Raw genomic sequence first — 227,889 nt, forward strand, 5'->3', positions numbered from 1 at the left:
GCGCCAGCTTCACCGGCGACGCCCCGCCCCGTCCGCGCGCCGCGACCCCGTACACCAGACACGCGGCGGCCACCGCCCCGGCGAAGGCGTACCAGACGTACCCGCCGAAGCCGTTCGCCGCCCCGAGGCCGATGGCGAGGACGACCCCTGCCGCGGCCCCCTGGCTCAGCCCCAGGATGCCCGGGTCGGCGAGCGGATTGCGGGTGACGGCCTGCAGAGCCGCCCCCGCCAGCCCGAGCGCGGCCCCCGCGGTCAGCCCGATCTCGGTACGCGGCACCCGCAGCGACCGTACGACGAGAGCGTCCGGGGAGCCCCCGCCGTGCAGCAGGGCGTCGAGGACGGCGGACAGCGGCACCGCGCGGGTGCCGACCGCGAGGCTGAGCAGACCGACGACGGCCACCGCGAGGACGGCCGCCGGCCAGGCGAGGTGTCTCGGGCTCACGTGCCGAGGTGCTCGGCGAGCTGTCGGATCACCAGGCGCGCGGCGGTCGGCCCGGCGTTGAGGTACCAGGGGTCGTCGTCGACCTTCACCGCGTGCCCGGCCCGCACGGCCTTCATCGACTTCCACAGCGGCCCGGCGACGACTCCCCCAGAGGGGGCACCCCCAGCGGCGTCGGTGCCGTCCGCGTCGCCCTGGACGGAGTAGAAGATCCAGTCACCGTCGGCGGTGTCGATGCTCTCCGCGCCGATGTCCTCCGAAATGGCGTTGAACTGCTGCGACTTGGGCCGCTGGAGCCCCATGTCGACGGCGAGGGACCCGGTGAAGGAGGAGACGCCGAACATGCGGGTACGGTCGGGCGTGAACCGCACCATGGACACGGCGGGGTCGCCTTCGACGGCCTTCCCCTTCTTCTCGGCGTCCCCCACGATCTCGTCGAGCACGCTGTGGGCGGCCTCACCCTTGCCGACCGCGTCGCCGACGAGCAGCAGGTCGCGCTTCCAGTTGATGCCGTTGCCCGCGGTGATCACGGTCGGCGCGATCTTCGAGAGCTTGGGGTAGAGCTCGCCGAGCGAGTCGTTGGCCAGGATCAGGTCGGGCCGGGCGGCGGCGAGCGACTCCAGATTGGGCGCCTGCCGGGTGCCGGCGTCGGTCATCGTGGCGAGTCGTGCCTTGTCCTCGGGGAAGGCGTCCGCGAGGTAGTCCGGCACGAGCCCGGCGTTGTCGGCGCGGGTGGTGGCCGTCGGCACGATGCCCAGAGCCAGCAGGTCGTCGAGCTGCCCGGTACTGAGAACGGCGATCTTCTTCGGCTCGGACTTCAGCGTCGTCGTGCCCTTGAAGTGGCTGACGGTGCGGGGGAAGGCCCCGTCCGTGTCCTTGTCCGAGCCCATGCCGTCGGCGAGCGTGCTCGGCGCGGCCGACGGTCCCTCCGTGGCCCCCGCCGAGGCGCCCATCACCGGGTTGCGCCCGCCGGCCGCCTCCTTGGCGCCCGCGTCACCACCGCCCGAGGACGAGCAGCCGACGAGCAGCCCTCCGACGGCGGACGCGGCCAGGACGGCCCCCACAGCTGCTGCACGCACGACTACTCCGCTACTCCGGTTTGCTAAGGCAAGGCTTACCTTAACCGGTCCGGGAGTATGGTCGGCATGGAGGAGGTCCGCACGATGACAGTTCAGCTCAACCACACCATCGTCGCCGCGCACGACAAGCACGCCTCGGCCCGGTTCCTCGCCGACATCCTGGGCCTGGACGTGAGCCCCCAGTACGGTCCCTTCATCCCGGTCCAGATCCCGAACGGCGTGACCCTCGACTACGTGGACACGCCCGACCCGATCACCCCGCAGCACTACGCGTTCCTGGTCTCCGAACCCGACTTCGACACCATCCTCGACCGCGTCCAGCAGGCCGGCCTGACGCACTGGGCGGATCCGTTCCATCACCGGGCCGGCGAGATCAACCACAACGACGGCGGCCGAGGCACGTACTTCGACGACCCGAACGGCCACAACCTGGAGATACTCACGCGGCCTTACGGGAGCGGTGGTTGACCCGCCGGCACACGCACGGTCCGCACTGCGGCCGCTGTCATAATCCAGCCGTGAACGCGAGGGTGAAGGCGAACGAGATACCGGTGGGGCAAGTGGTGCTCCGCTGCACGCCGGACCGGCCCATGGAATGGGCCATGCGCCCAGCGGAATCGGCGGATCTCGAGGCGATCGTGGAGCTGCGGGCCGTCGTGATGCGCCCGGACCTGGAGCGGCTGGGCCGGTTCGACGAGCACCGGGTCCGGCAGCGGCTGCGGGACGCCTTCTCCCCGCGGCACACCTCTGTCGTCCTGGCAGATGGTGTCCTGGCGGGCTGCGTCGCCTTGCGGCCGGCGAAGGACGGGCACTGGCTGGAGCACTTCTATCTCGCCCCCGACGTCCAGGGCCGAGGACTCGGTTCGGCCGTCCTGCGAACCCTGCTGGACCGGACCGACGCCGACGGCCTGCTCGTCCGTCTGAACGTCTTGCAGGGCAGCGCAGCCCAACGACTGTACGAGCGCCACGGGTTCGCCGTGGAAGTCGAGGACCCGGTGGACATCTTCATGGTGCGACCGCCGGGCGCGGGCGCGCGAGGAAGGTGAACCGCCAAGAGGGCAAAGCGCGTTCACCGGACCGCCCTGCCGCCCCGCCGAGCCCTCCGGCTTCGGTGGTCCGCCCGACCCAGCCGCCTCGACGGCCGTCGAACGCCCCGAGGACGCGGTAGCGTGCCCGTCCGCATGCCCCCTAGTCCCTCGTCGAGCCGAAACCCGTACAGCGATACTCCCTACTCATGAAACGGGATGATCCCCACCGGGAAACCCCGGTCGGCCCTCAGGGCCTCGGCGTCATCGCGCCGCGCGCTCGACTCGGCGGCCGGGGCTGTCATCCCGTCGACGATCCCGGCACGGCGGAAACGACCCACGGCGATTTCCACGAGGGCGCCGTGGCTGCCGCCCGGTCCGTCACGGCTGAAGAACGGGGCGCAGCCGTGTGCACACCCGCGCAGGATCGCGTGCCCGTGATCATCAAGTGCGCCCCGCACGCTCGGCAGACCATGCTGCTCCGGCACCGTGACACACACGGCGTCCGCGATCGCACCCGCGACCTCATTCAGAAAACGCTCTGGAGAAAAACCCGATGAAGCTCGCCAAGCGTCTCGTCCTCACCACCACAGCTCTCGCCGCCGTGACCGCCGGCACGCTCTTGAGCGCGCCGGTGGGCCAGGCCGCAACCTCGCAGCCCGCCCACGCCGGCATCAAGGCTCCCGCCGCGCTCAAGGTCCCCGACGGCAATCGCCTCACCGGCGTCTTCTCCGCCGAAGGAGTCCAGACCTACACCTGCACCGACGGCGCCTGGAAGCTGCTGGAGCCCGCCGCCACCCTGTGGGCCAGAAACGACCGCTCGCACCGCCCTGTCGCCCTCCACTCCCGCGGCCCCGTCTGGGTGTCCACGGTGGACGGCAGCGCCGTCAACGCGGCCGCCATCGCCAACTCCCCCAAGACCGGCACCATCCCCGAGCTACTCCTGCAGTCCACCGCCACTCGTGGCACCGGGGTCTTCGCCGACGTCTCCTACATCCAGCGCCTCAACACCCACGGCGGCGTCGCCCCCGCCGCCGCCTGCACCGGCACCGACCAGATCAGCGTCCCGTACTCCGCCACCTACACCTTCTACAAGCCCACCAAGTGATGCCGTAGGCAGCAACGGCGGGGCCCTGCACGACCTCAAGGGGCCCCGCCCTGCTGTGGGCGGGCAGGGCGGGGCCCCCTTGGAGGTCATCTCATGTGGCTGGTCCGCACGCTGTCATGCGGAAACCGCCACCTCGCCGGCCATGACCTGAGGAGGGTTGGGGAGCAGTGACGCGAGGTTGTCCCGCACGAAGTCCGCAGCCCGCAAGATCGATTCTTCGACACCGGCCTGGTCCTGGAAGACGCTGGTCGAGACCATCACTCCGTTCCCGGCATCGATCCAGTAGTAGGCCACGAAGCCGGGGACCTGGCGCATGAGCGGCACGAACCCCTCGTTCACGAGACGTGCCGCCTCGGCCGGGTCGGTCACCCCTTCGTACCGCCGGACTGCTGCGTACATCACCAAGCTCCTCACGGCGTTCTGGGTTCGTTCTCTGCTGAGACCTCGTACCCCTACGTCGGCTGCCCGGCCCATGAGGCGTCCGGCAATCACCTGAAGGGCCGCCTCGGGTGATCCGAACGGCGTCCGCCGGCTCGGACACACGGCCCTGCGCCCACTACCCGCTTCTACCGGGTGCCGTTGTCGGCGAACCTCCACACGGCATGGCTGCCGGGGCCGACGGCGAGGGTCGAGTGACCGATCCGCTCCACATGCCGGTCCTTCACGGGCCGGTTGAGTGACATCTCGACCCGCTGCAACCCCGCTTGTTCGCGGGGGACGGAGTCGAGCCGAATCGTGGTGCCGCCACGCTCCGCGACGACGCCACCGCCCGTCACGGTCCGGACAGCGAATCCGCCGGCCCGCAGCAGCGGCACGGTGTCGGCGAGGTCGCCCTCGGTGACCGCGAGACGTACAAAGGTCACGTCACGCATCAGGTGGTTGCGGTAGTCGTCAGAGTGGTAGCGCTCCCGGCCGACGTCACCGGGATAACTCGGCGGCTCGGTGTTGCCGCGGGGATCGGCGAAGTACTCCGGCCGGTACTCCATCGCCCAGGCTCCGAACGCGTCGTACTCGGTGGTGGTGAGGATGGCGTCGAACCACGGCACGGGCACACCGTCACCGAAGTCCCGGGTCTGGAGGAACTCGACGGGGTCGGCGACCCCCTCGTCCTTCAGTCGCTCGGTCACCGTCGCCAGGTCTCCTGCCCGCTCGGTCGAGAGGCCGAGCCCGGCGGAGCCGAGGGTGCCGTCCTGGCCGGCCAGGTCACCGACTCCGAACAGTTCCAGGTAGGTCTCGCGGCCCGTCAGATAGCGGCCGGTCCAGGTCTGTCCGCCGGTACCGGTCGTGGTACGGACCTGGAAGCTGGCGAAGTCCCGCAGGTAGTCGGAGTGTTCGATGGCGTCGGCGGTCTCCCGGTCGAGGACTCCGTAGGAGTGGTTGTAGAACAACAACTGCCGATCGTACGAGGACCGGCTCCCCTCGGCCTGCGCCGTCCCCACACCACCCCCGATCGCTCCGGCCAGGGCCACAGCGAGCACGACAATCATGCGTAATGTTCGACGAATCACCATGTGGGCGATCGTAGGGCGGAGAGGAGGCGGCCGCTGTTGTTTCCGAACGAGGCCGACATGCTTGAAGCCGCACCTACGCAGCCTTAGGACGGCACAGCGGCGCCGGCGTCCGACTCATCGGTTCCCGGATCCGGTGACGGTTCGCGGAGCTGATCGCGCACATAGTTCCAGACCACCGCGATCAGCGCGGCGATCGGTACGGCGAGCAGGCTGCCCACGATGCCGGCCAGACTGCCGCCCAACGTCACCGCCAGCAGGACCACTGCCGCATGGAGGCCGAGCCCCCGACTTTGGATCATGGGCTGGAACACGTTGCCCTCGAGCTGCTGCACCACGACGATGATGGCCAGCACGATCAGCGCGTCCGTCAGGCCGTTGGAGACCAGCGCGATAAGAACCGCGACGAAACCGGCGAACAGCGCGCCAATGATCGGCACGAACGCGGAGACGAAGGTCAGCACCGCCAGCGGGAGCACCAGCGGTACCCCCAGAACCCACAGGCCCAGGCCGATCAGGACGGCGTCGAGCAGACCGACGGCCGCCTGGGAACGCACGAACGCTCCCAGGGTGTCCCAGCCACGCGAGGCCACGGCCGGGACGTCGGTGGCGAGCCGACCGGGCAGCTGGTGGGCGAGCCACGGCAGGAACCGCGGGCCGTCCTTGAGGAAGAAGAACATCAGGAAGAGGGCCAGGACGGCGGTGACCAAGCCGTTCACCACGGTGCTCACTCCGGTGACGACCGCGCCGACCATGCTGCCCAGACCGTCCTGCGCGCGGGAGACCGCGGTGTCGAAGGCCTTGTTGATCTGGGCGTCACCGATGTTCAACGGCGGCCCGGCGGCCCATTCGCGCAACTTCTGGATGCCGTCGACCACCCCGTCGGTCAGCTGGCCGGACTGGGATGCCACCGGTACCGCGATCAGAGCCACGGTGCCCACGGCGACCAGGAGGAACAGCACCGTCACGACCGATGCGGCCAGGGCGGGCTTCCACCCGCGACGACGCAGGAAACGGGTCGGTGGCCAGGTCAGTGTGGTCAGAAGCAGGCCGACCACGAGCGGCCAGACGACCGACCACATCCGGCCCAGGAGCCACAAACTCACCGCGAGCATCAGGAATATGAGCAGCAACTCCGCGGAGACACGCGCCGAGGTACGGAGCGCGCCGCGGGTTCTCGTCGAACTCAAAGGGGCAGTCACGGATGCACCCTATGGGTACTCAAGTCACACCCGCATCGCCGCTCACAGATGGATCGCACGGTCCTGGAGCCCATCTGGACTCGAGGTGGTGTGGAGGGGACGACTGGGTGCGATCGAGTGGGCTTACTCAGGCTGAGGTGAGTAGTTGGGCTCATGCCCGGCAGGCCCGTGCCCGGCGAGTATCGGTGCAGCGGCGCAAGGCGAGGAGCGCCGGCCCGATCCAGCTGAGAAGTTGCGGAGAACCTCATGTCCCGACGTATCGCTCTGTCCGTCCTGTTCGGTGCGGCCGGTGTCGTCGTCCTCGGTGGCGCCGGCGCCTTCGCTCTCGCCCACGCCGGGGAGCAGCCTCCGGCCCTGTCGGACAGCACTGCCCGCTACAGCGTTCCCAGCGGCGACCGCGACGGCTCGTTGACCTTCGTCACCGACGTCACGGCGTCGTCGGGTGTCAAGAACGTGAAGGTGCTGGCATGGCCGGAGAACTCGTCCTTCGCCAAGAAGGAGCTGACCGCCAAGGACATGGCGGGCGCGGAGCCGGCCGTCTGCGAGCCCTCGGGTGATGACATCGTGCGCTGCACCTACACCGCCAAGGTCACCCGTTCCGACGCCGAGTCGTCCCCGCACGGTGTCTGGCACGTCGCTGTCCTGGCCACCGGGAAGGACGGCACCACGACCCTGGACACCGAGGCGGCCGACTTCGCCGTCAGGTAACCCGGTGCTGATCCGTCGGCCTTGCCACTCCGATCGGCCAGGACACCCCGGTCCCGGCGAGCCTGTGCTGCCGTGCGACCCATCGGCCGCGGTCGGCTGCCGGGCGAATCAGTCCGTCATCCCCGGAGGTGCGCGAGAAGCTCGTCTCCCACGGGATAAGGGCGTTGCGGGGGCAGCAGTCGGGCGGCGGAGTCCAGGTCACCGTCGCTGACGAGAGCATGGATCTCGTGGGCGAGGGGGGTCACGTCGCGGATGGCGACCGTCCACTCGTCCGCGTAGCGCCGCACGGCCTCGCCGGAGAGGCCGAGTTGCAATGACCGGTGCGGCAGGGGCTGGAGGCGCAGGTCCCGCTCGGGGTCCCACTGCACACGAGCGGGCGCACGCTTCAACTGACGCTGCCAGGCGGCCTGGTCGGCGTGTACCCCGCGGACGTAGCTCGACAGACAGGCGTGGCGTAGCGCCCACTCGAAGCCGTCACGGCTGATCTCGACAGCGAGGACGGTCTCCTGCCCGGCCTTCGCACCCCAGCCGCAGCGGTACATCATCCACAGGAACGACGGTTTGATCCAGGTCATCCGTTCCCGCTTCCACACGGCGGGGAAGCGGCCCTCGCGGACGGCGGGCAGGCCGATTTCCGGGGCGTACGCCTGGTAGACGGTAATCGTGGACTCCGTGTAGGTCGCACGGATCCGGCGTTGCGGTTCTTCCATGGCGTACAGCGTGGGGTCGGCCGGTGTCGGCGGCCACCGAATTTCGGCTGGCGGCCGGCGGCCGGCGACCGGTGGCCGTGGGGCCGGTTGGAGGCGCACGGAATCGCCTGCCTCCCTCTCGCGTTGAGGACAATGGGCAGGGGATGCCGGTGGTGTGCGAGCCGAGTAGCCCGAGTGACTCAGCTGACAGATATTGGAGGGCCGCAATGGCTGCGCAGACGCAGAGGGCCGTGCTGGCGGGCGGATGCTTCTGGGGGATGGAGGACCTGATCCGCCGACTCCCGGGCGTGACGGCGACCCGGGTCGGATACACCGGGGGTGACGTGCCGAACGCGACGTACCGGAACCATGGCACGCACGCTGAGGCCATCGAGATCCTCTTCGACCCCACGAAGACCGACTTCCGCGCGATCCTGGAGTTCTTCTTCCAGATCCACGACCCGAGCACCAGGAACCGCCAGGGCAACGACATCGGCCTCAGCTACCGCTCGGCGATCTACTACGTGGATGACGAGCAGAAGCGGATCGCCGAGGACACGATCGCGGATGTGGACGCCTCCGGGCTGTGGCCGGGCAAGGTCGTCACCGAGGTGGAGCCGGTCGGCCCCTTCTGGGAGGCCGAGCCCGAGCATCAGGACTACCTGCTGCGTTACCCGGACGGCTACACCTGCCACTTCCCGCGCCCGGGATGGCGGCTGCCCGCCCGCGCGCAGGACTGACCGCGACACGGCCCGCCGGAAGGGTGGGCCGGCCGGTCGCCCGGTCGTAGACCACGCGGACGGCCTGGCGTGTGGCCGGTCACCGACCGATCCCTCGTGAACGAGGCAAGACCTGCCTGGTGGCGGCGTACGCAGCGGGCCCTCCCGCGCGCCGGGAAAGCCGGGGGAGGGAAGCCGCGGACGCGTCAGTTCGGCAGTGTCGCCGGGCTGCCGCCGTTCGCCTCGTAGCCCGCGACCGCCAGGGCCCGGTAGACCGCGAACTCCGCGGCCGGGTCGGCGGACAGGGTCCAGGGAAGGGCGCCGACGTGGCCGTCGATGTGGATGAGCTGGCTCATCGCCTCGGCCCAGCGCTCGGAGCGGACCAGGAAGAAGACCAGCAGGTGGCGGACGTGCGCCAGCATCGGGTCGTCGGGGCGGGATGAGTGCACGGCGTGCAGCGCTCCGTGGACCGCCTTCGTGACGACCTCGCTCCGGTAGAAGCCGCTGACCAGGTTCACCTCGGGCAGGTGCTCGAAGACCGCGAAGAGCGGCATGGCGGCCAGCAACGAGCCCCGGGGAGCGCGGGCGGCCGCCGCTTCGGCGAAGGCGTACGCCTGCTCGCGCGAGCCGTGCCACTTCTCGCACCAGTAGTGCAGGGCGGCGAGATGCGCCCCCATGTGGTTCGGCGCGCGGTCCAGGATCTTCAGCCACAGCTGCTCGAACTCGGCCTGGGGATAGGCCAGTCCGCGGGCCACGGACAGCTCGATGATGTACGGGATCGGGTCGCCGGGAGCCAGCAGTGCCGCGTCGCCGCACGCGGACCTGGCCTCCTCCATGATGATCCGGAACTCGTCCGTGCCGGGTGTCGACGTCCGCCACGCCTGCTGGACCAGGAACTCCGCGTGCACCGCCGCGCCGCCCGGGTCCTTGGGCGCCTGCGTCCGCCACACCCGCAGCCACTGCCCGCCCGGTGTCTCGCTGACCCCGCCGGGCCGCTGCCGCAGCTCCAGGGACGCGGCGCCGGCGAAGGCCTGCACACGCTGCCAGCGCAGCTCGCCCTCCGTCTCTGTGCCGGCCAGGAGCTGGGCGGCCGCAGGGTGGTCCTGGCTGCGCTGCACCACGTCCAGGACGTCCACCAGGTCTTGGTCGGGGCCGGGCATCCGGATGTCGAGCTCCTCCTGCTGCGCGAATCCGTAGTTCGCGGGGTCCGCGGCGTCCGGGTGGCCGGGGTGGACCTGCTCGATCATGCCGCGCCGGCGCCGCAGGTAGGGCAGCAGCACGAAGCCGAACAGGACCAGCGCCATCAGGACCCAAAGAATTTCCATGTCTCAAGGGTACGAAGCTGTTGGCGGCGTAGTGAGCGGGAGTGGGTTCGGGTGGGTGTGGGTGAGTGCCGTGGCCGGATGGTGTGGGTCCGGTCGTCCGCGGTGCGCTGGGGGTGTTCTCTGCTGCCAAGGGGTGTTCTGAGTTCGCCTCTCTGTGGGGAACGGGAGTTCTTGGGTCGAATGGGTGACCTTTGTGGGTGGTGGTCGTTGACTGCGGTGACGGGGTCTTCGCATCGCGGTCGGGGGTGAACGGGTGGGTGGGCTGCGGGAGTTGACGGCGCCGTTCGTGGTGCCCGGTCCGGCCGGTGTGGCGGTGCGGGACCGGCTGCGGGTGAGTGAGTCGGACGCTGCGGTACTGGGCGAGGTGGGGATGTTCCTGGGTTCGCTGGCGGCCGGGGATCTCGCAGTACGGTCCCGGCAGGGGCTCGTCTTTAAGAACGGCTCCAGAAGCCTCGGACAATTGGCCAACCCGGTCCGCGGCCTGTGGAAAACCTCCGCCGGCCCACCGCGGCCGACCGCGGCGACGGGCTTCGCGGTCTCGCCGTCCGTCATCGGCCCCGTCGGCGCACTACCCTCGGTGCCCATGAGCGACAGGCACCCCAGTCAGCATTTCGAGACCCTCGCGATCCACGCGGGCAACACCGCGGATCCCCTCACCGGCGCGGTCGTCCCGCCGATCTACCAGGTCTCGACGTACAAGCAGGACGGCGTCGGCGGTCTGCGCGGCGGCTATGAGTACAGCCGCAGCGCCAACCCGACGCGCACCGCACTCGAGGAGAACCTCGCCGCCCTGGAGGGCGGGCGCCGAGGCCTCGCGTTCGCATCCGGGCTGGCGGCCGAGGACTGCCTGCTGCGTACGCTGCTCAGCCCCGGCGACCACGTGGTCATCCCGAACGACGCGTACGGCGGCACGTTCCGTCTGTTCGCGAAGGTCGTCTCCCGGTGGGGCGTGGAGTGGTCGGTCGCCGACTCCGCCGATCCCGCCGCCGTACGGGCCGCCATCACCCCGAAGACCAAGGCCGTGTGGGTGGAGACCCCCTCCAACCCGCTGCTCGGCATCACCGACATCGCCGCCGTCGCCCAGGTCGCCCATGACGCGGGCGCCCGGCTCGTCGTCGACAACACCTTCGCGACGCCGTACCTGCAGCAGCCGCTGGCGCTCGGCGCGGACGTCGTCGTGCACTCCCTGACCAAGTACATGGGTGGCCACTCGGACGTCGTCGGCGGCGCCCTGATCGTCAGCGACCCGGACCTGGGGGAGGAGTTGGCGTATCACCAGAACGCGATGGGCGCGGTCGCCGGGCCCTTCGACTCCTGGCTGGTGCTGCGCGGCACGAAGACGCTGTCGGTACGGATGGACCGGCACAGCGAGAACGCCACGAAGGTCGCCGACATGCTGACCCGGCACGCGCGCGTGTCGAAGGTCCTCTACCCGGGCCTTCCGGACCATCCCGGCCACGAGGTCGCCGCCAAGCAGATGCGGGCGTTCGGCGGCATGGTCTCCTTCCAGGTCGAGGGCGGCGAGGAGGCGGCCGTCGAGGTCTGCAACCGCGCCAAGGTGTTCACGCTCGGTGAGTCCCTGGGCGGCGTCGAGTCGCTGATCGAGCACCCCGGACGTATGACGCACGCCTCCGTGGTCGGCTCCGCCCTGGAGGTGCCCGCTGATCTCGTACGTCTGTCCGTGGGCATCGAGAACGTCGAGGACCTTCTGGAGGACCTGCGTCAGGCGCTCGGCTAGAGCATCTGACGCCTGGCAACCAGACGTCAGGAGCCAGGCGTCGCGGTGCTCACCAGTCCGTGAGCGGTGGGGTCGTCTCGGAGGGCGGCTCCACCCAGGGCTGGACCGTGAGCGCCCACACGACGAAGGCCACGGTCACGGCGAGCAGGATCAGCCACAGCAGATGGCGGGCGGTCCTCCTTCGGCGCAGCATCCGGCCACCGCGCCGCATTACGTCCGCGTACAGCTCCGGTGGCACCGGTGCCGCCGGACCCTCCAGGATCTGCCGTACGGCGGTCTCCCGCATCGTCTGGTTCATGTCGGCCTCCAGCCGCCGTGTCGCGCCGTGCCGGGCAGGTGTGACCGCTTCGGAGCCTGGGGGACCTGGAGACACACCCTCTTCGGGAGGGCGCCGGCTTCGCTCCGAGGGCCCGGGGTCACGACGAGACCACCTTCGCGCCGATCACCGCGGCGGCCGGGCCCCGGGGCGGATGCAGGAGGGTCGTGCTCGCGCGGTCGCAGATCGCGCGGACGCGCTCCTGGGAGAGCCCGAGCAGCGCCGCCGCCTGTTCCTCGGCGACCCCCTCGTACAGACGCAGGACCAGGATCAGACGTTCCTGCGGGCTGAGCCGGGCCAGTGGGCCGGGACGGGGCGGGCGGGGTCGGCCCAGGGCGCCGTACTGGTGCCAGGCCCCGCGGGCGAACCGGGTGGCCAGGTACTGGCGCGCGCGGTCGTAGGGATCGTCGCCGCGCGACTGGTCCCAGCACGCGTACGTGTGGGCGAGGGCCGACGTCAACAGGCGCCGCGCGTGTGGGTTGTCGCGCGGATCCTCTGCCGTGAGGAGGGTGGCGGCGTGCAGCAGCCGCCCGGCCGCGCCCGCGACGAACGCCTCGAACTCCCGGGCCCGGCGGGTGTCCTGCGCCGCATGCCGTTCTCGCACCGTGCCTCCCGCCTGAGGGAGCTCCTGAAAAAGACCGGGCCTCGGTCGCGTACGGACATCCGTGGGCCGCGTGCGGACCATGCGACCGCGTACGACTGGGGTCCCGTTCTCATCTGAGGCCAGGCGCGGCCCGTCGGTCAAGAGCCGCGCAGTGCCGAGCACGACCGAAGCACGGGAACGAATCGGTGAACGGAGTCGACGCAGGAGCCGGGACTCGAGCCCGGGACGCGCCTCACGCGCGCGTGAGGGCCGTTCAGGAGGCCGACGGCGGCTCCGCCCCCGGCAGGCCCTGGGCCGACATCCGGGACGACAGCGCGCTGTTGAAGCGCGTCAGGAGCGTGCAGAACGCCTCGCGCTCCTCCGGCGCCCAGTCGTGTGTCAGCTCGGCCATCAACTGACGCCTCGACGAGCGCACTTCCTCAAGACGCGACTGTCCTCGGGGCGACAACTGGAGCACCACCGCCCGCCCGTCCTCGGGGTGCGAGGTCCGCTTGACGAGCCCGGTGTCGACGAGCGGTGCCACCTGCCGGGTGACCGTCGACGAGTCGATCCCCATGCTGGCGGCGAGCGCCTTGACGCCCATCGGGCCTTCCTTGTCGAGCCGGTTGAGCAGCAGGTACGCGGCACGGTCCATGGAGTTGCGCACCTGCCCCACCCCACCGAGCCGGGTCTGTTCGGCACGGCGGGCGAACACCGCCACCTCGTGCTGCAACGTGTCGAGGAGACCGGTGTCACCGAGGGTCGTCATGTCCATCGACATTTCAGGTGTTGTGGGCATGGCCGGAGGCTCACTTCATGAAAAGGGGTGCTGGGTTGGGGGACAGGGTACGCGGCCCGGAGGCGGGCCGTACCGACGCTGAGGAATCCGATCTCGGAGGTTGGTCACAGCGGCTCCCCGCGTGTGTGAACTGCGAGACTTGAGTCATGAACTACCGCGAGGCCCAGTCCGTGTCGCCGGTCACGCTCGATGACGTGCGCGGAGCCCAGAAGATGCTCTCGGGCGTGTCGCGGGTGACCGCCATGGAGGGCAGCCGGCACCTGACCCAGCTGGTGGGGGCGCCGGTCCACTTCAAGTGCGAGAACCTCCAGCGGACCGGCTCCTTCAAGCTGCGCGGCGCCTACGTCCGTATCGCCGGGCTGCTGCCGGAGGAGCGGGCGGCCGGTGTGGTCGCCGCCAGCGCGGGCAACCACGCCCAGGGCGTGGCCCTCGCGTCGTCGCTGCTCGGGGTGCATTCCACGGTGTTCATGCCGAAGGGTGCCCCGCTGCCGAAGATCAGTGCCACGAAGGAGTACGGCGCGGAGGTGCGCCTGCACGGCCAGGTGGTCGACGAGACGCTGGCCGCCGCGCAGGAGTACGCGCACGAGACGGGCGCGGTGTTCATCCACCCCTTCGACCATCCCGACATCATCGCCGGTCAGGGCACGGTCGGCCTGGAGATCCTGGAGCAGTGCCCGGACGTGCGCACGATCGTCCTCGGCATCGGCGGCGGTGGTCTCGCGGCCGGTGTCGCGATCGCGGTGAAGGCACTCAGGCCGGACGTGCGGATCGTGGGCGTGCAGGCGGCGGGCGCCGCCGCGTACCCGCCCTCGCTGGCGGCCGGGCGTCCGGTCTCGATCGAGAACCCCGCGACGATGGCCGACGGAATGAAGGTCGGACGGCCGGGCGACGTGCCGTTCGGCATCATCGGCGAGCTGGTCGACGAGGTCCGCACAGTGACGGAGGACGAGCTGTCCGCCGCGCTGCTGCTGTGCCTGGAACGGGCCAAGGTGGTGGTCGAGCCGGCTGGCGCGAGCCCGGTCGCGGCCCTGCTGAGCGACCCCGGTTCCTTCGAGGGACCGGTGGTGGCGCTGCTGTCCGGCGGCAACGTCGACCCGCTGCTGCTGCAGCGCATCCTGCGGCACGGCATGTCCGCGCAGGGCCGCTACCTGGCCGTACGCCTCAGGCTGACGGACCGGCCGGGCGCCCTCGCGACACTTCTGGGTGTGTTGTCAGTGGTGGACGCTAATGTCCTCGATGTGAGCCACGTACGGACCGACCCACGGCTCGGGCTCACGGAGGCGGAGGTCGAGCTGCACCTGGAGACGAAGGGGCCGGCGCACTGCGTGGAAGTCGGCCGGGCCCTCCGCGACGCGGGCTACACGGTCATCGGCTGAGGGCTCCGCGCGGAAGAACGCCCAGCTCAGGGCTCCTTTGTCACTCGATCGGGCAATCTTATTGAGAGACGCGATACATCGCGTTATGGTGTGTGTCGTGGTACCGCTGACTCGCCCGTTGGGCGGAACAAAAGGCATGAATTCAGGCTTTCCCAAGAATTCCCGAAGACGTGGAGACTCATATGCCAGGCGCCATCTATGCCGAGGGTCTGGTCAAGACCTTCGGTGACGTAAAGGCTCTGGACGGCGTCGACCTCGATGTCCCCGAGGGCACGGTCCTCGGCCTGCTCGGACCGAACGGCGCGGGCAAGACGACCGCGGTCCGCTGCCTGACGACCCTGCTGCGCCCCGACAGCGGAAAGGCCGTCGTCGCCGGCCTCGACGTGCTCAAGCAGCCCAACGAGGTACGGCGCTCGATCGGCCTGTCCGGCCAGTTCGCCGCGGTCGACGAATACCTGACCGGCCGCGAGAACCTGCAGATGGTCGGCCAGCTCTACCAGATGAAGGCCAAGGCCGCGAAGGTCCGGGCCGGTGAGCTGCTCGACCAGTTCCACCTCGCGGACGCCGCCGACCGGCCGGCGAAGACCTACTCCGGCGGTATGCGCCGCCGGCTCGACCTGGCCGCCGCCCTCGTCGTCTCGCCGCCCGTGATGTTCATGGACGAACCGACGACCGGTCTCGACCCGCGCAACCGCCAGCAGCTGTGGGAGGTCATCAAACAGCTGGTCTCCGGCGGTACGACGCTGCTGCTGACCACCCAGTACCTCGAAGAGGCCGACCACCTCGCGCACGACATCGCCGTGGTCGACCACGGCCATGTCATCGCGCGCGGCACCTCGGACCAGCTCAAGGCCCGCACCGGGGGCGAGCGCGTCGAGGTCGTGGTGCACGAGCGCGAACACATCGCGACCGCCCGGGAGGTGCTGGCCGGCTTCGGCAAGGGCGACACCACCGTCGAGGACCACATCCGCAGGATCACCGTGCCGGTCTCCGGCGGTGCGAAGCTCCTCGCCGAGGTCATCCGGGAACTCGACGTCCGCGGCATCGAGATAGACGACATCGGCCTGCGCCGCCCCACCCTGGACGACGTCTTCCTGTCCCTGACCGGCCATGTGGCCGAGGCCAGGCCCCAGGAGAACGGCGCGGCGGCGGACACCAAGCAGCAGAAGGAGGCCTCCGAGTGAGCGCCGTGACCGATGCCGCGCGGGTCGCGGCACCCTCGAACCCCCTCGGCCAGTCGGTGCGCGACTCCCTGGTCGTGGCCAAGCGCAACCTGATCCGGATGTCCCGGATCCCGGAGATGGTGATCTTCGGACTCATCCAGCCGATCATGTTCGTCGTGCTGTTCAGCTACGTGTTCGGCGGCTCCATGCAGGTCGGCGGCAGCACCAGTCCCGACGACTACAAGAACTTCCTGATGGCGGGCATCTTCGCGCAGACCGTCACCTTCGCCACCGCGGGCGCGGGCGCCGGAATCGCCGACGACATGCACAAGGGCCTCATCGACCGCTTCCGCTCGCTGCCCATGGCGCGTGGTGCGGTGCTGACGGGGCGTACCCTCGCGGACCTGGTGCAGACGGCGCTGACGCTCCTGGTCCTCGCCGTGGTCGCCCTCCTGGTCGGCTGGCGGGTGGGGTCGTTCGGCGACACCAACGCCGGCAAGGTGCTCGGCGCCTTCGGTCTGCTGCTCCTGCTCGGCTATGCCTTCACCTGGATCGGGGCCCTGATCGGCCTGTCCGTCCGGACGCCCGAGGCGGCCACGTCCGGCGGACTGATCTGGCTCTTCCCGGTGACGTTCATCTCGAGCGCGTTCGTCGACACGGGCAACATGACGCCCTGGCTGCGCCACATCGCCGAGTGGAACCCCTTCAGCGCCACGGTCCAGGCCTGCCGTGTCCTGTTCGCCAACCCGGGGCAGTCGCAGTCCGACGCCTGGCCCATGCAGCACCCGGTCTGGGCCTCGCTGATCTACTCGGTCCTGATCATTCTCGTGTTCAGGACCCTGGCCGTCCGCAAGTACCGGTCCGCGACCGCATGACGATGCCCCCGGCGTCGGCGAGACGCCGGGGGTGGGTCGCAGCCAAAGCGGTCGTGATCAGCCGCTGTACGGCTCGGCCTTGAGGATCTTCACCGAGGACTTCTTGCCGTTCGGCAGTTCGTAGTCCGCGTCCTCGCCGACCTTGTGGCCGATCACGCCGGAGCCCAGCGGGGACTGCGGCGAGTAGGTCTCGATGTCGGAGCTGGCGTACTCACGCGAGGCGAGCAGGAAGGTGAGTGTGTCGTCCTCGTCGCCGTCGAACGCGATCGTCACGACCATGCCGGGCGCCACCGCACCGTCCGCTGAGGCCGGCGCCTCGCCGACCTTGGCGTTCTCCAGGAGCTGGGTCAGCTGGCGCACACGGAGCTCCTGCTTGCCCTGCTCCTCCTTGGCCGCGTGGTACCCGCCGTTCTCGCGCAGGTCGCCCTCCTCGCGCGCGGCCGCGATCTTGGCGGCGATCTCCGTGCGCGCAGGACCAGACAGGTGCTCCAGCTCGGCCCTGAGCTGGTTGTACGCCTCCTGGGTCAGCCAGGTGACGTTCTCGCTGGTCTGGGTCACAGGTGCTCCTCGTAGGTACTGGGAATACAAAGCATCGCCCTACCCAGAAGAATGTTCCTTCATGGAAGGGCGAAACCACGAGCCTAACAATTCAAGGGCGCGAGGGGGAGGACATAAGCCATCAGAATCACGTCGGGGCAGGTCATCGCGCGTGTATTGCCGGGACGTCAGTCGGCGTAACAGCCCAGGAGCTCGGCGGTGGTGCCGGGAGACGTCGTGCGCAGGGTGACCACCTTGTCGATGCGGGTGGCGTCCCCGTCGAAGCGGAAGTCGGCCCGGCCCACCACGGCGCCGTCCTCCGCCTGGGAGCGCACGGTGCAGTAGCCGCTCGCGTCGGCGTCCTTGCGGACCTCCAGATGCACCTGGACCGAGTCCTTGCCGGGCTCGAAGGTGATCACCTCGCCGCTGATCTTGTTCTGGGCGACATAGTGGTACGCGAAGTAGCCGACGAGGGCGAGCAGCAGGGCCGCGAGAACCGCTCCGGCGATCTTGAGTTTGTGGTCGGCGCGCTCGTCCGAGGAGTGGCCGTAACGGCCCTCGGGCAGTCGCGTGCTCGCCGTACTCATGATCGTCCTCTCGGCAAGGCCGGGCCCCCGGAATTATTGGCCCCCGGATTCGGTCACTATAGAAGCCTCCCGCCCGCCGCCCGACTGCCACCCCTGAACGACGTTCCTGCGGGACGGCACCTACCGAACTGCACCCGATCACACCGGGCGCCGACTTACGAGGATTGAGTCTTGACTGACCAGTTGCGACTGATGGCCGTGCACGCCCACCCCGACGACGAGTCGAGCAAGGGCGCGGCCACCATGGCGAAGTACGTGTCCGAGGGGGTGGACGTGCTGGTCGTGACCTGCACGGGCGGGGAGCGCGGGTCCATCCTCAACCCGAAGCTGCAGGGTGACTCCTACGTCGAGGAGCACATCCACGAGGTGCGCAAGAAGGAGATGGACGAGGCGCGCGAGATCCTGGGCGTCAAGCAGGAGTGGCTCGGCTTCGTCGACTCCGGCCTGCCCGAGGGCGACCCGCTGCCGCCCCTGCCGGAGGGCTGTTTCGCCCTGGAGGACGTCGATGTGGCGGCCGGGGAGCTGGTGCGGAAGATCCGCTCGTTCCGCCCGCAGGTGATCACCACCTACGACGAGAACGGCGGCTACCCGCACCCCGACCACATCATGACCCACAAGATCTCGATGGTGGCGTTCGAGGGCGCGGCGGACACCGAGAAGTACCCGGAGGCGGAGTTCGGACCGGCGTACCAGTCGCAGAAGCTCTACTACAACCAGGGCTTCAACCGCCCCCGCACGGAGGCGCTGCACCAGGCGCTGCTCGACCGCGGCATGGAGTCGCCGTACGGGGAATGGCTGGAGCGCTGGAAGGAGATCCAGCGCTCCGATCGCACGCTCACCACGCATGTCCCGTGCGCCGAGTTCTTCGAGATCCGCGACAAGGCCCTCATCGCGCACGCCACGCAGATCGATCCCGACGGCGGTTGGTTCCGCGTCCCGATGGAGATCCAGAAGGAGGTCTGGCCGACCGAGGAGTACGAGCTGGCGAAGTCCCTCGTCGACAGTTCCCTCCCCGAGGACGACCTCTTTGCGGGCATCCGCGACAATGCTTGACATGAGCGCAAGCGCAAGCCTGGCAATGACGCATCTCGCCACCCTCGCCAAGGAGGTGGACGAGGACAAGGTGACCCCCGGCGTCCTCGGCTTCATCGTCTTCGCGGCGATGGCCCTGGCGGTGTGGGCCCTGATGAGGTCGATGAGCCGCCACATGAACAAGGTCGACTTCAAGGAGTCCTCGGACGCGAAGACACAGCCCGAGGGCACCCCGGCCGAACCGGGGGCCAAGCAGGGCTGACCCGCTCCGCGAACCGCCCGCCGCCGGCTTCCGTCGTCGCTGTGGTCGGCGAGGGGACGCAGCGGGGGGCGGTGCGGACGCGGAGGTGGGGGCGGATGCAGGGGCCGGCGGGTGCTCCCGGGTGCAAACCCCGGGGCAGGCACTGTCGGCCACGCACTTCCGGGCACGCCTCAAGGCCCCCCGCGGCCGCTACCGTGCTGCGGCCACCGCCACCCCCATGACCTCCCGCGCATGCCTTCCCGGCACCATTCCGAGCTGCCAGGCCTGCCAGCCCGCCTCCAGGTTGATGCCGCGCTCCAGGAGCAGCTGGTACGCCTGGACGTAGTCGTCGAGTTTCTCGTCGCGGGCCGGGTGTCCGGCCCGGGACAGCTGGATCAGTTCCTCCTGGGCGACCGCCGTGCCGATCTCCACGCCGCCCGGGGCGGCGTACGGGAGCAGGGTGCAGCGCAGGAAGCGGGCCCAGTCCTCGCCGCGGCGGTCGCCGTACGAGGTGAACAGGCTCAGGGCCTCGTCACACAGGGCCAGTGCCTGCTGGGTGCGTGCGTTGCCCGCGTCCACGACCACCAGCTCCAGACACGTCCACGCCTCGCCGTGCGCGACGCCGATCCGCTGGAAGTCGGCGCGGGCGTCCACCAGCAGCTGGCGGGCGAACCCCGAGTTGCGCAGCGAACCCGTCTGCGCGGCGCGCTGGTCGCGGGTCGCCCGGGCCGAGTGGTGGCGGGCGCAGGCCAGACCGTAGACGTCGCGCATACGGGAGAACATCGTGCGGGAGCGTTCCAGTTCGCGGACCGCCTGGTCGAGGTCGCCCGTCTCCTCCAGGGCCTGGCCCAGGTAGTAGACCGTCCAGGCCTCGCCGCGCGCGTCCTCGTTGTCGCGGTGCCGGGAGGCGGCCTGGCGCAGGGCGTCCAGCGCGGTCGAGGAGTCGCCGTCGACCAGCCGAGCCCGTGCCAGCTGGGTCAGGGCCCAGGCCTCGCCACGGGCGTCGCGGGTGCGGCCGTACAGATCGAGGGCGGTGCGCAGTTCCCGTTCCGCGCGCGGGACGTCGCCCATCCGCAGGCCCAGCTGGCCGAGCTGGAAGTGGGCCCAGGCCTCGCCGTGCACCGACTCGCCGGCCCGGTGCAGAACAAGGGACTCGGTGAGCAGGTCCAGGGCCTCCGCCAGTCGCGCCCGGTCCCGTTCCACCGCCGCCAGCGCGTGCATCGTCCAGGCGCGGTCGGTGGCCAGTTCGGGGGCGGCCTGGAGGTCCATGGCCTCACGCAGACGCGCCGCCGCCTCCGTCAGATTGCCCTGGTGGTGGAGCGTGATGCCGAGCGAGCACAGGGCACGGGCGGCGCCCGCGTCGTGGTTGGCCTCCATGTACAGGTCCACCACCGACGCCAGGGTCGTGCGCGCCTTGTCCAGCTCACCGAGCTGCCGCGCCGCGATACCCGTGCGCCACTGCACCGAGCGAACCAGCAGCCCCTGGTCCACCGCCTGCGCCAGCTCGCTGATCTCACCCAGTCGGTAGAGGTCGCCGCGCAGCAGGCAGTAGTCGCACAGGGCGCCCAGGAGATTGAGCACGGCCGCCTGGTTCACGCCCTCCGCGTGCCGCAGCGCCGCCGTGATGAAGCTCGACTCGTCGTCCAGCCAGCGCAGCGCGTCGTCCAGGGAGTGGAAGCCGTGCGGGCTGAACCGGTCCGAGCGGGTCGACATGTTGCCGTCGACCAGGCGCAGCACGGAGTCCGCGAGGTCGGCGTAGTTCACGATCAGCCGTTCCTGCGCCGCCGTACGTTCGGCGGGTTCCTCCTCGTCGAGGAGGCGGGCCTGAGCGAAGGTCCGTACGACGTCGTGCAGGCGGTAGCGGTTGCCGCGCACGTGGTCGATCAGGCCCGCCCGGGCCAGGGCCTCCAGATGTTTGGTCGCCTCCGTCTCGTCGGTGGCCAGCAGCGCGGCGGCCGCGGCGGCGCCGAGCGAGGCGCGGCCGGCCAGGGCGAGCCGGCGCAGCAGCCGGCGCGCCGTGTCGGACTGGTCGGTGTAGCGCAGCCACAGGACCCGCTCGGCGGGTTCGACCGGGCCGTACGCGCCCAGGTCGGCGGCGAGTTGGCGGGGTGAGCGCGGGCCCAGGGACGAGCCCGCGACGCGCAGCGCCAGCGGCAGACCGCCGCACAGTTCTCTGATCCGGTCGGTGGACTCTGCGTCGTAGGGTGCGCTGTTGTCCTCCGCGGTGGCGCTCAGCAGCTCCTCCGCGCCGGGCGCGTCCAGGGTCTCCACGGGCAGCCGGTGCACCCGGGCGGCGAGGTCGGCGGGCAGGTCGAGGGGCTCGCGGGCGGTGACCAGGACCAGGCTGTCGGAGCGCTCGGGCACGAGCGTGCGGACCTGCTCCGGATCACGGGCGTCGTCCAGGACGATGGTGACCGGCAGACCGCTCAGATGCTGGTGGTACAGCTCGCTCAGCCGCCTGACCTGCTGGTCGGCGGAGGAACGCTCCCGGAACAGCAGCTGCTCACGAGGTGCGCCGAGCCGGTTCAGCAGGTGCAGCAGCGCGTCCCGGGTGGACAGCGGCGGCTCCTCCGCGCTGCCGCCGCGCAGGTCCACCACGCAGGCGCCGCGGAAGTAGTCCTTCAGGTCGTGGGCGGCGCGCACCGCGAGAGTCGTACGGCCACTGCCGGGCGTCCCGTGCAGCACCACCACCGTCGGCAGTGTCTCGGTGCTCGCCCGGGACGCCTGCACCCACTGCCGGATCCGCCCCATCTCCTGGCGCCGGCCCGCGAACGCGCCGGCCGGCTCCGGGAGCTGACCGAACGACTGCTGCAACACGCTGCGCCCGCGGGCCGCCGCACTCTTGTCCGTGCCCTTCAGCCGCGGGCCCGCCTTCTTCGGCCCGGTGGACGCGCTCAACACCCGCTGCTGGTCCAGGAACGGGCGGATGCCGCGTACCTCCAACGCCGTCAGCCACTGCAACCGCAGCTGCTCGGGGCCGCCGGGCTGGCCCATCGCGCCCGCGCGGTGATGCGCCGCGGGCAGATGGGAGCCGGCCACCTTCACCACGCTCGTCGCCGCGCCCACCACGCCCACCGCGACCCCGACGCCCAGCGCCGTGCCCGTGCCGGTCCCGACAGCCAGGTCGGCGACGGTGGCCGAGACCGCCGCGACGCCCGCGACCAGCAACGGAGTTGTGCCGCCCTCGCGTGCGTAGCGCTGCCCGAACGTGAGCTGCCCGGCCTCCGACTCCTCCAGGGCGCGGGTGTAGGCCTCGTACTCCTCGGCGGCCGTCTGTGCCATGGCGTCCAGCGAGCCGCGCGCTCGTGACAGCAGGACGCCGCCCTCGGTACGTCCGCCGGAGCGTCGCACCTCCTCCTCCACGGCCCGCGCCAACAGCCGTTCGGCCTCAGCGCGATGACTGTCCCGCATGTCACGTCCCCCTCCGGCGTCAACGGCTTTCCGGTCGTTCCTTGGTCAAGTGTGCTGCGGACGGCGCATTGGTGCGAGGGGGCGGTCGATCTCCGACCGCCTTGCGGCACACGGGGATTGGTGCAAGGGGGTCTCCTGCCCATTGTCGTGATCACGGAAACGGAGGAGGACGAGGGCGCCCGCCGACGCACGCCGCGCGAAGACGCCATGCCCCCGTCCGGGACATGCCTGCCGCCTGAGGAGCGGGGTACTGCGGCAGGATGGACCCCATGCCGAACCGACTGGCCCATGAGACGTCCCCCTACCTCCTCCAGCACGCCGACAACCCCGTCGACTGGTGGCCCTGGTCGGACGGTGCCTTCGAGGAGGCCCGGAAACGGAACGTGCCCGTCCTGCTGAGCGTCGGCTACAGCAGCTGCCACTGGTGTCACGTCATGGCGCACGAGTCCTTCGAGGACCAGGAGACCGCCGACTACCTCAACGCGCACTTCGTCAGCGTCAAGGTCGACCGCGAGGAGCGTCCCGACGTCGACGCCGTCTACATGGAGGCCGTGCAGGCGGCCACCGGCCAGGGCGGCTGGCCCATGACCGTGTTCCTCACCCCGGACGCCGAGCCCTTCTACTTCGGCACCTACTTCCCGCCCGCCCCGCGCCAGGGCATGCCCGGCTTCCGGCAGGTCCTCCAGGGAGTCCAGCAGGCCTGGGCCGAACGGCGGGACGAGGTCGCCGAGGTGGCCGGGAAGATCGTGCGGGATCTGGCCGGACGGGAGATCTCCTACGGCGACAGCCAGGCACCCGGCGAGGAGGAGCTCGCGCAGGCACTGCTCGGACTGACCCGGGAGTACGACCCGCAGCGCGGCGGATTCGGCGGGGCGCCCAAGTTCCCGCCGTCCATGGTGGTCGAGTTCCTGCTGCGCCACCATGCGCGGACCGGGGCCGAGGGCGCGCTCCAGATGGCCCGCGACACCTGTGAGCGGATGGCCCGCGGCGGGATCTACGACCAACTCGGCGGCGGCTTCGCCCGCTACTCCGTCGACCGCGACTGGACCGTGCCGCACTTCGAGAAGATGCTGTACGACAACGCCCTGCTCTGCCGGGCCTACGCCCACCTGTGGCGGTCGACCCCCCGCGACGGAGTCGCTGATGAACACAGCGAGCTCGCCCGCCGGGTCGCCCTGGAGACCGCCGACTTCATGGTGCGGGAACTGCGCACCGCCGAGGGCGGGTTCGCGTCCGCGCTCGACGCCGACAGCGACGACGGGACCGGCAAGCACGTCGAGGGCGCCTACTACGTGTGGACGCCCGAGCAGCTCGACGAGGTGCTCGGGGCGGATGCCGAGCTCGCCGCGCACTACTTCGGCGTCACCTCGGAGGGCACCTTCGAGGAGGGTGCCTCCGTCCTCCAACTCCCGCAGCAGGACGTCGTGTTCGACGCCGAGCGCATCGACTCCGTGAAGCGCAGGATGTTGGAGTCCCGGTCCCAGAGGCCCGCTCCAGGCCGTGACGACAAGATCGTCGCCGCCTGGAACGGCCTCGCGATCGCCGCGCTCGCCGAGACGGGCGCCTACTTCGACCGACCCGACCTCATCGAGGCCGCGCTCGGCGCCGCCGACCTCCTGGTCCGACTGCACCTGGACGACCACGCCCGCCTCGCCCGCACCAGCAAGGACGGCCAGGTCGGGGCCAACGTGGGAGTGCTGGAGGACTACGCGGACGTGGCCGAGGGCTTCCTCGCGCTCGCGTCCGTGACCGGCGAGGGGGTCTGGCTGGAGTTCGCCGGCTTCCTCCTGGACCACGTCCTGGCCCGGTTCGCCGACGACTCCGGCAGCCTCTACGACACCGCCGCCGACGCCGAGAAGCTGATCCGCCGGCCGCAGGACCCCACCGACAACGCCACCCCGTCCGGCTGGACCGCCGCCGCGGGCGCCCTGCTGAGCTATGCCGCCCACACCGGGTCGGAGCCGCACCGCACCGCAGCCGAGAAGGCACTCGGCGTCGTCAAGGCCCTCGGCCCGCGCGTCCCCCGTTTCGTGGGCTGGGGGCTCGCCGTCGCCGAGGCCCTGCTGGACGGGCCGCGCGAGGTCGCGGTCGTGGGACCGGATCTGGACGACGACGGCACACGGGCCCTGCACCGCACGGCTCTTCTCGGTACCGCGCCGGGTGCGGTCGTCGCCCTCGGTAGCGAAGGCAGTGGCGAGTTCCCGTTGCTCGCCGACCGGCCGCTGCGCGACGGCGAACCGACTGCGTACGTCTGCCGAAATTTCACCTGTGACGCCCCGACCACCGATCCGGACCGGCTGAGCACGCAACTGAATGGCTGACAGCCGTCAATGGCAGTGCGTTGAGCGGAGAACATCCGGAACGGAGGGGTTCATTCAGGCTGCCCAAATGGGCCAGGTATGCAGATACCTCCCAGTAGTCGCCACCCCGTTCGGAAACACACTCTTTATCTGAACACCTCCCGTACTTCACAGTTCCCCCCTAATCTCTGCACAGTGACGCGCGGTCGTGACACATCGATGTGACACGCCGTCGCGGCAGGGGGTTTTTGGGATCTGGGGGGATCTTTTGCTCACGTCTGTCCTTATCGCTGCCGTTTCGCTTGCCTTGTTCTGGATGGCGGCCTTCACTCTGTGGTGGCAGATGCACGCGTGGCGTACGCCCGAAGTGCTCGCCTCCACCCGGTTCAACAGACCCGACGGGGGTGAACACCTGTCCTTCTCGCTGCTGCTTCCGGCGCGCCACGAGCAGGCCGTGCTGGACCACACCATCCAGCGGCTGCTGGAGTCGAGCCACACCGACTTCGAAATCATCGTGATCGTCGGGCACGACGACCCGGAGACCACGGCGGTCGCCTGTGACGCCGCGGAGCGCGACCCGCGCGTGCGGGTCGTCGTCGACACCCACGAGAAGAAGAACAAACCGAAGGCCATGAACACGGCGCTGCCGCACTGCCGCGGCGATGTCGTCGGGGTCTTCGACGCGGAGGACCAGGTCCATCCGGAGCTCCTCGCCCACGTCGACCACGCCTTCCGTTCCACCGGCGCGGACGTCGTCCAGGGCGGGGTGCAGCTCATCAACTTCCACTCCAGCTGGTACAGCCTGCGCAACTGCCTGGAGTACTTCTTCTGGTTCCGGTCCCGACTGCATCTGCACGCGCAGAAAGGGTTCATCCCGCTGGGCGGCAACACCGTCTTCGTCCGCACGGACGTCCTGCGGGAAGCCGCCGGCTGGGACCCCGAATGCCTCGCCGAGGACTGCGACCTGGGCGTCCGGCTGTCCAGCATCGGCAAGAAGGTCGTCGTCGCCTACGACTCCGACATGGTGACCAAGGAGGAGACGCCCGGTTCGCTGATGTCGCTGCTGAAGCAGCGCACCCGTTGGAACCAGGGCTTCCTCCAGGTGTACCGGAAGAAGGACTGGAAGCAACTGCCGGGCTTCGGGCAGCGGTTGCTCGCCCGCTACACCCTGATGACGCCGTTCATGCAGGCCTTCACCGGTGTGATCATCCCGCTGAACGTGGCGATCGCGCTCTTCCTCGACGTGCCCGTGGGCATCGCCTTCATCACCTTCCTGCCGCTCGTCACCGCAATGGTGACCTTCGTCTTCGAGGTCGTCGGGCTGCACGACTTCGGCAAGCAGTACGGCCTTCGCGTCCGGCTCGTCCACTACCTCAAGCTCGTCGTGGGCGGCCCCTTCTACCAGGTACTCCTCGCCGGCGCCGCCATCCGCGCCGTATGGCGTGAGCAACGCGGCCGTACCGACTGGGAGTTGACCTCACACGTAGGCGCGCACCTCACACCGTCCGAAGTGACCCGAGAGGACGTCCCCGCGTGACCTCCACCCTTCCCGCGGTGACCACTCCCACGGTCCCCGCGCAGCGCCGGCCTGCGCCCACATCCGGTTCGGACGGCCGAACGGCCCCGCCGAGCCGACTGCGCTCGTCCCGTCCCGACCTCCTCCTGTGCGGCCTGCTCCTCGTGGCCATCCTGGTCGTCCAGGGCTGGAACATCGCCGACTACCCGACGCTCAGCGACGACGAGGGCACCTACCTCGCCCAGGCCTGGGCGGTCCAGGAGGGCAAGGGCCTGGCCCACTACACCTACTGGTACGACCACCCGCCGCTCGGCTGGATCCAGATCGCCCTGCTGACCTGGATCCCCAAGCTGATCAGCCCCGAGTCCATGACCGTCGGCTCGATGCGGGTGACGATGCTGGTCATCAGCGGCATCAGCGCGATCCTGGTCTACGTCCTGGGTCGTCGCCTCTCCCTGCCCCGCTGGGCCGCCGGATTGGGCATGCTCCTGTTCGGGCTCTCGCCGCTGTCCGTCGTCCTCCAGCGGGAGATCTTCCTCGACAACCTCGCGGTGATGTGGACGCTGCTCGCGTTCACCCTCGCGGCCTCCCCGAGTCGCCACCTCTGGCACCACTTCGGGGCGGGCCTCGCGGCCGCCACGGCCGTCCTCACCAAGGAGACGATGCTCGTCGTCCTGCCCGCGCTCCTGGTGACGATGTGGCGGCACAGCCACCGCGACACCCGTAAGTTCGCGGTCACCGGCGCCGTCACGGCCTGCCTGTTGATCGGCATGTCGTACCCGCTGTTCGCCCTCCTGAAGGGCGAACTGCTGCCCGGCGGCGGGCATGTCTCCCTCTGGGACGGCGTCAAGTACCAGATGACCAGGCCAGGTTCGGGATTCATCCTCGACCAGGGCTCCGGATCCCACGGCGTCCTCGAGTCCTGGCTGTACTACGACCGTGTCCTGCCGCTCGGCGGTCTCGGGGGCGCCCTCCTGCTGCTGGCCACCTGGCGCTGGTCGGTCACCGCCCGCGCCCTGGCCGGACCGGCGCTGACGGTGGCGATCCTCGCCGCCCTGGCCCTGCGGCCCAACGGCTACCTGCCCGCGATGTACGTCATCCAGGCGCTGCCGTACCTCGCCCTGGTGCTCGCCGGAGGTACCGCTTCCGTGGTCCACGGGGTGGTGCGCAGATGGCGGAGCGAAGGGGAGAAACGGTTGCTCACCGGCGGGCGGTACGCCCTCGCGGCCGTCCTCGCCGTCGCCGCCGGCGCCTACGTCGTACCGCGCTGGTACGACGGCGACCGCACCGCCGTCACCCTCGACGCCAACGCCCCCTACAAGGCCGCCTCGAAGTGGCTGAGCAGCGAGGTGGACAAGCCTGAGGACGCCCGGGTGCTCGTCGACGACGCGCTCTGGCTGGACCTGGTGCACGCCGGGTACCGGCCCGGACTCGGCGTGATCTGGTTCTACAAGGCCGACCTCGACCCCGCGGTGACGAAGACGATGCCGCGCGGCTGGAAGGACATCGACTACGTGGTCGCCTCACCGACGGTCCGGCGGGACGCGGTCGACCTGCCCAACGTCAAGGCGGCCATCCAGCACTCGAAGCCGGTCGCCACCTTCGGCACCGGCGAGGACCGGATCGAGATCCGGCAGATCCAGACCACCGGCACCGCCGTGGGAGGCGTCCGATGAGCCAGGAATCCATAGTCCCCGGAGAACTCGACGATCCGGCCGTACAGGCGGCGGAGGTGGCCGAGCCCGGTGCCGTCACGATCGTCGTCCCGACCTTCAACGAGTCCGCGAACATCCGCGAACTGCTGCACCTGATCACCGAGTCGGTGCCCTCCCGGCTGCCCTGCGAGGTGGTCTTCGTGGACGACTCCACCGACGACACCCCCGAGGTCATCTACGAGGCGGCCAAGGACTGCCCCTTCCCGGTGACCGTCCTGCACCGGGATGAGCCGGTCGGTGGGCTCGGCGGCGCGGTCGTCGAGGGCATCCGGGCGGCCTCCTCCGACTGGATCGTCGTGATGGACGGCGACTGCCAGCACCCGCCGTCCCTGGTACCGGAGTTGGTGGCCACCGGCGAGCGGGCCAACGCCGGTCTGGTCGTGGCCTCCCGCTACATCAAGGGCGGCAGCCGGGCCGGACTCGCGGGCAGCTACCGGGTCGCCGTCTCGCGCGGCGCGACTTGGCTGACCAAGTCGCTCTTCCCGCGCAAGCTGCACGGCATCAGCGACCCGATGAGCGGCTTCTTCGCGATCCGCCGCAGCGCGGTCACCGCCGACGTGCTCCAGCCCCTCGGCTACAAGATCCTGCTGGAACTCGCCGTACGCAGCCGCCCGCGCCAGGTCACCGAGGTCCCGTTCGTCTTCCAGGACCGGTTCGCGGGCGAGTCCAAGTCCAGCGCCCAGGAGGGGATCCGGTTCCTGCGCCACCTGGCGGGCCTGCGCACCGCTTCGCCGGTGGCCCGCATGGTCGGCTTCGGCCTGATCGGTGCGACCGGCTTCGTGCCGAACCTGCTCGGGCTGTGGGCGCTGACCCTGGCCGGCATGCACTACGTCCCGGCCGAGATCGTTGCCAACCAGTTCGGCGTGGCCTGGAACTTCGTCCTCATCGAGCATCTGCTGTTCCGCGACCGGCGGCGGCACCGGCGCTGGTGGGACCGCGCCGGACGGTTCGCGCTGCTCGCCAACGCCGACCTGGTGCTGCGCATCCCGCTGATCGCGCTGTTCGTCCACCGGTTCGGGATGGGCGCGCTGTCCGCGACAGCGCTCGCCCTGGTGACGACCTTCGTCCTGCGCTTCGCGGGGACCGAGGCGTTGGTGTATCTGCCGCGCAGGGGCCGCGGGGGCCTCGATGGCGGCCGTACCGCAAGGAGAGCTCGTGAAAAGACGCCGTAGGAGATCCGCGCTCCTGGCTGTGGCAGGCCTCACCGGGGGCCTGCTGCTGGCCTCACCTCAACCCGCGTCCGCCGCCAACCTCGTCAAGAACCCCGGCTTCGAGACGGCCGGTACCGGCGACATGCCGTACTGCTGGGAGAAGTCCGGCTGGGGCGACAACGACTTCACCTTCTCGACCGTGAGCGACGCCCACAGCGGCTCCAAGGCGATGAAGGTGTCGCTCACCCGCCGCGTCGACGGCGACCGGAAGGCGCTGATCACGGAGTCCACCGCATGCGCGCCGGTCGTGACCGCCGGCAAGCAGTACGACCTCGGACTCTGGTACAAGTCGACCACCCCGGACACGTCGCTCACGCTCTTCCGGCACGACGCCACCGCGGGCTGGCAGTACTGGACGGACCTGAAGACGCTGGAGATGTCCTCCACGTGGGCCCAGGCCGCGGTGCGCACCCCGGCGGTGCCCGTCGGCACCGACCGCATCACCTGGGGTGTCTCCGTCTACGGCACGGGCTCGGCCACCACCGACGACTACACGATGGACCAGGTCGCCGACCCGGTACCCGACCCGGTGTGCACGGGCACCGCCGAGCAGTGCGCCAACGGCAAGTGGGACGTGCTGCCCACGCAGAACCCGGTCCGTTCCATGCACTCCGTCGTCCTCAACAACGGCAAGGTGCTGCTGATCGCGGGCTCCGGGAACAGCGAGGAGCAGTTCAACGCCGGCACCTTCACCTCCGCGGTGTACGACCCGGTGAAGGGCACGTACAAGGTCATCCCCACGCCGAAGGACATGTTCTGCTCCGGACACGTCCAGCTCCAGGACGGCCGGGTGCTGGTGATGAGCGGCAACAAGGCGTACCCGGTTGCGGGCGGACACGGCTACGAGGGCTACAAGGACTCGTACATCTTCGACCCGAAGACCGAGACGTACAGCAAGACCAACGACATGAACGACGGCCACTGGTACCCGTCGGCGACCGAGCTCGGCAACGGTGACGTCATCTCCTTCGGCGGCCTGCGCGAGGACTCGACCGGCTCGGTGACCGCCGAGTACTGGTCGGACGCCGAGCAGCAGTGGCAGCCGCTGTGGAAGGTCAACCAGACCTGGTCGTACTGGGGCCTGTACCCGTCGATGATCCTGATGCAGGACGGCCGCCTCTTCTACTCGGGCAGCCATGTCTTCGGCAACAACATCCCCGGCACGGGATCGGCGATCTACGACTACGGCGCCAACACGGTCACGCAGGTCCCGGGCCTGCAGAACAAGGACGAGCGCGACCAGTCGGCGAGCGTGCTGCTGCCCCCGGCGCAGGACCAGAGGGTCCTCACCCTCGGCGGCGGCAACATCGACTCCAACCCGGACGCCAACCGGCTGACCGACGTCATCGACCTCAAGTCCGCCAACCCGGGCTATGTCGCCGGCCCGCCGTTGCCGCAGGGAACCGTCGACCTCGGCAACGGCAAGATCCCCGAGACCGGCAACCAGGGCAAGATGTACGTCTCCGCCGTACTGCTGCCGGACGGCAAGGTGCTGGAGACCGGCGGTGCACTGCACAACCGGGCCGACCCGGTCTTCGAGTCGTCGATCTACGACCCGGCGTCGAACACCTTCGACCCGGTGGCCGCCGACCCGCAGGCACGGGGCTACCACTCGTCGTCGTTCCTGCTGCCCGACGGCCGGGTGATGTCGACCGGCGACAACCCGGGCAACGGCACCTGGAACCACAACGTGTCGATCTACACCCCGCCCTATCTGCTCAAGGGCACGCGCCCGTCGATCACTTCGGTGATCGACACCGAGTGGAACTACGGCGACACCCAGCGGATCACCGTCGACCGGCCCATCGCGAAGGCCGAGTTGATCCGCCCGGCCGCCGTCACCCACTCCTCGGACCCGAACCAGCGGTTCGTGGACCTGCCGCTGTCGGTGGACGGCAACAACATCGACCTGAACGTGACGAGCAACCCCAACCTGGCCCCGCCCGGCTGGTACATGCTCTTCGCGGTCGACGCCAACGGGGTGCCGTCGGTGGCCAAGTGGGTTCATCTGCAAGGTCCGGCGGCACTGAGCGCCACCGACGCGTCGGCGCACGTCCACTCCTTCGCCGACTCGCTGGAGGGCACGGTCACCAAGCCCGGAAAGAAGAAGACCTCGCAGAAGGTCAGCCCCACCGTCTCCGGCTGCGACCGACACTACGGCTCGATCAACGTCTGTGTGCCGACCGTGTTCCCGGCGGAGGTGAAGAAGACGACGGCCGCCCGCTGCACCTGGCTGAAGGCGAACGACTACGGCCGCCTGAAGGTCAACGGCAAGGACGACCCGCTCAAGCTCGACCGGAACAAGGACGGGACCGCCTGCGGGAAAGGTGACGTGAGGAAGAAGAGTTAGCGGTCGCCCGCGAACTCCTCCAGGGCGCGCTCCACGATGGCCTCCAGCTGTTCGTGGTGCGCGCCCTTCCAGTACGCCCGCCCGCACTCCCGGCATTGCGCGAAGACGTCGTACGACCGCCGCGTCCCGCCCTCCAACTGGTCCGCCACTTCCTCTTTGGTGGCCCCCTTCAGGAGACCGTTGCAAGCGATGCACCTGGTCCACGGCCGCAGCTCGGGGCGGAAGCGGTCCAGCACGTCCTGGAGTTGGTCCTCGGGGCGAGTGCTGTAGACGAACGCGCCCGCCCACAGTTCGCGACGGCGCAGCAGGCCCCGGTCCCGGCTGAGCATGACCCGGCGCTCGGCCGCCGAGCGGGCGGCGAGGGCCGGGTCGCCGATGTCCAGCGACTCGTACGCCGTGTCCACGCCGAGCAGGCGCAGGCGGCGGGCGAGGGTGCCGAGGTGGACGTCGAGGAGGAAGCGCAGGGGAGCGCCGGGGACCCGCTGAGGGCGTTGGACGGGCCGTACCCGCACTGACTCGCCCGCCGCCGGGATGTGGGACACGGGGGCCTCACGGCCGTCGACGAGGAGGGAGCCGACCTCGGTCAGCGGCACGCCGAGGGACTCCACGACATGGCCGAGGGTGGAGACGCCGTCGGTGGCGACCGGGGTGGCGCCGGACCGTCGTCCCTGGGGGACGAACAGGGTCAGTTCGGGGGCGAAGGCGACGTGGATCTCCGGTGCTGCGCTCACCGGGTCAGGATGTCACGGCCTCGGGCGCCAGCCTCAGGGGTTTTCCCGGGTGAGGCCGTGTTCCACGACGTCCAGGGCGCGGTCCACAAGCTCGCGCGGGTCGTCGCGGAAGCCGTTCTCGGCCCAGTACTGGGAGACCTCCGCGAGTCCGCCGATCAGGGACATCGTGTAGACCCGCACCTCCAGGCCGTCCTCCGCGCGGCCGGTGCGCGCCGCGACGGACGAGGCGAGCTGCCTGCCGGTGACCGACATGCTCTCCATCATCCGGGAACGCACCGCGGGCACCTCGGCCATCAGTCGCGACCGCAGCCGGGTGATCTCCGGTTCCTCGTCCGCTCCGAGGCCGACGGCCCTGCGCATGACGTACCGCAGGGAGTCGGGCCACGGCTCGTCGGCCGGCCGGGCCCGCAGTTCCTCCAGGAGCATCGGGCCGTACTCGTCCGTGAGGACGATGTCCTCCTTGACGGGGAAGTAGCGGAAGACCGTGGACGGCGACACCTCGGCGCGCTCGGCGATCTGCTCGATCGTCGTGGCGTCGTACCCCTGCTCCTCGATCAGCGCGTAGGTGGCGCCGCGGATCGCCCTCCGGGTCTTGATCTTCTTCCGCTCACGAAGTCCCAGTTGGGGGCGGTCGGTGGGGGGAGGGGTTCGTACGGGCGTCATGGCGCTCATTGTCGGGCATCGACCTGCGCGGCAGCCATGTCCGCGTCCCTCGCCGTCCTGCTCGCGACCAGTGCTGCGAGGGACGCAAGAAACGGCCACGGCTCGAAAGCCGTGGCCGTCGTCTCCCGTGGGAGTGGTTACTGGTACGCGACCAGCGAGATCCCGACGTAGTGCGCGATGAACGCCGCCAGCGTGAGGGAGTGGAACACCTCGTGGAAGCCGAACCAGCGCGGTGACGGGTTCGGGCGCTTGATGCCGTAGATCACTCCGCCCGCGCTGTAGAGCAGGCCGCCCACGATCACCAGCACGAGGACGGTGATGCCGCCGGTGCGCATGAAGTCGGGCAGGAAGAAGACGGCCGCCCAGCCCATCGCGATGTAGCAGGGCGTGTAGAGCCAGCGTGGGGCGCCGACCCAGAAGACGCGGAAGACGATGCCCGCCGCGGCCGCCCCCCAGATGCTCCACAGCAGCCACTGCCCCTTGGCGCCCGGCAGAAGCAGCATCGTCAGCGGGGTGTAGGTGCCGGCGATGATCAGGAAGATGTTGGCGTGGTCCAGCCGTCGCAGGATCCCGTCCATGCGCGGGCTCCAGTCGCCCCGGTGGTAGAGAGCGCTGACGCCGAACAGCAGGCAGGCGGTCAGGGCGAAGATTCCGCAGGCCAGGCGGGCTCTGGTGGTGTCGGCGAGGGCGGTGAGCACCAGGCCCGCGATGAGTACGGCCGGAAACATTCCGAGGTGCAACCAGCCGCGGAGTTTGGGCTTGACCGGATGCGGCAGGGCGAGCGCGACGGGACCACGGCCGACGGCGGCCGGGTCGTCCGTGGGCGCGTCGGGGGCGGACGCAGTCATACGGGGCATCGTATCTACGGAACCGTAAGTAACGGATCGGTGTGACCCGTCGGGCGTCAAAGAGTGGCCATCGTCTCACGTGCTCGTACAGGTGTCCTGCGGGCGTCCTTCCATGGAACGGCCACCTGAATCCCATGTGGACGCAAAGCGGCGGCTCTACACGTGGCGATCCTCACTCTGCTCACCTGGGCGCTCCTATGGACAGATGGGCGGTCTCGTCGGATGATCAAATGAGTGCGGTCGGCACCGGATGAGCGCCAGAGGGAATCGACGCTGCGAAGCATCCGGGTCGAGGCCCCCACGGGGCGGCAAGGACAAAATCCCTCATTTTAGGAGCGATCGTGGCGCGTGACATCGCGGCTCTCCCCGTCATCCCCACCACCCACAAGGAACTGATCTCGTGGGTGAACGAGATCGCAGAACTGACGCAGCCGGACAGCGTGGTCTGGTGTGACGGCTCAGAGGCCGAGTACGAGCGACTGTGCGAGGAGCTCGTGGCCAAGGGAACATTCAAACGGCTCGACCCGATCAAGCGCCCGAACTCCTACTACGCGGCTTCCGACCCGACCGATGTCGCCCGGGTCGAGGACCGCACCTTCATCTGTGCGGAGAAGGAGGAGGACGCCGGCCCCACCAACCACTGGAAGGCTCCCGCGGAGATGCGCGAGATCTTCCAGGGCGAGGGCGGCGAGGGTGGAGTCTTCCGCGGCTCGATGAAGGGCCGGACGATGTACGTCGTCCCGTTCTGCATGGGCCCCCTCGGCTCCGAACTCTCCGCGATCGGCGTCGAGATCACCGACTCCGCCTACGTCGCCGTGTCCATGCGCACCATGACCCGCATGGGACAGCCGGTCCTGGACGAGCTGGGTTCCGACGGCTTCTTCGTGAAGGCCGTCCACACCCTCGGCGCCCCGCTGGCGGAGGGCGAGCAGGACGTCCCGTGGCCGTGCAACAGCACCAAGTACATCTCGCACTTCCCGGAGTCCCGCGAGATCTGGTCCTACGGCTCCGGCTACGGCGGCAACGCCCTGCTGGGCAAGAAGTGCTACGCCCTGCGCATCGCCTCCGTCATGGCCCGCGACGAGGGCTGGCTGGCCGAGCACATGCTCATCCTCAAGCTGACGCCCCCGCAGGGCGAGTCCAAGTACGTCGCCGCCGCCTTCCCGAGCGCCTGCGGGAAGACCAACCTCGCCATGCTGGAGCCCACCATCTCCGGCTGGACGGTCGAGACGATCGGCGACGACATAGCCTGGATGCGCTTCGGCGAGGACGGCCGCCTGTACGCCATCAACCCCGAGGCCGGTTTCTTCGGCGTCGCGCCCGGCACCGGTGAGCACACCAACGCCAACGCGATGAAGACGCTGTGGGGCAACTCCGTCTTCACCAACGTCGCCCTCACCGACGACAACGACATCTGGTGGGAGGGCATGACGGAGGAGACTCCGGCCCACCTGACGGACTGGAAGGGCAACGACTGGACGCCGGATTCGGCGACCCCGGCCGCCCACCCCAACGCCCGCTTCACCACCCCCGCCGCCCAGTGCCCGATCATCGCGCCCGAGTGGGAGGACCCCAGGGGCGTGCCGATCTCGGCGATCCTCTTCGGCGGGCGCCGCGCCAGCGCCGTCCCGCTGGTGACGGAGTCCTTCGACTGGAACCACGGCGTCTTCCTGGGCGCCAACGTGGCCTCCGAGAAGACCGCCGCCGCCGAGGGCAAGGTCGGAGAGCTGCGCCGCGACCCCTTCGCCATGCTGCCGTTCTGCGGCTACAACATGGGCGACTACATGGGCCACTGGGTCGACGTGGCGAAGGACAAGGACCCGGCGAAGCTCCCGAAGATCTACTACGTCAACTGGTTCCGCAAGAACGACGAAGGCAAGTTCGTGTGGCCCGGATTCGGCGAGAACTCCCGTGTCCTGAAGTGGATCGTGGAGCGCCTGGAGGGCAAGGCCGAGGGCGTCGAGACCCCGATCGGCATCCTGCCGACCAAGGAGGCCCTCGACACCAACGGTCTCGAACTGGACGACAAGGACCTCGACTTCCTCCTCACGGTCGACAAGGAGGTCTGGCGGGAGGAGGCCGCCCTGGTCCCCGACCACCTCAACACCTTCGGCGACCACACGCCCAAGGAGCTGTGGAACGAGTACCACGCGCTGGTCAAGCGCCTGGACTGAAGTCCCCCCGAGACGCCGCGGCCGGCTCCGATCGCGCCCTGACCAGCAATATCGTCACGGCCGGCCGCGGTGAGAGCACCACAGACCGGCGAAGCCGCGCACTACGGCGTGCGGAGCCTTGGGCCTGCCGTCGTCCTACCCGTCCGCCCCGACGGGTAGGACGACGGCAGGCCTTTTCCTGTGCCCGGTCCCTTTTCACGGGGGACGAGACCGATTCGCCGAAGCCGAGCACCGCATTCCACAGAAGGCTTGTGAGTCATTTCCGAGAGGTCGGCCATTCGGTCAATGTCACCCTTTTGGCGGTGTGACGAATGGGCGCCAAAGTTATCGACGCCGCCCGGGTGATCCTCACCCACGGAACGGGTGGACAGATAATCATTCTTTCATGAAGTGGGAATACCTGCCTCGTCTGTATCCGTAGGGGATGAGGCGAGCAAGCGAAAAAGCGCACTAAGCGCGCTTGCTGTCTGGTCCCTCTTCCGTGAGGAAGGTTCTCTTGAACCGTAGAACGATTCGAAACTCGCGCCTGAGATCCGCAACGATGGTGTCGGTGGGCGCGGTCGCCGTGGCGCTCAGCGTCGTCCCGAGCACGGTGGCTGTCGCCGACGCGATGCAGGCGTCCGGCTCCGACCGTGCCATGACACACCTGCGTGCGAACAACCACCCCACCGGCGCCATCGCCGACGCGATCCGCAGGGCCGGAGCCGAGGGGCGCGCGACGGTGCGTGCAGGCGGCGACCGGGAGTATGGCCAGGGAGGCTATGGCGACGGAGACCACGACCGCGGTCCCCAGGGCAAGCCGGGCAAGCAGGGCCCCCAGGGCAAGCCGGGCAAGCAGGGCCCGCAGGGCCCGCAGGGTGCCACGGGTACTCAGGGCGCTACGGGTACTCAGGGCGCTACGGGTACTCAGGGCGCTACGGGTACTCAGGGCGCTACGGGTACTCAGGGCGCTACGGGTACTCAGGGCGCTACGGGTACTCAGGGTGCCACGGGTACTCAGGGTGCCACGGGTACTCAGGGTGCCACGGGTACTCAGGGTGCCACGGGTACTCAGGGCGCTACGGGTACTCAGGGCGCTACGGGTACTCAGGGCGCTACGGGTACTCAGGGTGCCACGGGTACTCAGGGTGCCACGGGTACTCAGGGCGCTACGGGTACTCAGGGCGCTACGGGTACTCAGGGTGCCACGGGTACTCAGGGCGCTACGGGTACTCAGGGCGCCACGGGTGCCCAGGGCACGCTCGGCAGTTCCTACGTCGTCACCGCCGGCGGTACCGGAGTCGCGACTGCCAGCTGCTTGGACAACGACGTCGCCACCGGCGGCGGAGCTCTGGGCGTCTTGGGCGCCCTCGCCGGGAGCTTCCCGGTCGGCGGTTCCAACGTCACGCCTCCCAACGGGTGGCAGGGCGTGGGCCTCCTCGGGGTCACCCCCGTCACCGCCTACGTGGTTTGTGCATTGGTGCCGTAACTCCGCTGTGAGTGGTGCCCCCGAGGCTTCGGCCTCGGGGGCACCGTTCGCGTGGTGACACGTCGAATCGACCCGCTGCGGGTCGCTGCACCTAGACGAGCAGCGGCCCGCCGCACCGCTCTGCGCCGTCCTTGATCGCGATGAGGTTGGCGATCACGTAGGAGATGTTGTTCTGGGAGTGCCACTCGGTCGGGAAGAAGGTGACCAGCCGTGAACTCTGGAACCTCGCTTCGATCTCGGGCACGAAAGTGCGGTACTGGTTGTCCGTGTAGTACCAGAACGAGTTCTCGTTGTAGAAGGCGACGTGCGTCGGGTCCTGGTAGGCACCTCGGCCGTCGGAGCTGGGCGTCATGCTGAGGAGCATGCCGCCGGGCGCCAGCAGCCGGTACAGCTCGTTGATCAGGGGCACCTTCGAGGGGACGTGCTCGAGGAAGTCCACCGCCCGGATCAGGCCGACGGAGCCGTCGGGAAGGTCCAGCCCGGGCAGGGTCGCGACGATGTCGACACCCTCTCCGGGGTGCTGGTCCACGCCGAGGTAGCCCGGAGGCTTCCGGTGGGCCGCGCCGAGGTCCAGCGCGACGAGTCCCTTCCGGTAGGCCCAGGCGAGGGCGTTGGCCTCGACGTACTTGTCGTAGAGGGCGACCGTCTCGCGCTGGATGTGTGCGTTGGTCTCCGGGTCGCGCTGGGTGTTGGCGGGGTGCATCCGCTGGAGGTACAGACAGCGGGGGATGTGGTGGAAGTCGCCGACGTGGTACAGACGGCACATCAGGTCCTGGTCGTCCAGGACCGTGCGGGTCGCGTCGTACCCCCCGGCCTTGTCGTAGGCGTTCTTGCGGAACGCCCGCACGTGGTTGGGCGCGTACCAGATGTAGGCGACGTTGTGCGGAGTCGGAGCCATGGACCTGACCTGGAGCAGTTTGCGTCCGTCGACGCGCACGTCCTCGTAGTGCCAGCCGTGCGTCTCGTTGAAACGGCTGTCGTCCCGCTTGCCGTCCTCGGTGATCTGCGCGGTGTTGCTGTAGACGAAAACGGCGTCGGGCTGCTCGTCGAAGGCCTTGCCGAGTTCCGCCAGACACGACTTCGCCAGCAGGTCGTCGTGGTCGAGTTCCACGAGGATCTCGCCGCGCGCCAGTTCACAGGCTCTGCGTTTCGCCGCTCCGACGCCGACGGCGTCGTCATCGATCTGCACCCGGACTCTCTCGTCGGGGCGCTCCGGCCGCCACCGGGCGCCGTTGTTGAGCACGACGATCCACTCCCAGTCCGGACAGGTCTGCGCCTGCAGGGTCGCCAGGCACTCATCGAGGAAACGGGGCCGGTGGCTGGGGGTGAAGACGGAGAACCTGGGTGTCGCGGTCGACGTCACTGATGCTCCCTGCTGTCTCGATTCGGGTGAGAGGCTCAGGGAATCCCGGAATGGTCCGGCATTTGGTGCAGATGTGCCCTGGCCGCCTGTGAAGTGGAAACCGCAGCCGCACCGGTGAGCGCACCAACAGTCGCCAAGGTCCCACTAGTCACATCTCGTGGACGAGTGTCATTTCCAGCGACGTTACGAGGCCATGCCGACGGTGCCGCCGCGTGGCGGGTACGTGGGAGCGCAGTCCACCCGAATGTACGCGGGGAGAACCTCCGGCAAACTCTGACAACCTCTGACAAACATGGCAGCCGGTCCGCGCGTCGCTTCGGATGCACGCGGACCGGCGCCGCAGGGGAGCCCCTCCGGGGCTCAGGCGGACGCCACCTCAAGTGGCTCCAGGGCCGCCGTGTGCGCGTCCATCCGCTCGGCGGCGAGGATCGCGGCCGCCGTGTCGGCGCGGGAGGCCGCCACCACCAGGGCCCGGCCCGCGAGCGCGTGTGCCCGCCGGTGCAGGGCGGTCGGGCGCGGGGCGTGGTCGACGGGCACCGACGCGCGGGCCGGCGTACGGCCGCCGCGGAGCCGGGCCACCTGACCGGCGAGCCGGTCGGCCGCGGTGTCCAGGTCGTCGGAGGGCGCCGCCGCGCGCAGTTCGTCCGTGACGGCGAGCAGCGCGGCGAGATGCCCCGCGAGCTGGATGTCCAGCTCTTCCTCACGGGAACGGTGCGGGAAGTCGGAGGCACTGCCGGCCATCGCGCTGTGGACCGACTTGGTGCGGATCGGTTCGTACATGGGATGGCCTCCTGAAGCTGTCAGGAAGCCATCCTAGCTTAGATTTCGTCTAAAGTTGAAAACTCTATAGAGATCGGCCGCTGTCGCCACGGGGCGCCGTCACGGCTGGCCGTAACCGTCCAGGAAGTTGCCGATCCGGGTGATCGCCGAGCGCAGGTCACCGACCGACGGCAGGGTCACCACCCGGAAGTGGTCCGGTTCGGGCCAGTTGAAGCCGCTGCCCTGGACGACCATGATCTTCTCCTGTCGGAGCAGGTCGAGGACCATCTGCCGGTCGTCCTTGATCTTGAAGACGTTGGGGTCGAGACGCGGGAAGAGGTACAGCGCCCCCTTCGGCTTCACGCAGCTCACCCCCGGGATCTGGGTCAGCAGCTCGTACGCCACGTCCCGCTGCTCCCGCAGTCGCCCGCCCGGCAGTACCAGGTCGTTGATGGTCTGGCGCCCGCTGAGCGCGGCGACCACGCCGTGCTGGCCCGGCATGTTCGCGCACAGGCGCATGTTCGCCAGGATCGTCAGGCCCTCGATGTAGGAGTCGGCGTGCGCGCGCGGCCCGGAGATCGACATCCAGCCGACCCGGTAGCCGGCCACCCGGTACGCCTTGGACATCCCGTTGAAGGTGAGGGTCAGCAGGTCGGGGGCGACCGAGGCGGTCGGCGTGTGCGTGGCCTCGTCGTAGAGGATCTTGTCGTAGATCTCGTCCGAGCAGACCAGCAGGTTGTGCCGGCGGGCGATGTCGGTCAGCCCGCGCAGCATCGCCTCGTCGTACACCGCGCCCGTCGGGTTGTTCGGGTTGATGATGACGATCGCCTTGGTGCGGTCGCTGACCTTCCGCTCGATGTCGGCGAGGTCCGGCATCCAGTCGGCCTGCTCGTCGCAGCGGTAGTGCACGGCCGTGCCGCCGGAGAGGGAGACGGCGGCGGTCCACAGCGGATAGTCGGGCGCCGGGACGAGGACCTCGTCCCCGTCGTCCAGCAGTCCCTGCATCGCCATCACGATCAGCTCGGAGACGCCGTTGCCGATGTAGACGTGCTCGACGTCGGTCTCGATGCCGAGGGTCTGGTTGTGCATGACGACCGCGCGGCGCGCCGCCAGCAGGCCTTTCGCGTCGCCGTAGCCGTGCGCCGACGAGACGTTGCGGAGGATGTCCTCCAGGATCTCGGGCGGGCAGTCGAAGCCGAACGCGGCCGGGTTGCCGGTGTTCAGCTTGAGGATGCGGTGCCCTGCCGCTTCCAGGCGCATCGCCTCCTCGAGAACCGGGCCCCGGATCTCGTAACAGACGTTGGCGAGCTTGGTCGACTGGATCACCTGCATGTCTGGGAGCTTACGGCCCGGTAACGCTCCGCGGGTCGTGTTTTCCGCCACGTGAGACGCGATGGTTTGTGCGGATACCGCCGACGGCTGTCCCATGGAAATCTCCCGTCCCTACACTGTGCGCCCATGTCCAGGCCACCTCAGTACGACAACGGGGCGTACGGCGCCGACGGCACGGCCGGCGCCCAAGGCACGGATGCGGACGGCGCTCCGCGGGATGCGCCGAACGTGTACCTCCCGCTGCCCGAGTCCACGCCCCCGTATGAGGCGTACGTCGACCCGGCCGCCGCGCACGGCTGGCAGAACGCGTACGACGAGACGGCGGAGCTGCCCCCGGTGGCCGATGCCGGGCCGGTGCCGGTCGGCGGGCCGGTGGTCGGCGCCGAGCTCGTGCCGGCCCACGGTGCCGGCCAGGGGCGGCGGTCGCGGCGGAAGCCGAGCCGGTGGCGGTCGCGCCGCCTGGTGGTCGCCGCCGGGGCGGTCGGCGCGGTGTCCCTGGCCGCGCTGATCGCCGGGCTCTCGATCACGGGATCCTCCTCGGACGGACAGCGGGGCAAGGAGGGCACGAAGTCGGCGCCGGACGCGTCCACCGGCTCGGCGGGGTCGTCGCCATCAGAGGGTTCGGCGTCTTCCGGTTCCCCGTACACCGCGGGGCCGGGCGGTGTGGCGTCGGGCGGCCCGGGCGCCTCGAAGAGCGCCTCGTCGGGCGAGGAGAAGTCCCGAGAGCCCTCGGCCACGCCGTCCACGGACCCGGCCACCGCCACCAGCCCCACGGCCACCTCCACGGGCGGCTCGGCGTCGGGCGGCTCGGCCCCCGGCAACTCCGACGGCAAGGGTCACGGGGCGAGAAGCACGAAAGGGCCCAAGTAGCGGCGAAGCAGGGGGCGCTTTTCGGCCTCGACGACCTCGTCGGACTCTGCCCCAGGCCGAAAACACTCCCTTGTCCTCGCGTACCCCTCCAATCACAATGCGCATGACAAAACTGCGGGTGACCGGAAGATCTCCGGTCACCCTCGTCATGCAGAGGGGACCCCCACATGAGAAAGCCTCTCGTCGCGGCGCTCTTCGCCCTGGTGATCGCCGGGGCCGGCGCCGCACCGGCGGTCGCGGCGCCCGCGCCGGCCAAGGACACCGCTGCTCCCGCGGTCCAGGCCGTCACCTTCGCCGGCACCGTCTCGCTCAGCAACTGTTCCGGTTCGGTCGTCCGCTTCCCGGGTTCGGAGGACGACGACCCGGCGATGGTGATGTCGAACGGTCACTGCCTGGAGACCGGGTTCCCGGCGGCCGGCGAGGTCATCGTCGACCAGGCCTCCACCCGTACCTTCGGCCTGCTCAACTCCGCCGGCTCGCGACTCGGCACCCTGCGCGCCAGCAAGATCGCGTACGCGACGATGACCGACACGGACGTCTCGCTGTACCAGCTCACCACCACGTACGCGCAGATCAAGAGCTCGTACGGCATCACCGCGCTCACCCTGAACAACACGCGCCCGACCGCCGGTACCGCCATCACGGTCGTCTCCGGCTACTGGAAGCGGACGTACGCCTGCAACGTCGACGGCTTCGCCTACCGCCTCAAGGAGGGGGAGTGGACCTGGAAGGACTCGGTCCGCTACACCTCCGCCTGCCAGACCATCGGCGGGACCTCGGGCTCGCCCGTCATCGACAACGCCACCGGCAAGGTCGTCGCCGTCAACAACACCGGCAACGAGGACGGCGCCCGCTGCACCGACAACAACCCCTGCGAGGTCGCGGAGAACGGCACGGTCACCGTCCGCAAGGGCATCAACTACGCCCAGGAGACCTACCAGATCCCGGCCTGCTTCGGCCTCGACAACAAGCTCGACCTGAGCAGGAGCGGCTGCACCCTGCCCAAGCCGTAGGGCCGACAACGGCGTTGACGCGCAGGCGCGTGGACCCGTAGACCCGTATATCCCTACTGCGTCCTCCGCACCGACCGCCCCGCCAGTACGTCCGTCCGACGGCCGTCCTCGATCACGAAACGGCCGTCGATCAGGACGTACGGGATGCCCGTCGGCAGCACCCGCGGGTTCTCGAAGCTCGACCCCGCCGCCACCGTGGCCGGGTCGAACAGCACCAGGTCCGCCCGGTAGCCCTCGCGGACCAGCCCGCGGTCCGGCAGCCGCAGCCGGGCCGCCGGGCGTGCGGTGAGACGGGCGACGCACTCCTCCAGGGACAGCACCCCCAACTCCCGTACGTACCGGCCGAGATACCGGGGGAAGGTGCCGTACGCGCGCGGGTGCGGCTTGGCGCCCTGGAGGATGCCGTCCGAGCCGCCGGTGTGGACGGGGTGCCGCATGATCGCCCGCACGTTGTCCTCGTGACCGACGTGCTGGAGGATCGTCGAGCCGAGCCGGTCGTCGAGGAGGAGCCGGCGGGCGGTCACCCAGGGGGCCTCGCCGCGCAGGTCGGCGGAGTCCTGGACGGTACGGCCGACGAAGTCCCCGAGCCCGGGGTCGGTCACGCCGGAGATCTCGATCGTGTCCCACTCGACGGGCACCCCGTGACAGCCGTCCGCGCCGACCACCTCCAGGTGGTGCCGGATGCGTTCCGCCGTCTCCCGGTCCGCCAGCCGCCTCAGGACCTCCTCCGGGCCGCCCTCGCTCGCCCAACTGGGCAGCAGGGCGGCCAGCGTGGTGGAGCCGGGCGTGTAGGGGTACGTGTCGAGGCTGATGTCGGCTCCGGCGGCGAGCGCGTCGTCCAGGAGGGACAGCAGCTCCGGCGCGCGGCCCTTGTTGACGCCGAAGTTCATGGTGGCGTGCGCGAGATGCAGCGCGCAGCCCGCCTCGCGGGTGAGGGCCACCATCTCCTCGTACGCCTCCAGCGCCCCGGCGCCGTAGGAGCGGTGGTGGGGGCAGTAGTAGCCGCCGTACGACGCCACCACCCGGCACAGCTCGGTCAGTTCGGCGTCCTTGGCGTACATGCCGGGGGTGTAGGTGAGGCCCGAGGACATGCCGACCGCGCCCTGCTCCAGGCCGTCGGCGACCAACTGCCGCATCCGGTCCAGCTCCTGCGGCGTCGCCTCGCGGTCCTCCCAGCCGACGGCGAGCGCGCGGACCGTGCCCTGGGGGACGAGATAGGCGGCGTTCACCGCGATGCCCCGCCCGTCGAAACCGAAGTCGAGCCGGTCGAGGTACTCGCCCACCGACCGCCAGTCGAAGTCGATGTCGTCCCCGTCGCCGTTCCAGCCGGTGATCGCACGGCGGACCTCGGCGAGCGTACGGTCGTCGACCGGCGCGTACGACAGCCCGTCCTGGCCGAGGACCTCGAGCGTGACGCCCTGCGCGGCCTTGGCGCTGTGGTCGGGGTCGCGCAGGAGCGCCAGGTCGCTGTGGGCGTGCATGTCGATGAAGCCGGGGGACAGGACGAGGCCCTCGGCGTCCAGTTCCCGGCGGGCCTTGGGGCGTTGGCAGCCCGCCGCCGCGGCCTCCTGGACGATCGACACGATCCGGCCGCGGTCGATCGCCACGTCGGCGCGGTACGAGGCGCCGCCCGAGCCGTCGACCACGTCCGCGTCCCGGATGACGAGCTCTGCCAGCTCTGTCACGTCCCGCCTCCCTAGAAGAACGTACGGATGTAGTCGACCACCGTGCCGTCCGCCTCCGCGACCGGGATCAGCTGCCACTTGTCGAAGGACGTGCACGGGTGGGACAGGCCCAGGCCGACCCAGTCCCCGACGGCGAGGTCCGCCTCGGGGGCCGTGCGCAGCCAGGCGTGCTGGTCGGACAGTGCGGTCACCTCGATTCCGGTGGCCGGGCGCTCGGCGCCGTCCCGGCGGACCACCTGGGCGAAGGGCAGGTCGAGGTCGTAGGCCGCGTCCCGCTTGCCCGCGTTCAGGAACGCCTGCTCGGCGGACGGCCGGGACACCACCTGCGTCCAGAGCCGGAACGCGGGCTCCAGGGCGCCCTCCTCCGGGACCCGGTTGAAGGGCGTGATCTTGCGGTAGTGGCCGTCGTCGTGCGAGACGTAGGCGCCCGAGCGCAGCAGCTTCAGCACGGGCGCGGACAGGTCGGGGATCTCGGCGAAGACGTCGGCCACCGCGTCGAACCAGGCGCTCCCGCCCGCGCTGACCACGATCTCCTCCGCGCCGGTGAACCGCCCCGCCTTGTCGAAGTCGACGGCGAGCGCCACCAGCCGGCGCAGCCACGCGTGCACCCGCTCCGGGGTGGCCCCCGGCACCTCGCCCTCGTAACCGGCGACGCCCACGAGCCGTAGCGTCGCCGTCCCCGCCACCGCGTCCGCGACCGCCGCGCACTCAGCCTCCGTACGGACGCCGGTGCGGGCGCCCTCGCCGGCGGCGAGCTCGACGACGACGTCCAGGGGGCGGCGGGCGCCGCGCAGGGCCGCGTCCATCAGCTCGACCCCGCGCACGGAGTCGACGTAGCAGACGAGCCGGAAGTCGTCGTCGGCGTCGAGCCGGCCGGAGATCCAGCGCAGGGCGGCCGGGTCGACCAGTTCGTTGGCGAGGAAGATCCGCCGGAACCCGAAGGCGTGGGCCACCCGGACCTGATGCGGAACCGCGAGCGTGACGCCCCACGCCCCGTGGTCGATCTGCCGCTGGAAGAGCTGCGGTGCCATGGAGGTCTTGCCGTGCGGGGCGAAGGCGAGGCCGTGCCGGGTCGCGTACGCCTCCATGAGCCGCAGGTTGTGCGCGAGGCGCTCGGCGGACAGGGCCAGCACGGGAGTGGCGAAACCGTCGGTGAAGAGGTTGCGGCGCTGGGCGGCCAGCTCTCCGACGGTCAGGCCGTCGGCGTCAGGAGGGAGGCCCTTGAAGCGGTGATCCACCCGTTCCGCCGCCAGGCCGGCGAGCGCTTCGATGGCCATGGAGCCTCCCTGATCAGCTCGATTGCATGATGTGCAACACTCATTGCGTATATCGCGTACCGCTGTCTAACATCTCGGGCGACACGGGGTCAACGGAGCCGCCGTCACCCGCAACCTGCCGAGGAGCTACGACGATCGTGACCACGAGCGGACCGTGCAACGCCCCCGACGTCGTGGACGTCGTCGCGCTCGGCGAGTCCATGGTCACCTTCCTTCCCTCCCGGCCGGGCCGCCTCGCCGATGTTCCCTCCTTCGACCGGGGGATCGGGGGCGCGGAGTCGAACGTGGCGTGCGCGCTGGCTGCCGCCGGCCACGCCGTGAAGTGGGTCAGCAGGGTCGGGGCCGACGGGTTCGGCGACCACCTCGTGGAGACGGTCGGGGGATACGGCGTCGACGTGTCCGCCGTACGTCGGGACCCGGCCCGTCCGACGGGCGTGTACTTCCGCACGGCGGGGGACCGGGCGACGGACGCGCACGAGGTGGCGTACTACCGGGCGGGCTCGGCGGCCTCGGTGATGGCCCCGGGCAACGTGGATCTGACGGCGGTGCGGGCGGGGCGGATACTCCACCTCTCCGGGATCACGGCCGCCCTGTCCGACGACTGCCTCGCCCTCCTGTGGGAGCTGACCGCGCCCCGGCCGAACCGGCCGCTCGTCTCCTTCGACGTCAACTTCCGCCCGGGACTGTGGCGCGACACCGACGGCCCCCGCGTCCTGCTCGACCTGGCCCGCCGGGCCGACATCGTCTTCGTCGGGGCCGACGAGGCACGGGACGCCTGGGGCGTGCGCGGAACACGAGCCCTCGCGGCCGCCCTGCCCGAACCGGACATCCTGGTCGTCAAGCAGGGGGGAGGCGGAGCGGTCGCCTTCGACCGGGGCGCCGGCGAGGACATCGGCGAGGACATCGACCAGGGCTTCGGCAAGGGCGTCGACAGGGGCTTCGACCAGGGGGCCGAGTACGGCGTCGACCGGGACCTCGACCGAGGCCTAGGCAAGGACACCGACGGCACCGCCACCCACGCCCCGGCCCCCCACGTGGACGTCGTCGCGGCCGTCGGCGCGGGCGATGCCTTCGCCGCGGGTTTCCTCTCCGGCACCCTGCGCGGTCTCCCCCTGCGAGACCGACTCCGGCACGGTCACCTCTGGGCCGCCGCCGCCCTCACCGCCCCCGGGGACCTCGCCCCGCCCCCCGCCCGTGACCACGCCGACCGACTGGTCGCCCTGGACGACGACGTGTGGGGGACACTTCGACTCGGCCCCGGCTGGACACAGGCCGCAAAGCGGGCCGAGGAGGAGGTACGTACGCCATGAGCCAGACCGTCGACCGCGCGCTGAGCATCCTGCCGCTGCTCGCCGAGGGCCCCGCCGACCTGGGCCAGGTCGCCGAGCGCCTCGGCGTGCACAAGTCCACCGCGCTGCGCCTCCTGCGCACCCTGCACGAACACGGCATGGTCTACCGCCAGTCCGACCAGCGCTACCGCCTCGGCGCCCGCCTGATCGCCCTCGCCCAGGAGGCGATGGAGAACCTCGACATCCGCGAGATCGCCCACCCCCACCTCGCGAGCCTCAACGAACAGTGCGGCCACACCGTCCACCTGGCCGTCTACGAGGAGGACGAGGTCCTCTACATCGACAAGGTGGAGAGCCGCTACCCGGTGCGCATGTACTCGCGGATCGGCAAACCGGTCGCCATCACCGTCGCGGCCGTGGCGAAACTGCTCCTCGCCGACCTTCCCGAAGCCGAGCGCCGCGTCATCGCGGAGAAGCTCGACTACCCCTTGTACACGTCCCGTTCGACACCCAACGCCACCGCTTTCGTACGCGAGTTGGAGAAGGTGCGCGAACAGGGCTGGGCCACCGACCTCGGCGGCCACGAGGAGTCCATCAACTGCGTCGCGGCGCCCATCCGCGGCGCCGACGGCCGCGTGGTCGCCGCGATGTCGGTCTCCGCGCCGAACGTCGTCGTCACCGCCGACGAACTCCTCACCCTGCTCCCGCTGGTGCGCCGTACGGCGGACGCCATCAGCGGCGAGTACTCCGGCAGGACCCCCGTCAAGGAAGCCACCTCATGACCGAGAAGATCGCGCTCACCCCCACGACCCACACCACCCCGCCCGCGAAGTTCTCGCACGGCGTGAAGAAGGGCAACATCCTCCAGGTCGCCGGCCAGGTCGGCTTCCTGCCCGCCGAGGAGGGCAAGCCGCCCACGCCGGCCGGTCCGACCCTGCGCGAGCAGACCCTCCAGACCCTCGCCAACGTCAAGGCGATCCTGGAGGAGGGCGGCGCGAGCTGGGACGACGCGATGATGATCCGCGTCTACCTCACGGACGTCGACCACTTCGCCGAGATGAACGGCATCTACAACGCCTACTTCGAGGAGCAGGGCCTCACCGCGCCCCCGGCCGCCCGTACGACGGTCTACGTCGGCCTCCCCGCCGGGCTCCTCATCGAGATCGACGCGCTCGCCGTCCTGGGCTGAGCCCGGCTGACGGCCCCTCGACTCCCGCAACTCCCGTAACTCCCGCAACTCCCGCACGACGTACACGACACGGCACGGCACCTCGCGGGGTGCCGTGCCGCGATCCCCCCTGCCCGAAAGCTCCATGTTCTTACGCAGAGGACCCCCCAATGTCCCTTCCGCTCGCGGCCGCCACGGCCCCCGAAGCCCCACCTCACACCGGCGGCCTGCTCCTTCTCATCGACGGCACGGCCGGCCTCCTGACCGTCGCCGCCATCGGCATAGCGCTCCTGCTGTTCCTCATCATCAAGACGAGACTCCAGCCGTTCGTCGCGCTGCTCGCGGTCTCCATAGCCGTCGGCCTGCTGGCCGGTCTGTCGGTCACCGAACTCTTCGGCACCGTCCAGCGATCGGACGCGGTGTCCACCATCGAGTCCGGCATGGGCGGCATCCTCGGTCATGTCGCCATCATCATCGGCCTGGGCGCCATGCTCGGCGCGATCCTCGAAGTCAGCGGCGGGGCCGAGGTGTTGGCGTCCCGGTTGCTGAACCTGTTCGGGGAGAAGCGCGCCCCGCTCGCGATGGGCATGACCGGCCTCATCTTCGGCATCCCGGTCTTCTTCGACGTCGGCATCTTCGTCCTCGCGCCGATCGTCTACGCGGCCGCCAAGCGCTCCGGCAAATCGATCCTGCTGTACTGCCTGCCCCTGCTGGCCGGCCTGTCGATGACCCACGCGTTCCTGCCCCCGCACCCCGGCCCGGTCGCGGCGGCGGGTCTCCTGCACGTCGACCTCGGCTGGGTCATCCTGATGGGCGTCATCTGCGGCATCCCGGCCGTGCTGGCCGCCTGGGCCTTCTCGGCGTGGATCGGCCGCCGCATCTTCGTCGCCGTACCGCAGGACATGGTGGAGGCCGCTGCGGAGGCCAAGCAGGCGGTGATCGACGAGCAGCGCGAGCAGGGCGTCGCCCCGCGCGAGCAGCCGGTGCCGCTGGGCACGGTCCTCGGCATCATCGGTACGCCGCTGATCCTGATCCTCGCGGCCACCTTCTCGTCCATCGCCCTGGACCCCTCGACGGGCCGCTCGGTGATCGAGTTCTTCGGCCATCCCTTCGTCGCCCTGACGATCGCCCTGCTCCTCGCCTACTACCTGCTGGGCATCCGCCGCGGCTGGTCCCGCAAGTCCCTGGAGACCGTGTCCACGGCCTCGTTGAAGCCGGTCGGCAACATCCTGCTGGTGGTCGGCGCGGGCGGGATCTTCGGCGCGATCCTCAAGGCCAGCGGTGTCGCCCAGGCCCTCTCCGACACCTTCAACGACGTCGGTCTGCCGGTGCTCGTGCTGGCGTACCTGATCTCGGTCGTCCTGCGGGTCGCGCAGGGCTCGGCGACGGTCGCGATCGTCACGACGGCGGGCATCGTGGCGCCTCTGCTGGCCGAGGGCCATCATTCCCAGGCTTTCGTCGCCCTCGTCATCATGGCCATCTCCGCCGGCTCCATCTTCGGGTCGCACGTCAACGACGGCGGCTTCTGGATGGTGGCGAAGTACTTCGGCATCAGCGAGCGGGACACGCTCAAGACATGGACCGTGCTGGAGTCGGTGCTGTCGGTGGCGGGGTTCGTGGTGGCAGCGGTGCTGAGCCTGTTCGTGTAGCCCGATGTGTCTGCTCGTGTGGCCCCATGTGGTCGTGTAGCCGCATGTAGGCGTCTGATAACAAACTGGGGGCTGGCTGTGCCCGACACAGGATCGTCGACCATACTGCCCGCTGTGGAGCAGCGCATAGGTTCGAGCAGCCAGCCCCTGGAAGGCGCCGGATTCGACCCGGCTTTCATCCCCGGGCTCACCTCACCCGTGTCCGGCGAACCGGCGGACGCCAAGTCGGAGGAGCCGGAGGAGGCGGTCTCGGACGAGGCCGGTTCCGAGTCCGACTCCGACTCCGAGTCCGAGGAGGTCGCGTCGGACGCCTCTGATCGCTCGGGTGCTCCGGAAGCCTCGGGCGCCGCCGGTGACTCCGTGGCGGAACCCGACGCCGACGAGGAACCCGACGGGCCCGTCTTCGAGGCGTCCGACCGCCGCGCGAAGATCTTCGCCGACCACAAGGGCGTCCGGCTCACCCTGGACGACCAGGAGTGCGAGTTCCGCTGGGACGAGATCGGCGCCGTCGAGACGGAGGTCCCCCGCTTCGGCAAGCGGCTCACGATCACCGTGCACACCCCCGACCGCCGTTGGTACCCGATCGAGATCGAGGCCACGTCCAGGACTCGTTTCACGGAGTGGGACGAGCAGTTGGACGCGGTTCTCGACGCGTACTTCGAGGACGGCGACGAGGAGAGCGCGGACGAGGACGAGGTCGCGGAGGTCGCGGAGGGCGCCGAGGTCGCCGAGGAACCCAAGGCCGGAGAGACCAAGCCAGGGAACGCCAAGGCGGCGAAGTCCAAGACCGTGAAGCCCGAGGCGGAGGCGTCCGACGAGAAGGACGCCGACTGACTGACTACCTGTACAGGTACCCGTACTCGGCGTCGGCGAGCGTCACCGGCGTGACAGCGCCGGCGTGACGGCACCGGGGTCGGTCCCGATCAGGACCGACCCCGACCTCGCCTGCGCCCAGGTGCACTACGTGTGCAGGGCGGGCCCGATGAGCGTCAGAGCGGGTTGAGGCGGGCCTTGAGCAGGCAGAACTCATTGCCCTCGGGGTCGGTCAGGACATGCCACTGCTCATCCCCTGTCTGGCCGATGTCGGCCGGGCGCGCACCGAGCTTCAGAAGCCGTTCGAGCTCGGCGTCCTGATCGCGGTCGGTGGCGTTGACGTCGATGTGCAGCCGGGACTTCCCCTTCTCCGGCTCATCCCTGCGACTGAGGATGATCGTCGGCTGCGGACCACCGAACCCTTCGCGCGGCCCGATCTCCAGCGTGCCGTCGTCCTCGCGGTCGAGCACGACGAAGTCCAGGACCTCGCACCAGAACCGCGCCAGCACCTCGGGGTCGCGGCAACCGAGCACGAGCTCACTGATACGACATGCCATAAGAAACCTGCTCTCAGCCTCGGAACCGCCGGGAGACCACACGCGGACTCCATGGACTCCCAGCAGTGAAAACAACCCCGCGACCGTACCCGAGGAGGCGAGCACGGGCCAACGATTTCCCGACGCCCCTGTCCGGCCAACTGGACGGCTGGGAAAGGCCGTTGGCCATGCATGAGGGAAGTTGACGTCGAGTTACGACCTGGCTAGGCGCAGTACTGCGCCTCCTTGCCGATGGACCGGTACACGCAGTCCGCGTTCTCCAGCAGCTGGAGCACCGCGTCCCGGTTGCGCGCGGTCTCCCGCTCGATGACCTCGTCGGGCGGGTAGAAGCCGCCGCCGGAGCTGGACGACGGGTACATCTCGAAGGTGTAGCTGAAGATCTTGTGCGTACCCCAGAGGTAGTCGTCGATCGACCCGTCCGTGATGTACAGGTCGCTCGACTGCTCGGGCGTGTAGCCGTTGCTCGCGGCCATCTTCCGGCCGATCGTGGCGAAGGCGTTCCGGTCGTCCGCAGTCATGCCCGTAGCCGTGTCCGCGGTGGTGTACCCGAAGGGCCACAGCACCAACTCGCTGTACGTGTGGAAGTCGACGCCCGCCGTGATCTGCTGCTTGCCGCCGACGACCCGGCTCCGCACGAAGTCGGCGACCACCTTGACCTCGGTCGCGGACTCGGCGGAACTGCCCCGGTAGGTCTCCGAGGACGTCGAGCCCGAGGAGCCGCCGCAGCAGCCCCAGCGGTAGTTCCAGTTGCGGTTGAGGTCCGTACCGACGTACGAGGAACCGCTGTTGGGCTGCCGGTTCTTGCGCCATGAGCGGTAGGAGCCGGTCGCGATGTCGTACTCGCCGCCGTCCGGGTTGAGGTCGGGCACGATCCAGATCTCACGGTTGTTCACCATGCTGGTGATCCGGGAGTCGGAGCCGTAGCCGGCGCCCAGCTCGCGGAGCAGGTACAGCGCCATCTCCACCGTCAGATGCTCACGGGCGTGCTGGTGGTGCGTGAACAGCACCTCGGGTTCGGCCTCGTCCGTCGCCACGTTGTCGCTGATCTTGATGGCGATGATGTCCCGGCCCTGGTACGACTTCCCGATCACGCGCTTGCTCATGATGTTCGGGTACGCCGCGAGCCGTGTGTTGATCTCCGCGTTCGTCTCGGCGTAGTTGTGGTAGCGCGAGTCGGCCGAGGGGAAGTCGAGGAGCCGTACGTCGTCCTCGCCGTTCGACCGGTCCGGCGCCGCGCCCATCGGCGTGACCTCGTAGCCGAGTTGCCTCAGCTTGGTGGCCTGGTCCGCGCGGCCGGAGACGAACACCGAGTGGTCGTCGGCGTCGTCCACCGTCACCCCGGCCCGCTGGAGCGCCGTGCGGGACGTGGAGTCCGAGCGCATGTGCACCTCGTACTGCCGGATGTCGTCGGCGGACGCGGCAGCCTTCTGTGCGCTGTCGGCGTTCGCGGAGAGCGGGGCCGCGAGGGCGAGCGCCGCGATGCAGGCGACGGCGGCGACGGCGGCGCGCCGTCTGCCGGAGCGCGCGCCCGAGCCTCGTACACGGAGTCGCATGAAGTCTCCTAGGTTCTCCGGTTCTCCGGGTTTCCGGGATCTCCGGAAGTGGGGGAGTGGAGCGGGGGGTGGTTCGGCGACGGTGGTGCGGGCCGGTCGGCGGGTGGGGCGTTGCCGGCGGGCCCAGTGCGCCCTGGTGCGACCTGGTGCGGGTGTGCCGCTCATCGTCTGCTTGTGGCATGAGCAGGTCAAGAGGAAATAAGGACGCGATGGCGCGAAGTGTGTGACGCGCAGGGGCCATTGGCGAGGGTCCGCGCAGGTTGCCGTGCGGATGGGTGACCCCGGCGCTCCCCCCTTCCTTCACCGCACGCCCCCTTGCCTCATCGTCCGCTTTACGCTTTCTTGATCGTCATGGCGGACACCACAGACAGCAAGGACAACGCGGCCACAGGGGCGGCGGCCACCTCGACACCCCGGAAGTCCAGTTGGAAGTACATCGGCCCCGGAATCGTGGTCGCGGCGACCGGCGTCGGCGCCGGTGACCTCGTCGCCACGCTCATCGCGGGCAGCAACTTCGGCTACACCCTCCTGTGGGCCGCCATCATCGGCTGCCTGGTCAAGATCTCCCTCGCGGAGGCGGCGGGCCGCTGGCACCTGTCCACCGGCAGCACCCTCTTCGACGGCTGGGCGAGCCTGGGCCGTTGGACCACCTGGTTCTTCGTCATCTACGTCGTGATCTGGGGCTTCGTCTACGGCGCGGCCGCGATGTCGTCGAGCGCGCTGCCCCTGCAGGCCCTGTTCCCCGACGTGATGGACCTCAAGTCGTGGGCCGTCCTGTGCGGTCTGGTCGGCCTGGTCTTCGTCTGGTTCAACAAGTACGAGGTCTTCGAGAAGGTCATGACCGTCCTGGTGGGCGTCATGTTCGTCGTCACGGTCTACCTGGCGATCAGGGTCACCCCGAACCTGGCCGACGCCTTCGCGGGCCTGCTCCCCGTCCTGCCCGACGAGAAGGACTCGATCCTCAACACCCTCGGCCTGATCGGCGGCGTCGGCGGCACGATCACGCTGGCCGCGTACGGCTACTGGGTCAACGCCAAGGGCTGGACCAACACCGGCTGGATGAAGGTCATGCGGCTGGACAACCGCGTCGCCTACGCCACGACGGGCATCTTCGTCGTGTCCATGCTCTTCGTGGGCGCGGAACTGCTCCACTCCGCGAACGTGGCGATCGCCAGTGGCGACAAGGGCCTGATCCAGCTGAGCGACATCCTGGAGGACAAGTACGGCACGGCGACGGCCAAGTTCTTCCTGATCGGCTTCTTCGCCACGTCCTTCACCTCCCTGATCGGCGTCTGGCACGGCGTGAGCCTGATGTTCGCGGACTTCGTGTCGCGGTACCGGACGGATGCGGGGGCGGCGCGAGCCGAGAAGGGGACGGCGGGTGCGGGTGCGGGTGCTGGCGCCGGTGCTGGTGCCGGCGCGGGCGAGGGTGCGGCGTTCGGTGAGGGTGCGACATCGAGTGCGGGTGCGGGTGCGGGCGCGGATGCGGATGCGGGTGCGGCGTCGGGCGAGGCGATCGCGTCGGGCGGCCGGGAGAAGTCCTGGCCCTTCCGCGCGTACCTGCTCTGGCTGACCTTCCCCCCGATCATCCTGCTCTTCCAGGGCCAGCCGTTCCGCCTGATCATCCTCTACGGCGTCCTGGGCGCCGCGTTCCTCCCCTTCCTGGCCGGCACGCTGATGTGGCTCCTGAACTCCTCCCGCACCCCCCGCGAATGGCGCAACGGTTGGCTCAGCAACTCCATGCTGGCGATCGCGGGCCTGCTGTTCCTGATCCTGTGCGTGAAGCAGATCTGGGACCAGCCGTGGGCGGACTTCTTCTGATCACGTCCGGCCCGGTGACGCTCAGAGTAGGTGGTCGGCCTTGCCCGCCTTGATCTCGAGGATGAGCGAGCGGAGCGCTTCACGGGTGTCGGTGAGGTAGGTGTCCTCGGCACCGGCTATTGCGATGTAGGCGTTGCCGGTGGGGTCGGTGCCGAGGCGGAAGCAGGCGGATCCCTCGGCGCAGAACGGTTCTTCCCATGCAATGTCGGGCATGGTTGTCTCCTCAGAGTCGGGTGGCGATGTCCTGGATGAAGGCGTACGACTCCGTGGGTGACAAGGCGTGGCGCTCCATCCAATCGAGCTGGGCTCGGTACTTGGACAACTGGGCTTCCTGGTCCAGGAATTCCGGGCCGTGGGCGCTGTCGATCTGCACGGTGTCGAGCTGCGGCACAGGCCCCTCCATATAGACGACGGTCTGTCCCGCGCCAGGGAACGAACCCGCATCGAAGGGGATGACGCGCAGCGTCACGTGCGGCCACTCCAGCGTGCCGAACAGATACTCCAGTTGCGCCCGGGCCACCTTGCGCCCGCCGAACTGCATCCGCAGAGCCGCCTCGTGGACTATCCCGACGTACTCGGTGGGGTCCTCGCGCTCCAGGATCCGCTGACGCTCCAGGCGATGGGCGAGCCGCAGAGCGACCTCGTGCTCGGGCAAGGGCGGCAATCCGGCCTTGAAAACAGCCCGGGCGTGATCGCTGGACTGCAGAAGGCCCGGCATGTGGATCAGGTGCACGCTGCGTAGCCGCACAGCGTGATGCTCCAACTCGGCAATGTCGAGCAGCCCGGCTGGAAGACTGCCCCGGTACTTCTCCCACCAGCCCCGCTCGCCCGGCTGGGCCATCTCGACCAGAGCATCGACGTAAGCGTCGTCGTCACAGTCGCAGTTGCAGGCGAGGGTGCGCAGCCGCTCGGCGCTGATGGCCCGGGTGCCTGACTCGATGTTGGAGATCTTGCCCCGATCCACGCCAAGGAGTCCGGCTGCGTACTCCCCGGTCATACCGGCGGCGGTGCGCATCCGTCGTACCTCCGCGCCGAGCCTCTTCTGACGCTCGGTCGGAGACGTCCTCGCGGCCATGCCGCTCCTTCCTCGAAGCCAGCGCCACTCTATGTGGTGCTTGTGTTCTCCCGAAGCGAGGGCAACATAACCCCCTTATGCTCTACAGTCAGTAATGCACAAGCTACACACAGCAGTTGGCAGTGCACCGCGCGAGCCTGCCCGCACCCTCTTTCCCTGGGAGGGGTGGGTTCGAGCCCCAGGGAGACGAGCCACCGACTGCTGCCGAACGACAGTCAACACCCCCACGCCCAACAGGAGTCACCCCATGCCCATCTCCCGCTGCCCCGTGGCCCCGCCCCACACGGCCGACCCCACCGCGCCCACCCCCGAAACCCTGTCTTACAGCCTTACGCTCCCCGCGGCCCTGGCCAGCCCCTCGCTCGCCCGAGCCGCCACCCGAGAGGTCCTGAAGACCCACAACCTGCACGACATGCTGGACCCGGCCCTACAGGCGGTAGGCGAACTCACCGCCACCGCAGCCCAGTTCACGGAAACCCCCACCTTCTACCTATCCCTCCGCTACCGCGCCGCCACCCTCCGCCTGATCGCCTACGACAGTCACCCCCGCCACACGCAACCCCACCTCGCCACAGCCTGCGACACCCGCCGCCGCGCCGCCCTCCGCGTCCTGGCCTGCGTCTGCCGTGCCTGCGACGGCACATGGGGCTTCGGTGAGGCCCCCGAACCGGGCGGCGGGACGCGCATGTGGGCGACACTGCCGAGGGCGGGAGCGACGGCGTACGGGAGGGACCGGCACACCGAGCTCAAGCGCTGAGCCCAACCCGTGCCCCGGCCCAGTGGGGAGGCTGCCCTCCAAAGGACGGGGGCTCCTCTGCCGACTACTGGAAGGGGACAGTGAGCCAAGGGCTGTCGGATTCGGACATGAGGATGCGATGGGCGTCGAGCACGTCCGTGTACCACTCCCCGAACTCCTCGTCGTCGAAGTGGAGACATCGCCCCAGGATGTAGCCGGAGGAGAAGTCCTGCCAGGACCGGTACGAGCGGATCGCGCCGAGCCCCGCTTCGATGACCGCGGCTTCGACTTCCTTCAAGCCGCAGTAGCGGGAGCCGAGACCCCAGCGGGCCATGCCCGAGGCCCGTCCCAGATCCCAGGCGTCCACGGAGGTGACGTACCGGTTCTCGGCGAGGATGCCGTCGGCGCGGAAACGGGCCTCATAACGGGTGATCCTGCCGATGAGATGCTGCACGCCTTTGATGTGAGCCTCGGTCTCCGCTTCCGGCCGGGGCTCGGTCCTCGTGACACCGTCCGGGGTGATGACGGTTGCGCCGGTGGCGCGATCACGCAGGACTTGGGCGGCCGTGTCACGCCAGTAGGCGGTGTCGACATAGCCGCCGAAGTCACGCGCGATGGTGCGACGGAGCCGCAGGGCGAACTCCCAGACCGGGTTGGCCCCGTCGAGTGCCAGCAGGGCACGCTGCTGTGCCTGCCACTCCTCGTGGCTGGTGACACCCCACCACTCCCGAAGGGCCTTGCGTTCTGCGGGGTAGCCGGAGCCGTGGTAAGCCATGGCGTTCCAGGCGAATCCGTCGCGGACGAAGAGGAGGGCCCCACAAGCCAGTCCACGGGCAACGGTCCCCTGGAGAGGACCACCCACACGGAGTGTCCGGACCTGTGGTGCGAAGGAGGGGAAACCCGCCCGCTCGGAGTGCTGAGCCCAGGCCGCCGAGTACGGCGGCGCGGAAGGGAGAAAGGCCTCGCACGGACTACCGGGATTGACCACGATCATCGGAGGATCGGTAGGTTTCCAGACCTGCGCGAACCACGCGAGGTCGTTCCAGTCGAACACGCGGTGCGGTTCCGGCGCGGGAAGCATCCCGTCGGTGTAGACCGCCCAGATCCGCCCTCCAGGGACCCGTGGGTCGTGTCCGAACACGGCGTAGGTCTCACTGGGCGTGGCATCCGCCTTGTCCCGCCGTATCTCGAAGTACACCCGACTCCGCGCGAGCGTGTCGAAGTACGCGCCCCAGTCGCCACGCGATTTGGCCTCGAACAGTGACTCCTCGATCTCTGTCGGCGGGAGCCAGGCGGGTGGCGCGGGAACAGCCTCGCCGGCTCACGGCGGACGGTCGTGACATCACACTGGAGTACGACCGGGTCGGCCGCGAAGTCGGTCGCCGGTTCGGTGAGTCCTTGAGCGTGTCCCGGTCGTTCGATGCCATGAACCGGCTGATCTCCCAAGCAGTGGACCACCCCCGCGGACGTATTCAGTCGAGGACGTACGAATATCGCGCGGACGGCAGCCTGACCAAGGTCCAGGACCAACTGGACGGCGTTCGGCAGTACGAACTGGACCTGGCGGGAAGGACGACGAGGGTCAGCGGAGAGGGATGGGAGGAGTCCTACTCCTACGACCCGCTCGGCAACCAGGTGGCGGCCGGTTGGCCAGCCGGTCCATTCGGAGACGACGGCTGCGGCGAACGCGCCTACCAGGGCGCCGACCTCGTGCGTGCCGGCCGGATTCGCTACGAGCACGACGCGGCCGGCCGTGTCGTACTCCGCCAGAAGACGCGGCTGTCCCGCAAGCCGGACACGTGGCGGTACAGCTGGGACGCGGAGGACCGGCTCACCCAGGTCGTCACCCCCGACGGCACGGTGTGGCGGTACCAATACGACGCCCTCGGCAGACGCACCGGCAAGCAGTGCATCGCGGAGAACGGCGTCGACGTACTGGAGCAGGTGGACTTCACCTGGGACGGTGTTTCGCTGTGCGAGCAGACGACCAGGTGGGGCGAGACGAGCGACTCGGTGACCCTGACGTGGCATCTCCACGGCCCGGAAGCGGTCGCCCAGAGCGAGCGCCGGACCACGGCCGCGGCCTCGCAGGAGGAGATCGACGCCCGCTTCTTCGCCATCGTTTCCGACCTCTCGGGATCTCCCTGTGAACTGATCGACGAGTCCGGAGAAATCGCCTGGCGCTCCCGCGCCACAAACTGGGGAAAACTGTCCTGGCCGGTCGGAAGCAACGCTTACACACCACTCCGTTTTCCGGGCCAGTATTTCGACTCTGAGACGGGCCTGAACTACAACTACCTCAGATATTACGACCCCGAAGTCGCCCAGTACATGAGCCAGGACCCTCTCGGCCTGGCGCCGGCGGCCAACCCTGTCGGGTATGTGGATCGGCCTTCGGTCTCCTGCGATCCCCTTGGGCTCGCGCCTCAGAAGTCGCCGATCCCTCCCAAGCCGTATGAGACGACGAATCTTTCCGACTTGGCAAAGCAGTTCAATCCCGAGGGAGGGAACATGAACTGCACTTACGTCGGCGAGGCTTTCGAGCGGTATATGCGTGGCGAGGGAATAAAGTCCGTGCCTGGGGATATGGGGGGAGCGCAGCAATTGGATCGGCTGGAGAGTGTGTTCGGCGCGAGGTTCAGAGATACAAGCTTCTGGGACATGGTCGACCATGTCCGAAATTCTGGGCACGGTGCGCGCGGTATAGTCGCAGGGGAGTCTCCCATCCCAAATCAGCCGGGACACGTATTCAACGTTGTGAACCATCAAGGTCGGGTTCTTTTCGTTGACGTCCAGACGGGGTTCGTCGACCCTATGATGTACAAGGGATTCAAATTGATGAGGGTGAACTGATGTATACGCCGGAGCAAGCGGAGTGGCTGGCTGCGAATTTTCTCCGCCAAATATCTGCTGGTTGGGACAATGAAGTCGCCCTGTTCGAAGAGGACAGCCATAAGGCGGCGAAGGGTGACTTCTTCTACTTTAGCTATCAGTCTGTCAAATACTTGTCCACCAGAGATGACAAGTACCTCGTCTACGGGCCTCCCTGCATCTCCGTGCACAACGTGACCGGTGAGTGCCGATTTGTCAGCATGCAGGACCTGAAGGCGGCTGGTGACCCGTACAACTGGTGGCACTGAACCTTTCCCGGTAAGGGGTCGCGACGGTGCGTCATCACCAGGAGTTGGACGTCACAGTCATCGCCGTCGCCTCGGTGGGAGTGCAGGTCGAAGTCGACGGCGGCGGGGTCGGATTCGTCGACCAGGTGAAACACTCCTCCTGGTGGGACGAGAACACAGCCCCGCCTCAGGTCGGCGACCGGCTGCATGTCGTGGTGCTGGACGCCGGCCGGGAGCCGCCTCGGTTCAGCGCGCTTCAGCAGGACATCGACGTGGCGCGGCGGTTGCGGAGCGATGACGCATGAGTTCGCTGTGAGTTGTGGGCGTGGCACCGAAGAATGAAGTGGCGCCACGCCCGTGATCTCAATGGGCGAGGGCTACGGCAACCCGTGCACGTGCGGCCCCACCACCCCCGACCAAGCATTCCCCGCCCGCGCATCCCAGTTCGTCGACCACGTCATCGCGCCGCGGAGGTCCGGATAGGTCCGCGACGGCTTGAACGACCCGCACGCCGTCCCCTTCGTCAGGCAGTCCAGCGCGTTGTTCACCACCGACGGCGACACGTACCCGCTTCCCGCTCCGCTCGGTGAGGCGGGGAGGCCCAGGCCGACCTGGGACGGGGACAGGCCGCCCTCCAACTGGATGCAGGCCAGGGCGGTCAGGAAGTCCACCGAGCCCTGGGAGTACACCTTGCCGTCGCAGCCCAGCATGGAACCGCTGTTGTAGTACTGCATGTTGACGACCGTGAGGATGTCCTTCACCTTCAGGGCGGTCTGGAAGTACGTGTTGGACGTCGACTGCATGTCGATCGTCTGGGGGGCCATGGTCAGGATCAGGGACGGGCCCGCCTTCGCCGACAACGCCCGGAGCGCCTGCGTCATGTACGTCGCGTTGAGGCCGTTCTCCAGGTCGATGTCGACGCCGTCGAAGCCGTAGGTCTGCATCAGGGTGTGGACCGAGTTCGCGAAGTTCGTCGCGGATGTCGGGTCGGTCACCGAGATGGTGCCGCGCTCGCCGCCGACCGAGATGATGACCTTCTTGCCCGCCGCCTGCTTCGCCTTCACGTCCGCCTTGAACTGGTCGACGGTGTAGCCGCCGAGGCCGGCCGAGTCAAGGGTGAAGGTCACGGCGCCCGGTGTGGTGGTGGCGTCCGCGAAGGCCACCGCGATGATGTCGTACTGGGACTGGACGTCCGAGAGTTTCTGGACCGTCGCGCCGTTGTTGAAGTTCTGCCAATAACCCGTCACGGCGTGCTTCGGCAGGGAGCCCCCGCCGCCGTCCGGAGCGGTCGTCGTCCGGCCCGTCACCGCCGCCGACTTCGCCGACTCGCCCGCCGCGTTCGTCGCCGTGACCTGGAAGGAGTACGAGGTCGAGGCCGCGAGGCCGGTCACTGTCGCCGAGGTCCCGGTCACCGCCGTCGCCTTGGTGCCGTCCCGGTAGACGGTGTAGCCGGTGGCGCCGGAGACGGGGGACCAGGCAAGGGAGATGGACGAGGAGGCCGCCCGGGTGACGGTGACACCGGTCGGCGTCGCCGGGATCGTCGGGGCCGGGTCGCCGCCACCGCCGCCGTCCGGGCCGTACAGCGACACGTCGTCCGCGTAGTACGCCGCCTGTCCGTACCAGCCGTGTGTGTACACCGTCACCGAGGTCGTCGAGGAGCCCGTGGAGAAGGTGGTCGACAGTTGCTTCCACGATGACGAGTCCGGGGTCCAGGTCGACACGTCCGTCGTGCCCGTCCCGGTCGCGCCCAGGTAGGCGTACCCGCCCCGCACCCAGGCGCTCAGTGTGTACGTCGAGTTGGGCTTGACCGCGACCGTCTGGGTGCACCTAGCGTTGTCCTGGCCGGCCGGCGTCGCCTTCAGCGCGGCCGAGCCGCCGTGCGTCGGGGAGGAGACGGTCGTACCGCTGCCCGCGGAGCAGGTCCAGTTGGTGAGGCCGGACTCGAAGCCGGCGTTCTTCGCGTTGTTGACGTCCGCGGCGGACGCCTGGCCCGCGACGGCGACCGTGAGTCCGAGTCCGAGGCCAAGGGCGAGGCTTGCGGTGAGGGCCGTGGCGAGGATCGCTGTGAGGGTCGTGGTGACAGATCCAGCGAGGAGCCGTAGCCGTAGCGGTAGCCGTATCCGTCTGCGTCCGTGCCGGCTTCCGGGCATGCCTGATTCGCGGCGCACTGGTGCCTCCGGTGGGGGAGAGGGGGCGTGGGACGACGGTGGCCACCGCTGTGCCTACAAGTTGGTCCAGACCAATTCGACTGTCAAGGGTCTTGGCGGTTTCGGGCCTGAGGGTGAGGTCAACTCGCTGGAGGAACACAGGAGCTCGTGGCAAGTGCGCCCCATCTGCATGGAAATAGGCCCCTTTTGAGTCCTCAAGGGGGCCAGGAAGTCACAGAAACGCTGTTCTCCGGCCACAGGTGCGTGGATAAAGTGCTCGGGTAGTCACGCAGTGAAGTCGACCGGGCGGGCCGGAGTGACGCCGGGCGGGCTCATGGGCATGGGATTCGGGGAGCTGCGCGTGCCAACTGCCATTGCCGTGACCAGCGCCGACATGGCGCTGCCGCCGCAGGACGATCGAACCATGCCTGCCGCCGTCCTGCCGGACCTGGACCGCCAGCCGCTCGACCGGTCGCTGGCCGCTGTGCAGACACTCGTCGAACAGCACGGGCATGTGATCGTCGTGTGCTCGCAGGCCGTGCCCCGGGAGGTGGAGCGGCGACTGCTCACCGTCCGCTCCCTCCTGGAAAGCGACCGGATCGCCCTGTTCCGGCCTGACCTGCCACCCCTCGGACTCGCCGTCCTGGCCCGCCAGTTGCGGCAGCTCGCCTCCTGCGACCTGAGCCCCGGCGTGCTCGCCTCGGCCGCCCGGCTGCTCACCCACTACCTCCACGCGGGAGCGCTGCTCGGCTCCGTCACCAAGCTCGACCGCGTCCCCGTGGGACTGAAGTCGCACGCCAAGTCCTGGATGCCGGGCAGCCAGTTCGGGGTGCTCGCCCATCCGCAGCCGCAGCTCGTGCGCATCGCGCCCGGCGCGACTCTCGCGGGCCCGGAGTTCTCCACGTCGATGCTCGTCGCCCGGGGGCAACTGCAGTCCGACTGGGTCAGCGCGACCCTGGCCAAGTCCTGGAGCGTCCAAGGGCTGCGCGAGGCCCCGCTGCCCGCCGAGTCCGCGCTGTGGTGGGGGACCGGCAAGCTCATCGAGTTCTGTACCTTCCTGCCGGACCTGTCGGTGCTCTACCAACTGGTCACCTCGGTACGGCAGAACACCTGTCACTGGTGCGGCATCGAGGTCATCGGCGATCGCTGTGTCTTCTGCTCCGCGACAGCGCCGGTGTCGCACGTAACCCCAGGAACACCGGGAACACCGGGAACACCCGGAACGTCAGGGTCACTTTCCGTATCGCCCGCGTACCGGAACCAATTGCCCGCCGGGTGAGCCGACCCGGACCCGCGCCGCCCGCCAGACCCGCTCCGTCAGACCGGCTCCGCCAGACCCACTCCGCCAGACCCAACCCCCCGACGAGGTCGTACGGTTCATGAACTCCCGTCAGCGCCGCGGCGTGATACTCCTGCTCCTGTCGGTCCTGTGCGCCCTCGGCGCCTTCGCCGGCGTGCTGTCCGTCATCAACGACGTGAAGTCCAAGGTCGGACCCGAGGTCGCCGCGTACCGGCTGAAGTCCGACGTGAAGCCCTACACCAGCCTCAGCGCGGCCCAGTTCGAGAAGACCGAGATGCCGAAGCGCTGGCTGCCGGACACCGCGGTCACCGACCTCTCCCGGATCCGCGGCAAGATCGCCGTCACCACGCTGCGGGAAGGCTCCCTGCTGCAGAGCGACATGATCGTCGACCAGCCCGCGCTGCGGCCCGGGCAGCAGGAGGTCGCCATCATGATCGACGCGGCGACCGGCGTCGCCGGAAAGATCACCGCGGGTTCCTCGGTCAACGTGTACGCCACCTTCGAGGGGCAGCGGGAGGTCGACCCCGACCTGTCCAAGATCATCGTGACCAACGCCCGGGTCATCGACGTCGGCGAGCTGACCGCCCTCAAGCCCGACGCGGACGACCGCACCCGGCAGGAGACCGACGCCGTCCCCATCACCTTCGCGCTCTCCACCCTGGACGCCCAGCGCATCACGTACGCCGAGTCGTTCGCCAAGGAGGTCCGGCTCGCGCTCGTGGCACCCGGTACCGACACCGCCGTCCCGGAGCAGGAGCGCAGCTACGAACTCGCCAAGGACAAGTGAGAGGCCGGCCATGCCCACGAGGATCCTCCCGGCGGTCGGCGACGCGGACGCGGCCCGGTCCATCACCACGTTGCTCAGCCAGCTCCCGGACGCCGAACCGCTCGCTCCGGTGGTCGACTCCACCCAGCTCATCGACGCCCTCGCCCGCCTCGCCACCGAGTCGATCGACGAACTGCCCGAGGTCGTGGTCGTCCACGAGCGCATCGGCCCGGTCCCGGCCCTGGAACTCATCCGCGAGGTCGCCCTCCGCTTCCCCGCCGTCGGCGTCATCCTCGTCACCTCCGACGCCAGCCCCGGCCTCTTCCAGGCCGCCATGGACTACGGCGCCCGCGGCCTGATCGCCCTGCCGCTGGGCTACGAGGAACTGGCCAGCCGGGTCCAGGCGGTCGCCCAGTGGTCGGTGGGCGTACGGCGTCATCTGGGCGTCGGGGGCGACGTGTTCACCGGTGTCGGCGGGACCGTCGTCACGGTCAGCGGGGCGAAGGGAGGCGTGGGGGCGACCCTCACCGCCATCCAACTCGCCCTCGCCGCCCAGGCGTCGGGACGCAGCACGGCCCTGCTCGACATGGACCTGCAGACCGGGGACATCGCGTCCTACCTGGACGTCCAGTTCCGCCGCTCGGTCGTCGACCTCGCCGCCATCACCGACATCTCCCCCCGCGTCCTCGCCGACGCCGTCTTCCCCCACGACACCGGCGTCGCCCTGCTGCTCGCCCCCGGCGAGGGCGAACGCGGCGAGGAGGTCACCGACCGGGCCGCCCGCCAGATCGTCAGCGCCCTGCGCTCCCGCTACGAGGTCGTCGTCGTCGACTGCGGCGCCCAGCTCGGCGGCGCAGGCGCCGCCGCCGTGGAGATGGCGGACACGGCCCTGCTGGTCACCACGCCCGACGTGGTCGCGGTCCGGGGCGCCAAACGCACCGTCCGGATGTGGGACCGGCTGCAGATCCGCAAGGCCGAGGAGACGACGATCGTCGTCAACCGCCACACGCGCGGTACGGAGATCCAGCCCCCGCTGATCCAGAAGATCACCGGCACGGCCGTCGCGGGCATCGCGATCCCCGCCAACTTCAAGGAACTCCAGAGCGCGGTGGACGCCGGCCGCGTCCACGAACTCGACAGCAAGAGCACGGTGAAGCAGGCCCTGTGGGCCCTCGCGGCCGAACTCGGCCTGGTCAAGAGCCCCGACAGCCCCGGTCATCGGGCCGGCAGGCTGCGCGGCGGCGGCGACCGGGCCGCGGTCGGGTTCCGGCGACGCCGCGAGCTGGGGAGCTAAGCATGCGCCGGCCGGGGTGGAAGGGCGCCGTGCTGCGGAAGGATGCCGTGGTGCGGAAGGGCGCCGTGCTGCGGAGGGACGACGGCCAGGTCACCGTCGAGTTCCTCGGCATGACCCCGCTGATCCTCATCACCCTGGTGCTGATGTGGCAGTTCGTGCTGCTGGGATACACGTTCACGCTCGCGGGGAATGCTGCGGACGAGGCGGTGAGGGCGGGGACGGCGGTTCCGGAGGGGGCGCGGCAGGGGGCGTGCCAAGAAGCGGGCCTGGACAAGCTGCCGGACGCGTGGAGCGGTGAGGTGGAGTGCGCCACCTCCGGCGGCTATGTCACGGCCGACGTCACCCTCCACGTCCCCGTCCTCTTCCCGGGGGCGATCGGCTTCCCCTTCGACGTGAAGGGCCACGCCGGGGCTGTGGAGGAGGTGAAGGACTGAGATGCCGTACGACGGGAAACGCCACGGCAGGCGCGGGGTTCGCCGCGACCGCGGTCAGGTCGCCCTGGAGTACCTCGGGTTCATCCCGATCCTGGTCCTCGTGGCGATGGCGGGCGTACAGATCGGGCTGATCGCCTACACCGCCCAGCAGGCCGGTACGGCGGCCCGGGCGGGTGCGCGCGCGGCCTCGATCGAGGAGAGCGCCCAGGAGGGGTGCGCGAACGCGATCAGCGACTGGCTGAGCGTCGCGTGCTCCGCCGCGGAGAGCGGTGACGCGGTCACGGTCACCGCCACCGTCCAGATCCCGTCGATCGTCCCCGGCTGGAACTTCGACCCCGCCCAGAAGACCGCCACCATGCCGCTCGACCACTGAGGAAGCACCCATGAGCCTGCGGTCACGCATCAACTCCCCGGAAGAGAACGGCAGCCGGGGTGAGGACGGCCACATGGTCGCGTCCTACCGGGCCAAACTGCTGGAGGAGATCGACCTCGCGGAGATGAGCGCGCTGGCGGCCGCCGAGCGCAGGGCACGGCTGGAGCGGGTGCTCGGTCACATCATCAGCCGGGAGGGCCCGGTCCTGTCGACGGTGGAGCGCTCGCAGCTGATCCGCCGGGTGGTCGACGAGGCACTCGGGCTCGGCATCCTCGAACCGCTGCTGGAGGACGCGTCGATCACCGAGATCATGGTGAACGGCCCGGACGCGATCTTCGTGGAGCGCGGCGGCAGGGTGGAGCAGCTGCCGCTCCGCTTCCCCTCCCACGACCAGCTGATGCAGACCATCGAGCGGATCGTGTCGACGGTCAACCGGCGGGTGGACGAGTCGAACCCGATGGTCGACGCCCGGCTGCCGTCCGGCGAGCGCGTGAACGTGATCATCCCGCCGCTGTCGCTGACCGGCGCCATCCTGACGATCCGCCGCTTCCCGCGCTCCTTCACACTCAGCGAGCTGGTCGGCTTCGGCTCGCTCGACGAGAACATGCTGTATCTGCTGGCGGGCCTGGTGCAGGCGCGGTTCAACATCATCGTGTCGGGTGCGACGGGCACCGGCAAGACGACCCTGCTCAACGCCCTCTCCGGACTGATCCCGGACGGCGACCGCATCATCACCATCGAGGACTCGGCCGAACTCCAGCTCCAGCAACGGCACGTGGTCAGGCTGGAGTCCCGTCCGCCGAACGTCGAGGGCAAGGGCCGGATCACCATCCGCGACCTGGTCCGCAACTCGTTGCGTATGCGTCCCGACCGGATCGTGGTCGGTGAGGTCCGCGGCGGCGAGTCGCTCGACATGCTCCAGGCCATGTCGACGGGCCACGACGGCTCACTGGCGACCGTGCACGCCAACAACGCGGAGGACGCGCTGATGCGGCTGAAGACCCTGGCGTCCATGTCCGAGGTGGAGATCCCCTTCGAGGCGCTGCACGACCAGATCAACAGCGCCGTCGACGTCATCATCCAGCTCACCCGGTTCGCGGACGGCGTCCGCCGTATCACCGAGATCGCGGTGCTCGACAGCCACGGCAGCGAGCCGTACCGGCTGGCCAGCGTCGCCCGCTTCGACGCCCGGCCGATGGCGGCCGACGGCCGGATCTACGGGGCCTACCAGCACTTCCCGCTCCCGCGCCGTACCGCCGACCGCCTCTACATGGCGAGCCAGCCCACGCCCCAGGCCTTCGGCGTGGCCCAGTCCGCAGATCAGCTAGCCATCCGAGAAGCCAGGTAGGACCGCCCCCCATGGACCCAGATCTCCAGACCCTCGTCCCGCTCACCATCGGCGTCACCCTGCTGACCTGCGTCCTCACCGTCATCGGGGTGCACACCTACGCCAAGGGCAGGGCACAGCGGGCCGCGCTCGTGGAGCGGCTGACGGCCGCCGGCCAGATATCCGCCACCGGCCGGCAGCGCCGCTTCCGCAACCTGGACCGCCGGCTGCGGCGGACCCGGACGGGCCGGAAGCTGGAACTGCGGCTGGCGGCGACCGGCATGGACATCACGCCCGGCGAGTTCTTCGCCGCGATGCTGGCCGCGGTGGCGGGCCTGTGGCTGGTCGGGCAGGCGACCCTGGCCCCCTTCTTCGGGCCGATCGCCGGACTGCTCGGCATCTGGGCGGCGATGCAGTTCCTCACCTGGCAACGGCAGAAACGCATCGAGAAGTTCATCAACCAACTCCCGGAGATGGCCCGCATCCTGGCCAACGCCACGCAGGCGGGCCTCGCGCTCCGCACCGCGATCGGCATGGCCGCGGAGGAGCTGGAGGCACCGGCCGGCGAGGAACTCGCCAAGGTCGACAACCAGTTGGCGATGGGCGCGACGATGGACGACGCGCTCGGCGAGATGGCCGAACGTCTCCCCTCCCGTGAACTGGTCGTCCTGGTCACGACGTTGGTCCTGTCCAACCGGGCGGGCGGCCAGGTGGTGAGCGCCCTGCGGAATCTGACGGAGACGCTCGAGGAACGCAAGGAGACCCGGCGCGAGGTCCGCACCCAGCTGTCCCAGGTGAACATGACGTCGTACGCGGTGCCGGTGCTCGGCGTCGGCTCGCTGTTCCTGATGAACGGGGTGAAGGACGGCGCCCTGGACCGGATGACCGGCTCACCGCTGGGCCAGGCGGCGGTCATCGTCGCGTTCGGGCTGTACACCGTGGGCTTCGTCCTCATCCGCCGCCTGTCGCGGATCGACGTCTGAACGGCTGGGAGGAACTGGACACATGGCACTCCTGCTGGCCCTGCTGATGGGCCTCGCCGTCTGGGGCGTCTTCACCGGCATCCGCATGTACCGGGCGGAGGTGAAACTCCCCAGCGACCTGGTGCTGGCCCTGGAGGTCGGCGCCACCCGCACCGGCGCGGTCGACTCGCTGATCGACCGCCTCGGCATGCGCTACGCCCCCGCCGTCCTACGGCTGATGGGTCCCAAGCAGGTCGCGAAGTACCGCCGCAAGATCGACCTGGCCGGCAACCCCGGCGGCCTCACCATCGACCGCTACGCGGCGCGCCGCGCGGTCTACGGCTTCCTCGGCGGCGTCGGCTTCCTGGTGTTCCTGCTCCGCGGTGACCTCCTGGTGGCCCTGTTGCTGCTGGCGTTCGGCGCGTTCTGGACGGAGGTCGGCATCTGGTCGGCGATCCGGATCCGCAAGGACGTGATCGAGCGGACCCTGCCGGACTTCCTGGACGTCCTGGCGGTCGTGGTGAGCGCCGGCCTCGGCTTCCGGCAGGCACTGGACCGCGTCGCCTCGAAGTACGAGGGCCCCTGGGCGGACGAACTGCGCATCACGCTCCGCCAGATGGACCTCGGCATGAGCCGCCGCGAGGCCTTCGCGGAGCTGCGTCGCAGGAACGACTCCGAGCAGGTCGCGATGTTCGTGACGGCTCTCCAGCAGGGGGAGGAGCTGGGGGCGCCGATCGTCGACACGCTCGTCTCCCTGGCGAAGGACATGCGCCGCACCGACGCCCAGAACGCCCGCCGCAAGGCCGCCCGGGCGGTCCCCAAGGCCACGATGATGATCACGACGTTCATGGTCCCGGCCACGATGATCCTGCTGGGGGCGGGGCTGCTGCTGGGTTCGGGGACGGACTTCGGCTCGATCACCGGTAAGTAGGGGGCGGGCGAGAGGTGAGGGTGAGCGCGCGGATGAGAGCGAGGGTGCGGGCGAGGACGGGGGCGGGAGCGGGGGCGGGGCACAGGCGCCGGGCGGCCGGGTGGGTGCACGGGCGTGGGCGCGGGCGTGGGCAGGGGCGTGGGCCTGAAGTGGAGACGGGGGTGGGGGCTGGGAGCGGCGGGCTCGGGGTGGAGCCTGGGGAGGGGCTTGCGGCGACAGCGCCGGGCGGGGGCGCGGTGGTGGCGGGGCTTGCCGTAACGGCGCCGGACGAGGGCACGGGGGAAGGGCTCGCCGGGACAGCGCCGGACAAGGGCACGCGGGAGGGGCTCCCCGGGACAGCGCCGGGCGGGCTTGCGGTGGCGGCGGGGGATGGGCTCGCCATGACAGCGCCGGACTGGAGCGTGGTGGCCGAGGGGGACTGGCTCGCTGTACCAGCTGCTGACGGCCGCATGACCGCCGACGGCGACAAGCCCTCGCGTCGGACTTCCGCCGTCGACGGCGATCAGCCCTCGCATCGGACTGCCGCCGCCGACGGTGTTCAACCGCCCCACGCGGCACCGGCAGTTGACGGTGATCAGTCTCCGCCGGGGCCCCCGACGGGCGAACCCGCGCCGCCCATCCCGCTCCAGGTGAACGCCCTCCAGGCCATGTGCCGCCAGGTCTTCGGCTTCCGCCTCGCGATGATCGCCCTGGCGGCCCCCGCCGCCCTCCTCAACGCCAGCCCCGGGCTGGGCGCCCGGCTGGTCGGCGCCGCCGTGGTCGTCACCTTCATGGGCTCGTACGTCCTCTTCCGGGACTGGGAACGCTTCGGCCCGCTGCTCCTGCGCCACCCCACCCTCCTGGCCGTGGACACCCTCTTCGGTTCCCTGCTCCTGATCTCGGCGGGCCCGGACACCACCCTCGCCTACGTCAGCGTCTGCACACCTCTCCTCGCCGGCATCGTCTACGGCTGGCGAGGCGCGGCCGTCTTCGCCTCCCTGCAGTCACTGATCCTGCTGCTCGTCCAGGCCACCCTGAAGGACGCCCGCGCCGAATTCACGGAAGCCCTGCTGCTGCCCGGCTTCTGCGTCATCACGGGAGCCGTCGGCTCCACCCTCCGCAACCTGATGCTCCGCTTCGGCACCGCCACCCAGGCCCTGACGGCCGTCCAGGCACGCCTGGCCGCGGCGGAGGCGGTGAGCGCCGAACGGGCCCGTCTCGCCCGGGAGATGCACGACTCCGTGGCCAAGACCCTCCACGGCGTGGCCCTGGCCGCGGACGGCCTGGCGAACTCGGCGGGCGCCCCCCGCATCGACCCGGACCTCATCAAGCGGCAGGCCGAACTCGTGGCCCGCTCGGCCCGCAGGGCGGCTGCCGAGTCCCGCGAACTCCTGGCCGACCTGCGCCGCGAATCGGACCTCGACCACACCACCGACGTCCTCGCGGAACTGGCCGCCCGCACCCACGACTTCGGCGCCCGAACCACGCTGCCGACCACCTTCCACCCGACCGGGGACCGGACGGAGCAGCCGCCCCCGGTGCCGCCCGCCGTGGCCCGCCAGCTCCTCACCATCGCCACGGAGGCCATGGAGAACGCCCACCGCCACGCCGCCGCGACCCGGCTCGACGTCCACGCGGGAATCCACGGCGACGTCCTCCGCATCAGCGTGTACGACGACGGCCGCGGCCTCCCTCCGGACACGACCCTCGAAGAGCTCCGCCGCTCGGGACACTTCGGCCTGGTGGGCATGGTCGAGCGGGCGGAGTCGGTGGGCGCCGGCATCCGTATTGGCAAGGGCATACACACCCAGGGCACGGAGGTCCTTCTGGAACTCCCCCTGGCAGCACCGCCCCCGGAGAATAGGGAAGCCCTGTGACGAGGACGACGAGACCGAGACGACGATATCGAGGACATCGATGAGTGCGACGACGACGCATTCGAGGACCCCATCGCCGCCCGCCCCCGACTTACGGGTGGTCGTGGCCGACGACAACCCCGTGGTCCGAGCCGGCCTGACCGCCCTGCTCACCGGCCGCGCGGACATCACGGTCGTCGCCGAGGCGGCCGACGGCCACGAGGCCTGCGAGGCGGCCCGGCGCCACCGTCCCGACATCGTCCTCCTGGACGTCCGCATGCCCGGGCTCGACGGCATCTCGGCGCTCCCGTACCTGGTGGGGATCGCCCCGGTGATGATGCTGACGTACAGCGGGGAACCGGAGATCGTGGAGGAAGCCCTGCGACGCGGAGCCGACGGCTACCTCGTCCACGGCGAGTTCACCGCCGACCAACTGGTGACCGCCGTACGGGACATCAAGGACGGCCGCCCCCACTTCACGCCCACGGCGGCGGGGGCGCTGCTGAGCCGACTCCGTGCGTCGGGTGCGACTGCATTCGAAGGCGAACCTTCCGCTTCTTCTCATCAGCAAAGAGTTGCGTTGTCCTCATCGGGCAACTATTCCCTCTCATGGATACCAACTCCGTCCAATTCTCCGGAAATCGCTTCACGAGTGCAACCGGATGTGGGACAGTCGTCTAGGTCGCGGTTCCAGCTCAGTTCGAGGGAGGCGGAGATCATGGACCTCATCGCGTCGGGGATGACCAACCAGCAGATCGCCGCCACGTGCTTCATCAGCGAGAAGACCGTCAAGAACCACATCAACCGCATCTTCGCCAAGCTCACCAGCACCAGTCGCGCCCAGGCCACCGCCAAGTGGCTCACCACGGCAGTGGGTTCACACCGTGCACACCGTTCACACCGAGGACTGGGGTGACCTGTGCTGACACCAGGGGGGAGTCGCGGGGTTCGTCATTGGGCCCGGAATTGGGCCCAGGGGCCCTCGGCAGGACGGGGTGTTCCGTCGTACGTTGGGGCGATCGCTCGCCGATCGGCCGCCATCGGAGGGGAACACCATGAGCAACTGGATCAACACCACCGCCGCGTACCTGCGCAACCGCGCCGCCCGCAACGACAAGGGGCAGACGGCGGTGGAGTATCTGGGGATCATCGCCGTGGTGGTGGCGATCGTTTTGGCTATTACGGGGACGGACATCGGGCAGACGATCTTCGACGCAATCACGACAAAGATCGCCGAGGTTACCGGCGGCTGAGGCGGCGCAAGCACGGCGATGCCGGGCAGGCCTTCCCCATCTACATCACGGTGGTGGCGGGTCTGCTCCTTCTGGCGTTCGCATACCTCGCGGTCGGCCAAGCTGCGGCGAATCGGAACGGCGCCCAGACAGCGGCAGACGCGGCAGCGCTCGCGGCCGCTCTGGACACCCGGGACGCGCTTGCCGACGAGTGGGTCGAGAACGTACTCGATCCGAACAAGTGGCAGGCCATCTTCGACGGTGGCGGTGTGCCATTCCTCGGGTGCGAGCGGGCGAACGCGTTGGCGGCGCAGAACGACGCCAGTGCGGACTGCGGTACTGCGCCGGGCCTGCACCCCGGTTACACGGTTGAGGTCGAAACGATCAAGCCCGTTGGCGATTCCATCATCCCCGGCACTGAGACCATGCACTCGACGGCGACTGCCACTGCCGTCATCGAGCCGCTGTGCACGTTCGAGCCCCCGGGAGAGGACGCTGACGAGAACGTGCTGCCGAAGCTTTCCTGCGATGACGACAGGGAATGGATTCTGAAGCCCGACGACCTCACTGTTCTTCCAAAACCGGAGGACCTCTTCGACGTCCATCTGGCCGACGTGACAAGCGAATGACGAGTGATGAAGGAAGCAGAGCGATGAGCATTCGGTTCACTGCGAAGGCCCGAAGGGGGATGGTCGCGCTGACCGCTGCGGCCGCACTGGCCGTCAGTGTGGCCGGCTGCGGTGGTGGAGGTGACGACGACCAAAAGCCGGAGAGTTCGGCGTCCAGCACCAAGGAGAGTGGACCCGGACCGAGTACTCAAGAGGGCAGCTCCGAAGCGCCCCTGGCCGAGCTGAAGGGACCCGACGGACTCGTCCTCCAGATCACTTCCGCCGAGCGGGATTCCGGCGGATTCGTCACCGTGAACGGAAACTTGACGAACGACGGCGCCAAGGGCGTGGCGGTTCCTGCCTCGTTGAGCGGCAACGAGACCGAGATCATCAGGAACGGCAGGTCACTCGGCGGCGCGACGCTGGTGGATTCGAAGGGCAAGAAGCGGTACTACGTGCTGCGCGACACGGACGGCCGCCCCCTGACGACGACGGGATTCTCGACAGTGAAGGCCGGCGAGACCGTTGCAGTCTTCCTGCAGTTCCCGGCGCCCCCCACTGACACGACCGAAGTCACCTTCCAGCTGCCCGCCTTCGCCGCTGCCCCCATCCAGATCTCCGGGTGAGGCCAATGACCCACATGCGCCTCACTCTGATTCTTACGACCACCTCCTTTTTCCTTGCCAGCACAGCCCTCGCGGCCCACGCCGACCCCACCCCCAGCGTCCCCCCCGGCACCGAACCCACCGCCTCCGCCCCCGTCACCGTGGACGCCAACGACCCGGACCTGAAGCTCCCCGAAGGCGGCACTCTCGCTGAACCGAAGGTGCTGGACATCAAGCAGGTGGTCGAGGACCAGGGCGGTGAGGAGCGCCGTGAGGACACGAACGCGGACGTGAAGTTCGCGCTTCAGGCCGAGGTGCTGTTCGGCAAGGACAGCGCGAAACTGGGCGCCGAGGCGAAGGCCCGTATCTCCTCGATCGCGGAGGAGATCAAGACCCAGAACGCGACACGGATCCGGGTGTTCGGCTTCACGGACGACCTCGGATCCTCCGCCCACGGCGACGTACTGTCCAAGAAGCGCGCGAACGCGGTACAGGACGTACTGGACCAGGAACTCAACGACCCGAACGTCACCTTCGAGGTCCGCGGCTACGGCGAGCAGTACCCGATCTCCTCCAACGCGACGGAGTCCGGCCGTAAGAAGAACCGACGGGTCGAGGTCTCCTTCCCCCGCACGGAGAGCTGACCGCCACCTACGAGCGCTCCCCGCCCTCCCCGCCTGTCCTGCCGGCCTCGCCCGCCCCTCCGTCCAGGTTTCTCTCCACCGTGACCCGTGCCCCCACCCGGACCCCCCACCCCGCCATCGCCCCGGCCGCCGCCTCCAGCACATGCCGGGACCGCAGTCGGGGCAGGCCCAGACGGCCCGGCTTCATGGTGCGCACGGCGAGGACCCTGAGGCCGCGGTCCAGATAGGCGACGTCGATGGGGATACGCATCCGAAAGGTGTGCACGCTGCCGGCGGGGGACAACAGCATCGCCCCGTCGACGCGGTCCCGCCCGAGCAGCCCCTTCGTACGGGCCCGGTAGGAGGTCGCGATCTCCAGTGGAACGGTCACCCGCTCCGCCCCGTCCCCGCCGTGCACCACCAGCCTGCCCCGTCCGTCGAGCCAGCGCCCCACGCGAGATCACCTCCCTGCGCCGCTTCGCAATGCCGCTTCGCAATACCGACCGAACGTATCCGAGTCTGGGACGGTGGTGGCGATTCGCCGTACCCGACCGAACGAGGTGACCGAGACGTGCGAAAGATCGTCCTGATGATGTCGATCTCCCTCGACGGCTATATCGAGGGCCCCGGCCAGGACATCTCCTGGCACCGCGTCGACGACGAAGTGCACCGGCACGCCAACGACACGGTCGCGAGGATGGGCGGGCTGCTGCACGGCCGGGTCATGTACGAGCTCATGGCCGGGTACTGGCCCACGGCCGACTCCGACCCCGAGGCCGGCCCGATCATGACCGAGTTCGCCGGTATCTGGCGGGACATCCCGAAGGTCGTCTACTCACGGACCCTGCGGCACGCCGACTGGAACACGACGATCGCGCGGGAGGTCGTCCCGGAGGAGGTGCGGGCGCTCAAGGAGCAGCCGGGCGGCGACCTCGGGCTCGGCGGGGCCGATCTCGCCGCCGCCTTCCTGCGACACGACCTCGTCGACGAGTTCCATGTCTACGTCCATCCCGTCCTCCTCGGCGACGGCAAACCCCTCTTCCCCCGCACCGACCCCCGCACGACGTCCCTCCGGCTCACCGAGTCCCGCACCTTCGGCAACGGTGTCGTACTGCTGCGTCACGAGCGGCTTCAGCCGGAAGCGCGTTCGGACGTGCCGGGCACGTCCGAAGCGGGTAGGTAAGCCGTCATGACCACTCTCGGAGCAGTGTTCCGCCCGCAGTTGCCGCCCGAAGACCTGCGATCAGTGGCGCGGCTCGCGGAGGGTGTCGGTCTGGAGGAGCTGTGGCTCTGGGAGGACTGTTTCCGTGAGGGTGGGATCTCGGCGGCCGCCGCCGCGCTCGCCTGGACCGAGCGGGTACGGATCGGGATCGGGCTGCTGCCGGTGCCGCTGCGGAACGTCGCCGTCACCGCGATGGAGGCGGCCACCCTGCACCGGATGTTCCCCGACCGTGCCGTTCTCGCCCTGGGGCACGGGGTGCAGGACTGGATGGGCCAGGTCGGGGCGCGGGCCGAGTCCCCGCTGACCTTGCTGCGGGAGCATCTCGTGGCGCTGCGCGCCCTGTTGCGCGGGGAGCGGGTCACCACCGACGGGCGGTACGTCAAGCTCGACGACGTCGCACTCGACTGGCCGCCGGCGGGTGACGGCGACATCCAGGTGCTCGCGGGCGCCACCGGCCCGCGCACGCTGCGGCTGGCCGGCGAGGTCGCGGACGGCACCCTTCTCACCGCGTCCACCCCGCCCGACGGGGTGCGACGGGCACGCGCGCTCATCGACGAGGGGCGGGCCGCGGCGGGGCGGACCGAGCCGCACAAGCTCGTCGTCTATCTCCTCACCGCCACCGGACCGGACGCCGCCGTCCGGCTGCGTGCCGAGCTGACCGACGAGGGGGTGGGCTCCGTCCCGGACCTGGGAGTCGCAGGGGACGCGGACGCCGTCGCCAAGGCCGTCCAGCGACTGGCCGAGGCGGGCGCCGACACGGTGGTGCTCCAGCCGACGGGCGACGAGCCGGACCCGGAGGGATTCGTACGGTTCACCGCGGAGGAAGTCCGGCCCTTGGTGCCGTGAATCCGGCCGAGACCGACCCGCCGCTGAGCCGCGTCCTGCCCGGAAAATCAGGAGCGGCCACCGACAACGCCCTGCGACGATCCGTCCATGAGTCAGCCGCCCGTACAGCAGCCGCCCATGAACCAGCTCCCCGCGCTCCCGGAGCCCCGTACCTTCGAAGACCTCGTCGCTGAAGGCGCCGCCGTGCCCACCGAGGGGTGGGACTTCTCCTGGTTCGAGGGCCGGGCCACCGAGGCGCGGCCCTCGTGGGGGTACGCGCGGGCGATGGCCGGGCGCCTGGCGGGCGCGTCCGCGGCGCTCGACATCCACACCGGCGGAGGTGAGGTCCTCGACTTCGCTCTCGCCGCGGCCCCGAAGGCGCCCGTGCTCACCGCCGCCACGGAGGTCTGGCCGCCGAACGTGGCCAAGGCCACCGCCCTGCTCCGGCCGCGCGGCGTCGCCGTCGTCGCGACCGCGGACGACGCGCCGTTGCCCTTCGCGGACGCGACCTTCGACCTCGTCGTCAGCCGCCATCCGATCCGCCCGGACTGGCCGGAGATCGTCCGCGTCCTGCGCCCCGGGGGCACGTACTTCGCCCAGCACGTCGGTCCCTCCAGCGTCTTCGAACTCGTCGAGTACTTCCTCGGCCCGCAGCCGGAGGCGTCCCGCAGTGACCGTCACCCGGACCGCGAGCGCGCCGGTGCGGTGGCGGCCGGACTCGAGATCGTCGACCTGCGCGCCGAACGGCTGCGCATGGAGTTCCATGACATCGCGGCCGTCGTCCACTTCCTGCGGAAGGTGGTCTGGATGGTCCCCGGCTTCACCGTCGAGGCGTACGAGCCCCGACTTCGCTCGTTGCACGAGCAGATCGAGTCCGAGGGACCATTCGTCGCCCACAGCACCCGCCACCTCTTCGAGGCCCGCAGACCGGGCGAGTGAGCGCGGCCCGTACGTCCGCCCGGGTCTTCCCGGCGGCGCGCACCCGCACCGACGCCTCGGCCGCCGAAAGGACCCGCGCATGCGCGGCGAGCATCGTGCCGACCACGTCGGCGACTGGCGTACCGGTTTCGGCGGGGCTGGCCAGGAACTGACGCTCCAGACGCCGCGCGCTTGTCTGTGCCCAGGTGATTTTCACGGTCATGGTCGGACGCAAGGACGGAATGAGGTCAGATTCTGTCCTCTTCCGTCACTCCCTGTGTAATTCACGGGCTCCACGAGGGGCTGCGCGGTGTCTGTCCGCCCGTGCCGGCGAGAGAGCCCACTCGTGCCGGGCGTCAAGCGCGCGTGCGCACTCGCCGTCACCCACCGGAGGGAACCTCTCCCCCTGGTTTCCCCACCGAGAACCAGCCGGTCGCGCCCCTGAAATCCGCCGCTATCCGGCCACGCACCAGCCATGACAGGGCCCGCGGGTCGCCACCGCCGCGTCGTCGCCCGACTCCGGAGAGTAGTTGTGGCACGCCGATGCGCGCAGCATCACTTACGAAGGGTTATGGTGGAAACCCCCCCTCGGGCCGGTCCGTCTCCCCCCCACGGACCGGCCCGTTTTTTCTGCCCTGAACGGGCACCCGTGAGTAGTGGCCCCACCGAACTGGCCTACGTGGTGCGGACCCCACAAGGCGCGCCCACTGCCCGCACCGGTACCCTTCGGCTCGCGGGGACCGCATCCGCACGGAGGGGCTGACAATCACGTGAACCTGCGCGACACACTGCGTGGCCTGCTCGTCAGGCTGTACGCACGCCGGGTGGAAGGCCACCTGGATCACGCCCAGGTGCCCAAACACATCGGTGTCGTCATGGACGGCAACCGGCGCTGGGCGAAGGCCGCGGGTTCCACCACCGCCCAGGGACACCGCGCCGGTGCCGACAAGATCGAGGAGTTCCTCGGCTGGTGCTCCGAGACGGACGTCGAGGTCGTCACCCTCTGGCTGTTCTCCACGGACAACTTCGACCGGCCTCAGGAAGAACTGGTCCCGCTCTTCGGCATCATCGAGGACGTGGTCCGTTCCCTCGCCGCCGACGGCCGCTGGCGGGTGCACCACGTCGGCGCGCTCGACCTGCTGCCGCAGGGGATGCGGGACGCCATCAAGGAGGCCGAGGAGACCACCGCGTCGAGAGACGGGATACTGGTCAACGTCGCCATCGGCTACGGCGGCCGCCAGGAGATCGCCGACGCCGTCCGCTCGATGATCCTCGACGCCGCCGACAAGAACACCTCGATGGAGGAACTCGCCGAGTCCGTCGACGTCGAGACGATCGGCCGCCACCTCTACACCGGCGACCAGCCCGACCCGGACCTGGTGATCCGTACCAGCGGTGAGCAGCGCCTGTCCGGATTCATGCTGTGGCAGACGGCGCATTCCGAGTACTACTTCTGTGAGGTCTTCTGGCCGGCCTTCCGCAAGGTCGACTTCCTGCGCGCGCTGCGCGACTACGCGGCGCGCCACCGCCGTTACGGCGGCTGACCGACTTCACCCGGAAAGAGCAGCGGCTACCCCCTTTGGGGTGGAAGTAACACGGAGTTCACCAGCCCGCCGTCATATGTGCTGGCATGGCGCGGCAGGTTCAAGGGCATAAGGCAAGCAGGTCGACGCCCGAACCACGGGTGTCGGATCTCAGCGGACGGCACGGGGCCGTCCGCCCGGGAGGCCCTTTGCACCAGCCCGACCGTGCGGTCTCAGCGCGGACGAAGCAGTGGAGGGCCGGTCCCCGGCCCGTGCATCGCGGCCGACGACCGGTCCAGCTCCACTCCGTCGCTCCCCGACCTCATCCGAGGGGGTACGTCCTTCCGTGGTGACCAGCACAAAGCGCCGTATGCCAGACCGGCGCACCTATGTTCTCGACACCAGCGTCCTGCTGGCCGACCCGAACGCCCTGAGCCGCTTCGACGAGCACGAGGTCGTGCTTCCCATCGTCGTGGTGACGGAACTGGAGGCCAAGCGGCACCATCCCGAACTCGGCTACTTCGCCCGGCAGGCTCTGCGCCTGCTGGATGAGTTCCGGGTCCGATTCGGTCGCCTCGACGCCCCCCTCCCGATCGGGGAACTCGGCGGGACAGTCCGTGTCGAGCTCAACCACTCGGACCCCAGTGTGCTGCCCAGCGGCTACCGCCTGGGGGACAATGACTCCCGCATCCTCGCGGTCGCCCGCAACCTGCAGGCCGAGGGGTTCGACGTCACAGTCGTGTCGAAGGACCTTCCGCTCAGGATCAAGGCGTCCTCGGTCGGTCTCCTCGCTGAGGAGTACCGCGCCGAACTCGCCATCACGGACGCCTCCGGCTGGACCGGAATGTCCGAACTGACCCTGCCCGGCGAGCAGGTGGACATCCTCTTCGAGGAGGGGCACGTCCACGTGCCCGAGGCCGCCGACCTCCCGGTGCACACGGGGCTGACGATCCAGTCCGAGCGCGGCAAGGCCCTCGGCCGGGTCTCGCCCGAGGGCAACGTCCGCCTGGTGCGTGGAGAGCGTGAGGCGTTCGGCATCAAGGGCAGGAGCGCGGAGCAGCGCATCGCGCTGGATCTGCTCCTCGACCCGGACATCGGGATCGTGTCCATGGGCGGCCGGGCCGGCACCGGCAAGTCGGCGCTGGCGCTGTGCGCGGGCCTGGAGGCGGTCCTGGAGCGCCGTCAGCACAAGAAGGTGATGGTCTTCCGGCCGCTGTACGCGGTGGGCGGGCAGGAGCTCGGCTATCTGCCCGGCTCCGAGTCCGAGAAGATGAGCCCGTGGGCGCAGGCGGTCTTCGACACGCTGTCCGCGGTCACCAGCCGCGAGGTCATCGAGGAGGTCACCGCGCGGGGGATGCTGGAAGTCCTCCCGCTCACCCACATCCGGGGCCGCTCCCTCCATGACGCGTTCGTGATCGTCGACGAGGCGCAGTCGCTGGAACGGAACGTCCTGCTGACCGTTCTGTCCCGGATCGGGGCGAATTCACGGGTGGTTCTCACCCATGACGTGGCCCAGCGGGACAACCTGAGGGTCGGTCGGTACGACGGTGTCGTCGCCGTGGTCGAGAAGCTGAAGGGCCATCCGCTCTTCGCGCACGTCACGCTGACGCGGTCCGAGAGGTCGCAGATCGCGGCCCTTGTGACCGAAATGCTGGAGGACGGGCACATCTGACCCAAGTGCTCAACTTGCGGTAGCTACCCGTGGGGTGGCGCCGTCCGGCAAAAGCCAGTGAGCCTAGCCGGGCGGCGCCTTCGCGCGTGGAGCTTTCTCAGAATCGCCGGGGTCAAACGAGATGTGAGCTTTCACACGGCACACAGAATTGCCTTGCGGTGTCGGGTTACGGCAGAGTCTCACTCCTGTCAGGCCCCGCATACGACACATCTGTGCCCCCAGCGGTACGGCACCACAGGAACCACACCCAACTCCATACAGTCGTCGTATGCCGCCCGAGTCACACGCGGCGCTCCCGCAAGGGAGTTGTCCATCGGGCCCGCGCCTCCCGTGACCCCGCAGTTGGGAGGCCAGTGCCAGGGGGCACGATTGCGTCCGCCAGGGTCACCGAAGCGGGCGATGCTGGAAGGAAACCGTGTGAGCCCGATTTCGGTCAGGGGATTCGCAGTGGCCTCGGCCACGGCGGTCACCGCTGTCGGAAGCGTCGTCGGAGTTGCCTCGGGCAGCACCGCGCAGCCCAACGACGCGGAGGCGACGGCAGCCGACTCGACGCTCCTCGCTGACATCCCCGCGGGTCAGCTGGCACAGGTGCAGACCGCGTCCCTCACGCAGCAGGCCGACACCCAGGCCATCGCCGCGGACGTGAGCGCCAAGAAGGTGGCGGAGGAGACGGCCCGCAAGGAGGCCGCCAAGACCGCGCAGGAGAAGAAGGACGCCGCCGAGAAGGCAGAGCAGGCGGCCAAGGAACGCGCCGAGGCCGAGGCCAAGACCAAGGCCGCCAAGGCGTCGGGTCCTGCCAGCTTCCCCGTGCAGAGCTCCTACAGCATCGCGCAGATCCAGGCGATGGCGCGTTCGGTCGTGTCGAGCGATCAGTTCCAGTGCTTCAGCAACATCGTGGACCACGAGTCCAGCTGGAACTACCGGGCGGTCAACGCCTCGTCCGGTGCCTACGGTCTCTTCCAGGCGCTGCCGGGTTCCAAGATGTCGTCGGTCGGCTCCGACTGGCAGACCAACCCGGCCACCCAGATCAAGTGGGGCCTCAACTACATGGACAGCCGGTACGGCAGCCCGTGTGAGGCCTGGTCGTTCTGGCAGGCCAACAACTGGTACTGAGCCTCCCCGGCTCCGGCCACGCACTCAACCTCGCGCAGCCCCTCCCCGTCCTACGGGGAGGGGCTGTTGCCATGTACGGTCGGACCGGACGACTCCGGGGGAGTGGTGAGGAGAGACGGGGGAAGAGGGCGAATCATGTCGCGAGTGCCAGGGTGGCTCGGTCGGCTCGGCGCCGGACTGACCGACATGGGTGACCGGTTGAACGAGCGTCGGGCGCGGGCGGAGAGGGAGGAAGCGGAGTCCGAAGCGGCTCCGTTCGCGGACCACGGCCCACCGCCGGCCGCCGACGTCCACACGTCCCCGGACCACCAGTCGGTGGCCGTCGTGACCCGCCCGGACCCGGCGCACGCCGTGCCGTGGGGGATGCGGGTGGCGGCCGAGGCCGGCTGGCGGCTGCTGGTGCTGGCCGGCACCCTCTGGGTCCTCATGAAGGTCATCACTGCCGTGCAGTTGGTGGTGCTGGCGTTCGTGGCGGCGCTGCTCATCACGGCGATCCTGCAGCCGACGGTGGCGAGGCTCAGGCGGCTCGGCTTTCCGCGCGGTCTGGCCACCGCGCTGACCGCGGTCCTCGGGTTCGTCGTCATGGGCCTGATCGGCTGGTTCGTGACCTGGCAGGTCATGGAGAACATCGACAACCTCTCCGACCAGGTCCAGGACGGCATCGACGAGTTGCGCAAGTGGCTGTTGAACAGCCCCTTCCACGTCACGGACAAGCAGATCAACGACATCGCGGAGAACCTCCGCGCGGCGGTCGGCGCGAACACCGACCAGATCACGTCGGCGGGCCTTGAGGGCGTCACGGTCGTCGTCGAGGCGCTCACCGGCATCCTGCTGGCGGCCTTTTCGACGCTGTTCCTCCTCTACGACGGCCGGCGCATCTGGGAGTGGACGCTGAAGCTGGTCCCGGCGGCGGCCCGGCCGGCCATGGCGGGCGCGGGCCCGCGGGCCTGGCGGACCCTGACGGCCTACGTCCGCGGTACGGTGATCGTGGCCCTCATCGACGCCATCTTCATCGGCCTGGGCATCTTCTTCCTGGACGTCCCGATGGCCGTCCCGCTCGCCGTCTTCATCTTCCTGTTCGCCTTCATCCCGCTCGTCGGCGCGGTGGTCTCCGGCGCGCTCGCGGTCGTGGTCGCGCTGGTGACACAGGGCGTCTTCACGGCGGTCCTGGTGCTGGCTGTGGTGCTGGCGGTCCAGCAGATCGAGGGCCACATCCTGCAGCCGTTCATCCTGGGCCGGGCCGTTCGGGTGCACCCGCTGGCGGTTGTGCTGTCGGTCGCGGCCGGCGGGATGGTCGCGGGGATCGGCGGTGCGGTGGTGGCGGTGCCGTTGGTGGCGGTGACCAACACGGTGGTGGGGTATCTGCGGTCGTACCCCCACGAGACCGCGCTGAAGCAGTCGCCGCGGCCGAGGGGCGCCACGGCGATGGGGGCGGCTCCCGCGGACACACCTCCGCAGCAGTAGCCCGAGAGTCTGGGAATCCGGCAGGAACGGTCGACCGAGAATCGTTCACATGCGCGCCGAACAAAGCCAGAACAAGTCCAGAACAAAGCCAGTTGAACGGCATGCGGCTTCAACTTCCGTCAGCTGACGACAGCTCGGAATACTCCCGTCGGAGTATGCGCCCAGCCTGATACACATTCCTCCTTCAGTGCTACGCGTCAGGCGTATGTGCGACACGCCAAGGGGAGTGATGTCGGGCTACGAACTGCTCGCACCGGCCCTGGCCGAGTGCGGGCGTGAGCGCTTCACGGGGGAGTTGCGGATCGCCGGATCCCCCGGCGGCACCGTCCACTTCCGGGACGGACTCGTGGTCGCCGTGGAGTCCCCGGGCGCGCCGGGCCCCGAGGCCCTGCTGCTGCGTTCCGGTCGGGTCAGCGGCGAGCAGTGGGCGGAGCTGGTGAGGGAGTCCGGCGGCTCGCGCTGGCCGGCCACGGAGCTGGTCACCCACGGATACGCGGGCGCCGCCCAGCTCAAGGTCGTCTGTGTGATGGCGCTGCACGACGCGGCGTTCGCGATCGCCGCGGGCCGGGCGGACGATTGCGAACGCGCCCCCGCCGCCGAGCCGTTCGCCCAGGTCGCCGTGGGGGAGTCGCCCTCCCGGCTGCTGCGGGAGGCGGCCCGCCGACTCGCCGCCCTCGCGGCCCTGCCCCACCCCGTGCACCCCGACCGCGAGCGCCCCCTGCCGGCGAACCGCGGCGCGGTCGGCCCGCACGGCACCCTGCGCGGCGAACTGCTCGCTCATGCCGACGGCCGCCGTACGAGTCGCGATCTGGCCTTCCGCACCGGGCGCGGCGTCTACACCGCCACCGTCGAGGTGGCCCGGATGCTCGCCGAGGGGGTCCTGGAGTGCCCCGCGGAACCCCTCCCGATCCCGGTCCTGCGCACACCGCCCGACGGTCGGGGCGTACACCCCCGGACGACTCAGACACCCCCCGAGTCCCTCGCGTCCCCGCCACCCCCGATTCCCGCCGCTCTGCCCCGCCGTAAACCGGGCGGGTTCTTCCGCCTACGGAACGGAATCCCGAAATGACAAACGGTCCGATCAGATGCGAACAGAAACAGGGGAGTTGAGTACATGGATCACAAAGCCCTCGCACGGGAAATGCGCGGACTGCGCGAACAGGTCACCGGAATCACCGACACCGCGTTGGCCGCGGCGGACGGACTGCTGATAGCCGCCGACACCGCCGACTCCATCGACCCGGAGGGCCTCGCCGCCCTGGCCGCGGCCGGCCTCGGCCTCGCCCGCCGTACCGCCCAGGCGACCGCCCGCGGCACCCTGCGCCGCGCGGTCACCTACGGCAGCCACGGCTGCGCCGCCTTCTACGCCGTCGGTGACACCGCGCTGATGGTCGTCCTGGGAGACGAGGGCCTGGACGTCGACGACCTGCACCGGGTGACCCAACCCACCCTGCGCCGGATCGACTCGATCCTCACCGAAAAAGCAGCCGAAGGAGTTTGAAGGGATGGCGACGAAGCGTATGACCTCCGGTTTCTCCGACCAGGTGATGGGCCTGGTCAAAGCCCTCCGCACCGACGCCCCCGACTGCGTGGCCTCGGGCGTGGTCGACATGTCGACCGGCATGCTGTTGTCGTACGAGACCGTCGACAACCACCCGCCCGAGGTCCTGGACCTGCTGGCGGGCGCGACCCTCGACCTGTTCCAGGGCCGTACCGTCGTGATGATCGAGGACGTCTTCAAGGAACGCCGCGGGATCGCCAGTGACAACCACTTCTTCCAGGAGATCCTGGTCAACAGCGAGAACCTCACCCACCTGTTCGTCCGGATGAACGAGCAGCAGGACGTCGTGGCGGTGGTCGTCTGCCGCAAGTCGGTCAACGTGGGCATGCTGTTCGCCCAGGTCCGGCGGGTGATCCGGGAGTACGGCCTGTGACGGCGAGGGCCCCTCCCCCGCAGGAGAGGGGCCCACCGGCCCACCGGCCCGACCCGGCCAACCAGCCCGACCGGTCCACCGGCCCCGCTACTCCGTCCGCAGCCCGTCCGGCCGCATCAGCCGGAGCAGCGGCGGCAGGCTGAGCAGCGTCACCACCAGGACGACGGCCGCGCCCACGCCGGTCATGGACAGCACGCTCGGCCAGTCCACCCGCACCGTGGTGTCCGTCATCCGCATCAGCACCGCCCCCAGGGTCAGCCCCACCGTCGACGCCAGCAGCAGACCGATCGCGACGGGGATCGCCGTCTGCCACAGCACCGACAGGCTCAGCGTGCGCCGCCGGGTGCCGAAGGCGATCAGTGCCGACAACAGCTTCTTGCGCTCCCGCAGTTGCTCCAGCTGCGACACGAGCAGGCTCGCCCCGATAAGGGCCAGCACACACGAGGCGCCGACGAACAGGCCGGTGCGGATGGCGGTGTACTCGTCGGTCTGTTCGACCGACTGCCACACCATGGGTTCGCTCAGCGGGTCGATGGTCGCGGCCGTGTTCCGCACCCGCTCGTGCACGTCCGGAACGGACTCGTCGAGCTTCAGGTAGACCTGGCCGGCCAGCGCCGGAGCGGCCGCGGCCGGCAGCGCCTTCGGGGTGATCAGGAAGCCGCCCCGCTGCGTGCCGGTCGGGTCCGGCCGGGTCACCGCCTGCGCCTGCTTCAGGTCCGACGGCACCACCCAGGGAGCCTCCACGCTCTTCGGGCCGCCCTCGTAGGACGGGTCGAAGTACAGCGTCCGGCCGGGCTTCGCCAGCTGCGGGGTGATGCTGTCGACCTCGTCGCTCCCGTCCGCGGCGCCCTGGACGGCGAAGACGTCACCGTCCCGGCACGAGGTCAGGCGGGCCACCTCCCGCAGCGACGCGCAGTCCCCGACGGTCACCTCGACGCTGAGCTCCGCGTCCTTTCGCCGCTCTCCGACGTATCCCTCGGAGTAGGCGTGCGCCTGGCGTACGCCCTCGGTCCGGCGGAGCTTGTCGGCGGCCTCGTCGAGCGGTGTGCCGTTGTACACCGTCACCTGCATCTGGGTCCGCGACACGTCGTAGCCGGTGTTCTCGGTGTAGTCCTTGTCCACTCCGGCGAACAGCATCTGCAGCGCGATCGCCCCGGCCACCGCGACCGCGATGCCGTTGACCATGCGGGCAGCCGTACCGCTGCTCAACTGGAGCCTGCGTACGGCCAGTTGCCAGGCCACTCCGCCGCCGCCGAGCCGTCCGACGACCGCCTCGACGATCCACGGCAGCAACGCGGTCACGCCGATGAGCAGCAGCATGACACCGCCGACGACCAGGTACTGGTTGAAGTCGCCGTCGTCCCGGCCCTGCCCGACCATCGGGTAGAGCAGCGCGAGCCCGCCCAGCGGCAGCAGCAGCCGCCACCACAGCCGGCGCCGCGCCGGTTTCGCGGTGCGCACCACGCCGAGCGGCTCGATCACCACCCCGCGCAGCGCGAACAGCGTGACCAGGACGGCGGCCGCCGGCACGGTGAGCCCGACCAGCAGGGCGAGCGCGGGGGAGGGGTTGAGGTAGCTCGGGTACACGCTGACGTCGAACACCTCGATCGAGCCCGCCACCTGACGGCCGATCATGAAGAAGCCCGCGCCGAGCACCAGCCCCAGCACCGCGCCCGCGAGGGCTTCACCGGCGGCGATCCGCCGGGTCCCCATGCCGTCCGAGCCGACCAGCCGCAGTGCCGCGAGTCGCCGGTCGCGGCGCTCGCCGCCGAAGCGCACGGCCGCGGCGATGAACACGGCGACCGGCATCAGCAGCACCACGAAGACGACCAGGATCAGCAGGATCAGTACCGGGTCGGTCTCCTCGGAGGTCGGGTTCACCTCCCCGAACCGATCGATGCGGGCAGCCCCGCCGCCGGCGAGGTGCTCGGCGAGGTCCTCGCCGCCCCGGTAGAAGGCGAGCTCCGCCGAGCCGACCAGCCCGCTCTCGCCGATCGTGCCGACGATCCGCTGCGGCAACCGCTCGCGCAGCAACCTGCCGGAATCGGACTCCAGAAGCTGCTTCAGCTTGAGGGAGACCACCATCTCGCCCTCGGCCGGGAACTTCTCCAGACCGGGCGGCAGCGGTGCCCGCGGCCCCTCAGGCGTCAGCTCCCGCCCCCGGACCTCCTTGTCGCGGAAATCCGTATCGACCTGCGCGATCAGCAGCGAGTGGTCCGACCTGGGCACCTTCGTATCGGTGTCGCCGTAGTTGAGGTCCTGGCGGGCGGCCTCCCGGTCGTGCCGTACCGCCAGCGCGTTCGGGATCGCCGTCGTCAGCAGCAGCAACGCCACCCCGAGCCCGACCCCGACCGCGGTCAGCAGCGCCCGGACCCATCCCTCGCGCCCGCCGGCGAAGGCGAACCTGACCCCCATGGCAAGGTCCCGCCACCACTGCCGCACGTTCATATGACCCGCTCCATGTCCCGGGACCTGCCGTCCCGTACGACGATCTCGCGGTCGGAGTAGGCGGCCACCCGGGCCTCGTGCGTGACCAGCACCACGGCGGCGTTGGTGGACCGCGCCGCCTCGGTAAGCAGCTCCATCACGCGCTCGCCGTTGAGCGAGTCGAGCGCGCCGGTCGGCTCGTCGGCGAACAGCACCCGCGGGCTGGTGACCAGCGCCCGCGCCACGGCGACCCGCTGCCCCTGCCCGCCGGACACCTCGCCGGGCCGCTTCTTGCGCAGGTCGTCGACCTCCAGCCGCTCCATCCACGACAGCGCGGTCCGCTCGGCCTCCTTGCGGGAGGTCCCGTTCAGCCGCAGCGGCAGGGCGACGTTCTCCACGCAGGTCAACTCGGGGACGAGCTGCCCGAACTGGAACACGAACCCGAACTCGCTGCGCCTGAGCGCACTGCGCTGGGCGTCGTTCATGGTGGCCATCTCGCGCCCGTTGTACGTGATCGACCCCGAGTCGGGCGTCACGATCCCGGCGAGACAGTGCAGCAGCGTCGACTTCCCGGACCCCGACGGGCCCATCACGGCGACGACCTCACCGGGGTGGATGGAGAACCCGGCGCCGTCGAGCGCGAGGGTCGGGCCGTACGCCTTGCGCAGGTCGTCGGCCGTGAGCAGGGAACCGGCGGGATGCGTCACCTGGCCACCGCCTCGGCGAGCTTGTCGAGGCGCGCGGCCGTCAGTTCCAGCCAGCGCAGGTCGGCTTCCAGGTGGAACAGGGCGTGGTCGCAGATGAGTTGGTCGGCCAGATCGCCCTTGCGCTTGCGGTCGGTGAGGATCCGCATCATCCGCAGATGCTCGGCACGCTGGGCGTCGAGGATGTCGGTCGCGTCGCGCCGCGTCAGAAGAGCGAGGACGACCTTGGTGTACAGGGTCGACTGCAGATACGGCTCGGGCTTCTCCGGCGTCGCGAGCCACCGCTGCACGTCGGTGATCCCGGCCTCGGTGATGGCGTACCGCTTGCGCTCCGGCCCGTCGCCGGGCTCGACGCCGTCGACCTCGACGAGCCCGTTCTTGAGCAGGCGGGACATCGTCGAGTAGACCTGGCCGTAGTGCAGTGGCCGGTCGTGACCGAACTTCTCGTCGAAGGTCCGCTTGAGGTCGTAACCGTGGCGCGGGCCGGACTCCAGGAGCCCCAGGAGAGTGTGACCGATGGACATGCCAAGGACTCTACACACGGTGTATACCCCGTATGCATACGTCGCGTGCGCAGGCCGTGGCGGGCGGTACGGCCCCGCAGGTGGGAGCCGATTGTCACGGTTCTGCGACAGGCCCCGGGTCGCCGGGCGGACGCCCCCGGCTAGGCAACGGCCCGGTCTCCTTGGGCAGTCGTCCCGCGTCGGCGAGGGCCTTGCGCAACAGGAACTCGATCTGCGCGTTGGCGGAGCGGAGTTCGTCCCCGGCCCACCGGGCCAGCGACTCGTACACCAGCGGGTCCAGCCGCAGCAGCACCTGCTTGCGCTGCTGCGGCCGCCGCTTGGGCGAGGAGCCCTCGGACGGTGCCGTCACTGGTAGAGGGTCCCCGTGTTCAGCACCGGCTGGGGCGCGCGGTCGCCGCACAGCACCACCATCAGGTTGGACACCATCGCCGCCTTCCGTTCCTCGTCCAGTTCGACGATGCCCTGCTCGGTGATCCGGGCGAGGGCCGCCTCGACCATCCCGACCGCGCCGTCGACGATCTGCCGCCGGGCCGCCACGACCGCCCCGGCCTGCTGTCGCTGGAGCATCGCCGAGGCTATCTCCGGCGCGTACGCGAGGTGCGTGAAGCGCGACTCGATGATGTGCACGCCGGCCGCCTCCACGCGCGCGTGCAGTTCGACGGCGAGCTTCTCGGTGATCTCCTCCGCGTTGCCGCGCAGCGAGAGGCCGTCCTCCTCGTGGGCGTCGTACGGGTACTCGATGGCGATGTGGCGCACGGCCGCCTCGGTCTGGGTGGCGACGAACTCCAGGAAGTCGTCCACCTCGAAGCTGGCCTGCGCGGTGTCCTCCACCTTCCACACCACGACCGCGGCCAGCTCGATCGGGTTGCCGTAGGCGTCGTTGACCTTGAGGACCGCGGTCTCGTGGTTGCGGACGCGGGTGGAGATCTTCGCCCGGGAGGTGAGGGGGTTCACCCAACGCAGCCCGTCCTCGCGGATCGTGCCCCGGTAGCGCCCGAAGAGCTGGACGACCCGGGCCTCGCCCGGCGCCACCATGTTCAGTCCGCACATCGCGATGAACGCGGCGAGACCTATCAGGATGCCGACGACGATCAGGGCTGCCTTGGCGCCGGTCGCGGCCACCGCGGTGGCGCTCACCACCATGCCGATGCCGAGCATGAGTCCGATAAGGCCCAGCAGCAGCGCGAGACCGCCGCCGATGCTGTGCGCGGTGAACTCCCGCACGCGTGGCGCGGGCATCGCGGGTACGTCGGCGGTCGGTGCGGAGTCGTTCGTGGTCATGGAGTCCCCCCAGCTAGCTTGTGTCTATCCAAGTGATATCACTTTATCCGATCCTCGCAACCCTTACCCCCTCTCGTACGTCGGTTCCATTGGGACGGGTGCTGATTGTCACGTCCGTAAAAGACAGGATCGAAAGTCCTTTGTCACATCAAGCGGTGTTAGCTTTCTGAGCTGACCTGAGCCAGGAACCTGTGTGACAACAGAGAATGAAGCGGAGCGAGCGGACTCATGGGACGAGCCGAAGAGAGACGAGCGCGACAGCGTGGCGGCCATCGCGCGGCGCCCCCCAGCTCGTCCTCGTCGCCGGCTGCGGGCGTCGAGGGCGGCGGCCGGGCTGCCGCGCGCAAGGCGGCCAAGGGCAAGGGCGGCGGCAAGTCCGGACCGGCGGGCAAGCCCAGGAAGAGCGGCATACGCAGGCTGTTCACCTGGAAGAAGGTCCTAGGCACCTTTTTCGGCCTCTGCCTCCTCGGCATCGGCTCCTTCATCGTGCTGTACATCATGGTGCCCGTCCCCGAGGGCAACGCGGCGGCGCAGGCCGCGGAGCTCCAGAGCAACGTCTACAAGTTCAGCGACGGCCGCACGGTCCTGGCCCGATCCGGCAAGGTCAACCGCGAGATCGTGGACCTGTCCAAGGTGCCTAAAGACGTCCAGCACACCTTCGTCGCCGCCGAGAACAAGACCTTCTACTCCGACTCCGGCATCGACCTGAAGGGCACGGCCCGAGGCCTGTACAACACGCTCAGGGGCCGGGGCGCGCAGGGCGGTTCGACCATCACCCAGCAGTACGTCAAGAACTACTACCTCAGCCAGGAGCAGACGGTCACCCGCAAGCTCAAGGAGATGGTCATCTCCCTGAAGGTGGACCGCCAGAAGTCCAAGGACTACATCCTCGCCGGCTACATCAACAGCAGCTACTACGGCCGCAACGCCTACGGCATCCAGGCCGCGGCCCAGGCCTACTACCGGGTCGACGCCGACCAGCTCTCGGTCGAGCAGGGCGCGTATCTCGCCGCCCTCCTCCAGGCGCCGAGCCAGTACGACTGGGCGGTCGCGAGCAAGACCGGCAAAAAGCTGGTGAAGAACCGCTGGAACTACGTCCTGGACAACATGGTCGAGGAGGACTGGCTGGACAAGGCCGACCGCGACACCATGGAGTTCGATCCGCCGAAGGAGCCCAAGGCCGCCGCCGGCCTGGAGGGCCAGAAGGGCTACCTGGTCGACCTCGCCAACACGCAGGTCGAGGATCAGCTCATGAAGCAGCAGGGCATCTCGCGCTCTCAGGCGGAGGCCCAGGTCGTCGGCAAGGGGTGGACCATCACCCTGAACATCGACAAGAAGAAGCAGGCCGAGCTGGAGCAGTCGGTCAAGGCGCAGCTGACCAGCAAGCTGGATCCGAAGAAGCGGAAGGTCGACAAGAACGTCCAGGCCGGCGCGGTCTCCGTCGACCCGAAGACGGGCGAGATCGTCGCCCTGTACGGCGGTGTGGACTACTTCAAGCACTTCCGGAGCAACGCGACCCGCACGGACTACCAGCCCGCCTCCACGTTCAAGCCGGTGATCCTCGCCGCCGCCCTGGAGGACGACGCGGTGACGCAGTCCGACAAGCCGATCACCACGGACACGATCTACGACGGCACCAGCAAGCGCCCGGTCGAGGGCAGCGACATCGCGTTCGGGCCGGAGAACGAGGACGACAGGGACTACGGTGACGTCACCGTGCAGACGGCGATGAACAAGTCCATCAACTCCGTCTTCGCGCAGTTGGGCGTGGACGTCGGCATGGACAAAGTGCTCGAGATGGGCGAGAAGCTCGGCATGGACACCGGCGACCTCAAGCCGGTGCCCGCGCTGACCCTCGGCACCATGGGCGCGAGCCCGCTGCAGATGGCCGGGGTCTACGCCACGCTCGACAACCACGGCAAGCAGGTCACGCCGAGCATCGTCAAGTCGGCCGAGCACGCCACCAGCAAGGTGGAGATGCCCGACCCGATCGGCGAGGAGGTCCTCTCCCCGGAGACCGCCGACACGGTCACCTCGGTGCTGACCGGCGTGGTCGACGACGGTACGGCCAGCGACTCCGTGGCGAGGAACCCGGAGCGCGACGGCCAGCAGGTCGCCGGCAAGACCGGTACCTCCGACGACAACAAGTCGGCCTGGTTCACCGGCTACACGCCCGACCTGGTCACCTCGGTGGGCCTGTTCGGCGAGGACCAGAAGACCAGCGCGCAGGTCAAGATGTACGGCGCGGGCGGCGAGGAGCGCGTCAACGGAGGTGGTTTCCCGGCGCAGATCTGGGCGGCGTACACCTTCGGCGTCTCGGCCAAGAACTCCAAGTTCGACCTGGACACCGACCAGGGCGCGGCGGTCAAGCCGACCAAGTCGCCGACGGCCACGCAGCCCCCGCCGTCGCAGACCCAGACGTCCGAGCCGCCCAAGGAGGAGCCGACGTCGGAGCCCCCGCCGTCGCAGACCGCGACGTCCGAGCCGCCCAGCGAGCCACCGACGACGTCGGCGCCGCCGCCTACCGCTCCGTCGACGTCACCGCCGATCACCCCGCCGACGGGCGACGGTACCCCGGAGGATCCCCTCGACCCGGACGACCAGCTCTGACAGGCCAACGGGCCCGCCGCGTCACCTGTGACGCGGCGGGCCCGTTCGCGTAGGGCGCCGAGGAGAAGAGACCGGAGGAGCGGACACCGGAGGAGGGGACGATGAACACCTCCTCCGGCCGGGCGGGTGGAACGCCCGTCACCCGCTGTTGAGCTCGAACCACACCACCTTGCCGGTGCTCAACCGAGTCGCCCCCCACCGCCGAGCCAGCTTGTTCACGAGGTACAGCCCACGCCCGCCCTCGTCCGTGGCCCGCGCCTGCCGCAGCCGCGGCAACTGCGGTACGTCGTCCCCCACTTCACAGCGCAGGACATCCGTCCGCAGCAGCCGTAGCGTGATCGGCCGGGAGGCATACCGCACCGCGTTCGTCACGACCTCGCTGACCAGCAGCTCCACCGAGTCGCTGAGTTCCTCCATGCCCCAGCGGGACAGCGCCCGGCGGGCCAGCCGACGGGCCCGCCCGGGAGCCATCTCCTCCGGCTCCAGGAACCAGTACGCCACATCACTCGGTGCGATCCCGTCGAAGCGGGCGGCGAGCAGCGCGATGTCGTCGTCCCGGTCACCCGGGCCGAGCATGTCGAGCACCTCGTCGCACAGGGCCTCGAGCGGCGGCGGGTGGTCGGGTCCGGTCAGCTGCGCGGTCGCGGCGAGCTTCTCGCGCAGCTGCTCTATGCCGGTCCACACGTCTCTCAGACGCGACTCGACGAGCCCGTCGGTGTACAGGAGCAGGGTCGCTCCGGCGGGCGCGTCCAGCTCCACGGCCTCGAAGTCCACGCCGCCCACACCGATCGGCGCACCCGGCGGTACCCGCAGCACCTCGGCCCGGCCGCCCAGGTGCAGCAGGACCGGTGGGGGATGGCCGGCGTTGGCGATGGTGATCCGGTGCGCCACCGGGTCGTAGACGGCGTAGAGACAGGTCGCCATGCGGTCGGTGCCCAGGCGCTGCGCCTGTTCGTCGAGATGGTGCAGGACCTCCTGCGGGGGCAGGTCGAGTCCGGCGAGTGTCTGGGCCGTCGTCCGCAGCTGGCCCATGATCGCCGCACTGGTCATGGAGTGGCCCATGACGTCACCGACGACCAGGGCGACCCGGCTGCCGGGCAGCGGGATCGCGTCGTACCAGTCGCCGCCCACCCGCGCGGTCTCCGCGGCCGGTAGATAGCGGGACGCCAGCCGCACACCGGTCGGGCGCGGAAGGGTCTCCGGCAGCATGGTGCGCTGCAACTCGTCGGCGATGTACGCCTCGCGGCCGTACAGCACCGCCTTGTCGATGCCGAGCGCACTGTGCGTGGCGAGCTGCGCGGCGACCAGCAGGTCATCCGGCTCGAAGGCGATCCGGTCCGGACGGCGCAGGAACAGCGCGGCACCGATCACCCGGCGACGGCCGCGCAGCGGGGCCAGGATCGCGCGCCTGCCTGTCGGTACGGCGAACTCGCCGCCCTCGCCCAGCAGCTCGGGCAGTGCGGCGCGCGCGGCGGGCGGGTCCGTGAAGACGGGACGCACCCCGCGCAGCACCTCGGCCAGCGCGCTGCCGGGCCGCACCTCGCACAGCTCGGTGCCGATCGTGCCCAGCTCGGACGGATCCGGCACCGGAACCGGCAGGATCCCGTCCTCCAGGTCCCGCTCCTGCGGGATCCGGTCGGTGCGGCGCAGCCGCAGCACCAGCGGCCCGACGGGCCGTTCGTCGCCGACCGGCAGCGGGTCACGCAGATAGACGAGGATGGCGTCCGAGAACGTCGGCACAGTGGCGCGGCACAGCCCCATCACGATCTCGTCGAGGTCGAGGCCCCGGGCGATCCGCCGGGTCGCGGCGCCCACGAACCGCAGCCGGTCGCCGTCCCGCCGCATCGGAGTGGGTCGGCCCGCCGACAGACCCTGTCCGGTCCGCCGCTCCGAGCCGTCGAGGACGTCGGAGGGCTCGGCGCCGGGCTGGAGCGGGATGCTCTCCGCCACGGGCCGGGGGCGGTGTGTGTCGGGCTCGGCGGCGGCCGGCTGGGAGTGCTCGGGGCCGGTGCCGGGGTCATTGTCCATGCCGCTCGATGTCGTCGTTCCGGACGCGGGCGTCGTACCAGGGGCGGCCGACGGTGGCTCACCGGCGCGTGCCTGCACCGGTAACACGCCGGCGCCGGGCGTGCACGACGGCGTGTCCGCGCCGTGGGGATGGGACGCCGTGGAGGCACGCAGGAGCGCCCCACGGCCGTCCGCGGGGTCGACGCCCGCCTGGGGGCGTTCGAAGGTCGGCTGCTCCGTCACGCGTGTCGAATCCGTCCGTCCGGGGCTGCGCGCCGCGCGCGCAGATGGTCCCGCCGAAAACCCGATACCCGGAATATGTGTCCCTGGAACGGATTTCCCGCGTGGTCAGAGGCTGTTCGTGTGCCACCGGCGGCCCGACCTCGTCCCGTACCGGTGTTGTCCTCGTACCCCTCGCTCACGTCCTGCCGCCCCTCGGTGACGATCGGTCAAGCCCAGCGCGTGCTCCGGTGTTTGCCACTGCGCGCCCTTGCGGAGGACGATCCTACGTTTCGTGCCCGGGGGCGCATCAAGGGTCTCACGAGGACAGATGCGCGGGCGTGCGATCCCAGTCCGGGGGCAATGACGGGACGGACCAGGACGGATCGGGCCTCCAGTGCTGCCAGCCGTCCGAGAACGGCGGCCCCCAGGAGCGGATCACCTCCACCACCGACCGCCCGGCCTCCCCCACCTTCCGCGCGAGCTGGGCGTCCATCAGCCCGTCCCGCTGGGCCTGGGCGAACTCGTCCTCGTCCCGCCAGTGCCAACTGCGGTCCGGGTGCACGGAGATGTCGAGGAAGTGGTCCTCGGAGTCGACCCCGCCGGACCATCGCGCCAGTGGCTCCTCGAGATTCACGTACCAGTTCTTGAACTGCCAGCCCGGATCCCAGAACAGCCACACCGACCACGGCTCACCGGGCCGGGCGAGCTTCAGCACGCCGGTCCCGAACCACCGGTCGCGCGTCACGGCCCGCGGCTTGGTGTAGCGGGTCTCCAGCGGCTCCACGTGCACGGCCGTACCGTCCGCGAGCACCGGCTTCACACACTCGGTCCCCGGGGCCAGCCAGACAGCGAGCAGCTCGCTGTCGTCCCGTACGACGGTGACGGGACGCGCGATATGGAAGCGCCTGCCGCCGTTCTCCCGGTAACGCCACAGGATCTGACTCCCGGGCGCCCAGTACACCGCCGACCCGTCCGCTGCCATGTCGGCTCTCACCGCTCCACCGTCTGCCATGCACAGATATTAGGTGCCGTAGGCATCCGACGCTGCGGTGCGCGTCACGGTTCACACCCGCGGCGACAATGGTTCGCGGGCGGTTACGGGTGTGTCATCCGCAGGACATCCAGCGCCTCGTCGAGCTGCTGCTCGGTGAGGTCGCCGCGCTCCACGTACCCGTTCTCGACGACGACCTGACGGATCGTCTTCCGCTCGGCCAGCGCCTTCTTGGCGACCTTGGCGGCCTCCTCGTACCCGATGTACTTGTTGAGCGGAGTCACGACGGACGGTGAGGACTCGGCGTACTCCCTGGCCCGCTCCCGGTGGGCGACGATCCCGTCGACGGTCCGGTCGGCGAGCAGCCGCGAGACGTTGCCGAGCAGCCGGATCGACTCCAGCACGTTCTTGGCGATGACCGGCAGCATCACGTTGAGCTCGAAGTTGCCGGCCGCTCCGGCGGTCGCGACGGTGGCGTCGTTGCCGATCACCTGGGCGGCGACCATGAGCACGGCCTCCGGGATCACCGGGTTGACCTTGCCCGGCATGATCGACGAGCCCGGCTGCAGGTCGGGGAGGGAGATCTCGGCGAGCCCGGTGCGGGGGCCGGAGGACATCCAGCGCAGATCGTTCGCGATCTTGGTCAGTCCGACGGCGATGGTCCGCAGCTGCCCGCTGGTCTCGACGATTCCGTCCCGCGCCCCCTGCGCCTCGAAGTGGTCGCGGGCCTCGGTGAGCGGCAGCCCGGTGCTGCGGGCGACCTCCTCGATGACGGCGGCGGAGAAACCGGGGGGCGTGTTGATGCCGGTGCCGACGGCCGTGCCGCCCAGGGGCAGTTCGGCGAGCCGGGGGAGGGAGGCGGTCAGCCGCTCGACGCCGTAGCGGATCTGCGCCGCGTATCCGCCGAACTCCTGGCCCAGCGTCACGGGGGTGGCGTCCATGAGGTGGGTGCGCCCCGACTTCACGACGTCGGCGAACTCCTCGGACCTGCGCTCCAGGGCCGCCGCCAGGTGCTCCAGGGCGGGGATCAGGTCGCGGGTGACGGCGGCGGTGGCCGCGATGTGGATCGAGGAGGGGAACACGTCGTTGGACGACTGCGAGGCGTTGACGTGGTCGTTGGGGTGGACGTCCCGGCCCAGGCGCTCGGTGGCGAGGGTGGCGACGACCTCGTTGGTGTTCATGTTGGACGAGGTCCCGGACCCGGTCTGGAACACGTCGACGGGGAACTGCTCGTCCCACCGCCCCTCGGCGACCTCCCCCGCCGCTTCCTGGATCGCCTCGGCGATGTCCTTGTCGAGCACACCGAGACGCGCGTTCACCTTGGCCGCGGCGCCCTTGATCCGGGCGAGCGCCTCGATGTGGGCGCGTTCGATGCGCTGCCCGGAGATCGGGAAGTTCTCCACGGCCCGCTGCGTCTGGGCCCGCCACTTGGCGTCCGCCGGTACGCGTACCTCGCCCATGGAGTCGTGCTCGATGCGGTATTCACTCATGCCCTGTACAGCGAACGGGACGCCGGGGATGTTCCGGGCGCTCGGCCACCCGGGTGCGGTTGCCGTGTGACCCAGCTCTCACGACGGCCGCGCAGCAGACGGAGGGGTGCTCGCGTCGAGGAGGGGTGACAGGAAGGGAGGGAGCGTGTGGAGACGGACTTCGACGGTTTCGTCGCCGCCCGGTCGGCCGCGCTGTTCCGGGGCGCCCTGGTACTGACGGGCAGCCGTGACGCCGCTGAGGACCTGGTCCAGGAGACCCTGGAACGGGCCTGCCGCAAGTGGCGCACGATCGCCGACAAGGACGCCCCGGACGCCTATGTGCGGCGGATCATGGTCAATCTGGCCAACGACCGCTGGCGGCGCTTCCGCCGTACGGTTCCGCAGGCGGACGGCCCCGACCGGGCCGCCCCCGGTGACGAGTACGGACAGGTCGACAGCAGGGACCAGTTGGTGCGCGCGCTGCAGCAACTGCCCATGCGGATGCGGACGGTCGTGGTGCTGCGGTACTTCCACGACCTCTCCGACACCGAGATCGCGGCCGACCTGGACATCTCGCCGAGCACGGTGCGCTCCCAGCTCGCCCGGGGGATCGAGAAGCTCAGAAGCCAGTTCCCCGCACTCTCCGCCCCTTCACCACGGCAGCCCACGGAAGGAATCCGATGACCTCGTACGGCGAAGCGCGGCCTTCCGGCTGCACACCTTTCGAAGAGGAACTGATGAACGCCATGAACCGATTCGCGAACTCCGCCGAGGCCCCCGAGTTCGACGCGCCCCAGATCGTGCGCCGCACCCGGCGCAGGCGGACCCTCGGCATCGCCGCCGTCGCCGCCGCCCTCATCGCGGCGGGCGGGGGGACCGCCCTGGCCACCTCGGTCGCGAGCGACAGCAGCCCGACGCCGGTGGCGACCAGCACGGCCACCGGGAGCGACGCCACCACCATGCTCTACGGCGAGGACCCGACCATCCCGATCGACTTCGCCGGCTGGAGCCTGGACGGGGCCAAGACGTACCTCGACAAGACGCAGACGAAGCTCGGCACCGTCGCCAAGAAGGCCGTCAAGGGCTGCAAGCCGAACTCGGTGCTCGGGGTGTCCCCGCACGCCCCGAAGATCGTCCACAACGGCGACACGGTCAGCTTCATCGTCTGCGCCGGCTGATCAGGCCCTGACCTGAGATGACGCCCGCCCCTGCGTCAATCAGGGGCGGGCGTCCGTCACAGGGTCACACGCATCACACCGGACCCGGCCCCCGCACCGCTGCTGGGCGGAGAAGAACAAGGTCGAGTGGTGGTTCACCCTGACCTACGCCTCCTGGGCCGGCTCGATCGAGGCCCACTTCGGACCACTGAGACTCGACGGCGGAGGCGATCTTGCCGTCGCGGACCATGTAGCGACCGAGGCGGCGATTGTCGTAGCTGCCGCCGAACACGGTGGTGGGCTTGGAGGTCCACCGAACAGGGTGGTGGCCTTGGAGGTCCATTCGGCCACCACGCGTTCGCCCTCGGCCGCGCGCGAGGCTGAGTGGGTGCCAGGTCATGCAGCTTGACCGCGCCCCCGATGCGGGGGCGGACCGGGGGCGCGGAGCATGGTGTTCCAGGCGGACAACAGGGGGCTGAGCTCCTGTGGGAGCCACTTGGCCGGTGCCGCAGGGGCACGCGGTGTCTCCTGCTGACGAGTCACAGCGGATGCCAGGCCGCCTCGCGCCCATCGGGCCGCACCCGGCCGAAGACAACGTCCGCGAAGTGGATGCCGAAGCCGAGGGTGTCCGGGCGTAGGAGTTCGGCGATCAGACGGCGGCGGTGGAGTTCCGACCGGTCGGGGTCGGCGTCGGAGATCGCGGACCACTCGGGGTGCCGTATCTGCAGGGAGGAGAGCATGGCGTCGCCGAAGGCGAGCAGTCGGACGCCGTGGGAGGCGATGACGAAGCCCGTGTGACCGGCGGTGTGGCCGGGCAGGGCCACGGCGTGGACGCCGGGGAAGACCTCTTCGCCGGCGAGCACCAGCCGTGTCCGGGCTTCGAGGGCCGCCACCTCGGGGTCGCAGTGGTCCCATTCGGCCTTGGGGATGACGAAGGTGGCCCGGGTGAACAGGGGCGGATCGACGCAGGCCCAGCCGATGTGGTCGGGGTGGAGGTGGGTGAAGGCGACCGTCTCGATGTCCGTGGGGGACCGCCCGAGCAGGGCCAGATTGCCGGGCAGTGAGCCGCCGTGCACCGCGCCCCGGTCGGGATGGTCGGAATTCTCCGGTACCGCGCGCGGGCCGAACCCGGCGTCGATCAGCAGAGCCCGGGTGCCGTGCTCGACGAGCAGGCCGCCGGTGTTGGCGACGAGTCGGCGGGTGTCGTTGAGGTAGGCGCTGTACCCGCTCCAGTGGCGGTCGGCGGTCGCGGGCGGACCGCCGGCCGGCTTCAGCAGCATCGCCCCGTCGGGCACATAGCTGACCTTCATCTCCCCCACGCGCAGGGTACGCACGGCGGAGGGCCTGCGCAGTCGGCTGTCGTTCACGAATGCTCTCCTCGCAGGCGGCGAAGGCGCCCGCCGCGGCTCGGATACGGGGACGGCGCGGCCGTCCGCCGAGCGGCGGCGGACGGTCGCGCCGTGGTGCGCGGACGGTTCCGGCGGGCGGAGCCGCAGGCCCGACACGGGACGGCCTAGGCCGGGGTCCGCTTGCGCAGTACGGTGCCGACGAGCAGGGCGCCGGCGAGGGCGACGACACCGGCCGTGACCATGCCCGCGTGCAGCCCGCCCAGGATGTCGGCGCGGGACGGCGTGGCGCCCGACGACAGGGCGTTGGTGCGGGCCGCGGCGATCGCGCTCAGACCCGAGACACCGATCGCGGCCACGTACTGCGGCAGCTGCGACAGACCGCCGACGACACCCTGGTCCTCCTCGGTGACGCCCGTGGTCATCACGGTGATGAACGAGACGACGCTGAAGACGTGGCCGAGTCCCATGACGGAGGAGGTGACGAGCAGGGCGGCCAGGTTCACGTCCTGGGGCAGGGCGAACATCGCGACCGTGCCGACGCCCTGGATGAGCAGGCCCGCGGCCAGCACCTTCACCCCGCCGAACCGGCCCAGCAGCTTCGCGACGTACATGCCGCCGAGGGTCGCGGCCGCGCCCTCGCCGAGGTAGCTGAGACCGGCCTGCAGCGCGGTGAAGCCGAGCACGTCCTGCATGTACAGGCTCAGCAGCACGGTCGTACCGGCGCACATGCCGAAGGTGATGACACCGAACAGCCCCGACCACTTCACGGACGGCCGGTTCAGCACGGACAGCGGCACCAGCGGCTCCGGGTGGCGCCGCTCGACCAGCAGGAACGCGGCCAGCAGCACCAGGCCACCGACGATCGGGCCGAGCGCCGCGGGACGGGTCCAGCCCTCGTCACCGCCCGTGGAGATGCCGTAGACCAGGCCGAACAGGCCGAGTGTGGACAGGATCGCGCCCGGGATGTCCATCCTGCGGGCGGCACCGGACTCGTGGATCGCCGGCAGGGCCAGCGCGCCGGCCAGCGCCAGCGCGCCCATCACGCACAGCGCGACCATGGTCCAGCGCCAGCTGAAGCCGTTGGTGATGACACCGCCGCCGAGCGCGCCGAACACGAAGCCCAGCGACATGACGGCACCGTTGAGGCCCAGGGCGCGGGCGCGCTTGGGGCCCTCCTGGAAGTAGCCGGTCATCAGGGCGATGGCGGACGGGGCGATCATCGCGGCGGCGGTGCCCTGGCCGATGCGGGTGGCGATCAGCGCGCCGGGGCTGTTCGCGAGGGCGGCGCCGAGCGAGAACAGGGTGAAGACCGCGACGCCGAGGGTGAACAGCCGCTTGCGGCCGATCAGGTCGGCGACCCGGGCGAACAGGGGAAGCAGGCTCGCCGACGGCAGCAGGCTGGCGGTGGCCACCCACTGCAGGGTGCCGGCCGAGGAGAAGCCGAGGGCGGTGCCGATGTCGGGCAGGGCGACGGTGACGATGGAGAAGTCCAGGCCGCACATGAAGGTGGCGCAGCACAGGGTGATCAGCACCAGCCACTCGCGTGCCCCGAAGACGCCGTCGGCGGCGGGCCGGGGCGGTGCGGTGACCTCGTGCGTGGGACTGGTGGGGGGTGAGGATTCGGTGACGGCCATGAGGGTCCTTCCTGATGATCTCGCTGGCTACTCCAGCTTCGAATCGGGGGACCTGCGCAACAAGGACGATCTGTGCAACGATCGATTCGCTGGGCTCATCGTTCGAGGTCGCGGAAGTGAGGAGGCGCGGGAGAACCGGTCATGGAACGCCAGGAGATCGAGATTTTCCTGACCCTCGCGGAAGAACTGCACTTCGGGCGGAGTGCCGAGCGCGTGGGTGTCTCGCAGAGCCGGGTCAGTCAGACCGTCGCCCGGCTGGAGCGACGTATCGGTGCCAAGCTGTTCGACCGCACCAGCCGTCAGGTGACCCTCACGCCTATCGGGGAACAGCTCAGGGACGATCTCGTGCCCGCGTGGCGAGGGGTCGAGGAGGCCGTCGCCAGGGCCATGGCGGCCGGGCGGGGGATCACCGGATCGCTGCGGATCGGTTTCTCCGGCGCCTTCACGGGCCATCTGCTGCACAGCATCGCCGAGGCGTTCGGGCGTCGCTACCCGGGTGTGGACGTGCAGGTACGGCAGGTGCAGATCTCGGACCCCTACGGTCCGCTGCGCACGGGGGACGTCGAGCTCCAGGTCACCGAACCTCCGCTGGCCGAGCCTGATCTGACGCTGGGCCCGGTGCTGGTGTCGCAGCCGAGGGTGCTGCTGATGTCGTCCGCGCACCCCTTCGCGCGGCGTGATTCGGTGAGCGTGGAGGACCTGGCGGAGGCGACGCTGCTGACGGTCGCCGGGAGTGTGCCGGCGCAGTGGCTGGACCACCACTTCCCGCGGCAGACGCCGTCGGGGCGGCCCATCCCGCACGGGCAGGCCATGACGCACTGGGAGGACGCGCTCTCCCTGGTCCTCGCCGGCAAGGGCGTGACTCCGGTGGCGGCCGCCGGTGCGCACTACTACAGCCGTCCCGGCCTGGTCTTCAAGCCGTTCACGGACGCCCCGGGCATCGACTACGCCTTCGTCTGGCCCACCGGCCATGAGACGGCCCGGCTGCGGGCCTTCGTCCAGGTGGCCATGGAGCGGGTGCGCGCGGTGGGCGGCCCTTCGCGGGCCGTGGAGAGCCTGTGGACCAACGAGGGCACCGGCATCTAGGGGTGGTGGGGCGTCACCGCAGGGCCCCCGCGCCCGCGGCTGCGAGATAGCGCTGGTCGGGGCTGTCCTGGAGCATCACGTGGTGCAGGGTCGTGGTGGACGGTGACGGCGGGATGCCGAGGTCGTCGGTCATCCGGCGGTGCAGCGACTGGTAGACCTCCAGGGCCGTGGCACGGCGCCCCGAGGCGTAGAGCGCCCGCATCAGCTGGGTGTGCAGGTTCTCGTGGTACGGGTGCTCGTCGACCAGGGCGACGGCCTCCCCGACCGCCTCCTGGAAGCGCCGGCACAGCAGCAGCGCGTCGATCCGCGCCTCGCAGGCCGCGAGGTGCGCCTCGTTCAGCACCCGGGCCTGCACGGTGAGCCGGCTGCCGTGCCGGACGTTGCAGAAGGGCGTGCCGCGCCACATGGCCAGCGCCTCGCCGAGGGTGTCGGTCGCGGTGTGCGCCTCGCGCTTGTCCAGCAGGTCACGGGCCTGGAGGACCAGCCGCTCGAAGCGCGGCCGGTCCCATTCGTCGTGGTCGAGGCGCAGCACATAGCCGTTGCCGTCGGTGACCAGCCGGTGGTCGGCGATGTCGCGGACGCTGGTGCCCGTGCCGGCGGCCAGCGTCTTGCGTATCGCCCCTATGTACGTCTGCAGGGCGGTGGTGGCGGTGCGGGGCGGCTCGCCGTCCCACACCTCGCTCAGCAGCGCCGGGACGGACACACGGTGGTTGGCCTTCGCCATGAGCAGGGCGAGCACCTGGCGCTGCTTGGGCGCGCTGGGGGTGATGTCACGCCCCTGCTCGCGGACATCGATCGGTCCAAGGACACGGAACTCCACAGCCCCTCCTCAAGGTTGGGTGTCACCGCCCGGAGCGGCGAGCGGTGTACGGGCGAACAGATCGGCGGGAGCCCTGCGTCGCTGCGGGGTCCCTGTGGTGCTGTGTGGGGGGAAGGGCCGTCGGCCTGCGGTGGCCGCCCGGCATAGGGCTGCGGTCAGCCGCTGCCCGGGGCCGGGCACACCTCGTGCCCGAGCCCGCGGAGCGCGGAGGCGACGGAGACCAGCGTGGCGTGGCGGTGCCAGCCGGGATAGGACCGGCCGGCGAAGTCGTGCAGGCCCAGCTCGGCCTCCGCGACCCCGACCCGTGCGGCGGTGGCTGAGCCGATGACCGCGAGGGTCCGGGTCCGCCCCGCCGGAGGCAGGCCGGTCAGCCAGATCCGGTCGGGCCGGAAGCGCGAGGTGGTCCAGACGCCGACCAGCAGGGCCGGCCGGGTTCCGCCCGGCAGCAGCACCCGCACGCTGCCCAGCCGGGGTTGCCCGGGGACGAGGGGGGTGGCGGCGCTCGGCCGGGCGTGCCGGCGCAGCAGGTCGACGGCCGGGACCGGGGCCGGGTGCGGGGCCGCCCCGTCGGCCGGGTGGGGACCGGTGGCCGGGGCGAGCGTCAGGGGCAGGCCGCCCTGCACGGCCACGATCCAGTCCAGGCCGCGGGCCTGCAGGCCCTCGACCACAGCCGCCGCGTCGATGTGGCCGTCGGTGTGGACGACGACCGGTGGCATCTCGGGCGTGATCCGCGGCAGGCGGTCGGCGAGGGAGAGACACAGCTCGGCCGGGGTGGCGTGGCCGGTGGCATCGGGGATGCGGGCCAGGCGCCGCAGCCGGGTGTCCTCGGTCCAGCGCCGCGGCAGGTACAGCCGCCAGTCCACGGCGAGGTGGCCGAGGTCGCCGGAGAGGAAGGCGCCCACGGCGAGCTGGCAGTTGACGGTGCGTCCGGAGGCGGGCACGAAGCGCCGGTGGACACCGACGGACAGCTCGCCCCGCTTGGGGATGACCACAGGGGAGAGCGTCCAGGCGTGCGCGGCGGTGTGCTCGGCGACCCAGCGCGCCAGTTCGGCGCGGACCGGAAGCCACTGCCAGCCGCTGTCGTTGACGAACTGCTGCAGCGACTGGGGTGCCGTCGGGGACGGCGTCACCGAGGCGGCTATCCGCCGCAGCGACTTCTTGCCCTGGGTGGTCAGCAGCCCTTTCAGATAGACGCCGGCCCACCGCCGTTGGTCGGCCCGCGGCAGATGGGCGAAGAGCCGGTGGGCCGGCGGGACGTGCTGTTCGGCCGGATGCATGTGCGGCCTCCCCTCTCCGCAATAAATATACAGAACACTCTCTATGTTTCTAGCCTGAGCGTCGGGCCGGCGGCGGCGAGGAGGGGTGTGCGGTGGCGCGCTCCGGGGCTCTGAGCTGCGACAGGGGTGGTGCGTCGGGCCGCAGAAAATTCCGTTCGGGAGTGCGGGGTGCGCGGGCCGGTATGACACGGAATGTGTGCGGAACGGTGCGTTCGGTGAGGATGGTGGGGCCGAATGCGGCCTTGCGTCAGGCCCGGGGGCCGTCGGTCAGTCCTCGGGCGACGTCATGGCGCCCGAGGGGCCGATGAGGGTGCCGAGCGCTTGCAGGGCCTGGGTCAGGCCCTCCTCGGGACCGTCGCCGGTGACCGTGCGCAACGAGTCCGGGGAGGCGGCCGTGGCTTCGACGCCGAGCAGGACGTGGGAGAGCAGCGAGGTGGCCGCCAGCGGGGTCAGCCCGCTGTCCAGGCGGTCCACGCACCACGCCTGCTCCAGTGCCGCGCGCAGGTCGGGGGCCCAGGAGTCGTACCAGTCGTGGCCGACGGTGTGGCCCTCGCGGGTGAGCCGGGCGGCCGCGCGGATGCTCTGCGTGCTGCGCAGTGCCTCGGCCAGCGCCAGCACCTCGTCGAGCACGCCCTGCAGTCCCGGCGCGGCGGCGGCGTTGTGGATGACCTCGCGGGTGGCGGCGGTGCCGGCCTCCTGGACCGCGTCCGCCAGGGCCGACTTGCTGGAGAAGTGGAAGGTCAGCGCGCCCATGGTGACACCGGCGGACGTGACGATCTGGTGCAGGGAGGTGCCGGCGTAGCCGTGTTCGGCGAACGCGCCGGCCGCGGCCTCGATGAGCCGCTGCCGGGTCTGCTCCGCCCTGTCCTGCTTCGCCACCTGGGCCACACCTCCGCTCGTCTGCCGCCCACCATAGGTCAAGACTTTCCCAAGGGATCCGACGAACAAGCAGCTCGGGACGTTCTTGGCAGGTTGGCTCGTAAGGGTGGCGCGATCCCGCTGACCGGTCCTGTCGGTGTTTGCTTGACTGCCGCCATGACCGAACAGACGTACGCAATGGATGGCCGGGTCGTCATGATCACGGGTGCTTCGTCGGGCATTGGCGCGGCGGCGGCACGGCTCTTCGCCGAGCACGGCGCGGCCGTGGTGGTCACCGCTCGCCGCCACGAGCGACTCGTCTCGGTGGTCGAGGAGATCGAGTCGCGGGGAGGTCGTGCGCTGGCCGTTCCCGGGGACATACGCCGCGGTGAGGACGTCGACCGGGTCGTTGGGGCGGCGGTGGAGCGATTCGGCCGCCTGGACGCCGCCTTCAACAACGCCGGCCAGGCCGTGCCCGGCACTGATCTGCACGAGATGCCGGACGACGACTACGACACCGTCATGGACGTCAACGTCCGGGGGGTGTGGAACTGCATGCGCCACCAGATCCGCGCCATGCTCGACACGGGCGGTGGCGCGATCGTCAACACCGCGAGCGTGGCCGGCCTGATCGCCACCGGGGTGGGGGCGCCCTACGTGGCCGCCAAGCACGCGGTGATCGGCCTGACCAAGGCCGCGGCGGCCGCGTACGGGGACCGGGGCATCCGGGTCAACGCGCTGGCCGTGGGCAGCACCCTCACCGAGATGATGGAGTCGGTCATCGAGCAGATGCCCGGCGTGGAGCAGGCGTTCTTCGCGCGTGCCGTCCAGAAGCGGTTCGCCGCCCCGGTCGAGGTGGCGCAGGCGGCGCTGTGGCTGTGCAGCGGGGCGTCGTCCTTCGTGACCGGCGCGACCGTACCGGTCGACGGCGGCACACTGGCCGTCTGAGAGCCCCACCGCGACGCGTCCGGTCGGGGCCGCCGACGGGCCGCCCGGGTGCCCGTCGGCACGAGGTCCCGGACGGCCTGGGGCGGTCTGCGCTAACGGGGTGTCGGCATCAGGTCGTCGGCCGTCGGCCACAGTGTGCCGGCCGTCGCCTGCTCGTCGACCGTGCGCAGCAGTGCGTCGTCGATCTTGTCCAGGCCGCGCACGAGATGGCGGGCCCCGGCCTGCCGCATCAGCTCGGCCTGGTGGCTGTGCTCGAACCGGCTGGGGTGGCCGATGAACGGCGCCCCGAGGGCTCTCGCGGCCTCGGCGACCCGTGCCACGTCGTCGACGAAGAGCACCTGACCGTGCTCCAGGCCGAAGTGCGCGGTGATCTCCCGCAGGCCGGGCCGCACGTCGTTGGTGCAGATGTAGTGGGGAGGGGCGAACAGCCCGGCGTACGCCCCCAGATGCTCGTCGAAGTGGGACTTGGCCAGGCCGCCGTAGCAGACCAGGTCGAGCCCGGCGGCGCGCAGCCGCTCCAGCAGCGCCACCGCTCCTTCGGACACCTCGACGGGGTGGTCGCGGAGATGGGCGGCGCGCTCCTCGAAGTAGGCGGCAAGCGCCTCCTCGCCGGTCATGGCCTGCGGCACCGCCGCCGCCATGGCGCGGCCGGCGTCGGCCTGCCGCTGGGAGAAGACACTGCGCTCGACGTCGGCCGAGTAGGTGCCGCCGCGGCGGGTGACGAACTGATGGATGAGCGGGCTGAAGGTGTCGTTCAGCAGGACACCGTCGATGTTGACGGCGGCCAGCCGTAAACGGCGCGGTCGGTAGGTCATGCTCGTTTTCCCTCCCCTTGGTCGGGCGCGCTCACGGATGTCCACAGGGACAGCGCGCGCTCCTCGCTGTTCTCGATCCCGCCGAGAGCCGGCTCGGCGGCGATGCCGGGCAGCAGCGCACGCCACATGTTGACCGTGCGGCGGGGCAGGTCGGCACGCCGGGAGACGACCTGTGCGTACTCCTGCATGCCGGTGCACGCGCCGACCACGAACTCGGCCAGCTCGTCGGCCCGTACATGCTCACGCAACTCGCCCTGGGCGCGCGCCACTTCCAGGCAGTCCTCGAAGCTGCGGGCCCAGACCGCGTACGGCGTGGCGTCCTGCACGCCGAAGGCGGACTGCTCGCTGGTGAGCCGGACGCCGGCGCGCAGCAGCGGGTCGGCCTGGAGCGAGTGCGACCAGATGAGGGTGATGTCCACCAGGCGCTGCAGGCCGGTGGTGGGGACATGCGGCTCGATGGTGCCTCGCTGGGCGTACATCACCTCCATCGCGAGGTTCTGCTTGTCCTTGAAGTGGAAGTAAAGCGCCCCCGCGGTCACCCCCGCGCGCTGCAGGATCTTGTTGATCCCGGCGCCGGCATAGCCGTACTCGTCGAAGACCTCCGCGGCTGCCTTCAAAAGCTGCTCTCGGGTCTGGATCGCGCGCTCCTGCTTGGGAGCGCGACTCGGATTGGCTGGTGCCATGGCTGCATCCCGGTCTCGACAAGAAAAAGAACGTCCTCTATGTTACTTGCCGTAGCGCACCTCCGCTACCGCGGCGGGGGGAGCAGTACATGTCGGCGCTTCGACACAGGGGGATTCACATGAGCGAGATGATGACGGCTGCCGTTTCGAGACCGGCCCGCGTCACGAAGGACCTCGTCCACAAGCACGACGCCGGCCAGGTGCTGCTCTCGGGCCTGAAGCGCCTGGCGGAGGACGAGTTCCTGGTGGCGGCGGACTGGACGGACACCAGCGAGGTGGTGGCCGCAGGGGACCAGCACGAGGACAGTGCCGTACTGCTCACGGAAACGATTCGGCAGACGTTTCCGCTGCTCTCGCACGCCGGTTACGACGTCCCGTTCGGCCATCGCCTGCTCTGGAGCGAGTACCGCTACGCGCTGAACCTGGTCACCCTGTGCGAGGGCGGCATCGGCGGCCGGCCGGACCTGCACATCCGCTGCTACGACGTGGTCCGCCGCCGCGACCGGGTCACGGCCCTGTCCCTGGACATCACCGTGCTGCGCGACGGCGAGCAACTGGCCACCGCCCACACCCGGTTCACCATCCAGCCGCCCGCCATCTACGAGCGGCTCCGCGGCTCGTACGGCGACGCCCACCGGATGCTGGAACTGGCCCGCCGCCGCCCGCTGCCGCCCCCGGCCTCCGGTGCCGGCGAGGCGTTCCGGGACGCGGTGCTCTCGCCCACCGACGCCCCCGACCGCTGGCAGCTGCGGATCGACACCCACCACCCGATGTACTTCGACCACCCCAGCGACCACGCCCCGGGCATCCTCCTGCTGGAGGCGGCCAAGCAGGCCGTGCGCTCCCTGCGGCACCCCCGGGTCGGTGTCGCCGAGGCGATGGAGACCCTCTTCCACCGCTACGTCGAACTCGACTCCCCCTGCTGGGTGGCTGCCCGGCAGCTGCCCGACGACCAACTCGGCCGTGCCCGCTTCCTGGTGACGATGGAGCAGGACGGAAAGCTGTGCTTCACCGCACTGGTGTCGGTTGCCAAGGAGCAGGTCGGCTGACGTCGGCGGCACGGCCGGTGCCCGGCAGTGTGTCCCCGCCCACCCGGGCGACGTGGGCTCCGAGCACCATGTCGTCGCCGACGGCGACGGGACGGCCCACCGAGCGCAGCAGGCCGAGGTCGGAGGCGTGGTCGCCATAGGCGGCGGCGTGCGACGGGGACACCGCGCGCCGCCGCATCAGCGCGCGCGCCAGCCGGCCCTTCTCCACGCCGATGACCGGGCGCTCCACCAGGCCCGTGCAGTACCCGTCGGCGTACTCCGGCTCGCTGCACAGGATCTCGTCCGCGCCGAGCAGCTCCGCGAGCGGCTCCAGGCATGGCCGGAACGAACCCGACACCAGCACGATCAGCGCCCCCTGCGCCCGGTGCCGGCGCAGCGCGGACACCACGGGCGGGTGCAGCAGCGTGCCGCCGGCGAGTTCCGCGTCGAACCAGGCGCGGCCGTGCGTGAACAGCTCGCCGCGCGGGCGGTCCGCGTACAGGCGGTAGTACTCGCGGTTGGTGACCAGCCGTGAGACACCCTCCGCCGACCTGCGCCGCAGCGTGCCCGCCGCCTCCTCGTACGCGGACGGCGGCAGGCCACGCTCGCGGTAGTGGAACTCCAGGAAACGGAACATGCTCTTGACCGTGATCAGCGTCTCGTCGACGTCGAAGAAGGCGATCTGGACGGGGGCGTTCGGCGCCCCGGGGACAGCGGACATGGGATGCGGCCTTCCATGCGGGTGGCGGACAGGGGGCCGGGCCGCGGCCGTACCCGGGGAGGGGAAGACCGCGGCCCGGTGGTATCAGGCGGACGCGGGGATCGGTGCGGCGGTGCGGGAAGTCAGGTAGGTGCGGGTGCCCTTGCCGGGCGTCTTGCGGCCCAGGTGTTCCGCCGCCACCAACCGCCTCAGCAGCGGCGCCGGCTCCGGTGCCCGGCAGCGCGGGTCGGCCTGCAGACGGCGCTGCACCTCCAGGGCCACGTCGGCGCCGACCGTGTCGAGCAGCCGTACCGGACCGAGCGGCTGGCCGCCCACGGCCCGGGCGCTCGCGTCCAGCGCGGCGGTCGTCGTCTCGTCCGCGTCCAGCAGTTCGAGAGCCTGGTTGAGATACGGGAACAGGAGCGCGTTGACGATGAAACCGGCCCGGTCGCCGCACTGCACGGTCTGCTTGCCGAGCCGTTCGGCCACCGCCCGGGCGCGGGCCAGATTGTGCTCGCTGGTGCCCTCGGCCGGGACCAGCTCCACCAGACGCATCACCGGGGCGGGGTTGAAGAAGTGCAGACCCAGCACGTCCGCCGGGCGGCCCGCGGGCTCGGTGCAGGCGGCGACCGGCAGACTGGAGGTGGAGGTGGCCAGCAACGTGCGCGGCGCGCAGACCGCGCCCAGCTCGGCGAACAGCCGCCGCTTGACCTCCAGGTCCTCCACCACGGCCTCGACGACGATGTCCACCGTCCCCAGCACCGAGCGGTCCGAGGTCGCCGTGAAGCCGGCCTCGCCCCCCTCCTGGTCCGCGCCCGTGCGCCGCAGCGCGAACTCCACGCGCTCCGCGGCCGCCCGTGCCTTCTCCTCGGTCCGGGCCAGCAGCGTCGTGTCGAAGCCGCCGCGTACGAAGGACTCCGCGATGCCGGTGGCCATGGTCCCCGAGCCGACGACCACCACCCGGCGGCCGGGCGAGGCGGTCGGCGGCACCGGGCGGCGCGGCCCGTCGGCACGGTCGTAGCGGTGGAAGCCGCGGCCCGACTTGCGGCCCAGCGCGCCCCGGGCGATCAGCTCGTCGAGGACCGGGGCCGGTGCCGCGTGCCCGTCGGCCGTCTCGGCGAGCGGGGACAGGACGTCGCGTGCCGTGTCCAGGCCGATCGCGTCCAGCACCGCCAGCGGTCCCTCCCGCCAGCCGCAGCCGAGCCGTACCGCGGTGTCCACGTCCTCGGCGGTGGCGTACCCGTCGTGGACCATCCACGCGGCCCGGTTCAGCAGGCCGAGCAGGAGGCCGGGGGTGAGCGAGCCGGGCCGGTCGACGACCTGGTGCGGCGTGATCCCGGCAGCCGCCAGGACCCGGGTCACCCGGTCGGCGGCGGCGTCCCCGGCGCCGGGCGCACGCGCGACCTCCACGGCGTCCAGGCCGTCCGCGCGCAGGAAACGCAGCGCGAACAGGTCCGGGCCCGCGGCGTCCTCGAGGTCGGCGAGGGACGTGGTCAGCGCGGTGGTGAGCACCGGGGTGCCGGGCCGCAGGTGCCGACGCACCTTGGCCAGCACCAGCCGCTTCAGCGCCGCCGGTTCCGGTACGGCCTCGATGACCAGGTCGGCCTCGGTGACCCCGGCCGGGAAGTGCGTCACCGCGTGGGGGCGCTCGGACGGGCTCAGTTCCCGGGCGCGGTCCACAGCCGCCGGGTCGTCGTCGACGCCGACGACGGTGAGCCCCGCGCCGGCCAGTCGGCGCACCAGAGCCAGTCCGGTGCCGCCCAGACCGACGACGGCCACGGTGTACGGGGACGGCGCGACGGCGCCGCCTGGCTGATCGGGCATGGTGTGCTCCTGCCTGTCGAGGGGCTTGACGGTGCTTGTCAGCCTTTGCCAGTGCTGGTAAGTCGTTGTCAGCACGTGTCGATGCTTGGTCGGGGTGCTTGTCAGTTCTTGTCGGGTGCTGGTCCAGCGGCTGCGGCGGTCAGTAGCGGCTGCCGGCGGCGGCGGGCGCGGCGTCCAGGTCCCGCAGGTCTCGCGTGGTCAGGCGCAGGTCGGCCGCGGCCAGGTTGTCCGCCAGGTAGCGGGACTGCTTGGTACCGGGGACGGGAACGACGTGCTCGCCCTGGGCGAGGACCCAGGCCAGGGCGACCTGGGCGGCGGTGGCGCCGTGCCGGGCGGCGACCTTCTCCACCGCGTGCGTGATGCGCAGGTTGGCGTTGAACGCCGCCCCCGTGAAACGGGGGTTGGTGGCCCGGAAGTCGCCGGCCTCGAAGTCGTCGGGCCGGGTGTAGCGGCCGGTGAGGAAACCGCGGCCCAGCGGCGCGAACGGCACGAAGGCGGCACCGTGCGCGGCGCACCAGCCGGAGATCCCGGTGTCGGGGTCGAGCGGTTCCCTTGTCCACAGGGACAGTTCGGACTGCACCGCCGCCACCGGATGCACACGGTGGGCGGCGTCGGCCTGCTCCCGGGTCACCTCCGACAGCCCGAGGTGGCGCACCTTGCCCGCGCGCACCAGCTCGGACAGCGCACCCCAGGACTCCTCCAGCGGTACGGCGGGGTCGACGCGGTGCAGGTAGTACAGGTCGATGACGTCGACGCCGAGCCGCCTGAGTGAGGCGTCGGCCGAACGCCGGATGTGCTCGGGGGAACCGTCGCGGCTCAGGGTGCGGGTGGCGAGGTCGTCCACCACGATGCCGGTCTTGGTCGCGACCACGGCGTCGCCACCGTGTCCGGCGAGGGCGCGGCCGACGAGGGTCTCGTTGTGGCCCTCGCCGTAGGCGTCGGCCGTGTCCAGGAGAACCGGACCGGCGTCCAGGGCTTGCCGGATCACCGCGACCGAGACCGTGTCGTCGCGCTGGGACTCGGCATAGCCCCAGCTCATTCCCATGCACCCGAGGCCGACGGGGTGGACGTCGAATCCGGTCCGGCCGAGGCTACGCGTGGTCACGCGAAGTTCCTTCCTGTCAGAGGGGGGTGGGGGCCGGGGCGCGAACACCCCGGCCCCGTCAGGCCGCGGCGGTGAGGACCAGGGCGGCGTTGTGCCCCCCGAACCCCAGGGACGTGCTCGCGGCGACGCTCATCCGCCGGTGCCGCGCCGAGCCAATGACGACGTCGATGTCGACGTCGATCGCCGGGTCCAGCGACGTGACGTTGGCGGTGGGCGGCATGGCGCCGTGGTACAGCGCCAGCGCGGTGTACGCGGCCTCGACGGCACCCGCCGCGGCGAGGGTGTGGCCGGTGACACCCTTGGTGGAGGTGACCGCCGCGCGGTCGCCGAGCACCGAGTGCAGGGCACGGGCCTCCGTGAGGTCGTTCATCGGGGTGGAGGTGCCGTGCGCGTTGACGTGCTCCACTTCGTCGGGAAGCACCCCGGCGTCGTCCAGGGCGGCCCGCAGTGCCCGGGCCAGGCCCTCGCCCTGAGGGTGCGGGGCGGTGGCGTGGTGCGCGTCGGACGTGGCGCTGAAGCCGGCGATGTCCGCATAGCGCCGGGCGCCCCGGGCGGTGGCGTCCGCGCACCGCTCCAGCACGAGGATCGCCGCGCCCTCACCGGCCACGAAGCCGTCCCGGTCCGCCGCGAACGGGCGGGACGCGGCGGCAGGCTGGTCGGTACGGCCGGACAGCGCGCCCATCCGGGACAGCCCGTTGAGCGTGCCCGGGCTGATCGCCGATTCGGTCCCGCCGGCCAGGACCACGTCGCACAGCCCCGACAGCAGCCATTCGCGGGCCGTGCCGATCGCGGACGCCCCCGACGCGCACGCGGTCGCGGTGACCAGGCTGGGACCGTGGATGCGCAGGTCCATGGCGACGTATCCGGCGACCATGTTGACCATGCTCATGGGGATCATCAGCGCCGACACGTCCTCGGGGGTGCCCTCCGAGTAGGTGCGCAGCTGCTTCTCCAGGGTGGCCGCGCCGCCCAGCGAGTTGCCGATGACCACACCCACCCGGGTGCAGTCCCAGGACTGGGTGTCCAGGCCGGAGTCGGCGACCGCCTGCCGCGCGCCGACCACGGCGAGCTGGGTGAAGCGGTCCAGCTTCCAGGCGGTGCGCCGGCCCAGCTCGGCCGTGGGGTCGAAGCCGGGAACCCGGCAGGAGATGTCGACCTTCTCGCCCTTCAGCTCGGGGTCGGTGGCGGCGGCGGAGGCGCCGGACAGCACGCGCCGCCAGTTCTCCTCCACCCCGATGCCGGCCGGAGTGACCAGGCCCATGCCGGTGACCGCGACTCCGCGACCCCGGGCCACGCCGCTCACGCCTGATCCGCCTTCGCACGGATCACCGCGACGGCCTCGTCCAGGGTGAAGGCGGCCTTCAGCTCGCCCTCCTGCAGGACGATGTCCATCTCCTTGCGCAGGATCAGGCTCAGCTCCACGAGGATCAGGGAGTCGATCTCCAGCTCGTCGAAGGTGGCGCCGGAGAGCAGCTCCGCCTCGTCGAGGCCGAACTTCTCGCTGATCAGGGCGGAGACGCGGTGCTTGAGAGATTCCTGGGTCTGGATGACGGGAGTGCTCATGGTGGTTTCCTCTCGTTGTTCGTTCTCGGGGTTCTCGGTGAGGTCGGTAGGTTCCAGGGCCGGCCAGACCAGCGCGGCCGACCCCCAGGTGAGGCCGCCGCCGAAGCCGGTGAGGAGCACGCGGTGGCCGGGCTGCAGGCCGCCGTCGGCGGCGGCGTCGCGCAGGGCGAGCGGGATCGAGGCGGCGACGGTGTTGCCGACCCGGTCCAGGTTGGCCACGATCTGCTTCTCCTCCAGGCCGAGTTGCTCGCCGACGGCGTTGAGGATGCGGATGTTGGCCTGGTGCGCCACGACCTTGTGCACGTCGGCGGGAGTCCAGCCGATCCGGTCGAGGAGGGTCTGCGAGGAACGGCTCATGTTCAGCACGGCCTGGGTGAACACGGGCCGGCCGTCCATGGTGAAGAAGTGGTCCCCGGCGCCCGGGGGTTCGGGCACGGAGCGCTGCCGGGACCCTCCGGCGCGCACGGTGATCAGGTCGCCGCCCGAGCCGTCGCTGCCCAGGTCGAAGCCGAGCAGCGCGCCCGGCTCGTCCGCCTCGCCCGCCCGCAGGACCACGGCTCCGGCTCCGTCGCCGAAGATGGCCCGGGTGGTGCGGTCGGCAGGGTCGAGGATGGTGGAGAAGGTGTCCGCGCCGATCACCAGGGCCCGTTCGGCCATCCCCGCGGTGATCATGGAGGAGGCGGCGGCGAGCGCGTACACGAATCCGGTGCACACGGCGGACACGTCGAAGGCGGGCACCGTCCCGAGCCCGAGCCGGTGGGCGACGTCCGGCGCGGTGGCCGGGCAGGGCCGGTCCGGCGTACTGGTGGCCAGCACCACCAGGTCCACGTCGCTGCGGCGGGCCGAGGCCAGAGCGTCCCGTCCGGCCGCCACCGCGAGGTCGGAGGTGGCCTCACCCGGGGCGACGACATGACGCCGACCGATCCCGGTCCGGGTACGGATCCACCGGTCGGAGGTGTCCAGCTGCTCCGCCAACTCCTGATTGGACACGGCCCGCTCCGGCAGCGCGCCACCCAGACCGCACAGGACAGCAGCGCGGCTCATGAGGCCAGCTCCTCGGCCTCGTCGGCCGTACGAGCCGAGGGCACTGCCAGGGCCGTCAGCTGGGCGGCCGGGGTGTCCGGGACCGCCGCGGCCTTCACGGTGCCGCCCGCTCGGAAGCTGCTCCCCGTCCTGCGCAGTGCCGTACGCACGGCCGCCGGCTCCGGGGCGACGATCGCCGCCACGTGGCCGTCGGGGCGGACCACGAGGGCCCTCGGGGCGGAGCCGAGCAGTGGGGCGAAGCCCGGCCAGGCGGAGATGTCCCGTACCGGTACACCGCCGGGGGCGGCCGTCGACACGGACTCGCGGGTGGCCAGCCAGGTGGCGTCCTGACGTTCGCCGGCCCAGAGCAGCAGCGTCAGCCGCGCCGGGTCGATCGAGGGCCAGCGTTCGGCGCCCGGTTGGGGGGCGTCATGCGCGGAGAACACCGGCAGCCGGTCGCCGACGCGGATCCTGCGGGTCAGCCCCGGCAGCGTGTCGCGCAGGGACTCGGCAGGCCGGTAGCTGACGTCGTGCTGCGCCATCAGCGGGGCGCCGAACCGCTGCAGCACCCCGGTCCGGTGGGCCAGCCGCACGGTGGCGTCACGCAGGGCGAGCTCGTGGCGCCGCTTGAACAGCCCCCAGCTGGTCTGCTTGGCCGTGGTCAGCACGATGCGTTCCGCGGCCAGGTGGCGGTCGCTGTCGTAGGTGTCGAGGATGCCCGGTTCGAAGGCGCCCCTGACCACGCCGGCCAGCTTCCACGCGAGATTGACCGCGTCCTGGATACCGGTGTTCATGCCCTGCGCGCCGGCCGCGCTGAACACATGGGCGGCGTCGCCCGCGAGGAAGACCCGGCCCGCGCGCATGGTCTCGGCCACCCGGCGCCGCGCCCGGAAGATGGTGGACCAGTCGAGCTCTCCGACGATGCCGGGCCGCGGGGAACGCTCGTCGACGAACCGCTGGAACAGCTCCGGCGGCGGCCCCTGCTCCTCGCGCCAGTCCGGCACGCTGATGGCGAGCCGGTACACCCCGCCGCCGAAGGGGGCGATTCCCAGGGCGCCGGAGCGGGAGTAGCAGTACACCAGCGCGTGCTGGTCCAGGTCGCCGGCCACGGGACCGTCACCGATCGCGAAGAGCACGTCGTTGCCGGTGCCCAGCAGCTCGATCCCGGCGAGGCGGCGCACCGCGCTGTGCGCGCCGTCCGCGCCGATCACCCAGTCCGCCTCGATGTGCTCGGAGCGCCCGTCAACCCCCTGCACCTGAGCGACCGGCCGGGGCCCCGAGGTGTCGAGCCCGGTGAGAGTGCCGAACTCGATCTCGCCGCCGTACGCGGCCAGCCGGGTGCGGATCACCTCCTCGGTGGTGTCCTGCGGGACGACCACGCCGAAGGGGTACGGGGTGTCGGCGAGCCGGCTCATCTCGATGGCGCCGAGGTGCCGCTTGTCGGAGTAGTACTGCACCGAGTCCAGCCGGTTGCCCAGCTCGATCAGCGGCTCGGAGGCGCCGATACGGCCGAGGAGTTCCAGGCTGCGCGGCCAGACGACGCTGGCCCGGGAGTGCTGGACGGGGCCGGCGGCCGAGTGGTCGATCAACCGGACCGGAACACCCTGCGCGAGCAGTTCGGTGGCGAGCACCAGTCCCACGGGGCCGGCGCCCACGACGAGGACGGGACGCCGCTCACCGGGGCCCTCGCGCTGAGGGAACGTCATGACAGTGCCTTTCGGAGAAGTCGGAACAGGGTGGGGAATACCGGGCGGTTCAGGTCCGTCGCACCACGGCCGCGCTCCACGTGAACCCGGCGCCGGCGCTCAGCACCGCGGCGTACTCGCCGCGTTCGAGGCGGTGCGGGCCGGTGTCCGCGGCCAGTGCGGTCAGGTTGGACAGCAGGTCACCGGCGCCGAGATGACCGGTGTACTCGCCCAGGTCGGCCAGCGGCGCGTCGGTGACCTCGGCGACGGCGGGGCCGTACACCTCCCGTGCGGTGGCCCGGCCGAGCCGTGGCAGCAGTACGGCGCTCAGCCGCCGCCCGCCGGTGCCGATGCCCGCCTCGGTCAGCGCGGCGGCCAGGACGGCCGTGGTCTCCCGGCGCAGCCGGTCGAGGAAGCGCGGCCTGCCGTGCTCGGCGAGGAACGCCTTCTTGGTCCGGCGGACGTCCACGGCCGCGCCGCGGGTGTGCGGTGCCGGGTGGAAGGCGCCGGTGTCACGGTGGGCGCTCTCCAGCTCCGGCGCCGCCCGGGTGTGCAGGGCGTGCAGGGCGAGCGCGCCCTGCGGGACGCCGGCGGGGCCGGCGCCGACGACGGCCGCGGTGGCACCGTCGCCGTACCAGACGCCGTAGTCACCGCCCCACCGGTCGAAGCCCGGCGGTGCGAAACGGTCGGCGGTGGTCACCAGGACCGGGCCGTCCCCGGGCCGCGCGGCGAGCTGGTGCGCTGCGGCGCGCAGGGCCGCCGCCGCGCCGTTGCACATCTGCTGGACGCCGGTCGGGATCGCGTCCAGAGCGCCGGTCCGGGCGGCCACGTAGTGGGCGGGCGACCAGAAGTCGTGGCCCTGGTGGTACGTCCAGGCGTGCAGGACGGCGGTGAGGTCACCGGCCGCGACACCGGCCCGGGACAGGGCGTTCCGGGCGGCACGCACCGCCATCTGGGGGGCGGACAGGTCGGGGGAGACGGGCAGCTGCCCGTAACCCATCGCGTCCGCCTCGTCGGTGGTCACCCGGCCGGCGGCCAGCGCGTCCGCCGTCTTCTCGACGGTGGGCGGCAGCCACTCGGCGGGGGTGAGCCACATGCCGTCGGGGGTCATACGCACTCCTCGCCGTCGAGCAGCGGCACGCCCGTCGACGCCGTGGTGGTGTGCATCTGACCGGAGGCGATGATGTCGCCGTCCTGCTCGAAGTCGATGTGGAAGGTCCTGAGGTCCGGCAGCATCAGGCTGAGGTTGTCCTCGTGCGCGTACGGCTCGGTCTTGCGGATGTGCACCGTCGTGGGGGCGTCCAGCTCGGCGTAGCGGGTGAAGGAGAACTCGAAGCCGGCCACCGTGCTGCGGCTGACCGAGGCGCCCCACAGGTCGGACACGCCGAGCAGGCACAGCTGGCGGGCGGCCTCCATGAGCACCATGCCGGGCACGTGGTCCTGGCCGTGGTCGAACATGCTGCGGTTCTCCAGCGGGACCCGTACGGTCGCGGAGGCGTTGTCGCTGCCCACGGTGGCGGAGCTGAGGACGACGTTCGCCGGGTCGCTGCGGCCGACCAGGTGCGGGGCGACGTACGCGGTCTGGCGGGGCAGGTCCTGGAACGGCACCAGCGGCCGGCCGCGGCCCTGCAGACGGACCGTGTCGTAGACCTCGGCGGGGATGTAGCCGACGTCCATGCGCACGAAACCGAGGCAGCGCTGGGCGAGCTTCATGTCGATGCCGAAGGACAGCCGCCGCACATCGCCGGGGGTACCGCGGCGGTTGCTCGTGCGGACCGAGATGCGCAGCTCGCCGGGCCGCTCCTGCTGCGGGAGGGTGAGCAGCCCCGGCAGCTCCATCGACCAGGACCGCAGCAGGAACTTGCTCTTGCGCGAGACCCCGGCGTACTCGTGGCCGCCGTAGGTCTCGGCCTGCCGGCAGCACTCCAGCAGCAGCATCGGGTCCGGGCTGCCGAGCCGCGAGGTGTGCTCGGTGTAGTAGGCGTGCAGCGGGGGCAGTTGGGCGGCGGCGAGAAATTCCTCCTCGGCGGTCTGTCGGGCGTCGGTCAGAAACACCTCGGAAAGCGCCCAGCGGTGCAGCAGAGAACGGTCCACGGTGCGCATGAATTCGAGGTTCGCGGCGCCCGGCAGGCAGGTCTTCTTCTCGGCAGGTGTCATTTCCTTCATCCTCCTCATGCGGCGCGAGTCGAGGGTCAATTCCCTTTCCCCCCGCGTGATTTCATTGTCAGGGCGGGTGGCAAATCGCTCACTAAAAGCGAACTCAAAGCACCCAGGCGAGCGGACTGCGATAGCCGTTGCCGGCCCGGTCCCAGGTCGCGCGGGGTGCTGCGGGACCGGCGTCGTCGTCGGTGGTCCCGGCACGCGCCCGCAGCACGGTCAGCACGGCGACCAGCGCGGCCAGTTCGCTGGGGTCGGGGTTGCCGCGCACCACGCGGAAGGCGGCCTCGCGCAGCACGTCGGCCGGGGGCGGCGCGGCGCTCACAGTGGGGTGATCCCGTGCTTGCGCTGCGGCAGCGCCCGGTGCTTGGTCCGCAGCACGGCCAGCGAGCGGGCCAGCACCGCGCGGGTCTCACCCGGTTCGACGACGTCGTCGACGAGGCCGCGTTCGGCCGCGTAGTACGGGTGCATCAGCTCGGCCTTGTACTCCTCAACCATCTGCGCGCGCATCGCCGCGGGGTCGTCGGCGTCGGCGATCTGCCGGCGGAAGACGACGTTGGCGGCCCCCTCGGCGCCCATCACCGCCACCTCGTTGGTGGGCCAGGCGAAGGACAGGTCCGCGCCGACCGAGCGGGAGTCCATGACGATGTAGGCACCGCCGTACGCCTTGCGCAGGATCAGCTGGATGCGGGGGACGGTGGCGTTGCAGTACGCGTACAGCAGCTTCGCGCCGTGCCGGATGATCCCGTTGTGCTCCTGCTCCACGCCGGGCAGGAAGCCGGGCACGTCCAGCATGGTGACCAGCGGAATGTTGAAGGCGTCGCACAGGGAGACGAACCGCGCGGCCTTCTCGCTGGCCTTGATGTCCAGCACTCCGGCGCTGGCGATGGGCTGGTTGGCGACGATGCCCACCACGTGCCCGTCGATCCGGGCCAGGGCGCACACGACGTTGACCGCCCAGGTGGGGTGCGTCTCGAAGTACTCGCCGTGGTCGACGATCTCCTCGATGACCTCCCGCACGTCGTAGCCGCGCGAGGGGTCGGCCGGGACGAGGTCGGCGAGCCGGTCGGTGCGGCGGTCCGCCGGATCGTCGCCGGGCAGTACGGGCGGGGCCTGCCGGTTGTTGGACGGCAGATACGACAGCAGGTGGCGCACGTCCTCCAGACAGCCCACCTCGTCGTCGTACGCGAACGCGGCCACCCCGGACACCGACGCGTGCACGTCGGCGCCGCCCAGCTCGTCCATGCTCACCTGCTCGCCGGTGACCGCCCGCACGACGTCCGGGCCGGTGATGAACATCTGGGCCACGCCCCGGACCATGAAGGTGAAGTCGGTCAGCGCCGGCGAGTAGGCCGCGCCTCCCGCACACGGGCCGAGGATCACGCTGATCTGCGGGATGACACCCGAGGCACGCGCGTTGCGGCTGAAGATGCCGCCGTATCCGGCGAGCGCCGTCACTCCTTCCTGGATGCGGGCGCCCGCGCCGTCGCAGAGGCTCACCAGCGGCGCGCCGGACGCCTCCGCGAGGTCCATCAGCTTGTGGATCTTCGCCGCGTGGGACTCGCCGAGCGCTCCGCCGAAGATGCGGAAGTCGTGCGCGTAGACGAAGACCTGGCGCCCCTCGACGGTGCCCCAGCCGGTGACGACACCGTCGGTGTGCGGCCTCTTGTGCTCCAGTCCGAAGCCGGTCGCGCGGTGCCGGCGCAGCGACTCCAGCTCGGTGAACGACCCTTCGTCCAGCAGGAGTTCGATGCGCTCGCGGGCGGTGAGCTTGCCGCGTGCGTGCTGTGCCTCGGTGGCCCGCTGTCCGGGACCCGCGTGCACCTCGGCGCGCAGCCGCCGCAGCTCCTCCACGCGCACATGCATGCTGTCGGGACGCTCGGGCTCCGACTCGGCAAGCGGCACCGGGCTGTGTGCCACGGGGTTTTCGACCATGGTGGTCATGCCTTGTCCTCCCATCCGGACGCCCTCTGGACCGAGGCCGCCCGGAAGAAGAATTCGGGGCCCTGGACAATGCCTGACTCAAGCCCTGAAAAAGCCGCCGACTTCTATTCCGGGCCTTGAGTGAAAGGCGGCCGCGGCATGAGGGAAAAGCGGTCCGGAACTTGAGCGGCCCCCTCGGACGATGTTCCCGACCGTCGTCGGAATCTCGAGAGGGCAGATCATGGTCACGCACGTTCACGGGTCCACCGCCGAGCCGCGGTACGCCGTCCTGTTCCCCGGCCAGGGGGTGCAGCGCCCCGGTATGGGCGAGCCCTGGCGGGAGACACCGTCCTGGGAACTCGTCGAATCCGTCTCCCGGGCCTCCGGCTTCGACGTCGCCGAGCTGCTGCTGACGGCGGACCAGGAGACCCTGTCCCGCACCGACCACGCCCAGATCTCGGTGTTCACCGCGTCCCTGCTGGCCTGGTCGGAGTTCCGCCGGCACGATCCGTTCGCGCACGTGGTGGCGGTCGCCGGGCACAGCCTCGGCGAGTACTCGGCGCTGGTGGCCGCCGGGGTGCTGTCGGTGGCCGACGGCGCCTGGCTGGTGGGCGAGCGGGGCCGGGCCATGGCCGAGGCGGCCCGCGGGCGCCCCGGAGCGATGGCCGCCGTGATGGGCGGCGACCCGGAGCAGGTCACGGTCCTGGTGGAGGAGGCCCGCCGGGACGGTGCCGACCTGTGGGTGGCCAACCACAACAGCCCCCAGCAGACGGTGGTCGCCGGCAGTCGTACGGCCGTGGAGACCACCGCCGCCCGTGCTGCCGGGGCCGGCCTGCGCTACAGCGTCCTGCCGGTCACCGCCGCCTGCCACAGCCCCTACATGGAGCCCGCCGGCGCGGCCCTGCGCCGGGCCCTGGAACTGACGGGCTTCGCGACCGGAGCGATCCCCGTGGTGGCCAACGTCGACGCCCACACCCACCACGGCGGCGGCCACTGGCGCGAACTGTGCGCCCGCCAGCTGGTCAGCCCGGTCCGCTGGGCGGACACCCTGCACGTCCTCCACGAGGAGCTGGACTCCACCGCCTTCCTGGACATCGGTCCCGGCGCCACCCTCGCCGGCCTGGCGCGGCGCACCCTGCCCCAGGTCCCGTCCCACCGCTTCAAGGCCCCGGCCCCGCACACGGTCTGACCTGTCGTCGACGCGGAAGGAAGAGATCAGGACGACGACCCCGGAGACACCCGTCGGCACCTGGAGCGCCCGCACCGACGTCGCCGCGCCGGCGGGTCGCAAAGGCATCTTCGACTTGGGCTGGTGCGCCGTCGTGGACCGAGAATGTCTCCAGGGGCCACATGTGCCTTGAGGCGCTGAACGGCACGACTCCCAGAAAGACCGCCGGCAGGGACCTGATCGACAGCAGCCGGCCCAGTTGCCCTGCCATGATTCCGGCAACACCGATGCGGTACCGCAGGACGGCCTCCTCGACGAGGATGGCGAATCGGTGATCTCCTGCGCGGAGCACCCGCGCCCGGCCCGTGCGGGCTGCTACGGCCAACGGTGCGCGGCAAGCCACCGGAGCGGGGGCTCATAGCGTCACCCACGGGCAGCGACAGACCGTTCCTAATCAGTGAGCAGGAGTGAGTCTTGGACCCATACCTGGTCGCTGCGGACATCCCGACCGGTGTTGGATGTCCTGGTCGCCCGCTTTCGCTCCGTGTCCGGTGACACGGATCGCGTCCGTGGTCCGGGGATACGGGGGCGGGGTCCCTCACGCCTGCGGGTGTCCGGTCGGGCCTGGACGGTCCGATGCCCACGACGATCACTCTGGTCGTCGTGGGGCGGTGCCGTCCGTCGCCGGATCGGGTGTCCGAGGGCGCGTCGCCCGACCGCGATGCTCGCCGCATCGTGCCGGGACATTGTGCGAGTCGGTGTGGTCAGTGGTTTCTGCCAGTGCTGGGCACCCCACCGGGAGGTGTAGGCGGGGTCGACCGCAACGATCGCGATGTCCAGTTCGGCGGCCATCGACACCAGCCGCGCTTTCAGTTTCGCGGTGGGGAAGCGGGAGAGCAGGCGGCGGAAACGCTTGTTGCGGCCGTGCTTCTCCCGGCTTGTGCCCTCGCGGAAGTCGAGGTCCTCGATGGCGATCGCAGCGGCCCCGGTGCGGCGGGTGTGGTGCAGCAGCCGGGTCAGGGTGTGCCGGATCTGGGCGTCCCGGTGCTCGCTGCTGCCGGTGAGGTCGTAGAAGAAGCGCTGCGGTTCGCCGACCGGGTTGCCGTGCACATCCAGGCGCCAGCAGGCGAGGTGGTCGTCGTTCATGTCCACCCCCACCACACCCCGCGCCAGCGCCGCCTCAAGCGGCAGGACCGGGGCGGCGGCACGCTGCCATGAGGCGGTCACGTACCAGCGGCCGCGTGCCACGTCGTGGTGGATGCGGTAGGCCACCGCTCGGTTCGCGGTGATCCGGTCCAGCCACTCCTCACCCCGGTGTTTGAACGCCACGGTCGCGTCCAGCAGATACCGGCCGTGCGGCGCGTTAGCCAGGTGGGCCAGCGGAGAGGGGAGCTTGATGGAGACCTGTCCGGTGTCGGTAACGCGGATGGTCTCGTTGCCGAACCGTTTGCCGGACTCTCCGTCGGCCGACAGGAACATCCGCTCCGCCCGCCAGCGCTCCCTCCATTCCTGCTCGGCCAGCCCGGCCGCCTCCAGGTGGTGACGGGTGTTCGCGAGGCGTTTGCCGCCGCGCACCACGTGCACCCGGCGCGCCGCCCAGTCCGCCTCCACCACCGCGAGCCGGTCCTTCAACGTCTGCAGGCGGCGGGACTTGGCATGCCACTCACCACGCGAACCGTAACCGCGTACCAGGCCGTCCCTCTTGTCGGCCTTGGCACCGAGCGGCCGGGACAGCCGCGCCTCGACCGAGTCGATCTGCCTCCGCAGCCAGGCCATGTGGGCGGCCTGTCCACGCCGCGCCAGCGCCCACTGATCATGCGTGGCCTTGGTGATACTGCCCGCCCAGCGTGCCGAGGACTTCCCCGTCAGCTCGCGCTTGCGCACCGCCCAGGAGGCCGCATCATGCGCCGGCCCCTGCCGGCAGCGTTCCGCGAGATCCCCGGCCGCCAGCGAACCCAGGAACATCCCCACCCCGGCAAGTAGAGCCGCGTCCGACTCACTTACCCGCAGCCGGTCCCGCACCGCCACGCCTGCCGGACCGGGCACAACGAACGCCGCCACCAACTCCCTCAGCCCGCCCACCCGTCCACCCCTGCCCGCGGCTCGAAGGCCCCCTGTCACCGCAGTCAACGAGCACCGCCCGCAAAGGTCACCCATTCGATGAGGGAACTTCCGTTCCCTACGCCCCACCACACCCCAGACACTCACTCATGCATGCCAGAACACACTCGTGCGCTGTTCCGCGGCAGCAGTTCACAACCCCCCGGCGATGCCGAGGGGTCTGTGACGCTCCAGGGGATGGCTCAGGACAGGCCGGGGCCCCGCACCGGAATGCTGGTGAACGTGGGCTGCTCAGGTTCCCGCGCAGTGAAGAAGTCGTTGCCCTTGTCGTCGACGACCACGAACGCCGGGAAGTCCTCGACCTCGATCTTCCAGACCGCCTCCATGCCGAGCTCCTCGTACTCGACGACCTCGACCTTCTTGATGCAGTCCTGCGCGAGCCGGGCCGCCGGGCCGCCGATCGAACCCAGGTAGAAGCCGCCGTGCGCGTCGCACGCGTCGGTGACCTGCTTGCTGCGGTTGCCCTTGGCGAGCATCACCTTGGAGCCGCCCGCCGCCTGGAACTGCTCGACGTAGGAGTCCATACGGCCGGCCGTGGTCGGACCGAAGGAGCCGGACGCGTAGCCCTCGGGCGTCTTCGCCGGGCCCGCGTAGTACACCGGGTGGTCCTTCAGGTACTGCGGCATCCCCTCGCCCGCGTCCAGCCGTTCCTTGATCTTGGCGTGCGCGATGTCACGGGCCACGACCAGCGGGCCGGTCAGCGACAGGCGGGTCTTCACCGGGTACTTGGTCAGCTCGGCGAGGATGGAGTCCATCGGCTGGTTCAGGTCGATCTTGACGACGTCGCCCTCTTCGAGGTGCTCGTCCGTGGTCTCCGGCAGGAACCGCGCCGGGTCCCTCTCCAGCTGCTCCAGGAAGACGCCCTCGGCGGTGATCTTCGCGACGGCCTGCCGGTCCGCCGAGCAGGAGACGGCGATCGCGACGGGGCAGGAGGCGCCGTGCCGCGGCAGCCGCACGACCCGCACGTCGTGGCAGAAGTACTTGCCGCCGAACTGCGCCCCGATCCCGATCTTCTGGGTCAGCTCGAAGACCTTCTCCTCCAGCTCCTTGTCCCGGAAGCCGTGGCCGAGCGGCGAGCCCTCGGCGGGCACCTCGTCCAGGTAGTGCGCGGAGGCGTACTTGGCCGTCTTCAGCGCGTACTCGGCGGAGGTGCCGCCGACGACGATCGCCAGGTGGTACGGCGGGCAGGCGGCCGTACCGAGCGAGCGGATCTTCTCCTCCAGGAACTTCATCATGGAGGCCTCGTTCAGGACGGCCTTCGTCTCCTGGTAGAGGAAGGACTTGTTGGCGCTGCCGCCGCCCTTCGCCATGAACAGGAACCTGTAGGCGCCGCCGTCCGTCGCGTACAGCTCGATCTGCGCCGGGAGGTTGGAGCCGGTGTTCTTCTCCTCCCACATGGTGAGAGGCGCCATCTGCGAGTAGCGCAGGTTCAGGTTCAGATACGCGTCGTAGATGCCCCGGCTCAGTGCCTCCTCGTCGCCGCCCTCGGTCAGCACGTTCTGTCCGCGCTTGCCCATGACGATCGCCGTGCCGGTGTCCTGGCACATGGGCAGCACACCGGCGGCCGCGATGTTCGCGTTCTTCAGGAGGTCCAGAGCCACGAACTTGTCGTTGCCCGACGCCTCGGGGTCGTCGATGATCCGGCGCAGCTGGGCCAGGTGGGCCGGGCGAAGGTAGTGCTGGATGTCGTGGATCGCCTCCTCGGCGAGCTTGCGCAGCGCCTCCGGCTCGACCCTGAGGAACGTCCGCCCGTCGGCCTCGAAGGTGGAGACACCCTCGGAGGTCACCAGCCGGTAGGGGGTGGTGTCCTCTCCCATGGGGAGCAGATCGGTGTACGCGAACTCAGGCATGTCGCCCATTCCTCACTCGACAGTTGGCCGCTGGCCTCCATTGGCAGCGCCCACCAGCGTAGAACCTGCGTCCGACAGCGCTCTTGTGAGGTTGTCCTCAGTCGGACCTCCGACGGGTTGTCCACACCCCCTAGTCGCGATCTATCGCGTTTCGGTACGCTGCTGCGGTGGACCTTCAGAAGCACACCGAACCGCAGGCGCAGGAACCCGCCGCCGCCAGGGACGCCGACCTGCGTGCCTCGGACGCCGAGCGTGACCGCGTCGCCGACATCCTGCGCGAGGCCCTCGCCGAAGGGCGTCTCACCGCGGACGAGCACGCGGAACGCGTCGAGGGGGTGCTGAACGCCAAGACGGTGGGTGAACTGGAGACCTTCATACGGGACCTGCCGGCCGCCCACGGCCGCCGATCCGCCGGCGGCTACACCCCGGCCCCCAACCGCCCCACGGACCCGCTACCGCACGACCCGGACGACAACGTGGTCGCGGTGTTCAGCAGCGCCGTCCGCAAGGGCCGTTGGCGCGCGGGCCGCCGGATCCACGCGTACGCGGTGTTCGGCACCGTCGACATCGACCTGAGTGAGGCGATCTTCGAGTACCAGCAGGTCGTGATCAAGGCGATCTCGGTCTTCGGCAATGTCGAGGTCCGCGTCCCGGAGAACGTCTCGCTGCGCGGCACCGGCGGCGGAGTCCTCGGCAACTTCGAGGTGGACACCGTCGACTCCGGCGACCCGGAAGCCCCCGTGGTCTACGTGGACGGCTGGGCGGTGCTGGGGAACGTCGAGGGCCGGCCCAAGCGCGGCAAACTCGTCGCGGACATTCTCGACCGGGTGCAGCGCAAGGTCGACAAGGGTTTGCGCAAGCACCTGGATCGTTGACGGTGGCGAATCCGACGGCGAGTACCGCCGCGTTCCCGGCGGAAGGGATCATGGTCCGTCGCGCTTGAGAGCGCGTACAAGTCCTCGTGATCCGGCGGTCCGGAACTCAGTGCATAGGCGCGCGTACAGCGGGTAGGCCTTGCTGCATCGTCGCTCGCTCGCGAAGCCGTCGTCAGGAGTAGACCGTGCTGCAACCGCCGCATTCGTCCCTGCAGGTAGCTGCCGTACCGGCCCAGCGGGTGCCAGTGCGGGACAGGGACCAAGACGCACCTTGGCACACCGAGGCGGTGTGCCGGCGTGACGAGGCCGGCCTGTTCTTCGCGCCGTCCAAGGAACCCACCGCCGCCCGGCTCTCCCGCGAGCAGGCCGCGAAGCGAGTCTGTGCGGGCTGCCCCGTCATGGTCGAGTGTCGCGAGCACGCACTCCTGCAACCGGAGCCCTACGGCGTCTGGGGCGGCCTGACCGCCGCGGAGCGCCGCGTGGTCCTGGCCCGGCGCCGCCGCCGCGACCTGGAACTGAAGAAGGCGGCCAGGGCGGGGGACCGCATAGCGGCGGCCGGCTGACCCGCGCACAAGAAGAGAGGCGCCCCACCGCACCGGGACGCCTCTCTTCTTCGCTCTCCTGGGGAACTCGCTCTCCTGGGGAACTTGCTTCCCTGGGGGGCCTACTTCGCCCGGTCGAAGTCGATCGCGCTGTAGGCCCGCAGCTTGCTGAGCCGGTGCTCGGAGTCGATCCTGCGCACCGTTCCCGACTTGGACCGCATCACGATCGAGTCGGTCGTCGCGGTCTCCGACCGGTACCGCACGCCCCGCAGCAGCTCGCCGTCCGTGATGCCGGTCGCCACGAAGAAGACGTTCTCCCCGGACACCAGGTCGTCGGTCGTCAGGACGCGGTCCAGGTCGTGCCCCGCGTCGATCGCCCGCTGCCGCTCCTCGTCGTCCTTCGGCCACAGCTTGCCCTGGATGGTGCCGCCCAGGCACTTCACCGCGCAGGCCGAGATGATGCCTTCCGGCGTGCCGCCGACGCCGAGCAGCAGGTCGACGCCGGTGCCCTCGCGCAGCGCCAGGATCGAGCCGGCCACGTCGCCGTCGGAGATCAGCCTGATGCGCGCGCCGGTGTCGCGGACCTCCTCGATGAGGCCCTCGTGCCGCGGCCGGTCCAGGATGACGACGGTGACGTCCTCGGGCGTGGACCGCTTGGCCTTGGCGACGCGCCGGATGTTGACGGACACGGGCGCGTTGATGTCGACGAAGTCGGCGGCCTCGGGCCCGGTGACCAGCTTGTCCATGTAGAAGACGGCTGACGGGTCGAACATCGACCCGCGGTCGGCGGCGGCCAGCACCGCGATCGCGTTGGTCATGCCCTTCGCGGTCAGCGTGGTGCCGTCGATCGGGTCGACGGCGATGTCGCACTCCGGCCCGGTCCCGTCGCCGACGCGCTCTCCGTTGAAGAGCATCGGGGCCTCGTCCTTCTCGCCCTCACCGATGACGACGACGCCGTTCATCGAGACGGTGGAGACGAGGGTCCGCATGGCCCGTACCGCGGCACCGTCGGCGCCGTTCTTGTCGCCGCGCCCGACCCAGCGGCCCGCGGCCATCGCCGCGGCTTCGGTGACCCGGACGAGTTCCAGGGCGAGGTTGCGGTCGGGAGCCTCGGAAGGAACTTCGAGCTCGGACGGCAGATGATGATGCTCGGTCATCGGAGCGCACCTTTCTGATACGACGACGGCCGGATGAGGGTGTGGCCCGACTCTATCGTCAGGCAGACAAAATGAGCAGGGGGGCCCACGGATGAGCGGACCAGGGCACCTGCGACGATAGGGACGTGGCAGGTTCGAACGGTAAGCAGAAGACGGTCCGGGACATGGTCCTCTCCCTGGGCCTGATCGGGATCGCGGTGGCGGTCATCTACGTCTTCATCCCGCACGACGACTCCGCTCGGGACGTGAAGAAGGTCGACTATCGCGTCGAGCTGCTCACGGCTCGCCGCGCGTCGTCCTACCCCGTGGCCGCGCCGGAGGGCCTGTCCGGCAGCTGGAAGGCGACGTCCGTCCGCTTCCGGGGTGACCAGTTCGACGCCTGGCACCTGGGCTTCCACGCGCCTGACGGGGAGTACGTGCAGATCGAGCAGTCCGCTCAGAAGCCGTCCACGTTCATCGACGCGGCCAGTCAGGGCGGCGCCGCGACGAAAACCACCCAGGAGATCGACGGCCGTACGTGGACGCGCTACACCGGCGGCCGCTACGACGCCCTGGTGCTCGCGGAGAAGGGCTCGACCACGGTGGTGGCCGGCACGGGCTCGTTCGCCCAGCTGACGGAGATGGCCGGGGCGCTGAAGATGGTGTGAGCCGCCAGACACGCGAGAGGGCCCCCGGCGTCGTCGCCGGGGGCCCTCTCGCTGTGCACGACCTGCTCAGACGGTGGTGATGACGTCCTCGTAGGCCAGACGCGGGGAGCGCGGGAACCAGGCGTCCTCGCCCGGCTTGCCGATGTTGACGACCATCAGCGGGGTGTGGTCGTCGTCCAGGAACTCCTTCTGGACGCCCGCGAAGTCGAGGCCGGTCATCGGGCCGGCGGCGAGGCCGGCGGCACGGACGCCGATGATGAAGTACGCGGCCTGCAGGGCGGCGTTCAGCGTGGCGGCACCCTCGCGGGCCGGGCGCTCGGAGAAGAAGACGTCCTTGGCGGCCGGGAAGTGCGGGAAGAGCTCCGGGAGCTCCTCGTGGAACTCGTTGTCCGCGGAGAGGATCGCGACCAGCGGGGCGGTGGCCGTCTTCGGCTGGTTGCCCTCGGCCATGTGCTGGACCAGGCGCTCACGGGCCTCGGCGGAGCGGACCAGGGTGATGCGCAGCGGCGACTGGTTGAAGGCGGTCGGGCCGTACTTGACCAGGTCGTAGATCGCCTGCACCTGCTCCTCGGTCACCGGCTCGTCGGTGAAGGTGTTCGCGGTGCGGGCCTCGCGGAACAGCAGGTCCTGGGCGGCGGGGTCAAGGACGAGAGACATGCGTGAACCTTCTCGAGAGGTGCGTGGGACCCCGGAAACGGACCGGGGACCGCTTGACGTCCTCGACGGTACGCGAGTGAAGTTCAACCTTCAACAAAAATCGGGGCGTGGTGATCCGCTTCACAGTCCCGGTCGCCGGGTGCTACTCGGTGTCCCCGGAACCCTCTTCCCGGTCCTCCTGCCCGGCGAGGGCCGCGTCCAGCCGCGCCCGCGCCCCGTCCAGCCAGCGGCGGCACACCTTGGCCAGCTCCTCGCCGCGCTCCCACAGGGCGAGGGACTCCTCCAGCGTCGTACCGCCCGCCTCCAGCCGCCGTACGACGTCGATCAGCTCGTCCCGTGCCTGCTCGTACCCGAGCCCCTCGGCCACCGTCGCCGTCTCCTCCACCTTGCTGGTCATCCGCCCACCCTACGCATCGGCCCGTCCATCGACTCGGACCACGAACTCACCCTCGGAAACCCGCGCCCGCAGGACCTCGTCCCCGGTCACCTCGGCCGGGTCGCGGACGACATGGCCGTCCGCCTTCTGCAGCACCGCGTACCCCCGCTTCAGGGTCGCGGCGGGGGAGAGGGCCACCACGCGCGCATGCGTGTGCGCCAGCTCCGAGTCGGCGCGGTCGAGGAGGTGGCCGACGGTGCGCCGGCCCCGGTCCAGGAGCGCGACCACATGGTCGGCCCGCTCGTCGATCATCCGGTGCGGGTCCTGTATCGACGGCCGCGAGAGCGCCTGCGCCAGCCCGCGTTCCTCCCGCTCGACGAACGCCTCGACGCACCGCCGCGCCCGGTCCCGCAGCATCCGCACCCGCTCGTACTCCTCACCGACGTCCGGCACGACCTTCTTGGCCGCGTCGGTCGGGGTGGAGGCGCGCAGATCGGCGACGTGGTCGAGGAGCGGGTTGTCCGGCTCGTGCCCGATGGCGGACACGACCGGCGTACGGCATCCCGCGACCGTCCGGATGAGCTGCTCGTCGGAGAACGGCAGCAGATCCTCCACGCTGCCGCCACCACGGGCGACGACGATGACGTCCACCTCGTCGATCGCGTCGAGCTCCTTCATCGCCTGCACGACCTGCGGCACCGCGTGCACGCCCTGCACGGCGACGTTGCGCACCTCGAAGCGGACCGCCGGCCAGCGATGCCGCGCGTTCTCCAGGACGTCCCGCTCGGCGGCCGAGGCCCGCCCGCAGACAAGTCCGACGAGTTGGGGCAGGAAGGGCAGCGCCTTCTTCCGCTCCGGCGCGAACAACCCTTCCGCGGCGAGCGACTTCTTCAGCTGTTCGAGCCGCGCGAGCAACTCCCCGACCCCGACAGGCCTTATCTCGGCGGCCCGCAACGACAACTGCCCCCGTGGCGCGTACCACTCGGGCTTCGCCAGGACGACGACCCGGGCGCCCTCGCTCACCACATCGGCCACGGCGTCGAACACCTGCCGATAACAGGTGACGCTCACGGAGATGTCGTACGACGGGTCACGCAACGTCAGAAACACCACTCCCGCGCCGGGCCGCCGCGACAGCTGGGTGATCTGCCCCTCCACCCACACGGCACCGAGCCGGTCGATCCACCCCCCGATGAGCCGTGACACCTCGCCGACGGGCAGGGGGGCTTCGGGGGACGTGTTCGCAGCCATGCGCCGAGACTAACGGCCCGGTCCGACAACGCCGCTCCCCGCGCCGCTCCTCCGACGCAGCCTCGATCGCCGCGCCCGCGCTCGCACACAGAGGCGATCACAGAGGCGATCTTTGCCTTGCCGGGCGCGGCCTTACGATGGGACGCATGACTGCTTCGCCTGGCCGCCGTGTCCTGCTCGCCGCCCCCCGTGGCTACTGCGCGGGTGTGGACCGCGCCGTGATCGCCGTCGAGAAAGCCCTGGAGCAGTACGGCGCTCCGGTGTACGTCCGGCACGAGATCGTCCACAACAAGTACGTCGTGCAGACCCTGGAGAAGAAGGGCGCCATCTTCGTCGAACAGACCGAAGAGGTGCCCCCGGGAAACATCGTCATGTTCTCGGCGCACGGCGTCGCCCCCACCGTCCACGACGAGGCCAAGCAGGGCCGCCTCGCCACCATCGACGCGACCTGCCCGCTGGTCACCAAGGTCCACAAGGAAGCCGTCCGCTTCGCCGACGAGGACTACGACATCCTCCTGATCGGGCACGAGGGCCACGAGGAGGTCATCGGCACCTCCGGCGAGGCCCCCGACCACATCACGCTGGTCGACGGCCCCGAGGACGTGGCGAAGGTCGAGGTCCGCGACCCCTCCAGGGTCGTCTGGCTCTCCCAGACCACGCTCTCCGTCGACGAGACCATGGAGACCGTCGACGCGCTCAAGGACAAGTTCCCGCAGCTCATCTCCCCGCCCAGCGACGACATCTGCTACGCCACCCAGAACCGTCAGCTCGCCGTCAAGCAGATGGGCGCCGAGGCCGAGCTGGTGATCGTCGTCGGCTCCCGCAACTCCTCGAACTCCAAGCGGCTCGTCGAGGTCGCCAAGCTCGCCGGCTCCCGCGAGGCCTACCTCGTGGACTTCGCCAGTGAGATCGACGAGGCCTGGCTGGAGGGCGTGACCACGGTGGGCGTCACCTCCGGCGCCTCCGTCCCGGAGGTGCTCGTCGAGGAGGTCCTGGAGTGGCTGGCGCAGCGCGGCTACGGCGACGTCGAGCTGGTCAGGGCGGCCGAGGAGTCCATCACGTTCTCGCTGCCGAAGGAGCTGCGGCGCGATCTGCGCGAGGAGGCGGCGGCGCTGGTGGCGGAGCGTGGCGGCCTTGTGAAGGACCTCGCGGGGGACCCCTCGGCGGAGTGACAGTCAGTCGTTCGACGTAACGTAGAGCCATGCAGATCTTCGGCGTGGACATCGGTGGATCCGGGATCAAGGGTGCCCCGGTGGACCTGGACAGGGGCGATCTCGCCCAGGAGCGCTTCAAGGTGCTGACCCCGCACCCGGCGACACCCGACGGGGTGGCGGACGGCGTGCGGCAGGTCGTCGAGAACTACGGCTGGACCGGACCCGTCGGCCTCACCTTCCCCGGCGTGGTCACCGGCGGATCCACGATCCGTACGGCGGCCAACGTCGACAAGGACTGGATCGACACGGACGCGCGTGCCCTGTTCAGCGAGCGCCTGGGCGGCCTGCCGGTGACGGTGGTCAACGACGCGGACGCGGCGGGCGTCGCCGAGATGGGCTTCGGCGCCGGCCGGGACCGCAGGGGCACGGTCTTCCTCCTCACGTTCGGCACGGGCATCGGCAGCGCCCTGTTCGTCGACGGCGCCCTCGTCCCCAACACCGAGCTGGGCCACCTCGAGCTGCACGGCCACGACGCGGAGAAGCGCGCGTCCAGCAAGGCCAGGGAGGACGAGGACCTGACGTGGGAGCACTGGGCCCACCGGGTCCAGAAGTACCTCGCCCATGTCGAGATGCTCTTCTCGCCCGAGCTGTTCATCATCGGCGGCGGCGTCAGCCGCAAGGCCCAGAAGTTCCTGCACTACATCGAGGGCATCAAGGCGGAGATCGTCCCGGCGCAGCTGCAGAACAACGCGGGGATCGTGGGCGCGGCGATGCACGCGGCGAAGGATTGACTTGCACCTCGCCCTGAAGGGCGAGGATTCTGGCCTTCTCGATCGTTGCTGTGCCGCTACGCGGCACAGGGTGCGGTCGGGAATCCGTGGCTTCCTGTTTCTTCGCGCTGTGCCGGGATTGCTCCAGGTCTTACCGGCGCTCCGCAGGCCGATACCGCCAGTCCGGCGGCCGTCTTCACGTTGATCGCGGCATTGTGGTCCCGGTCGTGGACGGTGCCGCAGGCGGCGCAGGTCCATTCCCTCACGTCGAGGGGTTTGGGCCCGTCTTTGACGCCGCAGGTGGAGCAGGTCTGGCTGGTCGGCTCGAACCGGCCGATCTTGATCAGGGTCCGTCCGTACCGCTCCGCCTTGTACCCGAGCATGTTGATGAATGAGGCCCAGCCGGCGTCGTGGACGGACTTGGCCAGCCGGAGAGTTGGTGGTGGAACTCATGGCGGGCATCGGTGACCTTGGCGTGGGCGCGAGCGACCTTGAGCCGGGCCTTGGCGCGGTTCTTCGAACCTTTCTGTTTGCGGGACAGTTCCCGCTGGGCCTTCTTCAGCTTCTTCTCCGCGCGGCGCAGAAACCGCGGGGAGTCGATCTTCGTGCCGTCGGACAGAACGGCGAAGTGGGTGAGGCCGAGGTCGATGCCGATGGTGCGGTCGGTGGCGGGCATCCGCCCGGCATCCGCCTGTGGGTCGGTGTCGATGACGAAGGAGGCGAAGTACCGCCCGGCGGAATCCTTGACCACGGTGACCGAGGTGGGGGTGGCGGGCAGCGTGCGGGACCACTTCACCTTCACCGCCCCGATCTTGGGGAGGTTCAGTCGGCCGCTCTCGGTGAGGGACCAGCGGGCGTTGGCGGTGAACCGGATCGACTGGCGGGTGTCCTTGCGGGACTTGAACCGGGGTGCGCCCAGTTTCGGGCCCTTGCGGGTGCCCTTGAGGGAGGCGAAGAAGTTGCGGTGCGCGGTGTTTGGCCAGCGCGGTGCGCTGGCCGGGGTCCGGGTACAACCTGAAGGCGTACCTGAGCTGCATGACGGCGACGCTACGTATTTGGGTTATGAGTGAGATGCTGGAGATCAGAACTGGTCGGCACGGTGCTTTCGTGATGCATGTGCACTTGGTCTTCGTGACCAAGTTCCGGCACAAGGTGTGTTCACCGGTGTTCATCTGACGCGCATGGAGGAGATCATGCGGTCGGTGTGCGCGGACTTCGAGTGCACGCTGGTGGAGTTCAATGGCGAGAACAACCACGTCCACACCCTGGTGAACTTCCCGCCCACGGTCACCGTCACCAAGTTGGTCAACTCCCTCAAGGGCGTCTCCTCACGCCGTCTGCGCCTGGGGGCACCTCCCGGCCGAAGGCTGGGGGAGAATTCCCCGACCTGGTACGGCACTACTGGCGGGCCGACAAGCTGTGGTCGGGCTCCTACTTCGCCGGCACCGTCGGCGGCGCCCCGCTCACCGTGGTCAGGCAGTACATCGAGCAGCAGAACCGGCCGGTGTGAGCACAGCCCGGCACCTCCGGAACCAGCGATCACGACGCTCCGCGCCGCGGGTGGTGAACATGCCGTGTCCCGCGCCGCCGGACCAGACGCGGCGACGCTCCGCGTCGCAACCATCAGATTCGCTTCACCACCGGGCTGAAGCCCGATGCACTGCGAATGAATCCCGGTAGCGGGGGCGACGGTGGATCACACCGGCGGACGCTCGCGGGCCGGCCGACGGCTCAGCAGGCGGATCTTCCGCACGGCGGCGATCAGACCCGCGACCAGCGCGCCCGCGTAGAGCCATCCCGCCTGCGTCGCGAGTGCCGTGAACAGGCCCATCAGACGGGCGCCGAGCCCGGCACCGCTCTCGGTCACGGGCAGGAGCCCCACGGTGAAGGCGATCGGCACGATGACGGGAGCGGTCAGCAGATCGCCCCGGCGGATCCAGAAGGCGGTCAGCACGGACGCCAGGACGAACAGCACGCCGTACACCGTCAGCGACGCCCCGAACAGCAACTCGTCCACGCAGCCGAGCAGGAACATCAGCGTCCCGCAGAACAGTCCGCCGCCGAGTCCGGTGAGCCGGGGGTTGGGCATCCGTCGTAAGGCCTGGACCAGTGGGGGACCGGACGGCCGTACCGCCGAGGGACGCCGTGGCACCGCACCGCCCCGGCCCGCCGGGGCCTCGGCTCTGCCGGGCCGCGCGGGACCGCCGTTCGCATTCCGTCCCGCCTGTGGGGGAACGGGCGGGGTCGTGCCGCGTCGCGGTCCGTACTGCGGGGGTCGCGTCCTGTGTTGCTCCACTGGACAAACTTAGGTCGGTTTATGTGCCGAACCGCTCGTCGGACACGCCGTCGGCCGGACCTTGGCCATGCGTTCGATACGTCGCCGGGGCGGGGTGCGGTACGCCGTAGACTGGTGGATCGGCCCCCAGGGGCCTGTCCTCGGCCCTCTCACGCCAGCCGTCTCACTCTCACTCCGGGAAGTCGCACCGTGTCGCTCACGATCGGAATCGTCGGTCTGCCGAATGTCGGCAAGTCGACCCTGTTCAACGCCCTGACCAAGAACGACGTGCTGGCGGCCAACTACCCGTTCGCCACGATCGAGCCGAACGTCGGGGTCGTGGGTGTCCCCGACCCCCGGCTCACCAAGCTGGCCGAGATCTTCAAGTCGGAGCGGATCCTGCCGGCCACCGTCGACTTCGTCGACATCGCGGGCATCGTGCGCGGCGCCTCCGAGGGTGAGGGCCTGGGCAACAAGTTCCTGGCCAACATCCGTGAGTCCGACGCGATCTGTCAGGTCATCCGAGCCTTCGAGGACGAGAACGTCGTGCACGTCGACGGCAAGGTCTCGCCGAAGGACGACATCGAGACGATCAACACCGAGCTGATCCTCGCCGACCTCCAGACCATCGAGAAGGTCCTTCCCCGGCTCCAGAAGGAGTCGCGGATCAAGAAGGACATCGGGCCGAAGGTGAAGGCCGTCGAGGAGGCCAAGGAGATCCTGGAGAGGGGGGACACGCTGTTCTCCCAGGGCATCGTCCAGGGCAGTGAGCGCGCCGAACTCCTGCACGACCTGCACCTGCTGACCGCCAAGCCCTTCCTCTACGTCTTCAATGTCGACGAGGACGAGCTCACCGACGACTCCTTCAAGGATCAGCAGCGTGCCCTGGTCGCCCCGGCCGAGGCGATCTTCCTCAACGCCAAGCTGGAGGCGGACCTCGCCGAGCTCGACGAGGAGGACGCCATGGAGCTCCTGGAGTCGGTCGGCGCCGAGGAGCCCGGCCTCGCCACCCTCGCCCATGTCGGTTTCAACACCCTCGGCCTGCAGACCTATCTGACGGCCGGCCCCAAGGAATCCCGCGCCTGGACCATCAAGAAGGGCGCCACCGCCCCCGAGGCCGCCGGTGTCATCCACACCGACTTCCAGAAGGGCTTCATCAAGGCCGAGGTCATCTCCTTCGAGGACCTGGTCGAGACCGGCTCGGTCGCCGAGGCCCGCGCCAAGGGCAAGGCCCGCATGGAGGGCAAGGACTATGTGATGCGGGACGGGGACGTGGTGGAGTTCCGCTTCAACGTGTAGCCATCCCGTTACTTCACGTTAAATATTTTCGTCAAATGTGCAGGTCAGAAGGGGTCGGGCTCTGATGAGTCCGACCCCTTCTGTGTTCCCGTACTGACAGGGTGCTGGCTTTTCGGGCCTGGCATCACTCACCGGCACCCCACGTCACCTCTCTTCATTCGTCCCGTGCTGGGAGGAGATGGGCTGGCGACAGTTCGCGGCGAGCTGTGGACGGGACCTCACGTCTCGTAGACCGTGGAGCGGTGTCCGACATGAACGACCCACACGATCAGTTCGCCGTTGTCGATGGTGTAGATGACCCGGTAGTCGCCGATCCGGAGGCGGCGGCGATCGGGTTGGGACACGAGCGCCGTGGTGCTGAATCCGAGCGGGTCACTCTCCAGTTCCGTCAGCTTGGCCAGGATGCGCAGCGCCATGTCGCGGGGGACTTTCCGAAGCTCTGCCTGCGCCTCGGGCCGGAAGACGGTGCGGTACTCACTCACTGCGCGCCAGGGTCTCCTTCATGATGTCCTCGATGGGGACGCCGGCCGAGCGGTTCGCCATCCGCTCGTCAATGATGCGATTGATCTCGCGCTCTTCCCACTGTTGGTATTTGCGCAGGACATCGATCGAGACGACGGCGGCAACTTCTTTTCCTCGTCGCGTGATCACGGTGGGCTGGTCCTCGCGATCGGCCCGCTCGACGACTTCGGCAAGGTGCGCGCGGACGTCGCGGATGGACTCTATGGGCATCTGCGTCATGCGCTCAAGGGTACCGGATGTCTCATGTGTACACAATGGTGATTGGGTGCTCCCTTCCAGGTTCCTGTTGGGTGCGGTGATGGATGTGATCATGGAAAGCTACGTTTCCGCAGCTCGCAGCTCTGCAGCGGGCGTTCCGGTTCAGTGCATGAACTCCACCACGTCGCTGACCTGGGGAAATGAGCTCTCCCCAGTGAACGCGGCTGGCGAGGCCGGGGTGGCTTAGCTCGGCGCGGACCGTTCATTGTTCGTTCCGGTGACAGCGTTGAAAACGAGGCCGTCACGACATCGCCCGTGGGGTGGACGGCGAAGATACGGACGGGGGAGGGAGTGAAGTCAGAGGGGCAGGCGAGTCTTGGAGTGATCGTTGGCCCAGCAACGGACCTGGGATCGGCGACGGGTCACGGGGCTGAAGCCGATCCGCCGCCACCGCCCACGGCGCCGCCGGCCGATCGGATCAGTGCCCGGGCCTCGTCCTCCAAGCGGCGGGTGATGGGCTCCTCGCGGATGCCGTGCTCACCCAACTGCGTGGCCAGGTTCCCCAAGAAGTCCGATGCTGCGAGCACATGGCTTGTCACATCGACTGGGACTCCGTTCCGCAGGTCCTCACGGGCGCGGCGGGCGCCGTCCAGGACGTGGCCGATCCTTGCCTGCACCTCGGCTCGCATGTCGTCCGGCAGCCCCGACCGCATGAGCTGGCGCAGCAGCCGTTCGCAGGCACGGACGACATCGTCCAGCAGCTGGGAGTCGCGGCTGATGCCGAATGAAATGTCCGAACCCGTCGCGGCCTGGACCAACGCGTTGCCGACATAGATGTTCCGATTCGGACTGGGGCTGTACGGCGTCAGGTCCACGGGGGCCAGGCCGCCCAGTGCGGGCCGGAAGCACGGATGCACGTGGAACTCCTCCTCGCCGGGTTGTGGGGGTACCTGGACACCGTCGGAGTACACGACCTTGTGACCTCTCTTGACACCGAGGAAGCCGATTCCGAACAGGACGTCCAGTACTCCTTGCGTGGTGAGACTCTCGGCGTAGTCGGTGAAGTCCTGCTGCAGCCGATCGCGGTGGGGCTCGAACCGTGTGGCGAGCGCCGGGAGCATCACCACGTATCCGTAGTTCTCGAACAGGGGGAGGAAGAGCCGGTTGAGGAAGGGATGCGTCACGGAGTACTCCCTGGCCAGGTCCGTGAGCTTCCAGCGGGAGAACTGTCCGGTGGCGGTGAGTACGTCCTCCTCGGTGATCCGCCGGTGGCCTCGCTGGTCTGCGACGCCTTGGCACGCGTTGAGGAACTGGATTGTGTCCCTGGGGCGCGGCAGCGCCCGCCGGAACAGGTACCCGTCCGTCGGCTCGCCGGATACCGTCGGGGGGAACAACTGCCCCCATAGTTGCTCCGGAGTGAGTTTCGTCTTGAGTGAGGCCGCTGCCCTGGCCAGGGCGAGCTCCGCCAGCTCCTCCCGGGTCCAGGTGATCCGCAGCTCGTCGCTGTGGAACTTGTCGGCGTCGCCGAAGCTGAGCGTGTCGTAGATGTCAGCCCGCAGGAAAAGCGTGCAGCGCACGGCGCTGCCGTACCGTCCGGTGACCTGCTTGCTGGCCAGGAGCAACCCTGCGACCAGAGCGTGACTGTCCGGGTCGATCGTCCAGACCTGTTCGAGCTGGTCGACCAAGAAGAGCAACGTATGTGCTCCGGCGCAGCCGAGCTCGGCGAAGGCCGTCGCCACGCCGTTTTCCAGAACCTCCAACTGTCGGCCGGCGCGGGCTCCTTCAGAGGCGCCATTCAGACCGAGCCCCGCTTCAATGCCAAACGCCTTGAGGGAGAGGTTTGCCGACTGCAGGCCCCGGACTCCGCGCCGCAGCCTGTCGTACAGGCGTTCGTCACCGAGCTCGTCGTTCGCCTCCAGGAAACCGCGCAGTGCTCGCACCGATGCACGGGCGCGCCAGCCGTGCGCGGTTCGCGCATGCTCGTACAGATACCGCGCCGCGTGGACAGCAAAGACATAGCGCCAGATCAGGGACTTGGCGGTGTCACCCGAGACTCCCTGGAGCTCGAACCGCCGGATCTCGTCACCGGCTGCGTCGTCTGGAGTGATCAGGACCGTGGTGCCGGGATGGCCGTCCGGGGCAGCGAGTTGGCGGCAGATCGCGCTCTTGCCCGAGCCCTTGCGGCCGATGATCAGTGACGTGCGGCCGGAGAGGGCTTGCCGGTAGGCATGCGTGGGCCGGAAGACCATGCCGTTGAGCAGGCCGGTTGCCAGGTCGTTCTCGGCATCGTCACGGCCGAAGAACAGGTCGCTGACCGGATTGGGCTCGTACTCCATGACGCGCTCCCCCTCGGTGATGCACAAATCATCAACCCATAGGAAGATTAGGTGCGTTGATGGGGAACTGTCTCGGTAAATAGGCCGCGTTCTCGTCGGCCCGCATCGGGGGGCGTCATGGACGAACAGCAGGATCTCGAAGAGTTACTGGCGCCACTGCGCGCCGACCTGACCTCGCTGCGCACGGACTCGACCGTACTTCGCGTCGAGTTGACGGTGCTGCGGCGCGAGAACGACGGGATTGCTGAAGCGCTGTCCTCGGCGTGCGACGAGATCGATGCCGTCAAGGAGACGGTGACAGCGACTCACGAAGTGTTGAACGCCTTCGTTGAGCGTTACGGCAGGCATCAGATCGTGGCCAACGCCCAGGCGGAACTGACGCAACTGACCGTTGTCTGGAAGGCGGACTTCGCCCACCGGCAACGTGTCCGCGCTCTGGCGCGCGGCCTAACTCACGCGTTGACGGCCCACGCGGTGGCCGGCGGCCTGGTCGACCAGGACACGATCGACACCTGCGTCAGGAAACAGTTCCTCGCCGAGCCGACGTACTGGCTCGCCCCGGCGATCATGGCGGTGGCGGCCCGACACCACGCGGAGACGACGATCGTTCCCCGAGCCTCGTGCCGTTCGTCAGCGGGGGCTTCATCCTGATGTTCTCGGTCCTGATGGGGGCGCTCATCCTTGTGGGGCTCGGTGGCATAGCGCATGTGCCGTTCCGCAGACGCAGCGTGCGCGAGGCCGGTGACCGCCAGCGACTGTACGCGGCGCACGTGCTCGGTCAGGCCGTCGCGGAACTGAATGCCCTACTGGACGACTGGCGGAACGGGTTGCGTTCGTCGGTGGCTCTGGAGGAGTGGCGCCCCGCCCGGGGCGGGGAGGGGGACGCATGACGGGCGGGCGCCTGCTCGGCGACGGCCGCTACCGCTTGGACGGCCGCCTCCTCGACATGTCTGAGACACGCATTGCTGGCGCTACCTGGCAGTACGCGGCACCGGAGCGCTGGCAGGGCAGCCCCGGCGACCATCTCAGCGACCTCTACTCCCTCGGCTGTGTCATGTACGAGATGCTGACCGGGAACCCACCGTTCGCCAGCCGTGGCGCCGACATCATGGAAGTCGGTGTCATGCATCTGCGCCACCATCCCGCACCCCCGCTCAATGTCCGCCGGGGCATTCCGGAGAAGCTGAGCCAATTGGTCATGGCGCTGTTGGCCAAGAAGCCCGAGCAGCGACCGCAGCACGCGCGCGCGGTGATCCGCCTTATCCGGCAAGTCGAGCACACCCCCGACGCCGAAACGGACGGCTCCGGACAGCTTGGACCCGTCGGCATACCGCACGTGAACACGGACTACGTCGAGCGGATCCGGGAGTCGGAGCAACGCATTCGGAACCTCCTTGCCGAAAACGGGGAGTATCACTCCTCCGTCATCGAAGCCCGTTTCACCCTCGCGGAGTTGACGGGGGAGTCCGGTGACTCCCGTGGCGCTGCCGACCAGTACGAGACGCTCGGCGAGGACTGCAAGCGTCTTTTCGGCCCGACCGATCCCCGAGCACTGAACGCGTTCGACGGCATGGCCCGCTGGATCGCCGCATCCGCCTGATCGGTATGGCGGGCCGAGCGAGCGCTTCTTCATGCCGGTCGGCCATCTCGGCTCGTCCGGCGTCTTGAGACACCACGCCTGGCATCGCTGCCGCGAGGTTCTTCGGAACGCCATCAGAACGCCTGGCGGCCCGAGCCGTTCGCCACTGCGGGTCGGCCCTCGGGGTAGGCGAGGTATCTGCGCGCAAGCTATGTGGGCACTGACGTGTTCGACGCTGACATGTTCGGCCCGTGCTGGTTCTGTGCTGACCTGGATCTCTCGGCTGCCCGTTTTCGCAGGTGGGAGCGTTGTAGTGGACGTTCCGCTTCAACGTGTAGTGAGTGCCACACCACCACGTCACTGATCTGGCGAACGCCCGGTTCAGAAGGGGTCCGACCCTTTGAGGTCGGGCCCCTGGTTTTCTTCCCGTGCTGGGATGGTGCTGGGACACCTGGCCCGTCGTCACCTTTCATTACTCCTGGTCGGCCCTACCGGTGATCATGAGCGACAACTGGCGAGGCTGCCTACTAATGTCTATGTTAGTAACGTTGTCGTTAGTATCATGCGTGGGGGTCGGCGGACATGGTGGACTTTGTAGGCCGTCGGCAGGAGCTGGCGACGCTGGAGCGAGAGCTGCAGAAGGTGGCGGCAGGGGTTGGCGGCGAGCGACCCGGCCGGTGCGTGATGTTGCGGGGGCGGCGCCGGGTGGGCAAGTCACGGCTGGTCGAGCGGTTCGCGGAGCGCTCCGGAGCCCCGTTCTTGTTCTACGCGGCGACCGGTGCGTCCCCCAGGGATGACCTGGCGCGGCTGGCCCGGGACGCCCAGGCGTCGACGCTGCCGTTGGCGGGGCTGGTGGCCGCCGCGCGGCCGGAGAGCTGGGACGCCGCGTTCGATGTGCTGGCTGCGGCGCTGCCCGCCGATCGGGCGAGCGTCCTGGTCATCGATGAGGTGCCGTACCTGATGGATGGCGATGGCGCCTTCGAGGGAATGCTGCAACGGGCCTGGGACCGGGCGCTGGAGACCAAGCCGGTGCTGCTGGTCCTCATCGGCTCCGATCTGTCGATGATGGAGGCACTGAACAGCTACGGACGCCCCTTCCATCAGCGCGGCCGGGAGATGGTGCTCGGGCCGCTGAACCCCGCCGAGGTGGGCCGGATGCTGGGACTGGACCCGGCGGAAGCCTTCGATGCCGCGCTGGTCACCGGCGGGCTGCCGCTGATCTGCGCGGAGTGGCCGCGGGGCGCAGGACTGTGGGACTTCCTCGGTGAGGCGCTGAGTGACCCGGTCTCCGCCCTGCTGGTGTCGGCCGAGCGCTCGCTGGCTGCCGAATTCCCCCCGCAGGCTCAGGCGCGTACGGTGCTGGCGGCTATCGGCAGTGGCGAGCGGACCTTCACCAACATCGCCCGTGCAGCCGGCGGAATCGGGGCCACGCCGCTGCAGCGAGCGCTGGAGCTGCTGACAGACAAGCGGATCGTCGCTGCCGAGCTGCCCGTATCGCTGCGTCCGTCGAAGGATCGCCGGTACCGGGTAATGGATCCCTACTTGCGGTTTTGGCTGCACCTGCTGGGCCCCTCCATGGAGGAGATCGAGCGGGGGCGGGGCGATCTGACCTTGGCGCGTGTCCGGGAGAACTGGACCAGCTGGCGCGGCCGGGCCGTCGAGCCCCTTGTCCGCGAGGCCCTGGCCCGGATACTGCCCGACGACCGGTTGCCCGCGGCCGCCGCAGTGGGCGGCTACTGGACCCGCACCAACGACGTCGAGATCGATGTCGTCGGCGCCGACCGCGCCCCCATCGCCAAGGAGTTGTTCTTCGTCGGCTCCATCAAGTGGTTGGAGCAGTCGCCCTTCGACCGGCACGACCTGGCAGCTCTCCATCGACACCGGGCCGCCCTCACCGGCGAACCCGTTCCAGTCGTGGCGGTCTCGCGCAGCGGCGTCGACTGTCCGGGGCTCGATGCCACCTACGGCCCCGGCGACTTGTTGACCGCCTGGCCGCTGTGAGTGGCGGATCGCAGGCGAGGCGTGGGGGTCGGCGAGCGCGGTCAGTCCGCAGATGTTGCGGAGAAGTACCTCGGGCGTCCTACTCCGCGGCGACGGAGGTGGGGTTCCGGTCGGTCGTGGCACCGAAATCCCCCCAGCCGTACCGCAACCGCTCGAAGACCGCCTTCAGGTCTTCCGGCGAGTGATCTCCGTATGTGGCAAGGAAGTTGGCGTCCAGAACGAAGCGGGCGAGAGTCGTCGCGAGCAGGTCGTCCTCCGGGACTCCGGCCTCCTGCGCGATGGTGGCGGCAAGGCTGGCCTCCCAGTGCCGCATCGCCCGGCCGGCGTACTCCAGCAACGCCGGTGTGGATTTGACGAGTTCGACGAAGTCCTCGCCGGACGGGCCGTCCGGCGTCGGCTGTGCCGCAGGCACCAGGTGCGCCTCGAGCGCGTCCAGCATCGAGACGCCGGCGGCGCGGTCGCGGACCGCGGCCGTCAATGCGCGCTCGTACTCGTCCTCGGCGTCGAAGACCAGCGCCTCCTTGCAGGGGAAGTAGGCGAACAGTGTGCTCATGGCCACTTCCGCCGCGTCGGCGATCTCCGCGACGGTCACGTTCTCGAATCCGCGCTCTCGAAACAGGGTGAACGCAGTGTCCGCCAGGCGCTTCCGTGTCTGCGCCTTCTTCCGCTCTCGCAGCCCCGCCACTCGGACAACCTTTCGTACTGAGGGACGTCTCGCTTCATTGTCAGGCGACAACCCTGATCGGCCCTGACTCCTCAGTGAAGGGGGCAAGCAGGCTCCCTGGCGTTGGGAAGGCGCCTCCGACCTGCAGAGATGCGAGTGTCCACATCGTACTCCGCGCGGAATCAGGCGCGCTTGTCCGCTGATCGAGCGTACATGCCGGGTTGGGATTCCCCACCCGCGTGGCCTGGCCATGCCGCCACCGCGCCCATCCTCGGCACCTTGACGGGGCTTCGTCGCACCCGTTCGCACCTCCATGACCTGCGGCGTCACCAGACAGCGAGCTCTGCGGCCACCTCACTCAGGACCGAGTGCAGAAGTGGAGCGACTCGTTATTGACATGCACAGCAATGTCATATCTACTCTGAAATCGAAGGGACTTCGAAATTTGAGGAGAGTTCATGGAAGTGACGGCTGCGCGCCGATGGCTGGCCCTCGGCGCATTGGCGCTCGCGATGCTGACCGTCGGGCTCGACATGACGGTGCTCAACATCGCCCTGCCCACGCTCGCCCGTGACTTGCACGCAGGCACCGCGGCCCTGCAGTGGTTCAGCACCGCGTACACGCTGACGCTGGCGGGCGTGATGCTGCCCGCCGGTGCGCTCGGCGACCGGATCGGGCGGAAGAAGGTCGTGTTCGGCGCCCTGGTGCTCTTCGGCGGGGCCTCCATCTGGTGCGCGTTCGCCTCGTCGTCCGGCGAGCTGATCGCGGCCCGCGTGCTTCTCGGTGTCGCGGCGGCAGCGCTGATGTCCTTGTCGATGGGAATGATCCCGGTGTTGTTCCCCGACCCGGCGGAACGCGGACGGGCCACCACCGTGTGGATCACGGCGGTGACCCTCGGAATGCCGCTGGGCCCCATCGTCGGTGGCCTGCTGCTCAATCACTTCTGGTGGGGCTCGGTGTTCTTGGTGAACATCCCGACCGTCATCGTCGGCGCGCTCGCGGTGGGCCTGTGGATGCCGGAATCCCGCAGCCGGGTCCGTCGGCCCATCGACCCGGTCAGCGTGGCGCTCTCGGCGGCCGGACTGGTGGGTCTCACTTACGGTTTGATCCGATTCGGCGACGAAGGCTGGGGTGACGGCACCGCCTGGGGCACCTTGGTGGCGGGCCTCGCCCTGATCGCGGGCTTTGTCGCCTGGGAACGGACCAGGGAACACGCCCTCGCGGACCTCAGCCTGTTCGGGGATCGCGGATTCCGCATGGGTACCGTCTACCAACTGATCAACGCCTTCGCGATGTTCGGCCTGTTCTTCACCATCCCGCTGTACTTCCAGTCCGTGCTCGGCGTCGATTCGCTCGGCAGCGGTCTGCGCATGCTCCCGATGATCGGTGGTCTGCTGGTGGCCTCGAACTTCCTGGAGGGTTTGCGCGACAAGATCGGTCTCAAGGCGACCCTGATGATCGGCTTCGCCGTCCTCGCGGTCGGGATGGGACTCGGCTCGCTGACCGGCATCGGCACTTCGTACGGGTTCGTCGCCGCCTGGATGGCCGTCGTCGGCCTCGGTATCGGCCTGGTACTGCCCACATCCATGGCGCTGGCCGTGGGCGCGCTCACCCCTGAGCGGGCGGGCGCGGGATCGGCCCTGCTGTCGGCCCTGCGCCAGGCTGCCGGCACCACCGGGGTGGCCGTGCTCGGCACGGTGCTGTCCACGCGGTACCACTCCGAACTCGGCCCCCTCAACCGCCGGCCGATCTCCGACGGCGTCGGGTCCGGCGTGGCCGAGGCCGATTCGCTCAGCGACGCATCGATGCTCCACCACGTCCAGACGGCCTTCGTGAGCGGCATGGACCTGCTCCTGGTCGTCTGCGCCGGAATCGCGGTCGTCGGTCTCCTCCTGTCGGCGGTCACCACCAAGAGCCGCTCCACCAGCGCATCCGGGGCGCAACCGCCCGAGTCGGAATCCGTGTCGGTCGCGTAGTCGCGTCGATCGCGTGGTCGAAACCAGCGGTGGACGGGACCTCACGTCTCGTAGACCGTGGAGCGGTGTCCGGCCCGTCGCGTGATCCCGGCTCCACGGCACCGTCCGCTTGCCACAGCGACGACCCCCCGGGTCGGTTCTGAGGGACTGCAGCTTGTCGAAGACGACAGCCGGCGGGTTGTGCCGGACAACGGCGTTCGGGCTGAGCGAGGCCAGGGCCTCGGGAAGCGGCAGTGCCTGTACCCGGGCTCGTACGCGGGCGCATTTGCTGTCCAGGCATCACCGACGGCATCCTGCGCTGCCGCTACCGCGACTCCTTCAGCGATCCGGAGCTGATGACGCCGGGGAAGACGTACGAGATCACGGTGGGGGCGCCGGACACGGCGAACCTGTTCCTGGCTGACCCTGTCTGTCCTCGACCCTGAGGGAAGGCGTCGGCCACCTCAGCCTCTGATAGCCGTGGGCCGTCCGGATCGTCGCGCTCGGCACCGGCGTTCCACTGCCGTCGCCCCGTGCTTACCATGCGCTGTGTCGTACGTCAGTTCCGTACGCCCGTTCCGTACGGTCGCCGTCCCGGCACCCCGCCCGAACCAGGAGCACGGTACCCGTGTCCATACCCCCGCCCCCTGGGGCCCCGCAGCCGCAGGAACCCCAAGGGCCGTACCCGCAGGGCCAGTACCCGCCGGGGCCGGTGCCGGGGCCGTACGGACCGTATGGGGCACCGCCCTACCAGACCTGGGGGCAGGGCTACAGCCCGTACGCGCGGCCGGCGCCCGTCAACGCCCTCGCCGTCGCCTCGCTCGTGCTCGGCGTCCTGTGCTGCGTGCCGGCGGTGGGGCTGGTGCTGGGGCTGGTCGCGCTCGGGCAGATCCGGCGGAAGGGGGAGCGCGGGCGGAGCATGGCCGTCACCGGTTCCGTGCTGTCGTCCCTCGGGCTCGTGCTGTGGGTCGTGGCGCTCGCCACCGGAGGGCTCTCCGATGCCTGGGAGGGCATCAAGGAGGGTGCGCGGGACAACGGTTCGCTCTCGCGCGGCGAGTGCTTCGACGCGCCCGACGGTCTACGGGGCTCGTTCTACGACCTCGACGAGGTGCCCTGCGCCGACCGCCACGACGGGGAGGTCTTCGCCGTCGTCAAGCTGCCGGGCGGCCGGTTCCCCGGCGACGACGAGGTCACCGACACCGCCGAGGAGAAGTGCTACCCCCTCCGGTCGTCGTACGCCATGGACACCTGGGCCGTACCGGACGACGTGGACGTGTACTTCGTCGTCCCGTCCGCCGAGAGCTGGCGTATCGGCGACCGCGAGATCACCTGCGCGTTCGGCAACACCGACGAGCGGGGCAGCCTCGAGGGCGGCTCGCTGCGCAACGACGGGACGACTCTCGACGCCGACCAGATCGCCTACCTGAAGGCGGCCAACCTCCAGGACGCCGCCCTGGACTCGGTGCCCCTGGGCACCCCGGAGGACGACCTGGCCGCCCACACCGAGTGGGCCGCCAAGGTGTCCGACGCGCTCACCGAGGAGGTCGGCCTGCTGCGTGGCCACACATGGCCCGCCGACGCGAAGAAGCCGGTAGAGGCCCTGGCGAAGGAGCTGGAGGCCCTGGAGAAGCCGTGGGCCGAGGCAGCCGGCGCCGAGGACGTGGACGCCTACTACGAGCACTACGACGACGCGATCCGCCTGGAGGACCCCGACCGGTCCGTCACCACCCGCGAGGCTCTGGGGCTGGCCGCCACCCCGCCGTCGTACGACGGAGGCGGCGTAGGCGAGGGCGGCGGCGAGGGGGACGGCGGAGGCGACTCCGGACTCGATGTGTGACGTCGCCTATAGCGGGGAGAAAGTGCCTGCGTAAAGGCCCTCCCGAGAACATGTCATCACATCGAGTGATTCTCTGGCCTTTGCTTGCATCGGACAACCTACGGTTGCCACGCTGTTGCTGTCTGTACAACCTGACGGGAGCGGCCAGTGACATTCGGTGAGCAGCCGGCGTATCTGCGTGTAGCGGGGGATCTCCGCCAGAAGATCGTCGACGGTTCGCTGCCACCGCACACCCGCCTCCCGTCCCAGGCCAGAATCCGCGAGGAGTACGGCGTCTCGGACACCGTCGCGCTCGAAGCGCGCAAGGTGCTGATGGCCGAGGGGCTGGTCGAAGGCCGCTCCGGCTCCGGGACGTATGTGCGCGAGCGGCTGGTTCCCCGCCGTATCGCCCGCTCCGGATACCGCCCGGCCGGCGGTGCCACCCCCTTCCGGCAGGAGCAGGCCGACGGCGAGGCGCACGGCACCTGGGAGTCCAGCAGCGAGCAGGCCGAGGCGAGCGGCGCGGTCGCCGAGCGGCTCGCGCTCGCGCCCGGCGACCGCGTGATGCGCACGACGTACGTCTTCCGGGAGGCCGGCGAGGCGATGATGCTCTCGACCTCCTGGGAGCCCCTCGCCGTCACCGGCCGCACACCCGTGATGCTCCCCGAGGAGGGGCCCCTCGGCGGCATGGGTGTCGTCGAGCGCATGGCCGCCATCGACGTCGTCGTGGACAACGTCACCGAGGAGGTCGGCGCCCGCCCCGGCCTCGCGGAGGAACTGCTCGCCCTCGGGGGTGTCCCCGGCCATGTCGTCCTGGTCGTCCAGCGCACGTACTACGCCTCGGGCCGCCCGGTGGAGACGGCCGACCTGGTCATCCCCGCCGACCGCTACCAGGTCGCGTACCACCTGCCAGTGAAGTAGCGCGCCCCGGGAGTGGAGCGTGCCCCGCAGGCCGACCGGAAGTGAGATGGCGCACGTTCCCTGAGGAACGGCGCACGCCCTCCTGGCAGTTGCCTCGGGCGAACACCCAACCGAAGCGGCTGCGCGGGAGGTTGGGATCCAGCCGTTCTCGCAGGTCGGCGCGGGGGCGTCGGCCGCGCCGCCGACCGGAGGCAGCGGGAGGGACCAGGGGCGCGTTCGGTGAAGTGCGCCCCGGCGGCTGTCGGTCCGTCATGGCTGGTTGCGTACCTCTTTGTGAAAAGCCGTGTTCGCTGCGTAAAGGTTGGGCGTAGGCTCGGGCATATGCGGAATGCGGTTTCCTTATCGGGTGGGGCGCGGCGCAGGCGGCGGGCGGGAAGCGGAGGGGCGCGATGAACGACGGCACGATCACTCTTCCCTGGCTTGTCATACGGCAGGACGACAGCGGCAATCGCTATCGCGTCGGCAGGTACGCGACCCGGGTCGAGGCCCAGAAGATCGCGGACAGTCTCGACGGTCGCGGCCACAAACAGCTCTACTGGGTCGAGCGCATCGGCCCGAACGGAACGAGCTCGGCCGACTGATCCCGCCCCGCGCCGGCCCGCCTGCCCTCCCGTAGGCTCCGGCGCATGACGGAACGGATCGTGGTGGTGGGGGCCGCCCTCCTCGACGGCGGCCGCCTCCTCGCCGCACGTCGCAGCGCGCCCGAGGAGCTGGCCGGCCGCTGGGAGTTGCCCGGCGGCAAGGTGGAGCGGGGAGAGACGCCCGAGGCGGCCCTGGTACGGGAACTGCGCGAGGAACTCGGCATCGCCGCCGAGCCCGTCGAGCGGGTGCCGGGGGAGTGGCCCCTGAAGGTGCCGTACGTCCTCCAGGTGTGGACCGCCCGACTGCTCCCCGGCTCCGGTGGGCCCCGACCCCTCCAGGACCATGACGAACTGCGCTGGCTGACCCCTGACGAGTTGTGGGACGTGGACTGGCTGGAGCAGGACGTTCCCGCGGTGCGCGCGACGATCGCGCTGCTCGACAGCCGCGCGCGCTGATCACGCGTACGCCGTTTGTGCCACAGTGCGCCGTCAGGTGCGGTACTGGCTACTTGATACCGGGTATGTGCCCATTAACCCCATGAAAACGGACATGGGTGAGCTGGTCGGCCCCGGGATGTGATCGGCGTGATCGACACCGAAGGCGACTGGGCCGAGTGGACCTTCCCCGCGGAACCGGACGCCGTGCGAGCGGCCCGTGCCGCCGTCCGCGGCCTCCTGCGCGAGTGGGACCTCGACAGCCTCGCCGACCTGGCCGCCCTGCTCGTCAGCGAACTGGTCACCAACTCCCTGCGGCACGCCACCGGCCCCATCGGGGTACGGCTGGTGCGGCCCGCCCACCTCGGCGGTGTCCTGCTGGTGGAGGTCTCCGACCCGCTCCCGGACCCGCCCCGCCAACGGATCGCCCGCCCCGAGGACGAGAGCGGCAGGGGCCTGCTCCTGGTCGCGCGTTCCTCGAGTCGCTGGGGTACCCGGCCCGGCGACATGGGCAAGACGGTGTGGTTCGAACTCGCCGTGCCCGGGTGATCCGGGGTGTACGTCGGGGGCCGCGTTGTCCATGGACTGGTTCAGGCCGGTGACGGTTGTTGACGGGAGTGGTTCGACGAGGTGTCCGCTGGTTAGAAGACTGTTGGTGTTGGCGCGGTCCGGACCGAAAACCATCGGGACCGCGCTGTGATCGTGAACACCGTGTTGTGCGGCGCCGTAGTGCTGGATACTGCGGGCAGCCGCTGCCGGTGACTGGTGCCGGACGCGGTGAGCTGGAGGGGACGGTTCGCGTGAGCGAGATACCAGCGAAGGCCACCGGGTCCGAGGACCCGGCGGACCGCGCGGGGGACGGGGCTGCGGCTGACGCCGTGGCTCAGACCGTGCCGGGCGAGGTGCCGCCGCCCGGTGACGCCATGTGGCAGAGCAGTCCGCCCGGCTCGATCTACGACTACATCAAGGTCGCCTCGTTCTCCATCGGCCCCGGCGGGCTGGTCGACCAATGGAGCCTGCGCGCCGAGCAGCTCTTCGGCATCCCGGCCGCGCGGGCCGTGGGCATGGATCCCATCGAGGCGTTCGTCGACCCCGATCTGCGTGAGCGGGGCCAGCGCAAGATGGCGGAGATCCTCGACGGCCGGGAGTGGACCGGAGTGGTCCCCTTCCGGGCGCCGGCCACGTCCGGGGAGCCCGGTCGGCAGGGCCTCGCCGAGGTCTACGTCATGCCGACGCGCACCGAGGACGGTGAGAAGGCCGCCGTCTGCATCGTCGTGGACGTGCGCACTCTGCGTAGCATCGAGACCGACCTCGCCGCTTCGCAGTCAATATTCGGCCAATCTCCTTTCGGTTTCCTGCTCATCGACACCGATCTGCGGGTGCGCCGCGCCAACCAGCAGTTCGCCAACACCTTCGGCGGCACCCCTGACGACCACCGAGGCCGCGGCGTCCACGACTACCTCCAGCGCTCCGAGGCCGAGCGGGTCGCCGCGACGCTGCGCCGGGTGCTGGAAACCGGCAACTCCATCACGGACATGCACGTCACGGGCTTCGTGCCGGGCTCCGACGAGCGCCGCCACTGGTCCATCAACCTCTACCGGGTGCACAGCGGCTCCGGCCGCCCCATCGGTATCGCCTGGCTCGGACTCGACATCACCGCCCGCCGGGCCGCCGCCCGTGAGGCCGCCGCCGCCCGACGGAACCTCGCCCTCCTGAACGAGGCAGGTGCCCGCATAGGGAACTCCCTCGACCTGGAGACCACCGCCCGCGAACTCCTCGACGTCGTCGTCCCCGGCTTCTGCGACCTCGCCACCGTCGACCTGTACCAAGGGCTGCTGGCCGGCGACGAGACCCCGCCCGGCCTCGCCGACGGCAGCGCCGAACTGCGCCGGGTCGCCTTCGCCAGCGCCGTCTCCGACGCGCCCTTCGTCGGCTCCGGCGAGCCCGTCGAGCTCGGCGCGGTCCACCACTTCCCCTTCAACTCGCTCTGCGCGGACGCCCTGCGCACGGCCAAGCCGCAATACATCCCCGCCGAGGAGGGCGGCCTCGTCCAGTCGACGCTCGCCGTGCCGATGGTCGCGCACGACACCGTCGTCGGCCTGGCACAGTTCTCGCGGACCAAGGGCAGCGAACCGTTCGGCGACCGGGACCGGGACCTGGCGGTGGAGTTGGCGGCCCGCGCGGCCGTCTGCATCGACAACGCGCGCCTGTACCGGCGCGAGCACGAGCGGGCGTTGATGCTGCAGCGGTCCTTGCTGCCCCCCGGCGACCCGGTCGCCTCGGGCCTCGACATCGCCTGCCGCTATCTGCCCGGCAACTCCTCCTCCGACCGGCCGAGCGAGGTCGGCGGCGACTGGTTCGACGTCATCGAACTGCCGGGCCACCGTACGGCGTTGGTGGTGGGCGACGTGATGGGCCGCGGGCTGCGCGCGGCGGTCGCGATGGGCGAACTGCGTTCCGCCGTCCGGACGCTGGCGCTGCTGGACCTGGAACCGGCCGAGGTGCTCTCCGCGTTGGACGAGATCGCGCGCGGCCTCGGGGCACCGGGCGGAGTCCAGCAGGCCACCCGCGCCGCCCGCCGCCCCCGCGAGGCCGATCTGTCCGAGGTGTACCTCGCGACCTGCGTCTACGCGGTCTACGACTCGGTGACCCGCCGGTGCACCTTCGCCAACGCGGGCCATCTGCCTCCCGTGCTGGTCGAGCCCGGCGAGGCGGCCCTCATGCTCGACGTGCCGCCCGGCATGCCGCTCGGCGTCGGCGGCGAGCCGTTCGAGGAGGTCGAGGTCGACCTCCCCGAGGGCGCCCTTCTCGCGCTCTACACGGATGGACTGGTCGAGAGCCGCGACCATCCCCTGGACGAGGGCCTCCAGGCGTTCGTCGGCGCGATCACCGACCCCTCCAGCGCCCTGGAGGACGTCTGCGACCACGTCCTCAACACCCTCGACACCCACCACGGTGAGGACGACATCGCCCTGCTCATGGCCCGCGTCCAGGGCCTGCCCGCCGACTCGGTCGGCGACTGGACACTGCCGCGCGAGCCGCGCAGTGTGGGCAAGGCCCGTGAGTACGCCCGTGCCCAGCTGCTCCGCTGGGACATGGAACCCCTGGTCGACACGACGGAGTTGCTGGTCAGCGAACTGGTGACGAACGCCCTGCGGTACGGCGAGGGCGAGATCAGACTGCGTCTCCTGCTGGACCGCACCCTGGTGTGCGAGGTCTGGGACTCCGGCCTGGTCCAGCCGCGCCGCCGCCGTGCCCGCGACACCGACGAGGGAGGCCGGGGCCTCCAACTCGTCGGCCTCCTCAGCGCGGCCTGGGGCTCCCGGCGTACGCCCCGCGGCAAGACGGTGTGGTTCGAACTCCCGCTCCCGGACGGGGAGCACACACTGGCGGACCCGGCGGAGGCGCTGCTCAGCCTGTTCTGACGGGTGAGGGCGCGGCGGCCGGGTTCCGGGGAAAGGGGTGGTTCAGCCTCGGGAGCCGGCGCGGCCGTCGGTGACCGTGGTGTCAGGCGTCTTCAGGTTCTCGACGAAGGTGGTGAAGGCTCCGGCGGGGACGGTGACGGTTGCCCTCGCCGGGGTCTTGGTGTCGCGGATGGCGACGTGGGTGGGGGAGTTGGCGATCTCGACGCAGTCGTTGCCATCGCCCTCGCCGGAGTAGGACGACTTCCGCCAGTTGTCGGGAGTCTTCATGGGGTGCCTCACAGCTCCTTGGCCAGCTTGTGGATGAAGTCGCGCGACCGTTCGGGCTCAAGTGATACAGCTTCCACTTTACGGAAGCGCCCTCGGTAGGCGTTGAGCTGCGCTTCGGAATCGATGAACACCGAGCCGTGAGGCGCGTCACGCACCACCGTGTCCAGCTTGGGCAGAGGACCGCCCACGTACGTCATGGTGCTTGAGGCTCTGGAGAAGTTGTCCAGGTCGAAAGGGATGACGCGCAGGGTGACGCGGTCCGTTTCGGAGAGCTCCAGGAGCCGGGTGAGCTGAGTCCGCGAGGCCGCGCGGTCGCTGACCCTGATGCGTAGCGCCGCTTCGTGGATCACGGCCTCGTAGGGGAAGGTGATCTCCTGGCGTGCCATGCGGTGACGAACGCGCAACTCAAGCTCTTCGGTCGTGAGTTCGGGAACTCTGGAGGAGAAAACGGCTCGGGCGTAGTGCTCTGTCTGTAGCAGGCCGGGTACGTACAGGATGCCTACGTCGCGCCGGAACGAGGCGTGGTGATCGAGCTCCGACAGATCCAGGAATGAAGTGGGCAGCAGCCCCCGGTACTCCTCCCACCAGCCGCGTGTTCGGCAGGTGGCCATCGCAGTCAGGGCATCGACCAACTCGTCGTCCGTGCAGGCGTAGTGGGACGCGAGGCGGCGAAGCCGCTTCTCGCTGACGCCCGCGAGTCCGGACTCGATATGAGTGATCTGGGCGGGGCTCACTCCGAGCAGCGCGGCTGCCTGACGGGCGTTGAGGCCTGCCGCTTCACGCAGTCTGCGCAGCTCGGTCGCCAGACGCAACTGGCGGGCCGTTGGTTCACGCCTCAAGGTTCTCGATCGCTCCTAGGTTCAACGCGCCCAAAGGCACGACTCGTTCGGCGTCAGATTACGCGATCGACTTGCTGAATCTCTATATATAGATCTACCGTCAGTGACGCGACGCACACGCTGCGGAATGCCGGGGTACCGGAAGCGCACCGCCCCGTCCCGCCATGACGGTTGCGGCAATGCCACCGCCCGTCTACCGCTCCAACCCCCCACCACCCGAACGGAGTTCACGCATGCCCGAAAACGAAGCCGAACCCTGGGAGTACTGCCTCTACATCCCGAACGACCTCCGAGCCGTCACCGTCAGTCGCCGCACCCTCCGTCTGATCCTCACCATGCACGGACTGATCGGCCTGGTGGACGTCGCGGAGCTGCTCGCGGCGGAGTTGGTCTCCAATGCCGTACGCCATACCAAGGGGCCGGCTGCCCTCAGGGTGCGCTGGGCGGCGGGGGTGCTGCGGATCGGTGCGTGGGACGCGGATCCGGAGCCGCCGGAGCCGCCGACTCCGATGGATCAGGACACCGAACGGGAGGAAGGGCGCGGGCTGGCGCTGGTGCGGGCATGCGCCGACGTGTGGGGCTGGCATCCGCTGGCGAGACACGGCAATCGGGGGAAGTATGTGTGGTGCGAACTTGCGGTGGTCTGACGGAAAGTAGCGCTAGGAGTGTGGCCACAGGGTCGCGCCGCGTGTTCTTCTGCCCGGGCGATAGCGTCGCCGCCATGGCTGACATCTACGAACTCTCCATCGTGCTGAACCTGCGCGAAGACCTGTCCGACGAGGAACTCGCCGAGTTTCGGTGGCACCTCGGCCTGGGGCCCAAGCCGGAGATCCTCCGCATCGTTCCCAAGTTCCCGATCGTCGTGGAGGGCGACGCCGGCGAACCTGTCATCGAGGACCATCCCGCACCTCTTCTGGGGCAGCTCGGCGACGCCCGGAAGGTGAACGGAGCACTCACCGCGGTACTGGTGAGGCCGCAAGACCCCGTGAACGGGGCGTGGGCCCTGACCGTCCGACAGGAGATCCACCCTGACCAGTTCGACGTCACTGGCGAACTCCTTGCCTGGCTGTCCACCAAGGCGGATGACCGGCATTGCCTCCAGGCAGGGACGGTCCACCTGGGCTGGATCAGGTTCTATGAATCAGACCGGTTCGAGCCGCTCGTAGTTCGAGACGGCGAGATCGCGTGGCCGTAGATCACGCCCCCTGCCCCGTCCAGCGAGTGCCCCGACCTGTATCAAGAAAATCTGCCACGTATTGCATGAGGTAAGCGCCTGGTTCGATCCACGGCACTGTGCACGTCCGCGACTCCAAGAACGCCAACGGCCCTCGGATCGCTGTCACTCCGGCCGCGTTGCCGACTTCTTGGTGTACGCGTCCGAGGGCTGACACCGGTGCCGCGCTGTCAACTCGGCTGCGTCACGTGGGAAATTCGCCTACCCAGGTCCCCTTGAGCAGATGCATGGGGAGGTAGTCCGACTCGACCTCAACAGGGAAGCCCGCGTCGTACGCCAGGCACGTCATGGCCAGCGGGCCGACGGCGACGAGTCCCCGAACGTCGTTGGCGCGGTCCTCGTCCGCGGTCCAGTGCTGCTTGTGCAGGGTGAGGGCGTTGGCCAGGGACTGGTTGAACTGTTCGTGGTCAGCTGCGCCGAACCGGTGGAACAGGTCGACGACGGGCCACAGGATCTTCGTGATTGCCTCGGGCCCGGCAATCGGAGCCGCTTCGGGCGCAAGACCTTGAGCCGCCTCGACCAGCTTTTCGCCGAGTTCCGGACGGCCTCGCCAGTACGCTTGCAGCGCCTCCACCCATGGATAGACGTAAGCGTCGTACTCGGCGCCCGACTCTCGCAGCAAGGACAGTGGAACCTGGCACAGGGCGTCCAACCGCTCCTTGTCGCGGCAGATCACCGACAGCATGAACACGGTGAGCCAGTTCCCGGGATCAACCCACGGCTGCGGGCCCGTGGCGGGAACGGACCGTACCTCGTGGTGGATGAGGCACGCCGTGCTCGCCTCGGGGGAGGTCGCTGCGGCGAACATTGCTGAACCGGACTGCATGGCGGTCACCCACACCTCCCACGTCTCCAGCCACTCCGCCGTGGGGTCGGCCGCCGCTCGCTCCTGCGCCAGGAGCAGGGAGTCGGACAAGGCGACTCTGACCGCCATCGGGGACTCCTGCAGATCCTCCAGAGCCCAGACGATGCCTCGGCTGAGCACGGGCTCGCGGCCCGGGATGTCGTCCCTGCCAAGGGCGTGCCGCGGAACAGAGAGCACGACTGGCGTCCTTCCTTCTAGAGATCTTTAACGGTGAGGGTCAAGGCGGGTTGTGACGGCTGTCGTGGGCCGCGCTATGCCTGGAGGATGAGGTACCCCGGGGTGGGTTGACGGCCGAGGAACGTGCTCGGCGTGAGCAAGTCCGGCTTGCGGCTGCCGATCTGATCGAGCGGATCGGGGCGTGGGACGCGGACCCGGAGCCGCCGGAGCCACCGAGGGCATGGGAGCAGGGGGTCGACCTGGAGGAGGGGCGGGGGTTGGCGCTGGTCCGGGCCTGTTCGGATCTGTGGGGCTGGCATCCGCTGGCCAGGCAGGGGAATCGGGGCAAGTTCGTGTGGTGCGAGCTCGCCGCGGTTTGAAGCAGCGCAGCTTGTCTCTTACGTGGGGAACTCGCCGCACCAGTTGCGCCCGATGAGCGTGGCGGGCAGGTATTCCGACTCCGCCTCGACGGGGAGGCCCGAGTCGTGCGCCATGCAGGCGATGGCCAGCGGGGCGAGCGCGACAAGACTGGAGATCATGCCTGCTCGGCTCTCGTCGTCGGTCCAGTACTCCTTGTGCCACTGAAGGGCGGCGGCGAGGGCCCTGTTGAAGCCGGCCTCGTCTTTGCGGACGAGGCGGTGGAACATCTCCATCGGCGGGTACAGCAGTTTGCCGGCCGTCTCACGGTCGGTGACGGTCTCCGCCTCCGTGCCGTCGACGGCGGACACGAGTTTGGAGCCGAGGCCGGGGCCACCGAGCCAGTAGGTTTGGAGGGTGTCGATCCAGGCGTACTCGAACTGATCGAACTGCGCACCGTTCTCCCGGAGCAGGGACAGGGGAACGCGGCACAGAGCCGTGATCCGGTCCCGTTCCCGGCACACCACGGCCAGGTAGAAGGCAGTGAGCCAACTACCGGGGTGTACGTACCACTGCGGTCCGGTGGCTTGGAGCGTGCGGTCCTTGTGCGCGATGCGGCACGACACCTGGTCCTCGGTCGTGGTCGCGGCGGCGAACGCGGCCGATCCGACCTGCATGGCCGTGACCCACGCGTCCCAGGTAGGGAATATCGATCCCCGCGGGTCCATCAGGCAGTGCGCCTGCGCCAGCGTGAGGGTGGTGCTCAACGCATCACCGAGGCTGGTGGAGTCGGCCTCCAGGCCGTCTATCAGTTCTTGTGCGTTCTGCTGGAGTATGGCGAGGCCCTCTTCCGCGTTCCCGGTGGGAAACGGGTGGCGGGGAATGGTCGAGACCAACGCGCTTCTCCTTAGAGCTCGTAACAGGATCTTGCTGAAGTTCCCCGGTCGGGCGTGACCGATGTGATGATTCGACCGTTCGTGCTGTGTGACGACTCGGCCGTGGATTGTAGACGACGACTTGTGGGCGCTGATCGAACCGTTGCTGCCGCCGTGGCCGGAGGGTTCACCGGGGCCGAGACCGGTGCCGGACCGGCTGTGTCTGCAGGGCATTCTCTACGTCCTGCACCAGGACGTCGCCTGGCAACTCCTGCCGCTGGAACTGGGGTTCGGCTCCGGGCAGACCTGCTGGCGGCGTCTGGACCGCTGGCAGAAGGCTGGAGTCTTTGAGCAGTTGCACCGGATCCTGCTCGCCGAGCTGCATGCGTCCGGCAAGCTCGACTGGACTCGCGCATGCGTGGACGGGTCCCACGTCCGTGCGAAAAGGGGGGTGCCGCAACCGGTCCGTCACCGGTCGACCGGCGGAAGACGGGCAGCAAACACCACCTGATCTGCGACGGCCGCGGCATCCCGCTCCACGTCATCACCACCGCGGCCAATGTCAACGACATCACCCAGACACTCAACTTGGTCGACGGCATCCCGCCGGTGGCCGGACGTCCGGGCCGTCCACGACGCCGCCCCGAATCCGTCCTGGGCGACAAGGCGTACGACTCCCGAGCCGTGCGGAGCGAGCTGCAACGCCGGCGCATCATGCCGGTGATCTCCCGCAAGGGCGCCCCGAACATCAAGGGCCTGGGCAAGCTCCGCTACGTCGTGGAGCAGACCTTCGCCCTGCTCCACCAGTTCAAGCGCCTCGCTGTCCGTTGGGAGCGACGTCTTGAACTGCACGACGCATTCGTCTCGCTGGCATGCGGCCTCATCTGCTGGAGGCGACTCAAGAGACAGGTAGCGTGATCACCCGAGGGCTTCGCGTACAGACCAGGCACCGGGCCCGGCCACGTCGGCGGAGTACGGGAAAGGGCGAACCTGTGTCGCAAGACATGGTGAGAGCTAGCGACCTGTTGACCGAGCACGAGGTCAAACTGCTGACTCGTGCTCTCCTGGAGTGGGGCGGCCCTGCACACTGCAGCGATCAACTCGCCGTCGGCATGGGGTTCGCTGGCGCCCGGGATCTGTTCGACCAGTGCCAAAGGCTCCGGAAGGCTCTTGGCGAAGACGCCCTACTCGGCGCAGCGGACTGGGCACGGACACTTCTGGCTACAGAGATCGTCTTCGTCAGCGACCTCGCCGGCTCGGGCGTCGAATGGTCAACGACCACGGGACACGACGATGCTGCGACGATCAGGATGCTGCGGGTGATCCAGCGGAAGCTGGCCCGGACCGTCAGTCCCTACTACGGAAAGCGACCGAGCGAGTAGCGCAGAGGGCCACTCCGCCAGCTTCCACGACTAGAAGATCTCTCGACCGCTTCACTTTGGCTGCACCCCGGTCAACGCAGAAGATCGTGTTACGAGCTCTTAGGGAAGTTGGAGGGGCGGTGCTACCGACTCAGGTGGGGAACTCGCCGAGCCAGGCGCGGTTCAGCAACTGGCTGGGGATGTAGTCGGATTCGACATCAATCGGAATGCCGGCGTCATGAGCGAGGCAGGCAATGGCGAGAGGGCCGAGCGCGAGGTAACCCTCGACGGACTCTTCGCGGGCCTCTGATTCCGTCCAAAATGATTTGTGGAGTTCCAGAGCTTCGACGAGAGCCTGATGGAACCCCTCGCGGTCCTTGCGGAGGAAGTATTGGAAGAGGTTGATCGGTTGATAGAGAATCTTGTCCAGGGCTTCTCGATCGGCGATCTGCGCGACTTCCGGAGAAGACATCTGGATCGCATCGACGAGTTTTTCGCCTAGCTCCGGGCGCTCCAGCCAGTACGTCTGTAGGGCATCGATCCAGTGGTAGACGTATTCGTCATACTCCACCCCTGAAGAGCGCAGAAAGTCGAGTGGGATTTCGCACAGCTGAGTCATTCGGTCCTGTTCGCGGCACACGACCGACAGCCAGAACGCCTTAAGCCAGTTTCCCGCATTGGTGTAGTGCTGCGGTCCGGTCCTAGGGATGGTCAGCAGCTGGTCCGCGATGCGGAACTCAATGTTCCCCTCTGTCCGGAGGGCCGCAGTGAATGCCGCAGAACTGACCTGCATCGCTGTCACCGTGGCCTCCCAGGTGCGGAGGCGAGAGGCGTCGGGATTGACTGCCAGGCAGGCGTGAAGATAGGTGTCTGCTCCCCCCATCGCCCCGTCGAACATGCGTGGCGAACGTTCCAGGACGGCAATCGTTCGCGTGAGCCCTTCGCCCAGGGCCTGCGCGTATGCGTCGTCGTCAGGTCCGGGGCTGCCATGCCGTGCCACCCTCACCGTCACAGTCTTCTCCCGTCACCCAATCTTGAACTGATGCTTCTCGTAGCCAGCGTACAGACCTGCGTCGGCCTTCCCCTTTATGAGGACGTAGTCCAATTTTCCTTCGGCGAGGGCAAGTTTCAGTTCGGTAGCCAGCAAGACCTCGCTTGGGTGCTGGCGCCCTCGGTTTTCCATTCGCTTAATGATGTCCATGAAGTACTCCCTCGAGCCTTGCATGGCGCTTCTCTTGCCGTCGAGATAGGGAATGTCTCGCTTGCCCATCTTGGTGCCGACGTTGGACTTGGCCTCGACAACGACGAACCCACCGTCTTCGCGGCGCCACACCTGATCGAACTGGTCGTTTCCGTTGGCGGGGCCGTACAGCGTCTCCTTGGTCGAGTTTGGGTAATTCTCGGGAATGAACTGATGCTCCGCGATCGCCTCACCGTATGACTCGGCCGCCTTCGTGCGCTCATTCATAGCGGCCTTGTACTCGTTGCCGGCATCGTGCAGTGCCGAATGTGCGTCGCCCAATTCGAGGTTTCCTCTGTGTCGGTCGGCACTCATGGAGTAGTCGATCGAGCTCCTCCGGCGGGCTGCCGCCTCGTCCAACTTTGCAAGGGCGTCTGGGCCTAGTACTTCGTGGCGCCCTCGACTGATGTCGGCGCCGTCAACGTACCTTGCGGGGATGGGGGGCAACGCATCGGACGCCGCGGTTTTTACTCCCGTGACAGGGTGCACGTCCAGCTGGACCGGTACGAGGCCGCTTTCGTCAGGAAGCTTTGTGTCGAGTCGACGACCGTCGGCGTAATAGTGGTCCTTGAAGTATCCCGGCTCGTGATTCGCTCGGTAGACCTGAATTTCCTTGATCTGCTCTGAAGTGAGGGAATCCTTCGGGCCGTACGGGTAGTCACCATCCCGCATGAAGGCGGGTCGTTCAGGGCTCGACGGATGACCGGGTGACGGTGTGTCGTCGCCGTGTCTGTCTGCATCGCCGAGCGCATCGCCCCCAAGGTCGTCCAGGTTGCTGCCTCCAGGGGGTGCTTCGAAGCCATGACCGGGCAATCCGTTGGTGGCGCCGCCGCCGGGCAAATCGTGACCACCAGAACCGGTACCACTGACATCGCCGGTGCCGAGGCGATCGGTGTGGCCGCCGCCCGGGTGGTCACCGGCTCCGGGGTCAGGTACAGGGTTGTGCGGAGTTCCGTCGGGAGCACGCGGGTCGATGCTGTTGGTGGGGAGGTTGTCGGCCGCGTTGCCGCCGGGTAGGCCGCCCCCGGCATGGGCGGCGGGTGTTCCGGCGTCGGCGTGGACGGAGGGGGTGGTTGGCACGTCGTCGCCGACACGGCCGACGTCGCCCAGGCTGCTGCCGAGATGGACGGGTTGGGCGGCCTGGTCGGCGGTGTGGGCTCCCGCGCCGACCAAAGCCGGTTCCTGCACTGGCGAGTCCACCCGCGGCACGTCCGCGCCCGACGCTGGGCTGCCCGATGTCGGCCCGTCCACCACGTCCGTGGGTGCGTTGTCGGCGGTGTCGATGACGTTGCCCTGGTGGTCGAGGAGGTTGCCGTCCGGGTCCATGTACTGGGCCGGAGACCCCTCGACGCTCGGCAGTTTCGTGGTGCCCGCCGGCAGGGCCGGGGTGTCGTGCGGGAGCTGGATGTTGCCGTCGGGCAGTCGCGTCGCGCCCTCCGGGATCGCGGCGCCCTCGGGCAACCGCACCGTGCCGTCCGGGAGCTTCAAAGCCCCCTCGGGCAACGTGAACGCGCCCTCCGGCAGGGTCGGGATGTCGATCGCCCCGACGCCCTTCAGCCCCTTTGCGATGTCGCCGATCTTCGACAGGCCCGCGCCCGCGCCCTTGGCGATGTAGGTCATCGGGTCGATCACGCGACCCGCCTTGCCGGCCACCGACAGCACCTTGGCCACCGCACCGGCCTTGCCGGCACCCGCCGCCGCACCGCCCGCACCACCCGTGAACACCGTCGTCAGGACGTTGAAGGTGACCGCACCGGCCGCACGACCAGGGTTCTTGCCCCACTCGTCCCAGGCGACCAGCGCCTTGCCCGTCTCCTTCATCGCGGTACGCGAATCACGGATCCACGACGGGAGCTTGTCGTCCGGCAACGTCCAGAACATCGCCCCCAGACCAGGAACGGAGGACAGCGCCAGACCGGTCGCCAACTGCGCCAGGCCCTTCCACGCCTGCCCCATCGCGTCCCAGCCGCCGAACCCGACCAGCGTGCCCAGACCCTTGATCGTCCCCCAGACACCGTCCACGATCAGGCCGTCCCACACGAACGACTTCACCCAGTGGCCGACCTCGTACCACTTGTGCTTCTCCTCCACCGGGTCACCCCAGGGAAGCTTCGCGTTCTTCAGATCATCCGCCGCGAACCCGTACTGGTCCTTACGGTCCGAGCCGTCCCCCGCGACCATCTGCGTGCCGCCCCACAGGGCAGTGATCGTGTTGTGGCAGGTCCGCTCCGCCGCCCAGAACGCCGCCACCGTCGCCGTGATGTCATTCCGGATCTGGTTGTGCTCGTCGACCTTGTCCTCGTCGTACTCCCACTCGTCATCGTCCTTGACCGACGAGACGAACGTCGTGGCCTTGGCCTTCAGCTCCTTCAACTTCGTGACAAGAGGCTGGATCTCGGTGGCATACGACGACAACGCGCCCGACACCGTCTCCAGATCCGTGGCGAAATCATCCGCCCGCTCCTTGACCGGCTTCGTCGTCGCGAACAGCTGCTCCGCCTCCGGAGCGGTGTAGTACGCCGACAACCCCTGGAACTGCGAGTGGACGTCAGCACCCGTACTCCGGACGTGAGTCGCGTCCTTCTTCAGGTCCGCGTAATCCGTCTCCAACTGCGGCAAGTTGCCCGTGAACTGAGGAATCTGATCCGGCTGAATCACGCTCAACTGCCCCCGCTCGTTCGCGTTCCCAAGCAGGCCATCGAACCCAAGATCGCATCATCATACAAATGGGTGTGCGGGGGCTCGTAGCGGTTGGCGGGTTCCTTGCGGTCGAGGAAGTGGCTATCGCGAAGGGAAGGCGCGGCGTGCTCGGGTCCGTGGGCCGCCGAAGCTCGGGGGTGGGCCGCCGTCGGGCGCCCCGCCCAGGAGGATCCCGCCGAGGACGGCACCGGCGACCCCGCTCGCGTGCCCGGCCGCGCCGGCGACCGGGTTGCCGTGCGTCCGCACGTCCTGCTCGGCGAGCTCACGGGCCTGACGGGCCAGGCCGTCGGCTTCGAGGTGATCCGGGGGTTCGGCGGGCCTGGAGGGCGCGGTGGGCGAGGTGGGCTCAGCGGGCTCGGTGGCGAGCGTCCGCCGGGCCTCCGCCAGCAGAAGCCGGGCCGTACTGCCGACGGCACCCCGGTGCGTCTCGACGAAGCCGTCCGCCAGGGCGACCGTACTGCGGGCGGCCAGCAGCCCGGCCGCCGACAACACCCCGGGCCGCCCCGGCCCGAGCGGTTCGGTCGCCGCCACGATCCGTCGCAGGGCATCGAGCGGGTCGTACGGCCCGCCGGTCACGCCCTCCCGAACGGCGGCCAGGACGGCGTCGGCATGCCGGACACGGGCGTGCGACTCGCCCGGGGGCAGGTTCGGGGCCCGTCCGGCAATGGGCGTGTCCGCACCTGCCGTCGGCCGCCTGCGCGCCTCCGCGAGCGCGGCCTCCGCACCGGTCAGCGCGGCCGGCACCAGGGCCTCGGCCGTACTCAGCTCGTCGGCGAGCCGGTCGACGGCGGCGACGAGGACGGCGGCCTGGGCCACGGCGCCCTCGGCGGCACGCAGATGGTGGACCGCACGCCCGGGATCGGCCCAGTCGTCCGCCTGGCGGGCCTGGTTGAGGCGGGTGGTGGCGAACACCAGTCGGTCTTTGGCCTGTTCGACGTACCCCGTGACCGGGGTGGCCGCGGAGGGCGGGTACCGCTCGGCCAGGTCCCTGAGGGTGGCCTCGGTGGTCCCGGTGCGCGACACGAGCTGCCGGAACCGGGTCTCCGCGACCGCCAGGGCCTCTTTGAACTCCCCTTCCAGCGCGCGGAGTCGGTCGAACCCGGCCGCCTCCGCGTCCAGCCGCCGTCCGGCCTCCTGGCAGCGGCCCACGATCCCCGCGAGCACATGCCGCCGTGAGGCCTCGTCCGCCCCGAGGCCGTCGTCGTACCGCCGCCGAATCCGGAAGGCGGCGGACAGTTCGGTCTCCGCGTCTCGCAGGGCCCGCGCGAAGGGGGCGACGGCCTCGGACCCGAACCGGGCTTCGGCGAAGCCGAGTTCCTCGCGGCTGGTGCGGACCCAGTCGTCGGCCTCGGCGAGCAGGGCCCGGGACTGCTGGTCCAGGTCGTTGAGCGGCGGGTCGGGGGGTGCGCGGTGAGAGCCGCCGCGGTCACCGCTGGTGCCGGGGGTCGTACGGGTGCGGGCTCGTCGGGTCCGTCGTACGTACCCGTACCCGGCCAGGGCTCCCACCGCGCCCGCCGCCACCAACGGCACGATCAGGTCCACGGCCGAGGTGTCCTCGTCCTTCGGCGCGGCGGCGGTCGTGCCGACCCCCGGGGCATGGGAGCTGATCGCAACCGGAACGTCTGTGTTGATCGTCGTCCCTGGCAACACCAGCCACGCCACCCCCGCCACACCGCCCAGGACGGCATGCGCCACCCGCACGGATATGTGCGAGCGGGCGCTTCGCGGCCGGCCCCGGATCAACGATGACGTCACGTTTCGGAGCGTATGAGCAGGAATGCGCCGGCGCGACCGGGGCGGGGTGGGCGGGGTACGCCGAGGGGGAGGGGACGCCGTGACGGAACGTTCTGGGGAGACGGGGATGGGGACGGGGATGGGGACGGGGATGGGGATGGGGAGGGGGACGGGGATGGACGAGGCAAAGCAGGACACTGACGAGGGCAAGGCAGAGATACCCGCGGTCGCCGATGGCGCTCAGCGCACATCAGAGCCGAAGCCAGAGACGGAGCCAGAGCCGAAGCCAGAGCCGAAGCCGGAGACGAAGCCGGAGACGGAGCCGGAGCCGGAGCCGGAGCCAGAAGCCACAAGCGCGCCGGATCCGAAGCCCGGGACCCGCCGCCGCCCCTGGTTCCGCCGGCTCCGCCGTACCGCCCTCGCGCTGGTGCTGATCGTCCTCGTGCCGTTACTCGGCGCCGAGATCGCCCTTCGCGTGAACTACACCGGCGACCTGGCCGACGGGACGTACACCAGGAACAAGGACGCGATCTGGCTCGGTCACGCCTGGGTCGACGGTCGGAAGAAGGACGCCGACGTCACCGCGCTGGCCCGCAGCCTGGAGAGCACCGGCATCCGGGACCTGTACGTCCACTCGGGCCCCCTGGAGCACGACGGCACGCTGCCGGAGTCGGTGTACCCCAAGGCACGGTGGTTCATCGACGCCATGCACAGCGCGGCCCCGGGCATCCGCGTCCAGGCCTGGCTCGGTGACGTCCTCGCCACCGAGAGCCCGGACGGCATGCGGCTGGAGCGCCTGGCGACCCGGGCGGCCGTCGTCGCCTCCACCCGCCAGATCCTGGCCGCCGGTTTCGACGGCGTCCACTTCGATCTGGAGCCGCTGCACTCGGACGACGGCGACTACCTCACCCTCCTCGACTCGCTGCGCCGCGTCACCCGCGCCCAGGACGCGCAGCTGTCCGTCGCCGCCCACCAGATCGACCCGGTCCCCGGCTTCCACTCCTTCTGGGGCACGGTCGCCGGACACCCCAAGTGGTGGTCGCAGAAGTTCTTCGGACAGGTCGCACGCCGGGTCGACCAGATCGCCGTGATGTCGTACGACACCATGCAGCCGCTGCAGAGCACGTACGGCGGCTACGTCGCCCAGCAGACCTCGCTGGCCCTGGAGGTCACCCCCAAGTCCACCGACCTGCTCATGGGCCTGCCCTTCTACCACGAGAACCGGTTCGGCCACTGGAATCACGCGGAGACCGTCCCGGCCGCGGTCCGCGGCGCCCGCCTCGGCCTGTCCCGCACGGACGCGGACCGCGCCAACTTCGGGCTCGCGCTGTACGTGGACTTCGCGGCGGAGGAGAAGGACTGGTCGGCGTACCGGGACGGCTGGGTGCTGCCGTAGCGTGCGGGCGGCGTAAACCTCCCGTGGCCCAGACGTCATGTGGGCTTCGCCCGCGTGGATCCTTCTGTTAGTTGTGAGCGGGCTGTGGTCGCCCTACCGTCCACGGATGCGAGCGTTTCTCACCAGCAAGGCCGCCCGTCGTGCTCTGCGTCCGGTAGCCGACCTCATCGATCAGCGCATCGAGCGCCATGTCCGCCGTGCCGTCGGGAACGTCCCGGCGGCCGGGAGCACCGCGGCCGCCGGCAGTCCACCGGATGCCGCGCTGCGGGAGGAGCTCAAGAAGCTGCGCAACCGGCAGCGCCCCCTGGAGCTGTTCTTCGACGGCACCGGGCGCGGTGCGTCGCGGCTGCCGTCCGCACCCCATCTCGACCGCACGATCGCCGAGCTGGCGCAGGTCACCGGGGACAAGGACGGCGCCGAGCGCAATGTCGCCCAGGCGTTCCGGCTGCTCATCGCGATGGAGGCGCTCGGGGTCGGCCGGATCGCCGGCGGCACCATGAACATCGTCGGCAAACTGTCCGCCGTACCGCTGCTCGCCCCGCCGAACGACGAGATGCTGGAGATCGGCACCCTGTACGGGATGTTCGGCGCGTCCCTGATCCGGATGATGGAGCGGGCCGGGCGTGAACCGAGGCTGACGATCGTCGACCCGCTCGCCGGAACGCAGTTGCAGCCCGGCGCCAGCATGGGCGACGACGCGTCCGGCACCCCGGTCAACGGAGCCGCGGTGCGCGTCAACCTGGCCCTGGCGGGCGCCGCCGGCGCCGCGACCCGGATCCAGCAGGGCTTCTCCGAGGACCCGGAGGTGCGCGTCCTGGTCTCCGACCGCACCTACGGCGTGATCATCGTGGACGGCGACCACTCCGCCGCCGGGGTCGCGGCGGACCTGGAGTGGGCCGAGCAGATCGTCGCCCCCGGCGGCATCGTCGTCCTGGACGACTTCGGACACCCCAAGTGGCCGGGTATCAAGGAGGCGTTCGAGAAGCACATGGCCACCGACACCCGGTTCACCTTCCTCGGCCAGGTGGCGCACTCGGGGTATCTGCGGGCCTCAGCCTGACGAGGGCCGACGGAGGATCTTGTTCCCGAGCCACACGAGCGGGTCGTACTTGCGGTCGACGGCCCGTTCCTTCAGCGGGATCAGCGCGTTGTCCGTGATCTTGATGCCCTCGGGGCAGACCTCCGTGCAGCACTTGGTGATGTTGCAGTAGCCGAGACCGTGCTCGTCCTGGGCGGTGCGTTTGCGGTCCAGGCCGGACTCGGCGGCCGCGTCCAGGGGATGCATGTCCAGTTCCGCGACCCGCATCAGGAAGCGGGGACCGGCGAACGCCGTCTTGTTCTCCTCGTGGTCGCGGACCACATGGCAGGTGTCCTGGCACAGGAAGCACTCGATGCACTTGCGGAATTCCTGGGAGCGGTCCACGTCCTCCTGCATCATCCGGTACTCGCCGGGGGCGAGTTCGGCCGGCGGCGCGAAGGCCGGGACCTCGCGTGCCTTCGTGTAGTTGAAGCCGACGTCCGTGACGAGATCCCGTACGACCGGAAAGGCGCGCAGCGGAGTGACGGTGATCGTCTCCTCCGGGGTGAACACCGACATCCGGGTCATGCACAGCAGGCGGGGGCGCCCGTTGATCTCGGCGGAGCACGAACCGCACTTGCCCGCCTTGCAGTTCCAGCGGACGGCGAGATCGGGGGCCTGGGTCGCCTGGAGGCGGTGGATGATGTCGAGGACGACCTCGCCCTCGTTCACCGCGACCTCGAAGTCCTCCAGGCCGCCGCCCTCGATGTCCCCCCGCCACACCTTGAAGTGGGCGTCGTAGCCGCTCATTCGTACAGCTCCTCTTCGGCGAGGTACTTGACCAGCTCCTCCTTGTCGAAGAGGGCGAGCAGGTCGGCGCGGACGGGTTCGGTGGTCTCGCGGGTGAGGTCGATCTGGCCGTGCACCGGGTCGGTGGCCGCGAGCCCGCCGGTCGGATCCGTGAGCCGGCACAGCAGGTTGACCGGGCGCCATGCGCGGTCCATCGTCGGGTGGTCCTCGCGTGTGTGGCCGCCGCGTGACTCCGTGCGCTCCAGTGCGGCCCGGGCCACGCACTCGCTGACCAGCAGCATGTTGCGCAGGTCCAGGGCGAGATGCCAGCCGGGGTTGAACTGCCGGTGGCCCTCGACGCCGGCCCGCCGCGCCCGTACCCGCAGCTCCGCCAGCTTCTCCAGGGCCTGCTCCATCTCCGCCTCGCGGCGGATGATGCCCACCAGGTCGTTCATGGTCTGCTGGAGTTCCTGGTGGAGGGTGTACGGGTTCTCCGGTGGCCGTCCGGCCTCCTCGCCCGGCGCGGGACCCTCGGCGGAGAAGGGGCGCAGGGCCTCCGCCGCGGCCGTGTCGATCTGGGTCTCGTCGACGGGTGGCCGGTCCGGGCCCCGGCCGGCCGCGTACTCGGCCGCGTGCAGACCCGCCCGCCGCCCGAACACCAGCAGGTCGGAGAGCGAGTTGCCGCCGAGCCGGTTGGAGCCGTGCATACCGCCGGCCACTTCACCGGCCGCGAACAGCCCCGGCACCCCGCGGGCGGCGGCCGTCTCGGACTCGACCGCGATGCCGCCCATCACGTAGTGACAGGTGGGCCCGACCTCCATCGCCTCCGCCGTGATGTCGACGTCCGCCAGCTCCTTGAACTGGTGGTACATCGATGGCAGCCGGCGCCGGATCACCTCGGCGGGCATCCGCGTCGACACGTCCAGGAACACACCGCCGTGCGGGGAGCCGCGGCCCGCCTTCACCTCGGAGTTGATCGCGCGGGCCACCTCGTCGCGGGGGAGCAGCTCCGGCGGACGCCGGTTGTGGTCCGGGTCCTCGTACCAGCGGTCGCCCTCCTCCTCGGACTGGGCGTACTTCTCCTTGAAGACGTCGGGGATGTAGTCGAACATGAACCGCTTGCCCTCGGAGTTCCGCAGCACCCCGCCGTCGCCGCGCACCGACTCGGTGACGAGGATGCCCTTCACCGACGGCGGCCAGACCATGCCCGTCGGGTGGAACTGCACGAACTCCATGTTCAGCAGGGGCGCGCCCGCGAGCAGCGCCAGCGCATGGCCGTCTCCGGTGTACTCCCACGAGTTCGACGTCACCTTGAAGGACTTGCCGATACCGCCGGTCGCGATCACCACGGCCGGTGCTTCGAGGACGAAGAAGCGGCCTGACTCGCGCTCGTAGCCGAAGACACCGCTCACGTGTGAGCCCTCTTTGAGGACCCGGGTGACCGTGCACTCCTGGAACACCTTCAGCCGGGACTCGTAGTCCCCGGTCTCCCGGAAATCCTCCTGCTGGAGCGCGACGATCTTCTGCTGGAGCGTGCGGATCAGCTCCAGGCCCGTGCGGTCGCCGACATGTGCGAGGCGTGGGTACTCGTGGCCGCCGAAGTTGCGCTGCGAGATCCGCCCGTCCTTCGTACGGTCGAAGAGCGCGCCCCAGGTCTCCAGCTCCCACACCCGCTGCGGCGCCTCCTGCGCGTGCAGCTCGGCCATTCGCCACTGGTTGAGGAACTTGCCGCCGCGCATCGTGTCGCGGAAGTGGACCTGCCAGTTGTCACCGGAGTTGACGTTGCCCATCGCCGCCGCGATCCCGCCCTCGGCCATCACCGTGTGCGCCTTGCCGAACAGCGACTTGCAGATCACGGCGGTACGGGCACCCCGCTCGCGCGCCTCGATGGCGGCGCGCAGTCCCGCGCCGCCGGCGCCGACCACGACGACATCCCACTCCTGTCGGTCGACCACGGACATCAGAAGTCCTCACCCATCTAGAAGAAGCGCGGATCGTCGAAGACGCCGGACGCGACCAGGTACACGTAGAAGTCGGCGAGTGCCACGCTCACCAACGACGCCCAGGCCAGTTGCATGTGCCGGGCGTTCAGCTTCCCCACGACCTGCCACGCCTTGTAGCGCACGGGATGTTTGGAGAAGTGCTTGAGCTTGCCGCCGACGATGTGCCGGCAGGAGTGGCAGGAGAGGGTGTACGCCCAGATCAGCGCGATGTTGGCCAGGAAGACCAGGGTGCCGAGGCCCATGTGACCCCACGCGTAGTGCTCGTCGCGGAACGAGAGCACGGTGTCGTAGGTCAGGATCCCGGCGACGGCGATCGCGGCGTAGAAGAAGTACCGGTGGATGTTCTGCAGCACCAGCGGGAAGCGGGTCTCGCCCGTGTACGTCTTGTGCGGCTCGGCCACCGCGCAGGCCGGCGGGGAAGCCCAAAAGCCTCGGTAGTAGGCCTTGCGGTAGTAGTAGCAGGTCAGGCGGAAGCCGAGCGGGAAGATCAGGATGATGATCGCGGGGGAGATGCCCCACCAGCCGCCGAAGAGGTCGGTGTTGGGGCCGTGCCGCATCGGCTCGCAGTTCTCCGCCAGGCAGGGGGAGTAGAAGGGCGAGACGTACGGCGCCGCGTAGTAGTCGGCGTTCGCGAACGCCCGCCAGGTCGAGTACACGATGAACGCGAGCAGACCGGCGGCCGTGGCGGCCGGGGCCAGCCACCAGCGGTCGGTGCGCAGGTGCGGGGCGTCGATCGCGGCGCGCGTACCGGTGCGTACGCCGCCGCGTGGGTGATGGGGGTCTTCGGTTACCGGGGGTTCCGTGCCAGTGGCCAATTCATGACTCCGGTCGGGTCGGGAGTCGGACGGTCAGGATCTGTCGTTTCCTGTCCCTTCCTGTCTCTGTCTCTTCCTGTCCCGTCCGGCGTGCGTGGGCGGGCAGGACCGGGACAGGACAGGGCAAGGCGGGTGGACAGGTCTCAGGGAGCGCGGCGGTCCCGGGCGCCGAGTCCCTCGTCGTCCGAGTCCGTCCACAGGCTGTTGTCGTAGGGGGCGTCGGACATCGGGACGAGTTCGGGGCGCCGGGTTTTGGCCGGCCCGGGGGAGGCGTCCCGCAGCAGCGCGACACTCTCGCGCAGGCGGTCCGCGTCGGCCCGGACGCGGCGCATCTCCAGGCCGCCGCTGCCGAGCTGCTGTTCCAGGCGTTTCACGGACCGGGACAGCTCGTCGAGGCTGCGCTGGACTGACGTCAGTTCGTCGTTCACGGACATGACGTGACCTCACTTCCGTGGGCGGTTGTGCCCTGAGCGGCAACGTTCATGCGCCTGCGAGTGTTGCGCGTCACACCGGTCGGTGGGAAGGGACGTGCACCGATTGGCCGAGGCGTATTGGTGCATCCCGTGGTGCGCTGCGCCGCCCGGGTGGGTTTCCCGGTGGTCGTCGACGTGTCGCTCTCCGTTGCTGAACCCTTTCCTCTTCAGTGGCCGCATACATGTGATCAGCTCCATATATACCGCTAAAAGTGATCATAACGCCCGCGGCTTCCGGAGGTACACAGAGATGTCCCACGACGGCGTCGGTCTGCGAGCGGTGACGCGCTCGGCCGCCTTCCTCACCGCGGGCGCGCTCGCGGTCTCCGTGCTCACCGGCTGCAGCTCCGAGGATCCGGCGGGCAGACCCCTCGTCGGCCAGGACATCGCGCCGGCCGCCCGTGCCCAGGTCGCCGAGGGCGGCACCCTCCGCTGGGCCGTGGACGCCGTACCGCAGACGCTGAACACGTACCAGACGGACGCGGACGCGGCCACCACCCGGATCGCGCAGGCCGTGCTGCCGTCGATGTACCGGATGGACGTGAACGGCCGGCCGCAGCGGGACTCCGACTACCTGGAGTCCGCGAAGGTCGTCGACACCGAGCCGAAGCAGGTCGTGCTGTACAAGCTGAACCAGCAGGCCGTCTGGAGCGACGGCCGGGAGATCGGCGCCGCCGACTTCGCCGCCCAGTGGCGTGCCCTGTCCGGCAAGGACTCCGCGTACTGGACCGCCCGCAACGCGGGCTACGACCGCATCGAGAAGATCGAGCGCGGGGCGAACGACCTGGAGGTCAAGGTCACCTTCGCGCGGACGTACGCCGACTGGCAGTCGCTGTTCTCGCCGCTGTACCCGAAGGAGGTCATGGGCACCCCGGACGCCTTCAACGACGGGGCCCGGCGGAAGCTGAAGGTCACCGCCGGTCCGTTCGACCTGAAGAACGTGGACCGCAAGAAGGGCGCGGTCACCCTCACCCGTAACGCACGGTGGTGGGGGAGCCGCGCCAAGCTGTCCGAGATCGTGCTGTCGGCCGTACCGCGCGCCGAGCGGGCCGCCGCGCTGGCCGACGGGCGGCTCGACCTGGCCGATGTCGACCCCGCCGCGGCCGGGCGCATCACCCTCGCCGCCGGCGCCCAGGGCAAGGGCGCGACCACTCCGCTCCAGGGCCCGGGCGGCAGCGCGCAGCGCGAGGTGAGGGCGAAGTACAAGCGGCAGCAGGAGGCACTGCGCGGCTACGAGGTCCGCAAGTCCCTGGAGCCCGCCTACACCCAGCTCGCCCTCAACGGTGCCGGCGGTCCGCTCGCCGACGAGCGGGTCCGCCGGGCCGTGGCCCGCGCCCTCGACCGGGAGGAACTGGCGAAGGCCGTCCTCAAGCCGCTGGGTCTGCCCGCGGTGCCCGTCGGCAGCCACCTCGCGCTCGCCGGGCAGGCCGCGTACGCCGACAGCAGTGGCGCGCTCGGCGGCCAGGACAGGGCGGAGGCGCAGGCGCTGCTCGCGGACGCCGGATGGGTGCCAGGCGGGCCGGTCGAGGAGAAGAAGAAGGGCGAGAAGGCGGCTGGGGCGGAGGGGGAGAAGGCGGAGAAGGCGGAGAAGAAGGCCGACAACGCCGACACGTCCGAGCAGACGGAGAAGTCAGAGAAGACAGAGAAGACGAAGCAGGGGCCGGAGGGCACGGGCGGCGGCACGCGCGGCGCCGACGAGGGCAACGACAGCAACGACAGCAATGAGCGCAACGAAACCAACGCCGACAAGGGCGCGGACAACAAGACCCAGGCCGAGAAGAATCACCAGCGGCACGACCGGAGCGAGGGAAGCTCGACGCACCTCGCCAAGGACGGCAAGCAGTACGCCGACAAGCCGGAGCAGGGCGGCGCGCCCGGCGCCTACGCCCCCAAGGGCACCGCCGCCCCCGCGGGCGCCGCGGGCAAGCCGCTCGCCAAGGACGGCAAGCCGCTCACCCTCCGCTTCGTCCTGCCCACGGGGCCGGGCTCGGAGCCCCTGCGCACCGTCGCCGACCGCATCACCGGCATGCTGGAGGAGGTCGGCATCCGCACCGAGATCTCCAAGGTCGCGGACGAGAGCTACTTCAAGGACCACATCGCGTCCGGCCAGTACGACCTCGCCCTTTACTCCTGGCCCGCCTCCGCCTTCCCCGCCACCGACGCGCGCCCCATCTTCGCCAAGCCGGTCCCGGCCGCCGACGGCTCCCTGAACGTCGAGCAGAACTACACCCGCGTCGGAACCGACCAGGTCGACCAGCTCTTCGACCAGGCCGCCGGCACGCTGGACCAGGACGAGAGCCGGAGCCTGATCCGCAAGGCGGACTCCCGCATCTGGGCGGCCGCCGGTTCCATCCCCCTCTACCAGCGCCCCCAGCTGACGGCCGCACGCAAGACCGTCGTCAACGCCGGCGCCTTCGGCTTCCAGACGCCGGTCTACGAGGACATGGGGTTCCTGGAGAAGGGGGCGAAGGCGTCGGCGAGTCCGTCGTCCGGCGGCTGACGCTTCTGGCAGGGCACAACTCGAGGGCGGCGGCACCGTACCGACGATCCCTCTCCTCGAACGCCAGCGCCCTCGGACTTGAACTGAAAGTGGAGCTGGCCCTCAGGCAAAGAGTGCTTGATTCTTGCAGCTGGGAGACGTGTGGCCCGGAGAAGGACATGTCCTTCTCCGGGCCACACGTCTCCGTCAACGCCGCAGGTGTCAGCCGTGCTTGGCGCGGCTCGCGGTGCGACCGCGCTCCTTCTGGTCGAGGACGACCTTGCGGATACGGACCGCCTCCGGGGTCACCTCGACGCACTCGTCGTCGCGGCAGAACTCCAGGGACTGCTCCAGCGACAGCTTGCGCGGCGGGACGATCGCCTCGAACGAGTCGGCGGCGGCCGAGCGCATGTTGGTGAGCTTCTTCTCCTTGGTGATGTTCACGTCCATGTCGTCGGCGCGCGAGTTCTCGCCGACGATCATGCCCTCGTACACCTCGGTGCCGGGGTCGGTGAACAGCACGCCGCGCTCCTGGAGGTTCGTCATCGCGAAGGCGGTGACGGCGCCCGCGCGGTCGGCGACCAGCGAACCGTTGTTACGGGTCGTCAGAGTGCCGAACCACGGCTCGTGGCCCTCGTGGATGGAGTGGGCGATGCCCGTGCCGCGCGTGCCGGTCAGGAACTCGGTCCGGAAGCCGATGAGACCGCGGGAGGGGACGACGAACTCCAGGCGGACCCAGCCCGAGCCGTGGTTCGACATGTTGTCCATGCGGCCCTTGCGGACGCCCATGAGCTGCGTGACCGCGCCCATGTGCTCCTCGGGCACGTCGATCGTCATGCGCTCGACCGGCTCGTACGTCTTGCCGTCGACCTGCTGGGTGACCACCTGGGGCTTGCCGATGGTCAGCTCGAAGCCCTCGCGGCGCATCTGCTCGACCAGGATGGCGAGCGCCAGCTCACCACGGCCCTGGACCTCCCACGCGTCCGGCCGCTCGGTGTCGAGCACCCGGAGCGAGACGTTACCGATCAGCTCGCGGTCCAGACGGTCCTTGACCTGGCGGGCGGTGACCTTGCGGTCCTTGACCGCGGCCTTCGCGGAGGCGCCCTTGCCGGTGCCGCCCCGACCGACCAGCGGCGAGGTGTTGGTACCGATGGTCATCGAGATCGCGGGCTCGTCGACCGTGATCAACGGGAGCGGGATCGGGTTCTCGGGGTCGGCGAGGGTCTCGCCGATCATGATGTCCGGGATACCGGCCACGGCACAGATGTCACCGGGGCCGGCCTTCTCGGCGGGCTTGCGGGTGAGCGCCTCGGTCATCAGCAGCTCGGTGATGCGCACGCTGGACATCGTGCCGTCGCGCTTGATCCACGTGACGGTCTGGCCCTTGCGCAGCTCGCCCTGCTCGACGCGGAGCAGCGCGATACGGCCGAGGAAGTTGTCGGCGTCCAGGTTCGTGACGTGCGCCTGGAGCGGGGCGGCCTCGTCGTACTCCGGAGCCGGGACGTGCGACAGGATCGTGGAGAAGAACGGCTCCAGGCTGTCGCTGTCGGCCGGGACGGTGCCGTCCTCCGGCTTGGTCAGCGAGGCCACACCGTCACGCGCGCAGGCGTAGACGATGGGGAACTCGATCTGGTCCTCGTCGGCGTCGAGGTCGAGGAAGAGGTCGTAGGCCTCGTTGACGACCTCGTCGATGCGCGAGTCGGGCCGGTCCGTCTTGTTGATGCACAGGATGACGGGCAGACGGGCCTGCAGCGCCTTGCGCAGCACGAAACGGGTCTGGGGCAGCGGGCCCTCGGACGCGTCGACGAGCAGGACCACCGCGTCCACCATCGACAGACCACGCTCGACCTCGCCGCCGAAGTCGGCGTGGCCGGGGGTGTCGATGATGTTGATGGTGATGACGTCGCCGCCATCCTTCCGGTGGTACTTGACGGCCGTGTTCTTGGCCAGGATCGTGATGCCCTTCTCACGCTCCAGGTCGTTCGAGTCCATCATGCGGTCGTCGAGCGATTCGGCGGCGTGCGCGGCGAAGGCACCGGCCTGCTTCAGCATGGCGTCGACGAGGGTCGTCTTGCCGTGGTCGACGTGGGCGACGATGGCGACGTTGCGGATGTCGTGGCGCGTGGCCATATTGCGGCGTACTCCCGGAGTGTGAGGACGGCTGCGCGTACATCTGTGTTACGCGCGCCCTGCCGGGCTGAACATGCCACGGCCTCACCCCATGGTACGGGGCTGCCGGGGGGACCGCCCGCGCGAGGCCGGTGCCTGTCCCATGACGCTCACCACGCGATCGCGGCCGCAAAAGTGCACATCGCACACAAATCCTCCAACTTCCTTCCATGGTCAGTGAGTTGCCCCAGTGCGCTGTTCGTTTTGGGCGCCTCGGATTTCCCTCGTGTCACTGTGTGACCGGTGGTCACTTGACGTAACTTGACCGGACTTCGTCAAACGAAGCGGAACCATGTGCTGACGCACAAAGTGGAGGGCTACGAGAAGGGCTACTCGGGCGGCAGCGTCAACATCACCAAGGCGCTCGGGCGTGAGGCGACCGTCACGTCGGGGCGAAGTGTCAGCGGCGGTGCCAGCGGCAGTGCCGAGGTGCCGAGCGGTGCCACGGTCGATGCAGGGTTTTCCCTACGATCCGCCGGCGGCTCTCCGGCCCCTCGAACTCGCGACCCCGCGTCGTTAAAGTTGCTCGAATCTGCGTGCGCTTCATGAGGTCCTGTCAGGACTCGGATGAGTGGTGATCCCGCGCCGTCAGGTCAAGTGGTTTTTTCCCACCCGTGCGTCCGGAATCCGGATCTTCGCGCCCGATACTTGTGTAACAAGTCCGTTTCGCAGGGATCTTTCGGCAAACTGTTTGTCCGGATTTTGGAAGAAGTATGCGGTAGGTGTGATCGAACCGAGACCTTAGGGATGTGGTTCGGTCATGGCGCATGGCAGATAGTTAGGCGCGTAGAGCTCGGATCCGGGTCACGCGCTGCAGACTGCGCCGACTCACGAGCGCGGGGGCATCTGACAATCTCCGGCACCGGCGACGGGGCTGTGGCGGTGGTGTGTCTTGTGCTCCCTTTGTGGTGAACCAATGGACTCATGAGGAGGAACCCATGCGCGGTGCCAAGAGCGCCAAGTGGGTCGCGGGGGCGATAGTCATCGGCCTTGCCGCGACTGCATGCGGTGGCGGTGACGACGGCGGCAGTGGCGACGGCAAGGGCTCCGCCAAGGCTGGTGGCACCTTCAGGATGGGTATCACCGAGCCGGTGGCCATCGACCCGTACAACGCGCAGGAGTCCGAGGGCATCCTGGTCACGGACAACCTCTTCACCGGGCTGTACGAGCCGACCCCCGACGGCAAGGTCGTGCCGGCCCTGGCCACCTCGAAGACGGTCAGCTCCGACGGCAAGACCTGGACCTTCAAGATCAAGCCCGGTACCAAGTTCACCAACGGCGAGCCGGTGAACGCCGCCGCGTTCATTCGCGGTTGGAACCGTGTGGCCCAGAAGAAGGCCGCCTCCGACGTGGCCTACCACATGGCGGGCATCGCGGGCTTCGACGATGTCCAGGCCGGCAAGTCGGACAGCATGTCCGGCCTCAGCGCCCCGGACGAGAACACCCTTCAGGTGAAGCTCTCCGCGCCGGACTTCGAGTTCGACATCAAGACCACGCACACCGTCTTCAGTCCTGTACCCAAGGTTGCGGGCGACGGCAAGAACAAGACGTACAACGCGACGCCCATCGGCAACGGGCCCTTCAAGATGCAGGGCTCGTGGCAGCACAACAAGTCGATCACGCTCGTCCGCAATGACGACTACGGCCTGACGAAGGCCCACCTGGACAAGGTGCAGATCGACATCCTCAACTCCAACAACGGTGTGACGCTGGAGTACCAGGGCTTCGAGTCGGGCCAGTACGACTGGGCCCGCATGCCCACCCCGCAGCAGCCGACGGCCAAGGCCAAGTACGAGCCGCAGGACGAGTGGATCCAGGAGGACACCAATGGCATGAACTACCTCCTGCCGATCACGGACAACGGCCCGATGAAGAACGTGAAGGCGCGTGAGGCGGTCTCGTACGCGATCGACCGCGACCTCATCATCAAGGGCGTCTTCCAGGGCCTGATGACGAAGTCGACGACGATCCTGCCGCCCGTCTTCAAGGATGTCTACACGAAGGACCTGTGCGCCTCCTGTGTCAAGCAGGACAAGGCCAAGGCCAAGCAGCTCGCTGCGGAAGGCGGCCTGAAGCCGGGCACGACCATCCAGCTCGCCTACAACACCGGCGCAGGCCACGAGGAGTGGATCCAGGCCGTCCAGAAGCAGCTCGAGGACGTCCTCGGTGTGAAGGTGAAGGCCGAGGGCAAGCCCTTCGCCGAACTGCTCGCCGACCAGCAGAAGCAGGGCGCGAGCGGTCTGTACCGCTTCGCCTGGGGCGCGGACTACCCGACGCCGGACAACTACCTGTTCCCGCTGCTCGACACCGCGTCCATCAACAAGGACGACTCTGGCAAGGTCACCGGTGACAACCGCAGCCGCTACAGCAACCCGGCCTTCGACGCCCTGGTCGCCAAGGCCCGCGCCACGAAGGACCAGCCCGGTCGCAACGCGCTCTACAAGCAGGCCGAGAAGGTCGCCATGGACGACATGGCTCTGATCCCGCTGTGGAACCGCACCCAGCTGCGTCTCGCCAACACCAAGAAGTACGACAACCTCGAGATGGACTTCCACGAGGACCCGACCCTCGCCGAGGTCAGCCTGAAGTAACCAGGCGCCGCCGATCGCGGCGTCTGTGAGTGGGGGCCGTGGTGACCGAGCTGGACTCGGATGCCACGGCCCTCGACGACCGTCGGGAGTGGTGCGATCCACCCCTTCCGTACCCCTACCCCGAAAGCCCCCGTCCTGGGGTGAGGGAGCTGCGCAGGAAACGGCAGCGATGCAGAGAGGCAAGTCATGGGAAGGTATGTGGTCCGCAGGCTGGGCCAGTTGATCGTCGTCGTGCTCGGCGCGACGCTGATCCTGTTCGCCTGCCTGTTCGTGCTCCCGGGCGACCCGGTCGGGCAGATCGCGGGCAGTGACAAGGCGCGCGATCCGGCCGTGATCGAGCAGCTGCACGAGCAGTACGGGCTCGACAAGCCGCTGGTCGTGCAGTACGGCACATACGTCGGCAAGCTCGTGACAGGGGATCTGGGCACCGACTACACCCAGAGTCGGCCCGTGTCGGAGATCCTCGCACCCAAGCTCGGGAACACGGCGAAGCTGGCGGTGTTCGCCATCGTGCTCGACGTCATCATCGGTGTCTCCGTCGGTGTGGTCGCGGCGATGCGTAGATACTCGATCTGGGACGTGTCGGCGACCTTTGCCACCACTCTCGCCATCGGGGTGCCATCGATCGTGCTCGGCATGATCCTGCAGCGGTTCTTCGTGGTGGAGCTGAACTGGTTCCCGCTGATCGCGGACGACAGTTTCAAGTCGATGGTGCTGCCGGCCGTGACCCTGGCCATCATCGACGCGGCCCTCGTCGCCCAGCTCGCCCGCAGCACCATGCTCGAAGTCCTGCGCGCCGACTACGTCAAGACGGCGGTGGCCAAGGGACTTCCCCGCCGGACGGTTCTCTTCCGCCACATCCTGCGCAACTCGGTCATTCCCGTGGTCACCTACCTGGGTATCTCCTTCGGCACGCTGCTCGGCGGCGCGATCATCACGGAGACGATCTTCAACTGGAACGGCATCGGTCTAGCGCTGATCCAGGCGATCCAGCAGAACAACAACCCCATCATCGTGGGAGTGGTGACGATCAGTGTGGCGGTCTTCGTCGTGCTGAACCTCGTCGTGGACCTGCTGTACGCCGCCCTCGACCCGCGTATCCGACTTGCCTGACCCGCAGGGTCGTTCCCACCTAGGAGTCACACCATGACCGAACTCGTCACGGGCACGGGAGGGCCGACGGCGGCCGATCCCGCCGCAGGCAAACAGGGTGCCGAACCCTCCATCGCCAAGGTCAGCCAGTGGTCCGACATCCGGCACCGCTTCTTCGCCAACAAGCTGGCCGTGGTCGGGCTGGCGATCATCGCCCTCCTCATCCTCACCGCGATATTCGCGCCCCTGCTGGCACCGCACGACCCACTCCAGCAGGACCTCAACGCGACCCTGCAGTCCCCGGGCGGCGCTCACCTGCTCGGCACCGACGCACTGGGCCGCGACCAGCTCTCCCGTCTCATCTTCGGCAGCCGCATCGCCGTGATCGTCGGCCTCGCCTCGATCCTCGTCGCGCTGTCCATCGGCATCCTGCTGGGCGCCATGGCCGGCTACTTCGGCCGCTGGGTGGACACGGTCATCATGCGCACGGCGGACATCTTCTTCGCCTTCCCGCTGCTGATCGGCGCCATCGTCATCATCCTGCTGATGGGCCGTGGTGTGCTGCCCGTCGTGCTTTCGCTGGGCATCTTCCAGTGGGCCACCTTCGCCCGCCTGTTGCGCAGCCAGATCCTGTCCGTGCGCGAGATGGACTTCGTGCACGCCGCGCAGGCGCTGGGCGCCAGTCGGGGCAGGATCATCCGCAAACACATCCTGCCCAACTCCATGACCTCGGTGCTGGTGTACGGCACCAGCAACGTCGGCATCGCGATCGTGGCCGAGGCCTCGCTGTCGTACCTGGGTGTCGGCGTGGACCCGGAGGTGGCCGAGTGGGGGAACATGATCTCCGCCGGGCGCGGGTTCATGGGTGTCAAGGACTTCATGTGGACCTACCCGAGCATCGCCATCGTCATCACCGCGCTGGGCTTCATCCTGCTGGGCAACGGCCTGCGCGACGCGTTCGACCCGAAGCTCCGGTGACCACAGCCGTGAACCCCTCCTCAGCAAGCAAGACGAAGGTGATGGCATGACCAGCCTGGAGATGGCCCCCTCGAACACCGGGCCGGACGGGGCAGCCCCGCTTCTCGAAGTCCGCGACCTGCACGTCGAGTTCAAGGTCCGCGACTCTGTGACCAAGGCGGTCAACGGCGTCAACTACAGCGTCAGCGCCGGTGAGACGCTCGCGGTGCTCGGTGAGTCGGGCTCCGGCAAGTCCGTCACCGCGCAGGCGATCATGGGCATCCTGGACAGCCCGCCCGGAGAGATAAGCAAAGGCGAGATCTTCTTCCAGGGCCAGGACATCCTGCGCCTGCCGGAGAGCGAGCGGCGCAAGCTGCGCGGCTCGAAGATGGCGATGATCTTCCAGGACGCGCTGTCCTCCCTCAATCCCGTTCTCTCCGTGGGCTACCAGCTCGGCGAGATGTTCCGGGCGCACCAGGGGATGTCCCGCAAGGACGCCAAGGCGAAGGCCATCGAGCTGATGGACCGGGTGCGTATCCCGGCCGCCAAGGAGCGCGTCGGCGACTACCCCCACCAGTTCTCCGGGGGTATGCGCCAGCGCATCATGATCGCCATGGCGCTCGCCCTGGAGCCGGACCTGATCATCGCCGACGAGCCGACCACGGCTCTCGACGTGACCGTTCAGGCCCAGGTGATGGACCTGCTCGCGGAGTTGCAGCGCGAGTTCAACATGGGCCTGATTCTCATCACGCACGACCTCGGTGTGGTCGCCGACGTGGCCGACAAGATAGCCGTGATGTATGCGGGCCGGATCGTCGAGACGGCCCCGATCCACGAGCTGTACAAGCGCCCCGCGCACCCGTACACCCGCGGCCTGCTGGACTCGATCCCGCGTCTGGACCAGAAGGGCCACGAGCTCTACGCGATCAAGGGGCTGCCGCCCAACCTGCAGCAGATCCCGCCCGGTTGCGCCTTCAACCCCCGGTGCAACAAGGCGCAGGACATCTGTCGCACCGACGTGCCGCCGCTGGTTCCGGTGACCGAGCGGGACGGCACCGAACTGGTGGGCCGCGGCTCCGCGTGCCACTTCTGGAAGGAGACGATCCATGGCTGAGCTCAGCAAGAAGGACGAGCAGACCGAGGCCACGCCGAACGTCTCGGACGTGGACGTGGTGGCTGCGCACACCGAGTCGGAGGCCGTCGCGGCCATCGAGGCGCCGGTCGAGCAGGGTGAGCCGATCCTCCAGGTCCGTAACCTGGTGAAACACTTCCCGCTCACCCAGGGCATCATCTTCAAACGGCAGGTCGGTGCGGTCCGGGCCGTCGACGGCATCTCGTTCGACCTCCACCAGGGCGAGACCCTGGGCATCGTGGGCGAGTCCGGCTGCGGCAAGTCCACCGTGGCGAAGCTCCTGATGAACCTGGAGCGGGCCACGGCCGGCGAGATCTTCTACAAGGGCCAGGACATCACCAAGCTGTCGGGGCGCGCGCTGAAGGCGGTGCGGCGCAACATCCAGATGGTGTTCCAGGACCCGTACACCTCGCTCAACCCGCGGATGACGGTCGGCGACATCATCGGGGAGCCGTACGACATCCACCCCGAGGTGGCGCCGAAGGGTGACCGGCGCCGCAAGGTGCAGGAACTCCTGGACGTCGTCGGCCTCAACCCGGAGTACATCAACCGGTACCCGCACCAGTTCTCCGGCGGTCAGCGCCAACGCATCGGCATCGCGCGCGGCCTGGCGCTCAACCCGGAGATCATCATCTGTGACGAGCCGGTGTCGGCGCTGGACGTGTCAGTCCAGGCACAGGTCATCAACCTGATGGAGCGCTTGCAGGACGAGTTCAACCTGTCCTACCTCTTCATCGCGCACGACCTGTCGATCGTCCGGCACATCTCCGACCGAGTCGGCGTGATGTACCTCGGTCGGATGGCCGAGATCGGCAGTGACGAGCAGATCTACGACCACCCGACGCACCCTTACACCCAGGCGCTGCTGTCGGCGGTCCCGGTTCCGGACCCGGAGGCCCGTGAGGGTCGTGACCGGATCATCCTCACCGGTGACGTCCCGTCCCCGGCCAACCCGCCCTCCGGCTGCCGCTTCCGTACCCGCTGCTGGAAGGCCCAGGACAAGTGCGCCCAGGAGGAGCCGCTGCTGGCGGTGCCCGAGCGCTTCAAGGGCGCGGACTCCCCGGCCGCGCACGAGTCGGCGTGTCACTTTGCCGAGGAGAAGGACGTCGTCCACGCGGCCTGACGTCCGCGCACACCCGCTGGTTCCCGGCACCGCCCTCGGTGCCGGGAACCAGCGTTTTCCGAAGGACGAGACGTGCTGCACCACGTGGAACTGTGGGTCCCCGACCTGCCCCGTGCGACCCGCGAGTGGGGCTGGCTCCTTACCCGCCTCGGCTACGAGCCGTACCAGGACTGGGAACACGGCCGCAGTTGGCGGCTGGGACCGACGTACCTCGTCGTGGAGCAGTCACCGGCGCTGACCGGAGACCGCCACGACCGTCTGCGCCCCGGCCTCAACCACCTGGCGTTCCACGCGGGAGACCCGGACGAGGTCGACGCCCTGGTGACCGAGGCCCCGGCCCACGGCTGGACGTCCCTGTTCGCGGACCGCTATCCCCACGCGGGCGGTCCGCAGCACTACGCCGGCTATCTCACGAACACGGACGGTTTCGAGGCCGAGCTGGTGGCCCGGGACGCGTCCTCGGACGCCGGGCGGCCGTCGTGATGCGGGCTCACCTCTCGTCGTCCCATTCGGGGACTGTCACCTTCCCGTTCAGCCAGTCGCGCCGCAGGATCGCATAGCCGACCGTGTCATGGATCGTCCCGTCCATGGCCGGCCAGGCCTCTCGGTAGTGCGCTTCCTTGGCGTATCCGCAGCGCAGGAAGACGCGCCGCATCGGGCTGTTGTCCTGCCGGGTGGTGCCCTCGATACGGCGTATGTCCGGCAGTTCCTCGAACAGGTACCGCGTCAGCCAGGTCACGGCCCGCACGCCGATGCCGCGGCCGCGGTGCTCGGCCCGGATCCGCAGATCGAACAAGGGTGTGCCGTCCGTGAGGTCCATCAGGCGGACCAGGCCGACGGTCTCGTCGTCGGCGACGATCCAGAAGCTCCGGTTCTCCTCGTTGTCGAAACGCCCGTCTGCGATCCACTGACGCGCCGTCTTCCGGTCCACCTCGCTGACGCTGTGGAAGGGCCAGCTCTCGCAGGTCAGAAAGCGGACCAGGGGCTCAGAGCCGGAAGAGAGACCGGAGGGGAGGAGGAGACGCCGGAAGACCATGTCCATGGCCGACAGCCTAGGACCGCGGATCACGCCTCCTCCGGCAGCACTTCGCCCCGCCGCTCGGCGGCGGGGCGTGGCTGACCTGAGCGCGGCCGGTCGCTCTACTTGTACTCGAGCTTCCAGACGTTGTTGTTCTTCTTCACCGGGGCGGTGAACCACTTGGTCCACTTCCACGTCGTGTGGCAGGTGCCGCCCGAGCCGTTGGTGATGACGTACTTGCGTGCCTTGAACTTCTTGGCCTCGTGGGTCATGATCAGCCGGACCTTGCTCTTGCCCGCCTTGTTCACGGCCGTGGCGGAGTACGACCAGGTCTGGGACTTCGACCAGGTCTTGCCCACCGTCACGCTGAACGAGGTGCTGGCCTTGGCGAAGATGGCGCCGACCTCCGCCGTGACGCCCGCGGTTCCGCTGGCGCTCACGGTGCCCGTCTTGTTCGACGAGTAGCCGAGGGTGGGCTTGTCCTTGTCCAGGAACCAGTCGCTCGCGAGGTTGGTCGCCTTGTAGACGGTGGACTTGTTGCTGATCGAGTAGCCCACGAGGCCCACGTCGGGACAGCCCTGGGCTGTGGCGGAGGCGGGAGATGCGGCGGCCACCAGGCCGCCGACCAGCATCGTGGACGCGAGCCCGGTACTGAGAATACGATTCATGTCAGGTTAATTCCCTCGTTAAATTTCAGGCGTGAATGGTCCGACGCGTGAAAAGGTGCGGAATGGCGCGGCGCAATGGCAAAGCGCAGCGCATTGCGGCAGGTGTGGATACGCCGGCAGGTGTGGATACGTCGGGACGCGTGGAATGGAGCTGCGCGGACCGCCGCCAGTGGATGGCTCACCGAGAAACGGGAGCCGAAAATGGGTCAGCCTGTCAGCGCGTCGGCGTGGGCGACACGGTCGCCGGACTGCCGATCGCGGAGGCGGCCTGACGGCCGCGGGCAAGGAAATGCACGCTCATCGAATTACTCCCCCGTTGCTGTGTCAACTGAGCCTGCGCTTACGGGTTTTACCCCGGTGGTCTTGCGGGTTCAGTGAGTCAGAGAATGCCCCTTCGGGGAATGAATTGCAAGCATGAAACCGAAAGACGTTCAGGAGGGCGGCCCGAGTGGAGTACTCGGTTCCCCGGGGAGCATGCTGTATAAATGGAACATAAGGGTGCGGGCGTCCATGGATATGGTGGGCTATGTCTGATTCGGTATTATGGCACCCTCAATTGTTCCTCAAATTTGTTATTCCTGCGGACTTCCCGTGTGGGAAAGGTGCGCCCGTGAAGATGCCCAATGACACGCCACCCGAGCCTCCCCACCGCCGCCCAGCACCCCGGGATCCTCGCCCCGGCACGCCCCCGCGACGCCCGCCCGCTCCGCCTCTCCGCTCGCCAGGACCTGGCAGCGGGCGTGGAAGCGGCACCCTCCGGGGATGCGGGACGGATCGGGAGGCTCGCCCGTGAGGACGACGGGGTCCCCGGGGGCCTCCGGGAGGACCGACAACAGGGCCTGGGTATAGGGGTGTTGCGGTGCCGTCAGGACCTGCTCCACGTTCCCCGTCTCCACGATCCGGCCCAGGTACATCACCGCGACCCGGTCGGCGATGTTCCACGCAAGGCCCAGGTCGTGGGTCACCACCAGTGCGGACAGGCCCAGTTCGTCGCGCAGGCGCAGCAGGAGGGCGAGGATCTCGCCGCGCACCGAGGCGTCCAGGGAGGCCACCGGTTCGTCGGCGACGAGGAGTTCGGGTTCGAGGACCAGTGCGCCCGCGATCACCACGCGTTGCCGCTGACCGCCGGACAGCTCGTGCGGGTAGCGCAGGAAGAAGCGCTCCGGGGGCCTGAGCCCCGCCCGGGACAGGGCCTCGGCGACCGCCGCCCGCTCGTCACCGGCGTACCCGTGGATCCGCAGCCCCTCGGCCACCGCGTCGTACACCGTGTGCCGTGGGTTCAGTGATCCGGTCGGATCCTGGAGGACCAGCTGGACGCGTTTGCGGTACGCCTTCAGGGCCCGGGAGGAGTACTCCAGCGGCTGCCCGCCGAAGCCGACCTGTCCCTCCGTGGGCCGCACCAGGCCCAGCAGCGCCCGGGCCAGGGTCGTCTTGCCGCAGCCCGACTCGCCGACCAGGGCCACGATCTCCCCGGCCCTGATGTCGAGTTCGACGCCGTCCACGGCCCGGGCCGGCGGACCACCGTGCCGTCCGGGATAGGCGACGTGCAGCCCCCGCGCGCTCAACAGGGCCGGTCCGTCTGCCGGCGGGGGCACCGAGGTGGTCGTCATGGGCCCCTCCTGGCGTCCTGGGCGGGCCGCCCGACGGCGTCGGCGGGTCCGCGTGCCGATGTCGGTGCGTGGTCGCGGGTGGCGCGTGGGCCGGGCCCCGTCCTCTGTCGTTCCTGGTGACGCGGGGTCAAGTGCCGGAGGGGCATGTGCCGCTCCTCGCGTCCTCGGCGGTGGCGGCCGGTCCCCGTACCGGTGCCGGAACATGCACGCAGGCCGCGCTGCGATCGGTGTCCGCCTCCCGCAGCGCCTGGTCGTCCACCGCGCAGGAGTCCAGCGCGACCGGACAGCGGGGGTGGAACGTGCAGCCGGGGGGCAGGGCGGCCGGGTCGGGCGGGTCGCCGGGCAGGCCGCGCGGGGCGAAGCGGGAGGCCGGGTCGCCGATGCGGGGGAAGGCGGCCGACAGGGCCTTCGCGTACGGGTGCCGGGCGTCCTCGTGGACCTTCCGGGCCGGGCCCTCCTCGACCACCCGGCCCGCGTACATCACCGCGAGTCGGTCGCAGGTGTCGGCGAGGACCGCCAGGTCATGGCTGATCATGATCAGGCCCAGGTCCTGCTCGGCGACCAGCTGTTCGATCAGCCGCAGGATCTGCGCCTGGATCATCACGTCCAGGGCGGTGGTCGGCTCGTCGGCGATGATCAGGCGTGGTGCGCAGGCCAGCGCCATGGCGATCATGACGCGCTGGCGCTGCCCGCCGGACAGCTCGTGCGGATACGCCGACGCCCGCGCCGCCGGCAGGCCCACGTGCTCCAACAGCTCCCCGGCCTGCTTCCTCGCGGCCGCCGCGGTGGCCCTGCGGTGCAGCAGGATCGGCTCAGCGATCTGGTCACCGACGCGGTGCACGGGGTTCAGCGAGTGCATCGCGCCCTGGAAGACGATCGAGGCGCCCGCCCAGCGGACCGCCCGCACCTGCCCCCACCGCATCGTCAGCACGTCCTCGCCGTCCAGCAGCACCTGCCCGCCGACCCGGGTCCCGGCCGGCAGCAGCCGGAGCAGCGCGAGGGCCAGGGTGGACTTGCCGCACCCCGACTCGCCGGCCACACCGAGCTTCTGACCCGCCGCCAGCCGCAGGTCCACCCCGCGCACAGCGGCCGCCCCGCCCGGGTAGGTCACCTCCAGGCCGCGTACCTCCAGCAGCGTCAACGGTCCACCCCCAGCCGGGGGTTGAGTACCGACTCGACAGCACGTCCGCACAGCGTGAACGACAGCGCGACCGCGGCGATCGCGATGCCGGGCGGCACCAGGTACCACCAGTCCCCGGAACTCACCGCACCCGCCTCCCGAGCCTCCTGGAGCAGCCCGCCCCACGACACCACCGTCGGATCGCCGAGCCCGAGGAAGGCCAGCGTCGCCTCGGCGAGGATCGCGGCGGAGACCATCAGCGTCGCCTGCGCCAGCACCAGCGGCATCACGTTGGGCAGCACATGCCGGGACATGACGTGCCAGTGCCCGCCGCCCAGCGCCTTCGCGCGTTCGATGTACGGCCGTGACTCCACCGCCAGCGTCTGCGCCCGCACCAGCCGTGCGGTGGTCGGCCACGAGGTCACCCCGATCGCCAGCACCACCGTGCCCAGCGAGCGGGACATCACGGTGGCGAGCGCGATCGCGAGCACCAGCGTCGGCATCACCAGGAACCAGTCCGTGACCCGCATCAGCACGGTCGCGTACGCGCCCTTGAAGTGCCCGGCCGTCACACCCACCAGCGTGCCGATGGCCACCGACAGCACCGCCGCCAGCAGCCCCACCAGGAGCGAGACCCGCGACCCCCACACCAGCAGGCCCAGCAGATCGCGCCCGAACCGGTCGGTGCCCAGCCAGAACTCGCCGCTCGGGCTCTCCATGGGCTGACCCGGAGCCTCGCTCACCCCGGCCACGTCGGAGCCGACGGTGAGCGGCGCGGTGAGGGCGGCCAGCGCGAACACGGCGAGCGCGACCAGGCCCACGAGCCCGGCGCGGTGGGTGCGGTAGCGCGTCCAGAACCGTACGACGGAGCGGCGGCGGCGCTGCCGGGCGAGGCGGCCGGGACCGGCCCCGGGCACCGGTGCGGGACTGCCGGACGGGCTGCCGGACGGGCTGCCGGTCTGGGCGTCGGCGGGGGTGTCGGTCGTCATCGGCCCACCCGTGGGTCGAGCAGCGGGTAGACGAGGTCGGCCAGCGTGTTCATGATGATCACCGCCGCGGCGAAGAAGAGGAACAGGCCCTGGACCAGGGGCAGGTCCGGCACGCTCAGTGCCTGGTAGAACAGTCCGCCCAGGCCCGGCCAGGAGAACACGGTCTCGACGAGGATCACCCCCGCGACGGTCCGGCCGAGGTTGACGAAGACCAGCGTCACGGTCGGCAGCAGGGCGTTCGGCACGGCGTGCCGGCGCCGGACCAGGTCGTCCCGCAGGCCCTTGGCGCGCGCGGTGGTCAGATAGTCGCTGCCCATCTCGTCGAGCAGCGCCGAGCGGGTGACCAGCAGCGTCTGCCCATACTCGACCGCCACCAGGGTGAGAACGGGGAGGACCAGATGGTGGGCCACGTCGAGCACGTACGCGAATCCCTCCTCGCCGCCCGACTCCATGCCGCCGGTGGGAAACAGCCCGGGGATCGGGCCGATGCCCACCGAGAACACGATGATCAGCAGCAGGCCCAGCCAGAAGGACGGAACGGAATAGAGGGTCAGAGCCAGACCGGTGTTGAGCCGGTCGCCGAGCCGGCCGTGCCGCCAGGCCGCGCGGGTGCCGAGGACGATACCGAGGGCGGTGTACAGGACGAACGCCGTACCGGTCAGCAGCAGCGTGTTCGGCAGCGCCTCGCCGATCTTGTCGACGACGGGGGCGCGGAACTGGTAGGAGGTGCCGAGGTCGCCGGTGAGCGCCTTGCCGCAGTAGTCGGTGAACTGCTGCCACAGCGGCAGGTCAAGGCCGAACTCCCGGCGGTAGGCGGCCAGTTGTTCCGCGGACACCGGGCGGCCGCCGGTCATGGTCTTGACCGGGTCGCCCGGGATCAGCCGGAACAGGAAGAACCCGGTGACCAGCACGGCGAACAGGGAGACGGCGGCGCCGCCCACCTTGCCGGCGCCGTAGCGGACGTACGCGGTGGTGGTGTGCGCCCGGGGGGTACGTGCCGCCGGTGAGGCGAGGTCCTCAGCGGCGGCCCTCTGGACGCTACTCACGGTCGTCGGCGGTGGACCGGCGGCGCAGTACGAAGAACACCCCGGCGCCCACGAGGACCACGACGGCCACCACGCCGCCGATGAGCGCGCCGGTCGAGCCGGAGTCGTCGGAGGAGCCGTCCGATGCCGCGGGGACGGCCGACCACCAGCTCCAGTAGCCGTCCTGGCCGTAGATGTTGCCCGCCGCGCTCGGCATCGTCCGGATCGACTTGATCTGGTCGGTCCGGTACGCCTCGACGGCGTTCGGGTACGCCATGACGTTCATGTACCCCAGGTCGTACAGCCGTGACTCCATCTGCTTGACGACAGTGGCCCGTTTGGCGGGGTCGTACTCGGCGAGCTGACGCGCGTACAGGTCGTCGTACCGCTTGTCGCAGATGAAGTTGTCGGTGGCGCCGGTGTCCTTCGGGGTGGCGGGCAGGGCCGCGCAGGTGTGGATCGACAGGACGAAGTCCGGGTCGGGGTTGACGGACCAGCCGTCGAAGGCGAGGTCGTAGGTGCCCGCGAGCCAGGGATCGGTGACGTTGTCCAGGCAGTCGAGCGTGACCCCGATGCCGAGCTTGCCCCACCACTCCTCCAGGTACTGGCCGACCGCCTTGTCGTTGGGATCGGTGGCGTGGCACAGGACGCGGTACGTGATCGGCTTGCCGTCCTTGCCGAGGCGTTCGCCGGAGCCGTTCTTCTTGTAGCCCGCCTGGTCGAGGAGCTGGGCCGCCTTCGCCGGGTCGTAGGCCAGTTCCTGGCTCGCGGAGGGCTTCCAGAAGTACTGCGAGAAGCGCGGCGGGATGTATCCCTCGCCCTCGACGGCGTGCCCCTGGAACACCTTGTCGATGATGGTCTCGCGGTCGACCGCCATGAACAGGGCGTGCCTGACCCGCTCGTCCAGCAGGGAGGGGTCGCCGTCGCCGAACTTCCGGCCGTTCTTCGCCTTCGCGCCCGGGTTGGTGGCGAGGGCGTAGAAACGACGGCCGGGGGCGTCGTTGACGCGGATGTTCTTCTCGTTCTTCAGGGAGGCCGCCTGGGCGGGGGTCAGCGACGGGGACCCGGCGACGAAGGAGACCTCGCCCTTGCGCAGGGCGGCCACGGCGGCGTCCTGGTCCTTGTAGTAGCGGAAGACCAGCTCGTCGAACTTCGGAGCGCCCCGCCAGAAGGTCTTGTTCGGCTTGAGGCGTACGTAGCTGTCGGGCTTGTAGCCGGTGAGGACGAACGGCCCGTTCCCGACGACGGGGAAGCTCTTGTCGTTGTTGAACTTCGAGAAGTCGTCCACCTTCTCCCAGACGTGCTTCGGCACGATCGGCACGTCGAGGGCGGTCATGGTGGCCTGCGGCTTCTTCAGCTCGATGACCAGCCGCGTCGGGCTGGGCGCGGTGACCTTCCTGAAGTTGGAGACGAAGCTGCCGTTGGTGGTGGCGGCGCCGTCGTCGGTCATCATCGTGTTGAACGTCCAGGCCGCGTCCTGGGCGGTGGCCTGCTGCCCGTCCGACCACTTCGAGTCCGAGCGGATGGTGTAGGTCCAGGTCAGCTTGTCGGGGGACGGCTCCCACTTGGTGGCCAGGCCGGGGACGGCGTGGTTGTCCTTGGGGTCGTAGTTGGTCAGGTACTCGTACATCAGCCGATGGATGCTGGTGCTGACCAGCCGTTGCGCCAGGAACGGGCTCAGCGAGTCGACGCTCTGGGCTACCGCCACGGTCAGGACGCTCTTGCTGTCGGCGGCCGAGGCCTGCTGGGGCGCCGGGTTGAGCGGGGTCGCGAGCCCGGCCGATAACGTCAGGGTGGCGGCACCGACGACGGCCGTGAGCCGGGCGACGCGGGGCCGTGATCTCCTCGGGCCCGAGAGCCCCCTGCCATGGACTTGTGTGCTCATGGGTCGTGACCTCGCGTCATCGCTCGCACAGGGACGGCTTGTCGGAGTGCTGTCGGAGTGCTCTCGCAGTGCTGGATCGGACCGGACCGGGTGTCGCCGACGGGATTGATGAGTGTGTCTACCAGCGCCGCTCCACACGCGTCAACGGCGCGTGAAGGCCGTGTGGCCTGCGGAAATAATCCGTTGATGCGAACGCGACAGTCATTGGTCCACACCTGTGAAGGGCCCCAGGTGGAGGCCTGGCGACGTTCCGCGGACTTTCGTTCCCCCGTACGGGCGAGGGCGTCGGACGACTGTGCGGCCGGTGACCCATACGGCCCTTGCTCGCATGCGATATGTGCGTGATGTGCCGATAGTGACCGGTAACGGTTCAGCATCCCGGCGTCGGCCGCACACCGCTGCACGGGGCACTCAGGAGGAGGCACTTCATGCGTGGAGCCACGCACGCCAGATGGGCCGCCTGCGCGGCGGCGGTAGTCCTCGCGGCGTCCGGCTGCGGCGGCGACAGCAGCGCCAGCAGCGACGGCGGCGGAGTGCTCAGTTCCTCCTGGGGCGATCCGCAGAACCCTCTGGAGCCGGCCAACACCAACGAGGTGCAGGGCGGCAAGGTCCTCGACATGATCTTCCGGAGCCTCAAGAGGTACAACCCGACGACCGGCGCCGCCGAGGACATGCTCGCCCAGAAGATCGACACCTCGGACTCGCAGAACTACACCATCACCATCAAGGACGGCTGGACGTTCAGCAACGGCGAGGCCGTCACCGCCAAGTCCTTCGTGGACGCCTGGAACTACGGCGCCAGCCTGAAGAACAACCAGAGGAACGCGTACTTCTTCAGCTACATCGACGGCTACGACAAGGTCCACCCGGAGGACGGCAGCAAGCAGACCGCCGACACCCTCTCCGGTCTCAAGGTCGTCAACGACAAGACCTTCACCGTCAAGCTGAACCAGAAGTTCTCGACGTTCCCGGACACCCTCGGATACTCCGCCTTCGCCCCGCTCCCGCAGGCCTTCTTCGACGACCACGACGCCTGGGTGGCGAAGCCGGTCGGCAACGGCCCGTACACCGTCGACTCGTACGCCAAGGGCTCCCAGATGTCCCTGCGCAAGTGGAACGACTACCCCGGCGAGGACAAGGCGCAGAACGGCGGCGTCGACCTGAAGGTCTACACCGACAACAACACCGCCTACACCGACCTGATGGCCGGCAACCTCGACCTGGTCGACGACGTCCCCGCCTCCCAGCTCAAGAACGCCAAGAGCGACCTCCAGGGCCGGTACATCAACTCCCCCGCCGGCATCATCCAGACGCTCGCCTTCCCGTTCTACGACAGCGACTGGAACAAGAGCGGGTCCGTCAAGGTCCGTACGGGCCTGTCCATGGCGATCGACCGGAAGCAGATCACGGAAACGATCTTCCAGAAGACCCGCACCCCCGCCACCGACTGGACCTCCCCGGTCCTCGGCACGGACGGCGGATACCAGAGCGGCCTGTGCGGAAACGCCTGCGTGTACAACCCGGCCGAAGCCAAGAAGATGGTCCAGGAGGGCGGCGGGCTCCCGGGCGGCCAGGTCAAGATCACGTACAACGCGGACACCGGCTCCCACAAGGAGTGGGTCGACGCCGTCTGCAACTCCATCAACAACGCGCTCGACAACGACAAGGCCTGCGTCGGCAACCCGGTCGGCACCTTCGCCGACTTCCGCAGCCAGATCACCGACAAGAAGATGAGCGGGCCGTTCCGGGCCGGGTGGCAGATGGACTACCCCCTCATCCAGAACTTCCTCCAGCCGCTCTACTACACCAACGCCTCCTCCAACGACGGCAAGTGGTCCAACAAGGACTTCGACAACCTCGTCGACCAGGCCAACGCCGAGAGCGACACCGCCAAGGCCGTCCAGACCTTCCAGAAGGCCGAGGCGGTCGTCCGGGACAACATGGCCGCCATCCCGCTCTGGTACCAGAACGGCAGCGCCGGCTACTCGGAGCGGCTGTCCGAGGTGAAGCTCAACCCCTTCAGCGTCCCCGTCTACAACGAGATCAAGGTCAGCTGAACAGGCCATGGGACGGTACGTCGTCCGGCGTCTGCTCCAGATGGTCCCGGTGTTCATCGGGGCCACCCTGCTGATCTTCCTCATGGTGAACGTGATGGGCGACCCCGTCGCGGGCCTGTGCGGGGAGAGGCAGTGCGACCCGGCGACGGCGGCCCAGCTGAAGAAGGAGTTCGGCCTCGACAAGCCGGTCTGGCAGCAATACCTGACCTACATGGGCAACGTCTTCACCGGCGACTTCGGCACCGCGTTCAACGGCCAGGAGGTGACCGAGCTGATGGCGACGGCCTTCCCGGTCACCATCCGGCTGACGGTCGTGGCGATCCTCTTCGAGGTCGTCATCGGCATCACCCTGGGTGTCGTCACCGGCCTGCGGCGCGGCCGGCCCGTCGACACCTCGGTCCTGCTGCTGACCCTCGTGGTTATCTCCATCCCCACCTTCGTCACCGGTCTGCTGCTCCAGCTGCTGCTCGGCGTCGAGTGGGGCTGGATCAAACCGTCGGTGTCGACCGAGGCCACGTTCGGCGAGCTGGTCGTGCCGGGGCTGGTCCTGGCCTCCGTGTCGCTCGCCTACGTGACCCGCCTGACCCGCACGTCCATCGCGGAGAACAAGCGGTCCGACTACGTCCGTACGGCCGTCGCCAAGGGACTGCCGAGGCGGCGCGTCATCACCCGGCACCTGCTGCGCAACTCCCTGATCCCCGTGGTCACCTTCATCGGCGCCGACATCGGCGCCCTGATGGGCGGCGCGATCGTCACCGAGCGGATCTTCAACATCCACGGCGTGGGCTACCAGCTCTACCAGGGGATCCTGCGCCAGAACACCCAGACCGTCGTCGGCTTCGTGACGGTGCTCGTCCTGGTGTTCCTGGTCGCCAACCTGATCGTCGACCTTCTGTACGCCGTCCTCGACCCGAGGATCCGCTATGCCTGAGCCGATGCCGCAGGAGCCGTACGGGTCGGGCGGGGGCCGCGCCGCGGAGGACGGCGCGATCGCCGCGACCGGAATGGGCGGGGCGATGGACCTCGCCACGAGCGAGGGCGAGACGCTGGAGGAGGACAGGTCGGACGACACCGACGGACGTGACCCGGACGGACCGGACGGCCCGGGTTCGTCCGGCAAGCCCCGCAGCCTCTGGTCCGACGCCTGGCGTGACCTGCGCCGCAACCCGGTCTTCATCATCTCCGGCCTGGTGATCGTCTTCCTCGTCGTCATCTCGATCTGGCCGTCGCTGATCGCCTCCGGCAGCCCGCTCAAGTGCGACCTCGCCAAGGCCCAGGAGGGCTCCCAGCCGGGCGCGCCGTTCGGCTACGACGGCCAGGGCTGCAACGTCTACACCCGCACCGTCTACGGCGCCCGGACCTCCGTCACGGTCGGCGTCTGCGCGTCGCTCGGCGTGGGGATCCTCGGCTCGGTCCTCGGTGGGCTCGCCGGGTTCTTCGGCGGGCTCCCGGACTCGTTCCTGTCCCGGATCACCGACGTCTTCTTCGCGATCCCCGTCGTCCTCGGCGGTCTGGTCCTGCTCTCCGTGGTGACCAGCAACACCGTCTGGCCGGTCATCGGGTTCATGGTGCTGCTGGGCTGGCCGCAGGTCTCCCGGATCGCCCGCGGCTCCGTCATCACCGCCAGACAGCACGACTACGTCCAGGCCGCACGGGCGCTGGGCGCCTCCAACTCCCGGATCCTGCTGCGGCACATCATGCCCAACGCCATCGCGCCGGTGATCGTCGTGGCGACCATCGCACTCGGCACCTACATCGCGCTGGAGGCGACCCTGTCGTACCTCGGCGTGGGGCTGAAGCCGCCGACGGTCAGCTGGGGGATCGACATCTCCGCGGCGTCCGCCTACATCCGCCAGGCCCCGCACATGCTGCTCTGGCCCGCCGGGGCGCTCGCGCTCACCGTGCTCGCGTTCATCATGCTCGGCGACGCGGTGCGCGACGCCCTCGACCCGAAGCTGAGGTGAGGTGCCGCGATGCTGCTCGAAGTGCGTGATCTGCACGTGGAGTTCCGGACCAGGGACGGCGTCGCCAAGGCCGTCAACGGCGTCGACTACGGCGTGGACGCCGGCGAGACGCTCGCCGTGCTCGGAGAGTCCGGCTCCGGCAAGTCGGTGACCGCGCAGACCGTCATGGGCATCCTCGACATCCCGCCGGGGCGGATCACCGGCGGCGAGGTCTTCTTCCAGGGCCGGGACCTGCTGAAGCTGAAGGAGGAGGCACGGCGGAGGATCCGCGGCGAGGAGATGGCGATGATCTTCCAGGACGCGCTGTCGTCGCTGAACCCCGTGCTCTCCGTCGGCGACCAGCTCGGCGAGATGTTCGTGGTCCACCGGGGCATGTCGCGCAAGGACGCGCGGGCCAGGGCGGTCGAGCTGATGGACCACGTCCGCATCCCCGGCGCCAAGGAGCGGGTGAAGCAGTACCCGCACCAGTTCTCCGGCGGTATGCGTCAGCGCATCATGATCGCGATGGCGCTCGCGCTCCAGCCCGCGCTGATCATCGCCGACGAACCCACCACCGCCCTCGACGTCACCGTCCAGGCCCAGGTCATGGACCTGCTCGCGGAGTTGCAGCGCGAGTACGACATGGGCCTCATCCTGATCACCCACGACCTCGGTGTGGTCGCCGACGTCGCCGACCGGATCGCCGTCATGTACGCGGGCCGGATCATCGAGTCGGCCCCGGTCCACGACATCTACAAGGCGCCCGCCCACCCGTACACCCGGGGCCTGCTGGACTCCATCCCGCGCCTGGACCAGAAGGGCCACGAGCTCTACGCCATCAAGGGCCTGCCGCCCAACCTCATGCACATCCCGCCCGGTTGCGCCTTCAACCCGCGCTGCCCGATGGCCCAGGACGTGTGCCGCACCGACGTGCCCCCGCTCTACGAGGTGTCCGAGGGCCGGGGCAGCGCCTGCCACTTCTGGAGGGAGTGCCTGGATGGCCGCGACACCTGAGCCGATCCTGGAGGTCAGCGGACTGGTCAAGCACTACCCGCTCACCCGGGGCATCCTGTTCAAGAAGCAGGTCGGCGCGGTCAAGGCCGTCGACGGCGTCGACTTCACCCTGAACCGGGGCGAGACGCTGGGCATCGTGGGCGAGTCCGGCTGCGGCAAGTCGACGGTCGCCAGGATGCTGGTCAGCCTGGAACGGCCGACGGCGGGGGAGATCCGCTACCGGGGCGAGGACATCGGCACGCTGTCCGGGAAGGCCCTGAAGGCGGTCCGGCGCAACATCCAGATGGTGTTCCAGGACCCGTACACCTCGCTCAACCCGAGGATGACGGTCGGCGACATCATCGGGGAGCCGTACGACATCCACCCCGAGGTGGCCCCGAAGGGCGACCGGCGCCGCAAGGTGCAGGACCTCCTGGACGTCGTCGGCCTCAACCCGGAGTACATCAACCGCTATCCCCACCAGTTCTCCGGCGGACAGCGCCAACGCATCGGCATCGCACGGGGGTTGGCCCTGCGCCCCGAGGTCATCGTCGCGGACGAGCCGGTGTCCGCGCTCGACGTGTCGGTGCAGGCCCAGGTCATCAACCTGATGGCCGGCCTCCAGGACGAGTTCGAGCTGTCCTACGTCTTCATCGCGCACGACCTGTCGATCGTCCGGCACATCTCCGACCGGGTCGGGGTGATGTACCTCGGGCGGATCGTGGAGACCGGCAGGGACGCCGAGATCTACGACCACCCCACCCACCCCTACACGCAGGCGCTGCTGTCCGCCGTACCCGTCCCGGACCCGGAGGCCCGTGAACACCGCGAGCGGATCATCCTGGCGGGCGACGTGCCGTCCCCGACGAACATCCCCTCCGGCTGCCGCTTCCGCACCCGCTGCTGGAAGGCGCGGGAGCGGTGCGCCCTGGAGGTGCCCGCACTCGCGGTGCCCGCCGAGTTCCGGTTCCTGCCCGGCCCCGCCGCCCACGACTCGGCCTGCCACTTCGCGGAGGAGAAACAGGTGGTGCCGCCGGAGGAGGCCAGGGACGCGGCATCGGATGATCGTGCCGAAGGGCGGGAATAACCGCACAAATGGCCACTAACCGCGTTAACACGCAGGCAACTTCACCGACCCGATCTCGATATACGGACGCGTCAGGCTGAGCAGCGTACGGCCGTGCGGGTGCCGTAAACGGGCCGGGAGCGCCATGTCTCCCGGCCCGTTTTTTCGCGCCCGGACCGGCGCGCGGCTCTCGCGTCAAGGGCGTCGACATCGGGATCGGGCGTCCTGCCACGGTCGGTACAGCGGCAGGTCTTGGCGCAGTGGTCTGCGGCGGGGCCCCACGAGGGGGCGATCCCGTCCCGGCCTCGTCCCGGATTCGTCACAGCACCGGGCCCCGCCCGGCCTGCGCATAGGGTGGAGGCGGTCAGTTCCGCCACCGTGAGAGGTCTGTGATGCCCGAGCTCCCCTCGGACCCCGCCGTCGCACAGTTCGGCCCCCAGGGGCTGCGCCCCATCAGCGTGCCTGCCTCGTACGCGACCGTGCCGGCCTCGGCCCGCACCCACCTCGCGCAGGTCGGTGTGCCGCTGCACGTCGGCCCGTACTTCATCGCGGCGGACGACACCGACGGGCCCACCCTCGGGATGTACACCGGCCACCGCGGCATCGCTTTGCAGGGCGACTGGGCGGAGTGGGTGCGCATCGGCACCGACCGGCTGGCGCACCTGTGTGTCCGCACCGACGGCTCCGTACAGGCCCTCTTCCTCGGTCGCGGCGAAGCCGCCCTGTTCGTCAACTCGGACGTTGCCGCCTTCACGCACTGCGCCGCCGCCCTGGACCGCGCCCTCCCGGTGATCGCCGCCTCCGACGGACTCCAGTCCGCCGCCGAGGTGTTCGCCGCGCTCGTCCAGGAGATCCGGCAGATCGACCCGGAGGCCGTCGCCGACCGGGAGAACTGGTGGTCGCGGGTGCTCGATGACGTCCGCCACACCCTCAACTTCCCCTTCTCGTCGGCCTTCGAGTACGTCGGCAAGGACGGTGCGAAGCAGATCGTCACCGCCCAGGCCGGTCCCGGCCGCCTGCACCCCGAGGAGCAGCTGTGGCAGCAGCTCTCCTCCACCGGGGTGGAGCCCGAGCAGGTCCGCCGCGTCTACTGCGAACTGGAACCGTGCATGATGCCGGGCCACTACTGCTCCGCCTGGCTCCAGGCCGTCCTGCCGCACGCCGAGTTCACGCACAGCTTCGACTACGGCGACACCGCGGAGTCCCGCGAGGAAGGCCTCAAGGAACTCATCACGCACGCCGCGCAGCAGGCCCGGCAGTGACTCGTCGCGCGGGTGCCGCGGGAAGGGAGGCGGGTGCGTGACCGCCGATCCCGCCCCGCGCTGGTCCCGTCCCGCTTCCGGGCGGGAGCCCGCGGCCGCCGCCCTGCTCTCCTGGCTCGGCGACCCCCGCGCCCCCGGCCTCGCCGTGATCACCGGCGCCGAGGGCAGCGGCAAGTCGCGGCTCCTCGCCTGGTTGATCGGCCACGGCACCCGGCCCGGCACCGTCAGCGAACGGCGCATCCACGGCTTCGTACCGCTGCCCGGCCAGACCGCGACCACGGCCGCCTGGATGCTCGCCGAACAGCTGTCGATCGCCGCCCGCTCCCCGGGCGACCTGCTGGCCGCGCTTGCCGCCGACCGGCGCCGCACCGTCATCGCGCTGCCCGAACTGCACTCCGCCGAGCAGCCCGCCCCTCTCGTCGAACTCGCCCTGGACATGGCCTCGTTGGCGCACGTGAGGGTACTTGTCGAGGCCCGCTCCGGTACGCAATGGGCGCAGGCGCTCACCGCCGGACCCTGCGCCCGCATGGACCTGGACGAGCCCCAGTGGACCGACCAGACCCTCCGCGCGTCCTGGGAGGCAGCCCACCCCGTCGGCCCGGCCGGACTCGCGGGGCAGGACCCGGAGCCGGAGGAACCGTTCGACCTGGACGATCCCGCCTCGGTCTGCGCCGCCGACCCCTGGAGCGTGACCATCGCGTACGAACGCTCCGAGGAGAGCCACGGCGGACTGCGCGCCGCCTGGCTGCGGGCCGGCGCCTCGCTGACCCGCGAGCAGCCGGCCGCCGAACGCGCCCTGGTCCTCCTCGCCGCCCTCGGCGACGCCGGTGATCCGCGACTGCCCGCCGCCCTCAACTCCGTTGCCCAAGACGCCTCCTGGACCGTCGTCTGGCACCGGGTGCGCGGCGACGTCACCCCGCCGTGGCCCGGCCCGGTCCGCTCCCTGGCGGCCGGTACCGGCCCCCTGGCCGGGCAACTCGTCGTCGCCGACCACCAGGGCACCGTGCGCGTCCTCGACGCGGAGAGCGCCGGCTCCGCCGGACGCCTCCCGCACTCCGCACCCGGCGTCCGCGCCACCGCCGAGCACGGCGACGGCACCGTCACCGTCCTCGACGAACACGGCCTGCTGCACACCCAGCGCGCCACCGAGTCCGCGAAGCCCAAGGGCCTCGCCGCCCTCCTCGACGACGGCCCCTCCGCGCAGGAGCAACTCCTCGAAGCGGTACGGAAGTACACGCGGCGTCAGCAGGAGACGGTCACCGCGCTGACCGGCGCCGGTGACCGTGTCGTCCTCGGTGACGCCGCCGGAACAGTGCACGTGCTGAGCGTCGGCGCCGAGCCGCGTACCGCCCCTCTGCACCGAGGGCGCGTCACCGCGGTCGCCGGGGCCGCCCTGCCTGTCTCCGCGGAGGGTGACACCGTCCTCCTGCTGTACACGGGCGGCGCCGACGGCACCGTACGCGCGTGGGCCCCGCACACCGACCCCATGCCGGAGCCGGTGGCCGCCCGCAACTGCGCCGTCAACGCGGTGGCGGTGGCGACGGCCGACGCCGGGCTCGTCCTCGCGATCGCCTGGGCCGACGGCCTCGTCGAACACCGAGCCCTGGACGACGACCGGCTGCGCACCTTCCACCCCGGCAGCCAGGCCCACGCCCTCGCCTTCACAGCGGGCGGGGACCTGGTGGTGGGGACGGACGAGGCGCTCGTACGGATGCGGGGGCGCTGACCGCTGCCACGCGGTGCACGGTGGACACCCGGACGGCGCCGTCCACGGGGGCCGCGCCGGACAGCCCCCGCCGATGCGCCTGACAGCCGCGTTCGCCGCAGCCCGCGTGCCTGTGCGAGCCCGGTCAACTCCATCGCCGTCACCGTCAGATGGAGCTCTTGTCACAGAACCGCGAGGCGCCCGGTTTGCCTTGTGCACCTGACAACCTGCCCCGTTAGCCTGAGTCAGGAGACGCAGTAGGTGACGGGGGACGGAGCACGCAACCATGGGGCTGGTACTGCCGAGCATCATCGACGAGGCACTCGACCTCATCGGGGTCAACTGGCCCAACGTCGACGAGGACGACTACTTCGAGATGGCGACGTCCATGCGGGACTTCGCCGAGAAGTTCGAGGGCCACGGTGGCGACGCGGACAAGGCCGTGACCCGCATCCTCGGCTCCTCCGAGGGCTGGGCCGTGGAGTCCATGCAGAAGCACTGGTCGCACGTGAAGACCGGTCACCTGGAGAAGATCCCCGAGGTGGCACGGCTGTTCGCGGACGCCTGCGACGGTGTCGGCCAGATCATCCGCGGTATGAAGGTCAAGGCGGGCGTCGAACTCGCTGTACTCGCCGGCACCATCGTCGCCGAACTCGCCGCCGCCCCCGTGACCCTGGGCATCTCCGCGGCGGTCGCCGCCGGTGAGATCGCGCTGATGCGCACCATCGTGAAGCGGCTCATCGACGAGGCGGTCGACCAGATCGTCGACGCCCTCGTCGCGAAGGTCACCGAACCCGTCACCGGCAAACTCCAGGAACTCGTCTCGGACATGGTCCTCGACCTCGCCGAGGGAGCCTTCAACCCCGGGGACAACCCGGGCGGCATGAAGCTGGCCTCCGCGGGAGACGACGGCGGCTCCGGCGGCGGGGGCAAGAAGACGGTCATCGACCACGTCGAGTTCGAGGACGGCGCCGGCAAGGTCTCCGGCCACGGCAGCGAAATGGGCAGCCAGTCCGGGATCCACCTCGGCAAATCGAAGAACTCCTTCGGAAAGACCAAGGGCAAGGACAGTTTCACCCAGGCCTTCGACAGCATTCTCGAGGGCGCCATCGACGGCATGGAGAAGGCAGCCAAGAAGGCGACCGACCACGTCACCCACACCATCCCGGAACGTGTGAAGGCCGCCTCCCGGCATCAGAAGCGCAAGGACCACGACATCGGCGACGAGGCCGACAAGGTCGACGTCAAGAAGGTCAAGCGTGAGGGCGACACGCCCATGTACCTTCTCAGCGACGACGGTTCGATACGCCAGTTGCACCACGACGGGACCACCAGTCCCGTCCGCCACAACGACTCCTCCGGAGTGAACGACGTACTCGGCGACAAGGCCTGGTACCCGTGGAACAACAAGGGGGACAAGCAGCGCAAGAACAAGCCGAACAACGGCAGCACGGTCAACTCCACCAAGGTCGCGCCCGGCTCCACCGAGCTGGCCCGCGCCTCCCAGCTCGGCCGCTACGCCAACCGCACCGAACGCCCCGACTCCTACATTCCCGGCGGCAACTATGCCTCAGCGCTGCACGACGACGGCAAGGGGAACCGGTTCATCCTGGTCGGCGCCAGCGGTGAGGCACACTCCGAACGTTCCATCGGACACCCGCTGATAAAGAAGGGGAACGAGGGCAACGTCGGCGAGCTCTACACGGAACGTGAGCCCTGCCAGAAGAATCCCAAGTGCGACAAGTATCTCGCGAGGGAATTCCCCGACAATCTCGAGGTCACGCACAGCTCGAAATACGACCAGTCGGAAAAGGGGCCGGGCGGCGAAGACCTCAGCAAGTACAAGAAGGACCGGGAGCACCGCGCCTACGTCAAGTGGCTGCACGACCAGTGGGACCAGCACGGTGTCGACGGCGGACGCACTGATACGGTGATGAATCTCTCGCCCTCCGACAACAAGTTCGTTCCGTAGAGGGCGGGTCGGCAAAGAATCCCACGCCGCGTGCCGCCACCGAGTTCGGAGTTCCGGAAGTGCTTTTCGACGTCACCCGCAGCGAGCTCGTCGACATCTTCGGCGAGGACCGGGTCGCGACCGTGCCCGCCACCGCCTTTCCGCCCGCCGCCGCGGACACCGAGGGCGCCCGCCTCCTGCGGACCGTCGGCGTCCCCACGGGGACGCTCCTGCTGCGCCGGCCCGACGAGGACGACGGCCTGCTGCCCCTCGTCCAGGACGTCGTCTCCATCGAGGACTTCGAGGACGCCGCGGAGGGCGCGGGTGACTGGCCCGTCATCGGCTGGCTGCTCAACGCGCACCTCGCCCTCGACCCCGTATCCGGCACGGTGCACGCCTTCGACCCCGACGAGGAGACCGTGACCGAACTCCACGCGGACGTCTCCTCCCTCGTCCAGGTCACCCTCCGGCTCCAGCGCCTGCTCGAGGAGTTCACCTTCAGTGGCGGCGAGGACGAGGAGGAGGCCGACTTCGAGCGCCTGGACGGCGAGGTCGAACGCATCCGTGAGGAGACGAGCAGCGTCGACCCCCTCCCCTTCCAGGACGACGAGACCGTCTGGTCGGTGGTGGGCGAAGAGATCGCCGCGGGCCAGCGCTTCAAGGGCGACAGCCCGGGAGCCCGCTCGCTCTACGGGTGATCGCCGGCCGCCGACGAAGGCGAGTAAGCGCCCGGCCTCAGCGCCCGCCGGAGAAAGTCCACCTGAAGCAGCAACAAGTTCTCCGCGACCTGTTCCTGGGGGGTCATGTGGGTCACCCCGGACAGGGGCAGCACCTCGTGCGGGCGTCCGGCGGCGAGGAGGGCGGAGGACAGGCGCAGGGCGTGGGCGAAGACCACGTTGTCGTCGGCCGTGCCGTGCACGATCATCAGCGGGCGGTGCGGCTCGGCGGGCGAGGACAGGCCCTCGTCGGTGACGAGCGAACTCCTCGTGTACGACTCCGGGTGCGCGGCCGGGTCACCCAGGTACCGCTCCGTGTAGTGGGTGTCGTACAGCCGCCAGTCCGTGACCGGGGCGCCCGCGATGCCCGCGTGGAAGACGTCCGGGCGGCGCAGCACCGCGAGGCCCGCCAGCCAACCGCCGTACGACCAGCCGCGGATCGCCACCCGGGACAGGTCGAGGGGGTATGACTTCGCGAGGTCCTGGAGGGCCTCGACCTGGTCGTCCAGGGAGACCGTGAAGTCGTGGTGGATCGCCTTCTCCCAGGCGGGGGAGCGACCGGGGGTGCCCCGGCCGTCGGCGACGACCACCGCGAAACCCTGGTCGGCGAACCACTGGGAGGTGAGATGCGCGTTGTGCGCGGCGACCACCCGCGGCCCGTGCGGGCCGCCGTAGGGATCGAGGAGGACCGGGAGGGGAGTGTCGTCGGGGTAGTCCGTAGGCATAAGCACGGCGCACGGGATTCGGCGTGCGCCCCCCTCGGTAAGTGTCACGCGCGGGGACATACCAGGATCTTCGGCGTACGAGGTGACAGTCGCCGTCTCCTTCCCGTCCCGCAGTACGCGCGCCCGGGCGCCCGGCCGGTCGAGGGTGGCGGACACCAGCACGGTCACGCCCCCGGCGCGCACCGCCGAGTGCACGCCGGGCTCCTGTGACACACGCTCCATCCCGAGCTCGTTCACCCGGTACACGTGCACCTCCCCGGTCTCCGGGGACTCGGCCTCCTCGCCCGCCGACGCCGAGACCAGGACGTCGTGCGCGGAGACGTCCAGCACCGCGCGGACCTGCAACTGGGCCCCGGTCAGCGGGCGTTCGCCGACCGCGAGGACCCGGGCGCCGCCCTCGTCCGCGATGCGGACCAGATGCCCGGAGGGGCTCCAGCACGGCACCCCGGGGAAAAGATCAAGCCAAATTGGATCTTCGTCCGCGTGCACCATACGGGTCCGCCCGGTCGCCGGATCCACCGCCAGGAACAGCTGACTGCGCTGGTCGCGCGCTTGTACGAGCAGTAGTGGAGCACCCGCCGCTGACCAGTGCACATGCGCCAGATATGGATAGTGCGCCGAGTCCCAGACGACCTCGGTGCGTACTCCGTCCAGGCCGATCAGGAACAGCCGTACGTCCGCGTTGTCCGTGCCCGCCGCCGGGTACGGCACGTGTTGTGGATCACGCTCCGGGTGGGCCGGGTCGGAGATCCACCAGCGCCGCACCGGTGTGTCGTCCACCCGCGCGACCAGCAGCCGGTCCGACTCCGGCGACCACCAGAAGCCCCGTGAACGCCCCATCTCCTCGGCCGCGATGAACTCCGCCAGACCGTAGGTGACCTGCGTCGCGTCCGCCGAGGGCTCCGGTTCGGCCAACGGCCGGTCGCCCTCGCCGTCGGCGCCGGTCACTCGCAGGGCGCCCCGCGCGACGTACGCGATGTGCTGTCCGTCGGGGGAGGGGCGCGGGTCGATCACCGGGCCGGGGGCAGGGAGTTCACGAGCCGTGCCGGCTCGCAACTCCGCCACGAAAAGCTTTCCTGACAAGGCGAAACACGCCAACTCCGCGGCCGTGTCGGTGGCGTAGCCGACGATGCCGCCCCCGCCCTCCCGACTGCGCTCGCGCCGCGCCCGCTCCTCGGGCGAGAGGTGCTCCGTCGCACCTCCGAGGAGGGCGCGCGGGTCGGCCGCCACGCGCTCCCCGCCGTCCACAAGGTCCAGCACCCACAGCGAGTTGGCCCGGTCGGTACCCGAGCTCGAGCGGAGGAACACGACACGCGAACCGTCTGGCGACACGGTGAACGCGCGCGGCGCGCCGAGCGTGAAGCGCTGGGTACGGGCGTGCCGGCGGGGGAAGGAGTCAGGCTCGGTCGTCATCCCCTGACCATATTGGCCATGCGCCCCCTTGTGCGGCCGTGCGCCGATCAATGCGCACGTACGGATAGTTATGATCACTAGCGCATAGTGGGTATCAACCTGCTGGCTGCTGTACGGATTTATCTGCCCCCATCGTTCCGTCCCGTCCGCCCCCATGTCCCTGGGTTCTTTGGAGGTGAGCCGCCGTGGCACTCTCGATTTCGGCGGTAGTGCTGCTGGCGATCATCGTCTTCCTTCTGATCAAGAAGTCAGGCCTGAAGGGTGGGCATGCGGTCGTGTGTGTCCTGCTCGGCTTCTACCTGGCCTCGTCGACGGTGGCCCCGACGATCAGTGAGCTGACGACGAACATCGCGGGCATGATCGGCAGTATCAAGTTCTGACCCGCGCCGACGCGTGAGCTCCGGACGCGTACGGCACGAAGCCGGGCCGGCCTCCGGTGAGAGCTGGAGGCAAGGGTCGGCGGTGTGCTTGGAGCCGTCCCTGGCGGCGGTGTCGCGTGAACCTCTTACCGGGCCTCGGAAGCGCGTGCTCCGGTGCCGGGGGCGGGCCGAGGGCCTCGTAGGGTGGGCGCATGACGGAACTGCCCGCCCGGCGTCTGCTGCTGGTGCACGCGCACCCGGACGACGAGTCGATCAACAACGGCGCGACCATGGCCCGCTACGCGGCCGAGGGTGCCCGGGTGACCCTGGTCACCTGCACGCTCGGCGAGCGGGGCGAGGTCATCCCGCCAGAACTCGCGCACCTGACCGGCGCCGCCCTGGGCGAGCACCGTTCGCGTGAGCTTGCGGCGGCGATGCGCGAGCTCGGCGTCGACGACTTCCGTCGGCTCGGCGGCGACGGGCGCTACCAGGACTCCGGGATGATGGGCATCGCCGACAACGACGATCCCGCCTGCTTCTGGCAGGCCGACGTCGACGAGGCCGCCGGGCAGCTCGTCGAGGTGATCCGTGAGGTCCGTCCGCAGGTCCTCGTCACGTACGACGAGAACGGCGGCTACGGCCACCCCGACCACATCCAGGCGCACCGGGTGGCCATGCGGGCCGTGGAGCTGGCCGCGGAGTCGGGATGCGAGATCGCCAAGGTCTACTGGAACCGGGTGCCGCGCTCCGTTGCCGAGGACGCTTTCGCGCGCCTTGAGCGGGAGCTGCCGGGCCTTCCCTTCGCCAAGTCGGCCGTCATCGACGACGTACCGGGTGTGGTCGACGACGAGCGGATCACCACCGAGATCGACGCCCCCGGGTACGCCGCCGCGAAGGCCGCGGCGATGCGCGCGCACGCCACGCAGGTCACCGTGGCCGAGCCGTACTTCGTCCTCTCCAACGAACTCGCCCAGCCCGTCTTCACCACCGAGTACTACGAGTTGGTGCGCGGGAATCCGGCAGTCGGGGCAGGTGGGCCGACGGGGGAGCGGGCCGACGGGCGGGAGACCGACCTGTTCGCCGGGATCGACACCGCCGGTGGCCAGTCCGGTATCGAGTCCGCCGGTATCGAGGAGACGTCATGAGTGCGGCAGGTCGTCCCTCGTCGCTCGCCCAGCCGCTGCGACGCCCCTCCGTCGGACGGGTCGCCGCCTACCTGGGGCTCTTCGTGCTCGGCGTGGTCGTCGCGGTGGCCGGGGCGCTGGTGCAGTCCGGCTGGTTCCCGGGCGGTCTGCTGCTCGCGCTCGCCGGCGAGGCGGGGCTCTGTCTGGGAGGCGCGCGCGCCGCCCGGAGCCGGGGCGGGGCCGTCGCGCCGGCCGGTGGCTGGATGCTCGCGGTCATCCTGCTCACCGCAAGCCGCCCGGAAGGTGACTTCGTCTTCGCCGCGGGAGGCGGCTCCTACCTCTTCCTGCTCGGCGGTATGGCCGTGGCTGTGATCTGCGCCACCCTTGCCCCGGGGCGGCAACCGGACGGCGACGCCGTCCGACTTGGCAAGTGACGTACCACTTCGCCGTACGAAGTCCGTAGGGGTCCGTGGGAGTCCCGTGATGGTTTCCCCAGCGGTCGTGGGATACGGGCGAGACGTGGCCAGTATGGTGGTGCGCGCCGCCGAGCCGCCCGAGAGAGGTCGTAACGCGGGCGGCGGAGCCAACCGGGAGAACCTGCCTTGAGTCGTGAAACTGACAGTCCGTCCTCCGGGCCCAACGGGCGCGGCGGAGCCGCATACCCTTCGGGAACCCCGCCGTACGGTACGCCCGTGGCTTCCGACGGCGGTCCCGACGCGGATCGTTCGGCCACGCGGCCGGAGGAACGCAAGACCGAGACCACGCTGACGACCCGGATCCGGATCAACATCCCCGGATCGCGGCCGATTCCGCCGGTCGTCGTACGCAAGGCCGTCGTTGAGACCGAGCCCTCCGACGACAGAGCGGACACCGAGACGCCGGCGCCCGGCGCCACCATGTCCACGGGCACCGTCGAACCGTCCGCCGAGCCCTCGCCGGCCGCTGACGAGAAGACCAGTGACTGGTTCGCACCCGTGCGCAAGTCCGGGCCGGCCAAGGGCGGTCAGGGCAGTGGCTCCACCAACGGGGCCGGTCTGCCGGTCGGTTCGGGCAGCCCGGGTGCGTCCGCCGGCCCGGCGGCCGGATCCGGAGGCCCGGCTGCGTCCGGCGGTGCGGGTACGGGCTCGTCCGGTGGCACACGGTCCGGGGGTGCCCGGCCCGGTGGCGTGGTCGGGTCCATGAGCGCGCCGGGCGGCCCACGTCCCGGCGGTACGAACGGTGCCGGGCTGACCGGTGCGACCGGCGGCCCGGTGGCTCCCGGCCACGGCGGCGGCACCGGTTCCTTCGACGTCACCGAAGCGCTCGCCGCGGGTCCGCTGGGCGGCGGCTCCCGCCCCGCCGAACCACGCCGCGACGAACTGCCGTACTTCTCGGAGAACGGCGGTCAGAACGGCCAGGGCGCCCAGGCGGGCCAGCCCGGACAGAGCGCCTTGAGCGCCTACGACCAGGATCTGAGCAGCTACAGCGGAGGCGGCCAGAACGGCCACAACGGCCAGGACAGCCAGAACGGCCAGGGTGCCTACGGCGGTCCCGGCGGTCCCGGCGGTCCCGGCGGCTTCAACGGACCGAACGGTCCCGGCGGGCCCGGCGGTCCGCAGGGCCAGGGTCCCGCGGGTCCGACCGGCGGCCCGGTCACCGGCGACGGACCGATGGTGCCGCCCGCCGGCCCGGGAACCGACGCCTTCGGCGGATCCCGTGACTTCAGCGCCCCGGAGAGCTTCAACGCGGCCGACGGCTACGGCGGGTCCAACGGCTTCGGCGGACCGGGTGGCCAGGGCGGCCCGTCCGCGCCCTCCGGCCCTGACGGCCACCGCGGTCCCGGTGGACCAGGTGGGCCCGGCGGACCTGGCGCACCTCTCGGTCCCGGCGGTCCAGGTGGTCCTGGTGGTCCCGGTGGACCCGACAGCTTCGGCGGTCCGAACGGCCCGAGCGGATTCGGCGGCCCCGGCGGCCCCGGTGCGGTTGGCGGTCCGGCCGGTCCGGCCGGTCCCGGCGGTCCAGGGCGCTCCGGTGCCCCCTCCCGCCCCGGCGGACCAGGCACCCCCTCAGGTCTCGGCGGCCCCGCCGGATCCGGCGCCCCCCTCGGTGTCGGCCCGCACGCCGGTCGCGGCCCCGGCGGAGGCCCTTCCGGTGGCCCCGGCGGCCTGAGTGACGACACCGCGATCCTCACCCCGCAGAAGCCGGCCCCCGAACCGGGCGGCCCCCACTTCGGCGGCGCCTCGGACAACGTCTCCGGGCACACCGTCACCAGCGGCATCCCTGTGGTCCCGTCCGACCGCAAGGCGACGTTCCCGCCCGGCGCGCACACCGACGGGACGGCGTCGAACACCGCCCCGAACCCGTCCGACACGGGCACGCACAACGTGCCCGCCGCGGCCGCGCCCAAGAACGCGCCCAAAAAGAAGAAGGGGCGCAGCAAGCTGGGGCTGCTCGTCGGCGGTGTGATCGTGATCGGCGGTGTCGCCTATGGCGCCGGGCTGCTCATGAACCACTCCGACGTGCCCAAGGGCACCACCGTGCTCGGCGTCGACATCGGCGGCGGCACCCGCGACGACGCCGTCGAGAAACTGAACAATGCCTTCGACTCCCAGGTGAACAAGGATCTGAAGCTCTCGGTGGGCGGCAAGACCGTCACGCTGAAGCCGGACCAGGCCGGGCTCCAGTTCGACATGCAGACCACGGCGAGCACGGCCGCGAACAGCGACTACAACCCCGTCTCCGTGATCGGCTCCCTGTTCGGCAACCACCGGGTCGTCGAGCCGGTCATGCCGGTCGACGAGGAGAAGCTGCACGCCGAACTCCAGGACGCCGCGGGTGGCTCCGGCTCGGCGAGCGACGGCACCATCGAGTTCAAGTCCGGCAAGGCCGTCGCCGTGTACGGCAAGACGGGCAAGGGCATCGACGTGGACCGGTCGACCGAGGCGGTCGAGGAGGCGTACCGCACCCAGGTGGAGACCGGCACGGCTCCCGCGGTGGCGCTCCCGACGACCACCAGGCAGCCGACGGTCTCGAACGCCGAGGTCGACCGGATGATGAAGGAGTTCGCCGAGCCGGCGATGTCCGCCCTCGCCACCGTCCAGACCGACGCGGCGCACAGCATCCAGTTCGGCCCCGTGTCACTGCCGAAGATCCTCGGTTTCAAGGCCGTCGACGGCAAGCTCGTGGAGACGTACGACCTCAAGGCACTCAAGGAGGCGTACGGCACGAGGTTCGATGGTGTGCAGATCGAGGGCGCCAGCGGGAAGCGTGATGTCCTGCCGCAGGACGTCGCCTCCGCGTTGCGCAAGGCTCTGCGCGGCAAGACGACGGCGGAGCGCACCGTGGTCATCGACACCACCCCGAACTGACCTCGCTCCGACAATCCGGGTGAACGTGTGAGGGCCCCTCCCTTCGAGGAGGGGCCCTCACACGTTCACGGGCTTCGTGCCCCGTCCGACATGACATCTGTCATGCGGCACTCCGGACGCCCGACACTGCCCGCGCCCGCACCCCGAAAGCCACCATGGCCGCATGACAACGACAGCCTCGGTGGTCGCGTTCGACCAGGTGAGCAAGGCATACGGCGCCGTCCGGGCAGTGGACGGCCTGACCCTGACCCTGCGCCCGGGGGAGACCGTGGCGCTGCTGGGTCCCAACGGCGCCGGCAAGTCGACCACCCTCGACCTGCTGCTCGGCCTCAAGCACTCCGACAGCGGCAGCGTCCGCCTCTTCGGCACCACCCCGCGTGAGGCGATCGTCGCCGGACGCGTGGGCGCCATGCTGCAGAGTGGCGGGCTGATGGACGAGGTCACGGTCGCGGAGCTGGTGCGGCTGGCCTGCGCCCTGCACCCGAGGCCGTACCCGGTCGGTGACGTCCTCGCCCGCGCGGGCGTCGCGCAGATCGCCGACCGCAAGGTCGACAAGCTCTCCGGCGGCCAGGCCCAGCGCGTCCGTTTCGCGCTCGCCACCGCGGGCGACAGCGACCTGATCGTCCTGGACGAGCCGACCACCGGCATGGACGTCACCACCCGCCAGGCCTTCTGGGCGACCATGCGCGAACAGGCCGACCAGGGGCGTACGGTCCTGTTCGCCACCCACTACCTCGAAGAGGCCGACGCCATCGCCGACCGGGTGCTCGTCCTGCACCGCGGTCGGCTCCTCGCCGACGGCACCGCAGCCGAGATCAAGGCCAAGGCGGGCGCCCGCCGGATCTCCTTCGACGTGACCGACGGTCCGATCGACGAGGCGGCGCTGCGGGGCCTGCCCTTCCTGACGTCCCTCGCCGTGTCCCACAGCGGCTCCGCCGCGGGCGGCGGCCACACCGTCCGCATCCAGTCCTCCGACGCGGACGCGACCGTCCACGCCCTCTACGGCCTCGACCTCTACCCCCGCAACCTCGAAGTCGCCGGCCTCGGCCTGGAGCAGGCCTTCGTCGCCATCACCGCCGCCGAGGAGGCGAAGTCGAAGTGAACAGCCTCATCAAGCTGGAACTCACCCGCGCCCTGCGCAACCGCAAGTTCCTGTTCTTCTCCGTGATCTACCCGTCGGTCCTGTTCCTGATCATCGCGGGCAACGCCGACAGCACGACGAAGGTCGATGGCACCGGCTTGACCGTCCCGACGTACATGATGGTCTCGATGGCCTCCTTCGGCGCCCTGACCGCCGTCCTGATGGGCAACAGCGAGCGCATCGCCAAGGAACGGGAGTCCGGCTGGGTACGGCAGCTGCGGCTGACCACGTTGCCGGGCCGGGGCTATGTCCTCGCGAAGACCGCGAGCGCCGCGGTCGTCAGCCTCCCGTCCATCGTGATCGTCTTCGTCGTCGCCGCGGCCGCCAAGGACGTACGGCTGGACGCCTGGCAGTGGCTCGCGCTGACCGGCGCGGTCTGGGCCGGCAGCCTGGTCTTCGCCGCGCTCGGCGTCGCCATCGGCTACCTCGCCAGCGGGGACGCGGTCCGCCCGATCACGATGCTGACGTACTTCGGCCTGTCGATGCTGGGCGGCCTGTGGATGCCGACGACGACGTTCCCGACCTGGCTCCAGGACATCGCCGAGTGGCTGCCCACCCACGCGTACGCTGCCCTGGGGCAGGCCATCGAACAGAGTCGCGCCCCGCACGTACAGGACCTCGCCATCCTCGTCGTCTCCTTCGTCCTGTTCGCGGGCGGCGCGGCCTGGCTGTACCGGAAGGACACGTTGAAGGCGTGAGCGTCATGAGGCAGGGCCGCGCGGCCGACGAGTTGCCGCTGATGCCCCTGGGGCGGTCTCCGCGCAGCCGGCGTGAACTGCTGCCCAAGGTGCTGTGGATCGGTGTCTGGCTGGTCTTCCTCAGCCCGCCCGTCCACGACCTGGCCTCCGGCCACCACACCACCGGCGGCACGCTGGCCGGCTGGCTGGGCCTTGCGGCCTTCGTCGGGATCTATCTGACCGTGGTGTTCCGGAACATGAGCAGGTCGGCGTTGCCGCCCCGGCTCGTCGGGGCCCTGATCGCCGTCCTCGGCGCGCTCGCCGTCCTGCTGAGCCTCACCCTCGGCTCGCACTGGCTCGGCCTCTTTGTGTACGTCTCCGTCGCCTGCGGCGCGACGCTCCCGTTGCGGGCGGCGTACTGGACGATCCCGGTCACCGCCGGCGCGATGACCCTCGTGGGCCTGCACGTCGGCGAGGACGAGGCGCTCGACCTGGTCATCCTGGTCCTGCTCATCGGGTTCGCGATGACCGGCGTACGCCAACTCGTGCGAACCACCGTCGAGTTGCGCCAGGCCCGTGCCACGGTCGCCCAACTGGCGGCGAACGAGGAGCGGTTGCGCCTGGCCCGGGACCTCCACGACCTGCTCGGCCACTCCCTGTCCCTGATCACCCTCAAGAGCGAGCTCGCGGGCCGGATGCTGCCCGCCCACCCCGACAAGGCCGCCCAGCAGGTCGCCGACATCGAACAGGTCAGCCGCCAGGCCCTGGTCGACGTACGCGAGGCCGTCACCGGCTACCGGCGCCCGCGCCTGGCCGACGAACTCGCCGGCACCCAGGTCGCGTTGACAGCGGCCGGCATCAGCGTCGAGACCCCCGCCGAACCGGACCTGGAGGGCATCGGCGAGGACAGCGAGTCCGCCCTCGCCTGGGCCCTGCGCGAGGCCGTCACCAACGTCGTACGGCACAGCGGGGCCCGTCGCTGCACGGTGGACCTGGTGCGCCGCCAGACCCTGGACGGCCCGGTCCTCGAACTCTCCGTCGAGGACAACGGCTCCGGCGGCCCGGGCGCCGGAGCAGGCAACGGCCTGACCGGCCTCACCGAACGTCTGGAGAAGGCGGGCGGCTCCCTGGACGCGGGCCGGACCCGGCACGGCTTCCGCCTGGTCGCCCGCGTGCCGGCCAACGCACCGGCCGACGTAGGATCCGGCGCATGACCCGCACGATCAAGGTCCTGCTCGCCGAGGACCAGTCGATGGTCCGCGAGGCGCTGGCCGCCCTGCTCGGCCTGGAGGACGACATCGAGGTCGTCGCCCAGGTGGCCCGCGGCGACGAGGTCCTGGCCGCCGCCCGCGAGCACGCCGTGGACGTGGCCCTCCTGGACATCGAGATGCCGGGCGCCACGGGCATCGAGGCCGCTGCCCAACTCCAGCGGGAGATACCTGAGTTGAAGGTGGTCGTCCTCACCACCTTCGGCCGCCCCGGCTACCTCCGCAGCGCCATGGAAGCCGGCGCCGACGCCTTTCTCGTCAAGGACGCCCCGGCGGCTCAACTGGCCGAAGCGGTCCGCAAAGTACTGGCGGGAGAGCGGGTCATCGACCCCACGCTCGCGGCGGCGGCCCTGGCGGACGGCGCAAACCCGCTGACGGACCGGGAGCGGGAGGTGCTGCGCGCGGCGGCGGACGGCTCCACCAACGCCGAACTGGCGACGACCCTGCACCTGTCCCAGGGCACGGTCCGCAACTACCTGTCCACGGCGATCCAGAAACTGGCGGTACGCAACCGGGCGGAGGCCGTACGGATCGCCAGGGAGAAGGGCTGGCTGTAACTCCCGGCCACAACGAACCGGCACCCGCACGGTGACAGTCAGTTGAGCATCGCTCGCGCCGCACGGGCCTGTTTCCGCACGCGGTCGGCGGCCGGCTCATCCACCGCGCCCACGACCTCGGCGTACGCCTCCAACTCCACCGCCCCGGCCAGGAAGTCCCCCCGCTGGACCAACAACTGCGCACGCTCATACCGCAGTCGGGCCGGATGCGAGGGCAGCAGCAGCGACAACTCGACGGCCCACAACGAGACATCCGACCGCTCCGGCCGGGTCGCGGCCCACGCGCGAACGTTGTTCAGGATCCGCAGGACCACGTCCAACGGCTCCGCGGGGCTCAGCATCGACGGCTCCAGGGCGGCCCCCGTGGCCCCCACGACCAGCACCTCCGCGTCGGGCCCGGTCAGCACCCGCCCGCCGTCGAAGGGATCGGCCAGCACCTGCTCCTGGAAGAAATCACCGAGCGAAGCTCCCTGAGGGGCGGTGGTCGGGTGACCGGTGGGACCGAACCCGACCACGAAGTGCCCCGGCAGCGCCACGCCGTGCACCGGCGCCCCCGCCCGCCGCGCCACCTCCATCCACACCACCGACAGCAGGATCGGCAGCCCGTGCCTGCGCAGCAGGACCCGGTGCAGCAGCGACGACTCCAGCCGCTGGTAGTCCGCGGGGGACCCGCGAAACCCGTACCGCTCGCCGAGCAGCTCGCACAGCGCGACCGCCCAGGACCGCGGTCCGCCGGGCCGGAACGGCAGCTGCCCGGCCAGCCGGTCGAGCTCGATCTGAGCGGCGTCCATACCGGCCTCGTCGAGCGTCCCGTCCGCCTCCGCGCCGATCAGCAGACACAGCAGGGACAGATCGGGCCGCTCGGAGCGGGCCTCTTCGGCGAACCGGCGCCGCAGGTCCGCGGAGCGTTCGGGCGGTGGCGGGTAGGGGGGACGCATAGCAGGCTCGTGCCCTCTCACGGCGGTCACTACCGCCCGTTCTCGACACTTCCGGGGGCCCGGTAGTGGTGGTACGCGTGATGCGCCGAGAACCCCATCCCGGCGTACAGCGCCCGCGCCCCCGCGTTGTCGGCCTCGACCTGGAGCCATGCGGCCGACGCGCCCTCGTCGAGGGCCCGCCGGGCGAGCGCGGCCATCACGAGGGTCGCCAGCCCCCGCCGTCGCTGTTCCGGGTCCACCTCGACGGCGGCGAAACCGGCCCACCGCCCGTCGACCACACACCGCCCGATGGCCGCGGGGGTGGCACCCGGCGACGAGCCGGCAACCGTGGCGAACCACACCGACGGCCCTCCCCCACTCTCGGCTTCGCTCGAGCAGGGGGACCCCCATCCCAGCACCTTCAGGGCCACCTCGCTCACCCCCTTGCGCTGATAGCGCGCGAGCCACGCCTCGTCCGCCTCCCGGGACAGCACCACCTCGGAGGCCTCCGCCCGGTCGGCGACCGGCGCCAGTGCCCCGGTCCACAGCTCGGCGGTCACCTCCCGCGTCCAGCCCCGCCGCTCCAGTTCCGCGCACAGCAGCTCCTGCGTGCCCTCGGCCCCGGTCGCGGTCTGTATGTAGGCGGGCAGCCCACGGTCCTCGTACCAGCGTCGTACGGCGGTCAGGGCGGTGTCGAGCGGGACTCCGGGGTCGCCGAGCGGCAGCACCGAGTTGGCCCGCCGGGTGAACCCGGCTGCGGCCCGCAACTCCCAGTCGCCCAGCCGCTCGCTCTCCACCGGCCGCCAGGCCCGCGCGGCGACGCGCGCCAGCTCCTCGTAGGACGCGGCGGGGCCACGACGCCGGGCCGGAGCGGGCGGAACGACCTTGCCCGCCACCAGCGCGGATTCCGGGATCCGGACGCTTTGCCCGTCCCGGCGCGTGATCAGCAGCACACCCTCGTCCCATGATGTGAGAACGCCCACCGTGTCGGTGAACTTCTCACCCGGGACCCCGGGCCCGTCGAGGCGCCGTACCGACACCCGTTTGCCCACGTCAGCTGCGGAGATACGGACCACGAGGCGTCCTGTCGCAGAGATTTCCACAGGTCAGTTCACCCCTCCTGTTCGGATCATGCCCAAGAACGGAGATACTAGGGGTGGGCATCGACGACGCCGCGCTCCCGCGCGCCAGGTGGCGGAGCCTGAAGACGGCTCGCCAGCGCCCTATCGAGGAGGAACGACAGCGTGACCTACGTCATCGCGCAGCCTTGTGTCGACGTCAAGGACAAGGCGTGCATTGAGGAGTGCCCGGTCGACTGCATCTACGAGGGCCAACGGTCCTTGTACATCCACCCGGACGAATGCGTCGACTGTGGTGCCTGTGAGCCGGTCTGCCCGGTCGAGGCGATCTTCTACGAAGACGACACTCCGGAGGAGTGGAAGGACTACTACAAGGCGAACGTCGAGTTCTTCGACGAGCTCGGCTCTCCGGGCGGCGCCAGCAAGCTGGGCCTGATCGAGCGCGACCACCCCTTCGTCGCCGCGCTGCCGCCGCAGAACCAGTAAGAGCGGCCCGCATCCGTGCCGCCTCGGTCCCGTACGGCCTGATCACCCTTGATCGCCGTACGGGGCCGAGGCGTTTGCCGTACTTGCCGTACGAGAAAGTGAGCCAGCCCCGTGTCCGCAGTCTCCGACCGCCTCCCCACGTTCCCCTGGGACAAGCTGGACCCGTACAAGAAGACGGCCGCCGCGCACCCTGACGGCATCGTCGACCTGTCCGTGGGCACGCCGGTCGACCCGGTCCCCGAGCTGATCCAGAAGGCGCTCATCGACGCGGCGGACTCCCCGGGCTATCCGACGGTCTGGGGCACCCCCGCGCTGCGTGACGCGATCACCGGCTGGCTGGAGCGCCGACTGGGCGCCCGCGAGGTCACCCACCAGCACGTCCTGCCGATCGTCGGCTCCAAGGAACTCGTGGCCTGGCTCCCCACCCAGCTGGGCCTCGGCCCCGGCGACAGGGTGGCCCACCCGCGCCTGGCCTACCCGACCTACGAGGTCGGCGCCCGCCTCGCCCGCGCGGATTACGAGGTCTACGACGACCCGACCGAGCTGGACCCGACGAACCTCAGGCTCCTGTGGCTCAACTCGCCGTCCAACCCGACGGGCAAGGTGCTGTCGAAGGACGAACTGACCCGGATCGTCGCCTGGGCCCGCGAGCACGGCGTCCTGCTGTTCTCCGACGAGTGCTACCTGGAGCTGGGCTGGGAGGCCGACCCGGTCTCGGTGCTGCACCCGGACGTGAACGGCGGCTCGTACGAGGGCATCGTCGCGGTCCACTCGCTCTCCAAGCGCTCGAACCTGGCGGGCTACCGCGCGGCCTTCCTGGCCGGCGACCCGGCCGTCCTCGCCCCCCTGCTGCAGATCCGCAAGCACGGCGGCATGATGACGTCGGCCCCGACCCAGGCGGCCGTGGTGGCGGCCCTCGGCGACGACGCCCACGTCCGCGAGCAGCGCGAACGCTACCTCGCCCGCCGTGGCGCCCTGCGCGAGGCGCTGCTCGCCCACGGCTTCCGCATCGAGCACAGCGAGGCCAGCCTCTACCTGTGGGCGACGAGGGACGAGTCCTGCTGGGCCACCGTCGGTCACCTGGCCGAGCTGGGCATCCTGGTGGCCCCGGGCGACTTCTACGGTGAGGCGGGCGAGAAGTTCGTCCGCGTGGCCCTGACGGCGACCGACGAGCGGGTGCGGGCGGCCGTGGAGCGGCTGACGTAGGCGCACGCGAAGCCGGCCACAGGCCCTCGCGCAGCCGACGCGGGCACAGCCGAAGCCGGCGTAGGCACACACGAAGCGGCGGGGTCCGGGGAGAAACCCGGGCCCCGCCGCCGTACCACCAGGCGTTCAGCCGATCTCAGCCGATGCCGACTGATCTCAGTCGATGTCAGCCGAGGGGAAGACCCTTGGCCGGCAGCTTGTCGGTCGCCGGGAGCCCGCCCTTGGTCAGCGAGTCCGTGGGCAGGCCGCCCTTGGTCGCGGTCTTCGTCGTGCCACCGACGACGTCCTTGGCGGTGCCCGCCGCGTCAGCCGCCACCTTCTGCGCCGCGGGCGCCGCCTTCTTCACGGCCTTGCCGCTGGTCTTGCCGGCCAGGTTCTGCGCACCGTCGACGGTGGTGCCGACGTCCGCCCCGTCCAGGGCGGTCAGCCCACCGAGGTTCGGGGCGGCAGGCAGTTCGGCGGCCGCACTGGCGGAGCCGGCCGCACCGACCCCGGCCGCCGCTCCCGCAGCGACCAGCAGCGCGGCACGGGCGATCCGTCGGGTCAGGGGGAGGGACATGTTGCTCCTTTGACGAGGAAACGATCTCGGACGCAGTGACTACCGCTCGAAGCCCGGGAAGGTTGCGGCGAGCCAACGTAAAGAGTTGGCAATGCGTCGCATTATCATCTGCGGAGAAAAACGGCTAAAAGGGACCTGATCTGACAGTCTGCTGAATCCTTACGGCCCTTTGCGCCCAAGGGTTTTGACCGACAGGGGAGTGACGCGCCGAAAACCTGCACACACCGAGCCCCGCACCAGGCGGACGTAACCCTTCCGAGTGAGCCCCCGTACTACTGCGCAGTCACGATCCGCACCGTGCCGGTGTCCTTCGCCGTGCCGGCGCCGCTCGTCCGACCGGCCGCACGCCACTGGCTGTCCGTGTTCCCGGCGGCCCACTGCCGCCCGGCGTACGACACGCGCTCGATGTGCAGGGCGGAGGCGTTGGCGACCGCCCAGTGCGCCAGCTGCCAGCCCCGCTCCCGCAGGCTCCGGCCGTCCCCCGGCCCGGTCTCCTCGGCCACCGACAGCGTCACGGTCCGCCCGTCGCCGCCGCTCCCGCCGCTCGCGGAGGGCTTGGGTGTGGCCGTGCCGCCCACCACGGCGCCGACCGGCTCCAGCGCATCCCGACCGAAGTCCCGTACGAGGGCGGAGCGCACCGCGTCCGGACCGGCGGCCCCGGTGGCGGCCTGGCGCCCCTCGCAGGTGAGCGCCGCCGCCGACTGCCCGGTGAGGGCGGCGGCGAGGATCATGGCGTCCTGCTCGTGCTTCGCGTACGCCGACGGAAAACCGCTGCGCTGCACACGCTGCGCGGCGACGGTCAACGGGAGGTCCCTGTAGTCCGGCACCTTGGCCAGGTGTTCGTAGAAGATGTCCGCCGCGTACGTCGGGTCCAGGATCTCCTTCGGCGTCCCCCAGCCCTGCGAGGGCCGCTGCTGGAACAGACCGAGCGAATCCCGGTCGCCGTGTTCGATGTTGCGCAGCCCGGACTCCTGGAGCGCGGTCGCCAGAGCGATCGTCACGGCCCGCTCGGGCATTCCGCGCCCGGTACCGACGGCCGTGATCGTCGCCGCGTTCACCGCCTGCTCGGGAGTCAACTCGTACGTCGCCCCGTCGGCCTTGCCCGAGACGACCTTGCACCCGGGGGCGCCCGCGCCTCCGGTGAGGTACTGCACCACGAGATAACCGGCGACGGCGCACAGGACGACGAAGGCCGCCCCGAGACGGAAGAGGCGGCCGCGAGGCTTGGGAGTAGGGGACAGCTCTGGCATCCGCACAAGATACTGGAGAGTACTGTGGCCGCGGTGCCGGATGCGGACAGTTGATCGAGGGCCCCGGACGTTAGGGTCGACAACATGGCCGACACCCCACTTGACCTCACGCTGGACGCCGCGCAGCTCACCGCGCAGCTCGTCGACTTCCCCTCCGAGAGCGGCACCGAGAAGCCGCTCGCGGACGCGATCGAGACCGCGCTGCGTGCCCTGCCGCATCTGACGGTCGACCGGTACGGCAACAACGTCGTGGCCCGCACCGACCTGGGCCGATCGGAACGCGTCATCCTCGCCGGCCATATCGACACCGTCCCCATCGCGGCCAACGTCCCCTCCCGGCTCGACGACGAGGGGTACCTGTGGGGCTGCGGCACCTGCGACATGAAGTCGGGGGTGGCGGTGCAACTGCGCATCGCGGCAACCGTCCCCGAGCCCAACCGGGACCTCACCTTCGTGTTCTACGACAACGAGGAGGTCGCCGCCCATCTGAACGGCCTGGGACATGTGGCCCAGGCCCACCCGCAGTGGCTGGAGGGCGACTTCGCGGTCCTGCTGGAGCCGACGGACGGCCAGGTGGAGGGCGGCTGCCAGGGCACGCTCAGGATGTTCCTCAAATTCACCGGAGAGCGAGCACACTCCGCGCGCGCGTGGATGGGCTCCAACGCGATCCACGCGGCAGCCCCGGCACTCGCCAGGCTCGCCGCGTACGAGCCGCGCAAGCCGGTCGTGGACGGCCTCCAGTTCCACGAGGGCCTCAACGCCGTACGGATCGAGGGGGGCGTCGCCACCAACGTCATCCCCGACGCCTGCACGCTCGTCGTCAACTTCCGCTACGCGCCCGACCGCAGTGAGCAGGAGGCGGAGGCCTTCGTCCGCGAGTACTTCGCGGACTGCGGTGTGGACGAGTTCGCCGTGGACGACCACACCGGCGGCGCCCGCCCCGGCCTGACCCATCCGGCCGCGCAGGCCTTCATGGCGGCGGTCGGCGGCGTGGCCCGCCCCAAGTTCGGCTGGACGGACGTGGCCCGCTTCAGCTCGCTGGGGGTGCCCGCGGTGAACTACAGCCCGGGCGACCCGCTCCTCGCCCACAAGGTGGACGAGCGGGTGAAGGTGTCGCTGATCCCGCAGACGGAGGAGCGGCTGAGGTCCTGGCTGACGTCCTGACGGCACGGTGTGCCGGGCGGCGCTTCATGGCGGACATGCTCGCGTCCCCCCTCCGTAACCCGCGTGGATCTACGCTGAGGTGGAAAGACCTGCAAGCGGAGGGAGCGCACATGGCTACTGGCAACCCCGAGGGCAAGAAGCGGCCACCGGAGGAGCAGCGCCTGGGACCGGTCCTCCGCAGACGCGAACAGGTCCAGGCGAGCACGACCGACCAGCGGCTGCTGGACGCGGGCGGCCCCTCGGACTGGGTCCACACCGACCCCTGGCGAGTGCTGCGCATCCAGTCGGAGTTCATCGAGGGCTTCGGCACACTCGCCGAACTCCCGCCCGCGATCAGCGTGTTCGGCTCGGCCCGCACCGCCGCCGACTCGCCGGAGTACGAGGCGGGCGTGCGGCTCGGCCGTGGCCTGGTGGAGGCCGGTTTCGCGGTCATCACGGGCGGCGGACCCGGCGCCATGGAAGCCGCCAACAAGGGCGCCTGCGAGGCGAAGGGCATCTCCGTCGGGCTGGGCATCGAGCTGCCCTTCGAACAGGGGCTGAACCCCTACGTCGACATCGGCCTCAACTTCCGCTACTTCTTCGTCCGCAAGATGATGTTCGTGAAGTACGCGCAGGGCTTCGTGGTCCTGCCGGGCGGCCTCGGCACGCTGGACGAACTCTTCGAGGCCCTGACCCTCGTCCAGACCCAGAAGGTCACCCGCTTCCCGATCGTCCTGTTCGGCACGGCGTACTGGGGCGGTCTGGTGGACTGGCTGAAGAACACCCTGATCGCCCAGGGCAAGGCATCCGAGAAGGACCTGATGCTGTTCCACCTGACCGACGACGTGGACGAGGCGGTGGCGCTGGTGTCCAAGGAGGCGGGCCGCTAGGGGGCCGGAGCGCGAGGCGCTCGGACCAGGTGGATCGAGCGGTGGGTCGAGCAGGGGATCTCTCGACCCACCGGGGCGGGTGGGGGCGGGTCCGTGCCTACGCCAGTCCCCGCCGGGCCACCGCGGGATCCCGATGGCCCGCGATCGACGCCACCATGTCCAGCACCTGCCGTGTCTCCGAGACTTCGTGCACGCGGTACACCTGCGCCCCGAGCCACGCCGAGACCGCCGTCGTGGCCAGCGTCCCGACCACGCGCTCCTTCACCGGCCGGTCCAGGGTCTCGCCCACGAAGTCCTTGTTGGACAGCGACACCAGCACCGGCCACCCCGTGGCGACCATCTCGCCGAGCCGCCGTGTCGCCTCCAGACTGTGCCGCGTGTTCTTCCCGAAGTCGTGCCCGGGATCGATCAGCACGGACTCCCGGGGCACACCCAGGGAGACGGCCCGTTCGGCGAGCCCCAGGGTCACCCTCAGGATGTCGGCCATGACGTCGTCGTACGCCACCCGGTGCGGCCGCGTCCGAGGCTGCGCACCGCCCGCGTGCGTGCACACCAGCCCCGCGCCGTATCGTGCCGCGACCTCCGCCAGGCCGGGGTCCACGCCGCCCCACGCGTCGTTCAGCAGATCCGCCCCGGCCTCGCAGACCGCCTCGCCGACCTCGGCCCGCCAGGTGTCCACGCTGATCACGACGTCCGGGAAGCGCCTGCGCACCTCGGCCACGAAACCGACGGTCCGCCGCGCCTCCTCCTCGGCGGTCACCTCCTCGCCCGGGCCGGCCTTCACCCCGCCGATGTCGACGATGGCCGCGCCCTCCGCCACCGCCTGCTCCACGCGCGCGAGGGCGGGTTCGTCGCGGAAGGTGGCCCCCTGGTCGTAGAAGGAGTCCGGGGTCCGGTTCACGATCGCCATGATCACCGGTTCGTGCGGCGCGAATTCCCGCCTGCCCAGCCTGAGCATCCCCTGTGACCTCTCCTAGTTCGTTCTGGCAACCGACCGCCTGCGACCCTAACTGTCAGACTCGCATGGCACGATCGGACCCTGACACATTCGACACCGAGCTCAGACCGTGGGGACGTCAGCGATGGTTATGTTCTTGTTCCTGGTCATCGCGCTGGCCGTGGTGGTCGCCGCGGTGACGCTCGCCGTCGTGGGCGGCGGCGAGAGTGACGGCCCGCTGCCGGAGGCCGCCCCCGAGCGGCTGCGGGACCCGCTGCCCCCGGACCGTCCGGTGAACCGCGCGGACGTCGAGACCCTGCGCTTCCCGCTCGCCGCCCGCGGCTACCGCATGGCGGACGTGGACGACGCGCTCAGCCGGCTCGGCGCCGAACTCGCCGAGCGGGACGCCCGTATCTCCGACCTGGAGTCCGCCCTGGCCGGCGCCCAGGCCGCCGCGAGCCACCTGTCCCTCGACAAGTCCGCCCGGCGGGAGGACCAGCCGTGAGCGACGGAGTGGCCCTCGCCGGTCCGGACGGCGCGCCGCGCTGCCCCTGGGCCCTGTCCACCACGGACTACGTGACGTACCACGACGAGGAGTGGGGCCGCCCGGTCCACGGCGACGACGCTCTGTACGAACGCCTCAGCCTGGAGGCCTTCCAGTCCGGGCTGTCCTGGATCACGATCCTGCGCCGCCGCGAGGGCTTCCGCGCGGCCTTCGCGGGCTTCGACATCGCCAAGGTGGCCGACTTCACCGACGAGGACCGCGAGCGCCTCCTCGCCGACGAGGGCATCATCCGCAACCGCGCCAAGATCGACGCGACACTCGCCAACGCACGGGTACTGGTCGAGTGGGCGCCGGGTGAACTCGACGACCTCATCTGGTCCCACGCCCCGGATCCGACCGACCGGCCCGCCCCCAGGACGCTGGGAGACGTACCGGCGGTCACTCCGGAATCGACGGCTCTGTCGAAGGCCCTGAAGAAGCGGGGCCTGCGCTTCATCGGCCCGACCACGGCTTACGCGCTGATGCAGGCGTGCGGATTGGTCAACGATCACCTGGAAGCATGCATGGCGAGGAGCGCCCCTTCAGGGGCGCGGGGAACGGCGCGATCAACCACGTAGAACCCGCAGCCCCTGACGGCGCCGACCCCCGAGTTCACCGGCCCAGGTACTTCGGCTTCTCCTTGTTGACGAAGGCCTGCACAGCGATCCCGTGATCCTCCGACGAACCCGCCCGCGTCTGCAGTTCGTCCTCCTTCTCCAGCGTCTGGGCCAGGGAGTGGGACAGCCCGTACGCGACGGCCTCCTTGATCGCGCCGTACGCCACGGTCGGCCCCTGGGCCAGCGCCCGCGCCACCTGCTCCGCCTCGCCGCGCAGCGACTCCGCCGGCACGATCCGGTTGGCGATACCGAGCTCGTACGCCTCCTGCGCCTTGATGCTCCGCGGGAAGAGCAGCAGGTCGGTGGCGCGCCCCGGGCCGACGACCCGCGGCAGCGTCCAGGAGACCCCCGAGTCGGCGGTCAGCGCCACGCCTGCGAAGGACGTGTTGAAGGCCGCCGTGTCCGCCACGACCCGGTAGTCCGCGGCGAGCGCGAAACCGAACCCGGCGCCTGCCGCGACCCCGTTCACCCCCGCCACCACGGGCTTGGGCATCTCCGTCAGCGCCCGCACGACCGGGTTGTAGTGCTCCCGGACCGTGCTCATGGTCTGGCCGGTGCCCGCCTCGCGGTCGGAGGCCAGCAGCCCGATGTGCTCCTTGAGGTCCTGCCCCACGCAGAACGCCCGGTCCCCGGCGGCGGTCAGCAGGACCGCGCGCACGGCGTCGTCGTCCGCGGCGGACCGCACCGCGTCCCGGAGGGCGACCTTGGTAGCGATGTTCAGCGCGTTCATCGCCTCGGGGCGGTTCAGCGTGATCGTCGCGAGTCCGTCGCGCACCTCGTACAGCACGGTGTCGGCCATGGCGTGTCCCCTCCGGTGTCCGGCTCGGACGTACTGGTCAGTACGTCCCGGTGTCCGAGGGACAGCATGACGGAGATCGCCGCCCGGGATCCGGAGCGGACGTGTGACCTGCGTCAAAGAATTCTGGACGGCCTGTGGTCGGCGGAGATGCCGCGCGGCGGCGCAGTATCGCAGTCACATCGCCGAATTGAGTGGTTTTGCTCGCGCGCGTTGCCCAAGCGATGCCGACTGATGTTGGTCATCGGGTCCTGAGATGCGGGATAATGGCTGGGAAGCAATGTGTTCGATGCCGGTGTCGCGTGTCCCACTCCAGGAACCCGCGTGCCCTCCAGGGCTGTCGGCTTTGACTATGAGCTGGTTTCAGGAAGGGGAACGAGCATGGCGGCCATGAAGCCGCGGACGGGCGATGGCCCGCTCGAGGTGACCAAGGAGGGGCGGGGCATTGTCATGCGCGTTCCGCTCGAAGGCGGCGGGCGGCTCGTCGTCGAGCTGACCCCTGACGAGGCCGACGCACTCGGTGACGCCCTCAAGAAGGTTGTCGGCTGAGCGGAAGCGACCATACCCTTTCGGCTGCCCCGGCATCGCACGAAGATGCCGGGGCGGCTTTTTCAGGGCTCGGACCGCTTACAGGGCGCGCCTGGACGGGGTTTTCGCGCGGTCGGGCCGGTCGGCGTTTGACGGCGTTTGTCAGTGTTTGACGGCTGTCAGCGTTTGACGGCGCACAGTAGTCCGTCGCCGACGGGGAGCAGCGACGGCATCAGGTCCTGGCTCTCGCGCACCGCGCGCAGCAGTTCCCGCAACCGCAGGACCTCCGTGGGCTGGGGGCCCGAGTCCACCGTGCGGCCGTTCGCGAAGACCCCCTCGAACACCACGAGGCCACCGGGACGCAGCAGACGCAACGATTCAGCGAGGTAGTCGAGGAACTCCTGCCGGTCGCCGTCGCAGAACACCAGGTCATAGCCGGCGTCCGCGAGTCGGGGCAGGACGTCCAGGGCGCGGCCGGGGATGAAGCGGGCCCGGTTGCTGGCGAAGCCGCCGGCGCGGAAGGCCTGGCGGGCGAACTGCTGGTGTTCCGGCTCGGGGTCCACCGTGGTGAGGACGCCGTCCGGGCGCATACCGTGCAGCAGATGGATCCCGGACACGCCGGTCCCGGTGCCGATCTCGGCGACCGCCTTGGCGTCCACGGTGGCAGCGAGCAACCGCAACGCCGCACCCGTGCCGGGCGACACCGAGCGCAACCCCGCCTCGCGGGCCCGGTCACGGGCCCAGTGCAGGGTTTCGTCCTCGGCGACATAGGCGTCGGCGAACGCCCAGCTCGTCTGCCGGTTGCCGGTAATGACCCTCTCCTGTCCCCGTGGTTGCCTGGGCGTGACTGTATCCGTTGGCGCCGGGAACCTGCTGATGGGACCGGGCGTTTAGAGGGGTGGGAGACAGGGCGGGGGGACACAGTTGGATCACGGTGACGAGCGAGAGCTCGAGCAAGTGCTGACGCAGCCGTATGAGCTGTATCAGCCCAGATCAAATTCTCGTAAAACCGCTTATCCGGAGCTAACGGGCGAGGTGGCTATGGTAGGGGCTCCACTGGACACCACCAGAGCCGACAGGGGAGGTGCGGCCGTACCTGTGGATCGGGGAGGAGTGCTGCGGCGCTTTCTCGGGTCGGCGGGCAGGCCGAAATCCGTGAACGACACCGCTGCTGACCACAGCCACGCCGCTGAGTACGCCCAGACCGCGACCTTCTCCACCGACGCGGACGGGCAGGCGTGGACTCCGCCCACCTGGGAGGAGATCGTCAGCACGCACAGCGGCCGGGTCTACCGGCTCGCGTATCGGCTGACGGGCAACCAACACGACGCCGAGGACCTCACCCAAGAGGTCTTCGTCCGCGTCTTCCGCTCTCTTTCGACCTACACGCCCGGGACTTTCGAGGGCTGGCTGCACCGCATCACCACCAACCTCTTCCTGGACATGGTCCGCCGCAAGCAGCGCATCCGTTTCGACGCCCTCGGTGAGGACGCGGCCGAGCGCCTGCCCAGCCGCGAGCCATCGCCCCAGCAGGTCTTCAACGACGCGCACTTCGACGCGGACGTCCAGCAGGCCCTCGACACCCTCGCCCCGGAGTTCCGCGCCGCGGTCGTCCTGTGCGACATCGAAGGACTGTCGTACGAGGAGATCGCCGCGACCCTGGGCGTCAAGCTCGGCACGGTCCGGTCCCGGATCCATCGTGGCCGCTCGCAGCTGCGCAAGGCCCTCGCGCACCGCTCGCCGGAGGCGCGGGCCGAGCGCCGCTCCTTCATGGCCCGTGTTCCCGCGCTGGGGGGAGGGGGCGCGACCGCGTGAGTGGATCACGGCCTACCCCGTCCGAACAGCACCTGGGAGACCGACTCGCCGCTCTAGTGGACGGCGAGCTCGGTCATGAGTCGCGCGACCGCGTGCTCGCGCACCTGGCCACCTGCGCCAAGTGCAAGGCCGAGGCCGACGCGCAGCGCCGACTGAAGAACGTTTTCGCGGAGGCCGCCCCGCCACCGCCCTCCGAGAGTTTCCTGGCCCGCCTCCAGGGGCTTCCGGCCGGAGGTGACCCGGCGGACGACGACACGCCGTTCGCCGGATCGGGTTTCACCGCCGGGCTGGGCGGACGTCCCGGGCCCACCGGGGTCTTCGGCCTGAAGCGCGGCGAGCGGTTCGAGTTCGACTACGTTCCGGCTCGTTCGCACGCCTCCGTGCTGCCGCCCTCCTCGGTGACCCGCGGCTTCCGCATCCACGATGTCAGCCGTCACGAGAGCGAGCGGTCGGGCTCGCGCGGACTGCGGTTCGCGTTCGCCGCCGCCGGGGCGGTGTCCCTGGCCGCGATCGCGCTGGGCGGCGTCTCCACGGTGACACCGGGCGACCTCACCGCGGACGCCCGCGGAGGTACCGGCACCGGCAGCAACGTCACCCCGGCGCGCACCCAGGGCACCGGAGCCGCCACATCGCCCGAGAGCCAGCGCCGCCGCGGGGTGGGTCCGCTGCTCACGCAGACCCAGGGCCCTCTCAGCAGCAGCCAGGTCGCCCCGACCGAGGTGTCCGCACCGCTCCTTCCCGGAGTGCCGAGGCCCGCGGTGAGCGGGTACGAGGAGGCCGTGCACGCGCTGGCGGCGCCCATGGTGGCCGGCGCGGCCGCCATGTCGCCGCTGATACGTCCGCTCAGCGTCACCCCGCCGGTCGCCCTGACCACGTGGTCCAGCACCCCGGACTTCGCCTCCCTCGGGCTGCTCGCCGCCACCGTCCCCGACATGACCGCCGCTCCCTCCCCCTCCGCGGGCCCCGGCACCCCTCGCTGACCGACCACTGCGTGGTTGCCCGCGAACCTGGTTGAATCCAGGGGAGTCGACGAATTCGGCGACCGCCGACGAGCCGTGCCGGACCGGGGCCGGTCCGGCGGATCAGGTCGCGGCCGGCGTCCCCTCCAGGGGAGCGGCACGGCCCCGGCCCCGGCGGCCGTGACTGTGGGGGAGAGCATGAACGAGGGGAAGCCCACGAAGGCGAACGGACCGGCGCCGACGCCGGACGAGGCAGACGTGAGCGGGGCAGCGGGGGCTGGGGCGGCTGCGGCGGGGGCTTCGCCGATGTCGACCGGGACACCGACGGACGCCGGGCCGGGTGCCCACGCCGTGGATTCCGTCGGCTCCGTCGATGTCGCCGCACCAGTCGGTGTCGTCGGTGTCGCCGATTCCGACGGTGTCGCGGGTGTCGCCGACTCCGACGGAGACTTCGCGCTGAGGCCACCGCACACCCCTCTGGGGGAGCCGGAGGGCGACTATGAACTGGGGGCCCCGGAATCCCTCGTGGAGGGCGCTCCTGGCCCCTTTGCCGAGCGTCCCGGGCCCCTTCACGACCCCGACCCGTACAGCACGCCGCCCTACGGCGGCCCCGGCCCCTGGGCGCCCGCTCCACCCGTACAGCACCCGACGACCCCGGCCCCCGAGCCCGCGTCGGCTACGGCCGCAACTTCGGCCGTAGCGGCAGCGCCAGCCGTAGCCGCAGCTCCGGCTGTAGCCCCAGCGCCAGCCGTAGTCCCAGCGGCGGCGGCCCCGGCGCTCGACTCCGTCGGAGAGGCGCCACCCCCGCCCG

General features: G+C 69.9%; 211 protein-coding genes and 4 pseudogenes (2 of these 215 only partly in view). 121 read left to right on the forward strand and 94 right to left on the reverse strand.

From position 1 onward, the window contains the following. Both OHA64_RS30485 and OHA64_RS30490 read right to left on the reverse strand, forming a co-directional pair. A protein-coding gene (locus OHA64_RS30485) for a FecCD family ABC transporter permease (RefSeq protein WP_405618439.1) crosses the window boundary here: on the reverse strand, positions 1-442 show its start. The gene continues 572 nt to the left of window position 1, outside the view; the window shows 442 of its 1,014 coding nt (coding positions 1-442); its start codon is at positions 440-442; the stop codon falls past the left edge of the window. After that, positions 439-1,518: an ABC transporter substrate-binding protein gene (locus OHA64_RS30490; RefSeq protein ID WP_405618441.1), complete on the reverse strand. Its 1,080-nt coding sequence runs from the start codon at positions 1,516-1,518 to the stop codon at positions 439-441. The genes OHA64_RS30485 and OHA64_RS30490 overlap by 4 nt, the downstream gene beginning before the upstream one ends. Positions 1,519-1,602: 84 nt before the next feature. Between OHA64_RS30490 and OHA64_RS30495 the strand changes: the two genes are divergently transcribed. The 4 genes from OHA64_RS30495 (at position 1,603) to OHA64_RS30510 (ending at position 3,651) form a co-directional block, all read left to right on the forward strand. Then, on the forward strand, positions 1,603-1,986 hold the full coding sequence (locus tag OHA64_RS30495) for a VOC family protein (RefSeq protein WP_405618443.1): 384 nt from the start codon (positions 1,603-1,605) through the stop codon (positions 1,984-1,986). A 134-nt stretch (positions 1,987-2,120) separates the two neighbouring features. Then, complete coding sequence (locus tag OHA64_RS30500; protein ID WP_405618445.1) at positions 2,121-2,564, forward strand: GNAT family N-acetyltransferase; 444 nt, start codon at positions 2,121-2,123, stop codon at positions 2,562-2,564. 188 nt (positions 2,565-2,752) lie between these two features. Next, the gene (locus OHA64_RS30505; protein WP_405618448.1) at positions 2,753-3,103 is read left to right on the forward strand and encodes a hypothetical protein; all 351 of its coding nucleotides are present in this window, start codon (positions 2,753-2,755) and stop codon (positions 3,101-3,103) included. Further along, positions 3,100-3,651, forward strand: coding sequence for a DUF3455 domain-containing protein (locus OHA64_RS30510; RefSeq protein ID WP_405618450.1), 552 nt, complete (start codon positions 3,100-3,102; stop codon positions 3,649-3,651). Before OHA64_RS30505 ends, OHA64_RS30510 begins: the two co-directional genes overlap by 4 nt. A 114-nt stretch (positions 3,652-3,765) precedes the next feature. On the opposite strand, the gene OHA64_RS30515 is transcribed toward OHA64_RS30510, so the two are convergent. The 3 genes from OHA64_RS30515 to OHA64_RS30525 all read right to left on the reverse strand — a co-directional run bounded on the left by OHA64_RS30515 (position 3,766) and on the right by OHA64_RS30525 (position 6,361). Beyond that, positions 3,766-4,050, reverse strand: coding sequence for a hypothetical protein (locus tag OHA64_RS30515; RefSeq protein WP_405618452.1), 285 nt, complete (start codon positions 4,048-4,050; stop codon positions 3,766-3,768). A gap of 167 nt (positions 4,051-4,217) precedes the next feature. Next, entirely contained in the window at positions 4,218-5,138 is a 921-nt protein-coding gene (locus OHA64_RS30520; protein WP_405624183.1) for a DUF5829 family protein, read from the reverse strand. Between the two features lie 107 nt (positions 5,139-5,245). Beyond that, positions 5,246-6,361: an AI-2E family transporter gene (locus OHA64_RS30525; RefSeq protein WP_405618454.1), complete on the reverse strand. Its 1,116-nt coding sequence runs from the start codon at positions 6,359-6,361 to the stop codon at positions 5,246-5,248. Positions 6,362-6,607: 246 nt separating this feature from the next. Between OHA64_RS30525 and OHA64_RS30530 the strand changes: the two genes are divergently transcribed. Then, positions 6,608-7,069, forward strand: coding sequence for a DUF5707 domain-containing protein (locus tag OHA64_RS30530; RefSeq protein ID WP_405618457.1), 462 nt, complete (start codon positions 6,608-6,610; stop codon positions 7,067-7,069). 116 nt (positions 7,070-7,185) lie between these two features. Here the strand turns inward: OHA64_RS30530 and OHA64_RS30535 are convergent, their stop codons facing one another. After that, on the reverse strand, positions 7,186-7,779 hold the full coding sequence (locus tag OHA64_RS30535) for a DUF4291 domain-containing protein (protein WP_405618459.1): 594 nt from the start codon (positions 7,777-7,779) through the stop codon (positions 7,186-7,188). Between the two features lie 206 nt (positions 7,780-7,985). Here OHA64_RS30535 and msrA point away from each other — a divergent pair, with 206 nt between their 5' ends. Further along, on the forward strand, positions 7,986-8,498 hold the full coding sequence (gene msrA, locus OHA64_RS30540) for a peptide-methionine (S)-S-oxide reductase MsrA (RefSeq protein WP_405618461.1): 513 nt from the start codon (positions 7,986-7,988) through the stop codon (positions 8,496-8,498). 185 nt (positions 8,499-8,683) lie between these two features. Here the strand turns inward: msrA and OHA64_RS30545 are convergent, their stop codons facing one another. Then, positions 8,684-9,802, reverse strand: a complete 1,119-nt coding sequence (locus OHA64_RS30545; protein ID WP_405618464.1) for a hypothetical protein — start codon at positions 9,800-9,802, stop codon at positions 8,684-8,686. Between the two features lie 583 nt (positions 9,803-10,385). Between OHA64_RS30545 and OHA64_RS30550 the strand changes: the two genes are divergently transcribed. Next, positions 10,386-11,540, forward strand: a complete 1,155-nt coding sequence (locus tag OHA64_RS30550; protein ID WP_405624184.1) for a cystathionine gamma-synthase — start codon at positions 10,386-10,388, stop codon at positions 11,538-11,540. Positions 11,541-11,589: 49 nt separating this feature from the next. Here the strand turns inward: OHA64_RS30550 and OHA64_RS30555 are convergent, their stop codons facing one another. The 3 genes from OHA64_RS30555 to OHA64_RS30565 form a co-directional block, all read right to left on the reverse strand. Beyond that, a complete protein-coding gene (locus OHA64_RS30555; RefSeq protein ID WP_405618466.1) occupies positions 11,590-11,838 on the reverse strand; it encodes a hypothetical protein in 249 nt (82 codons plus the stop codon). A gap of 118 nt (positions 11,839-11,956) precedes the next feature. Then, positions 11,957-12,460, reverse strand: coding sequence for a sigma factor-like helix-turn-helix DNA-binding protein (locus OHA64_RS30560; protein ID WP_405618468.1), 504 nt, complete (start codon positions 12,458-12,460; stop codon positions 11,957-11,959). A 253-nt stretch (positions 12,461-12,713) separates the two neighbouring features. Then, positions 12,714-13,220, reverse strand: a complete 507-nt coding sequence (locus tag OHA64_RS30565; RefSeq protein WP_405624186.1) for a MarR family winged helix-turn-helix transcriptional regulator — start codon at positions 13,218-13,220, stop codon at positions 12,714-12,716. Between the two features lie 164 nt (positions 13,221-13,384). Here OHA64_RS30565 and ilvA point away from each other — a divergent pair, with 164 nt between their 5' ends. The 3 genes from ilvA to OHA64_RS30580 all read left to right on the forward strand — a co-directional run bounded on the left by ilvA (position 13,385) and on the right by OHA64_RS30580 (position 16,652). Further along, positions 13,385-14,614, forward strand: coding sequence for a threonine ammonia-lyase (gene ilvA, locus OHA64_RS30570; protein WP_405618470.1), 1,230 nt, complete (start codon positions 13,385-13,387; stop codon positions 14,612-14,614). A gap of 182 nt (positions 14,615-14,796) precedes the next feature. Continuing rightward, complete coding sequence (locus tag OHA64_RS30575) at positions 14,797-15,798, forward strand: ATP-binding cassette domain-containing protein (protein WP_405618472.1); 1,002 nt, start codon at positions 14,797-14,799, stop codon at positions 15,796-15,798. Continuing rightward, the gene (locus OHA64_RS30580; RefSeq protein WP_405618475.1) at positions 15,795-16,652 is read left to right on the forward strand and encodes an ABC transporter permease; all 858 of its coding nucleotides are present in this window, start codon (positions 15,795-15,797) and stop codon (positions 16,650-16,652) included. The genes OHA64_RS30575 and OHA64_RS30580 overlap by 4 nt, the downstream gene beginning before the upstream one ends. Before the next feature lie 57 nt (positions 16,653-16,709). Here the strand turns inward: OHA64_RS30580 and greA are convergent, their stop codons facing one another. Further along, complete coding sequence (gene greA, locus OHA64_RS30585) at positions 16,710-17,210, reverse strand: transcription elongation factor GreA (RefSeq protein ID WP_405618477.1); 501 nt, start codon at positions 17,208-17,210, stop codon at positions 16,710-16,712. 167 nt (positions 17,211-17,377) lie between these two features. Next, entirely contained in the window at positions 17,378-17,776 is a 399-nt protein-coding gene (locus OHA64_RS30590; RefSeq protein ID WP_405618479.1) for a DUF4307 domain-containing protein, read from the reverse strand. A gap of 171 nt (positions 17,777-17,947) precedes the next feature. On the opposite strand from OHA64_RS30590, the gene mca reads away from it, so the two are divergent. Beyond that, positions 17,948-18,829, forward strand: a complete 882-nt coding sequence (gene mca / locus OHA64_RS30595; RefSeq protein WP_405618481.1) for a mycothiol conjugate amidase Mca — start codon at positions 17,948-17,950, stop codon at positions 18,827-18,829. After that, on the forward strand, positions 18,822-19,070 hold the full coding sequence (locus OHA64_RS30600; protein ID WP_405618483.1) for a hypothetical protein: 249 nt from the start codon (positions 18,822-18,824) through the stop codon (positions 19,068-19,070). Before mca ends, OHA64_RS30600 begins: the two co-directional genes overlap by 8 nt. Before the next feature lie 189 nt (positions 19,071-19,259). On the opposite strand, the gene OHA64_RS30605 is transcribed toward OHA64_RS30600, so the two are convergent. Further along, positions 19,260-22,460: a tetratricopeptide repeat protein gene (locus tag OHA64_RS30605; RefSeq protein ID WP_405618485.1), complete on the reverse strand. Its 3,201-nt coding sequence runs from the start codon at positions 22,458-22,460 to the stop codon at positions 19,260-19,262. A 269-nt stretch (positions 22,461-22,729) separates the two neighbouring features. On the opposite strand from OHA64_RS30605, the gene OHA64_RS30610 reads away from it, so the two are divergent. From OHA64_RS30610 to OHA64_RS30630, 5 genes are all read left to right on the forward strand, one after another. Further along, entirely contained in the window at positions 22,730-24,781 is a 2,052-nt protein-coding gene (locus OHA64_RS30610; RefSeq protein ID WP_405618487.1) for a thioredoxin domain-containing protein, read from the forward strand. A 247-nt stretch (positions 24,782-25,028) separates the two neighbouring features. Beyond that, positions 25,029-26,297 carry a glycosyltransferase gene (locus OHA64_RS30615; protein ID WP_405618489.1) on the forward strand — a complete coding sequence of 423 codons (1,269 nt, stop codon included), beginning with the start codon at positions 25,029-25,031 and terminating at the stop codon, positions 26,295-26,297. Next, on the forward strand, positions 26,294-27,952 hold the full coding sequence (locus OHA64_RS30620; protein WP_405618491.1) for an ArnT family glycosyltransferase: 1,659 nt from the start codon (positions 26,294-26,296) through the stop codon (positions 27,950-27,952). Before OHA64_RS30615 ends, OHA64_RS30620 begins: the two co-directional genes overlap by 4 nt. Continuing rightward, positions 27,949-29,163, forward strand: a complete 1,215-nt coding sequence (locus tag OHA64_RS30625; RefSeq protein WP_405618494.1) for a glycosyltransferase — start codon at positions 27,949-27,951, stop codon at positions 29,161-29,163. The genes OHA64_RS30620 and OHA64_RS30625 overlap by 4 nt, the downstream gene beginning before the upstream one ends. Beyond that, positions 29,147-31,552, forward strand: a complete 2,406-nt coding sequence (locus tag OHA64_RS30630; RefSeq protein WP_405618496.1) for a galactose oxidase-like domain-containing protein — start codon at positions 29,147-29,149, stop codon at positions 31,550-31,552. The genes OHA64_RS30625 and OHA64_RS30630 overlap by 17 nt, the downstream gene beginning before the upstream one ends. On the opposite strand, the gene OHA64_RS30635 is transcribed toward OHA64_RS30630, so the two are convergent. From OHA64_RS30635 to OHA64_RS30645, 3 genes are all read right to left on the reverse strand, one after another. Beyond that, positions 31,549-32,283 (reverse strand): Mut7-C RNAse domain-containing protein, encoded by a 735-nt coding sequence (locus tag OHA64_RS30635; RefSeq protein ID WP_405618498.1) that lies wholly within the window; start codon positions 32,281-32,283, stop codon positions 31,549-31,551. The two genes, OHA64_RS30630 and OHA64_RS30635, sit on opposite strands and share 4 nt — an antisense overlap. Before the next feature lie 33 nt (positions 32,284-32,316). Next, on the reverse strand, positions 32,317-32,946 hold the full coding sequence (locus OHA64_RS30640; RefSeq protein WP_405618500.1) for a TetR/AcrR family transcriptional regulator: 630 nt from the start codon (positions 32,944-32,946) through the stop codon (positions 32,317-32,319). A 137-nt stretch (positions 32,947-33,083) separates the two neighbouring features. Then, entirely contained in the window at positions 33,084-33,794 is a 711-nt protein-coding gene (locus tag OHA64_RS30645; RefSeq protein WP_405618502.1) for a hemolysin III family protein, read from the reverse strand. 341 nt (positions 33,795-34,135) lie between these two features. On the opposite strand from OHA64_RS30645, the gene OHA64_RS30650 reads away from it, so the two are divergent. Beyond that, a complete protein-coding gene (locus OHA64_RS30650; RefSeq protein ID WP_405618504.1) occupies positions 34,136-35,968 on the forward strand; it encodes a phosphoenolpyruvate carboxykinase (GTP) in 1,833 nt (610 codons plus the stop codon). Between the two features lie 1,559 nt (positions 35,969-37,527). On the opposite strand, the gene OHA64_RS30655 is transcribed toward OHA64_RS30650, so the two are convergent. The 3 genes from OHA64_RS30655 to OHA64_RS30665 all read right to left on the reverse strand — a co-directional run bounded on the left by OHA64_RS30655 (position 37,528) and on the right by OHA64_RS30665 (position 40,890). Next, positions 37,528-38,799 (reverse strand): glycosyltransferase, encoded by a 1,272-nt coding sequence (locus tag OHA64_RS30655; RefSeq protein ID WP_405618506.1) that lies wholly within the window; start codon positions 38,797-38,799, stop codon positions 37,528-37,530. Positions 38,800-39,159: 360 nt separating this feature from the next. Further along, positions 39,160-39,579 carry a hypothetical protein gene (locus tag OHA64_RS30660; RefSeq protein ID WP_405618508.1) on the reverse strand — a complete coding sequence of 140 codons (420 nt, stop codon included), beginning with the start codon at positions 39,577-39,579 and terminating at the stop codon, positions 39,160-39,162. 99 nt (positions 39,580-39,678) lie between these two features. Continuing rightward, positions 39,679-40,890, reverse strand: coding sequence for a pyridoxal phosphate-dependent aminotransferase (locus tag OHA64_RS30665; RefSeq protein WP_405618510.1), 1,212 nt, complete (start codon positions 40,888-40,890; stop codon positions 39,679-39,681). A gap of 126 nt (positions 40,891-41,016) precedes the next feature. Here OHA64_RS30665 and OHA64_RS30670 point away from each other — a divergent pair, with 126 nt between their 5' ends. Together OHA64_RS30670 and OHA64_RS30675 are read left to right on the forward strand one after the other, a co-directional pair. Beyond that, positions 41,017-41,760, forward strand: coding sequence for a hypothetical protein (locus OHA64_RS30670; RefSeq protein WP_405618512.1), 744 nt, complete (start codon positions 41,017-41,019; stop codon positions 41,758-41,760). 167 nt (positions 41,761-41,927) lie between these two features. Next, positions 41,928-42,773: a serine protease gene (locus OHA64_RS30675; RefSeq protein ID WP_405618514.1), complete on the forward strand. Its 846-nt coding sequence runs from the start codon at positions 41,928-41,930 to the stop codon at positions 42,771-42,773. 53 nt (positions 42,774-42,826) lie between these two features. Here the strand turns inward: OHA64_RS30675 and OHA64_RS30680 are convergent, their stop codons facing one another. After that, positions 42,827-44,449 carry an amidohydrolase family protein gene (locus tag OHA64_RS30680; protein WP_405624187.1) on the reverse strand — a complete coding sequence of 541 codons (1,623 nt, stop codon included), beginning with the start codon at positions 44,447-44,449 and terminating at the stop codon, positions 42,827-42,829. 20 nt (positions 44,450-44,469) lie between these two features. Then, positions 44,470-45,735, reverse strand: a complete 1,266-nt coding sequence (locus OHA64_RS30685) for an amino acid deaminase (RefSeq protein ID WP_405618516.1) — start codon at positions 45,733-45,735, stop codon at positions 44,470-44,472. Positions 45,736-45,872: 137 nt separating this feature from the next. Here OHA64_RS30685 and OHA64_RS30690 point away from each other — a divergent pair, with 137 nt between their 5' ends. The 5 genes from OHA64_RS30690 to OHA64_RS30710 all read left to right on the forward strand — a co-directional run bounded on the left by OHA64_RS30690 (position 45,873) and on the right by OHA64_RS30710 (position 50,675). Continuing rightward, entirely contained in the window at positions 45,873-47,045 is a 1,173-nt protein-coding gene (locus OHA64_RS30690) for a sugar kinase (RefSeq protein WP_405618518.1), read from the forward strand. After that, positions 47,042-47,806 (forward strand): IclR family transcriptional regulator, encoded by a 765-nt coding sequence (locus OHA64_RS30695; protein WP_405618520.1) that lies wholly within the window; start codon positions 47,042-47,044, stop codon positions 47,804-47,806. The genes OHA64_RS30690 and OHA64_RS30695 overlap by 4 nt, the downstream gene beginning before the upstream one ends. Continuing rightward, positions 47,803-48,213 (forward strand): RidA family protein, encoded by a 411-nt coding sequence (locus tag OHA64_RS30700; RefSeq protein ID WP_405618522.1) that lies wholly within the window; start codon positions 47,803-47,805, stop codon positions 48,211-48,213. Before OHA64_RS30695 ends, OHA64_RS30700 begins: the two co-directional genes overlap by 4 nt. A 149-nt stretch (positions 48,214-48,362) precedes the next feature. Continuing rightward, on the forward strand, positions 48,363-49,841 hold the full coding sequence (locus OHA64_RS30705) for a GntP family permease (protein ID WP_405618524.1): 1,479 nt from the start codon (positions 48,363-48,365) through the stop codon (positions 49,839-49,841). Between the two features lie 114 nt (positions 49,842-49,955). Next, positions 49,956-50,675: a hypothetical protein gene (locus tag OHA64_RS30710; protein ID WP_405618526.1), complete on the forward strand. Its 720-nt coding sequence runs from the start codon at positions 49,956-49,958 to the stop codon at positions 50,673-50,675. A 155-nt stretch (positions 50,676-50,830) separates the two neighbouring features. Here the strand turns inward: OHA64_RS30710 and OHA64_RS30715 are convergent, their stop codons facing one another. After that, the gene (locus OHA64_RS30715) at positions 50,831-51,211 is read right to left on the reverse strand and encodes a VOC family protein (protein ID WP_405618528.1); all 381 of its coding nucleotides are present in this window, start codon (positions 51,209-51,211) and stop codon (positions 50,831-50,833) included. Between the two features lie 203 nt (positions 51,212-51,414). Continuing rightward, complete coding sequence (locus OHA64_RS30720) at positions 51,415-52,764, reverse strand: M14 family metallopeptidase (protein ID WP_405618531.1); 1,350 nt, start codon at positions 52,762-52,764, stop codon at positions 51,415-51,417. Between the two features lie 351 nt (positions 52,765-53,115). On the opposite strand from OHA64_RS30720, the gene OHA64_RS30725 reads away from it, so the two are divergent. Beyond that, positions 53,116-54,585 (forward strand): Nramp family divalent metal transporter, encoded by a 1,470-nt coding sequence (locus tag OHA64_RS30725; protein WP_405618534.1) that lies wholly within the window; start codon positions 53,116-53,118, stop codon positions 54,583-54,585. 21 nt (positions 54,586-54,606) lie between these two features. Here OHA64_RS30725 and OHA64_RS30730 read toward each other — a convergent pair whose 3' ends face one another. Continuing rightward, positions 54,607-54,798, reverse strand: a complete 192-nt coding sequence (locus OHA64_RS30730; protein ID WP_405618537.1) for a hypothetical protein — start codon at positions 54,796-54,798, stop codon at positions 54,607-54,609. A 10-nt stretch (positions 54,799-54,808) separates the two neighbouring features. Further along, a complete protein-coding gene (locus OHA64_RS30735; RefSeq protein ID WP_405618539.1) occupies positions 54,809-55,660 on the reverse strand; it encodes a helix-turn-helix domain-containing protein in 852 nt (283 codons plus the stop codon). Positions 55,661-55,907: 247 nt separating this feature from the next. Between OHA64_RS30735 and OHA64_RS30740 the strand changes: the two genes are divergently transcribed. After that, a complete protein-coding gene (locus OHA64_RS30740) occupies positions 55,908-56,417 on the forward strand; it encodes an ATP-binding protein (RefSeq protein ID WP_405618542.1) in 510 nt (169 codons plus the stop codon). 64 nt (positions 56,418-56,481) lie between these two features. On the opposite strand, the gene OHA64_RS30745 is transcribed toward OHA64_RS30740, so the two are convergent. After that, complete coding sequence (locus OHA64_RS30745) at positions 56,482-57,171, reverse strand: DUF1266 domain-containing protein (RefSeq protein ID WP_405618544.1); 690 nt, start codon at positions 57,169-57,171, stop codon at positions 56,482-56,484. A gap of 521 nt (positions 57,172-57,692) precedes the next feature. Between OHA64_RS30745 and OHA64_RS30750 the strand changes: the two genes are divergently transcribed. The 3 genes from OHA64_RS30750 to OHA64_RS30760 are packed head-to-tail and all read left to right on the forward strand — an operon-like array spanning position 57,693 to position 59,820. Further along, positions 57,693-59,249, forward strand: a complete 1,557-nt coding sequence (locus OHA64_RS30750) for an RHS repeat-associated core domain-containing protein (protein WP_405618546.1) — start codon at positions 57,693-57,695, stop codon at positions 59,247-59,249. Beyond that, positions 59,249-59,536, forward strand: a complete 288-nt coding sequence (locus OHA64_RS30755; protein WP_405618549.1) for a hypothetical protein — start codon at positions 59,249-59,251, stop codon at positions 59,534-59,536. The genes OHA64_RS30750 and OHA64_RS30755 overlap by 1 nt, the downstream gene beginning before the upstream one ends. A gap of 26 nt (positions 59,537-59,562) precedes the next feature. Continuing rightward, a complete protein-coding gene (locus OHA64_RS30760; protein ID WP_405618551.1) occupies positions 59,563-59,820 on the forward strand; it encodes a hypothetical protein in 258 nt (85 codons plus the stop codon). Between the two features lie 72 nt (positions 59,821-59,892). Here OHA64_RS30760 and OHA64_RS30765 read toward each other — a convergent pair whose 3' ends face one another. Then, positions 59,893-61,665, reverse strand: coding sequence for a chitinase (locus OHA64_RS30765; RefSeq protein ID WP_405624189.1), 1,773 nt, complete (start codon positions 61,663-61,665; stop codon positions 59,893-59,895). 337 nt (positions 61,666-62,002) lie between these two features. Here OHA64_RS30765 and OHA64_RS30770 point away from each other — a divergent pair, with 337 nt between their 5' ends. From OHA64_RS30770 to OHA64_RS30835, 14 genes are all read left to right on the forward strand, one after another. Beyond that, the gene (locus OHA64_RS30770; protein WP_405624190.1) at positions 62,003-62,941 is read left to right on the forward strand and encodes a hypothetical protein; all 939 of its coding nucleotides are present in this window, start codon (positions 62,003-62,005) and stop codon (positions 62,939-62,941) included. Positions 62,942-63,041: 100 nt separating this feature from the next. Next, complete coding sequence (gene cpaB, locus OHA64_RS30775; RefSeq protein WP_405618553.1) at positions 63,042-63,749, forward strand: Flp pilus assembly protein CpaB; 708 nt, start codon at positions 63,042-63,044, stop codon at positions 63,747-63,749. A gap of 10 nt (positions 63,750-63,759) precedes the next feature. Then, the gene (locus tag OHA64_RS30780; protein ID WP_405618555.1) at positions 63,760-65,022 is read left to right on the forward strand and encodes a CpaE family protein; all 1,263 of its coding nucleotides are present in this window, start codon (positions 63,760-63,762) and stop codon (positions 65,020-65,022) included. Positions 65,023-65,132: 110 nt separating this feature from the next. Next, complete coding sequence (locus OHA64_RS30785) at positions 65,133-65,456, forward strand: pilus assembly protein (RefSeq protein ID WP_405624191.1); 324 nt, start codon at positions 65,133-65,135, stop codon at positions 65,454-65,456. A gap of 1 nt (position 65,457) precedes the next feature. Continuing rightward, positions 65,458-65,829 (forward strand): TadE/TadG family type IV pilus assembly protein, encoded by a 372-nt coding sequence (locus OHA64_RS30790; RefSeq protein WP_405618557.1) that lies wholly within the window; start codon positions 65,458-65,460, stop codon positions 65,827-65,829. A gap of 10 nt (positions 65,830-65,839) precedes the next feature. Beyond that, positions 65,840-67,177, forward strand: coding sequence for a CpaF family protein (locus tag OHA64_RS30795; RefSeq protein ID WP_405618560.1), 1,338 nt, complete (start codon positions 65,840-65,842; stop codon positions 67,175-67,177). A gap of 11 nt (positions 67,178-67,188) precedes the next feature. Continuing rightward, positions 67,189-68,139: a type II secretion system F family protein gene (locus OHA64_RS30800; RefSeq protein ID WP_405618562.1), complete on the forward strand. Its 951-nt coding sequence runs from the start codon at positions 67,189-67,191 to the stop codon at positions 68,137-68,139. 22 nt (positions 68,140-68,161) lie between these two features. Next, positions 68,162-69,049, forward strand: coding sequence for a DUF5936 domain-containing protein (locus tag OHA64_RS30805; RefSeq protein ID WP_405618565.1), 888 nt, complete (start codon positions 68,162-68,164; stop codon positions 69,047-69,049). Between the two features lie 449 nt (positions 69,050-69,498). After that, positions 69,499-70,905 (forward strand): sensor histidine kinase, encoded by a 1,407-nt coding sequence (locus OHA64_RS30810; RefSeq protein WP_405624192.1) that lies wholly within the window; start codon positions 69,499-69,501, stop codon positions 70,903-70,905. A gap of 40 nt (positions 70,906-70,945) precedes the next feature. Beyond that, positions 70,946-71,800, forward strand: a complete 855-nt coding sequence (locus OHA64_RS30815) for a response regulator (RefSeq protein ID WP_405618568.1) — start codon at positions 70,946-70,948, stop codon at positions 71,798-71,800. A 139-nt stretch (positions 71,801-71,939) separates the two neighbouring features. Further along, a complete protein-coding gene (locus OHA64_RS30820) occupies positions 71,940-72,137 on the forward strand; it encodes a Flp family type IVb pilin (protein ID WP_405618570.1) in 198 nt (65 codons plus the stop codon). Beyond that, positions 72,134-72,745 carry a pilus assembly protein TadG-related protein gene (locus OHA64_RS30825; protein WP_405624193.1) on the forward strand — a complete coding sequence of 204 codons (612 nt, stop codon included), beginning with the start codon at positions 72,134-72,136 and terminating at the stop codon, positions 72,743-72,745. The genes OHA64_RS30820 and OHA64_RS30825 overlap by 4 nt, the downstream gene beginning before the upstream one ends. Positions 72,746-72,768: 23 nt before the next feature. Further along, positions 72,769-73,350: a hypothetical protein gene (locus OHA64_RS30830; protein WP_405618573.1), complete on the forward strand. Its 582-nt coding sequence runs from the start codon at positions 72,769-72,771 to the stop codon at positions 73,348-73,350. A 14-nt stretch (positions 73,351-73,364) separates the two neighbouring features. Next, on the forward strand, positions 73,365-73,973 hold the full coding sequence (locus OHA64_RS30835) for an OmpA family protein (RefSeq protein WP_405618576.1): 609 nt from the start codon (positions 73,365-73,367) through the stop codon (positions 73,971-73,973). Positions 73,974-73,980: 7 nt separating this feature from the next. On the opposite strand, the gene OHA64_RS30840 is transcribed toward OHA64_RS30835, so the two are convergent. Beyond that, positions 73,981-74,406 carry a DUF192 domain-containing protein gene (locus tag OHA64_RS30840; protein WP_405618578.1) on the reverse strand — a complete coding sequence of 142 codons (426 nt, stop codon included), beginning with the start codon at positions 74,404-74,406 and terminating at the stop codon, positions 73,981-73,983. Positions 74,407-74,523: 117 nt separating this feature from the next. Between OHA64_RS30840 and OHA64_RS30845 the strand changes: the two genes are divergently transcribed. The 10 genes from OHA64_RS30845 (at position 74,524) to OHA64_RS30890 (ending at position 84,623) form a co-directional block, all read left to right on the forward strand. Further along, complete coding sequence (locus OHA64_RS30845) at positions 74,524-75,135, forward strand: dihydrofolate reductase family protein (protein WP_405618580.1); 612 nt, start codon at positions 74,524-74,526, stop codon at positions 75,133-75,135. A gap of 6 nt (positions 75,136-75,141) precedes the next feature. Beyond that, the gene (locus OHA64_RS30850; RefSeq protein WP_405618582.1) at positions 75,142-76,020 is read left to right on the forward strand and encodes an LLM class flavin-dependent oxidoreductase; all 879 of its coding nucleotides are present in this window, start codon (positions 75,142-75,144) and stop codon (positions 76,018-76,020) included. 117 nt (positions 76,021-76,137) lie between these two features. Continuing rightward, positions 76,138-76,938, forward strand: a complete 801-nt coding sequence (locus tag OHA64_RS30855; protein ID WP_405624194.1) for a class I SAM-dependent methyltransferase — start codon at positions 76,138-76,140, stop codon at positions 76,936-76,938. A 749-nt stretch (positions 76,939-77,687) separates the two neighbouring features. Continuing rightward, entirely contained in the window at positions 77,688-78,461 is a 774-nt protein-coding gene (locus OHA64_RS30860) for an isoprenyl transferase (protein WP_405618585.1), read from the forward strand. 325 nt (positions 78,462-78,786) lie between these two features. After that, positions 78,787-80,112 (forward strand): PhoH family protein, encoded by a 1,326-nt coding sequence (locus OHA64_RS30865; protein ID WP_405618587.1) that lies wholly within the window; start codon positions 78,787-78,789, stop codon positions 80,110-80,112. A gap of 399 nt (positions 80,113-80,511) precedes the next feature. After that, complete coding sequence (locus tag OHA64_RS30870; protein WP_405618589.1) at positions 80,512-81,225, forward strand: transglycosylase SLT domain-containing protein; 714 nt, start codon at positions 80,512-80,514, stop codon at positions 81,223-81,225. A gap of 135 nt (positions 81,226-81,360) precedes the next feature. Next, a complete protein-coding gene (locus OHA64_RS30875; protein WP_405618592.1) occupies positions 81,361-82,689 on the forward strand; it encodes an AI-2E family transporter in 1,329 nt (442 codons plus the stop codon). A gap of 229 nt (positions 82,690-82,918) precedes the next feature. Then, entirely contained in the window at positions 82,919-83,758 is an 840-nt protein-coding gene (locus tag OHA64_RS30880) for a MarR family transcriptional regulator (RefSeq protein WP_405618595.1), read from the forward strand. A gap of 45 nt (positions 83,759-83,803) precedes the next feature. Then, positions 83,804-84,190 carry a roadblock/LC7 domain-containing protein gene (locus tag OHA64_RS30885; RefSeq protein ID WP_405618597.1) on the forward strand — a complete coding sequence of 129 codons (387 nt, stop codon included), beginning with the start codon at positions 83,804-83,806 and terminating at the stop codon, positions 84,188-84,190. 4 nt (positions 84,191-84,194) lie between these two features. Further along, positions 84,195-84,623 (forward strand): hypothetical protein, encoded by a 429-nt coding sequence (locus OHA64_RS30890; protein WP_405618599.1) that lies wholly within the window; start codon positions 84,195-84,197, stop codon positions 84,621-84,623. An 87-nt stretch (positions 84,624-84,710) separates the two neighbouring features. On the opposite strand, the gene OHA64_RS30895 is transcribed toward OHA64_RS30890, so the two are convergent. The 5 genes from OHA64_RS30895 to OHA64_RS30915 form a co-directional block, all read right to left on the reverse strand. Then, positions 84,711-87,071: an ABC transporter permease gene (locus OHA64_RS30895; protein WP_405618601.1), complete on the reverse strand. Its 2,361-nt coding sequence runs from the start codon at positions 87,069-87,071 to the stop codon at positions 84,711-84,713. After that, a complete protein-coding gene (locus OHA64_RS30900; protein WP_405618603.1) occupies positions 87,068-87,757 on the reverse strand; it encodes an ABC transporter ATP-binding protein in 690 nt (229 codons plus the stop codon). The genes OHA64_RS30895 and OHA64_RS30900 overlap by 4 nt, the downstream gene beginning before the upstream one ends. Further along, a complete protein-coding gene (locus OHA64_RS30905) occupies positions 87,754-88,278 on the reverse strand; it encodes a PadR family transcriptional regulator (protein ID WP_405618605.1) in 525 nt (174 codons plus the stop codon). The genes OHA64_RS30900 and OHA64_RS30905 overlap by 4 nt, the downstream gene beginning before the upstream one ends. Positions 88,279-88,372: 94 nt before the next feature. Further along, the gene (locus OHA64_RS30910; RefSeq protein ID WP_405618607.1) at positions 88,373-88,627 is read right to left on the reverse strand and encodes a hypothetical protein; all 255 of its coding nucleotides are present in this window, start codon (positions 88,625-88,627) and stop codon (positions 88,373-88,375) included. Next, positions 88,624-89,559, reverse strand: a complete 936-nt coding sequence (locus OHA64_RS30915; RefSeq protein ID WP_405618610.1) for an SPFH domain-containing protein — start codon at positions 89,557-89,559, stop codon at positions 88,624-88,626. Before OHA64_RS30915 ends, OHA64_RS30910 begins: the two co-directional genes overlap by 4 nt. Positions 89,560-89,787: 228 nt before the next feature. Here OHA64_RS30915 and OHA64_RS30920 point away from each other — a divergent pair, with 228 nt between their 5' ends. After that, complete coding sequence (locus OHA64_RS30920) at positions 89,788-92,169, forward strand: transglycosylase domain-containing protein (protein WP_405618612.1); 2,382 nt, start codon at positions 89,788-89,790, stop codon at positions 92,167-92,169. A gap of 138 nt (positions 92,170-92,307) precedes the next feature. Here the strand turns inward: OHA64_RS30920 and OHA64_RS30925 are convergent, their stop codons facing one another. From OHA64_RS30925 to OHA64_RS30935, 3 genes are all read right to left on the reverse strand, one after another. Further along, complete coding sequence (locus OHA64_RS30925) at positions 92,308-94,419, reverse strand: SpoIIE family protein phosphatase (RefSeq protein ID WP_405618614.1); 2,112 nt, start codon at positions 94,417-94,419, stop codon at positions 92,308-92,310. Positions 94,420-94,714: 295 nt separating this feature from the next. Continuing rightward, a complete protein-coding gene (locus OHA64_RS30930; RefSeq protein WP_405618616.1) occupies positions 94,715-95,410 on the reverse strand; it encodes a DUF402 domain-containing protein in 696 nt (231 codons plus the stop codon). Positions 95,411-95,493: 83 nt separating this feature from the next. Continuing rightward, on the reverse strand, positions 95,494-96,879 hold the full coding sequence (locus OHA64_RS30935; protein WP_405618618.1) for a class II fumarate hydratase: 1,386 nt from the start codon (positions 96,877-96,879) through the stop codon (positions 95,494-95,496). A 147-nt stretch (positions 96,880-97,026) separates the two neighbouring features. Here OHA64_RS30935 and OHA64_RS30940 point away from each other — a divergent pair, with 147 nt between their 5' ends. Next, complete coding sequence (locus OHA64_RS30940; RefSeq protein WP_405618620.1) at positions 97,027-97,542, forward strand: SigE family RNA polymerase sigma factor; 516 nt, start codon at positions 97,027-97,029, stop codon at positions 97,540-97,542. A 62-nt stretch (positions 97,543-97,604) separates the two neighbouring features. After that, complete coding sequence (locus OHA64_RS30945) at positions 97,605-98,036, forward strand: hypothetical protein (protein WP_405618622.1); 432 nt, start codon at positions 97,605-97,607, stop codon at positions 98,034-98,036. Positions 98,037-98,554: 518 nt separating this feature from the next. On the opposite strand, the gene OHA64_RS30950 is transcribed toward OHA64_RS30945, so the two are convergent. Together OHA64_RS30950 and OHA64_RS30955 are read right to left on the reverse strand one after the other, a co-directional pair. After that, positions 98,555-99,382, reverse strand: a complete 828-nt coding sequence (locus OHA64_RS30950) for an MBL fold metallo-hydrolase (RefSeq protein WP_405618624.1) — start codon at positions 99,380-99,382, stop codon at positions 98,555-98,557. 146 nt (positions 99,383-99,528) lie between these two features. After that, entirely contained in the window at positions 99,529-100,998 is a 1,470-nt protein-coding gene (locus OHA64_RS30955; RefSeq protein ID WP_405618626.1) for an MFS transporter, read from the reverse strand. Between the two features lie 141 nt (positions 100,999-101,139). Here OHA64_RS30955 and OHA64_RS30960 point away from each other — a divergent pair, with 141 nt between their 5' ends. Further along, the gene (locus tag OHA64_RS30960) at positions 101,140-102,084 is read left to right on the forward strand and encodes a LysR family transcriptional regulator (RefSeq protein WP_405618628.1); all 945 of its coding nucleotides are present in this window, start codon (positions 101,140-101,142) and stop codon (positions 102,082-102,084) included. Between the two features lie 13 nt (positions 102,085-102,097). Here the strand turns inward: OHA64_RS30960 and OHA64_RS30965 are convergent, their stop codons facing one another. The 3 genes from OHA64_RS30965 to OHA64_RS30975 form a co-directional block, all read right to left on the reverse strand. Further along, positions 102,098-102,904 carry a BTAD domain-containing putative transcriptional regulator gene (locus OHA64_RS30965; protein WP_405618630.1) on the reverse strand — a complete coding sequence of 269 codons (807 nt, stop codon included), beginning with the start codon at positions 102,902-102,904 and terminating at the stop codon, positions 102,098-102,100. Positions 102,905-103,059: 155 nt separating this feature from the next. Next, positions 103,060-104,181, reverse strand: coding sequence for an IS701 family transposase (locus OHA64_RS30970; protein ID WP_405618632.1), 1,122 nt, complete (start codon positions 104,179-104,181; stop codon positions 103,060-103,062). 267 nt (positions 104,182-104,448) lie between these two features. Continuing rightward, positions 104,449-105,060, reverse strand: a complete 612-nt coding sequence (locus OHA64_RS30975; RefSeq protein ID WP_405618634.1) for a TetR family transcriptional regulator — start codon at positions 105,058-105,060, stop codon at positions 104,449-104,451. A 156-nt stretch (positions 105,061-105,216) separates the two neighbouring features. Between OHA64_RS30975 and OHA64_RS30980 the strand changes: the two genes are divergently transcribed. Beyond that, on the forward strand, positions 105,217-105,987 hold the full coding sequence (locus tag OHA64_RS30980; protein ID WP_405618637.1) for an SDR family NAD(P)-dependent oxidoreductase: 771 nt from the start codon (positions 105,217-105,219) through the stop codon (positions 105,985-105,987). Between the two features lie 92 nt (positions 105,988-106,079). Here OHA64_RS30980 and OHA64_RS30985 read toward each other — a convergent pair whose 3' ends face one another. Together OHA64_RS30985 and OHA64_RS30990 are read right to left on the reverse strand one after the other, a co-directional pair. Continuing rightward, complete coding sequence (locus OHA64_RS30985; protein ID WP_405618639.1) at positions 106,080-106,802, reverse strand: HAD family phosphatase; 723 nt, start codon at positions 106,800-106,802, stop codon at positions 106,080-106,082. Further along, positions 106,799-107,485, reverse strand: coding sequence for a ScbR family autoregulator-binding transcription factor (locus tag OHA64_RS30990; protein WP_405618641.1), 687 nt, complete (start codon positions 107,483-107,485; stop codon positions 106,799-106,801). Before OHA64_RS30990 ends, OHA64_RS30985 begins: the two co-directional genes overlap by 4 nt. Before the next feature lie 119 nt (positions 107,486-107,604). Here OHA64_RS30990 and OHA64_RS30995 point away from each other — a divergent pair, with 119 nt between their 5' ends. Further along, positions 107,605-108,534: a ScbA/BarX family gamma-butyrolactone biosynthesis protein gene (locus OHA64_RS30995; protein ID WP_405618643.1), complete on the forward strand. Its 930-nt coding sequence runs from the start codon at positions 107,605-107,607 to the stop codon at positions 108,532-108,534. Here OHA64_RS30995 and OHA64_RS31000 read toward each other — a convergent pair. The 11 genes and pseudogenes from OHA64_RS31000 to OHA64_RS31050 form a co-directional block, all read right to left on the reverse strand. Continuing rightward, positions 108,494-109,234, reverse strand: a complete 741-nt coding sequence (locus OHA64_RS31000) for an HAD family hydrolase (RefSeq protein WP_405618645.1) — start codon at positions 109,232-109,234, stop codon at positions 108,494-108,496. The genes OHA64_RS30995 and OHA64_RS31000 overlap by 41 nt on opposite strands. Positions 109,235-109,318: 84 nt before the next feature. Next, positions 109,319-111,037: a 3-hydroxyacyl-CoA dehydrogenase family protein gene (locus OHA64_RS31005; RefSeq protein WP_405618648.1), complete on the reverse strand. Its 1,719-nt coding sequence runs from the start codon at positions 111,035-111,037 to the stop codon at positions 109,319-109,321. A 139-nt stretch (positions 111,038-111,176) separates the two neighbouring features. Then, a complete protein-coding gene (locus tag OHA64_RS31010; protein WP_405618650.1) occupies positions 111,177-112,142 on the reverse strand; it encodes an aldo/keto reductase in 966 nt (321 codons plus the stop codon). A gap of 58 nt (positions 112,143-112,200) precedes the next feature. After that, entirely contained in the window at positions 112,201-113,436 is a 1,236-nt protein-coding gene (locus OHA64_RS31015) for a beta-ketoacyl-[acyl-carrier-protein] synthase family protein (protein WP_405624195.1), read from the reverse strand. 5 nt (positions 113,437-113,441) lie between these two features. Beyond that, positions 113,442-113,705: an acyl carrier protein gene (locus OHA64_RS31020; RefSeq protein ID WP_405624196.1), complete on the reverse strand. Its 264-nt coding sequence runs from the start codon at positions 113,703-113,705 to the stop codon at positions 113,442-113,444. A gap of 48 nt (positions 113,706-113,753) precedes the next feature. After that, positions 113,754-114,749: pseudogene (locus tag OHA64_RS31025) on the reverse strand (beta-ketoacyl-ACP synthase III); the annotation flags it as partial. After that, on the reverse strand, positions 114,746-116,434 hold the full coding sequence (locus OHA64_RS31030; protein WP_405618653.1) for an FAD-dependent monooxygenase: 1,689 nt from the start codon (positions 116,432-116,434) through the stop codon (positions 114,746-114,748). The pseudogene OHA64_RS31025 and the gene OHA64_RS31030, both read right to left, overlap by 4 nt. 49 nt (positions 116,435-116,483) lie before the next feature. After that, the gene (locus OHA64_RS31035) at positions 116,484-117,524 is read right to left on the reverse strand and encodes a 3-oxoacyl-ACP synthase (protein WP_405618655.1); all 1,041 of its coding nucleotides are present in this window, start codon (positions 117,522-117,524) and stop codon (positions 116,484-116,486) included. Further along, a complete protein-coding gene (locus tag OHA64_RS31040; RefSeq protein ID WP_405618657.1) occupies positions 117,521-118,570 on the reverse strand; it encodes an AfsA-related hotdog domain-containing protein in 1,050 nt (349 codons plus the stop codon). Before OHA64_RS31040 ends, OHA64_RS31035 begins: the two co-directional genes overlap by 4 nt. A 103-nt stretch (positions 118,571-118,673) precedes the next feature. Next, positions 118,674-118,895, reverse strand: coding sequence for an acyl-CoA carboxylase subunit epsilon (locus OHA64_RS31045; RefSeq protein ID WP_405618659.1), 222 nt, complete (start codon positions 118,893-118,895; stop codon positions 118,674-118,676). Continuing rightward, positions 118,892-120,436 carry an acyl-CoA carboxylase subunit beta gene (locus OHA64_RS31050; protein ID WP_405624197.1) on the reverse strand — a complete coding sequence of 515 codons (1,545 nt, stop codon included), beginning with the start codon at positions 120,434-120,436 and terminating at the stop codon, positions 118,892-118,894. Before OHA64_RS31050 ends, OHA64_RS31045 begins: the two co-directional genes overlap by 4 nt. Positions 120,437-120,734: 298 nt before the next feature. Between OHA64_RS31050 and OHA64_RS31055 the strand changes: the two genes are divergently transcribed. Further along, positions 120,735-121,682, forward strand: coding sequence for an ACP S-malonyltransferase (locus tag OHA64_RS31055; protein ID WP_405618661.1), 948 nt, complete (start codon positions 120,735-120,737; stop codon positions 121,680-121,682). On the opposite strand, the gene OHA64_RS31060 is transcribed toward OHA64_RS31055, so the two are convergent. The 3 genes from OHA64_RS31060 to OHA64_RS31070 all read right to left on the reverse strand — a co-directional run bounded on the left by OHA64_RS31060 (position 121,654) and on the right by OHA64_RS31070 (position 125,632). Beyond that, a complete protein-coding gene (locus OHA64_RS31060; protein ID WP_405618663.1) occupies positions 121,654-122,064 on the reverse strand; it encodes a Scr1 family TA system antitoxin-like transcriptional regulator in 411 nt (136 codons plus the stop codon). The two genes, OHA64_RS31055 and OHA64_RS31060, sit on opposite strands and share 29 nt — an antisense overlap. 47 nt (positions 122,065-122,111) lie before the next feature. Next, the gene (locus OHA64_RS31065) at positions 122,112-123,743 is read right to left on the reverse strand and encodes an IS200/IS605 family accessory protein TnpB-related protein (protein ID WP_405618665.1); all 1,632 of its coding nucleotides are present in this window, start codon (positions 123,741-123,743) and stop codon (positions 122,112-122,114) included. 221 nt (positions 123,744-123,964) lie between these two features. Continuing rightward, a complete protein-coding gene (locus OHA64_RS31070) occupies positions 123,965-125,632 on the reverse strand; it encodes a fumarate hydratase (RefSeq protein ID WP_405618668.1) in 1,668 nt (555 codons plus the stop codon). Positions 125,633-125,799: 167 nt separating this feature from the next. Between OHA64_RS31070 and OHA64_RS31075 the strand changes: the two genes are divergently transcribed. Beyond that, positions 125,800-126,507, forward strand: a complete 708-nt coding sequence (locus OHA64_RS31075; protein ID WP_405618670.1) for a DUF1707 domain-containing protein — start codon at positions 125,800-125,802, stop codon at positions 126,505-126,507. A gap of 185 nt (positions 126,508-126,692) precedes the next feature. Continuing rightward, positions 126,693-127,070, forward strand: coding sequence for a WhiB family transcriptional regulator (locus OHA64_RS31080; protein WP_405618673.1), 378 nt, complete (start codon positions 126,693-126,695; stop codon positions 127,068-127,070). Positions 127,071-127,171: 101 nt separating this feature from the next. Here the strand turns inward: OHA64_RS31080 and glpX are convergent, their stop codons facing one another. Further along, complete coding sequence (gene glpX, locus OHA64_RS31085) at positions 127,172-128,206, reverse strand: class II fructose-bisphosphatase (RefSeq protein ID WP_405618675.1); 1,035 nt, start codon at positions 128,204-128,206, stop codon at positions 127,172-127,174. A 125-nt stretch (positions 128,207-128,331) separates the two neighbouring features. Here glpX and OHA64_RS31090 point away from each other — a divergent pair, with 125 nt between their 5' ends. After that, positions 128,332-128,853 carry a DUF4245 domain-containing protein gene (locus OHA64_RS31090; protein ID WP_405618677.1) on the forward strand — a complete coding sequence of 174 codons (522 nt, stop codon included), beginning with the start codon at positions 128,332-128,334 and terminating at the stop codon, positions 128,851-128,853. Positions 128,854-128,919: 66 nt separating this feature from the next. Here OHA64_RS31090 and OHA64_RS31095 read toward each other — a convergent pair whose 3' ends face one another. The 3 genes from OHA64_RS31095 to xseA form a co-directional block, all read right to left on the reverse strand. Next, positions 128,920-129,510: a malonic semialdehyde reductase gene (locus OHA64_RS31095; RefSeq protein ID WP_405618679.1), complete on the reverse strand. Its 591-nt coding sequence runs from the start codon at positions 129,508-129,510 to the stop codon at positions 128,920-128,922. A 142-nt stretch (positions 129,511-129,652) separates the two neighbouring features. After that, complete coding sequence (locus OHA64_RS31100; protein WP_405618681.1) at positions 129,653-129,907, reverse strand: exodeoxyribonuclease VII small subunit; 255 nt, start codon at positions 129,905-129,907, stop codon at positions 129,653-129,655. 9 nt (positions 129,908-129,916) lie between these two features. Beyond that, positions 129,917-131,137: an exodeoxyribonuclease VII large subunit gene (gene xseA / locus OHA64_RS31105; protein ID WP_405618684.1), complete on the reverse strand. Its 1,221-nt coding sequence runs from the start codon at positions 131,135-131,137 to the stop codon at positions 129,917-129,919. A 137-nt stretch (positions 131,138-131,274) separates the two neighbouring features. On the opposite strand from xseA, the gene OHA64_RS31110 reads away from it, so the two are divergent. Both OHA64_RS31110 and ppgK read left to right on the forward strand, forming a co-directional pair. Next, positions 131,275-132,309 (forward strand): 4-hydroxy-3-methylbut-2-enyl diphosphate reductase, encoded by a 1,035-nt coding sequence (locus OHA64_RS31110; RefSeq protein WP_405618686.1) that lies wholly within the window; start codon positions 131,275-131,277, stop codon positions 132,307-132,309. Positions 132,310-132,338: 29 nt separating this feature from the next. Continuing rightward, on the forward strand, positions 132,339-133,082 hold the full coding sequence (gene ppgK, locus OHA64_RS31115) for a polyphosphate--glucose phosphotransferase (RefSeq protein ID WP_405618689.1): 744 nt from the start codon (positions 132,339-132,341) through the stop codon (positions 133,080-133,082). A gap of 56 nt (positions 133,083-133,138) precedes the next feature. Here ppgK and OHA64_RS31120 read toward each other — a convergent pair. After that, a pseudogene (locus OHA64_RS31120) lies at positions 133,139-134,037 on the reverse strand (RNA-guided endonuclease InsQ/TnpB family protein); the annotation flags it as partial. Between the two features lie 86 nt (positions 134,038-134,123). Here OHA64_RS31120 and tnpA point away from each other — a divergent pair. Then, positions 134,124-134,571, forward strand: a pseudogene (gene tnpA / locus OHA64_RS31125) (IS200/IS605 family transposase). Positions 134,572-134,757: 186 nt separating this feature from the next. Here the strand turns inward: tnpA and OHA64_RS31130 are convergent. Beyond that, positions 134,758-135,357 carry a DUF6542 domain-containing protein gene (locus tag OHA64_RS31130; protein WP_405618691.1) on the reverse strand — a complete coding sequence of 200 codons (600 nt, stop codon included), beginning with the start codon at positions 135,355-135,357 and terminating at the stop codon, positions 134,758-134,760. A 189-nt stretch (positions 135,358-135,546) separates the two neighbouring features. Between OHA64_RS31130 and ychF the strand changes: the two genes are divergently transcribed. Beyond that, positions 135,547-136,635, forward strand: a complete 1,089-nt coding sequence (gene ychF, locus OHA64_RS31135) for a redox-regulated ATPase YchF (protein WP_405618693.1) — start codon at positions 135,547-135,549, stop codon at positions 136,633-136,635. A 218-nt stretch (positions 136,636-136,853) separates the two neighbouring features. Here ychF and OHA64_RS31140 read toward each other — a convergent pair whose 3' ends face one another. From OHA64_RS31140 to OHA64_RS31150, 3 genes are all read right to left on the reverse strand, one after another. After that, entirely contained in the window at positions 136,854-137,117 is a 264-nt protein-coding gene (locus OHA64_RS31140; RefSeq protein WP_405618695.1) for a type II toxin-antitoxin system RelE/ParE family toxin, read from the reverse strand. After that, positions 137,110-137,376, reverse strand: coding sequence for a type II toxin-antitoxin system Phd/YefM family antitoxin (locus OHA64_RS31145; protein ID WP_405618697.1), 267 nt, complete (start codon positions 137,374-137,376; stop codon positions 137,110-137,112). The genes OHA64_RS31140 and OHA64_RS31145 overlap by 8 nt, the downstream gene beginning before the upstream one ends. A 401-nt stretch (positions 137,377-137,777) precedes the next feature. After that, a complete protein-coding gene (locus OHA64_RS31150; RefSeq protein ID WP_405618699.1) occupies positions 137,778-139,691 on the reverse strand; it encodes a P-loop ATPase, Sll1717 family in 1,914 nt (637 codons plus the stop codon). Between the two features lie 117 nt (positions 139,692-139,808). On the opposite strand from OHA64_RS31150, the gene OHA64_RS31155 reads away from it, so the two are divergent. The 4 genes from OHA64_RS31155 to OHA64_RS31170 all read left to right on the forward strand — a co-directional run bounded on the left by OHA64_RS31155 (position 139,809) and on the right by OHA64_RS31170 (position 143,271). Beyond that, positions 139,809-140,342 carry a hypothetical protein gene (locus OHA64_RS31155; protein ID WP_405618701.1) on the forward strand — a complete coding sequence of 178 codons (534 nt, stop codon included), beginning with the start codon at positions 139,809-139,811 and terminating at the stop codon, positions 140,340-140,342. Beyond that, positions 140,312-140,581 (forward strand): hypothetical protein, encoded by a 270-nt coding sequence (locus OHA64_RS31160; RefSeq protein ID WP_405618703.1) that lies wholly within the window; start codon positions 140,312-140,314, stop codon positions 140,579-140,581. Before OHA64_RS31155 ends, OHA64_RS31160 begins: the two co-directional genes overlap by 31 nt. Beyond that, on the forward strand, positions 140,578-141,291 hold the full coding sequence (locus tag OHA64_RS31165) for a protein kinase domain-containing protein (RefSeq protein WP_405618705.1): 714 nt from the start codon (positions 140,578-140,580) through the stop codon (positions 141,289-141,291). The genes OHA64_RS31160 and OHA64_RS31165 overlap by 4 nt, the downstream gene beginning before the upstream one ends. 561 nt (positions 141,292-141,852) lie before the next feature. Continuing rightward, the gene (locus OHA64_RS31170) at positions 141,853-143,271 is read left to right on the forward strand and encodes an ATP-binding protein (protein WP_405618707.1); all 1,419 of its coding nucleotides are present in this window, start codon (positions 141,853-141,855) and stop codon (positions 143,269-143,271) included. Between the two features lie 79 nt (positions 143,272-143,350). Here the strand turns inward: OHA64_RS31170 and OHA64_RS31175 are convergent, their stop codons facing one another. Next, positions 143,351-143,956, reverse strand: coding sequence for a TetR family transcriptional regulator (locus OHA64_RS31175; protein WP_405618709.1), 606 nt, complete (start codon positions 143,954-143,956; stop codon positions 143,351-143,353). A gap of 437 nt (positions 143,957-144,393) precedes the next feature. Between OHA64_RS31175 and OHA64_RS31180 the strand changes: the two genes are divergently transcribed. From OHA64_RS31180 to OHA64_RS31215, 8 genes are all read left to right on the forward strand, one after another. Further along, a complete protein-coding gene (locus OHA64_RS31180) occupies positions 144,394-145,911 on the forward strand; it encodes an MFS transporter (protein WP_405618711.1) in 1,518 nt (505 codons plus the stop codon). Positions 145,912-146,144: 233 nt separating this feature from the next. Then, positions 146,145-146,336 carry a CocE/NonD family hydrolase C-terminal non-catalytic domain-containing protein gene (locus tag OHA64_RS31185; RefSeq protein WP_405618713.1) on the forward strand — a complete coding sequence of 64 codons (192 nt, stop codon included), beginning with the start codon at positions 146,145-146,147 and terminating at the stop codon, positions 146,334-146,336. Positions 146,337-146,518: 182 nt separating this feature from the next. Beyond that, entirely contained in the window at positions 146,519-147,727 is a 1,209-nt protein-coding gene (locus tag OHA64_RS31190) for a DUF4190 domain-containing protein (protein WP_405618715.1), read from the forward strand. Positions 147,728-147,874: 147 nt separating this feature from the next. Next, positions 147,875-148,627 (forward strand): GntR family transcriptional regulator, encoded by a 753-nt coding sequence (locus tag OHA64_RS31195; protein ID WP_405618717.1) that lies wholly within the window; start codon positions 147,875-147,877, stop codon positions 148,625-148,627. A gap of 389 nt (positions 148,628-149,016) precedes the next feature. Beyond that, positions 149,017-149,208: an SPOR domain-containing protein gene (locus OHA64_RS31200; RefSeq protein WP_405618719.1), complete on the forward strand. Its 192-nt coding sequence runs from the start codon at positions 149,017-149,019 to the stop codon at positions 149,206-149,208. Positions 149,209-149,253: 45 nt separating this feature from the next. Continuing rightward, the gene (locus OHA64_RS31205; protein WP_405618721.1) at positions 149,254-149,664 is read left to right on the forward strand and encodes a (deoxy)nucleoside triphosphate pyrophosphohydrolase; all 411 of its coding nucleotides are present in this window, start codon (positions 149,254-149,256) and stop codon (positions 149,662-149,664) included. 120 nt (positions 149,665-149,784) lie between these two features. Beyond that, positions 149,785-150,192 carry an ATP-binding protein gene (locus tag OHA64_RS31210; protein WP_405618723.1) on the forward strand — a complete coding sequence of 136 codons (408 nt, stop codon included), beginning with the start codon at positions 149,785-149,787 and terminating at the stop codon, positions 150,190-150,192. A gap of 251 nt (positions 150,193-150,443) precedes the next feature. Next, complete coding sequence (locus OHA64_RS31215; RefSeq protein WP_405618725.1) at positions 150,444-153,068, forward strand: SpoIIE family protein phosphatase; 2,625 nt, start codon at positions 150,444-150,446, stop codon at positions 153,066-153,068. A 42-nt stretch (positions 153,069-153,110) separates the two neighbouring features. Here the strand turns inward: OHA64_RS31215 and OHA64_RS31220 are convergent, their stop codons facing one another. After that, the gene (locus OHA64_RS31220) at positions 153,111-153,335 is read right to left on the reverse strand and encodes a DUF397 domain-containing protein (protein WP_405618727.1); all 225 of its coding nucleotides are present in this window, start codon (positions 153,333-153,335) and stop codon (positions 153,111-153,113) included. An 8-nt stretch (positions 153,336-153,343) separates the two neighbouring features. Next, positions 153,344-154,141, reverse strand: a complete 798-nt coding sequence (locus tag OHA64_RS31225) for a helix-turn-helix transcriptional regulator (RefSeq protein ID WP_405624198.1) — start codon at positions 154,139-154,141, stop codon at positions 153,344-153,346. Between the two features lie 266 nt (positions 154,142-154,407). On the opposite strand from OHA64_RS31225, the gene OHA64_RS31230 reads away from it, so the two are divergent. Next, positions 154,408-154,821: an ATP-binding protein gene (locus OHA64_RS31230; protein ID WP_405618729.1), complete on the forward strand. Its 414-nt coding sequence runs from the start codon at positions 154,408-154,410 to the stop codon at positions 154,819-154,821. A gap of 20 nt (positions 154,822-154,841) precedes the next feature. Then, positions 154,842-155,369 carry a hypothetical protein gene (locus OHA64_RS31235; RefSeq protein WP_405618731.1) on the forward strand — a complete coding sequence of 176 codons (528 nt, stop codon included), beginning with the start codon at positions 154,842-154,844 and terminating at the stop codon, positions 155,367-155,369. 223 nt (positions 155,370-155,592) lie between these two features. Here the strand turns inward: OHA64_RS31235 and OHA64_RS31240 are convergent, their stop codons facing one another. Then, positions 155,593-156,450, reverse strand: a complete 858-nt coding sequence (locus tag OHA64_RS31240; protein ID WP_405618733.1) for an immunity 49 family protein — start codon at positions 156,448-156,450, stop codon at positions 155,593-155,595. A gap of 137 nt (positions 156,451-156,587) precedes the next feature. Here OHA64_RS31240 and OHA64_RS31245 point away from each other — a divergent pair. Then, a pseudogene (locus OHA64_RS31245) lies at positions 156,588-156,809 on the forward strand (ATP-binding protein); the annotation flags it as partial. A gap of 18 nt (positions 156,810-156,827) precedes the next feature. Here the strand turns inward: OHA64_RS31245 and OHA64_RS31250 are convergent. After that, positions 156,828-157,682, reverse strand: coding sequence for an immunity 49 family protein (locus OHA64_RS31250; protein ID WP_405618735.1), 855 nt, complete (start codon positions 157,680-157,682; stop codon positions 156,828-156,830). 106 nt (positions 157,683-157,788) lie between these two features. Here OHA64_RS31250 and OHA64_RS31255 point away from each other — a divergent pair. Together OHA64_RS31255 and OHA64_RS31260 are read left to right on the forward strand one after the other, a co-directional pair. Next, positions 157,789-158,579, forward strand: a protein-coding gene (locus OHA64_RS31255) for an IS5 family transposase (protein ID WP_405624199.1) whose coding sequence is annotated in 2 segments (ribosomal slippage) — positions 157,789-158,104 and positions 158,104-158,579 — 792 coding nt in all. Because the reading frame shifts where the segments join, the coding sequence is not laid out codon by codon here. 107 nt (positions 158,580-158,686) lie between these two features. Then, the gene (locus OHA64_RS31260) at positions 158,687-159,043 is read left to right on the forward strand and encodes a hypothetical protein (RefSeq protein ID WP_405618737.1); all 357 of its coding nucleotides are present in this window, start codon (positions 158,687-158,689) and stop codon (positions 159,041-159,043) included. A gap of 130 nt (positions 159,044-159,173) precedes the next feature. On the opposite strand, the gene OHA64_RS31265 is transcribed toward OHA64_RS31260, so the two are convergent. The 3 genes from OHA64_RS31265 to OHA64_RS31275 form a co-directional block, all read right to left on the reverse strand. Further along, the gene (locus tag OHA64_RS31265; RefSeq protein ID WP_405618739.1) at positions 159,174-160,034 is read right to left on the reverse strand and encodes an immunity 49 family protein; all 861 of its coding nucleotides are present in this window, start codon (positions 160,032-160,034) and stop codon (positions 159,174-159,176) included. A gap of 12 nt (positions 160,035-160,046) precedes the next feature. Then, complete coding sequence (locus tag OHA64_RS31270) at positions 160,047-162,920, reverse strand: hypothetical protein (protein ID WP_405624200.1); 2,874 nt, start codon at positions 162,918-162,920, stop codon at positions 160,047-160,049. A gap of 123 nt (positions 162,921-163,043) precedes the next feature. Then, positions 163,044-164,717: a hypothetical protein gene (locus tag OHA64_RS31275; protein WP_405618741.1), complete on the reverse strand. Its 1,674-nt coding sequence runs from the start codon at positions 164,715-164,717 to the stop codon at positions 163,044-163,046. Between the two features lie 154 nt (positions 164,718-164,871). Between OHA64_RS31275 and OHA64_RS31280 the strand changes: the two genes are divergently transcribed. Continuing rightward, on the forward strand, positions 164,872-166,092 hold the full coding sequence (locus OHA64_RS31280) for a hypothetical protein (RefSeq protein ID WP_405618743.1): 1,221 nt from the start codon (positions 164,872-164,874) through the stop codon (positions 166,090-166,092). Positions 166,093-166,198: 106 nt separating this feature from the next. Beyond that, positions 166,199-167,152 carry a class I SAM-dependent methyltransferase gene (locus OHA64_RS31285; RefSeq protein ID WP_405618745.1) on the forward strand — a complete coding sequence of 318 codons (954 nt, stop codon included), beginning with the start codon at positions 166,199-166,201 and terminating at the stop codon, positions 167,150-167,152. Here the strand turns inward: OHA64_RS31285 and OHA64_RS31290 are convergent. From OHA64_RS31290 to OHA64_RS31305, 4 genes are all read right to left on the reverse strand, one after another. Then, complete coding sequence (locus tag OHA64_RS31290; protein WP_405618747.1) at positions 167,144-167,920, reverse strand: succinate dehydrogenase/fumarate reductase iron-sulfur subunit; 777 nt, start codon at positions 167,918-167,920, stop codon at positions 167,144-167,146. The two genes, OHA64_RS31285 and OHA64_RS31290, sit on opposite strands and share 9 nt — an antisense overlap. Beyond that, positions 167,917-169,860 (reverse strand): fumarate reductase/succinate dehydrogenase flavoprotein subunit, encoded by a 1,944-nt coding sequence (locus tag OHA64_RS31295; protein ID WP_405618749.1) that lies wholly within the window; start codon positions 169,858-169,860, stop codon positions 167,917-167,919. The genes OHA64_RS31290 and OHA64_RS31295 overlap by 4 nt, the downstream gene beginning before the upstream one ends. Before the next feature lie 17 nt (positions 169,861-169,877). After that, positions 169,878-170,717, reverse strand: a complete 840-nt coding sequence (locus OHA64_RS31300) for a hypothetical protein (RefSeq protein WP_405618751.1) — start codon at positions 170,715-170,717, stop codon at positions 169,878-169,880. A gap of 143 nt (positions 170,718-170,860) precedes the next feature. After that, positions 170,861-171,151, reverse strand: coding sequence for a hypothetical protein (locus OHA64_RS31305; protein WP_389145310.1), 291 nt, complete (start codon positions 171,149-171,151; stop codon positions 170,861-170,863). A gap of 289 nt (positions 171,152-171,440) precedes the next feature. Here OHA64_RS31305 and OHA64_RS31310 point away from each other — a divergent pair, with 289 nt between their 5' ends. Next, entirely contained in the window at positions 171,441-173,690 is a 2,250-nt protein-coding gene (locus OHA64_RS31310) for an ABC transporter family substrate-binding protein (RefSeq protein WP_405618753.1), read from the forward strand. A gap of 201 nt (positions 173,691-173,891) precedes the next feature. On the opposite strand, the gene typA is transcribed toward OHA64_RS31310, so the two are convergent. Further along, positions 173,892-175,799, reverse strand: a complete 1,908-nt coding sequence (gene typA, locus OHA64_RS31315; protein WP_405618755.1) for a translational GTPase TypA — start codon at positions 175,797-175,799, stop codon at positions 173,892-173,894. A gap of 977 nt (positions 175,800-176,776) precedes the next feature. On the opposite strand from typA, the gene OHA64_RS31320 reads away from it, so the two are divergent. From OHA64_RS31320 to OHA64_RS31345, 6 genes are all read left to right on the forward strand, one after another. After that, positions 176,777-178,429, forward strand: coding sequence for an ABC transporter substrate-binding protein (locus tag OHA64_RS31320; protein ID WP_405618757.1), 1,653 nt, complete (start codon positions 176,777-176,779; stop codon positions 178,427-178,429). A 186-nt stretch (positions 178,430-178,615) separates the two neighbouring features. Beyond that, a complete protein-coding gene (locus tag OHA64_RS31325; RefSeq protein ID WP_405618759.1) occupies positions 178,616-179,542 on the forward strand; it encodes an ABC transporter permease in 927 nt (308 codons plus the stop codon). Positions 179,543-179,575: 33 nt separating this feature from the next. After that, complete coding sequence (locus OHA64_RS31330; protein WP_405618761.1) at positions 179,576-180,499, forward strand: ABC transporter permease; 924 nt, start codon at positions 179,576-179,578, stop codon at positions 180,497-180,499. A gap of 46 nt (positions 180,500-180,545) precedes the next feature. After that, positions 180,546-181,592, forward strand: a complete 1,047-nt coding sequence (locus tag OHA64_RS31335) for an ABC transporter ATP-binding protein (RefSeq protein WP_405618763.1) — start codon at positions 180,546-180,548, stop codon at positions 181,590-181,592. Next, positions 181,585-182,733: an ABC transporter ATP-binding protein gene (locus tag OHA64_RS31340; protein ID WP_405618765.1), complete on the forward strand. Its 1,149-nt coding sequence runs from the start codon at positions 181,585-181,587 to the stop codon at positions 182,731-182,733. The genes OHA64_RS31335 and OHA64_RS31340 overlap by 8 nt, the downstream gene beginning before the upstream one ends. 72 nt (positions 182,734-182,805) lie before the next feature. After that, positions 182,806-183,216, forward strand: a complete 411-nt coding sequence (locus OHA64_RS31345; protein ID WP_405618767.1) for a VOC family protein — start codon at positions 182,806-182,808, stop codon at positions 183,214-183,216. Between the two features lie 7 nt (positions 183,217-183,223). Here OHA64_RS31345 and OHA64_RS31350 read toward each other — a convergent pair whose 3' ends face one another. The 7 genes from OHA64_RS31350 to OHA64_RS31380 all read right to left on the reverse strand — a co-directional run bounded on the left by OHA64_RS31350 (position 183,224) and on the right by OHA64_RS31380 (position 191,048). After that, the gene (locus OHA64_RS31350; protein ID WP_405618769.1) at positions 183,224-183,775 is read right to left on the reverse strand and encodes a GNAT family N-acetyltransferase; all 552 of its coding nucleotides are present in this window, start codon (positions 183,773-183,775) and stop codon (positions 183,224-183,226) included. 98 nt (positions 183,776-183,873) lie between these two features. Then, the gene (locus tag OHA64_RS31355) at positions 183,874-184,419 is read right to left on the reverse strand and encodes a hypothetical protein (RefSeq protein ID WP_405618771.1); all 546 of its coding nucleotides are present in this window, start codon (positions 184,417-184,419) and stop codon (positions 183,874-183,876) included. Positions 184,420-184,991: 572 nt separating this feature from the next. Beyond that, a complete protein-coding gene (locus OHA64_RS31360; RefSeq protein WP_405618773.1) occupies positions 184,992-186,029 on the reverse strand; it encodes an ABC transporter ATP-binding protein in 1,038 nt (345 codons plus the stop codon). A gap of 127 nt (positions 186,030-186,156) precedes the next feature. Continuing rightward, positions 186,157-187,170 (reverse strand): ABC transporter ATP-binding protein, encoded by a 1,014-nt coding sequence (locus OHA64_RS31365; protein WP_405618775.1) that lies wholly within the window; start codon positions 187,168-187,170, stop codon positions 186,157-186,159. Next, positions 187,167-188,138, reverse strand: a complete 972-nt coding sequence (locus OHA64_RS31370) for an ABC transporter permease (protein ID WP_405618777.1) — start codon at positions 188,136-188,138, stop codon at positions 187,167-187,169. The genes OHA64_RS31365 and OHA64_RS31370 overlap by 4 nt, the downstream gene beginning before the upstream one ends. Continuing rightward, on the reverse strand, positions 188,135-189,184 hold the full coding sequence (locus tag OHA64_RS31375; protein WP_405618779.1) for an ABC transporter permease: 1,050 nt from the start codon (positions 189,182-189,184) through the stop codon (positions 188,135-188,137). Before OHA64_RS31375 ends, OHA64_RS31370 begins: the two co-directional genes overlap by 4 nt. Beyond that, entirely contained in the window at positions 189,177-191,048 is a 1,872-nt protein-coding gene (locus tag OHA64_RS31380; protein WP_405618781.1) for an ABC transporter substrate-binding protein, read from the reverse strand. Before OHA64_RS31380 ends, OHA64_RS31375 begins: the two co-directional genes overlap by 8 nt. A gap of 428 nt (positions 191,049-191,476) precedes the next feature. Here OHA64_RS31380 and OHA64_RS31385 point away from each other — a divergent pair, with 428 nt between their 5' ends. From OHA64_RS31385 to OHA64_RS31425, 9 genes are all read left to right on the forward strand, one after another. Then, positions 191,477-193,105: an ABC transporter substrate-binding protein gene (locus OHA64_RS31385; RefSeq protein WP_405618783.1), complete on the forward strand. Its 1,629-nt coding sequence runs from the start codon at positions 191,477-191,479 to the stop codon at positions 193,103-193,105. A 7-nt stretch (positions 193,106-193,112) separates the two neighbouring features. Continuing rightward, a complete protein-coding gene (locus tag OHA64_RS31390) occupies positions 193,113-194,036 on the forward strand; it encodes an ABC transporter permease (RefSeq protein WP_405618785.1) in 924 nt (307 codons plus the stop codon). Further along, on the forward strand, positions 194,029-195,069 hold the full coding sequence (locus OHA64_RS31395; protein WP_405618787.1) for an ABC transporter permease: 1,041 nt from the start codon (positions 194,029-194,031) through the stop codon (positions 195,067-195,069). The genes OHA64_RS31390 and OHA64_RS31395 overlap by 8 nt, the downstream gene beginning before the upstream one ends. 9 nt (positions 195,070-195,078) lie before the next feature. Next, positions 195,079-196,062, forward strand: coding sequence for an ABC transporter ATP-binding protein (locus OHA64_RS31400; protein ID WP_405618789.1), 984 nt, complete (start codon positions 195,079-195,081; stop codon positions 196,060-196,062). Next, positions 196,046-197,128 carry an ABC transporter ATP-binding protein gene (locus OHA64_RS31405; RefSeq protein WP_405618791.1) on the forward strand — a complete coding sequence of 361 codons (1,083 nt, stop codon included), beginning with the start codon at positions 196,046-196,048 and terminating at the stop codon, positions 197,126-197,128. Before OHA64_RS31400 ends, OHA64_RS31405 begins: the two co-directional genes overlap by 17 nt. A 371-nt stretch (positions 197,129-197,499) precedes the next feature. Beyond that, positions 197,500-198,369 (forward strand): nucleic acid/nucleotide deaminase domain-containing protein, encoded by an 870-nt coding sequence (locus tag OHA64_RS31410; RefSeq protein WP_405618793.1) that lies wholly within the window; start codon positions 197,500-197,502, stop codon positions 198,367-198,369. Positions 198,370-198,406: 37 nt separating this feature from the next. Continuing rightward, positions 198,407-200,095 (forward strand): hypothetical protein, encoded by a 1,689-nt coding sequence (locus tag OHA64_RS31415; RefSeq protein WP_405618795.1) that lies wholly within the window; start codon positions 198,407-198,409, stop codon positions 200,093-200,095. Between the two features lie 265 nt (positions 200,096-200,360). Further along, positions 200,361-202,046 (forward strand): nucleic acid/nucleotide deaminase domain-containing protein, encoded by a 1,686-nt coding sequence (locus tag OHA64_RS31420; protein WP_405618797.1) that lies wholly within the window; start codon positions 200,361-200,363, stop codon positions 202,044-202,046. Between the two features lie 59 nt (positions 202,047-202,105). Further along, positions 202,106-202,723, forward strand: coding sequence for an SUKH-4 family immunity protein (locus OHA64_RS31425; protein WP_405618799.1), 618 nt, complete (start codon positions 202,106-202,108; stop codon positions 202,721-202,723). On the opposite strand, the gene OHA64_RS31430 is transcribed toward OHA64_RS31425, so the two are convergent. Beyond that, the gene (locus OHA64_RS31430; RefSeq protein WP_405618801.1) at positions 202,714-204,879 is read right to left on the reverse strand and encodes a prolyl oligopeptidase family serine peptidase; all 2,166 of its coding nucleotides are present in this window, start codon (positions 204,877-204,879) and stop codon (positions 202,714-202,716) included. The two genes, OHA64_RS31425 and OHA64_RS31430, sit on opposite strands and share 10 nt — an antisense overlap. Before the next feature lie 185 nt (positions 204,880-205,064). Here OHA64_RS31430 and OHA64_RS31435 point away from each other — a divergent pair, with 185 nt between their 5' ends. The 8 genes from OHA64_RS31435 (at position 205,065) to OHA64_RS31470 (ending at position 213,352) form a co-directional block, all read left to right on the forward strand. Beyond that, a complete protein-coding gene (locus OHA64_RS31435; protein ID WP_030038342.1) occupies positions 205,065-205,259 on the forward strand; it encodes a hypothetical protein in 195 nt (64 codons plus the stop codon). A 191-nt stretch (positions 205,260-205,450) separates the two neighbouring features. Beyond that, a complete protein-coding gene (mshB, locus tag OHA64_RS31440) occupies positions 205,451-206,383 on the forward strand; it encodes an N-acetyl-1-D-myo-inositol-2-amino-2-deoxy-alpha-D-glucopyranoside deacetylase (protein ID WP_405618804.1) in 933 nt (310 codons plus the stop codon). Then, positions 206,380-206,796: a DUF6113 family protein gene (locus OHA64_RS31445; RefSeq protein ID WP_405618806.1), complete on the forward strand. Its 417-nt coding sequence runs from the start codon at positions 206,380-206,382 to the stop codon at positions 206,794-206,796. Before mshB ends, OHA64_RS31445 begins: the two co-directional genes overlap by 4 nt. A gap of 258 nt (positions 206,797-207,054) precedes the next feature. Beyond that, on the forward strand, positions 207,055-209,709 hold the full coding sequence (locus tag OHA64_RS31450) for a hypothetical protein (RefSeq protein ID WP_405618808.1): 2,655 nt from the start codon (positions 207,055-207,057) through the stop codon (positions 209,707-209,709). A gap of 163 nt (positions 209,710-209,872) precedes the next feature. Further along, complete coding sequence (locus tag OHA64_RS31455; RefSeq protein ID WP_405618810.1) at positions 209,873-210,811, forward strand: ABC transporter ATP-binding protein; 939 nt, start codon at positions 209,873-209,875, stop codon at positions 210,809-210,811. Further along, positions 210,808-211,548: an ABC transporter permease gene (locus OHA64_RS31460; protein ID WP_405618812.1), complete on the forward strand. Its 741-nt coding sequence runs from the start codon at positions 210,808-210,810 to the stop codon at positions 211,546-211,548. The genes OHA64_RS31455 and OHA64_RS31460 overlap by 4 nt, the downstream gene beginning before the upstream one ends. A 5-nt stretch (positions 211,549-211,553) precedes the next feature. Continuing rightward, positions 211,554-212,741, forward strand: a complete 1,188-nt coding sequence (locus tag OHA64_RS31465; protein WP_405624202.1) for a sensor histidine kinase — start codon at positions 211,554-211,556, stop codon at positions 212,739-212,741. Further along, positions 212,738-213,352: a response regulator gene (locus tag OHA64_RS31470; protein WP_405618814.1), complete on the forward strand. Its 615-nt coding sequence runs from the start codon at positions 212,738-212,740 to the stop codon at positions 213,350-213,352. Before OHA64_RS31465 ends, OHA64_RS31470 begins: the two co-directional genes overlap by 4 nt. 38 nt (positions 213,353-213,390) lie before the next feature. Here OHA64_RS31470 and OHA64_RS31475 read toward each other — a convergent pair whose 3' ends face one another. Then, positions 213,391-214,290 (reverse strand): tetratricopeptide repeat protein, encoded by a 900-nt coding sequence (locus OHA64_RS31475; protein ID WP_405618816.1) that lies wholly within the window; start codon positions 214,288-214,290, stop codon positions 213,391-213,393. 29 nt (positions 214,291-214,319) lie between these two features. Then, complete coding sequence (locus OHA64_RS31480; protein WP_405618818.1) at positions 214,320-215,372, reverse strand: GNAT family N-acetyltransferase; 1,053 nt, start codon at positions 215,370-215,372, stop codon at positions 214,320-214,322. A 141-nt stretch (positions 215,373-215,513) separates the two neighbouring features. Here OHA64_RS31480 and fdxA point away from each other — a divergent pair, with 141 nt between their 5' ends. Beyond that, the gene (gene fdxA / locus OHA64_RS31485) at positions 215,514-215,834 is read left to right on the forward strand and encodes a ferredoxin (protein ID WP_003973842.1); all 321 of its coding nucleotides are present in this window, start codon (positions 215,514-215,516) and stop codon (positions 215,832-215,834) included. A gap of 111 nt (positions 215,835-215,945) precedes the next feature. Then, positions 215,946-217,040: a bifunctional succinyldiaminopimelate transaminase/glutamate-prephenate aminotransferase gene (locus OHA64_RS31490; RefSeq protein ID WP_405618820.1), complete on the forward strand. Its 1,095-nt coding sequence runs from the start codon at positions 215,946-215,948 to the stop codon at positions 217,038-217,040. 166 nt (positions 217,041-217,206) lie between these two features. On the opposite strand, the gene OHA64_RS31495 is transcribed toward OHA64_RS31490, so the two are convergent. After that, positions 217,207-217,599, reverse strand: a complete 393-nt coding sequence (locus tag OHA64_RS31495; RefSeq protein ID WP_405618822.1) for an ATP-binding protein — start codon at positions 217,597-217,599, stop codon at positions 217,207-217,209. Positions 217,600-217,871: 272 nt separating this feature from the next. Continuing rightward, positions 217,872-218,849 carry a heavy metal transporter gene (locus OHA64_RS31500; RefSeq protein ID WP_405618824.1) on the reverse strand — a complete coding sequence of 326 codons (978 nt, stop codon included), beginning with the start codon at positions 218,847-218,849 and terminating at the stop codon, positions 217,872-217,874. A gap of 84 nt (positions 218,850-218,933) precedes the next feature. Between OHA64_RS31500 and dapE the strand changes: the two genes are divergently transcribed. Together dapE and OHA64_RS31510 are read left to right on the forward strand one after the other, a co-directional pair. Further along, positions 218,934-220,013 carry a succinyl-diaminopimelate desuccinylase gene (dapE, locus tag OHA64_RS31505; RefSeq protein WP_405618826.1) on the forward strand — a complete coding sequence of 360 codons (1,080 nt, stop codon included), beginning with the start codon at positions 218,934-218,936 and terminating at the stop codon, positions 220,011-220,013. Between the two features lie 110 nt (positions 220,014-220,123). After that, positions 220,124-220,882 (forward strand): TIGR00730 family Rossman fold protein, encoded by a 759-nt coding sequence (locus tag OHA64_RS31510; protein WP_405618828.1) that lies wholly within the window; start codon positions 220,124-220,126, stop codon positions 220,880-220,882. A 97-nt stretch (positions 220,883-220,979) separates the two neighbouring features. On the opposite strand, the gene folP is transcribed toward OHA64_RS31510, so the two are convergent. Next, positions 220,980-221,840: a dihydropteroate synthase gene (gene folP / locus OHA64_RS31515; RefSeq protein WP_405618830.1), complete on the reverse strand. Its 861-nt coding sequence runs from the start codon at positions 221,838-221,840 to the stop codon at positions 220,980-220,982. 124 nt (positions 221,841-221,964) lie between these two features. On the opposite strand from folP, the gene OHA64_RS31520 reads away from it, so the two are divergent. Together OHA64_RS31520 and OHA64_RS31525 are read left to right on the forward strand one after the other, a co-directional pair. Continuing rightward, the gene (locus OHA64_RS31520; protein ID WP_405618832.1) at positions 221,965-222,324 is read left to right on the forward strand and encodes a DivIVA domain-containing protein; all 360 of its coding nucleotides are present in this window, start codon (positions 221,965-221,967) and stop codon (positions 222,322-222,324) included. Next, positions 222,321-222,941, forward strand: a complete 621-nt coding sequence (locus tag OHA64_RS31525) for a DNA-3-methyladenine glycosylase I (protein WP_405618834.1) — start codon at positions 222,321-222,323, stop codon at positions 222,939-222,941. Before OHA64_RS31520 ends, OHA64_RS31525 begins: the two co-directional genes overlap by 4 nt. Before the next feature lie 34 nt (positions 222,942-222,975). Here OHA64_RS31525 and OHA64_RS31530 read toward each other — a convergent pair whose 3' ends face one another. Further along, the gene (locus OHA64_RS31530; protein ID WP_405618836.1) at positions 222,976-223,779 is read right to left on the reverse strand and encodes an enoyl-CoA hydratase/isomerase family protein; all 804 of its coding nucleotides are present in this window, start codon (positions 223,777-223,779) and stop codon (positions 222,976-222,978) included. A 378-nt stretch (positions 223,780-224,157) separates the two neighbouring features. Here OHA64_RS31530 and OHA64_RS31535 point away from each other — a divergent pair, with 378 nt between their 5' ends. Continuing rightward, entirely contained in the window at positions 224,158-224,325 is a 168-nt protein-coding gene (locus tag OHA64_RS31535) for a DUF3117 domain-containing protein (RefSeq protein ID WP_003966491.1), read from the forward strand. 158 nt (positions 224,326-224,483) lie between these two features. Here OHA64_RS31535 and OHA64_RS31540 read toward each other — a convergent pair whose 3' ends face one another. Further along, the gene (locus OHA64_RS31540; RefSeq protein ID WP_405624203.1) at positions 224,484-225,182 is read right to left on the reverse strand and encodes an O-methyltransferase; all 699 of its coding nucleotides are present in this window, start codon (positions 225,180-225,182) and stop codon (positions 224,484-224,486) included. Between the two features lie 277 nt (positions 225,183-225,459). On the opposite strand from OHA64_RS31540, the gene sigE reads away from it, so the two are divergent. The 3 genes from sigE to OHA64_RS31555 all read left to right on the forward strand — a co-directional run. Beyond that, entirely contained in the window at positions 225,460-226,119 is a 660-nt protein-coding gene (gene sigE, locus OHA64_RS31545) for an RNA polymerase sigma factor SigE (protein ID WP_405618838.1), read from the forward strand. After that, on the forward strand, positions 226,116-227,099 hold the full coding sequence (locus OHA64_RS31550) for an anti-sigma factor family protein (RefSeq protein ID WP_405618840.1): 984 nt from the start codon (positions 226,116-226,118) through the stop codon (positions 227,097-227,099). Before sigE ends, OHA64_RS31550 begins: the two co-directional genes overlap by 4 nt. Positions 227,100-227,276: 177 nt before the next feature. Then, a protein-coding gene (locus OHA64_RS31555) for a S1C family serine protease (RefSeq protein WP_405618842.1) crosses the window boundary here: on the forward strand, positions 227,277-227,889 show its 5' portion. It continues 1,196 nt past the right edge of the window; 613 of the gene's 1,809 nt are visible here — the first part of the coding sequence; its start codon is at positions 227,277-227,279; the stop codon falls past the right edge of the window.

The organism is Streptomyces sp. NBC_00076 (assembly GCF_045041235.1).
In the GTDB taxonomy this organism is placed as follows: domain Bacteria; phylum Actinomycetota; class Actinomycetes; order Streptomycetales; family Streptomycetaceae; genus Streptomyces.

What these genes read in the sequence shown, in the direction of transcription:
- OHA64_RS31390 (WP_405618785.1), top strand. Translation starts at nt 193,113, where the DNA reads ATGGGACGGTACGTCGTCCGGCGTCTGCTCCAGATGGTCCCGGTGTTC.
- OHA64_RS31205 (WP_405618721.1), top strand. Translation starts at nt 149,254, where the DNA reads ATGACGGAACGGATCGTGGTGGTGGGGGCCGCCCTCCTCGACGGCGGC.
- OHA64_RS30715 (WP_405618528.1), bottom strand. Translation starts at nt 51,211, where the DNA reads ATGGCATGTCGTATCAGTGAGCTCGTGCTCGGTTGCCGCGACCCCGAG.
- OHA64_RS31330 (WP_405618761.1), top strand. Translation starts at nt 179,576, where the DNA reads ATGACCGAACTCGTCACGGGCACGGGAGGGCCGACGGCGGCCGATCCC.
- OHA64_RS30500 (WP_405618445.1), top strand. Translation starts at nt 2,121, where the DNA reads ATGCGCCCAGCGGAATCGGCGGATCTCGAGGCGATCGTGGAGCTGCGG.
- OHA64_RS30980 (WP_405618637.1), top strand. Translation starts at nt 105,217, where the DNA reads ATGACCGAACAGACGTACGCAATGGATGGCCGGGTCGTCATGATCACG.
- OHA64_RS30915 (WP_405618610.1), bottom strand. Translation starts at nt 89,559, where the DNA reads ATGACCACGAACGACTCCGCACCGACCGCCGACGTACCCGCGATGCCC.
- OHA64_RS30830 (WP_405618573.1), top strand. Translation starts at nt 72,769, where the DNA reads ATGAGCATTCGGTTCACTGCGAAGGCCCGAAGGGGGATGGTCGCGCTG.
- OHA64_RS31355 (WP_405618771.1), bottom strand. Translation starts at nt 184,419, where the DNA reads ATGAATCGTATTCTCAGTACCGGGCTCGCGTCCACGATGCTGGTCGGC.
- msrA (WP_405618461.1), top strand. Translation starts at nt 7,986, where the DNA reads ATGGCTGCGCAGACGCAGAGGGCCGTGCTGGCGGGCGGATGCTTCTGG.
- OHA64_RS31310 (WP_405618753.1), top strand. Translation starts at nt 171,441, where the DNA reads ATGTCCCACGACGGCGTCGGTCTGCGAGCGGTGACGCGCTCGGCCGCC.
- OHA64_RS30890 (WP_405618599.1), top strand. Translation starts at nt 84,195, where the DNA reads ATGGCGACGAAGCGTATGACCTCCGGTTTCTCCGACCAGGTGATGGGC.
- OHA64_RS31395 (WP_405618787.1), top strand. Translation starts at nt 194,029, where the DNA reads ATGCCTGAGCCGATGCCGCAGGAGCCGTACGGGTCGGGCGGGGGCCGC.
- OHA64_RS30625 (WP_405618494.1), top strand. Translation starts at nt 27,949, where the DNA reads ATGAGCCAGGAATCCATAGTCCCCGGAGAACTCGACGATCCGGCCGTA.
- folP (WP_405618830.1), bottom strand. Translation starts at nt 221,840, where the DNA reads ATGCTCAGGCTGGGCAGGCGGGAATTCGCGCCGCACGAACCGGTGATC.
- OHA64_RS30740 (WP_405618542.1), top strand. Translation starts at nt 55,908, where the DNA reads ATGCCCATCTCCCGCTGCCCCGTGGCCCCGCCCCACACGGCCGACCCC.
- OHA64_RS30600 (WP_405618483.1), top strand. Translation starts at nt 18,822, where the DNA reads ATGCTTGACATGAGCGCAAGCGCAAGCCTGGCAATGACGCATCTCGCC.
- OHA64_RS30755 (WP_405618549.1), top strand. Translation starts at nt 59,249, where the DNA reads ATGTATACGCCGGAGCAAGCGGAGTGGCTGGCTGCGAATTTTCTCCGC.
- OHA64_RS31165 (WP_405618705.1), top strand. Translation starts at nt 140,578, where the DNA reads ATGACGGGCGGGCGCCTGCTCGGCGACGGCCGCTACCGCTTGGACGGC.
- OHA64_RS31410 (WP_405618793.1), top strand. Translation starts at nt 197,500, where the DNA reads ATGCCCGAGCTCCCCTCGGACCCCGCCGTCGCACAGTTCGGCCCCCAG.
- OHA64_RS31150 (WP_405618699.1), bottom strand. Translation starts at nt 139,691, where the DNA reads ATGGAGTACGAGCCCAATCCGGTCAGCGACCTGTTCTTCGGCCGTGAC.
- OHA64_RS30685 (WP_405618516.1), bottom strand. Translation starts at nt 45,735, where the DNA reads ATGGCCATCGAAGCGCTCGCCGGCCTGGCGGCGGAACGGGTGGATCAC.
- OHA64_RS31000 (WP_405618645.1), bottom strand. Translation starts at nt 109,234, where the DNA reads ATGTCCGCTGTCCCCGGGGCGCCGAACGCCCCCGTCCAGATCGCCTTC.
- OHA64_RS31420 (WP_405618797.1), top strand. Translation starts at nt 200,361, where the DNA reads ATGGGGCTGGTACTGCCGAGCATCATCGACGAGGCACTCGACCTCATC.
- OHA64_RS30510 (WP_405618450.1), top strand. Translation starts at nt 3,100, where the DNA reads ATGAAGCTCGCCAAGCGTCTCGTCCTCACCACCACAGCTCTCGCCGCC.
- OHA64_RS30780 (WP_405618555.1), top strand. Translation starts at nt 63,760, where the DNA reads ATGCCCACGAGGATCCTCCCGGCGGTCGGCGACGCGGACGCGGCCCGG.
- OHA64_RS30815 (WP_405618568.1), top strand. Translation starts at nt 70,946, where the DNA reads ATGAGTGCGACGACGACGCATTCGAGGACCCCATCGCCGCCCGCCCCC.
- OHA64_RS30905 (WP_405618605.1), bottom strand. Translation starts at nt 88,278, where the DNA reads ATGTCCATCGGTCACACTCTCCTGGGGCTCCTGGAGTCCGGCCCGCGC.
- OHA64_RS30660 (WP_405618508.1), bottom strand. Translation starts at nt 39,579, where the DNA reads ATGTACGAACCGATCCGCACCAAGTCGGTCCACAGCGCGATGGCCGGC.
- OHA64_RS31040 (WP_405618657.1), bottom strand. Translation starts at nt 118,570, where the DNA reads ATGACACCTGCCGAGAAGAAGACCTGCCTGCCGGGCGCCGCGAACCTC.
- OHA64_RS31445 (WP_405618806.1), top strand. Translation starts at nt 206,380, where the DNA reads ATGAGTGCGGCAGGTCGTCCCTCGTCGCTCGCCCAGCCGCTGCGACGC.
- ilvA (WP_405618470.1), top strand. Translation starts at nt 13,385, where the DNA reads ATGAACTACCGCGAGGCCCAGTCCGTGTCGCCGGTCACGCTCGATGAC.
- OHA64_RS31510 (WP_405618828.1), top strand. Translation starts at nt 220,124, where the DNA reads ATGGCTACTGGCAACCCCGAGGGCAAGAAGCGGCCACCGGAGGAGCAG.
- OHA64_RS30985 (WP_405618639.1), bottom strand. Translation starts at nt 106,802, where the DNA reads ATGACCTACCGACCGCGCCGTTTACGGCTGGCCGCCGTCAACATCGAC.
- OHA64_RS31400 (WP_405618789.1), top strand. Translation starts at nt 195,079, where the DNA reads ATGCTGCTCGAAGTGCGTGATCTGCACGTGGAGTTCCGGACCAGGGAC.
- OHA64_RS31100 (WP_405618681.1), bottom strand. Translation starts at nt 129,907, where the DNA reads ATGACCAGCAAGGTGGAGGAGACGGCGACGGTGGCCGAGGGGCTCGGG.
- OHA64_RS31385 (WP_405618783.1), top strand. Translation starts at nt 191,477, where the DNA reads ATGCGTGGAGCCACGCACGCCAGATGGGCCGCCTGCGCGGCGGCGGTA.
- OHA64_RS31180 (WP_405618711.1), top strand. Translation starts at nt 144,394, where the DNA reads ATGGAAGTGACGGCTGCGCGCCGATGGCTGGCCCTCGGCGCATTGGCG.
- dapE (WP_405618826.1), top strand. Translation starts at nt 218,934, where the DNA reads ATGGCCGACACCCCACTTGACCTCACGCTGGACGCCGCGCAGCTCACC.
- OHA64_RS31155 (WP_405618701.1), top strand. Translation starts at nt 139,809, where the DNA reads ATGGACGAACAGCAGGATCTCGAAGAGTTACTGGCGCCACTGCGCGCC.
- OHA64_RS30935 (WP_405618618.1), bottom strand. Translation starts at nt 96,879, where the DNA reads ATGAGTGAATACCGCATCGAGCACGACTCCATGGGCGAGGTACGCGTA.
- OHA64_RS31470 (WP_405618814.1), top strand. Translation starts at nt 212,738, where the DNA reads ATGACCCGCACGATCAAGGTCCTGCTCGCCGAGGACCAGTCGATGGTC.
- OHA64_RS31070 (WP_405618668.1), bottom strand. Translation starts at nt 125,632, where the DNA reads ATGCCTGAGTTCGCGTACACCGATCTGCTCCCCATGGGAGAGGACACC.
- OHA64_RS30885 (WP_405618597.1), top strand. Translation starts at nt 83,804, where the DNA reads ATGGATCACAAAGCCCTCGCACGGGAAATGCGCGGACTGCGCGAACAG.
- OHA64_RS30875 (WP_405618592.1), top strand. Translation starts at nt 81,361, where the DNA reads ATGTCGCGAGTGCCAGGGTGGCTCGGTCGGCTCGGCGCCGGACTGACC.
- OHA64_RS31005 (WP_405618648.1), bottom strand. Translation starts at nt 111,037, where the DNA reads ATGCCCGATCAGCCAGGCGGCGCCGTCGCGCCGTCCCCGTACACCGTG.
- OHA64_RS31380 (WP_405618781.1), bottom strand. Translation starts at nt 191,048, where the DNA reads ATGAGCACACAAGTCCATGGCAGGGGGCTCTCGGGCCCGAGGAGATCA.
- OHA64_RS30955 (WP_405618626.1), bottom strand. Translation starts at nt 100,998, where the DNA reads ATGGCCGTCACCGAATCCTCACCCCCCACCAGTCCCACGCACGAGGTC.
- OHA64_RS30835 (WP_405618576.1), top strand. Translation starts at nt 73,365, where the DNA reads ATGCGCCTCACTCTGATTCTTACGACCACCTCCTTTTTCCTTGCCAGC.
- OHA64_RS31475 (WP_405618816.1), bottom strand. Translation starts at nt 214,290, where the DNA reads ATGCGTCCCCCCTACCCGCCACCGCCCGAACGCTCCGCGGACCTGCGG.
- OHA64_RS30785 (WP_405624191.1), top strand. Translation starts at nt 65,133, where the DNA reads ATGACCCCGCTGATCCTCATCACCCTGGTGCTGATGTGGCAGTTCGTG.
- ppgK (WP_405618689.1), top strand. Translation starts at nt 132,339, where the DNA reads ATGCAGATCTTCGGCGTGGACATCGGTGGATCCGGGATCAAGGGTGCC.
- OHA64_RS30880 (WP_405618595.1), top strand. Translation starts at nt 82,919, where the DNA reads ATGTCGGGCTACGAACTGCTCGCACCGGCCCTGGCCGAGTGCGGGCGT.
- OHA64_RS30810 (WP_405624192.1), top strand. Translation starts at nt 69,499, where the DNA reads ATGACCGCCGACGGCGACAAGCCCTCGCGTCGGACTTCCGCCGTCGAC.
- OHA64_RS30545 (WP_405618464.1), bottom strand. Translation starts at nt 9,802, where the DNA reads ATGGAAATTCTTTGGGTCCTGATGGCGCTGGTCCTGTTCGGCTTCGTG.
- OHA64_RS30770 (WP_405624190.1), top strand. Translation starts at nt 62,003, where the DNA reads ATGGGATTCGGGGAGCTGCGCGTGCCAACTGCCATTGCCGTGACCAGC.
- OHA64_RS31095 (WP_405618679.1), bottom strand. Translation starts at nt 129,510, where the DNA reads ATGTCTCTCGTCCTTGACCCCGCCGCCCAGGACCTGCTGTTCCGCGAG.
- OHA64_RS30795 (WP_405618560.1), top strand. Translation starts at nt 65,840, where the DNA reads ATGAGCCTGCGGTCACGCATCAACTCCCCGGAAGAGAACGGCAGCCGG.
- OHA64_RS30945 (WP_405618622.1), top strand. Translation starts at nt 97,605, where the DNA reads ATGAACCGATTCGCGAACTCCGCCGAGGCCCCCGAGTTCGACGCGCCC.
- OHA64_RS31050 (WP_405624197.1), bottom strand. Translation starts at nt 120,436, where the DNA reads ATGCATGTGCGCGTGGAGGAGCTGCGGCGGCTGCGCGCCGAGGTGCAC.
- OHA64_RS31220 (WP_405618727.1), bottom strand. Translation starts at nt 153,335, where the DNA reads ATGAAGACTCCCGACAACTGGCGGAAGTCGTCCTACTCCGGCGAGGGC.
- OHA64_RS31455 (WP_405618810.1), top strand. Translation starts at nt 209,873, where the DNA reads ATGACAACGACAGCCTCGGTGGTCGCGTTCGACCAGGTGAGCAAGGCA.
- xseA (WP_405618684.1), bottom strand. Translation starts at nt 131,137, where the DNA reads ATGGCTGCGAACACGTCCCCCGAAGCCCCCCTGCCCGTCGGCGAGGTG.
- cpaB (WP_405618553.1), top strand. Translation starts at nt 63,042, where the DNA reads ATGAACTCCCGTCAGCGCCGCGGCGTGATACTCCTGCTCCTGTCGGTC.
- OHA64_RS31370 (WP_405618777.1), bottom strand. Translation starts at nt 188,138, where the DNA reads ATGACGACCGACACCCCCGCCGACGCCCAGACCGGCAGCCCGTCCGGC.
- OHA64_RS31500 (WP_405618824.1), bottom strand. Translation starts at nt 218,849, where the DNA reads ATGCCAGAGCTGTCCCCTACTCCCAAGCCTCGCGGCCGCCTCTTCCGT.
- OHA64_RS30590 (WP_405618479.1), bottom strand. Translation starts at nt 17,776, where the DNA reads ATGAGTACGGCGAGCACGCGACTGCCCGAGGGCCGTTACGGCCACTCC.
- OHA64_RS30605 (WP_405618485.1), bottom strand. Translation starts at nt 22,460, where the DNA reads ATGCGGGACAGTCATCGCGCTGAGGCCGAACGGCTGTTGGCGCGGGCC.
- OHA64_RS30550 (WP_405624184.1), top strand. Translation starts at nt 10,386, where the DNA reads ATGAGCGACAGGCACCCCAGTCAGCATTTCGAGACCCTCGCGATCCAC.
- OHA64_RS31340 (WP_405618765.1), top strand. Translation starts at nt 181,585, where the DNA reads ATGGCTGAGCTCAGCAAGAAGGACGAGCAGACCGAGGCCACGCCGAAC.
- OHA64_RS31495 (WP_405618822.1), bottom strand. Translation starts at nt 217,599, where the DNA reads ATGTCCCTCCCCCTGACCCGACGGATCGCCCGTGCCGCGCTGCTGGTC.
- OHA64_RS31020 (WP_405624196.1), bottom strand. Translation starts at nt 113,705, where the DNA reads ATGAGCACTCCCGTCATCCAGACCCAGGAATCTCTCAAGCACCGCGTC.
- OHA64_RS30995 (WP_405618643.1), top strand. Translation starts at nt 107,605, where the DNA reads ATGAGCGAGATGATGACGGCTGCCGTTTCGAGACCGGCCCGCGTCACG.
- OHA64_RS30505 (WP_405618448.1), top strand. Translation starts at nt 2,753, where the DNA reads ATGAAACGGGATGATCCCCACCGGGAAACCCCGGTCGGCCCTCAGGGC.
- OHA64_RS31035 (WP_405618655.1), bottom strand. Translation starts at nt 117,524, where the DNA reads ATGACCCCCGACGGCATGTGGCTCACCCCCGCCGAGTGGCTGCCGCCC.
- OHA64_RS30725 (WP_405618534.1), top strand. Translation starts at nt 53,116, where the DNA reads ATGGCGGACACCACAGACAGCAAGGACAACGCGGCCACAGGGGCGGCG.
- OHA64_RS30970 (WP_405618632.1), bottom strand. Translation starts at nt 104,181, where the DNA reads ATGCATCCGGCCGAACAGCACGTCCCGCCGGCCCACCGGCTCTTCGCC.
- OHA64_RS31325 (WP_405618759.1), top strand. Translation starts at nt 178,616, where the DNA reads ATGGGAAGGTATGTGGTCCGCAGGCTGGGCCAGTTGATCGTCGTCGTG.
- OHA64_RS30565 (WP_405624186.1), bottom strand. Translation starts at nt 13,220, where the DNA reads ATGTCGATGGACATGACGACCCTCGGTGACACCGGTCTCCTCGACACG.
- OHA64_RS30555 (WP_405618466.1), bottom strand. Translation starts at nt 11,838, where the DNA reads ATGAACCAGACGATGCGGGAGACCGCCGTACGGCAGATCCTGGAGGGT.
- OHA64_RS30850 (WP_405618582.1), top strand. Translation starts at nt 75,142, where the DNA reads ATGACCACTCTCGGAGCAGTGTTCCGCCCGCAGTTGCCGCCCGAAGAC.
- OHA64_RS31405 (WP_405618791.1), top strand. Translation starts at nt 196,046, where the DNA reads ATGGCCGCGACACCTGAGCCGATCCTGGAGGTCAGCGGACTGGTCAAG.
- OHA64_RS30895 (WP_405618601.1), bottom strand. Translation starts at nt 87,071, where the DNA reads ATGAACGTGCGGCAGTGGTGGCGGGACCTTGCCATGGGGGTCAGGTTC.
- OHA64_RS31305 (WP_389145310.1), bottom strand. Translation starts at nt 171,151, where the DNA reads ATGTCCGTGAACGACGAACTGACGTCAGTCCAGCGCAGCCTCGACGAG.
- OHA64_RS30610 (WP_405618487.1), top strand. Translation starts at nt 22,730, where the DNA reads ATGCCGAACCGACTGGCCCATGAGACGTCCCCCTACCTCCTCCAGCAC.
- OHA64_RS31110 (WP_405618686.1), top strand. Translation starts at nt 131,275, where the DNA reads ATGGGACGCATGACTGCTTCGCCTGGCCGCCGTGTCCTGCTCGCCGCC.
- OHA64_RS31520 (WP_405618832.1), top strand. Translation starts at nt 221,965, where the DNA reads ATGGTTATGTTCTTGTTCCTGGTCATCGCGCTGGCCGTGGTGGTCGCC.
- OHA64_RS30870 (WP_405618589.1), top strand. Translation starts at nt 80,512, where the DNA reads ATGCTGGAAGGAAACCGTGTGAGCCCGATTTCGGTCAGGGGATTCGCA.
- OHA64_RS31290 (WP_405618747.1), bottom strand. Translation starts at nt 167,920, where the DNA reads ATGAGCGGCTACGACGCCCACTTCAAGGTGTGGCGGGGGGACATCGAG.
- OHA64_RS30520 (WP_405624183.1), bottom strand. Translation starts at nt 5,138, where the DNA reads ATGATTGTCGTGCTCGCTGTGGCCCTGGCCGGAGCGATCGGGGGTGGT.
- OHA64_RS30990 (WP_405618641.1), bottom strand. Translation starts at nt 107,485, where the DNA reads ATGGCACCAGCCAATCCGAGTCGCGCTCCCAAGCAGGAGCGCGCGATC.
- OHA64_RS30790 (WP_405618557.1), top strand. Translation starts at nt 65,458, where the DNA reads ATGCCGTACGACGGGAAACGCCACGGCAGGCGCGGGGTTCGCCGCGAC.
- OHA64_RS31335 (WP_405618763.1), top strand. Translation starts at nt 180,546, where the DNA reads ATGACCAGCCTGGAGATGGCCCCCTCGAACACCGGGCCGGACGGGGCA.
- OHA64_RS31170 (WP_405618707.1), top strand. Translation starts at nt 141,853, where the DNA reads ATGGTGGACTTTGTAGGCCGTCGGCAGGAGCTGGCGACGCTGGAGCGA.
- OHA64_RS30920 (WP_405618612.1), top strand. Translation starts at nt 89,788, where the DNA reads ATGGGACGAGCCGAAGAGAGACGAGCGCGACAGCGTGGCGGCCATCGC.
- OHA64_RS30640 (WP_405618500.1), bottom strand. Translation starts at nt 32,946, where the DNA reads ATGACGCCCGTACGAACCCCTCCCCCCACCGACCGCCCCCAACTGGGA.
- OHA64_RS31230 (WP_405618729.1), top strand. Translation starts at nt 154,408, where the DNA reads ATGCCCGAAAACGAAGCCGAACCCTGGGAGTACTGCCTCTACATCCCG.
- OHA64_RS31530 (WP_405618836.1), bottom strand. Translation starts at nt 223,779, where the DNA reads ATGGCCGACACCGTGCTGTACGAGGTGCGCGACGGACTCGCGACGATC.
- OHA64_RS31535 (WP_003966491.1), top strand. Translation starts at nt 224,158, where the DNA reads ATGGCGGCCATGAAGCCGCGGACGGGCGATGGCCCGCTCGAGGTGACC.
- OHA64_RS31430 (WP_405618801.1), bottom strand. Translation starts at nt 204,879, where the DNA reads ATGACGACCGAGCCTGACTCCTTCCCCCGCCGGCACGCCCGTACCCAG.
- OHA64_RS31285 (WP_405618745.1), top strand. Translation starts at nt 166,199, where the DNA reads ATGCGAGCGTTTCTCACCAGCAAGGCCGCCCGTCGTGCTCTGCGTCCG.
- OHA64_RS30805 (WP_405618565.1), top strand. Translation starts at nt 68,162, where the DNA reads ATGGCACTCCTGCTGGCCCTGCTGATGGGCCTCGCCGTCTGGGGCGTC.
- OHA64_RS31295 (WP_405618749.1), bottom strand. Translation starts at nt 169,860, where the DNA reads ATGTCCGTGGTCGACCGACAGGAGTGGGATGTCGTCGTGGTCGGCGCC.
- OHA64_RS30530 (WP_405618457.1), top strand. Translation starts at nt 6,608, where the DNA reads ATGTCCCGACGTATCGCTCTGTCCGTCCTGTTCGGTGCGGCCGGTGTC.
- OHA64_RS31145 (WP_405618697.1), bottom strand. Translation starts at nt 137,376, where the DNA reads ATGACGCAGATGCCCATAGAGTCCATCCGCGACGTCCGCGCGCACCTT.
- glpX (WP_405618675.1), bottom strand. Translation starts at nt 128,206, where the DNA reads ATGACCGAGCATCATCATCTGCCGTCCGAGCTCGAAGTTCCTTCCGAG.
- OHA64_RS31360 (WP_405618773.1), bottom strand. Translation starts at nt 186,029, where the DNA reads ATGACGACCACCTCGGTGCCCCCGCCGGCAGACGGACCGGCCCTGTTG.
- OHA64_RS30800 (WP_405618562.1), top strand. Translation starts at nt 67,189, where the DNA reads ATGGACCCAGATCTCCAGACCCTCGTCCCGCTCACCATCGGCGTCACC.
- OHA64_RS31350 (WP_405618769.1), bottom strand. Translation starts at nt 183,775, where the DNA reads ATGGACATGGTCTTCCGGCGTCTCCTCCTCCCCTCCGGTCTCTCTTCC.
- OHA64_RS30645 (WP_405618502.1), bottom strand. Translation starts at nt 33,794, where the DNA reads ATGACTGCGTCCGCCCCCGACGCGCCCACGGACGACCCGGCCGCCGTC.
- OHA64_RS30765 (WP_405624189.1), bottom strand. Translation starts at nt 61,665, where the DNA reads ATGCCCGGAAGCCGGCACGGACGCAGACGGATACGGCTACCGCTACGG.
- OHA64_RS30930 (WP_405618616.1), bottom strand. Translation starts at nt 95,410, where the DNA reads ATGGCAGACGGTGGAGCGGTGAGAGCCGACATGGCAGCGGACGGGTCG.
- OHA64_RS31465 (WP_405624202.1), top strand. Translation starts at nt 211,554, where the DNA reads ATGAGGCAGGGCCGCGCGGCCGACGAGTTGCCGCTGATGCCCCTGGGG.
- OHA64_RS31030 (WP_405618653.1), bottom strand. Translation starts at nt 116,434, where the DNA reads ATGACGTTCCCTCAGCGCGAGGGCCCCGGTGAGCGGCGTCCCGTCCTC.
- OHA64_RS31200 (WP_405618719.1), top strand. Translation starts at nt 149,017, where the DNA reads ATGAACGACGGCACGATCACTCTTCCCTGGCTTGTCATACGGCAGGAC.
- OHA64_RS30745 (WP_405618544.1), bottom strand. Translation starts at nt 57,171, where the DNA reads ATGGCTTACCACGGCTCCGGCTACCCCGCAGAACGCAAGGCCCTTCGG.
- OHA64_RS30705 (WP_405618524.1), top strand. Translation starts at nt 48,363, where the DNA reads ATGTCCCTTCCGCTCGCGGCCGCCACGGCCCCCGAAGCCCCACCTCAC.
- OHA64_RS31055 (WP_405618661.1), top strand. Translation starts at nt 120,735, where the DNA reads ATGGTCACGCACGTTCACGGGTCCACCGCCGAGCCGCGGTACGCCGTC.
- OHA64_RS30700 (WP_405618522.1), top strand. Translation starts at nt 47,803, where the DNA reads ATGACCGAGAAGATCGCGCTCACCCCCACGACCCACACCACCCCGCCC.
- OHA64_RS30855 (WP_405624194.1), top strand. Translation starts at nt 76,138, where the DNA reads ATGAACCAGCTCCCCGCGCTCCCGGAGCCCCGTACCTTCGAAGACCTC.
- OHA64_RS30675 (WP_405618514.1), top strand. Translation starts at nt 41,928, where the DNA reads ATGAGAAAGCCTCTCGTCGCGGCGCTCTTCGCCCTGGTGATCGCCGGG.
- OHA64_RS31280 (WP_405618743.1), top strand. Translation starts at nt 164,872, where the DNA reads ATGGACGAGGCAAAGCAGGACACTGACGAGGGCAAGGCAGAGATACCC.
- OHA64_RS30720 (WP_405618531.1), bottom strand. Translation starts at nt 52,764, where the DNA reads ATGCGACTCCGTGTACGAGGCTCGGGCGCGCGCTCCGGCAGACGGCGC.
- OHA64_RS30735 (WP_405618539.1), bottom strand. Translation starts at nt 55,660, where the DNA reads ATGGCCGCGAGGACGTCTCCGACCGAGCGTCAGAAGAGGCTCGGCGCG.
- mshB (WP_405618804.1), top strand. Translation starts at nt 205,451, where the DNA reads ATGACGGAACTGCCCGCCCGGCGTCTGCTGCTGGTGCACGCGCACCCG.
- OHA64_RS30535 (WP_405618459.1), bottom strand. Translation starts at nt 7,779, where the DNA reads ATGGAAGAACCGCAACGCCGGATCCGTGCGACCTACACGGAGTCCACG.
- OHA64_RS30665 (WP_405618510.1), bottom strand. Translation starts at nt 40,890, where the DNA reads ATGCAGGTGATCCAGTCGACCAAGCTCGCCAACGTCTGTTACGAGATC.
- OHA64_RS31320 (WP_405618757.1), top strand. Translation starts at nt 176,777, where the DNA reads ATGCGCGGTGCCAAGAGCGCCAAGTGGGTCGCGGGGGCGATAGTCATC.
- OHA64_RS30495 (WP_405618443.1), top strand. Translation starts at nt 1,603, where the DNA reads ATGACAGTTCAGCTCAACCACACCATCGTCGCCGCGCACGACAAGCAC.
- OHA64_RS30575 (WP_405618472.1), top strand. Translation starts at nt 14,797, where the DNA reads ATGCCAGGCGCCATCTATGCCGAGGGTCTGGTCAAGACCTTCGGTGAC.
- OHA64_RS30670 (WP_405618512.1), top strand. Translation starts at nt 41,017, where the DNA reads ATGTCCAGGCCACCTCAGTACGACAACGGGGCGTACGGCGCCGACGGC.
- OHA64_RS30515 (WP_405618452.1), bottom strand. Translation starts at nt 4,050, where the DNA reads ATGTACGCAGCAGTCCGGCGGTACGAAGGGGTGACCGACCCGGCCGAG.
- OHA64_RS30730 (WP_405618537.1), bottom strand. Translation starts at nt 54,798, where the DNA reads ATGCCCGACATTGCATGGGAAGAACCGTTCTGCGCCGAGGGATCCGCC.
- typA (WP_405618755.1), bottom strand. Translation starts at nt 175,799, where the DNA reads ATGGCCACGCGCCACGACATCCGCAACGTCGCCATCGTCGCCCACGTC.
- OHA64_RS30820 (WP_405618570.1), top strand. Translation starts at nt 71,940, where the DNA reads ATGAGCAACTGGATCAACACCACCGCCGCGTACCTGCGCAACCGCGCC.
- OHA64_RS30960 (WP_405618628.1), top strand. Translation starts at nt 101,140, where the DNA reads ATGGAACGCCAGGAGATCGAGATTTTCCTGACCCTCGCGGAAGAACTG.
- OHA64_RS30695 (WP_405618520.1), top strand. Translation starts at nt 47,042, where the DNA reads ATGAGCCAGACCGTCGACCGCGCGCTGAGCATCCTGCCGCTGCTCGCC.